Origin of the sequence: Sphingomonas edaphi (assembly GCF_003583725.1) — a bacterium.
GTDB classification, from domain to species: Bacteria; Pseudomonadota; Alphaproteobacteria; order Sphingomonadales; family Sphingomonadaceae; genus Sphingomicrobium; species Sphingomicrobium edaphi.
This window is the reverse complement of sequence record NZ_QXTF01000003.1, coordinates 55,481-236,092: the sequence shown is the minus strand read 5'-3', so window position 1 is coordinate 236,092 and position 180,612 is coordinate 55,481. Positions and strand designations below refer to the sequence as shown.

The 180,612-nt window shown below is 61.4% G+C and carries 190 protein-coding genes, 2 tRNA genes, 1 pseudogene and 2 riboswitches; of the genes and pseudogenes, 91 read left to right on the top strand and 102 right to left on the bottom strand.

Features of this window, described 5'->3' with window-relative positions:
* Both D3M59_RS10460 and hutH read left to right on the top strand, forming a co-directional pair.
* Positions 1-370 (top strand): annotated as a pseudogene (locus tag D3M59_RS10460) (urocanate hydratase); the annotation flags it as partial.
* A gap of 4 nt (positions 371-374) precedes the next feature.
* Complete coding sequence (gene hutH / locus D3M59_RS10455; protein ID WP_119533597.1) at positions 375-1,886, top strand: histidine ammonia-lyase; 1,512 nt, start codon at positions 375-377, stop codon at positions 1,884-1,886.
* 5 nt (positions 1,887-1,891) lie between these two features.
* Here hutH and D3M59_RS10450 read toward each other — a convergent pair whose 3' ends face one another.
* Positions 1,892-2,557, bottom strand: coding sequence for an NADPH-dependent F420 reductase (locus D3M59_RS10450; RefSeq protein ID WP_119533596.1), 666 nt, complete (start codon positions 2,555-2,557; stop codon positions 1,892-1,894).
* Between the two features lie 202 nt (positions 2,558-2,759).
* Positions 2,760-2,951 (bottom strand): heavy-metal-associated domain-containing protein, encoded by a 192-nt coding sequence (locus tag D3M59_RS10445; RefSeq protein WP_119533595.1) that lies wholly within the window; start codon positions 2,949-2,951, stop codon positions 2,760-2,762.
* 151 nt (positions 2,952-3,102) lie between these two features.
* Between D3M59_RS10445 and D3M59_RS10440 the strand changes: the two genes are divergently transcribed.
* The 5 genes from D3M59_RS10440 to D3M59_RS10420 all read left to right on the top strand — a co-directional run bounded on the left by D3M59_RS10440 (position 3,103) and on the right by D3M59_RS10420 (position 9,790).
* Complete coding sequence (locus tag D3M59_RS10440) at positions 3,103-5,556, top strand: heavy metal translocating P-type ATPase (protein WP_119533594.1); 2,454 nt, start codon at positions 3,103-3,105, stop codon at positions 5,554-5,556.
* Between the two features lie 12 nt (positions 5,557-5,568).
* On the top strand, positions 5,569-5,964 hold the full coding sequence (gene cueR, locus D3M59_RS10435; RefSeq protein WP_119533593.1) for a Cu(I)-responsive transcriptional regulator: 396 nt from the start codon (positions 5,569-5,571) through the stop codon (positions 5,962-5,964).
* Between the two features lie 138 nt (positions 5,965-6,102).
* Positions 6,103-8,466 (top strand): heavy metal translocating P-type ATPase, encoded by a 2,364-nt coding sequence (locus tag D3M59_RS10430; RefSeq protein ID WP_119533592.1) that lies wholly within the window; start codon positions 6,103-6,105, stop codon positions 8,464-8,466.
* 148 nt (positions 8,467-8,614) lie between these two features.
* Positions 8,615-9,109, top strand: a complete 495-nt coding sequence (locus tag D3M59_RS10425; RefSeq protein ID WP_119533591.1) for a YybH family protein — start codon at positions 8,615-8,617, stop codon at positions 9,107-9,109.
* Positions 9,110-9,112: 3 nt separating this feature from the next.
* Positions 9,113-9,790: a DUF2231 domain-containing protein gene (locus tag D3M59_RS10420; protein WP_119533590.1), complete on the top strand. Its 678-nt coding sequence runs from the start codon at positions 9,113-9,115 to the stop codon at positions 9,788-9,790.
* A gap of 85 nt (positions 9,791-9,875) precedes the next feature.
* Here the strand turns inward: D3M59_RS10420 and D3M59_RS10415 are convergent, their stop codons facing one another.
* Both D3M59_RS10415 and D3M59_RS10410 read right to left on the bottom strand, forming a co-directional pair.
* Positions 9,876-11,222, bottom strand: a complete 1,347-nt coding sequence (locus D3M59_RS10415; protein WP_119533589.1) for an ATP-binding protein — start codon at positions 11,220-11,222, stop codon at positions 9,876-9,878.
* Positions 11,219-11,878 (bottom strand): response regulator, encoded by a 660-nt coding sequence (locus D3M59_RS10410; RefSeq protein WP_119533588.1) that lies wholly within the window; start codon positions 11,876-11,878, stop codon positions 11,219-11,221. The genes D3M59_RS10415 and D3M59_RS10410 overlap by 4 nt, the downstream gene beginning before the upstream one ends.
* Positions 11,879-12,023: 145 nt before the next feature.
* On the opposite strand from D3M59_RS10410, the gene D3M59_RS10405 reads away from it, so the two are divergent.
* Genes D3M59_RS10405 through D3M59_RS10395 form a run of 3 tightly spaced genes read left to right on the top strand, consistent with a single transcriptional unit; the run spans position 12,024 to position 15,641 of the window.
* Positions 12,024-12,821 carry a TlpA disulfide reductase family protein gene (locus D3M59_RS10405; RefSeq protein WP_119533587.1) on the top strand — a complete coding sequence of 266 codons (798 nt, stop codon included), beginning with the start codon at positions 12,024-12,026 and terminating at the stop codon, positions 12,819-12,821.
* Positions 12,821-13,507: a DsbA family protein gene (locus tag D3M59_RS10400; RefSeq protein ID WP_119533586.1), complete on the top strand. Its 687-nt coding sequence runs from the start codon at positions 12,821-12,823 to the stop codon at positions 13,505-13,507. Before D3M59_RS10405 ends, D3M59_RS10400 begins: the two co-directional genes overlap by 1 nt.
* Before the next feature lie 10 nt (positions 13,508-13,517).
* The gene (locus D3M59_RS10395; protein WP_119533585.1) at positions 13,518-15,641 is read left to right on the top strand and encodes a protein-disulfide reductase DsbD family protein; all 2,124 of its coding nucleotides are present in this window, start codon (positions 13,518-13,520) and stop codon (positions 15,639-15,641) included.
* Here the strand turns inward: D3M59_RS10395 and D3M59_RS10390 are convergent.
* A complete protein-coding gene (locus tag D3M59_RS10390; protein WP_233543228.1) occupies positions 15,638-16,129 on the bottom strand; it encodes a DsrE family protein in 492 nt (163 codons plus the stop codon). The genes D3M59_RS10395 and D3M59_RS10390 overlap by 4 nt on opposite strands.
* Positions 16,130-16,225: 96 nt before the next feature.
* Between D3M59_RS10390 and D3M59_RS10385 the strand changes: the two genes are divergently transcribed.
* Positions 16,226-16,633: a DUF302 domain-containing protein gene (locus D3M59_RS10385; RefSeq protein ID WP_119533625.1), complete on the top strand. Its 408-nt coding sequence runs from the start codon at positions 16,226-16,228 to the stop codon at positions 16,631-16,633.
* On the opposite strand, the gene D3M59_RS10380 is transcribed toward D3M59_RS10385, so the two are convergent.
* Entirely contained in the window at positions 16,596-17,879 is a 1,284-nt protein-coding gene (locus D3M59_RS10380) for a L,D-transpeptidase family protein (protein WP_119533584.1), read from the bottom strand. The two genes, D3M59_RS10385 and D3M59_RS10380, sit on opposite strands and share 38 nt — an antisense overlap.
* A gap of 723 nt (positions 17,880-18,602) precedes the next feature.
* On the opposite strand from D3M59_RS10380, the gene D3M59_RS10375 reads away from it, so the two are divergent.
* On the top strand, positions 18,603-20,165 hold the full coding sequence (locus tag D3M59_RS10375; RefSeq protein ID WP_119533624.1) for a peptide chain release factor 3: 1,563 nt from the start codon (positions 18,603-18,605) through the stop codon (positions 20,163-20,165).
* A gap of 332 nt (positions 20,166-20,497) precedes the next feature.
* On the opposite strand, the gene D3M59_RS10365 is transcribed toward D3M59_RS10375, so the two are convergent.
* Positions 20,498-21,316 carry an alpha/beta hydrolase gene (locus D3M59_RS10365; protein ID WP_199662493.1) on the bottom strand — a complete coding sequence of 273 codons (819 nt, stop codon included), beginning with the start codon at positions 21,314-21,316 and terminating at the stop codon, positions 20,498-20,500.
* A 302-nt stretch (positions 21,317-21,618) separates the two neighbouring features.
* A complete protein-coding gene (locus D3M59_RS10360; protein ID WP_158582006.1) occupies positions 21,619-22,899 on the bottom strand; it encodes a DUF4118 domain-containing protein in 1,281 nt (426 codons plus the stop codon).
* A 204-nt stretch (positions 22,900-23,103) separates the two neighbouring features.
* Between D3M59_RS10360 and D3M59_RS10355 the strand changes: the two genes are divergently transcribed.
* Positions 23,104-25,011, top strand: coding sequence for a potassium transporter Kup (locus D3M59_RS10355; protein WP_119533581.1), 1,908 nt, complete (start codon positions 23,104-23,106; stop codon positions 25,009-25,011).
* Between the two features lie 46 nt (positions 25,012-25,057).
* Here the strand turns inward: D3M59_RS10355 and D3M59_RS11960 are convergent, their stop codons facing one another.
* Positions 25,058-25,246, bottom strand: a complete 189-nt coding sequence (locus D3M59_RS11960; protein ID WP_147416743.1) for a hypothetical protein — start codon at positions 25,244-25,246, stop codon at positions 25,058-25,060.
* A 300-nt stretch (positions 25,247-25,546) separates the two neighbouring features.
* On the opposite strand from D3M59_RS11960, the gene D3M59_RS12130 reads away from it, so the two are divergent.
* The gene (locus tag D3M59_RS12130) at positions 25,547-25,720 is read left to right on the top strand and encodes a hypothetical protein (protein ID WP_158582005.1); all 174 of its coding nucleotides are present in this window, start codon (positions 25,547-25,549) and stop codon (positions 25,718-25,720) included.
* A 120-nt stretch (positions 25,721-25,840) separates the two neighbouring features.
* Here D3M59_RS12130 and D3M59_RS10345 read toward each other — a convergent pair whose 3' ends face one another.
* The 14 genes from D3M59_RS10345 to D3M59_RS10280 form a co-directional block, all read right to left on the bottom strand.
* A complete protein-coding gene (locus tag D3M59_RS10345; protein WP_119533579.1) occupies positions 25,841-27,745 on the bottom strand; it encodes a TIR domain-containing protein in 1,905 nt (634 codons plus the stop codon).
* A 315-nt stretch (positions 27,746-28,060) separates the two neighbouring features.
* Positions 28,061-28,135 (bottom strand) — tRNA-Gln (locus tag D3M59_RS10340).
* A 68-nt stretch (positions 28,136-28,203) separates the two neighbouring features.
* Entirely contained in the window at positions 28,204-30,561 is a 2,358-nt protein-coding gene (locus tag D3M59_RS10335) for a putative bifunctional diguanylate cyclase/phosphodiesterase (RefSeq protein ID WP_119533578.1), read from the bottom strand.
* Between the two features lie 101 nt (positions 30,562-30,662).
* Positions 30,663-31,550 (bottom strand): branched-chain amino acid aminotransferase, encoded by an 888-nt coding sequence (locus D3M59_RS10330; protein ID WP_119533577.1) that lies wholly within the window; start codon positions 31,548-31,550, stop codon positions 30,663-30,665.
* A 28-nt stretch (positions 31,551-31,578) separates the two neighbouring features.
* Entirely contained in the window at positions 31,579-32,394 is an 816-nt protein-coding gene (locus D3M59_RS10325; protein ID WP_119533576.1) for a pyrroline-5-carboxylate reductase family protein, read from the bottom strand.
* A 4-nt stretch (positions 32,395-32,398) separates the two neighbouring features.
* On the bottom strand, positions 32,399-32,902 hold the full coding sequence (locus D3M59_RS10320) for a type III secretion system chaperone family protein (RefSeq protein WP_119533575.1): 504 nt from the start codon (positions 32,900-32,902) through the stop codon (positions 32,399-32,401).
* The gene (locus D3M59_RS10315) at positions 32,899-33,189 is read right to left on the bottom strand and encodes an accessory factor UbiK family protein (protein WP_119533574.1); all 291 of its coding nucleotides are present in this window, start codon (positions 33,187-33,189) and stop codon (positions 32,899-32,901) included. The genes D3M59_RS10320 and D3M59_RS10315 overlap by 4 nt, the downstream gene beginning before the upstream one ends.
* 5 nt (positions 33,190-33,194) lie before the next feature.
* A complete protein-coding gene (locus D3M59_RS10310) occupies positions 33,195-33,728 on the bottom strand; it encodes a TspO/MBR family protein (protein ID WP_119533573.1) in 534 nt (177 codons plus the stop codon).
* Positions 33,729-34,469 carry a TlyA family RNA methyltransferase gene (locus tag D3M59_RS10305; protein ID WP_119533572.1) on the bottom strand — a complete coding sequence of 247 codons (741 nt, stop codon included), beginning with the start codon at positions 34,467-34,469 and terminating at the stop codon, positions 33,729-33,731.
* Positions 34,459-35,550, bottom strand: coding sequence for an endonuclease/exonuclease/phosphatase family protein (locus D3M59_RS10300; RefSeq protein ID WP_158582004.1), 1,092 nt, complete (start codon positions 35,548-35,550; stop codon positions 34,459-34,461). Before D3M59_RS10300 ends, D3M59_RS10305 begins: the two co-directional genes overlap by 11 nt.
* Entirely contained in the window at positions 35,547-35,951 is a 405-nt protein-coding gene (locus D3M59_RS10295; RefSeq protein WP_119533570.1) for a hypothetical protein, read from the bottom strand. The genes D3M59_RS10300 and D3M59_RS10295 overlap by 4 nt, the downstream gene beginning before the upstream one ends.
* A 14-nt stretch (positions 35,952-35,965) precedes the next feature.
* On the bottom strand, positions 35,966-37,900 hold the full coding sequence (gene dxs / locus D3M59_RS10290; RefSeq protein ID WP_119533622.1) for a 1-deoxy-D-xylulose-5-phosphate synthase: 1,935 nt from the start codon (positions 37,898-37,900) through the stop codon (positions 35,966-35,968).
* Between the two features lie 42 nt (positions 37,901-37,942).
* Positions 37,943-38,401 (bottom strand): Fur family transcriptional regulator, encoded by a 459-nt coding sequence (locus D3M59_RS10285; RefSeq protein ID WP_119533569.1) that lies wholly within the window; start codon positions 38,399-38,401, stop codon positions 37,943-37,945.
* 69 nt (positions 38,402-38,470) lie between these two features.
* Positions 38,471-38,839, bottom strand: coding sequence for a MerC domain-containing protein (locus D3M59_RS10280; RefSeq protein ID WP_119533568.1), 369 nt, complete (start codon positions 38,837-38,839; stop codon positions 38,471-38,473).
* A 100-nt stretch (positions 38,840-38,939) separates the two neighbouring features.
* Between D3M59_RS10280 and D3M59_RS10275 the strand changes: the two genes are divergently transcribed.
* The 6 genes from D3M59_RS10275 to D3M59_RS10245 all read left to right on the top strand — a co-directional run bounded on the left by D3M59_RS10275 (position 38,940) and on the right by D3M59_RS10245 (position 42,606).
* Positions 38,940-39,998, top strand: a complete 1,059-nt coding sequence (locus D3M59_RS10275) for a COX15/CtaA family protein (RefSeq protein ID WP_119533567.1) — start codon at positions 38,940-38,942, stop codon at positions 39,996-39,998.
* Positions 39,995-40,309, top strand: coding sequence for a divalent-cation tolerance protein CutA (gene cutA, locus D3M59_RS10270; protein WP_119533566.1), 315 nt, complete (start codon positions 39,995-39,997; stop codon positions 40,307-40,309). Before D3M59_RS10275 ends, cutA begins: the two co-directional genes overlap by 4 nt.
* A gap of 122 nt (positions 40,310-40,431) precedes the next feature.
* On the top strand, positions 40,432-40,911 hold the full coding sequence (gene rplM, locus D3M59_RS10265) for a 50S ribosomal protein L13 (protein WP_119533565.1): 480 nt from the start codon (positions 40,432-40,434) through the stop codon (positions 40,909-40,911).
* A gap of 1 nt (position 40,912) precedes the next feature.
* Positions 40,913-41,473, top strand: a complete 561-nt coding sequence (gene rpsI, locus D3M59_RS10260; RefSeq protein ID WP_119533564.1) for a 30S ribosomal protein S9 — start codon at positions 40,913-40,915, stop codon at positions 41,471-41,473.
* A gap of 310 nt (positions 41,474-41,783) precedes the next feature.
* Complete coding sequence (locus D3M59_RS10255; RefSeq protein WP_119533563.1) at positions 41,784-41,990, top strand: cold-shock protein; 207 nt, start codon at positions 41,784-41,786, stop codon at positions 41,988-41,990.
* 355 nt (positions 41,991-42,345) lie between these two features.
* Positions 42,346-42,606, top strand: a complete 261-nt coding sequence (locus tag D3M59_RS10245) for a hypothetical protein (RefSeq protein WP_119533561.1) — start codon at positions 42,346-42,348, stop codon at positions 42,604-42,606.
* A 253-nt stretch (positions 42,607-42,859) separates the two neighbouring features.
* On the opposite strand, the gene D3M59_RS10240 is transcribed toward D3M59_RS10245, so the two are convergent.
* Positions 42,860-43,408 carry a hypothetical protein gene (locus D3M59_RS10240; protein ID WP_119533560.1) on the bottom strand — a complete coding sequence of 183 codons (549 nt, stop codon included), beginning with the start codon at positions 43,406-43,408 and terminating at the stop codon, positions 42,860-42,862.
* A 192-nt stretch (positions 43,409-43,600) separates the two neighbouring features.
* The gene (locus tag D3M59_RS10235) at positions 43,601-44,185 is read right to left on the bottom strand and encodes a hypothetical protein (RefSeq protein ID WP_147416742.1); all 585 of its coding nucleotides are present in this window, start codon (positions 44,183-44,185) and stop codon (positions 43,601-43,603) included.
* A gap of 82 nt (positions 44,186-44,267) precedes the next feature.
* On the opposite strand from D3M59_RS10235, the gene D3M59_RS10230 reads away from it, so the two are divergent.
* The 3 genes from D3M59_RS10230 (at position 44,268) to D3M59_RS10220 (ending at position 46,289) form a co-directional block, all read left to right on the top strand.
* Complete coding sequence (locus D3M59_RS10230) at positions 44,268-44,993, top strand: LytTR family DNA-binding domain-containing protein (RefSeq protein ID WP_199662491.1); 726 nt, start codon at positions 44,268-44,270, stop codon at positions 44,991-44,993.
* A 55-nt stretch (positions 44,994-45,048) separates the two neighbouring features.
* Positions 45,049-45,660, top strand: coding sequence for a LuxR C-terminal-related transcriptional regulator (locus D3M59_RS10225; protein ID WP_199662489.1), 612 nt, complete (start codon positions 45,049-45,051; stop codon positions 45,658-45,660).
* Between the two features lie 80 nt (positions 45,661-45,740).
* A complete protein-coding gene (locus tag D3M59_RS10220; RefSeq protein ID WP_119533558.1) occupies positions 45,741-46,289 on the top strand; it encodes a fasciclin domain-containing protein in 549 nt (182 codons plus the stop codon).
* Positions 46,290-46,465: 176 nt separating this feature from the next.
* Here the strand turns inward: D3M59_RS10220 and D3M59_RS10215 are convergent, their stop codons facing one another.
* A complete protein-coding gene (locus tag D3M59_RS10215) occupies positions 46,466-46,711 on the bottom strand; it encodes a hypothetical protein (protein ID WP_119533557.1) in 246 nt (81 codons plus the stop codon).
* Positions 46,712-47,109: 398 nt separating this feature from the next.
* Here D3M59_RS10215 and D3M59_RS10210 point away from each other — a divergent pair, with 398 nt between their 5' ends.
* The 3 genes from D3M59_RS10210 (at position 47,110) to D3M59_RS10200 (ending at position 49,918) form a co-directional block, all read left to right on the top strand.
* The gene (locus D3M59_RS10210) at positions 47,110-47,610 is read left to right on the top strand and encodes an Hsp20/alpha crystallin family protein (protein WP_119533556.1); all 501 of its coding nucleotides are present in this window, start codon (positions 47,110-47,112) and stop codon (positions 47,608-47,610) included.
* Positions 47,611-47,926: 316 nt separating this feature from the next.
* Positions 47,927-49,264 (top strand): erythromycin esterase family protein, encoded by a 1,338-nt coding sequence (locus tag D3M59_RS10205; RefSeq protein ID WP_119533555.1) that lies wholly within the window; start codon positions 47,927-47,929, stop codon positions 49,262-49,264.
* A 3-nt stretch (positions 49,265-49,267) separates the two neighbouring features.
* Positions 49,268-49,918 (top strand): dienelactone hydrolase family protein, encoded by a 651-nt coding sequence (locus D3M59_RS10200; protein ID WP_119533554.1) that lies wholly within the window; start codon positions 49,268-49,270, stop codon positions 49,916-49,918.
* Positions 49,919-50,210: 292 nt separating this feature from the next.
* On the opposite strand, the gene D3M59_RS12125 is transcribed toward D3M59_RS10200, so the two are convergent.
* Complete coding sequence (locus tag D3M59_RS12125; protein WP_158582003.1) at positions 50,211-50,387, bottom strand: hypothetical protein; 177 nt, start codon at positions 50,385-50,387, stop codon at positions 50,211-50,213.
* A 345-nt stretch (positions 50,388-50,732) separates the two neighbouring features.
* On the opposite strand from D3M59_RS12125, the gene D3M59_RS10195 reads away from it, so the two are divergent.
* Both D3M59_RS10195 and D3M59_RS10190 read left to right on the top strand, forming a co-directional pair.
* On the top strand, positions 50,733-51,182 hold the full coding sequence (locus D3M59_RS10195; RefSeq protein WP_119533553.1) for a hypothetical protein: 450 nt from the start codon (positions 50,733-50,735) through the stop codon (positions 51,180-51,182).
* On the top strand, positions 51,179-51,487 hold the full coding sequence (locus D3M59_RS10190; protein ID WP_119533552.1) for a transcriptional regulator: 309 nt from the start codon (positions 51,179-51,181) through the stop codon (positions 51,485-51,487). The genes D3M59_RS10195 and D3M59_RS10190 overlap by 4 nt, the downstream gene beginning before the upstream one ends.
* 118 nt (positions 51,488-51,605) lie before the next feature.
* Here D3M59_RS10190 and D3M59_RS10185 read toward each other — a convergent pair whose 3' ends face one another.
* Entirely contained in the window at positions 51,606-52,424 is an 819-nt protein-coding gene (locus D3M59_RS10185; RefSeq protein WP_199662486.1) for an alpha/beta hydrolase, read from the bottom strand.
* Positions 52,425-52,770: 346 nt separating this feature from the next.
* The gene (locus D3M59_RS10180; protein ID WP_119533550.1) at positions 52,771-53,124 is read right to left on the bottom strand and encodes a hypothetical protein; all 354 of its coding nucleotides are present in this window, start codon (positions 53,122-53,124) and stop codon (positions 52,771-52,773) included.
* Positions 53,125-53,320: 196 nt separating this feature from the next.
* Between D3M59_RS10180 and D3M59_RS10175 the strand changes: the two genes are divergently transcribed.
* From D3M59_RS10175 to D3M59_RS10165, 3 genes are all read left to right on the top strand, one after another.
* Positions 53,321-54,061, top strand: coding sequence for a hypothetical protein (locus D3M59_RS10175; RefSeq protein ID WP_119533549.1), 741 nt, complete (start codon positions 53,321-53,323; stop codon positions 54,059-54,061).
* Between the two features lie 57 nt (positions 54,062-54,118).
* A complete protein-coding gene (locus D3M59_RS12425) occupies positions 54,119-54,535 on the top strand; it encodes an energy transducer TonB (protein ID WP_119533548.1) in 417 nt (138 codons plus the stop codon).
* A 185-nt stretch (positions 54,536-54,720) separates the two neighbouring features.
* Complete coding sequence (locus D3M59_RS10165; RefSeq protein ID WP_147416741.1) at positions 54,721-55,137, top strand: hypothetical protein; 417 nt, start codon at positions 54,721-54,723, stop codon at positions 55,135-55,137.
* Between the two features lie 136 nt (positions 55,138-55,273).
* Here D3M59_RS10165 and D3M59_RS10160 read toward each other — a convergent pair whose 3' ends face one another.
* Together D3M59_RS10160 and D3M59_RS10155 are read right to left on the bottom strand one after the other, a co-directional pair.
* On the bottom strand, positions 55,274-56,758 hold the full coding sequence (locus tag D3M59_RS10160; RefSeq protein WP_119533546.1) for a PAS domain S-box protein: 1,485 nt from the start codon (positions 56,756-56,758) through the stop codon (positions 55,274-55,276).
* 235 nt (positions 56,759-56,993) lie between these two features.
* Positions 56,994-57,254 (bottom strand): hypothetical protein, encoded by a 261-nt coding sequence (locus D3M59_RS10155; protein WP_147416740.1) that lies wholly within the window; start codon positions 57,252-57,254, stop codon positions 56,994-56,996.
* A 325-nt stretch (positions 57,255-57,579) separates the two neighbouring features.
* Between D3M59_RS10155 and D3M59_RS12420 the strand changes: the two genes are divergently transcribed.
* On the top strand, positions 57,580-58,026 hold the full coding sequence (locus D3M59_RS12420; protein ID WP_119533544.1) for a PilZ domain-containing protein: 447 nt from the start codon (positions 57,580-57,582) through the stop codon (positions 58,024-58,026).
* A 32-nt stretch (positions 58,027-58,058) separates the two neighbouring features.
* Positions 58,059-58,196, top strand: a complete 138-nt coding sequence (locus D3M59_RS12120; protein ID WP_158581999.1) for a hypothetical protein — start codon at positions 58,059-58,061, stop codon at positions 58,194-58,196.
* Here D3M59_RS12120 and D3M59_RS10145 read toward each other — a convergent pair.
* From D3M59_RS10145 to D3M59_RS10130, 4 genes are all read right to left on the bottom strand, one after another.
* Entirely contained in the window at positions 58,193-59,161 is a 969-nt protein-coding gene (locus tag D3M59_RS10145; protein ID WP_119533543.1) for a magnesium and cobalt transport protein CorA, read from the bottom strand. The two genes, D3M59_RS12120 and D3M59_RS10145, sit on opposite strands and share 4 nt — an antisense overlap.
* A 195-nt stretch (positions 59,162-59,356) precedes the next feature.
* A complete protein-coding gene (locus D3M59_RS10140; protein ID WP_119533542.1) occupies positions 59,357-59,767 on the bottom strand; it encodes a hypothetical protein in 411 nt (136 codons plus the stop codon).
* Positions 59,768-60,021: 254 nt separating this feature from the next.
* On the bottom strand, positions 60,022-60,549 hold the full coding sequence (locus D3M59_RS10135) for a hypothetical protein (protein WP_147416739.1): 528 nt from the start codon (positions 60,547-60,549) through the stop codon (positions 60,022-60,024).
* A gap of 374 nt (positions 60,550-60,923) precedes the next feature.
* Positions 60,924-61,364 carry a hypothetical protein gene (locus D3M59_RS10130; protein ID WP_119533540.1) on the bottom strand — a complete coding sequence of 147 codons (441 nt, stop codon included), beginning with the start codon at positions 61,362-61,364 and terminating at the stop codon, positions 60,924-60,926.
* Between the two features lie 266 nt (positions 61,365-61,630).
* On the opposite strand from D3M59_RS10130, the gene D3M59_RS10125 reads away from it, so the two are divergent.
* Positions 61,631-61,852, top strand: a complete 222-nt coding sequence (locus tag D3M59_RS10125; RefSeq protein WP_147416738.1) for a hypothetical protein — start codon at positions 61,631-61,633, stop codon at positions 61,850-61,852.
* 66 nt (positions 61,853-61,918) lie between these two features.
* Here D3M59_RS10125 and D3M59_RS10120 read toward each other — a convergent pair whose 3' ends face one another.
* On the bottom strand, positions 61,919-62,548 hold the full coding sequence (locus D3M59_RS10120; RefSeq protein ID WP_119533619.1) for a tyrosine-type recombinase/integrase: 630 nt from the start codon (positions 62,546-62,548) through the stop codon (positions 61,919-61,921).
* Between the two features lie 200 nt (positions 62,549-62,748).
* Here D3M59_RS10120 and D3M59_RS10115 point away from each other — a divergent pair, with 200 nt between their 5' ends.
* Positions 62,749-63,906: a tetratricopeptide repeat protein gene (locus tag D3M59_RS10115; protein WP_158581998.1), complete on the top strand. Its 1,158-nt coding sequence runs from the start codon at positions 62,749-62,751 to the stop codon at positions 63,904-63,906.
* Here D3M59_RS10115 and D3M59_RS10110 read toward each other — a convergent pair.
* From D3M59_RS10110 to D3M59_RS10095, 4 genes are read right to left on the bottom strand one after another with little or no spacing between them, the layout of a single operon-like run.
* Entirely contained in the window at positions 63,903-64,175 is a 273-nt protein-coding gene (locus D3M59_RS10110) for a DUF167 domain-containing protein (protein ID WP_119533537.1), read from the bottom strand. The two genes, D3M59_RS10115 and D3M59_RS10110, sit on opposite strands and share 4 nt — an antisense overlap.
* Positions 64,175-65,710: a DHA2 family efflux MFS transporter permease subunit gene (locus D3M59_RS10105; protein ID WP_119533536.1), complete on the bottom strand. Its 1,536-nt coding sequence runs from the start codon at positions 65,708-65,710 to the stop codon at positions 64,175-64,177. The genes D3M59_RS10110 and D3M59_RS10105 overlap by 1 nt, the downstream gene beginning before the upstream one ends.
* A gap of 12 nt (positions 65,711-65,722) precedes the next feature.
* Entirely contained in the window at positions 65,723-66,799 is a 1,077-nt protein-coding gene (locus tag D3M59_RS10100) for an HlyD family secretion protein (RefSeq protein ID WP_119533535.1), read from the bottom strand.
* Positions 66,796-67,236: a MarR family winged helix-turn-helix transcriptional regulator gene (locus tag D3M59_RS10095; protein ID WP_119533534.1), complete on the bottom strand. Its 441-nt coding sequence runs from the start codon at positions 67,234-67,236 to the stop codon at positions 66,796-66,798. The genes D3M59_RS10100 and D3M59_RS10095 overlap by 4 nt, the downstream gene beginning before the upstream one ends.
* 79 nt (positions 67,237-67,315) lie before the next feature.
* On the opposite strand from D3M59_RS10095, the gene D3M59_RS10090 reads away from it, so the two are divergent.
* On the top strand, positions 67,316-68,767 hold the full coding sequence (locus tag D3M59_RS10090; RefSeq protein WP_119533533.1) for an AMP nucleosidase: 1,452 nt from the start codon (positions 67,316-67,318) through the stop codon (positions 68,765-68,767).
* On the opposite strand, the gene D3M59_RS10085 is transcribed toward D3M59_RS10090, so the two are convergent.
* Together D3M59_RS10085 and D3M59_RS10080 are read right to left on the bottom strand one after the other, a co-directional pair.
* Entirely contained in the window at positions 68,764-69,207 is a 444-nt protein-coding gene (locus D3M59_RS10085) for a hypothetical protein (RefSeq protein ID WP_119533532.1), read from the bottom strand. The genes D3M59_RS10090 and D3M59_RS10085 overlap by 4 nt on opposite strands.
* A 61-nt stretch (positions 69,208-69,268) precedes the next feature.
* On the bottom strand, positions 69,269-71,005 hold the full coding sequence (locus tag D3M59_RS10080) for a bifunctional metallophosphatase/5'-nucleotidase (RefSeq protein WP_119533531.1): 1,737 nt from the start codon (positions 71,003-71,005) through the stop codon (positions 69,269-69,271).
* A 56-nt stretch (positions 71,006-71,061) separates the two neighbouring features.
* Here D3M59_RS10080 and D3M59_RS10075 point away from each other — a divergent pair, with 56 nt between their 5' ends.
* Entirely contained in the window at positions 71,062-71,505 is a 444-nt protein-coding gene (locus D3M59_RS10075) for a cytidine deaminase (protein ID WP_119533530.1), read from the top strand.
* Between the two features lie 9 nt (positions 71,506-71,514).
* Here D3M59_RS10075 and D3M59_RS10070 read toward each other — a convergent pair whose 3' ends face one another.
* From D3M59_RS10070 to D3M59_RS10055, 4 genes are read right to left on the bottom strand one after another with little or no spacing between them, the layout of a single operon-like run.
* Positions 71,515-72,465, bottom strand: a complete 951-nt coding sequence (locus tag D3M59_RS10070) for an isopenicillin N synthase family dioxygenase (protein WP_119533529.1) — start codon at positions 72,463-72,465, stop codon at positions 71,515-71,517.
* Between the two features lie 20 nt (positions 72,466-72,485).
* Positions 72,486-73,763 (bottom strand): NupC/NupG family nucleoside CNT transporter, encoded by a 1,278-nt coding sequence (locus D3M59_RS10065; RefSeq protein ID WP_119533528.1) that lies wholly within the window; start codon positions 73,761-73,763, stop codon positions 72,486-72,488.
* Between the two features lie 28 nt (positions 73,764-73,791).
* Positions 73,792-74,361 (bottom strand): LOG family protein, encoded by a 570-nt coding sequence (locus tag D3M59_RS10060; RefSeq protein WP_199662499.1) that lies wholly within the window; start codon positions 74,359-74,361, stop codon positions 73,792-73,794.
* Positions 74,362-74,363: 2 nt separating this feature from the next.
* Entirely contained in the window at positions 74,364-75,350 is a 987-nt protein-coding gene (locus tag D3M59_RS10055) for an adenosine kinase (RefSeq protein WP_119533526.1), read from the bottom strand.
* A 124-nt stretch (positions 75,351-75,474) separates the two neighbouring features.
* Here D3M59_RS10055 and D3M59_RS10050 point away from each other — a divergent pair, with 124 nt between their 5' ends.
* The 3 genes from D3M59_RS10050 (at position 75,475) to D3M59_RS10040 (ending at position 79,165) form a co-directional block, all read left to right on the top strand.
* Entirely contained in the window at positions 75,475-76,140 is a 666-nt protein-coding gene (locus tag D3M59_RS10050; protein WP_119533525.1) for a queuosine precursor transporter, read from the top strand.
* Positions 76,141-76,347: 207 nt separating this feature from the next.
* The gene (locus D3M59_RS10045) at positions 76,348-78,984 is read left to right on the top strand and encodes a TonB-dependent receptor (RefSeq protein ID WP_325048613.1); all 2,637 of its coding nucleotides are present in this window, start codon (positions 76,348-76,350) and stop codon (positions 78,982-78,984) included.
* A 107-nt stretch (positions 78,985-79,091) separates the two neighbouring features.
* A tRNA-Gly gene (locus D3M59_RS10040) sits at positions 79,092-79,165 on the top strand.
* A gap of 35 nt (positions 79,166-79,200) precedes the next feature.
* Here the strand turns inward: D3M59_RS10040 and D3M59_RS10035 are convergent.
* Complete coding sequence (locus D3M59_RS10035) at positions 79,201-79,956, bottom strand: competence/damage-inducible protein A (RefSeq protein ID WP_119533524.1); 756 nt, start codon at positions 79,954-79,956, stop codon at positions 79,201-79,203.
* Positions 79,957-80,138: 182 nt separating this feature from the next.
* Here D3M59_RS10035 and D3M59_RS10030 point away from each other — a divergent pair, with 182 nt between their 5' ends.
* Both D3M59_RS10030 and map read left to right on the top strand, forming a co-directional pair.
* Positions 80,139-81,194 (top strand): DUF5694 domain-containing protein, encoded by a 1,056-nt coding sequence (locus D3M59_RS10030; protein ID WP_119533523.1) that lies wholly within the window; start codon positions 80,139-80,141, stop codon positions 81,192-81,194.
* A 26-nt stretch (positions 81,195-81,220) separates the two neighbouring features.
* Positions 81,221-82,051: a type I methionyl aminopeptidase gene (gene map, locus D3M59_RS10025; RefSeq protein ID WP_119533522.1), complete on the top strand. Its 831-nt coding sequence runs from the start codon at positions 81,221-81,223 to the stop codon at positions 82,049-82,051.
* Here the strand turns inward: map and D3M59_RS10020 are convergent.
* Positions 82,048-82,806 (bottom strand): phosphocholine cytidylyltransferase family protein, encoded by a 759-nt coding sequence (locus D3M59_RS10020; protein WP_119533521.1) that lies wholly within the window; start codon positions 82,804-82,806, stop codon positions 82,048-82,050. The genes map and D3M59_RS10020 overlap by 4 nt on opposite strands.
* Before the next feature lie 131 nt (positions 82,807-82,937).
* Here D3M59_RS10020 and D3M59_RS10015 point away from each other — a divergent pair, with 131 nt between their 5' ends.
* The 4 genes from D3M59_RS10015 to D3M59_RS10000 all read left to right on the top strand — a co-directional run bounded on the left by D3M59_RS10015 (position 82,938) and on the right by D3M59_RS10000 (position 86,039).
* Positions 82,938-83,276: a P-II family nitrogen regulator gene (locus D3M59_RS10015; RefSeq protein WP_119533617.1), complete on the top strand. Its 339-nt coding sequence runs from the start codon at positions 82,938-82,940 to the stop codon at positions 83,274-83,276.
* An 8-nt stretch (positions 83,277-83,284) separates the two neighbouring features.
* On the top strand, positions 83,285-83,494 hold the full coding sequence (locus tag D3M59_RS10010; protein ID WP_119533520.1) for a helix-turn-helix domain-containing protein: 210 nt from the start codon (positions 83,285-83,287) through the stop codon (positions 83,492-83,494).
* A gap of 117 nt (positions 83,495-83,611) precedes the next feature.
* Entirely contained in the window at positions 83,612-85,024 is a 1,413-nt protein-coding gene (gene glnA, locus D3M59_RS10005; protein ID WP_119533519.1) for a type I glutamate--ammonia ligase, read from the top strand.
* 88 nt (positions 85,025-85,112) lie between these two features.
* The gene (locus D3M59_RS10000; RefSeq protein ID WP_158581997.1) at positions 85,113-86,039 is read left to right on the top strand and encodes a PilZ domain-containing protein; all 927 of its coding nucleotides are present in this window, start codon (positions 85,113-85,115) and stop codon (positions 86,037-86,039) included.
* 2 nt (positions 86,040-86,041) lie between these two features.
* Here D3M59_RS10000 and D3M59_RS09995 read toward each other — a convergent pair whose 3' ends face one another.
* The 5 genes from D3M59_RS09995 to D3M59_RS09975 all read right to left on the bottom strand — a co-directional run bounded on the left by D3M59_RS09995 (position 86,042) and on the right by D3M59_RS09975 (position 95,383).
* Positions 86,042-87,319, bottom strand: a complete 1,278-nt coding sequence (locus tag D3M59_RS09995; protein WP_119533517.1) for an MFS transporter — start codon at positions 87,317-87,319, stop codon at positions 86,042-86,044.
* Positions 87,312-88,817 carry a sodium/proline symporter PutP gene (gene putP / locus D3M59_RS09990; protein ID WP_119533516.1) on the bottom strand — a complete coding sequence of 502 codons (1,506 nt, stop codon included), beginning with the start codon at positions 88,815-88,817 and terminating at the stop codon, positions 87,312-87,314. The genes D3M59_RS09995 and putP overlap by 8 nt, the downstream gene beginning before the upstream one ends.
* Before the next feature lie 88 nt (positions 88,818-88,905).
* The gene (locus D3M59_RS09985) at positions 88,906-93,075 is read right to left on the bottom strand and encodes a translocation/assembly module TamB domain-containing protein (protein WP_119533515.1); all 4,170 of its coding nucleotides are present in this window, start codon (positions 93,073-93,075) and stop codon (positions 88,906-88,908) included.
* Positions 93,075-95,099 carry an autotransporter assembly complex protein TamA gene (locus tag D3M59_RS09980; RefSeq protein WP_119533514.1) on the bottom strand — a complete coding sequence of 675 codons (2,025 nt, stop codon included), beginning with the start codon at positions 95,097-95,099 and terminating at the stop codon, positions 93,075-93,077. Before D3M59_RS09980 ends, D3M59_RS09985 begins: the two co-directional genes overlap by 1 nt.
* 80 nt (positions 95,100-95,179) lie before the next feature.
* The gene (locus tag D3M59_RS09975; RefSeq protein ID WP_119533616.1) at positions 95,180-95,383 is read right to left on the bottom strand and encodes a hypothetical protein; all 204 of its coding nucleotides are present in this window, start codon (positions 95,381-95,383) and stop codon (positions 95,180-95,182) included.
* Positions 95,384-95,505: 122 nt separating this feature from the next.
* On the opposite strand from D3M59_RS09975, the gene D3M59_RS12115 reads away from it, so the two are divergent.
* The gene (locus tag D3M59_RS12115; RefSeq protein WP_158581996.1) at positions 95,506-95,679 is read left to right on the top strand and encodes a hypothetical protein; all 174 of its coding nucleotides are present in this window, start codon (positions 95,506-95,508) and stop codon (positions 95,677-95,679) included.
* Positions 95,680-95,711: 32 nt separating this feature from the next.
* On the opposite strand, the gene D3M59_RS09965 is transcribed toward D3M59_RS12115, so the two are convergent.
* The gene (locus D3M59_RS09965; protein WP_119533512.1) at positions 95,712-96,182 is read right to left on the bottom strand and encodes a hypothetical protein; all 471 of its coding nucleotides are present in this window, start codon (positions 96,180-96,182) and stop codon (positions 95,712-95,714) included.
* 36 nt (positions 96,183-96,218) lie between these two features.
* Positions 96,219-96,761 carry a type 1 glutamine amidotransferase domain-containing protein gene (locus D3M59_RS09960; RefSeq protein WP_119533511.1) on the bottom strand — a complete coding sequence of 181 codons (543 nt, stop codon included), beginning with the start codon at positions 96,759-96,761 and terminating at the stop codon, positions 96,219-96,221.
* An 83-nt stretch (positions 96,762-96,844) separates the two neighbouring features.
* Here D3M59_RS09960 and D3M59_RS09955 point away from each other — a divergent pair, with 83 nt between their 5' ends.
* The 9 genes from D3M59_RS09955 to D3M59_RS09915 all read left to right on the top strand — a co-directional run bounded on the left by D3M59_RS09955 (position 96,845) and on the right by D3M59_RS09915 (position 106,052).
* Positions 96,845-97,873 (top strand): DNA topoisomerase IB, encoded by a 1,029-nt coding sequence (locus tag D3M59_RS09955; protein WP_119533615.1) that lies wholly within the window; start codon positions 96,845-96,847, stop codon positions 97,871-97,873.
* A 32-nt stretch (positions 97,874-97,905) separates the two neighbouring features.
* Positions 97,906-99,072 carry a mechanosensitive ion channel family protein gene (locus D3M59_RS09950; RefSeq protein ID WP_119533510.1) on the top strand — a complete coding sequence of 389 codons (1,167 nt, stop codon included), beginning with the start codon at positions 97,906-97,908 and terminating at the stop codon, positions 99,070-99,072.
* A 67-nt stretch (positions 99,073-99,139) separates the two neighbouring features.
* Positions 99,140-99,595: a MaoC family dehydratase gene (locus D3M59_RS09945; RefSeq protein ID WP_119533509.1), complete on the top strand. Its 456-nt coding sequence runs from the start codon at positions 99,140-99,142 to the stop codon at positions 99,593-99,595.
* Positions 99,596-99,605: 10 nt separating this feature from the next.
* Complete coding sequence (locus tag D3M59_RS09940) at positions 99,606-100,790, top strand: acetyl-CoA C-acyltransferase (protein WP_119533508.1); 1,185 nt, start codon at positions 99,606-99,608, stop codon at positions 100,788-100,790.
* Between the two features lie 142 nt (positions 100,791-100,932).
* Positions 100,933-101,871: a hypothetical protein gene (locus D3M59_RS09935; protein ID WP_119533507.1), complete on the top strand. Its 939-nt coding sequence runs from the start codon at positions 100,933-100,935 to the stop codon at positions 101,869-101,871.
* A gap of 57 nt (positions 101,872-101,928) precedes the next feature.
* Complete coding sequence (locus D3M59_RS09930) at positions 101,929-102,537, top strand: DUF4126 domain-containing protein (RefSeq protein ID WP_119533506.1); 609 nt, start codon at positions 101,929-101,931, stop codon at positions 102,535-102,537.
* A gap of 46 nt (positions 102,538-102,583) precedes the next feature.
* Positions 102,584-102,829, top strand: coding sequence for a hypothetical protein (locus D3M59_RS09925; RefSeq protein WP_407695449.1), 246 nt, complete (start codon positions 102,584-102,586; stop codon positions 102,827-102,829).
* Positions 102,826-104,244, top strand: a complete 1,419-nt coding sequence (locus D3M59_RS09920; RefSeq protein ID WP_119533504.1) for an MFS transporter — start codon at positions 102,826-102,828, stop codon at positions 104,242-104,244. The genes D3M59_RS09925 and D3M59_RS09920 overlap by 4 nt, the downstream gene beginning before the upstream one ends.
* Before the next feature lie 41 nt (positions 104,245-104,285).
* Positions 104,286-106,052 (top strand): tetratricopeptide repeat protein, encoded by a 1,767-nt coding sequence (locus tag D3M59_RS09915; RefSeq protein WP_119533614.1) that lies wholly within the window; start codon positions 104,286-104,288, stop codon positions 106,050-106,052.
* Here D3M59_RS09915 and D3M59_RS09910 read toward each other — a convergent pair.
* A complete protein-coding gene (locus D3M59_RS09910; protein ID WP_119533503.1) occupies positions 106,049-107,278 on the bottom strand; it encodes a polyhydroxyalkanoate depolymerase in 1,230 nt (409 codons plus the stop codon). The genes D3M59_RS09915 and D3M59_RS09910 overlap by 4 nt on opposite strands.
* A gap of 140 nt (positions 107,279-107,418) precedes the next feature.
* On the opposite strand from D3M59_RS09910, the gene D3M59_RS09905 reads away from it, so the two are divergent.
* On the top strand, positions 107,419-109,191 hold the full coding sequence (locus D3M59_RS09905; protein WP_119533502.1) for an ABC transporter transmembrane domain-containing protein: 1,773 nt from the start codon (positions 107,419-107,421) through the stop codon (positions 109,189-109,191).
* 13 nt (positions 109,192-109,204) lie between these two features.
* On the opposite strand, the gene D3M59_RS09900 is transcribed toward D3M59_RS09905, so the two are convergent.
* The 7 genes from D3M59_RS09900 to D3M59_RS09865 all read right to left on the bottom strand — a co-directional run bounded on the left by D3M59_RS09900 (position 109,205) and on the right by D3M59_RS09865 (position 114,148).
* Positions 109,205-109,996, bottom strand: coding sequence for a hypothetical protein (locus tag D3M59_RS09900; protein ID WP_119533501.1), 792 nt, complete (start codon positions 109,994-109,996; stop codon positions 109,205-109,207).
* A gap of 206 nt (positions 109,997-110,202) precedes the next feature.
* Entirely contained in the window at positions 110,203-110,637 is a 435-nt protein-coding gene (locus tag D3M59_RS09890) for an ExbD/TolR family protein (protein WP_407695448.1), read from the bottom strand.
* A 17-nt stretch (positions 110,638-110,654) separates the two neighbouring features.
* Entirely contained in the window at positions 110,655-111,149 is a 495-nt protein-coding gene (locus D3M59_RS09885; RefSeq protein ID WP_119533499.1) for an ExbD/TolR family protein, read from the bottom strand.
* 70 nt (positions 111,150-111,219) lie between these two features.
* A complete protein-coding gene (locus tag D3M59_RS09880) occupies positions 111,220-112,053 on the bottom strand; it encodes a MotA/TolQ/ExbB proton channel family protein (RefSeq protein WP_119533498.1) in 834 nt (277 codons plus the stop codon).
* Positions 112,054-112,106: 53 nt separating this feature from the next.
* Positions 112,107-112,775, bottom strand: coding sequence for an energy transducer TonB (locus D3M59_RS09875; RefSeq protein ID WP_119533497.1), 669 nt, complete (start codon positions 112,773-112,775; stop codon positions 112,107-112,109).
* A gap of 222 nt (positions 112,776-112,997) precedes the next feature.
* Complete coding sequence (locus D3M59_RS09870) at positions 112,998-113,417, bottom strand: dihydroneopterin aldolase (protein ID WP_233543227.1); 420 nt, start codon at positions 113,415-113,417, stop codon at positions 112,998-113,000.
* Positions 113,414-114,148 (bottom strand): SDR family oxidoreductase, encoded by a 735-nt coding sequence (locus D3M59_RS09865; protein ID WP_119533496.1) that lies wholly within the window; start codon positions 114,146-114,148, stop codon positions 113,414-113,416. Before D3M59_RS09865 ends, D3M59_RS09870 begins: the two co-directional genes overlap by 4 nt.
* A 49-nt stretch (positions 114,149-114,197) precedes the next feature.
* Here D3M59_RS09865 and D3M59_RS09860 point away from each other — a divergent pair, with 49 nt between their 5' ends.
* Genes D3M59_RS09860 through D3M59_RS09850 form a run of 3 tightly spaced genes read left to right on the top strand, consistent with a single transcriptional unit; the run spans position 114,198 to position 116,511 of the window.
* On the top strand, positions 114,198-114,764 hold the full coding sequence (locus D3M59_RS09860; RefSeq protein WP_119533495.1) for a DUF1285 domain-containing protein: 567 nt from the start codon (positions 114,198-114,200) through the stop codon (positions 114,762-114,764).
* Positions 114,761-115,336, top strand: coding sequence for a CoA pyrophosphatase (locus D3M59_RS09855; RefSeq protein ID WP_119533494.1), 576 nt, complete (start codon positions 114,761-114,763; stop codon positions 115,334-115,336). The genes D3M59_RS09860 and D3M59_RS09855 overlap by 4 nt, the downstream gene beginning before the upstream one ends.
* Positions 115,333-116,511: a CCA tRNA nucleotidyltransferase gene (locus D3M59_RS09850; RefSeq protein WP_119533493.1), complete on the top strand. Its 1,179-nt coding sequence runs from the start codon at positions 115,333-115,335 to the stop codon at positions 116,509-116,511. Before D3M59_RS09855 ends, D3M59_RS09850 begins: the two co-directional genes overlap by 4 nt.
* Here the strand turns inward: D3M59_RS09850 and D3M59_RS09845 are convergent.
* The 4 genes from D3M59_RS09845 to D3M59_RS09830 form a co-directional block, all read right to left on the bottom strand.
* The gene (locus tag D3M59_RS09845; protein ID WP_119533492.1) at positions 116,508-116,795 is read right to left on the bottom strand and encodes a PilZ domain-containing protein; all 288 of its coding nucleotides are present in this window, start codon (positions 116,793-116,795) and stop codon (positions 116,508-116,510) included. The two genes, D3M59_RS09850 and D3M59_RS09845, sit on opposite strands and share 4 nt — an antisense overlap.
* Positions 116,796-116,881: 86 nt before the next feature.
* The gene (locus tag D3M59_RS09840) at positions 116,882-118,627 is read right to left on the bottom strand and encodes a putative bifunctional diguanylate cyclase/phosphodiesterase (RefSeq protein ID WP_119533491.1); all 1,746 of its coding nucleotides are present in this window, start codon (positions 118,625-118,627) and stop codon (positions 116,882-116,884) included.
* A 65-nt stretch (positions 118,628-118,692) separates the two neighbouring features.
* Entirely contained in the window at positions 118,693-120,933 is a 2,241-nt protein-coding gene (parC, locus tag D3M59_RS09835; RefSeq protein ID WP_119533490.1) for a DNA topoisomerase IV subunit A, read from the bottom strand.
* A 111-nt stretch (positions 120,934-121,044) separates the two neighbouring features.
* Positions 121,045-122,265: a hypothetical protein gene (locus D3M59_RS09830; RefSeq protein WP_147416737.1), complete on the bottom strand. Its 1,221-nt coding sequence runs from the start codon at positions 122,263-122,265 to the stop codon at positions 121,045-121,047.
* 141 nt (positions 122,266-122,406) lie between these two features.
* Between D3M59_RS09830 and D3M59_RS12110 the strand changes: the two genes are divergently transcribed.
* The gene (locus D3M59_RS12110; RefSeq protein ID WP_158581995.1) at positions 122,407-122,550 is read left to right on the top strand and encodes a hypothetical protein; all 144 of its coding nucleotides are present in this window, start codon (positions 122,407-122,409) and stop codon (positions 122,548-122,550) included.
* Between the two features lie 499 nt (positions 122,551-123,049).
* On the opposite strand, the gene D3M59_RS12105 is transcribed toward D3M59_RS12110, so the two are convergent.
* Positions 123,050-123,220: a hypothetical protein gene (locus tag D3M59_RS12105; protein ID WP_158581994.1), complete on the bottom strand. Its 171-nt coding sequence runs from the start codon at positions 123,218-123,220 to the stop codon at positions 123,050-123,052.
* A 120-nt stretch (positions 123,221-123,340) separates the two neighbouring features.
* Between D3M59_RS12105 and D3M59_RS09820 the strand changes: the two genes are divergently transcribed.
* A complete protein-coding gene (locus D3M59_RS09820) occupies positions 123,341-123,637 on the top strand; it encodes a hypothetical protein (RefSeq protein ID WP_119533487.1) in 297 nt (98 codons plus the stop codon).
* A 153-nt stretch (positions 123,638-123,790) separates the two neighbouring features.
* Here D3M59_RS09820 and D3M59_RS09815 read toward each other — a convergent pair whose 3' ends face one another.
* Positions 123,791-124,774 carry an aspartyl protease family protein gene (locus D3M59_RS09815; RefSeq protein ID WP_119533486.1) on the bottom strand — a complete coding sequence of 328 codons (984 nt, stop codon included), beginning with the start codon at positions 124,772-124,774 and terminating at the stop codon, positions 123,791-123,793.
* 227 nt (positions 124,775-125,001) lie between these two features.
* Between D3M59_RS09815 and D3M59_RS09810 the strand changes: the two genes are divergently transcribed.
* Complete coding sequence (locus tag D3M59_RS09810) at positions 125,002-125,667, top strand: PilZ domain-containing protein (RefSeq protein WP_158581993.1); 666 nt, start codon at positions 125,002-125,004, stop codon at positions 125,665-125,667.
* Between the two features lie 2 nt (positions 125,668-125,669).
* Here D3M59_RS09810 and D3M59_RS09805 read toward each other — a convergent pair whose 3' ends face one another.
* Positions 125,670-126,071 carry a PilZ domain-containing protein gene (locus D3M59_RS09805; protein WP_119533484.1) on the bottom strand — a complete coding sequence of 134 codons (402 nt, stop codon included), beginning with the start codon at positions 126,069-126,071 and terminating at the stop codon, positions 125,670-125,672.
* Positions 126,072-126,123: 52 nt separating this feature from the next.
* On the opposite strand from D3M59_RS09805, the gene D3M59_RS09800 reads away from it, so the two are divergent.
* Positions 126,124-126,798, top strand: a complete 675-nt coding sequence (locus D3M59_RS09800) for a phosphatase PAP2 family protein (RefSeq protein ID WP_119533483.1) — start codon at positions 126,124-126,126, stop codon at positions 126,796-126,798.
* Here D3M59_RS09800 and D3M59_RS09795 read toward each other — a convergent pair.
* The 8 genes from D3M59_RS09795 to D3M59_RS09760 all read right to left on the bottom strand — a co-directional run bounded on the left by D3M59_RS09795 (position 126,718) and on the right by D3M59_RS09760 (position 133,979).
* On the bottom strand, positions 126,718-127,365 hold the full coding sequence (locus D3M59_RS09795) for a DUF938 domain-containing protein (RefSeq protein WP_119533482.1): 648 nt from the start codon (positions 127,363-127,365) through the stop codon (positions 126,718-126,720). The genes D3M59_RS09800 and D3M59_RS09795 overlap by 81 nt on opposite strands.
* Before the next feature lie 4 nt (positions 127,366-127,369).
* Positions 127,370-127,828, bottom strand: a complete 459-nt coding sequence (locus D3M59_RS09790; RefSeq protein WP_119533481.1) for an ABA4-like family protein — start codon at positions 127,826-127,828, stop codon at positions 127,370-127,372.
* The gene (gene gcvPB / locus D3M59_RS09785; RefSeq protein ID WP_119533480.1) at positions 127,828-129,417 is read right to left on the bottom strand and encodes an aminomethyl-transferring glycine dehydrogenase subunit GcvPB; all 1,590 of its coding nucleotides are present in this window, start codon (positions 129,415-129,417) and stop codon (positions 127,828-127,830) included. The genes D3M59_RS09790 and gcvPB overlap by 1 nt, the downstream gene beginning before the upstream one ends.
* Complete coding sequence (gcvPA, locus tag D3M59_RS09780) at positions 129,414-130,775, bottom strand: aminomethyl-transferring glycine dehydrogenase subunit GcvPA (protein ID WP_119533479.1); 1,362 nt, start codon at positions 130,773-130,775, stop codon at positions 129,414-129,416. Before gcvPA ends, gcvPB begins: the two co-directional genes overlap by 4 nt.
* Positions 130,775-131,539 carry a class I SAM-dependent methyltransferase gene (locus D3M59_RS09775; RefSeq protein WP_119533478.1) on the bottom strand — a complete coding sequence of 255 codons (765 nt, stop codon included), beginning with the start codon at positions 131,537-131,539 and terminating at the stop codon, positions 130,775-130,777. Before D3M59_RS09775 ends, gcvPA begins: the two co-directional genes overlap by 1 nt.
* On the bottom strand, positions 131,521-131,892 hold the full coding sequence (gcvH, locus tag D3M59_RS09770; protein ID WP_119533477.1) for a glycine cleavage system protein GcvH: 372 nt from the start codon (positions 131,890-131,892) through the stop codon (positions 131,521-131,523). Before gcvH ends, D3M59_RS09775 begins: the two co-directional genes overlap by 19 nt.
* A gap of 1 nt (position 131,893) precedes the next feature.
* On the bottom strand, positions 131,894-133,051 hold the full coding sequence (gene gcvT / locus D3M59_RS09765; protein ID WP_119533476.1) for a glycine cleavage system aminomethyltransferase GcvT: 1,158 nt from the start codon (positions 133,049-133,051) through the stop codon (positions 131,894-131,896).
* A 30-nt stretch (positions 133,052-133,081) separates the two neighbouring features.
* Positions 133,082-133,166: riboswitch (glycine riboswitch) on the bottom strand.
* A 4-nt stretch (positions 133,167-133,170) separates the two neighbouring features.
* A riboswitch (glycine riboswitch) is annotated at positions 133,171-133,263 on the bottom strand.
* A gap of 83 nt (positions 133,264-133,346) precedes the next feature.
* Positions 133,347-133,979 (bottom strand): hypothetical protein, encoded by a 633-nt coding sequence (locus D3M59_RS09760; protein ID WP_325048612.1) that lies wholly within the window; start codon positions 133,977-133,979, stop codon positions 133,347-133,349.
* A 95-nt stretch (positions 133,980-134,074) separates the two neighbouring features.
* Between D3M59_RS09760 and ispH the strand changes: the two genes are divergently transcribed.
* Positions 134,075-135,022: a 4-hydroxy-3-methylbut-2-enyl diphosphate reductase gene (ispH, locus tag D3M59_RS09755; protein WP_119533610.1), complete on the top strand. Its 948-nt coding sequence runs from the start codon at positions 134,075-134,077 to the stop codon at positions 135,020-135,022.
* Positions 135,023-135,024: 2 nt separating this feature from the next.
* Positions 135,025-135,468, top strand: a complete 444-nt coding sequence (gene rnhA / locus D3M59_RS09750) for a ribonuclease HI (RefSeq protein WP_119533475.1) — start codon at positions 135,025-135,027, stop codon at positions 135,466-135,468.
* On the opposite strand, the gene D3M59_RS09745 is transcribed toward rnhA, so the two are convergent.
* Entirely contained in the window at positions 135,465-136,574 is a 1,110-nt protein-coding gene (locus tag D3M59_RS09745; RefSeq protein ID WP_119533474.1) for an NAD(P)/FAD-dependent oxidoreductase, read from the bottom strand. The two genes, rnhA and D3M59_RS09745, sit on opposite strands and share 4 nt — an antisense overlap.
* Positions 136,575-136,625: 51 nt before the next feature.
* On the opposite strand from D3M59_RS09745, the gene D3M59_RS09740 reads away from it, so the two are divergent.
* The 8 genes from D3M59_RS09740 to D3M59_RS09705 all read left to right on the top strand — a co-directional run bounded on the left by D3M59_RS09740 (position 136,626) and on the right by D3M59_RS09705 (position 144,048).
* A complete protein-coding gene (locus D3M59_RS09740) occupies positions 136,626-137,099 on the top strand; it encodes an A24 family peptidase (protein ID WP_233543225.1) in 474 nt (157 codons plus the stop codon).
* 46 nt (positions 137,100-137,145) lie between these two features.
* Positions 137,146-138,168 carry a Flp pilus assembly protein CpaB gene (cpaB, locus tag D3M59_RS09735; protein WP_119533473.1) on the top strand — a complete coding sequence of 341 codons (1,023 nt, stop codon included), beginning with the start codon at positions 137,146-137,148 and terminating at the stop codon, positions 138,166-138,168.
* A 1-nt stretch (position 138,169) separates the two neighbouring features.
* Positions 138,170-139,627 (top strand): type II and III secretion system protein family protein, encoded by a 1,458-nt coding sequence (locus D3M59_RS09730; RefSeq protein ID WP_119533472.1) that lies wholly within the window; start codon positions 138,170-138,172, stop codon positions 139,625-139,627.
* Positions 139,628-139,656: 29 nt separating this feature from the next.
* A complete protein-coding gene (locus D3M59_RS09725; RefSeq protein WP_119533471.1) occupies positions 139,657-140,289 on the top strand; it encodes a CpaD family pilus assembly protein in 633 nt (210 codons plus the stop codon).
* A 2-nt stretch (positions 140,290-140,291) separates the two neighbouring features.
* The gene (locus tag D3M59_RS09720; protein ID WP_119533470.1) at positions 140,292-141,557 is read left to right on the top strand and encodes a pilus assembly protein CpaE; all 1,266 of its coding nucleotides are present in this window, start codon (positions 140,292-140,294) and stop codon (positions 141,555-141,557) included.
* 74 nt (positions 141,558-141,631) lie between these two features.
* A complete protein-coding gene (locus tag D3M59_RS09715; RefSeq protein WP_119533469.1) occupies positions 141,632-142,603 on the top strand; it encodes a type II secretion system F family protein in 972 nt (323 codons plus the stop codon).
* Positions 142,604-142,616: 13 nt separating this feature from the next.
* Positions 142,617-143,609 (top strand): type II secretion system F family protein, encoded by a 993-nt coding sequence (locus tag D3M59_RS09710; RefSeq protein ID WP_119533468.1) that lies wholly within the window; start codon positions 142,617-142,619, stop codon positions 143,607-143,609.
* A gap of 130 nt (positions 143,610-143,739) precedes the next feature.
* On the top strand, positions 143,740-144,048 hold the full coding sequence (locus tag D3M59_RS09705; protein WP_119533467.1) for a hypothetical protein: 309 nt from the start codon (positions 143,740-143,742) through the stop codon (positions 144,046-144,048).
* A gap of 6 nt (positions 144,049-144,054) precedes the next feature.
* On the opposite strand, the gene glyS is transcribed toward D3M59_RS09705, so the two are convergent.
* On the bottom strand, positions 144,055-146,169 hold the full coding sequence (gene glyS / locus D3M59_RS09700) for a glycine--tRNA ligase subunit beta (protein ID WP_119533466.1): 2,115 nt from the start codon (positions 146,167-146,169) through the stop codon (positions 144,055-144,057).
* Positions 146,166-147,020 carry a glycine--tRNA ligase subunit alpha gene (locus D3M59_RS09695; protein WP_233543224.1) on the bottom strand — a complete coding sequence of 285 codons (855 nt, stop codon included), beginning with the start codon at positions 147,018-147,020 and terminating at the stop codon, positions 146,166-146,168. The genes glyS and D3M59_RS09695 overlap by 4 nt, the downstream gene beginning before the upstream one ends.
* 129 nt (positions 147,021-147,149) lie before the next feature.
* Between D3M59_RS09695 and D3M59_RS09690 the strand changes: the two genes are divergently transcribed.
* The 6 genes from D3M59_RS09690 to ychF all read left to right on the top strand — a co-directional run bounded on the left by D3M59_RS09690 (position 147,150) and on the right by ychF (position 152,234).
* On the top strand, positions 147,150-148,070 hold the full coding sequence (locus D3M59_RS09690) for a TraB/GumN family protein (protein WP_233543223.1): 921 nt from the start codon (positions 147,150-147,152) through the stop codon (positions 148,068-148,070).
* Positions 148,071-148,183: 113 nt separating this feature from the next.
* Entirely contained in the window at positions 148,184-149,056 is an 873-nt protein-coding gene (locus tag D3M59_RS09685; protein WP_119533464.1) for a TraB/GumN family protein, read from the top strand.
* 106 nt (positions 149,057-149,162) lie between these two features.
* The gene (locus D3M59_RS09680) at positions 149,163-149,834 is read left to right on the top strand and encodes a 50S ribosomal protein L25/general stress protein Ctc (RefSeq protein WP_119533463.1); all 672 of its coding nucleotides are present in this window, start codon (positions 149,163-149,165) and stop codon (positions 149,832-149,834) included.
* A gap of 86 nt (positions 149,835-149,920) precedes the next feature.
* Complete coding sequence (pth, locus tag D3M59_RS09675) at positions 149,921-150,499, top strand: aminoacyl-tRNA hydrolase (protein WP_119533462.1); 579 nt, start codon at positions 149,921-149,923, stop codon at positions 150,497-150,499.
* The gene (locus tag D3M59_RS09670; RefSeq protein ID WP_119533461.1) at positions 150,496-151,089 is read left to right on the top strand and encodes a TIGR02466 family protein; all 594 of its coding nucleotides are present in this window, start codon (positions 150,496-150,498) and stop codon (positions 151,087-151,089) included. The genes pth and D3M59_RS09670 overlap by 4 nt, the downstream gene beginning before the upstream one ends.
* Before the next feature lie 44 nt (positions 151,090-151,133).
* Complete coding sequence (ychF, locus tag D3M59_RS09665; RefSeq protein ID WP_119533460.1) at positions 151,134-152,234, top strand: redox-regulated ATPase YchF; 1,101 nt, start codon at positions 151,134-151,136, stop codon at positions 152,232-152,234.
* 34 nt (positions 152,235-152,268) lie between these two features.
* Here the strand turns inward: ychF and D3M59_RS09660 are convergent, their stop codons facing one another.
* The 3 genes from D3M59_RS09660 to D3M59_RS09650 all read right to left on the bottom strand — a co-directional run bounded on the left by D3M59_RS09660 (position 152,269) and on the right by D3M59_RS09650 (position 158,255).
* Positions 152,269-153,867: a M20/M25/M40 family metallo-hydrolase gene (locus tag D3M59_RS09660; protein WP_119533459.1), complete on the bottom strand. Its 1,599-nt coding sequence runs from the start codon at positions 153,865-153,867 to the stop codon at positions 152,269-152,271.
* 106 nt (positions 153,868-153,973) lie between these two features.
* Complete coding sequence (locus tag D3M59_RS09655) at positions 153,974-156,547, bottom strand: TonB-dependent receptor (protein ID WP_119533458.1); 2,574 nt, start codon at positions 156,545-156,547, stop codon at positions 153,974-153,976.
* A gap of 103 nt (positions 156,548-156,650) precedes the next feature.
* On the bottom strand, positions 156,651-158,255 hold the full coding sequence (locus D3M59_RS09650) for a tetratricopeptide repeat-containing sulfotransferase family protein (RefSeq protein WP_233543222.1): 1,605 nt from the start codon (positions 158,253-158,255) through the stop codon (positions 156,651-156,653).
* 98 nt (positions 158,256-158,353) lie between these two features.
* Between D3M59_RS09650 and D3M59_RS09645 the strand changes: the two genes are divergently transcribed.
* Positions 158,354-158,803: a MaoC family dehydratase gene (locus D3M59_RS09645; protein ID WP_119533457.1), complete on the top strand. Its 450-nt coding sequence runs from the start codon at positions 158,354-158,356 to the stop codon at positions 158,801-158,803.
* 20 nt (positions 158,804-158,823) lie between these two features.
* Here D3M59_RS09645 and D3M59_RS12285 read toward each other — a convergent pair whose 3' ends face one another.
* The 5 genes from D3M59_RS12285 to petA form a co-directional block, all read right to left on the bottom strand.
* Positions 158,824-159,393 (bottom strand): hypothetical protein, encoded by a 570-nt coding sequence (locus D3M59_RS12285; RefSeq protein WP_407695447.1) that lies wholly within the window; start codon positions 159,391-159,393, stop codon positions 158,824-158,826.
* A gap of 93 nt (positions 159,394-159,486) precedes the next feature.
* Entirely contained in the window at positions 159,487-160,026 is a 540-nt protein-coding gene (locus D3M59_RS09635; RefSeq protein ID WP_119533456.1) for an adenine phosphoribosyltransferase, read from the bottom strand.
* Positions 160,027-160,039: 13 nt separating this feature from the next.
* A complete protein-coding gene (locus D3M59_RS09630) occupies positions 160,040-160,954 on the bottom strand; it encodes a cytochrome c1 (RefSeq protein WP_119533455.1) in 915 nt (304 codons plus the stop codon).
* 16 nt (positions 160,955-160,970) lie between these two features.
* The gene (locus D3M59_RS09625; protein WP_119533454.1) at positions 160,971-162,275 is read right to left on the bottom strand and encodes a cytochrome b; all 1,305 of its coding nucleotides are present in this window, start codon (positions 162,273-162,275) and stop codon (positions 160,971-160,973) included.
* A gap of 17 nt (positions 162,276-162,292) precedes the next feature.
* Entirely contained in the window at positions 162,293-162,859 is a 567-nt protein-coding gene (gene petA, locus D3M59_RS09620; RefSeq protein WP_119533453.1) for a ubiquinol-cytochrome c reductase iron-sulfur subunit, read from the bottom strand.
* 166 nt (positions 162,860-163,025) lie between these two features.
* Between petA and D3M59_RS09615 the strand changes: the two genes are divergently transcribed.
* Both D3M59_RS09615 and hemF read left to right on the top strand, forming a co-directional pair.
* Complete coding sequence (locus D3M59_RS09615) at positions 163,026-163,475, top strand: tRNA (cytidine(34)-2'-O)-methyltransferase (protein ID WP_119533606.1); 450 nt, start codon at positions 163,026-163,028, stop codon at positions 163,473-163,475.
* Positions 163,472-164,314 (top strand): oxygen-dependent coproporphyrinogen oxidase, encoded by an 843-nt coding sequence (gene hemF / locus D3M59_RS09610; protein WP_119533452.1) that lies wholly within the window; start codon positions 163,472-163,474, stop codon positions 164,312-164,314. Before D3M59_RS09615 ends, hemF begins: the two co-directional genes overlap by 4 nt.
* 8 nt (positions 164,315-164,322) lie before the next feature.
* On the opposite strand, the gene D3M59_RS09605 is transcribed toward hemF, so the two are convergent.
* Positions 164,323-165,141, bottom strand: a complete 819-nt coding sequence (locus D3M59_RS09605) for a glycerophosphoryl diester phosphodiesterase membrane domain-containing protein (RefSeq protein WP_158581992.1) — start codon at positions 165,139-165,141, stop codon at positions 164,323-164,325.
* A gap of 102 nt (positions 165,142-165,243) precedes the next feature.
* Between D3M59_RS09605 and lipB the strand changes: the two genes are divergently transcribed.
* Positions 165,244-165,906 (top strand): lipoyl(octanoyl) transferase LipB, encoded by a 663-nt coding sequence (gene lipB / locus D3M59_RS09600; RefSeq protein ID WP_119533450.1) that lies wholly within the window; start codon positions 165,244-165,246, stop codon positions 165,904-165,906.
* An 83-nt stretch (positions 165,907-165,989) separates the two neighbouring features.
* Positions 165,990-166,223 (top strand): hypothetical protein, encoded by a 234-nt coding sequence (locus D3M59_RS09595; protein WP_119533449.1) that lies wholly within the window; start codon positions 165,990-165,992, stop codon positions 166,221-166,223.
* Positions 166,224-166,292: 69 nt separating this feature from the next.
* On the opposite strand, the gene queE is transcribed toward D3M59_RS09595, so the two are convergent.
* The 10 genes from queE to D3M59_RS09545 all read right to left on the bottom strand — a co-directional run bounded on the left by queE (position 166,293) and on the right by D3M59_RS09545 (position 173,962).
* On the bottom strand, positions 166,293-166,925 hold the full coding sequence (gene queE / locus D3M59_RS09590) for a 7-carboxy-7-deazaguanine synthase (RefSeq protein ID WP_119533448.1): 633 nt from the start codon (positions 166,923-166,925) through the stop codon (positions 166,293-166,295).
* Complete coding sequence (queC, locus tag D3M59_RS09585; RefSeq protein ID WP_119533447.1) at positions 166,922-167,611, bottom strand: 7-cyano-7-deazaguanine synthase QueC; 690 nt, start codon at positions 167,609-167,611, stop codon at positions 166,922-166,924. Before queC ends, queE begins: the two co-directional genes overlap by 4 nt.
* Positions 167,608-167,958, bottom strand: coding sequence for a DUF3147 family protein (locus D3M59_RS09580; RefSeq protein ID WP_119533446.1), 351 nt, complete (start codon positions 167,956-167,958; stop codon positions 167,608-167,610). Before D3M59_RS09580 ends, queC begins: the two co-directional genes overlap by 4 nt.
* 144 nt (positions 167,959-168,102) lie before the next feature.
* Positions 168,103-168,501, bottom strand: a complete 399-nt coding sequence (locus D3M59_RS09575; RefSeq protein WP_119533445.1) for a DUF3617 domain-containing protein — start codon at positions 168,499-168,501, stop codon at positions 168,103-168,105.
* A gap of 52 nt (positions 168,502-168,553) precedes the next feature.
* Entirely contained in the window at positions 168,554-169,453 is a 900-nt protein-coding gene (gene hslO, locus D3M59_RS09570) for an Hsp33 family molecular chaperone HslO (protein WP_119533444.1), read from the bottom strand.
* A gap of 39 nt (positions 169,454-169,492) precedes the next feature.
* A complete protein-coding gene (locus D3M59_RS09565; protein WP_119533443.1) occupies positions 169,493-170,290 on the bottom strand; it encodes a glucose 1-dehydrogenase in 798 nt (265 codons plus the stop codon).
* A 23-nt stretch (positions 170,291-170,313) separates the two neighbouring features.
* Positions 170,314-171,240, bottom strand: coding sequence for an ornithine carbamoyltransferase (argF, locus tag D3M59_RS09560; RefSeq protein ID WP_119533442.1), 927 nt, complete (start codon positions 171,238-171,240; stop codon positions 170,314-170,316).
* Positions 171,237-172,424, bottom strand: a complete 1,188-nt coding sequence (locus D3M59_RS09555) for an aspartate aminotransferase family protein (RefSeq protein ID WP_119533441.1) — start codon at positions 172,422-172,424, stop codon at positions 171,237-171,239. The genes argF and D3M59_RS09555 overlap by 4 nt, the downstream gene beginning before the upstream one ends.
* A gap of 154 nt (positions 172,425-172,578) precedes the next feature.
* Positions 172,579-173,040 carry a hypothetical protein gene (locus tag D3M59_RS12100; protein ID WP_158581991.1) on the bottom strand — a complete coding sequence of 154 codons (462 nt, stop codon included), beginning with the start codon at positions 173,038-173,040 and terminating at the stop codon, positions 172,579-172,581.
* A 118-nt stretch (positions 173,041-173,158) separates the two neighbouring features.
* Positions 173,159-173,962, bottom strand: a complete 804-nt coding sequence (locus tag D3M59_RS09545) for an ABC transporter permease (RefSeq protein WP_119533439.1) — start codon at positions 173,960-173,962, stop codon at positions 173,159-173,161.
* Positions 173,963-174,045: 83 nt separating this feature from the next.
* Between D3M59_RS09545 and D3M59_RS09540 the strand changes: the two genes are divergently transcribed.
* The 5 genes from D3M59_RS09540 to D3M59_RS09520 all read left to right on the top strand — a co-directional run bounded on the left by D3M59_RS09540 (position 174,046) and on the right by D3M59_RS09520 (position 176,681).
* A complete protein-coding gene (locus D3M59_RS09540; protein ID WP_119533438.1) occupies positions 174,046-174,723 on the top strand; it encodes a GcrA family cell cycle regulator in 678 nt (225 codons plus the stop codon).
* Between the two features lie 139 nt (positions 174,724-174,862).
* Positions 174,863-175,189 carry an ArsR/SmtB family transcription factor gene (locus D3M59_RS09535; RefSeq protein WP_119533437.1) on the top strand — a complete coding sequence of 109 codons (327 nt, stop codon included), beginning with the start codon at positions 174,863-174,865 and terminating at the stop codon, positions 175,187-175,189.
* Complete coding sequence (locus D3M59_RS09530; RefSeq protein WP_119533436.1) at positions 175,186-175,659, top strand: ArsI/CadI family heavy metal resistance metalloenzyme; 474 nt, start codon at positions 175,186-175,188, stop codon at positions 175,657-175,659. Before D3M59_RS09535 ends, D3M59_RS09530 begins: the two co-directional genes overlap by 4 nt.
* Positions 175,660-175,662: 3 nt before the next feature.
* Positions 175,663-175,980, top strand: coding sequence for a cupin domain-containing protein (locus D3M59_RS09525; RefSeq protein ID WP_119533435.1), 318 nt, complete (start codon positions 175,663-175,665; stop codon positions 175,978-175,980).
* A complete protein-coding gene (locus D3M59_RS09520; RefSeq protein ID WP_119533434.1) occupies positions 175,977-176,681 on the top strand; it encodes an aquaporin in 705 nt (234 codons plus the stop codon). The genes D3M59_RS09525 and D3M59_RS09520 overlap by 4 nt, the downstream gene beginning before the upstream one ends.
* 1 nt (position 176,682) lies before the next feature.
* On the opposite strand, the gene D3M59_RS09515 is transcribed toward D3M59_RS09520, so the two are convergent.
* Positions 176,683-177,153 (bottom strand): Hsp20 family protein, encoded by a 471-nt coding sequence (locus D3M59_RS09515; RefSeq protein WP_119533433.1) that lies wholly within the window; start codon positions 177,151-177,153, stop codon positions 176,683-176,685.
* Positions 177,154-177,324: 171 nt separating this feature from the next.
* Between D3M59_RS09515 and parE the strand changes: the two genes are divergently transcribed.
* Complete coding sequence (gene parE, locus D3M59_RS09510) at positions 177,325-179,310, top strand: DNA topoisomerase IV subunit B (RefSeq protein ID WP_119533432.1); 1,986 nt, start codon at positions 177,325-177,327, stop codon at positions 179,308-179,310.
* Here parE and D3M59_RS09505 read toward each other — a convergent pair.
* The gene (locus D3M59_RS09505; protein WP_119533431.1) at positions 179,307-180,611 is read right to left on the bottom strand and encodes a UDP-glucose dehydrogenase family protein; all 1,305 of its coding nucleotides are present in this window, start codon (positions 180,609-180,611) and stop codon (positions 179,307-179,309) included. The two genes, parE and D3M59_RS09505, sit on opposite strands and share 4 nt — an antisense overlap.
* Position 180,612: the final 1 nt, after the last annotated feature.

The following is a 180,612-nucleotide window of genomic DNA, read 5'->3' as shown; positions in this document are numbered from 1 at the left end:
CGCGCCGATCGTCATTGGCCGCGACCATCTCGACAGCGGCAGCGTCGCCTCGCCCAACCGCGAGACCGAGGCGATGATGGATGGCAGCGATGCAGTCAGTGACTGGCCGCTGTTGAACGCTCTTCTCAACACTGCCTCCGGCGCGACTTGGGTGTCACTCCATCATGGCGGCGGCGTCGGCATGGGATATTCGCAGCATAGCGGGATGGTGATCGTCGCCGACGGGACCGAAGATGCAGCCCGTCGGCTTGAGCGCGTGCTGTGGAACGACCCCGGCACCGGCGTCATGCGCCACGCCGACGCGGGCTATGACATCGCCATCGACTGCGCGCGCGAACAGGGCCTCGACCTGCCGATGGTGGGACGCTGAGATCATGGCGCTTAACCCCGAAGCCATCGACCTCGCGACCTTGCGTCAACTGTGGCAGGGCGCGCCCGCCAAACTCGACGACGCCAGCCTCGCGCGCATCCGGGCATCGGCGGCATCTGTCGAGCGCATCGTTGCCGGCGGCGAGACCGTCTACGGCATCAACACGGGCTTTGGTCTTCTGGCCAACGCCCGCATCCCAGCCGAGCGGCTGGCGGAGCTTCAGCGCAACCTGATCCTGTCTCACTCATGCGGGCTCGGTGATGCGCTGCCCCGCCGGGTCACGCGGCTGATGATCGTCCTGAAGCTGCTCGGCCTTGGCCGCGGCTATTCCGGTGTGCGGCCGGCGGTAATCGAAGCGCTGCAGGCGTTGCTCGACCACGACGCAATGCCGCTGATCCCCTCCCAGGGCAGCGTTGGCGCAAGCGGCGACCTCGCCCCGCTTGCGCATCTCATCTCCGCTCTGTTGGGTGAGGGCCGCATCGACCTTGCTGGAGATCTCTTGCCCGCGCGCGACGCCTTGGTCCGCATCGGCCTTAATCCGCTAGTGCTTGGTCCCAAGGAAGGGCTCGCGCTGATCAACGGCACTCAGGCGTCGACAGCGATCGCGCTCGATGCGTTGTTCATGGCCGAGCGGGTGTTCGGTGCGGCCGTTGCGGCCGGCGCGTTGTCGGTCGACGCGCTCAAGGGGTCGATCAAGCCGTTCGACCGACGCATCAGCGCGGTACGCGGCCAACCGGGCCAGATCCGCGTTGCCGGCACCATTCGCGCGCTGCTTGATGGCTCCGCGATCGTCGACAGCCACCATCGTTGCGGCCGGGTGCAGGACCCCTATAGCTTCCGCTGCCAGCCGCAGGTGATGGGCGCCGCGCTTGACCTTCTGGTCAATGCCGCGCGCACGCTGGAAATCGAGGCGGCAGCCGTCACCGACAATCCGATTGTCTTCGAAGATGAGGACATCGCCATCAGTGGAGGCAACTTCCACGCCCAGCCCGTCGCCTTCGCCGCCGACATCATAGCAATGGCGCTGTGCGAGGTCGGCTCGCTGTCTGAGCGCCGCACCTCGGTTCTGGTCGATCCGAAGATGAGCGGCCTTCCAGCCTTCCTGACCGACGACGGCGGCGTGAACAGCGGCCTGATGATCCCGCAGGTCACCGCCGCGGCGCTCACGTCCGAAAACAAGACGCTGGCTTTCCCTGCGTCGGTTGACTCCATTCCCACCAGCGCTGGCCAGGAAGACCATGTTTCGATGGCGCCGATCGCGGCGAGAAAAGCGGCGCAGATCGCGAAGAATGCCGCCGGCATTATCGCGGTCGAGTTGATCGCGGCGGCACAGGGCGTTGACTATCACGCGCCGCTGGCGACCAGCGCGCCACTGAAGGCCCTGCACGAAAAGGTCCGCGCCCTGTCCCCTCACCTTGAGGCCGACCGCTATTGGGCGGACGAAATGGCCGCAATTCAGAGTGCGATCCTGAGTGGCAACTTGGCCCCTCCCCCAGCAAGTTCGTGGTTGGCTTAAGCCGCCTAACCTAGGAGACGCCAGTTCATCCGCGGATACGAGCCAAGGTCTCTACCAAGCGCCCCCGTTATCATGGTTAGGCGTTCGATCGCGCGAGCATTTTTCAGGGCTCCTGCATCAAGGTACCTGAACGGCGTTCCCTCGCTCAGCCTGAAAAATTCGCGTTTCGCATCCTCATCATCGCCAACAACGAGAACGTCGCTAGCGGTGCCATCGAACAGCGGGTCATCGAACACGGCCCAGAAGACATTTTTGAAAGCGCCAACAAGGCGCGCCCTGGGAAGGCATTTCCTGAGTTCTTCGGCGCCACTGCTATCCCAAGGCGTAAGGAAGTCGGAATAGTCGTCATTGAACGGATTGCTTATGTCGATGACGAGTTTGCCTTCGAACGCTTCGGCATTCTGCTCGACTAAATCGAGCAAACCATCTCGAATGAAAATTGCTGGTAGTATCGCGGGGGCGCCAAGTGCTTCAGCGTATGAACCTGCTACCAGACTTGGAATATTGAGCTTTGCAACGATGTCGGCCGCCCTGGAGGGCGTTCTTGACGCCAAAACTACCCGCCGTCCGGCTCCAGCAAACATGGCAGCCAGGCGAGTGCCCATGCGACCCGTGCCCAAGACACCGATCTCCGGTCCTTCATCTCGTAATACAGAAGTTGATTCCAACATCTCATTCTCCTTGAGAAAAATGCACCCGGCTTGGAGAGCAGTCCTGAGGGGGCAAGACTGCTTTCCTTCTCGCGCAGCAATGTTTGCGAGCGAGGCCGGGCACGAGCGACAAGCGAGGGAGGAAGGCTCGTCGATCGTGATCTCGAGTCGTGCCGCTTGACACCGTGTGAGGGTCAAGGACGAAGTGGCAAACTCGGTCCTGCTACTCTACCCGATACCCAGCTGCCTCGATCGACGCGGCGATTTCCTCTACTTTTGCGGAAGAGACTATTTCGACGCGCTTCGTCGCGAGATCGATGTCAACATTCGCATCGGGATCGACGCGTTGGATGGCGCCGGTCACGGCTCGTGCGCAAGGGCCGCAACTCATCCCGCGAACAGTCAAAATGGTCATTTCCCGTTTCCTTTCACATTTGGGAAAGGCCGATCTGGGGTTTGCCATGGTGGCAAGGTCAAGGTTGTGCGGAAAAGATTTCACCGGGCTTGACCCTGACATGATGTGAAGGGTGAAACAGGTTGTCGAATCGTGATGAGGAGACGCAGAAATGATCGCCCCACTGCCAGTAGAACTGCCGCGTGAAGAGGACGAAAGTCTAGTTATTCCTATCGAAGGGATGACCTGCGCGTCCTGCGTCGGCCGTGTCGAAAAGGCCATCCGAGCTGTCCACGGAATTACGGACGTGTCGGTTAATCTGGCGACCGAGCGAGCGGAAATTACGTTCGATCCAACATATGCCGACACATCGACGATAGCGGATGCGATCTTTGCAGCTGGATATATGCCGGGCGCTACCGAGATTAAGCTCGCAATTGACGGTATGACCTGTGCGTCTTGTGTTGGTCGAGTTGAAAAAGCGCTTCGCGCGATCCCTGGCGTCCTCAAGGCGGACGTCAACCTCGCCAACGAAACCGCGACAGTTGAGATCGTGGCCACCACGCCAATCACCGGACTCATCGCTGCCGTCATCAGCGCAGGCTACAGTGCCTCACTCAAGAACGATTTGCCCATCGAAACGGAAGTCGCTGACCGTCGCCGCGAACGAGCCGCGAGCCGCGAACTGCGCCATGTCATTTTCGCAGCAGTCTTGTCGCTGCCTTTAGTGCTGCCAATGATCACTTCCTGGATCGGCCTCGACTTTACGCTAGGTGGCTGGTGGCAGTTGCTCTTGGCCGCGCCGGTGCAGTTCTGGCTTGGTGCTCGCTTTTACCGAGCGGGTTGGAAAGCCGTGAAGGCCCGCACCGGGAACATGGACCTGCTAGTCGCAATCGGAACTACTGCCGCCTTTGGGCTAAGCCTCTATCAGTTGCTTTTCCCGCCCATGCACATGGCTGGCATGGCGCCCACCCATTATTATTTCGAAGCCTCGGCCGTGGTGATTAGCCTGGTCCTACTCGGCAAATGGCTGGAAGGTAGAGCCAAGCGACAAACTGGAGCCGCGATCCGGGCTCTCATGGCTCTCCGCCCCGACACCGCACGGATTGTCGGCTTGAACGGCGTCGAAACCGAGGTGCCAGTCGGTCTCGTATCCGTGGGCGATCACGTACGGGTCCGTCCGGGCGAGCGGATTGCCGTTGATGGCAAACTACTGGACGGTGAGACCAGCGTAGATGAGTCGATGTTAACCGGCGAAAGCATGCCCGTGAACAAGTCGGCAGGCGCTCAGGTTACGGGCGGCTCTGTCAACGGCGAAGGACTTATCCTTGTTGAGACCACAGCGATTGGCGCTGAAACGACGCTCGCACGGATCGTCAGGTTGGTCGAAAGTGCCCAGGGCGCGAAAGCCCCGATCCAACGCCTTGTCGACAAGGTCAGTGCCGTTTTCGTCCCGGTCGTACTAATCATCGCGGCGATAACGTTGCTCGGCTGGCTCGCTGCGGGTGCAAGCGTCGAGACTGCCATACTAAATGCCGTCGCCGTACTGGTGATCGCCTGCCCCTGCGCGCTTGGTCTAGCTACCCCGACAGCGATCATGGCCGGTACCGGCGTCGCCGCACAAGCCGGCGTGCTTATCAAGGACGCGGAAGCCTTAGAAATCGCCCATCGCATCAACAGCGTAGCCTTCGACAAAACTGGCACGTTGACGGAAGGGAAGCCCGTGCTTGTCGCGGCTCTCCCCGCTGATGACACGACCGACGATCAGTTGATGGCACTGGCGGCCGGATTGCAGAGCGGCAGCGAACACCCGCTTGCACGCGCCGTGCGGGAAGCCGCCAACGCCAGAAACATTCAGCCAACGCCGGCCACGCAAATGAAGGCACTGCCGGGTCGCGGCGTCACAGCGATGCTGGAAGGACGGAACTACATTCTAGGCAGTGCCCGGTTGATGAGCGAAAATGGCCTCGATCACCTGCCCCTGCAGGTGCTCGCCGAACAACTGGAATCTGAAGGCCGCTCCCTGTCCTGGGTTGCTGAAGTCTCGCCACAGGTCCGGCCAATAGGCTTGCTCGCATTTGGCGATGAGCCAAAGGCATCTGCGGCGGCAGCCGTCGAAGCGCTTCGCGCGAAGGGCATCGAGAGCATCATGATTACCGGAGACAATGAAGGCAGCGCGCAAGCCGTCGCCAGCAAGCTGGGAATCGATAAAGCGATTTCAAACGTGCTGCCGGACGGCAAGGCAAGCGTGATTGCGGGGCTTCGGTCAGCGGGCCGAACGGTAGCAATGGTGGGCGATGGCGTGAATGACGCACCAGCACTGGCTGCCGCAGATGTAGGCATCGCGATGTCGACCGGGACCGATGTTGCAATGCATGCAGCGGGCATCACGCTTATGCGCGGAGATCCCCGGCTTGTGACAGACGCGATCGACATTTCGCGTCGGACCTACGCCAAGATCCGCCAAGGACTTTTTTGGGCTTTCATTTATAACGTTGTCGGGATTCCATTGGCCGCTCTTGGCCTTTTAAGCCCCGTCATTGCCGGCGCAGCAATGGCCTTCTCAAGTGTGAGTGTAGTGGCCAACGCCCTGGTACTGCGCCGGTGGCGCCCCTCGGCGGTCTAAGGAGACCAGCTCATGAATATCGGCCAAGCGTCCAAACAATCCGGGGTCAGCCAGCGCATGATCCGGCACTATGAGGCGATCGCGCTGATCCCCAAGGCAGCACGCCGAGACTCCGGTTATCGGGACTACGATACTTCGGATGTTCACACACTTCGCTTCATCAGGCGCGCTCGTGATAGCGGATTTCCAATCGAAGAGATCCGCCAGCTACTGGCCTTGTGGCAGGATAGAAGCCGCGCCAGCGCAGATGTGAAGGCCATCGCCCTAGCCCGAGCGGCTGAACTAAAGCGAAAGGCAAAAGAGCTCGACGAGATGCGCAAGTCCCTCGAAGCGCTTGCGAGATCTTGCCACGGCGATGATCGCGCCGATTGCCCGATCCTTGGCGGCCTCGAGGCGGATATTGAATGACCAGAGGATGCTCGCCCCTCCGCCCCGTACTCGACCCGGATATTCTGCCGAATGGCAATACAGGCCGATACTGTGTCCGTGATGCCCACTGGTTGGGTGCGTCTGCTGTGATGACCATTGTCGATTGAGGCGCATGCTATGACAAGCGATCACGAACATCCCCATCTAGACTCTCGCGGACGTGGCGCCGCAGAGATCGTGAAAGATCCTGTTTGCGGGATGACGGTTAGACCCGAAACGGCGCCGCATCATGTCGACCTTGCCGGCGAACGCTATTATTTTTGCAGCTCGAGCTGCCACGCGAAGTTCAATGCCAACCCAGACGGTTACCTTAACCCGGCGCAATCAGCCCCTGCCAAAACGCCAAAGTTGGCAAAACTGAACCAAGCAGGCGATGGCGAGATCTGGACCTGTCCCATGCATCCGCAGATCCGCCGCAATGGTCCTGGATCCTGTCCCATATGCGGCATGGCGCTGGAGCCGCTCGAGCCCAGTTTGGAAGAGGGTCAAAATCCTGAGCTGATCGACATGAACCGGCGCTTCTGGGTGAGCGCCGTCCTGGCGGCGCCACTGGTGGTCCTGACCTTCGGCGCCGAGTTGTTTGGGTGGGAGCCCATTCCAATGGCGCAGTCGACGTGGATACAGCTCTTGCTGGCCACGCCGGTCGTGTTGTGGGGCGGCTGGCCCTTCTTCGAGCGCATGTGGGCCTCTCTCAAGACCCGCAATCTCAACATGTTTACGCTGATCGGCCTCGGCGTTGGAGTTGCGTATGCTTACAGCCTGGTAGGTGCGCTCACGCCCGACCTGTTTCCAGCCTCATTACGAACGATGGGCGGCTTGGTGCCGGTCTATTTTGAAGCGGCAGCCGTCATCACCACGCTGGTGCTGCTTGGACAAGTTCTGGAACTGAGGGCGCGATCCGCGACAGGCAAGGCGATCCGCGCGCTTCTTGGACTGGCGCCCAAGACGGCGCGCCGAGTGCGCGACGGTGTCGACGAGGATATTCCGCTTGAACATGTCCATGTCGGCGACCTGCTTCGCGTGCGGCCGGGCGAGAAAGTACCGGTCGATGGAGTGGTCGTCGAAGGTCGAAGCTCTGTTGACGAGTCGATGATCTCAGGCGAGCCGATCCCGGTCGAGAAGGTCGAGGGCGCGAAGCTGACAGGTGCGACGGTCAATGGCACCGGTTCGCTTCTGATGAAGGCTGAGCGCGTCGGCCGAGACACGATGCTCTCGCAAATCGTGCGTATGGTCGCCGACGCTCAGCGTTCGCGTGCGCCCATACAAAAGATGGCCGACCAAGTTTCGGCTTGGTTCGTGCCCGGCGTCGTAATCATCGCCATCGTCACTTTCGTCGTTTGGAGCCTGGTCGGCCCGGAACCCCGGCTGTCGCACGCGCTCGTTAACGCGATTGCTGTGCTGATCATCGCCTGTCCCTGTGCTCTCGGTCTGGCGACGCCCATGTCAATCATGGTTGGCACCGGAAAAGGCGCGTCCCAAGGCGTTCTAGTAAAGAATGCCGAAGCGCTCGAACTAATGGAGAAGATCGACACCCTAGTGGTCGACAAAACCGGCACGCTCACAATAGGCAAGCCCAAGCTAGTGGCAGTCAAGCCGACGGGCAATTTCGACGAAGATGAGGTGCTGCGACTGGCGGCTGCCATGGAGCGCGGAAGCGAGCACCCGTTGGCAGAGGCTATAGTGCAAGGCGCTGACGATCGCGGAATTGAGATTCCGGCAAGCGCCGATTTCGCGTCCCACACCGGCAAAGGCGTCACCGGCAGCGTTGATGGGCGCACTGTCGCCCTGGGCAACAAGCGCCTTCTTGCGGAATTCGGCATCGATTCAAGTGAGCTGGAGCATTTAGCCGACCAACATCGCGCGGAAGGCGAAGGCGTGATGTTCGTTGCGATTGATAACCAACTGGCCGGCCTGGTCGTGGTCGCCGACCCCATCAAAGAAAGCGCCGTTGAGGCTGTCGCCGAGCTTCGCCGCCACGGCATTCATGTCGTGATGATGACGGGCGACAATCGTCGCACAGCTGAGGCTGTTGCTCGCCGGGTAGGGATCGATGAGGTGCTAGCCGAAGTCCTTCCTGATCAAAAGCAGGCCAAGGTAGAAGCGCTCAAGCAGCAGGGCCGCCGTATCGCGATGGCGGGTGACGGCATTAATGACGCCCCTGCTCTCGCTGCGGCCGATGTCGGCATCGCCATGGGGACTGGAACCGATGTCGCGATGGAAAGCGCAGCAGTAACCCTTGTAAAAGGTGATCTCACAGGCATCGTCCGCGCTCGGCGCCTGAGCCAAGCCACGATGCGCAACATTCGCGAAAATCTGTTCTTCTCATTCATTTTCAATGCGGCAGGCGTGCCGGTCGCCGCCGGTATCCTTTATCCGTGGTTCGGCATTTTGCTGAGCCCAATTATCGCCGGTGCTGCGATGGCTTTCAGCTCGGTTGCAGTTATCGGCAATTCGCTACGCCTCAGAGGGGTGCGGCTTTGACCGAACGCGAAAATAGTTGGCGGCCTTCGTTTTGCTACGATGACATTAGTTGCGGTGCCGCCAGCTAGTTTGTTCCTTGTCGTGGCCTACACAGGTTTGACGGAAACCTACTTGCCGGGATTCGGTTCTGGACCCGAGGGAAGATAGTATGAAGCTTAATGTTGCCTTGGCGAGTTTGGCGATTTCTCAGGTCGTTTACGCTCAACCCGGCCACCATCCCCCAGGCCAACCTATGGCTGTCATCAATGGCGCCACCGAAGAACCGGCCGTCAAAGAGGTCCTTGCACGCTACAAGACCGCGATCGAAAAGCTGGATGTCGCTGGAACCGAAAGCCTTTTTGCCTCTGATTCTGCAATCTTCGAGACGGGTGGCGTCGAAGGCACCTACGCTCAGTATCTAGCTCATCATCTTGGCCCCGAATTAAAGGCATTCAGGTCTTTTGCCTTCTCCGATTACAAAGTGATCGTGCGCTTCGAGGGCTCGGTCGCGTTGGCTACCGAAACTTACAATTATCGCATTGAAACAAGGTCCGGCGAGACAGCCGATCGGCACGGCGTAGCGACTAGCGTGCTGAAGAAAATCGATGGGCAGTGGAAAATCCTGTCGATGCACAACTCGGCCCGTAAGCCGAAGGGAAGCTAAGCAATGAAACGGAACGATCGCTCAATCGGTATCGCCTTGTCATTCCTCGCGGCGCTGACGATTGTCACTGGTTCGCCAGCTTCGGCCCATGAAGAACATCGCCGGCAGCGGGAGGCAGCCGCCAAGGCGGAACAGATGCGACAGCAGGCAGCGGCTCAGCCGGAATCCGTTGTTCCATCAGCGGCCGATCCGACCGTGATGCATGCGCAAATGGGCGAGATGATCGACATGCCCAAAGTCGATCGATCGAAGATGAGTACCACTGCGCGATTGCTCGACTGGATTGGCCGGCTGCACCCTATCATCGTTCATTTTCCCATCGCTTTTTTCCCAGCCGCCTTTTTCACCGCAATCGTCGGGCGGAAGCGCCCGGCCTACGCAAAGCCAATTCAATTTCTGGTCGTCTCTGGTGGGATCATCGCTCCGATTGCGGCCGTGCTTGGCTGGATCGACGGAGGCTTCACTCCTGCGACCGATGATTGGCTGCTCAGCGTCCATCGCTGGTTCGGCACCGGAGTTGGAGTTGGCGCATTGGCATTGGCAGTCTGGGCCATCCGCAAGCCCGAAGAGGATCGCAGTGCAGGCATGATATTCGGCCTAGGAGTCATGACTGCCGCAATCGTCACTCAAGGTTGGTTCGGCGGCGCGCTTACGCATGGCGCTGATCACATGAATTGGTGAAGGTGGGTCGGGAGCACGGTCTTCGAGGTCAGTGCGGCCCTAGGGTGTATGATCAACAAATACCCTTAAGAGCAGTCACAATTTATTAGGCCCTCAACTTCTGCTCAGGAAGCCAAAGAGTAGCTTGCAGTCCACCATCAGATTGATTGTGCAAGTCGAGCCGGCCGGACATGTGCGATGCCACTAACTCAACGATTGAGAGCCCTAACCCCGAACCGACACCGCGAGCCTTCTTACCACGCACGAATCGGCCACGGACCCTTTCCAGTTCGGCGCTGGCGATCCCCGGTCCCTGATCGCGCACACTGATCCCTACCTCACCTATCCCATTTTCAACATGGATCTGGATACGCCCGCCACTTGGCGAGTGATTGATGGCGTTGCTCAACAAGTTTTTTAGCGCGAGAACCAGCTCCGCTTCGACGGCGCAAACCTCCGCGGCCGCCGCTTCTTCGGTCATTTCAACATTGAGGTCAGCACTCCCGAGCGCGTGATGAAATTCGCGCCCGAGCGCATCGACCAAAACTGACAAGCTCAACCAAACTGGTTCCGAGCGATCAACGTCACTTTCTTCGCGGGCCAGAGCCAGCAATTGCTGCACCAACCTCGACGTTCGGTCGACAGATTCAGCAATGCTTTGCAGTGATTGACGGCGAACCGCGCTGTCGTCTGTTCGCAGGGCGATCTGGGCATGGGTGCTCAACCCTGCCAGCGGCGTCTGCAGTTCATGCGCCGCACTGGCGATGAAGTGGCGTTCAGTGGCGCGCATTTGCTCCAACTTGGCCGAACGCGCATCGATTGCCTCGACAAGCGGCAGGATCTCCTGGGTCGGCCTTGCGATCTCCAGCGGTGAAAAGTCTGCCGGCTTTCGCTGGCGCAGGCGTTGGGAAATCGTCTTCAGCGGGGCAAGACCCGTTCCCACCGCCGTCCAGATGAGAAAAGCCAGCGCACCGAGGCCAACAACCGCAGGTAATAGCAATCCCATCATCAAATCTCGGATCAGCCGCTGGCGAATACCCAAGCTATCACCGACCGACACGCGAATACCCCGCCCGGGATCGGCGATCGTGTATACCCGCCAGGTTTCGCCGCCGATGTCACGTTCCGACATGCCGGGCCGGTTTGTCGCCAGCGGTTCCGCCGGCGCGCCGCTCGACCGCCCGACCAATCGGCCGTCCAGCGACCAGATCTGGCAAGCTAGTTGGCGGTTATAGCGTGGCACGGCAATGATGCGGGATTGCCCTGTCGCTACCAAGGCGTCGCTGTTCTCTGCAAGCGATGCGACCATCGTCGCTGCCTCAATCAGGCGGCGATCCAGCACGCGTTGAACCTCCGCACGGGTGTGGAGGTAGATCCATACCGCCGCCGCCGACCAGACGAACAGCGTTGCGGCGGCAAGTAACGCGAACAGGCGCAGGCGGAGCGACGTCATTCGCGGAACGCTCTGTAGCCTTCGCCGCGGACCGTTTCGATAACGTCCCGGCCGAGTTTGGCGCGCAACTTGTGGATGTGCACTTCGATCGTATTGCTGCCGACTTCTTCACCCCAGCCGTACAGTCGATCCTCGAGCTGGCTTCTGGAGAACACCCTGCCCGGCTGTTCAAACAGCGTTTCGACTAGCGCAAACTCACGGCGGGAAAGAGGGATAACCGTCCCGTCGCGTCGCAGCTCCCTCGCCGCGCTGTCCAGGTGGAACGGCCCGAGTTGCAGCGCCGCAGCCATATTGCCCTTCGACCGACGCGCAATTGCTCGGACGCGCGCGGCAAGTTCATCGAGGTCGAACGGCTTACCCAGATAGTCGTCGGCACCGCTGTTGAGGCCTTCAATTCGGTCATCGACCGAATTGCGCGCGGTCAGCAAGAGCACAGGGACGGTCTCACCTCCTCGCCGCCAACCCTTCAGCAACTCAACGCCGTCGGCATCGGGAAGGCCGACATCCAGCACCAGCGCATCATATTGGGAAGCCGCCGCCGCCGCGCTCGCATCCGCAGCGGTACCGACAGCATCGACCGTAAAGCCATCGAGCGCCAAGCCCGTCCGGATTCCGGCGCGCAGGATAGCATCATCTTCGATCACCAGAATTCGCATTGGACCCGACGTTTCCTCATCGCATTAGCTTAAGCCAGCCTTACCACCTTGCTCCCCCACCCTAAGCGTCTCTTAAGCTGGAAGACTCATTTGTCCCCGGCATGAGCACAATCAAGGCCTCCCCTTTTCCCAAAAGACGCGACAGGTGAGTCCAGTCCTTCAACTCGGCCCGCTCGCGTTGGCCAGCGACAGATTGGTCGCGGTCGTCGCTTTGTGGCTGTTCATCATGATCGGCGCGCGCCCAAGCATTGCCAAAGATAGTAACGCCGCCTTCGTTGCAGCCGTCGGCGGCTTTTTCGCTGCCCGGCTTGCGTATGTTGCCAGCCATCTGGATGCGTTTCGACAAGATCCGCTCGCCGTCTTGGCAGTCTGGGAAGGCGGCTTCGTGCCATTGGCGGGGATTGGTGCAGCTGCCATCCTTTTAGTGTGGCGAGCCCCCCGCCACGTCAGTCCCAAGCTTTTGGCACTGCTGGCGGTCCTAGGCACCACTTGGTTCGCGGCTGACCGGCTACTCGTGACCAGCGCGGCCTCGCCATTTTCCATCGCCGACACGGAATTGGTTACGCTGGACGGTCGGCCATTCGAGCCAAAAACAGTCGGGCGGCGCCCGACGGTGGTCAACCTGTGGGCGGACTGGTGTCCGCCGTGCCGGCGCGAGATGCCCATATTCGCCGAAGCGGCCTCAGCAAACCCCGATGTAACCTTCCTGTTCGTCAACCAGGGCGACGGTCCCGACCTTGCGGCACAGTTGCCGCGCGAGACAGGTCTCGACCTTAAGTCGATCATCCTCGATCGCGGAGCCCGGTCGTCCGCATCCTACGGGGGCGCCCTGCCGACCACCATCTTCATCGATTCAACGGGAACCGTCCGAACGGTCCACCAGGGCGCCATTTCGCGTGCCGGGCTGACCGACAAGCTCAAGAAGATCAAGGAGATCCAGTAATGAAGAAGACCCTGCTTGCGCTGCTTTTTCTCTCAACCGCCTCCGTGGCGACCGTCATGCAAGGTGGCGCGACGCAGTCCGCGCCCACCCCCAGCCCGGCCGCCCCCGCAGCACCGAAGTTGACGCGCGAGATGTTCACCGAGGACAAACTGGCACCAACGGTAAAGCCGCCTGCCTATGACATCACGATCGTCGAATATACCGACTATCAGTGCCCATTCTGCCGCAAAGTCCACCCAGAGTTGAAGCGGCTGGCGGCGGCGGACAGGAAAGTGCGCATTATCTATCGCGACTGGCCAATCTTCGGCGATGCGTCCGTGGCCGCTGCGCGTGTGGCGATCGCCAGCCAATGGCAGGGCAAACACGCCGCTGTCCACGACGCGCTGATGAACACTCCACGGCCAATGGACGAGGCCGCGATCAAGAGCGCTGCAACCAAGGCGGGTGTGAACTGGAGCCGCCTGCAAGCGGATATGAAGACGCGTAAGGCGGAAATCGACGCACTGCTCGAACGTAACAACGAACAGGCCGAAGCACTTGGCTTGCAAGGGACGCCCGCCTTCCTGGTCGGCAACTACCTTGTCGAGGGCGGGTTGGACTACGAGGGGTTAAAGGCGGCTGTGCACAAGGCGCGCACGACGCCCAACCCGGACTTGACGCCCTCTTCCCAGCCCGCCGGAATCTAAGGCAGGCTCAATGACCGCTGTTCTCCAAAAGCTAGTCTTGGCTACCACCCTGCTGCTGTTGTCCATGACAGCGCAGGCAGCGCCGCCGGCACGGATCGACGTGTCCCTCCATGCCCGGTCGCAGCAGCCTGCACCGGGCAAGTCGGTGATGCTGGCGTTGCGGATGGTGCCGAAGCCCGGCTGGCATGGCTATTGGTCCAACCCAGGAGACAGCGGCTTGCCACCAAAGGTGCGCTGGACACTGCCAACTGGCGTGAAGATCGGGCCGTTGCAGCACCCCGCGCCAGAGCTTCTTCGGGTCTCCGGGATGACAAGCTTCGTCCATGGCGGGGAACATGTTCTATTGGCTCCGATGCAGGTTGCGGCGACTATACAGCCGGGCGAACGCCTGCCGATTGAAGGAAAGGTCGATTTCCTCGCCTGTTCGGACACCTTGTGCGTCCCTCAATCCGCGACCGTTCGCCTCGATCTCGTTGCCGGCAACGGTGCGCTCGCGCCCGAAGAAGCTGCATTGTTTGCGGCCGCCAGGCGCGCGCTGCCTACGGCATCCAATACGATCGGCAGTTTTATCCGCGACGGCAGCCAACTGACCCTTCGCGTTCCGCCCGCGACGCAACTGGATGCTGCCCGCGCCACCTTCTTTCCGTCAGGCGATGGAGTGTTCGAGCGTCGGGACGCCAAGCGATTGGACGATGGCAGCCTGCAGATAACCGGGACGATGGCCTCTAATAACCACGCGACGCTCGCCGGTGTCGTTGGCGACGGAAAGCGGGCGATCCGGTTGCGCTTCACGCAAGCCGCGGCGCCAGCAGCTTCGATCCCAGATGGCAAGAATGGCGAAAGCGCAGGCGACAGTTCCGGGCTTTCCCCTGACGCCGTGGATGCGCCTTCCATGCCCGGCCCGACGCTGGATGTTTCCCCGGTTGCAGATGGTGCGGGCGCCGGGCTCGGCTGGGCAATATTCGGAGCGCTGGTTGGCGGCCTCCTACTGAACCTGATGCCCTGCGTATTTCCAATTCTAAGCTTGAAAGCGATGCATCTCGCACGCGCGGGTCATTCGGCGGCCGCTGCGCGGAGCGACTCAACCGCTTACGCCGCCGGCGCGCTGGCGACATCCATTGCGTTGGGATTGGCGATCCTCGGACTTCGGAACGCGGGCGTGGCCATTGGCTGGTCTTTCCAGCTGCAGCACCCGTACGTCATCCTGGCCCTGTTACTTCTTGTCACCGCAATTGCGTTCAACCTGGCCGGCCTGTTTCACATGAGTTCGCGGTCGATTGAACTCGGACAAACCCGCTCGGGCCATTCGGGCTCATTCGGCACCGGCGCGATGGCGGCGTTCGTGGCCACACCCTGCAGCGCCCCGTTCATGGCGAGCGCAGTCGGTGCTGCGATGATACTGCCGGGCTGGACCGGTTTGCTTGTTTTCGGAGCGTTGGGGTTAGGCCTGGCGCTGCCATTCCTGTTGATCGGCTGGGTGCCGGGCGTTCGCAAGCGGCTGCCACGACCGGGTACTTGGATGTTGCGTTTGCAGCGGATCCTATCTGTCCCAATGTTCGTCACCGCGTTGGGACTTGCATGGGTCCTCGGCCGTCAATCTGGTAGCGACGGCATGGCCATTGGGCTCGGCGCGACCATCCTGCTCGGGCTCGCGTTGTGGTGGACTGGTGCCCGGCAGCGTGACGGCAAGCGGCGAAGCTGGCTGCCGCTCGGACCGGCCCTGTTGGCGGCAGTGGGCGCGGCCTCACTAGTTCCGGCTGCCGCACAGTCGCCGCCTGCGACGAGCCGGGCAAATAATGTCGAACCTTTCTCGGAACAGCGGTTGGCCCAATTGCGCGGAGCGCGAGTTCCAGTCTTCGTCGACTTCACGGCGGACTGGTGCCTCACGTGCAAGGTCAATGAAAAGGTTGCGATAGAGCGTGATGCTACGCGTGAGGCCTTCCGTCGCGCCGGTGTCTTCACCCTGGTGGGGGACTGGACCAGCGGCGATCCCAAGATCACCGCCTTCCTCGCCAAGCATCAGCGCAACAGCATCCCGTTCTATCTATATTATGCGCCCGGCCAACGCGGCGAGGTGCTCCCGCAAATCCTGACCACTGACCTGCTTGTCGAGAAGGCAAGAAGTAAGAATTAGTCTGTAATCACAGCCCAACCTCTGAGTTGAAGTGTCGCCAGCGTCGTCATGGCCGACAGGTCGACCCGAATGCCGGACGCCAGCTGCTTGCGACTGATTCCGTGGCCGTGCAGTGCTTGCGCGCAGACCGCAACCGTTACCCCCGCTTGCTGGAGCCGGGCAATCAGCGCGATGTTAGGATTGTCGGGCGACCCAGTTACAACCGGGGTCGCAGCCCCGGAAACGATGACTACCACGTCGCCGCGTTCCGGTCGGATTCCGTCGCGCTCCAGCAGGTTCAGGTAGCGGGTCACCTTATCCAGGGAGGGATTGACCTTGCCGGTTGCCGCCGCCGCCTTGGTTACGGAAAAAACCGTCCGATAGCGAAGACGTGGATCCGCCCGCACTTCATCCCCGACGAGCGGTGCAATGGCCCCGAGCGGCGCTGCGTAAAGCGGCCCGGAAAGGCAGGATAGAAATGTGATGGCGGTAAACTGAAGAATGCGCACGAATAATTGCCCTTTACTGGCGAGGATGAATTTTTGTGGAGCCGGCGACCGCTCTTGGCCGTTGTTCTGCCGCCCTTTCAGTCGCGGGATGATCGCATGACCTATTACATTTCTACTCAGTTAGACCTTGGCTTCGATGACGCCATCGCCGCCACTGAGGCTGCCCTGAAGGACGAGGGGTTCGGCGTTGTTACCAGGATCGACATGGCGCAAACGCTGCAGTCGAAGATGGGCGTTGACTTTCGCGACTACGTTATTCTTGGCGCATGCAATCCGAAGCTGGCGTACGAGGCGCTGCAATTGGAGGACAAGGTCGGGACAATGTTGCCTTGCAATGTCGTGATCCAAGCGTTGGGGAACGGTCGAACGGAAGTCGCTGCGATCGATCCGGTAGCGTCGATGCAGGCGATCGAGAACCAGCAGTTGACTGCAGCCGCGTCGGAAGTCCGGGAGCGGCTGCAACGCGTCATCCAGAGCTTGGACGGGAACGCCCCTGGTCGATGAGTACGGCCCGGTCACGACCGTAGACATCCGGCCGCTCGACGATCCGACCATCTTGGGGGAAAGCCGTCATATAGGTCAGGTATACCGGCACGGGCTTCGGTAAGTTGATGATCTGCTCCGGCTTCTTGCTCCTCGTCAATTGGAGGTCACCAAGTAGCAGCTTCTTTAGCCGGTCGGCATCCTCCAGACGCACGCAACCCGCGCTGAACTGTCGCTCTTCTTTCGCGAACAGGCCCTTGGCGGGCGTGTCGTGCAAGTAAATGCCCATGTCGTTCGGGAACATGAACTTGACCTCGCCCATGCCATTAGCGGGACCCGGCAACTGGCGCACGAAGATTTCCTTGTCGCCCCTCGCCACGGCCTTCCAGTCAATCGACGTTTCAGGGATGACCCTGGCGTCGCGCGACCATTCCGACACGACCTGATAGCCGCGCGAGCGGAAATATTTCATTCCTTCCTTAAGGACCCTCGGAGCGATGTTCTTGCGAGTAAGGTCGGGCGGGACATGCCAATATGGGTTGAGAATTGCATAGCGGATAAGTCCCGCCATCATCGGCGTCTGCTGAGCTGTTTCCCCTACAACGACGCGCATACGGTCGCGAACTTCGCGGTCCTCGAAAAGCTCAAGTTGGGCTGCTGCGGTGTTGACGACGATGGCCGCCTCGGGACCACGCGGCAAAACGCGCGCCCTTTCAAGGTTGAGACGCAAAAGCGGGACGCGCCCGCCTCCCTTTTCCAGCTCGGACTGCAGAGCTTGACGAAGCCGTCCATAATAAGGGTGCATCCAGCCCATCGAGCGAATGAACTCGTCAAACTGCGGCGCGCCAGCAGCAACGACGATGAGCCTCTGTGTCGACACCGGCCGGGGCCTCGCCGCAGGATCCACGTATACAGTCGAAGTTTCTCGAGGCCGGACGACATCGGCCGCGTATCGCGCAAAGACATTCGAAAATTGCGCCGCGGCTTTAGCCCGCGTCTTTTGCGAACCTCTTAACCCGCGGCGGAGCGCCCGTCGGAGTTCGGCCGGCCGGTAGACAGCGGGGTCAAGGCCGTCGACATTTGATGTTTCGAGCAGATCAAGCAGCGCGAGCGCGGCGCGCCCCTCATTTGCCAACCAAGCAGGCCCAACCGGCCCCTTTATAGCAACGTCCGGTTGCGCCCTAGGACGGCTTACCGCCCAAGCTGGGTTGGCGGCATTTACCGATAACAGGAAAAGGGCTGAGAGAAGAAAAGGTCGGCAACGCATGGCAACTCCCGTTCACCCCCCCAGCGGGTGCCCGGCTGCAGCAACCAGCTTAAGCGAAGCTTACGATCATGCATTCAATTCGAACCGCCGCCGTGCCAGCAGGAATCCATTCAGCCAAGCGCGCGGAACTCTCGGCCAGCGATTATCGGCCGATATCGGTCCGCTCGGTAGGCTTTCGACCACAGGAACACTCCGGGCTCTCGCCAGAGATTAATGGACACGGTTGGGTCAAACGAACAGGTATATCGCCAAACCGAGCACCGGCTGGGCGACAAGAACCCAACGAAACCAGTGCCACTCCGATGCCGGTACGCACCCAATGCAATTGGGACTAGCGACGCGCACCTGTTCGGGGTTCAGATACTTATGACCCATCGGATTGCCCTCATTTACCAAGCTGGCAATGTAGGTCTGTTGTTCGGGTCCACAATGGCTCGAGCTGGGCGGCGATCCTCCTGATGGCCGCTCGTAGCCGAAAGAGGAGCGTCCACTTGCCGGCGTAATCTCCTGAAACTCAGACGTTTCGAGATTTCAGCTATCAGTTGCCAATCGACGCGACCCCTTCGCTAAAGCGCAGCCTTGCCCTAAGCGAGCGCCCAAGAATCACTCGGCACAAGTTGCGCCGGGCAGGAGCCAAAGTTGAACATCGAAGAATCCACACTCGGCGAGACCGTTCGCGCGAGCACAGACCAGTCGGCCTCCTATCCTACTTCGTTCAGCGATCTGGAACGGCGCACGTTCGCCATCATTTCGCATCCGGACGCGGGCAAGACCACACTGACCGAGAGCCTGCTTCAGGCTGCCGGAGCGGTTCACGAGGCTGGAGAAGTGAAAGCCCGTGGTGATCGCCGCCGAGCGCGGTCCGACTGGATGAAAATCGAGCAGCAGCGCGGCATTTCCGTCACCAGCTCCGTCATGACCTTCCAGCGCTCGAACATCCTCTTCAATCTCCTGGACACGCCTGGGCACCAGGACTTCTCGGAAGACACTTACCGAACCCTGACCGCAGTCGATTGCGCGATCATGGTGATAGATGCCGCTAAGGGGATTGAGCCGCAGACGCGCAAGCTGTTCGAAGTCTGCCGACTGCGCAATGTTCCGATTATCACGTTCATCAACAAGGTGGATCGTGAGGGACTTAGCCCGTTCGCCCTCCTCGACGAAATTGCCGAGGTCCTTCAGCTGGATGTCAGCCCCCAGAACTGGCCAACCGGCATCGGCGGACTATTCCACGGCCTTTACGATTTGCGACGGGCTCAGTTCCTGGTCGCCGACCGCAGCGACGGTGTCGTTCCCGGGCGATGCATCGAGACCAGCGGCGTCGACGATCCGGCCATTACCGAGATCATTCCAGCACCTGCGGCCGATAGCTTGCGCGAAGATGGGGGCCTGGCACAGGCATCCTATCCTGCGTTCGACCTCAATGCCTTTCGGCAGGGCGATCTAACACCTGTAATCTTCGGAAGCGCACTGAGAGGCTTCGGAGTAAAGCAGCTCCTCGCCGTTCTGGCGGATGATGGGCCCCCGCCGCAGGCACAGCCGGCCAAGCCAGCTCCAGTTGCACCGGACGAGCAGCGGCTCACCGGCTTTGTGTTTAAGGTGCAGGCGAATATGGATCCGAACCATCGCGATCGGGTTGCATTCGTCAGGATTTGCTCCGGAAAGCTCCAGCGGGGCATGAAGGTGCTGAACACGCGCCACGGCAAGCCCATGGCCCTGCATAACCCGATCACCTTCTTCGCGCGCGACCGCGAGCTTGCTCACGGAGCTGTTGCTGGCGACATCGTCGGGATCCCGAACCACGGCACCCTCCGCGTCGGCGATACGTTGACCGAACGAGGCGACGTGACGTTCACCGGGCTGCCTGACTTCGCGCCGGAGATTCTGCGGCGGGTGCGGCTTGGCGACCCGATAAAGGTCAAGCAGATGCGGCGGGGACTGTCGGATCTCGCTGAGGAAGGCGTCATCCGCTTGTTCAAGCCAGCGATTGGCTCGCATTGGATTGTCGGTGTTATCGGCGAGCTGCAGCTGGACGTTCTGCAGACCCGTCTCGATCAGGAGTATGGGGTCTCTCTCGATTTTGAACCCTCACCTTACGAAGTGGCACGCTGGGTTCGCTCGGATGATCCGGCGCTGCTCAAGAAGCTGATAGAGACGCATCGCTCCAGCATGGCTGATGACCAGGACAACGTACCGGTACTGCTGATGCGTAACGCGTGGGAGTTCGGGCGCTTCCAGCAGGACTGGCCAGAGATCAACTTTAGCGCCGTTCGCGAGCGGAACTAGAATGACAAGTATTGGCCGTTAAGTTGCCCCATGGCCGGCGAAGACCAATCTGATCCTGAGTGCGAAAAGTTCGATCCCAAACAGCGCGCCGCAATGAAGCAGGCGCTTCGGGACAAGGATCGAGAAGACCTGCGTTCAGGTCGTGCGACTGCCAAGGAAATCCACCAGCGAAACCTCTTCCTAGGTGGTCTTGACAGTACGACACGTATTCGAATTCTACACTTCGGTCCTCGATCCGAGACGACCGGCAAGGCTCGCTCTAAAAAATAGGCCGCAGCCGGTCATTCGTTCAGGTATTCGCCGGATGACCGACAGCGACCCGAAGCAGACAATTAGCGTGGTAGTTGTCGCAACCATGTCACCGACTTTTTGAGGGCCATCCTACCGGCCTCACTAGTGAGGTCGAATTGATATTCGTGGCCCAGCGGCGGCGTATAGTCGCTCGGGTAGAACAACGTCTCGACCGCGACTCCCGCCTGTTTTAGAGCCTGCGCCATGGCCACGGATTGAGGTCCAAGCGGATCAGCGTTCCCCGCGCTAACGAAAGCGGGTGGAAATGCGCTGTTGAGGTGCGGTGCCACAGACATGGTGCGAAACTGCGCGTCGTCCCGCCAATCACGTTTGCCGCTGTACGCCCACCCTGCCGATTGAACGAACCATCCTAAGATTCCGCCACCGTGCCCCATGCCGGAGATGTCGTAGACGCCGCAGTAAAGCAGAGTTCCGGCCAACTGCTCTGGCCGAATTCCTGGCTGAATACCTACAAGCTTGGCATATGCAGGATTAGTGATGATCGCCGCGCTTTGAGCAGCTATTTGAGCACCCGCGCTGTCGCCAGCCAAAACCATGTGGGCGGAATTCACTCCCAGCTTCTCACTTTCCCGGCTCAGATAGGCCAAGGCTTGGTTCACCTGACGGACGCGTTCCGGATAGTGGGCTTCCGGCGCAATTGTGTAATCGACGTTGACCACCGTGAAGCCATGTCCGGCGAGAACCTTCGCATAGTTGGTAATATCGCTTCGCCGCCCGGACACGAAGCCGCCACCGTGCACCCAAACGACCGTCGGCCCCTTTGCCCCTTCAACTGCACGATGGATGTCAAGCGCCGCGCTGGGGTCCGCCGGATCATAGCGGTGAGTGGCTGTAACCACCGAGGAGGGCAAGTAAGGCTCCAGCTTCCGTGAGGCTTCCGCGGCGCCACGGTCAAATACGGCACGAACTAGAAGAATGCTGGGCCAGGGACTGACCAAGAACGAAATTGAGACTACGGCTAAGACTGCCAGCAATCCTATGAGCCATTTGCGCATAAGGCCCCCCATCCAGGGCAGCTATATCAGCGGAGACGCGAAATGTCCGCCTTTCACCACGCTCAGCCTCCGTACTGTTTCACGCCGCCGGCGTCCCGTTTCCGACCGTTCATTCAGCATTTGACGTTACGACAGGCAGCGATCCATTACGGGCATTGGATTGGAACCACCAGGCGATAGCCGACGGTTGGTTCATTGATGATAATTACCGGATGCGCTGGATCCGTTTCCAGTTTCTGGCGCAAGCCACGTACCGCTACGCGCAGATATTCGGTCTGCTTTTCCTGCGCAGGACCCCAAACAGCCCTGAGAAGGTGGGTGTGAGTGAGCACGCGGCCGGGGTGCTTCGCCAACTCTGCCAGCACGCCATATTCCTTCGGTGCCAAGCGGATTTGTTTGCCGCTCCTAGTCACGATCCGCCTGAAAAGGTCGATGGTCACATCGCCTGATTGGAGCGGCACTTGATCGGCCTCCGGCCCAATCTCGAGGAGATTGGATAGATAGCGCTGAAGCTTCGACACTTCCGAGCCGATCGCGGAAACTAGGGGCTTCGCGTCTGACCCGCCGCGCTGAATCGCCTTCGCTGCGCTGGACAAGCTTGCGAGATGCGGTTCGAGATCTTGGCCAATAGACGACAGCAGCGCTGAACGGACCCGGTCACTTTCGCGAACGCGGGCGAAGTCTCGCGCCTCCGACTCCAAGCGCGCACGTTCGAGCGCAAGTGCAACCTGATCGAGAAGATTGCCGAGCAAATCCAGCTGGTCGGCTGGCACCGGCCGGGTGCCATCATCACGCGCCAGCCCAATTGCACCGAGCACGGCGGTGCCGGATCGAACCGGGTAGAAAACCCATTCCGTCACGATGACCGAGCGCGCGCCTCGTCCGGTCGGTTCCCCGGACTGGATCGCCCAGGCAGCGGCGCCGATGTCACTTGGGGTCAGTATAGAGTGAGCAGGACTGGCCGCGACAGAAAGCGGCTCCGGGACGCCCGCCATCATGACCGCGTTGCAATCGAAAAGATTGCGAAGCTCGCGGCAGGCGACCGTCGCGATCTCCTCGTCACTTGAGCATGACAACAGCTGCCGAGCCAGTCCGGCAATCGTCGCATTGCGCGAAGCGCTTCTTCGAGCAGCTTGCCTCTCGGCCTGCATTCGCGCCGCCAGCTGGCTGGTGACCAGCGCCACTAGGAACAGGAAAATGACGGTGGCAACATCTGGGGCGCTGTCGATGTGTAGGGTTCGAAAAGGCTCGGTGAAGAAAAAATTGAATGCAAGGGCCGAGCTGATCGCCGCGAGGATGCCCGGGGCCAATCCATAGAAGCCCGCCGCTGCAAGCACCGCTGGAAGATAAAGTAGGTCGACGGCCGAATTACCCCAGCGCGGAGCAATCAGCATTCCGACCAAGGTGGAGGCGGCAACCATGGCCATGGTTTCTGCATACGGCCGGATGCGACCTCCGGCGGTGGAACCGCGTCGCGTGGGCCGAATGAATGGAGCGTCTGCCATGCCGATCAAATGCGCCCGGCATCGCCGTTCGTCGAGGTTTTCCGGCCTAGTTCCGATGGTTTCCTAACGGCTCGGTCATGAATTCCACATGGAATCTTTATGCCCCGCGCCGCCACTTCAGATAACATGAACAATATAAATGTTACGGCCAACGCGGCTTCCGAAGCCAAGCACGCGCCAAACGAGTCGCTGCCCGCCCTGATGCTCGGCGCCATCGGTGTTGTATTCGGCGACATTGGCACTTCACCGCTCTACGCAATGAAGGAGAGCTTCATCGGCCCGCATCCGCTCGCGGTCGATGCACCGCACGTCTATGGCGTGCTCTCGCTGATCTTCTGGTCATTAATGCTCGTCGTGACGGTCAAATATGTCGCTATCACCATGCGCGCCCATAACAAGGGCGAGGGCGGCTCCTTTGCCTTGCTAGCGATGATTTCGCGGACCGTCGAAGGAGGTAAGTGGACCGCCAGCTTGGTGATCATGGGCGTCCTAGCCACCGCACTGTTCTACGGTGACGCCATCATTACTCCAGCCATCTCGGTCCTGTCGGCCGTCGAGGGCTTGGCCGTCGCTGAGGCGAGACTTGCGCCGCTGATCCTTCCCATCTCGATCGGCATCTTGGTTGGACTGTTCCTGATCCAGTCGCGCGGCACCGCAAAAGTCGGCGCCATCTTTGGTCCGATCGTGCTGATCTATTTCGCGACCCTGGCAACGCTCGGTGTCGTCAACATCGTAGCGCATCCCAACATCCTCGCTGCACTGAACCCCTATTGGGCGCTGAACTTCTTCTTCATCGATCCGACCAAGGCCTTCCTTGCATTGGGATCGGTGTTTCTGGCGGTGACCGGCGCAGAAACCCTTTATGCCGACATGGGCCACTTTGGCCGGAAGGCGATCGGCATCAGCTGGCTGACGCTGGTTTACCCCTGCCTTATGCTAAATTATCTGGGGCAAGGCGCGCTGCTGCTGGTCGAACCGGAAGCAGTGCGAAATCCCTTCTACCTGATGGCTCCCGAATGGGCGCGCCTCCCGCTCGTCGGGATTGCCACTTTGGCGACAATCATCGCCAGTCAGGCGGTGATATCCGGCGCCTTCTCGGTAACTCGCCAAGCGATCCAGCTCGGCTTCCTTCCACGGTTGTCCGTGCTGCACACCAGCGCCAAGGCAGTCGGGCAAATCTATATCCCGATCGTCAATTGGACGCTGCTGCTGCTCGTCGTCGTCGTGGTGCTCGGATTTGGTGAATCCACGCGTCTTGCCTCGGCCTATGGCATCTCGGTGACCGGCACTATGTTCATCACCACGTGCATGATGGCAGTGGTGCTGTTCCGCGTTTGGAAATGGCATCCGGTTCTTGCCGGCGGCGTCATCGGGCTATTCTTTGTCGTGGACGCGGCCTTCTTCGCCTCGAACCTCACCAAGTTCCTCGATGGCGGCTGGTTCCCTCTGCTGGTCGCGACGGTAGTGTTCGTCGTGCTGACCACGTGGGCGGCCGGGCGGCGGATCATGCGCGAGCGGCTGGCTGAAGGTGCACTTCCGCTGGAAGTTTTCATCAAATCGACCGCTAATTCGCTCCATCGCATCCGCGGCACATCGGTGTTCATGGCTTCAAGCGCGGAAACCATCCCATCGGCGCTGCTGCACAACATCAAGCATAACCAGGTGCTGCACGAACGGGTGGTCATCCTAACGGTTCAGATCGAGGAGGTGCCGCACTATCCGCGTGAAAATCGGTCGGAAGTTGCGCATCACGCCGAAGGATTCAATCGGATCATCCTGCGATACGGGTTCATGGATGATATTGACGTGCCGCGAGACCTTGCGGCGACCTCGATGGCAGGCGGACCTTTCAACATGATGACGACCAGCTTCTTCCTTGGTCGCCAGAAGCTGATCGCCACGAAACGACCCGGAATGGCGCTGTGGCGGGAGCGGCTGTTCGCTTGGATGAACAAGAATAGCGAAAGCGCGATGGAGTTCTTTAAGATTCCAACCAATCGCGTTGTCGAGCTTGGCAGTCAGTTGGAAATCTAACGATGCTCAATGAAATGATCTGCGCCGCACTGGCTGTCGTCGCTCTTCATCTTCCCTGCGGTTTGGCTCGCGCAATCCGATAGCCCACGACCAACGAAGACAGCAGCGATATGAAGCCGATCACTCCTGCCCCAGGAGCATCGTCTGCATGTCCTATGTACAGCCAACCAACGAGGGCAAGAATGCCCAGAAGTATGGTATAGGCCGCTAGCACGTAGTTGCGCGTGGTGCTCACGTCGTTGATCTCCCTCAGCTGTCTCAACCATCTGCATGGTGGGCGCTGCCAGACGTGAAGTCATGATTTCCTAGTGAGGAATTTATGATGCGGCTGAGACCGGTCTGCTTCTTACCCGTCACGGCCGTAGCTCGGCCCGCTAGCGACTGGCAGCCTTGCTGTCGCTTCCTGGCCGTTAGCGGACCGTCTGAAACAGAGCAGTCTAGCTCCGCAGTCGGTCAGTCGTTAATGTGAGGGATGGCCGACGACCCAAAGCCTCAGTCCGAAATCGGAAGGTTTGACCCGAAGGCACGCGCTGCGATGAAGCAGGCCCTGCGGGAAAAGGATCGCGAAGACCTCCGCCTCGGCCGCGCGACCGCGGCGGAGATCCATAAGCGCAATCTCTTCCTCGGACAGCTCGACATGAGCAAGGCCGAAATCCTTCATTACGGGCCACATTCGGGGCCGACCGCCAAGACAGGCGGCAAGAAATAGCTCAAGGCTCGATCTGGCCGATCGCAGACGTATGGCGAAACTGAACGAACGTCTACTTTAGGGTGCGCAATGGCTTTGTCTGAGCGACCCGAATGGGCGCAAAGCTGACGTTGCGCAGGTTCATGGGAACCTCAGTTTCTGAACTAGCACGGCATAGCGCGGGTCATCCCTGATCGGATCAAGGAACGGGTCAGTCGTGAGGCCCACCAACCCCGGGTCCTTCAATGACAACGCCTGATCGAACCTGGCAAAAGCGCGGTCACGTTCGCCGCTCTGGGCGTTGATTGCCGCGATTTGATAAGCAACGGCGGAACCGTAGGCCTCGGTCAGACGTGCAATAGCTCGCTCCGCTCCCCTCTTGTCTCCGGCACGCGCGGCGATCATCCCTTCCCCGGTCATCCGAAGATAGTCATCTGCAGGCATTCGGGCATATTCGGTCCTTGCACGCTCCGGTTGTCCGAGAAGCAGCCAAGCGTCCCCAGCCGTAGCGAAGCGCGCCGGATTGCCCGGAGCGATGGCTTCGGCTTGGCGAACGGCGTCAATCGCCTCCCGGTAGCGGCGCGCCAGCAGCATCACGAGACTCCGGCGGGCGTAGGATCGAGCGGCCAAACCATCGAGGGCGAGCAATCGATCAGAGAGCCGGAGCGCTTCTTCGCTCCGGCCGAACGTCGCCATGGTCGTTGCAGCCTCAAGCAGTACGTCAGTGTCGTCTGGCGAAAGAGCCAGCGCCGTCTTTGTCTCTCGGATGATTCCTGCGAGATCGAGGCGATTATAGGCAATTCTGGCGAGTGCGACGTGGGGAGCTCCGAGCCCGGGAGCCAGCCTTGCCGCCTGCCGCGCGGACGCTTCTGCCGCGGCGACCAGTCGGCGTGATGCCGGGTCCGCCGGAAAATTCTCGGTGATGGTGATGAGCACCATCGCCCGCTCAACATGCGCGCTGGCGTAATTGGGATCACGAGCAATTGCGCCATCTACCAGCCGCAGTGCCTGGTCGAACTCAGCCCGGCTTCCGGCCGTGACCCGAGCCTGCCGGGCGCGAAACATCATATCCTGGGCAAGGCTATCGGCTGTGCCACCAAGCGTAAGCGCTGATTGGCCGCTCCGGCCGATTTCGATGCTCAGGGCCCGGGCAACGCTGGCGGCAATGTCAGTCTGAACACGGATCGCGTCGCCTGCTGCACGATCATAACTCTGCGCCCAGCGTTGGACGCCGTCACGTCCGTCAACGAGTTGAGCGGTAATGCGGATGAGATCGGCGGAGCGGCGGACGCTTCCCGTCAGTAGATAAGCTGCTTTGAGGCGCGCGGCTGCCGTCCTGCTATCCAGCTCGGCTACTGTGGTCGAGGAAGTGCGGCCGATCACCTCCAACCCAATCCGCGAAAGGGCCGAGCGCAGTTCTTCGGTAATGCCTTCGGCGAAATAAGCCTGCTCAGGATCATTCGACATGTTGGTGAACGGCAGAACCGCAATGCGTTTCGGGCCCTTACCGTCTGACCGGAGCAGGAGCCAGCCGCTGCCAGTTGCCGCCACGGCTCCGATCCCAACAGCCCCGGCGATTAAGGTTCGACGGCGAAAATTGGGGCCTTCACTCGTTGGAGGTAGACAACTTCCGTCTTTACCGCTGACCCGCGCTCGCACCGCCTTCAAAAGGTTCTGAAAACGCGGATCGTCTATCTTGCCCTTCCAGCCCTGCAATGCGAGTGCCTGAATCTCCCCAAAGCCGAGCGGCGGGTCGACGGCGTCAATGCGGATGGGGAGATAGGTGCCGAGCCGCATCGCGCGGGAAGCCTCGTCGCGAACGAAATGCCCTTCGGGACCGACGGAGCGCTTCGACCACGCTACTATGACGCAACGGGCGGCATCTAGGTGCTGTTCGATTTCCTCCCGCCAGTGAGCACCACCGCCAATCCGCGCGTCCCACCAGACGCTCATGTCCTCCGCCTCGAGCGCGTCAACCAGAACTTTCAGCCGAGAGCGATCCTCGGCCTTATAGGATATAAAGATGTCGCAAGCCCCACCGGACATTGCTGACCCCACGTTGCGGTAAAGCGAGTATGAGGGCCTCCGCAGCCAACTGCAACGCCGTCGGCATTCGCGGTCTGCGACGGCCCAAAGCTCTCACGGTCGTGCAACGTGGCAGTGGCTGTTCTTGAACGGAATCCGCCTCGGGACGAAGTCAGTTCCCGGGAACCCGCTAGCCGGCCCAACATTGACCGAGAGGCGGAATTCAGACGTTTGGCGTCCTGCTGATCATGGGAGGCGGTCGTTGCTCCGCTGAGATGCGCGCTAACCCAAGCCGATGGCTTTTTCGTATGACAGCTCTCGGCGATGCCGAAGTGCTGGCTGGGGCGGCAGGATTCGAACCTGCGAATGCCGGTACCAAAAACCGGTGCCTTACCACTTGGCGACGCCCCAGCAGGCCACCCGTGAAGCCGGGCGTTCGCGGGGCGGCTTATAGCCGCTGCGACGCGCAAGAAAAGGGGTTAGGCGGAGCGGCGGTGACGAACAGCCTCATCGGCGCCTGCAAACTCTTCCACAGGCACCGGCCGACCGAAATGGAAGCCCTGGAGCTGCGCACAGCCAAGGCAACGCATGACCTCGGCCTGAGCCTCCGTTTCCACGCCTTCGGCAGTCGTCTCGACCCCCAAACCCCGCGCCAACGCTAATATGGCGTGGACGATCGCCACGCAGTCCTTTGAGCCTTCAGCAGCTCCCCGCACGAAGCTCTGATCGATCTTAATCTTTGAGAATTGAGCCCGGCTCAAATAGCCGAATGAGCTATATCCCTTGCCGAAATCGTCGAGAACAAGGCGGACGCCCAGCGCGCGCAGGCGCTCTAGAGACGTCAGGGTCGCGGCGTCGTCGCCCAGGAAGACGTTCTCGGTTACCTCAAGCTCAAGCCGGCTAGGCTCAAGTCTCGATGAGGCCAATGCTCCAAGCACCGTCTTGGACAGCCCTGCCCCCGACAACTGTGCGGCGGAGATATTGACTGCAACCCGCATCCGGCTGTCCCATCGCGCTGCTTGCGCGCAGGCTTCCCGGATCACCCAATCGCCAATCTGATGGATCAGACCGGCATCCTCGATGATCGGGATGAATTGGTCGGGCGGAATGTCGCCCCGTCGGGGGTGACGCCAGCGCAAAAGGGCCTCGCGCGCTACGATTTCCCCAGTCGAGGCATCGATGATTGGCTGGTATGCGAGCGTCAGCCCGTTGCTGCTCAGGGCTTCGCGGACGTCCTGCTCCAGCAAGCGGTTGTCTTCGGCTTCATCGAACATGAAGCGCTCAAAGAAGGCATGGCCGCCCCGTCCCGCTTCCTTTGCACGGTACAGCGCTAAGTCCGCGCTGCGCATGAGCTGTTCTTCGCGAAGCCCGTCCGACGGGCACACGGCAATTCCAATTGTTGCGCCAATGTGCAGGTTCGCAGCCCCAATCGAAACACTCTTCGACAGCTCAGCGATTATCTTTTCTGCGACGGCGGCGAGATCGGCCCGTTCTGTAGGGCCGTGCCAGATGATGGCAAACTCGTCGCCGCCGATCCTGCCAACGCGCCCGCCGCTGTCCACGGCCTTGCTCAACCGCTGCCCAACTTCGACCAAAAGCTGATCGCCGATGGCATGTCCCAGCGTATCGTTCACGAGCTTGAACCGGTCGAGGTCGACCAGGAACAACGCGCAGCCATCCAGCCCTTCGGACTGGCGCATGACCGCCTCTTCAAGTAGCTCGCGGACGAGCAGGCGATTAGCGAGCCCGGTGAGCGGGTCGGTCCGCGCGGCACGGACCGAGTCATTGCCCGTCAGACGCGCCTCTGTGATGTCCGAGGCAACGCCACGCCAGCCGACCAAAAGGCCGCGCTCATCGAACATCGGCTTGCCCGACAGAGACCACCAACGCTCGCGATTACTGGATGGCACGGCTCGATCCTTGAAGGCATTTCCTTCTTCAAGGTCGGTGAACAGGCTGCGCATCCCGGTCGACAGGCCGGCGATGCGGTCGGCCGGGTCAAGCAAAGTGCGGTAGGGGCGCCCGATGACTTCGTCCTCAGTAAAACCAATGGCAGAGAGCAGTTCAGGCGACATTTTCGTCAACCTGAGCGAGCCGTTCAACTCCCAGAGGCCGCCCGAGCCCGATGCTTCGAATTCACGCAGGAGCTTGATGATCTCGCCCTGTTCCTTGAGCTCGATCCGGTCGCGGGTGTGAAGGATGAACTGGCGTGCACTGCTCAACACGTTCAGCGCGAGGACCCCTGCATAAACAAAGGTCAGCATGAACATCGCCATACTGTCGAATTTCAGCGCCAGGGTTGCGCACCCCACTGTGACGATCGCGATGTAGATCATCGCGGCTTGCGGCAGCGACACCAGCGTAATGCTGCCTGCGCTTAAAAGGGCAGCAATCAATACGCACATGAAGATCTTTTCTGACGGCGGGGCCGCGTCAAACCAGAATAACGGCGGCACTAACCACAAGGCCGCAAGCATTGTGATGACCAAGCAGATCGTGCCCAGTCGCGCCGGGTGAGCTTGCGCATATTCCGGATCAATTCGAAGCCTGACCGCACGAATGCCCCGTAAGAAGCAGAGCAACAAGGCGGTCCCAAACCAAAGTCCGAGCTGCAGATTATCAATCGAACCACGAAGGCCGATAACTAGCACGGCGGCGGTCAGGATCTGGACGGCGACGGTAGCCGGAACGAGGCGCACGAGGGCATCGAGCTGCGCCTGACGCACGGCGCGGGAAACCCAGTCGCGCGGACGGGCCAACGACAGGATGTCGCGCGAGCGAAGCTTGCGCGCCTTATCCCGGCGATAATTGGTAGAAGTTACTGACGCCCCCGCCACTCGCTACCGACCCACTCACCCTTGAAAGAATTGCGGCAGTGGGATGGATAGCGACTAGAAAGCGAAGAAACAATGAATCGCCCGAAATGAGCGTCTTGGCCTCAGTAGTTTAGCCGGCGATTGACCAGATCGTCATAGTCCTTTGCCAACTGGCGCGAGAGGTCTCCGATCTCGAAGTTCCATGGGCCAGCCGACTGGATGAAGGTCACTTCGGCTGCAGAGCCAGTGATGAACATCTGTTCGAAGCTTTCGAGTTCCTCCGGCCAAATCGCCCGTTCGATGACCTCGACGCCGCGGCGGCGAGCGAGGTCCATGACGGTCTGGCGAGTGATGCCGTTGAGGAAACAATCCGGCGTCGGCGTAATCAGCTGACCTTCCTTGATGAAGAAGGCATTTGCCCCGGTCGCTTCCGCCACCTGGCCGCGCCAGTCGAACATCAGCGCATCGTCATAGCCGCGCTCGTCCGCATGCTTCTTTGAAAGCGTCGCGATCATGTAAAGCCCCGCCGCCTTCGAATGCACCGGTGCAGTAAAAGGAGCCGGACGGCGCCACGGAGCGATGTCGAGGCGCAAACCCTTCGCTGCGATCTCCGGCGCGAAATATTTGCCCCACTCCCACGCCGCAATGGCAAGGTGGGGCTTGGTGCCCTTGGGCGAAACGCCCATCTGCTCGGAGCCCCGCCAGGCAACCGGACGGACATAGGCATCGGTGAAGCCGTTCGCTTTCACCACTTCGTTACAGGCCGCGTCAATTTCCTCGACTGTCCAAGGCAGTTCGAAGCCAAGGATCTCTGCAGACTTACGAAGCCTCGCGCTGTGCTCGGAGAGCTTGAAGATCACGCCGCCATAGGCGCGCTGCCCTTCAAAAACCGAAGAGGCATAGTGCATCGCGTGGGTGAGAACGTGCACATTCGCTTCGCGCCACGGGACAAGTTTGCCGTCAATCCAGATCCAACCGTCACGATCATCGAAGCTGCGCACGTCCGCCATATCTATCCTCTTGAAAGTTGATGCGGCGCTAGGCGAGGCGCTCGGGCCGGTCAATGGCGGCCGCTTGGGCCAGCTCCCTGCCCCGCCGGATTGCAGCCTCGATTGTACGGGCTACCAGGCCGGATAGCGCGCCATCCTCCTCAAGGACCGCCAAACCCGCTTCGGTTGTTCCGCCGGGGCTAGCCACCCGCTTGGAAAGTTGGCGACCGTTCTCGCCGGTCGCCTGCATAAGTGCGGCTGTGCCCACAAGCGTCTGCAGCGCAATCCCCAATGCGTCGCCCTCGACACCGTTCGCAGTGCCCGCTTCAGCAAGAGCATCCGCGAAACGCGCGACATAGGCTGGCCCGGCACCGGCAATAGCCCCGATCGCGGCGAGTCCGTCTTCTTCCTCAGTCGCTATGACCAGTCCGAGCGGCCGCAGCAACTCAACCACCTCGTGGACCGCATCGCCATCGCCGTGGACGGGAAGGACACCCGCGCCAATTGCGACCGGCAGGTTCGGCAGCACCCGGACGATTGCCCGAACCAACGGAATGCGCGCACGAAGGCTGGAAACTTCGACGCCGGCAAGCAGTGAAACGACAACAGTGTCAGGCCCACACTTGGCCGCCAGCGACGGTGCAACTTCGTCCAGCTTTTGCGGCTTGAAGCCCAGCATGACAAAGCGCGGCGTCTCGTTGGGCAAGGTCGTGACGGTGCGGATGCCGTCGACCGGCGTCCCACTCGGGCGGATGACTGTCACGCCGGAAAAGTCCGCGCCGGCTCTCCGCCACCCCTCGACCATGGCGCCCGCCATATTCCCGCAGCCGACCAACCAAGCGGGCGTGGGAAACGCTGGCGTCATGACGTCAGGCTTCGCCAGCGGTGTCGATCAATGCCGCCGAGATGGCCTCGCTGGGTGATTTGCCGCCCCAGAGCACAAACTGGAACACCGGGTAAAAGCGCTCGCATTCCTCGATTGCAGCTTCGCTGATCGCTTCTGCATGCTCGAAGCTCATCGTGTCACCCTCACCCACCAGCGCAGCGTGGCGGAACACGATCAACCCTGAACCCGACCAAAGTTCGAAATGACCCAGCCACAGCTGCTCGTTGATGAGCCCTAGCGTCTCGTAGATCGCGGCCCGCTTCTCGACGCCGACCTTGATGTCGGGAAAGGCAAGGAACTGCAGGACCTGGTCCTCGCTGCGCCAGACGCCTCGAAGTTCATATTGCGCCCAGCTCCCGGTCGCAGAAGCGATGATCTCTCCGTCGCCTGTGCGCTCGCACGCCCAGCCCCGCGCCTCGAAATATTGTTCGAGGATCTCGATTGGCGCGCCGTCGTCGCGTTCGTCGTTTTCAGAAGCGTCGCTCAGCTTGCGGCTCCCGGTTTGGAGGTCTTGGCCGGCTTGGCCTTGGGCGTCGCTGCCGCTTCGAGTGCGGCGATGCGAGCTTTCAGCTGCTCATTCTCATCGCGTGCGGCAACGGCCATTGCCTTCACCGCCTCGAATTCGTCGCGGCTGACAAAGTCCATGCCGCCCACCCATTCGCGCATTTTCTCGCGCATCGAGGATTCTGCCTCGCGGCCCATCCCTGCCATGGTCCCGGCAACGCCGTTCATCATCTTGGCGAGATCGTCGAAAATCCGGTTCTGCGATTGCATCGTCTTTATGCTCCCGTGATGCCCAGCGGCGCCGCATCGGCGCCCGGGTTCAGCTTGCCCGTCTCATAGTTGAGTGCCGTCGCTAGGCACAACCATGCCAGATAGGGAAGCATCAGCCATCCTGCCACTGCCCTGATGCCTCGAAAATATCGCGCGGCTGCCAGCGCCATGACCAGCATGACGATGATCGTTACCAGCGCCACGTCGATCATTCGCATTCCAAAAAAGATCGGCGACCATGCGAAGTTCAGTGCCAGCTGCCCGAAAAAGAGCCACAGGGCAGACGTGCGGTCCTTACTCGGCGGTTCGTTGAGGATCGCCGCGAGCGCGATCCCCAGCATGGTATAAAGCGCCGTCCACACCACGCCGAACGCCCAGCCCGGCGGCTGGAAGGCCGGCTTGACGAGGTTCGCGTACCAGCTGTTGGAAAAGCCGCTATTCGACAAATACCCCATCAGCGATCCGATGATGACGATCGTCGGAACGGTGATCAACGCCCTCTTCCATAAACCTCGATCGTCGCGCACTGCCGTCGCCATTCAATCCTCCTTGATCGCACCTAACAGGAACTCGACATTCCCTTCCGGTCCCGTAATCGGACTCCGTTCAACGCCGCGAACGCTCCATCCCTTGGATTGGACCCAGCTCACCGCTTCATCGCAAACCCGCTGGTGCACGTCAGGGTCGCGGACGACCCCACCCTTCCCCACTTCGTCTCGCCCTGCTTCGAACTGAGGTTTCACCAGCGCGACGAGAAACGCGCCTGGCCGGGCAAGGTCCAGTGCTGCGTCCAGCACCTTGTGCAGCGCTATGAAGCTCGCATCGCAAACGACGATATCGACCGGTTCGGGAATGATGTCACGATTTAGGTCGCGCGCGTTCGTCTGCTCATGAACGATAACTCGCTCGTCGCTCCGCAGCCGCCAGGCCAATTGGTTCGTTCCGACATCAACGGCATAGACCCGCGCAGCGCCGCGGCTCAGAAGCACGTCGGTGAAACCGCCGGTCGAGCTACCAACGTCGAGTGCAACAGCATCGGTCACATCAAACCCGAAATGGCTGAGGCCGTGGTCCAACTTCACGCCGCCGCGCGACACCCAGGGGTGATCGCGGCCCTTGACCGACAGGGCGGCATCGTCGGGCAGCATGTCGCCCGCTTTCGCGACCCGCCGGTCGCCGACGAACACGTTGCCCGCCAGGATCAGCGCCTGTGCCCGGGTCCGGCTTTCCGCCAAGCCTTTCGTAACCAGCAACTGATCGGCGCGAACCTTATTCGCCACGGTTTTCCTCGCGCTTTTCGGCCAACCCCTCGCCCAACTCTTCGCTCGCCTCGGCTTCCGTTGCCGCCGATGCCGACGGTGCGACCTTGCGCTCGCCGGCGCGGTCGGTGAGGCACAGGCTGAAGTAAATCGGAAAATGATCGGATCCGATGTCGGGCAGCACGTCGATTGCCATCATCTCGAAATGCGGACTGACAAACAGATGGTCGAGCGGCCAGCGAAGCAGCGGATATTGCGCCGTGAAGGTCGGGTAGAATCCCCGGCCTACGCGCGGGTCACCCATGCCGGCCACTTCCTTGAAGAGCTTGGACGTGCGCGACCATGCGACGTCGTTAAGGTCGCCCATGACAATCGCCGCTCGGCCCGCATCACGCACCTCGCGGCCGACCGTCACCAGTTCCGCATCTCGCTCTCCGCTATCGTCTCCAGGCCATGGCGGCTCCGGATGCATCGCGTAAAAGTCCACGCGCTGCCCGCCGCGGAGCGTCAGCTCGACCTGCGCCGACGGAACGCCCGGCTGAAGCAGGTGCCGAATGCGCCCCTCCATGGGCAGTCGGGACAGCAACATCATCCCGTATGTGTTGGGCGCCGCCTCCGATAGGGCATAGGGATAAGCCTTGCGCAACGGCGCCACGGCCTTTTCCCACTCATCACCGACCTCCAGAAGCAAGAGAACGTCCGGACGGTGCTGCTCAACCAGGCGCAGGAGCCGCGAGTAATCGCTGTTCGTGAGCAGGACGTTAGCGTTCAGCAAAGAAAGCTGTCGTTGTGGCGAACAGGTTTGCGCGGCTGCGACCTGCTTCGGGTAAAATGGCAGATAGGCGAGGAAGTGGCTTACCTGCCAGGCTAGCGCCGCCGCGACCCCCGCGACCAACACCCAGAACCAGCGGACGCGGCGAACTTTAAGCAGGAAGAGGGCGACGCTGAAAATGAGAAGAAGCCCAGCGACCTGTAGACGCGGATAGTCCCATTGTCGGACCCACCAGCGGTCAGTTTGCCATAAGGGCAGGAACGACAGGACGACGAGCAGGCACAGCAGAGCGACCACTGCACGCGTCGTCCACTTCCGCCACCCACTCATGCCGAACCCCGGATCGACCATCCGGCCATCAGGTCACAATGGCGGCCCAGTTCCGCAACCGTCGGATCACTGCCCAACGGTGCGAGCGCCGGCCGTGCGTCCTGCCCACGCATCGCTTGCCAGAAACGGCCAACCAGGCCGTCGATCTCAGGCCGGTCGACCCAGATCTGGCTTTCCAACCGGTCCTCTGGCCTCGGCGCTAGCGGCGCGTGATAGAAAGGCTGCAGCTCCCGCCAAAGGAAGCGGGCTGTTGTCGGCGTGACGCCCGCCGCGCCCATCGCCCGCTCGAAACCGTCTTCGTCCATGCGCCGACGATGCCTCGCCAGCTGCAAATGGCGGCGGCGGGACATGGGCATGGTAGCGAAGAACAGGATGAGCAGGCCGATGAAACCGACCAGCAACCACCATCCGATTGTCAGGCGATTGCTCCCGCGTCGGCGTCGACCGCGATATCGTTGCGGCGCAGCGCCTTGAGCACCGTCTCGACGATATGCGGTGCATTCAGGCCCGCATCGTCATACTGTTTTGCAGGCGCGTCCTGGTCCTGGAAAATGTCAGGCAGGCGCATTGTCCGAAGCTTCAGCCCCGCATCGATCAGGCCCTCGTCGCTGGCGAGCGTCAGCACTTGAGCGCCAAAGCCGCCGATGGCGCCTTCCTCGATAGTGACGGCCACTTCGTGGGTGGTCAGCAGCTTGCGGACCATTTCCTCATCGATCGGCTTGGCGAAGCGCATATCAGCAACGGTCGTCGAAAGCCCCTTGGCCTCCAGCATGTCCGCCGCCTTCTCCGCCTCCTCCAGCCGGGTACCAAGCGACAGGATGGCAACCTTTTTGCCTTCGCGGACAATGCGTCCCTTACCGATCTCAAGGCGCTGCGGGGAGGCCGGCATCGCGAGACCGCGACCGTTGCCGCGCGGATAGCGAACCGCGCTGGGGCCACTGTCGTGCAGCGCCATCGTGTGGACCATGTTCGCCAACTCGACCTCGTCGGCCGCTGCCATGACAACCATGTTCGGCAGCGTACAAAGATATGCGAGGTCAAACGCGCCGGCGTGCGTGCAGCCGTCTGCGCCGACCAGCCCGGCTCGGTCCATTGCAAAGCGAACCGGCAGGTTCTGGATCGCCACGTCGTGGACGACCTGATCATAGGCGCGCTGCAGGAAGGTCGAATAGATGGCGCAGAACGGCCGATGCCCCTGTGCCGCGAGGCCGGCCGCAAAGGTCACCGCATGTTGCTCAGCGATACCGACATCGAAGGTACGATCAGGGAATGCCTGTTCGACCTTATCCAGCCCGGTGCCCGACGGCATGGCAGCCGTGATCGCGACCACCTTCTCGTCGCGCTCCATCTCGGCCTTGAGGGCGTCCGCAAATACCGCCGTGTAAGCGGGCGGACCGCCACCGGGGCCCTTGTCCTGCTTGCCCGACACAACGTCGAACTTGACCACACCGTGATATTTGTCGGCCGCGCTTTCGGCTGGCCCATAGCCTTTGCCTTTGACCGTGACCGCATGGATCAGGATCGGCCCATCTTTGGCGTCCCGCACATTTTCCAGAATCTCGACCAGGCCCAACACGTCATGGCCATCCACTGGCCCCACGTAATAGAAGCCAAGCTCCTCGAACAGCGTACCGCCGGTCACCATCCCACGAGCATATTCCTCTGCCTTGCGAGCCGCCTTCTCGACCGGCTTCGGCAGACGGCCGAAAACCCGGCGAGCGATTTCGCGGGTCTTCAGATATTTGCCGCTGCTGACAAGCCGCGCGAGATAGTGCGACAGACCGCCAACGGGCGGGGCGATCGACATGTCGTTATCGTTGAGGATGACGACCAGCCGGTTTCCTGCCTCGTGCGCATTGTTCATCGCCTCATAGGCCATGCCGGCACTCATTGCGCCGTCGCCGATTACCGCGATCGCTCGGCCCGGCTTGTTCGCCAGCTTGTTCGAAATAGCAAAGCCAAGCGCGGCTGAAATGCTGGTCGATGAGTGAGCGGCGCCAAACGGGTCATATTCGCTTTCGGCGCGCTTGGTGAAACCGCTGAGCCCCCCGCCCTGCCGAAGCGTACGGATCCGGTCGCGCCGGCCCGTAACGATCTTGTGCGGATAACATTGGTGGCCAACGTCCCAGATGAGCTTGTCGTCGGGCGTATCAAATACATAGTGGATGGCAACCGTAAGCTCGACAACGCCCAGGCCCGACCCGAGATGGCCGCCCGAGGTCGAAACCGCAGAAATCATCTCGGAGCGCAGTTCCTCGGCCAGCTGGGGCAGCTGCGCCTTCTGGAGCTTGCGGATATCCGACGGATACTGGATTTGGTCGAGGAGCGGAGTAGCAGGACGTTCAGACATAAGCATCCGTCCTATCGCCTTCCTGCGTCCTAAGCTAGCGCCTTAGCTGCAATCGCCGCACCGGCCGCGCACCTCGATGACGGGGCGGACTTCGGCAAAACCGGCACCTTCCGCTGCCTCGCGAACGCCGCCCGACAGCTTGTCATTGTCGATGTGCGTCGCCTGCCCGCAGGTGTCGCAGATCAGGAAGATGCAGTCGTGAAGACAGCCGGGATGCTGGTTTGCGACATAGGCGTTGGCGCTCTCGACTCGCCGGGCGAGGTTTGATCCGACAAACAGGTCCAGGATGCGGTAAACGCTGTTGGCAGCGACGCGCTTGCCCCGCGACTTGGAAACCGCTTCCGCGATGTCATAGGCAGACGCGGGCTTGTCGAAGCCCGCCAGCGCATCGAACACCGCCGCTCGCATATCCGTCCACTGCTCGCCCCGTTCTGCCATCCGGCGTGCGGCGGCGTCGCGCAGCGAGTCGCCCTGATGAAGCTGATGCGAGTGAGTGGCCATGGGGGATAAATAGGCTCGTCGCGGAGGCATAACAAGCACAAGCGGGCCGTGCCCTGCCCCGGCCAGCGGTTACTCGGCGGCGATGTGGTTCAGGCGGTGGCCAAGCGCCAGGATCGAGACTCCCACGATCGTGTACAGCGCTTCGGAACCGTCATGCGGCATGGTCAGCGCGCCTGCCATGACTCCCAGACCTAGGCCGCCGACTGCGCTTGGCATCGTATAGCCATGCTGCATGATCCCACGGCCCAACGCGACGACGCCCATTACCATGGCCAGAGAGAGGCCAAGTTCATGAACAATTGGCGCACCCAGCACGCCGCCAACGGTCGCTACAAGCGAAAGCCACACAGCCGTCGCCAGGCAATGCACGACACAAAGGCCGGACAGGCCGATGGCCATCCGGTCGAGGCGATGGGTGGGGATCGCGAGGAGCGACATGCCGCAGGATATATCGTCGCACGCCGTAAGTTACAATATCACATTTCGGAATTTGAACGATTATTGGCAAGCTAGTGGATTGGGGCCATAGCGCGCCTTTATGGACTCAGCCGCCTTTGCTTCGCCCGTTCAGTCTGCTGGCGCGCCTACCCGGCCGCTAGCGATCGCCAACTGGCTGTTCTTCGTGGCTGGCCTGGTCTTCCTGATGGTGGTCGTCGGCGGCATCACTCGCCTGACGGAAAGCGGACTCTCGATTACCGAGTGGAAGCCAGTGACGGGCGCCATCCCGCCCCTCACCCAAGACCAGTGGCAGCAGGCCTTCGACCTCTACAAGGCAACCCCGGAATATCGCGAGATCAACGGTCCCGCCGGCATGGACCTTGGCGATTTCAAGTTCATCTTCTTCTGGGAATGGGTCCACCGCCTGATCGGCCGCCTGATTGGCGTGGCGTTTGCCCTTCCACTCGCCTGGTTCGCCGTGAAGCGCGTCATTCCGCAAGGGTATGGCTGGCGCCTCGTTGCTCTCCTCGCCCTCGGCGCCGCGCAGGGCGCGATGGGCTGGTTCATGGTGCAATCCGGTCTCGTCAACCGCACCGACGTCAGCCACTTCCGCCTTTCGGCTCACCTGCTGCTGGCGCTGTTCATCCTGGCGGGGCTCATCTGGACTGCGCTCGACCTGCGGCAACTCGCCCGTACCGGGGAGAATCGCCCGGCAAAGTTTGGAAGCACAAGCTTTTGGGTCAGCCTCGTCCTCTTCGTCCAACTTCTGCTCGGTGCCTGGGTGGCAGGGCTCAACGCCGGCTACGTGTCGAACAGCTGGCCACTGATGAACGACCGCCTCATTCCCGACGGGATCGACTGGGCAAACGGCGCCCTGTTCGCCCTCACCCACGATCCCTTCCTGCTGCACTTCCTGCACCGCTGGTGGGCCTGGGTTGTCGTAGCAGCGCTTGTCGTTTTCGCCCGCAAGGTAAAGCCCATTGACCGGCGGGCATCGATTGCGATTCATACAGCCTTCGGCACGCAAATCCTGCTGGGCATCGGCACGGTCGAAACGGGTATGAACATTGTCATGGCGGTGCTTCATCAGGCTGTCGGTGCCTTGGTGGTCGCATCCGTTGCATGGGGCGCGCACGTTCATGGAAAGACCAAGGCATGACCGTCGTCACCGTCTACGCCACCTTCACTTACCCGGGCCAGGCGCAAACCATTGGCCAGACCGCCGTCGAGGAGCGCCTCGCTGCATGCGTGAACATTCTTCAGCCCTGCCGGTCGATCTTCCGCTGGGAGGGCAAGGTCGAAAGCGCGACCGAAACGCCGGCACTATTCAAGACAACGACGGACAAGGCTGACGCCCTGATAGCCCGGATCAAGGAGCTTCATAGCTATACGACGCCATCCATCGTGGTCTGGCCGATCGAGCGCCTCTCGGCAGACTTCGGCGACTGGGTCGAAGAGAACACCCGGTAATATTTTACCCGTCTGCAAACGCCCGCTTTGCTTGACAAAATTGGCGACAATCATCATTAGCTCGGCCGACGGCGCTGCCTTTGGGGCGGCGCCTCCTGCATTTTTGATGAAGGGTCCAGCCCATGAAGGCGCTGATGAAGACCACCAAGTCGGTAAAGCCGGCCGAGGTGGAAAAGAAGTGGCATCTGATCGATGCCGAAAACCTGGTGGTCGGCCGCGTTGCCACGATCATCGCCAACATCCTGCGCGGCAAGCACAAGGCCAGCTTCACCCCGCACGTTGATTGCGGCGACCATGTTGTCGTGATCAATGCGGACAAGGTGCGCTTCACCGGCCGTAAGCTGGGCCAGAAGATCTATTACAAGCACACCGGTTATGCCGGCGGCTTGAAGGAAGTGACCGCAGCGAAGGTGCTGGAAGGCCGTTTCCCCGAGCGCGTCCTTGAGAAGGCCGTGGAGCGCATGATCCCGCGCGGCCCGCTCGGCCGCGACCAGATGCGTGCCCTGCACCTCTACAACGGCACCGAGCACCCGCACGGCGGCCAGAACCCGGAAGTTCTCGACGTCGCGTCGATGAACCGCAAGAACAAGGTGGGCGCATAAGATGGCCGACAAAAAGTCCCTTTCCGACCTGGGTGCGCTGACCGGCCAGCAGGCCGAAACCCCGGCGCCCGCCGCCGAAACCGCTGCGCCGGCCGAAGCCGCCGTTGCCGAGGCGCCTGCCGCTCCGGTTTCGACGCAGCCCGAAGCGCCGCTTCGCGAACAGCAGCTCGACAAGTACGGCCGCGCCTATGCGACCGGTCGCCGCAAGGATGCCGTTGCGCGCGTCTGGCTGAAGCCGGGTTCGGGCAAGATCGAGATCAACGGCCGCGATCAGACGATTTACTTTGCTCGTCCGACCCTGCGCCTGGTTATCAACCAGCCGTTCGACGTGACGGACCGCAATGGCCAGTACGACGTCATTGCCACCGTCAAGGGCGGCGGTCTCTCGGGGCAGGCCGGTGCGGTTAAGCACGGCATCGCGCAGGCGCTCTCGCGCTATGAACCGGCGCTCCGCACGGCAGTGAAGCGCGAAGGCTTCCTGACCCGCGATAGCCGCGTCGTTGAACGTAAGAAGTACGGTAAGGCCAAGGCCCGCCGCAGCTTCCAGTTCTCGAAGCGCTAAGACGATCTACATTGTCGTTTACGAAGGGCGGTCCCTCCGGGGCCGCCCTTTTCGATTCAGGCCTTGGTGATGCGCCAACACCCGCATTGGCGACATTGGCCAACAACCACCCTGAACAGACGAACCGCGCGCATCATGCCGCACGCCCCTTCCAAATTTCTCATTGTTGTCTATACAGGGAGCTGCTGAACGTCGCCTGCGACGGATGATGGGCCGCTTCGGCTCCTCCCTTTGTCCCTTTCTAGCTGCAAGACGCCGGGATGCGCGTGTTCGCGCATGCCCGTCACCCATGGGATAAAGGATACCCATCATGATTACTGGCACCGTAAAATTCTTCAACAACGACAAAGGCTATGGCTTCATCGCGCCGGAAGACGGCACCAGCGACGCCTTCGTCCACATCTCCGCAGTGGAGCGCGCCGGCATGGTGACGCTCAACAAGGACCAGCGCGTCTCCTATGAACTCGAGACGGACCGCCGCGGCAAGGTGTCCGCTGTGAATCTCCAGGGCGCCTAACACACTAAGATTGAGTGGCGGATGCAATGGTGTCCGCCACTTAATCACCCGGACGGCGGCCTACAACGCAGTCCGTTGAGCGCTCCGAGCGGTAATGGCGCTGACCAATGCGTCTGCCCCATCATGAAAGGTCACCATGTTGAGAACCCCAGTCAAACCATTCCTGATCGCCAAGAATGAGGAAGGAAAATTCCGGCTTACGGTCCGCAGCACGCGCTACAACTCGCAGAACTATCCGATCGTCTCGTCGAGTTTGCTACCGGAGGCGTTTAGTACTGCGGCCGCTGCTCGTGCCCACGCAAAACTGGAATACGGCGCAGAGCCCGGGCAGTTCGCGTCCAAATAGGATCGCACGATGGCTGACCAAGAACATGATCTGACGGCACAGCAGATGCTCGAGGCCCAGCAAGCCCTCGACGTTGCGGCTTTCAACGGAATCCTCAGTCTTGCCATCGTCCTGCGGAAGCGAAGCCTACTCTCCGACCTGGAGACGAGAAACTTGCACGATATCATGAGCAAGCCGCTTTCGCTCGAGGGGAACGCGAACAACCCGGTCGTCCAGGATGCTCAACAGAACCTCGACCATCTGTTCGCGCTGCTGCTAAAAAGACGCTGACTGGCCTCCCATTGCAGCGCGGGCCGGAAGTCCTCCAGGCTGGCGAGCCAACTTGAGCGCCAACTGCGCCCTTCTACGCCGTTCGTCGCTCGCGCATGTCTTTGCTTGGGCGAAGGCTTGGATCTGAGCGCTGGGGTCGGTCTGGCACGTAAGGTCTGATGCTTAGTCAAGCGAGAAGCTTGGAGGCCCGAGTTCAATTGTCCTGTGTCTTCGACGAAAGTCGGCTTGCCGGTCGCTCCGGACCGTTCGCGCGTCAACGGCCGAGCAGTACGCCTAATCCATGAAAGCCGATCATCAGCACCAGTAGCCCCGCAATTAATCGCCGGTTCTGTGCGTATGCGGTTACGATGAGAACGATCAGGAAGATCGCGTTTACGATCCACCAAATCGGAGGCATCGACCAACCCGCATTGCGCGCGACGAGTGCCAGGCCCAGCAGGTTGCAGAAAGCAATGGCAATCAGCGATGGACGGCGGGTCCGGACAAAATGCTCGTCCAGGTCGGCCACATTATCTTCTGCGTTGGGAAAGACGAGCGACGCCGCCAGATAATATGTCCCACCGACGAGAAGCGTCATGAGGAGTGTGCCGCTCGTCGGAACCGCCAAGTGGCGCATCTGCCAGGCGCCATACCAGAACATCGTTAGGTTGATCAGGACAAGTATGCCAAGCAGAGGGACGAGCCAGCCGATGCGAACATGGCGGCTCGACTTCAATGCGCGAGCCAGGCCAGCAAGCATTTCCGTGTAGGTCAGGCCGACCAGCAGGCCGAATAGCGGAAAGACAAACTCGAAAGCAGTCATGGGCCGACCCCCTACAATCATCCTACGACGAAACGCCGCTTAGTGGGAAGTCGGCGAGGCGCGCAGCTTAGCGCGCGCCTTTGCCCTTCATTGATGTACTTGCCGTCTGAAAGCAGCCGTCCAGACCGAGGTAACTGCTGAAGTATAATGAGCGGCGGCACCGTCCCCTGCGCCGCCTCCTTGTTCTGCCCCTCACCGCGCTCGCTGAGACTGAGGCTGCGACTGGTAAGTTGAGGGTCGCCTATGCGCCACCATCGGAAAGGTTTCACCTCCGTGGTAGGTCACGGTTCCGCACATAAGATCGCCCTTGGCCGAGAGTTTGCCGTCGAACAGGACATCGCCCTCTCGCGAGGCAACAATCATATGGATGCGGTTACCGTTCAAGGTGACATTACGCAGGACAACCGGCGCGGTCCTCGTCGGCGCCAGCGAACCACCATAGTCAGCGCCGACGAAGCCGATCGACATAAGCCCAAAGCTGGGAATTCCCCGAGGAACCATCAGGAAATCCCAATGTCCATGAAGATTCGGAGCCTCGGCGCCCGCCGCAGCAGATCCCACGTCACAATTCATAGCAACCGAAGATGCCGGCTGTTCAGCAATCGCCTCACCGGCAAAGAAGGCTGCGATTATGGCAAGCATCATCACGCATTTCATTTTCATTCTCCATGTTGAATAGTTTTTGGGCGCGGATTGCGCCGGCGGCGATCGGTATCCCTCTGTCCCAGCCGCATCGACAAGCCGTGATTTCGCCAATAGCTTCCGCTTTTTCGCCAATGTGAGACGTATGCAGTTCACGCATCGCCAACGGCTTTTATGGGGGACTTGGAAGCCGTTACTGGCCGCGATACCGGTCGGTTTGCTCCTCGGATTCGCAGGCCCTTTCGGCTCCTACCCGGCCTTCCCAACCACGACCCGCTACGCGTTCTGGCTGGGACTGACGGCGGCTGGCGTTGTGGCTGCAATCGCCGCGAACGCCGTGTTGCCCGCAACAAGGCTTCGCGCCGGTTTGGTCCGGATGGGAGCCGTTGCTCTACTTTCCGCGATGCCGATGACATTCGTCGTTGCTTGGACCATGTCGCTTATTCAGCCGGGCCGCTTCTACACGCCGCAGCAACTGCTGGGCCTGTTCTGGGGCGTCGCGGCCGTGCAACTGCTGGTCGTTTACGCAACGACTAGCGCCGCCCGCAGGGCCGATGACGCTGAGGCAACTGACTTCGTCCCCGCTCTCGCGCAACCAGAAGAAGAGTTGCCGCCCGCTGCCTTTCCGTCCGCCCTGCTAGGCAGGCTGCCATCGGGGATCGGCAGCGATATAATCGCCCTCGAAACGGAGGATCACTATCTTCGCGTGCACACGGTTGGGGGGAGCGCCCTAATACTGATGCGGATGGCTGATGCCGTAGCCTTGCTCGATCCCAAACTGGGAGCGCAGGTTCATCGCCGCTGGTGGGTCACTGAAGCAGCAGTCGAGGGCATTCGGATGGATGGACAGAAGCTTTCCCTCTCACTAATCAACAATACTCTGGTGCCGGTCGGAAGGACCTTTACCGCGGCCGTCAGGGCGAGGTTCGCCCAAACCCTGTAATATTCACTCATTCGCACGTCTTCTGTTCGTCAGAGCACCTGTGTAGAGTGCTGACGTGATCCAGGCCGGTGGAGACGATGCGCTTATAGACAGCATAGGGTTGAGCCCGATTGCCAGCGTGATTAGCAATCCGCGGCGGCCGGACAATCCAATAGAGGTCGCCAACCCCGCTTTTTGTGATCTCACAGGATACAGCGAAGCCGATGTCGTTGGCCGAAACTGTCGCTTTCTCGCAGGTGCAGGGACGGAACCTTGGCTGACTGAACGGATCCGTCAGGGGATCGCAAACAGACGTCCCGTTCTTGTCGATATCTTGAACTACCGCAGCGACGGAGTGCCATTTCGCAACGCGGTCTTGGTTACCCCTTTGTTCGATGGCGAAGGTGAGCTCAGCTATTTCCTGGGCTCGCAAGTCGAGCTTGGCGAGGAAGAGTCAGGACTGTTCGTAAGCCGGCATCAACGAGCTGTCGCAATGGTGAAAGCGTTACCCGTGCGTCAACGCCAGGTTCTCGAGCAGATCGCCCGAGGATATCGCAACAAGCAGATCGCTTACGCACTCTCGATCAGCGAGAAGACCGTTAAGATGCATCGCGAACTTCTGCTCCAAAGGTTGGGTGCCTCGACGACTGCGGACGCCATCCGGATAGCGGTCGAGGCCGGACTCTAATACCGGCTAAAGGCCGTATGGATCGCGGGTGGGTCTCCGCATACTTCGGTCGTTGACCGGGGACAGAATAGGAGACCAACATGCCTTCCCATCGTCTCATCTATCTAATGCTTGCCGCTGCGGGCATCCCGCTGGCGGCCACAGCGGCTTTAAGCCACAACCACAAGCCAGCCGCCAAGCCCGCTGGCAACATCGTCGCGGCGGTCAGCGCATCGAAAGAGCACAAAACCTTGGTTGCCGCCGTCAAGGCTGCGGGCCTCGTCGACACGCTGGCTTCTAGCGGTCCCTTCACGGTCTTCGCGCCCACCGACGCTGCCTTCGGCAAACTTCCCGCTGGTACGCTCGACACGCTTCTTAAGCCGGAAAACAAGGGGACGTTGGCGTCCATTTTGACCTACCACGTCGTCCCTGGGAAAGTTACGGCTACCTCACTTGTCGAGCAGATCGGCGCTGGAGGTGGGCAAGCCGTACTGACGACCGTGCAAGGTGGAAAGCTTACCGCAACGCTGACCGACGGCAAAGTGACGCTGCGCGATCAAGCAGGTGGACTGGCAACAGTTACGACCGCGGACCTGATGCAGGCAAACGGTGTCATCCACGTGACTGACTCGGTCTCCCTTCCGGGTTGAACCGCGAGCCTGTTGGCCGCCGATGTTATTCGGCGGCCAATTCGCAAATGACCTTATCAGAAACTGGAACGTCTAGCCTGCGGGGTTACCCGTAAATCGAGCGGCTCGTTGGCCTCACCTGAGCGCTTCGTAAGGACACTGGATGAGCGCTGCATGACCCAGCAGCTCCTCGAGGCTCAATTCGGCTTGCGAACCTCGGTGTCGCATGTCCCCTCCGAGGTCGGCTCCGTGCCCCAGCTGCGCTCAATATCTCGGCGACGCGGGTCATTGGGCGAAAGGTAGCAATGCGGCTTCGCCGTCACGTTGTAGAGGTCTTCCGTGCGTTCCCGGATCTGCCCGAGTGTGATTGTCGCGATGATTGCACAGATGGCAATAACGGCGAGAGCCACCGCCGCGATCATCTTCAACGGGTCATACCTCATGCTGTCTCCTCACCACTGACCAAAACGCCGCCGGCAGCCGACAGTCGACTAGCCGAACCGATGCTCAGTGTCGGAGCTTGCTATTTGTTCCGCTCACTTAACCTGTGAGATCGCCGGACCAACGCACCAGCAGGAAGATCGCGAGCGCTGTTTTCCGTGGAGCGAGAGCTGATGGTGATGGGCAGCAGCTCCGCAATGCCGCAAGTCGGACCGCGCCCGATACCATCATTGTTGTGGCGGGCTAGCGCTGGCTGGGTTTTCCCGCTCGTTGGTTTTCCGTTCCGCCCGTCACGTAGCCTGTTTTCCACCGTAATGGCCGCATAACGTCCGGAAAATTGCGTATCGAATCAGGCAGATAAAATACCTAATTTCACCACGCCATCATTGGGAGATGTGTCATGGACGTGAAGGAATCGACTAGTCGCGTACCCGCTACCGCAAAGCGCCGTTCGACCGATTTGACCGAACAACTAATTGAGCCGTTTAGCCAGCTACGCAGTGAAGTAGATCGAATATTCGACTATTTCCCGTTGAAAATGCCGAACATCCGGTTTCCGCGCGGCGCAGCCGTTCCCGCGATCGACATGACCGAGACTGCTAAGGCCTTCAAGGTGACAGCCGAACTGCCGGGAATGGACGCTGACAATGTGAACGTCTCATTTGAGGACGGCTTCCTGCGCATTTCTGGCGAGAAACAGGAGCAGCGCGAGGAACAGGAGGAAGGCTATCGGCTCGCTGAGCGGACCTACGGCTCTTTCGAGCGGGTGCTTGAGCTCCCGTCCTCGGTTCAGGGTGACAAGATCAAGGCCAAGTTCAAAGACGGCGTTCTCACCGTCACCGTACCAAAGGATGAGAAGGCATTAGCCAATGCCAAGCGTATAGCTGTCGAGCGCGGCTAGTCGGCTCGGCGGTGATCCAGAGTCTGAAACGGGGGGATTATTTCCCCCCGTTTTGCATTTCTAAGCGGTCATTCATTTCGACAAGCCTCCCGCGCCACCTGGAGCAACCCCCTGCAGTCAGGTGCTAATCCAAGCTGGCCCCTCCCCGTTCGGGCCATTCGTCCAGCCGTCAAAATTCCGATGAGCAGGGCGGTCCCGTATGATCGAGACAGCAAAGCCGCAGCTAGCTCTATCCTCGCCTACGGGGATTCACGGATCCCCACGAGGGTGGCCGCTGTTTTAATTAGGGCGGAGACCTTGAAAGGTGCGCCGAGCTATGACCGCCGGACTCGCCGAAGAAGTTGAATCGTCAGGACAGGCCGCATTAGCGCGGCTCCTCCGAGCCCATGGCACTCCTCTCCCCAGTCCGTGGGACGTTGAGGAGTTCGGCGCAGCGTTCGATATTTTCGGGAACGCCGACCTCGTTTTGCTGGGCGAGTCCACGCATGGCACGTCCGAATTCTATGCGGCGCGAGCGGCGATCACCAAGTGGTTAATCGAACACCATGGATTTACCGTTGTGGCAGTCGAGGCCGACTGGCCTGACGCCGCACGAATCGATGGCTACGTCCGACATCATCGATCCCGTCCTCGCGCCGGCGAACCGTTCGTTCGCTTTCCCACTTGGATGTGGCGCAACCACGAAGTGCTCGCGTTTGCTGACTGGCTACGTAACTTCAATGAGGGCCGCTCCTCAGAGGCTGAAGCCGGCTTCTACGGGCTGGATGTCTATAGTCTCGGTTCGTCAATCGAGGCAGTTCTCACTTATCTCGACGATGTCGACCCGGCGGAAGCCGCACGCGCAAGATGGCGCTACGGTTGTCTGACTCCTTGGCAGGACGAGCCATCACACTATGGCCTGGCGGTTAATGCTGGTCTTGAGCGCTGCGAAGATCAAGCAGTCGCACAGCTCCAAGCGTTGCTCGATCGCAGACTCCATTATGTCAGCAAGGACGGGGAGCAATGGTTCGACGCCTACCAGAACGCCCGTATTGTTCGTGCGGCAGAGGGTTATTACCGGGCGATGGTCCGCAATTCCAAGGAAAGCTGGAATCTGCGTGACCGCCACATGTTTGCCACTCTGCAAGCTGTACTTAGCGCGCGCGGGCCAGGAACCAAAGCCGTCGTGTGGGCGCACAACAGTCATATTGGCGACGCTGCTGCGACCGCGATGGGGTGGTACGGCGAGACCAACATCGGCGAACTCAGCAGGGCCGCATTCAGCAATCGCATGGTCGCCATCGGCTTCGGCACACATCGCGGCACGGTTGCGGCCGCCAGCGACTGGGGCGCGGAGATGGAAGTCAAGATGGTTAGGCCATCACGACCCGAAAGTCTTGAACAGGCTTTCCACCATAGCGGCCACGCACGTTCGTTGACCGTCTGGAATGACTGCCGCAAACACGATCTGCGCGAAGCACTGGCCAAGCCTATTCTGCAACGCGCAATCGGCGTCATCTATCGCCCCGAGACCGAGCTGCAGAGTCACTATTTCCAGAGCGTCCCGCGAGACCAATATGACGCCTTCGTTTGGTTTGACGAAAGCCGCGCCGTCACGCCGCTGGGGCACGAGCGGCCACATGGCGCCCCAGAAACTTATCCTTTTGGATTGTGAGCGATGATTGACACAGTTCCAGTCACCATTGAGCACCTCGATGTCTCACTAGAAGCATTTCTCGCCGTTCCGGATCAGCCACGCGGTTTAATCATCTTCGCGCACGGCAGCGGAAGTGGTCGCCATAGCCCGCGCAACTCGCATGTAGCTGCCGGACTCAACCACGCTGGTTTCGCAACACTCCTCATCGACCTGTTGACGCTGGCGGAGGAAGCGGATCGCTCTAACGTGTTCGATATCGAACTGCTCGCGAGCCGACTTAAGATTGCTGTTGAATGGGCGGCCAACCAAGCTGAATTGCGTGCACTGCCCGTCGGATTATTCGGTGCCAGCACTGGCGCTGGGGCCGCATTACTTGCGGCTGCACAGATGCCGGAGGCAATCAAAGCGGTCGTATCACGCGGCGGTCGACCCGATCTTGCTGGCCACGCGTTGGTCGAGGTAGCAGCGCCGACCCTGCTGCTGGTGGGCGGCAACGACGGCCCGGTAATCGATCTAAACCGCGACGCAGCCGATCGCCTCAATTGCTCGAAGGCATTGGTCATCATTCCGAACGCCGGTCATCTGTTCGAGGAGGAAGGCGCCCTCGATATGGTGCTAGATGATGCTGTTCGCTGGTTTGCCGCCTATCTGGAGAAGGACCCGGCAGCTTGAACAGGTGAGAAAAATGGACGCGACTAACCCAGAGGAACTACCATTTGAGGAGCCGAGCGGCGAGCCACCGCCCGAAGTTAATCCTTTCATCGAACCCTCCCCACTCGAGCAACCGCCGGCCTCGGCTGACCCGCCGCCGGCGCCTTGTCCACCAGAATGCCCGCCTGAAGAGGACGCAAGCAAGCTCGCGATTTAGCAGGCAAAACCCGATGGGGCGGCTCTCCAGACTAGTCTTGCCGCATAAGCAAGGCGTCGAGTGATCGGCTACCGACGAACGCAAAAGCAAAGCCTGTCATGCGCCACCAGTTTGAGCCAACGCCGCAGAAGATTTCGACTCCGCGAGCTCTAGGAGCCGCTCACGCTCAGCCTTGAGCAATTTCTCAATGACCGCGCGCTGCCTGCGGTCAGCCACGCACTGGAGTTGTGCCTCAAAGCGCTTGATGTTCTCGCGGACAACAAAGTCGTCCATCGGTCACGCCTTTGCCAAGACGAGGCTTTTACCACAATTTCCGGGAGCTTGAACCACTCGAAACGCGCCGGACTGCACGCCCCCTGCCCTCCGCTAAGCCTTGCTGGCCCGCCACGACGTCGCGGTGATCCAAGTAGCTCCGATTCCGTTTTCGCCCGTTCATTTAGCATATCAAGTTACTAAAGACCCCGCCTCATCTCGAGCGAGTAGGGATTGAGTTACGACATTCGGATGCGGACTCGATGATGAGGTCATTCACTTTCTTTCCAGCTAGGAAAGAAGTTACTTGCCATATTGGAAAGTTGGCGTTAGTCAGTTTCCAAGATGGAAAGAGAGGCCCACGCCATGAACCCGAACGAAGCCGCTGCGACGCTGGCCGAAGTAGACCGGACCGAAATGAAACTTGCCCAGCGCGCGCGCTGGCCTTTTCATCGCCATGCAATGTTCGGTCTAGCTGAAGGCATATTAGTTGCGGGGCTCGCACAGCCAACCGTGCAGGCCGGCGCGATGATCGTTGTCGCAATGGCGCTGCTAATTGTCTGCGTTAGCGAGGACCGGCGCCGTGACGGTATGTTCGTTTCCGGTTGGCAACCCGGAGCCACGCGGCCGCTGACGATCTTTATCACGCTATTCGTGCTCGCCATGGCGGCGGCTTCAGCGATGGCCCGGGATGGGGGCGGCGCTGAGCCGGTCGGCTATCTTTTCGGCGCCATCACCTTCGTGATCTGCACGGCCGCAAGCCTGCGCTGGGAGAAAATCTACCGCTCTGATCTAAATAAGAAGGCTAGGCCATGAGCGGCGGGCTGGACACCACACTTCACGCCCCAGCGCGGCTGCAGATCGCAGCACTCCTCGCCCGCGTAGAAGAAGCAGAATTCGCTACCATTCGTGACATTGTGGAGGTGAGCGACTCCGTGCTGTCCAAGCATCTCGCCGCGCTGGGCGAGGAGGGCTACGTTCGCCTCCGCAAGGCGGCGCAAGATGGGCGGCAGCGTACCTGGGCGTCGCTTACACGCGCCGGGCGCAAGGCATTCGCCGCGCACATGGCTGCGCTTCAGGAGCTGGTCGCAAGCGCGCAGGCGGCAGCAGTAGCGGAATAAGTTGGCGACAATGCCCACTTGCCACTCGCTAAGATCTTGAGCTGATCCAGGTCGCTCCTTTTCAGTTTCCGGTCGTTGGGTCCGAAACGGGCGTTCTGGCTGCGCCCCGAAGCGGACATCAGCGTGGCAGTTGTCGCAACCATGTCACGGACTTTCTCAGCGCCATCCTACCGGCCTCACCAGTAAGGTCGAATTGATATTCGTGACCGAGCGGCGGCTTATAATCGCTCGGGTAAAACAACGTCTCGACCGCAATTCCCGCCTGTTTAAGGGCCTTGGCCATGGCCACGGATTGAGGCCCGAGTGGATCAGCGTTCCCAGCGCTAACGAAAGCCGGCGGAAAGCTGCTATTGAGGTGCGGTGCCACTGACATGGTGCGAAACCGCGCATCGTCCCGCCATTCACGTTTGCCGCTGTATGCCCATCCTGCTGATTGGACGAACCACCCTAAGATTCCGCCATCGCGCCCCATGCCGGAGATGTCGTAGACCCCGCAGTACAGCAGAGCGCCGGCCAACTGCTCTGGCCGGATGCCCGGCTCAATACCTACAAGCTTGGCATATGCGGGATTAGTGATGATCGCCGCGCTTTGAGCAGCAATTTGAGCACCCGCGCTGTCGCCAGCCAAAACCATGTGGTCGGCATTCACTCTCAGCTTCGCACCCTCCCGGCTCAGATAGGCCAAGGCTTGGCTCACCTGACGGACGGGTTCCGGATAATGGGCTTCCGGCGCAATTGTGTAATCGACGTTGACTACCGTGAAGCCATGTCCGGCCAAAACCTTCGCATAGTTGGTGATATCGCGTCGCTGACCCGACACGAAACCGCCACCGTGCACCCAAACAACCGTCGGCCCAGTTGCCCCTTCAACTGCACGATGGATGTCAAGCACGGCGCTCGGGTTGGCCGGATCGTAGCGGTGAGTGGTGGTAGCCACTGCGGAGGGCAAGTACGGCTCCAGCTTCCGTGAAGCTTCCGCGGCGCCATGGTCAAATACGGCGCGGACCAGAAGTATGCTGGGCCAAGGACTCACCAAGAACGAAATTGAAACTAAGGCTAAGACGGCCGCCAATCCTATGAGCCATTTGCGGATAAGCCCCCCATTTCAGCGCAAGCATATCAGCGGGGATGCAAAATGTCCGCCTTTCACCACGCCCAGCCTCAGTGCCGCTTCGCCGCCCGCATCTCGTTTCCGGCTGTTCGTTTAGCATTTCATGTCACGGCACACGGCAACCCATACCGGTCCCAGCCGAGCCATTGCGGACAAGCGGAGCGCGCGGCTGCTAACTCTCGCGACACCGCACCCAGCGCTTCTTGCCGCCCCGCCACAGCGTCCCGTCGAACGTTTCGCCGTAGCGTTTTACGCGTAATCGCAATTCATGCCTAAGGGCATTGGGATCGACCAAGTCGAGACGCAATTCACTGGGATCCAGCCACGATTGCGCAACGCGAACCGGCACATCTGACCGTCCTTCGCGAAGAGACGCCGAGACTACCGACGACACTATCGTATGGCTGATCACAAGGCTCAGCTCTATCTGGCGAGGGTCGGGAGTCCGGCATATTAGCCCGCCCGTCGCACCAGCAGGCGCGGCGATCATGATCGAGAACAACGCTCCGACGATAGACTTCTTCATCGTTTCACCCTGCGCCAGCGCAGCTGAATGTCCTCTTTCTACCCCGCTAGGACGTCGCGCTCATCTAGGCGGCCTCGATACCGTTCCCGGTCGTTCGTACAGCTAATTGCGTCAGGGCTTACCGTGACCCGAAGCGGGCATTGCGCTTGACCGGATCAAGGCTGGCGGCAATGTCTCTTTAGAGGGGGAAAAGACGATGTTGCTGCAGCTTCTGTTTGCCGTACTTGCCTTGCAGGGGCTGCCCCAAGAATTTCTCGATCAGAAGGTTAGACAGGGCAAAGAGCAGACGGGAACGGCCCTTGATGAGCTAACCATGGGGCAACTGCTGAAGTTGACGGCTATGCCGAGTGCTCGGCTGAGTCAGATGCAGTGCACCGGCTATGCGCTGTGGCTGCAGAGAACCGGCAAGCCGACGCTTCCCAACGAGCGGCTGAATGCGATCCACGGCCGACTGGGCGAAGACGCAGCGAATTTCGGCGAAATGAACTACGACGTGGGGCTCGCCTTCGTAGCTTTGTATGCGGAAGAGGCCGAGGAAAAGAAAAGGAGTCTCTCGGCCGATGAGTTCGCCGACTGGCGCACTTCGGAAGATACGCGCTGCGGAGCCTTTTTCAAAGCAGCCGGCAACGGCTCGCTTGCGCTTCGCTCTCTGGTTCCTGCTTCGGTGATCGACCCGCGGCTCAACGGCTGCCATGCTTCCTATCGGGCAGCGGCGGCGCGGTCGAAGGGTGACGAAAGCGCTGCGCTTTCACGCCAGGCCGACCGCGCCGCAGCGCTCGCCCTTGATGGCAAAAGCGGGACCGCCCTCGTGGCGGCAAAGAAGGCGCTCGACGACGAGGCGGCAGCTACCGCGGCCGCTCCGCTGCTCGACCCGGAATCCGGGATGATGCAACTCGCCTTGTGCGTTCCGCTACTGAAGGATCGAACGCAGCGATGACGGGCGGGCGACGCCATAGCGCTAGCGTCAGCTTCCGACCCATTGCGGACATTAGGAATGCCTTGCACGTGGGTAAGTCGGACGTATTGTGACTGGATGAAATTTTTGTCATCGGCACTTGGTGTACTTCTGATTTGTTCGCCGGCGCTCGCCCAAGCTCCATGGTCCCTGCCGGAGAGCGATTTTGGTGGCGCAACGCCTCTGAATCGTCGTGATTGGATCAAGCCCACCGACTATCCTGACGCATCCGCCAGGGCTGACGAGCAGGGCTACGTCACCATAGCGTTTGACATCGGTGCCGATGGTCGAGTGAGCAGCTGCAAAGTGATCCGTTCCAGTGCGTACAAGCGGCTAGACGCCATACCTTGCAGGCTTTTGCTGCGGAGGGCGCGGTTCGGTCCCGCTAAGGATATCAATGGCGTCCCGGTGGCGACGAAGGGACACACCTCAATTTCGTTCTGGACTGAGGGCTGAGCCATCCATCAATTGCTAATGACCGCTTTCCACCCCGGTCAGAAGTCACGAATAGCCAGGCAGATGTTGCCTCGTTCCCAGCCCTTCGTTCAGCAAATGGCGTAGCGACTAACGCCGACCCATTGCGGTCATTAGGATGAAGCGCCAAACTGGCTGCGATGGAAGCGACCCGAACGAAAAATCTAATGCCGTGGCTTCTGACCGGTGGGATCAACTTCATCTCTTTCGCGGCAATCGTGATGTATCTTTTGCAGCTCGATGATGGATTGTTCACCGACATAGCGCGAAGCGCGGTCATTAAGGCCTATGCGCTGCTCGCCATCGTTTGGACCGCATTGCTAGGCTACGTGATTTCGCTGGCGCCTAAATTGACGAAGCGGACCGGCGCTCCGGTTTTGAGATTCATCCTTCTATTGGCTGGCTTGGATTTCGCGGTTGTCACGGCGTTTACGCCAGGGATTTGGATCGCGCTGATCCGATCAAATCCATATTGGTCAGGCGGGATTTGGGGTTGGCGCGACCTCGTTTGGTTGATCGGAAGTACGGCAATCAGCGGCGCGCTTTATTGGACCATGCGGAACCGAACGACGGTGTCCGGCTAATGACCGCTTTCCACCCTTATCGGCCGTAGATGGACCAACCCGCGCGCACCTCGCGAACGGCTGAAATGGGTGGAAAGCGGACATTGCACAGGCTATTTCCGCACGATCAGCCGACCGCCCCCGCGCTCAATGAATCTCAGAAGAATGAAGCATCGTTAAGCTCATAAACGAGCCCGCTTACTTCGAAACTGATCTGTGCTCGTCCGCCTGTTTCGCGTTCAACTGCACGTTGCAGAATTTGATGCCCGAAACCAGTTTTCAGAGGTGGAACGACTGGTGGGCCGCCCAACTCTTCCCAGCGCAGATTGAAGCCCTTGGGTCCGCTGGATGACTCTTCCCAAGTGATTGCAACCCTCCCTTCGCCGACCGACAACGCACCGTACTTGAACGAATTGGTGCACAATTCATGTATTGCAAGCGACATCATGACGCTTGCTGAACTTCCCAGTTCAATGAGCGGTCCATTATAGCCAACGCGCTGGAAATCGACTCCGCAGCCCTCGACCGAACGTCTAATTATTTCTCCTAGCGCAAGCTCACCAGGTTTATCGCCGAACAATACCGTCTGGGCCCGTCCAAGCGCGCTCAGTCGCGCGCAAAACAGCTGCAAGGCTTCATTAGAGTCGACTTGGTCCTTCTTGCCGAAAGTTTGCTGTGCGATGCCTTGGATTACGGACAACAGGTTTTTCGTCCGATGCGCGAGTTCGTTCATGAGAATCTGACGCCGCTCTTCAGTCCGTCGGTGCTCGAACACCCGCCCGACTTGAGCGCCCAGCGATTGCACCAATTTCAGAATATGCTCGTCGGGAGGCATGGAATCGCGAGAAAAAAATTCGAAGATCGCGATGCATCGTCCTCGGCTCAAAACGGGAAACCCGAACGCGCTTTCAAATCCTAGGCCCGCACGAGGAAAGTTGGCATCCTTGCTAGTACGCTCAATCCACGCCGACTTGCCCGTGTCGAGGATTCGCCCGGGCAGGCCGACTCCCCTCGAGAACGTTGTTTTCTCTGTCCGATCCACGAATGCAGGCGCAATTTCGCGAGCATCTCGGCTCCAGCCGCGCGATACCATCCGTTCTCCGTCCTCGGACACGTCATAGGCATGACCTAAGGGCCAACCAGTCAGTTCACAGATTGCATCGAGCGCCGCTTCAAATGCCTCATCAAGGGTTGGGCGTTCGGATGCGAGGGCGGTCAATTCAAACATCAGGCGGCTTTCAAGCGCGAGCTGCTTGGTCTGCAGAGCAGCCCGCTCTTGGTCGCTGACATCGCGCAGGAATCCGACAAATGCTGCTCCGGTCGGCGTCCGGACCTCAGTGATCGTCAGCTCAACCGGAATTGTTAGTCCGCTTTTGGTAAGTCCACTGAGCGTCAGCCTTTTGTTGAGTACATGCGCTTCGCCGGTTCGGTTGAAGCGTTCCATGCCCCGTCGGTGGCCATCGCGGTGTTCTGGCGGGACAATCATTTCGCCTAGTGACTGCCCAATCGCTTCTTTCTCTGTCCACCCGAATGATCGTTCGGCGACCTGATTCCATCCGCGAATGATACCGTCGCGATCAACCACCACGACAGCGTCGAGAACGTTATCGAGCAGGGCCTTAAGGGACGAATGCAACGGCATCGTCTGTCGCTATCAGTCTCCTGCTTAGCCGTCGATACACGGGCGATGAAATTCCGCTTTGCAGCTACGAAACGCCTTTTCCTGGGCTTCATTGTCGGTCGTAGCGGGGGTTGAATGGCGACTTTTGGTCGACGTCCGACTTCCTAGACTAAGGTGAAGGAACGGCCGGAAACTGGATCACGGCCAGCGGTACAGATGCGCGTCGCAATGGGTTGGCATGCCGACGCCAAGTTGCTTAATCGCCCAGTATTTTACTTTCATAATGAAGGTGGATCGCCGCCACCGCCATTAACGCCCCAAGGAACGACGCAAACTGCGCATATTTCAGAGCGCCTCCATCCAACAAAATATTCGCAGCAATATGCAATAATATAAAAATACTAACTATGGAAATCCGAGCAAAAATCCGGCCGTGGGTAAAAAATGCGTCAAAACATTGCTTGTAGTTCAGGCTAGGCTTTTTGATCTCAATTACAGCCGCAGATTTGCTTGCCATGAATACTTGCAGTGAAATTAACGCAAGAACTAATAATAATAATATCATTATGGCCTACCAATTGGATAGGAATGCAACAGTCAAAGTCCGCTTCCAAGCAGGCATGTGCGCAAACGGACTCGTTGCGGGACAGTGACACTCACGATTAACGACCGCAATGGGTCGCAGCCCGCCCATCATGTCGTTTGCTGAACGAATGAATCAAAAACGGCACCTCGGGCCGCCAGTAACCTTGGGATTTTATCCCGAAGCGGTCGCTTCGTTAACGGTAGCTTTGAGGTAGCGCTCTAAATCCGTCGTCCAATGGATACGAGGCCTGCCTGAGATGTATCTTTGTCGTACGTCAGATTTGTCCACCCCAACCCAACGACGGCGCAAGCATCCACGTTTCGGCATCCAGTGTCGTGCCCGCATTCAGATCGGACAGCGACACTACGCCGGTTACATTCAGGACATCTCCGAAGGCGGGGCTAAACTACGGACGGTTACCTCCATCCGCAGGCTGGGCGTCGTTATTCTGCGCCTGCCGGATCTACCGCCGCTGAAATGCCGATTGCGGTGGACGGATACTTATCACGCAGGCGTCATTTTCGAGCTTCCTCTGACAAAGGACGAGTTGCGCAGTTGGGTCACAAATCGAGTGGCGCACATCGCGCTGAACACAGGCCCCGAACCGGATTGCGAGCTAGTCGAGGCAATCGAAGAGGTGGCGGCTACCGATAGCAATCAGTGGTCCGTTGTGGGTCGAAAGTTGACGCGCAACTTTGGGTAGAAAGCTGGCATTAGGAACGATAACCGATAGACATGGAGCGACGCGCCACCAATGGACTAGAGACCTATGTCGCAGCACTTATATCCGCGGTCGACTATCTCGTCGTTGGACTCTTGTGGATGCTCGCCCATTTGCGGCTCATCGCGAATCGGAAGTCTGACTCCACTTAAAGCCAGCCGAGCTTACGGAAACGGCGATACAGTATCAGGCAGATCACCCCGATAGTCACGACGATGACGAAATACCCGTAGCGCGTGGTTAGTTCAGGCATGTTCTCGAAGTTCATGCCATAGATGCCGGCAATTGCCGTTGGCACCGCCAGAATGGCGGCCCAGGCCGCCAGCTGACGGGTGATGCGGCCCTGCTGTTGCTGTTCCAGCAAAGTGCTCAGTTCGAAGACGCTCGTGAGGACCTCGCGTAAGCTGTCCACGCGTGCCTGGGTTCGGCGAACGTGGTCCTGAACGTCTCGGAAGTAGATGCGGACCTCAGCGTCAATGGACGGCAACTCCAGCCGCGCCAACTTTTGCGCTACTTCTCCCATCGGTCCAAGGATGCGCTGGAAGCGGATCAGTTCACGTCTCACAGTGAAGATGCGGTTGACTTCCTCGCGCCCAAGCATGCCATTGAGCGCTTTGGTCTCCATCTCGAGGACCTCTTCTTCGAGGTCAGTGATGAGAGGGAGGTAGCCATCAACCACGAAATCCAAGATGGCGTGAAGCACATAGTCGACGCCGTGCATCAGGAAACGCGGCGTCTTCTCCAACTGCTCGCGAAGCGTCGTGTGAGCTCTGGTCGATCCATGCCGCACGCTGATGATGTGGCTGTGCCCGACAAAGATTGCCGTCTCGCCATAGTCAATATGGTCATCCACCAGATGGGCGGTGCGTGCCACCACGAATAGCTGATCGTCGTAAACGTCGATTTTTGGAAGTTGGTTTGCCTTGATCGCATCTTCGACCGCGAGCGGATGAAGATCATAGTTCGCTGCGAGTTTCGACATCTCTTCTTCGGAAGGGTCGGCTATCCCAATCCAGGCAAACTCGCTCTTCTGCTCGGCGCTCTCGATTTTCTCATCGATCGACACCTCACGGACTCGGTGTCCATTCCGATAAAGGTAAGCGGCAACGACGGTCATAGGTAGCATGTAACGGGCGCATGAACCTTACTCAACGCAGGGGTGCTGGTGCCCCTGCTTTACGGAGGTCCGCAGAGTCAGCTTTGGGTCGCAGCCCGACTTCAACGCTACGCTGAACGAACGGTCGGAAACGGATCAAAGCTACCTGGGCCGGCGTGAGGTCGTTGCAGGGTGGAGCGCTGCCGCAGCCGCGTGTCAGTTCAGGCTCGCAATCTCGTGGGAGAAGGCAGGCAAGTCCAGGCGTTGCCGCTCCCGCTCAAAATCCGCTCGGCTGAACGGGCCCCGCACAGTGACGTCGGGGTCAACCAAAGGGCCGTCAAGCGCTCGAATGAGGTAGAAATATTCGGTGCGCGACCGGTCGAGCGTCGTGTCTTCAAACTTGTGCGGATGCCTTGCTGCAACGATGTAGTCTTCGTTGGAGCCGACGGTGAACACGGTCTGCTCGATACGGCCAATGCAATCGCCCTTTGGTAGCTCGTAACAAACCATCGCATCTTCTGGGATGTCCGTGATGTCGAGCAGATACGGGCCATCGATGCGGCTGCTTTGAGGGCTGCACGAAGCAAGGATGAAGAGTGCGAACGCAAGCACAAGAAAGCGAACCATACCGCTTTCTGAAGCACCACCCTAATGTCCGCAATGGGTCGCGGTCATAGCCGGAATGTGTCACCGTCAGCCGCGCCGCGAATTGCTGAGCGAACGACCGGATACGCGATTGCGATTACCTGGAACGTCACGACTCTGCGCGGGTTGGAAGACGAACATTGTGTGCTCGTTTGTCCACCTCTGCACAGCGATCAAGAAAGAGATGTTCGAACAGGGATCCGGTCACTGCATGCGTCGCTGCGCGACATTCTTGATTAATTCGACTTAGAGCTGTTCAGATTCTTGGTGCGCGCGCCATCGGTGCAAAGGTCAGCCGTTCCGCTCAGCGTCAACTCAAGCCACTCGTTTTGAGCCGAGCTCTGCGCTGCAAGCCGAGCCTTGGTGTTCTTTTTGACATCATAGTGTACCTTCATGCTGCGCAGCTCGGGCGTACTGGCATCCCAGTTCTTCACAAGCGCTACGTCACCCTCTAATCGTGGTGAAGGGTCGCCGGCCGTTCGCCCGGCGGCATTGTTCCATCTCCACTCATGATAGCGGTAACTGGCAGCGGCAACCTGACCGTTCACGCATCTGACCTTCAGCACTCCGGTGTCAACACGGCCGTCCCCGTCGACATCCGCAGAGGAGGCAACTTGGTAATAGCGTGCTGGCGATCCGGCAGCGGTCCCTACACCCAAAATTGTAAAGTGAGATGCAGCTTCCGGTCGCGGAATTGTGGGTTCAGGGGATACTCCGCTTGCGATCGTGAACGCCGCGGTCGCCAAGAGAATGACTGCGTTCATCGCACTTCTCCTCAGGCTTTAGCGCCGCAGACTGCACCCGTTCGCAGTTGAATGCAATCCAAAACTGGAGTGCCTCTGGAACAAGCGAACTTTAGATATATTGTGGTCTCGGACCAGATCTTGGTGCGCGGTCGCCACTACAGTGACGACGTTCGACTCTCCGCTGATGACCGCCTTGAGTCGCTGCTCGCTTCGCAATGCTTCGCTGAACAACTTGGCCGAAACATGAAACGGGCATCGTGGGCTGGCGCAATGCTTGGAAGGCGGTTGCAAGCGAACAGCCGGCTCCCGGCTGTTGTGGTCAGCCGGGAACCCTCCACCGTTGGGATCCAAAGCCTAGTCCGTTCGGCGGCGTCGCGTTGGCAGCCTACAGCTTACTTTCTGAACAACTGCCGCTGCAGCAGCATTTCTCCTCCAACTTTCCGCATCGCGCCACGAGCAGCGAACGCAGCACCTTCCTGGCGAGCGTTAGTCTTCAAGAAGGCGTCGAACTCTTTTTCACGCGCCATTTGCTCTGAAGCTGTGGGCGCGCGTTCAAAGATGGTGACGAGATAAAGATCAGGTTCGTCTGCGCGCCGATTCACGACGGAAAAGACCATGTAATCCTTGATCCACCCCTTTGATTTCGCAAATTCCTGGTTCTGCCGCCACCGCGAGGCGAGATAATCGGCATAGGCCGGTCCACTTCCATCATTAACGTCGATCTCGGCGACTTCCCAATAATCGCCTGGGATGAGCGGAACCTCCTGAGCCGTGGCCGGAGCCGCAATAAAGAGCGTGGCTGTCCCCAAGATAGTCAGGATCGATTGGCGCATGATGCCTCCCTTCAATGACCGCTGCGTTGGCGGCTGCCGATCAAGGGGATCGGCGCTCTGCAATCAGTGACAGGGAACGGCACGACGACACCCGTCGTTCCGCGCGCGGAATAAGCATGTGAGCCGAGTCGAGTCTAACGAAAATTTAACACGAGGATATTGCCCGACTGTCAGGCGCACGTCAGCGTTTCGAGTCTGTTATGCGCTGATTGAGCCCGGCACCGCTCAGCTTGCATTTGTTCTTCTTTTGTTCCATTTCGACGAAAATGAGAAGAATCACTGGAATTGCATTGCGCGCGCGCATCGGCGCCAAGATCAGCGTTCGAGTAAAACCCCCCGTCGCAGGCGCTCTGCAGCGACAGGTAATCGACGCAATCTGCGAGGCGATCGACACTGAGAGCACGATGGTCGTTCAAGCCGATCCAGTCGGATTTGGCTGTCAGATGCGGGCGGGCGTTTTCGGGAAGGATGAAGACCCGCCCTGTTGACGATGACCAGTGCTCAAGCGAAGGCGGCGAGCAAAGCGGCGCCACTAAGGGCGCCGCCCCTTTTGCTTAAATTTCAGTGCTTTCGGCTATGGTCAGAGCATCCTCGACGTCGACCCCAAGATAGCGAACAGTGCTTTCAATCTTGGTGTGACCGAGAAGTATCTGCACGGCTCGCAAGTTGCCGGTCTGCTTATAGATAATCGAAGCCTTGGTCCTTCGGAGGGAATGCGTTCCGTAATCCTCTTTCCTCAGGCCAATTCCGGTTACCCACTCATCGACAAGGCGCGCATATTGCCGGGTGCTCAAGTGTGCCTTGTGATCAATCCGGCTCGGAAACGTATAATCTTGGAACCCACCTTTGCGCTTTTCAAACCATGCTAGCAGGCTGGAACGCGCAGGCTCCATCAACTCAAACTGTACAGGCCGCTTGGTTTTTTGCTGAATGACGATGGCGCGACTGCGCACCTTTCCGCCGGACACTAGATCACAAATACGTACTTTCACGAGATCGCAGCCCCGAAGCTTACTGTCGATCGCCAAGTCAAACAGCGCGCGGTCCCTCACCCTCTTCTCGCGATCCAGCCAAAACCTGATCGCCCAAATCTGCTGAAGTTTCAGCGGTCGCTTTGCCCCAAGCTTACGACCCGAAGTCCACATATCGTGGTTGTCGGTAGGGTCTAATTCAGAGCGTTCCATTCTCCTTCTCCTGATGGCCATTACGGCAAGAGCACAAAGCCCGAGAATGGAAATTAGCCATGCATGCGTGTGAGAAAGGCGGAACGGCGACTCTTCCAGCAGCGGTCATTCTCATCATGGCTGGCTCCGAAATAGGCGCTTCGCAGCGACTAATGCGCCCGTCATAGTGTGCGGAGCGGATGAACGGCAGGAGCTCGCGGGTGGGCGTACCAAAAAGCTGGAGCCAGCAAGCTCATGCAGAGTGGAGCGCAGGTCGCAAGGGACCCGCTCTCAAGCTGCTGTTTGAGCTTTTCGACCCCAAGGCCCCTACTCCAGACTTACCGCTTCAGGCAGCCTACTATCTGTTCCTCGACGGGGCGTTTCAGCCGGCCCGCGACCTGCTGGAGCGAGTGATCACGGATTATCCTGACAACCTGCCATTGTTGCTCAATCTCGCAGTGCTCCAGGAGCGAACCCGGGCGTTTGCGCAAGCACGCCAAACACTGGAGCGCTATGTAGCGCTGGGTGGTGCAGAAGTTGCTGCCTTCGATGGATTGGCAACAGTCTCCCACCAGCTAGGCGACGATGACGCCGCGAGAAAATGGGGCGAGCGCGCCATTTCTCGAAAATATGAGCAGGCGAGCACATCTACTCCGCACATCGAGTTTGGTAGCCCGCGCCCCGGCGGAACTGACATTATTTCCTTCAGCCTCTGGGGTGAAAACCCGCGATACCTAAGAGGTGCATTGCACAATCTGCTGGAAAGTCGCCAACTCTATCCGACTTTCACTTGCCGCTTCTACATCGACGCATCCGTGCCGCGCGACCTACGCTCAGCGCTAGAATCCGAAGGGGCCGAGGTCTCGTTCGAAGACGGCGAACCTTCAACCCGCCATCGATTGACCCGACGGTTTCTCGTTGCCGATGACCTCGCCGTCCGCCGCTTCCTCGTTCGCGACTGCGATAGCCTGGTCAACTCTCGAGAAGCTGCCGCCGTCCACCAATGGCTGGACAGCGGAAAGCCCTTTCACGTCATGAGAGACTGGTGGACGCACACCGATCCCATGCTGGCCGGAATGTGGGGCGGGCTTGGCGGTGTCTTGCCGCCACTAAAGCCGATGATTGAAAGCTATCGTTCAAAGCAGGTGGAGACGCCCAACTGGGACCAGTGGTTTCTGCGCGATCGAGTTTGGCCCAGCATCGCGAATGTCTCATTTGTTCACGATCGCTTTTTCAGGCCTGATGGCTCCGCCCCCTTCCCGGGGCCCGAGCCGGAAGGAAACTATCACGTCGGGCAAAACGAGTTCGCGGTGCGCAAAGCTGAGCAGGCTGCAGCGCTTGCTGCGTTCAGGTCCGACGTGCCCTCGCTCCGCCTCTAACCGAGCAGAGAGCGCACCGCCTCTTCGTCGAGCGGCAGCGCCACTCTCTTGTGCCGTGAAGTCTCGCCAGCGACGATCCGGACTGATGATTTGGTCAATCGGAGCCGCTTTGCGAGCAGTTCGATCACTTCCGCATTCGCCTTGCCATCGGTCGGCGGTGCAGTGACCCGGACTTCGAGTTCCTCGCGACCGTCAGCCCCTGCCCGCCACGGGCCAATTCCAGCCCTTGCAGCGCGCGGCGAAACACGGAGCGCCAGCACACACGACATTAATCTGCCATCGCCATTTGAGGCTCCCCCGGCTTAGGCGGTTTTGCCGGGCGTAGAAGTAGCACCAACGGAATTGACGCGAATGTCAGCCACATCATGATCCAGAAGTCGTCGAGATATGCAATAAACGCCGCCTGCCGCGTGATTTCCGCGTTCACCATTGCTAGCGCGCTCGAAGCCGGCAATCCCAGTTGGGACACCACGCCTTCGCTGATCGTCGGCAAGACCTGTTCCGTGATGTGGCTCGCGAGGTCGGCATGCGATTTTTGCATATTCTGGGCGAGCAGGGTCGCGACGAGGCTAATGCCGATCGATCCGCCAATATTTCGCGACAGGTTCAGCAGGCTCGCTGCGCTCGTGCGCATCCGGGGCGCGAGCGTTGCAAATGCAAGGCTCTGCATGGTCACGAACACGAGACCAAGGCCAAGACCTTGGACTAGGCCGGACCAGATAACCGGGCCACTACCCTGCTCGATCGCAAATCCGGTCATCATGTGCAGGGACCAGCCCATGAGCCCCATTCCAAGGGCAACTAGGATTCGCAGATCGACTTTACCGACCAGTCGCCCTGCCAGCAGCATCGATATCAGCGTTCCTACTCCACGCGGCATCGTCAGGATGCCCGACTGAAGCACCGAATAGCCGTAGAGATTCTGTAGCAGCGGCGGCAACAATGCGAGCCCGGCGAGCAGAAGCACGCCGGTTACGAGCATGAACAATAAGCCGAGAGCGAAGTTGCGGTCGGCGAAGATGGAGCGTTCGAACAGCGGGTGCTTACCCGTCAGCGTATGGACGATGAACAACCAGCCGGCCGATGCAACCAGTCCAGCCTCGATCCAGATCTCGACGCTGTCGAACCAGTCCAGCTGGTGACCGCGCTCCAGCATCAGCTGCAAACTGCCGAGCGCCAAGCCCAGCATGGCAAATCCGAAGATATCGAACCGCCGGTTTTCGAGCGGGCTCTTAGGCATAAAGCGCAGCAACATCAGTGTCGCGGCCGCGCCGACAGGCACATTGACTAGGAACACCCAGCGCCAATCGAAGCTGTCGGTCAGCCAGCCGCCCAGCACTGGGCCCATGATCGGCCCAATCATGACGCCGCCGCCGAATAGCGCCATCGCTCGGGCATGGCGTTCGGGCGGGTTGATGTCGAACAGGGTTGCCTGGGCTAGCGGGACAAGGAAGGCCCCGGTCAGGCCCTGGATAATCCGGAAGGCGACCATCTCGGGAAGGCTCTGCGCAATCGCGCAGAGGAACGAGGCTATAGTGAAGCCGATGACAGACCACATGAGCAGCCGCTTGCGGCCGACGCGATCTGCCAGCCAGCCCGAGATCGGTAAGGCGATTGCCGATGCGACGATGTAGCTCGTCAGCACCCAGTTGATGCTTTCCTGCGTCGCGCCAAGGCTTGCCTGCATGTGCGGCAACGCGACGTTGGCGATCGTCGTATCCAGCACCTGGATTAGCACGGCCAGCATCACCGCGACGGTGACCAGCAGCCGCTTACCCGGCTCGAGCTGATGCTCGATCGTCATTTGAACCGGACCCTAGCGCTGGCCGTCGATGCGGACTTCGACGTTTGAGCTAAGGCCTGCGATCATCTCGCGCGGCGGCTTGGCGTCAAAGGCGATGCGGACCGGCACGCGCTGCGTCACCTTGACCCAGTTGCCGTTGGCATTCTGGGCGGGGAGTACGGAAAATTCACTCCCCGTGCCCGCGCCAAGGGAGGCAACGCGGCCCTTCATCTTCAGATCGGGATAGGCATCGAAGGTGACTTCGGCAGGCTGGCCGACCGCCATCTTCGCGAGATCGCCTTCCTTGAAATTGGCCTCAACCCACGCCGGCTTGTCGCCAACGATCGACAGCATGGCGACCCCGGTAATGGCACTCTGGCCAATAAGGAGCCGGTCCGATTTTGCTACGATACCGCTGGTTGGAGCCCGGATGATCGTATGCGCAAGATCCAGTCGTGCTTTCTCCAGCGCAGCCTGCGCCGCGGCAATGGCCGGCTGGTTGCCACCAGGCGCGATAGCAGCTGAGGCATTATTTGACCGTGCACGGGCGTCGGCGAGCTGCGTTTCGGCCTTTGTGACTTCGTTGAGCGCATCGTCATAGTCGGCGCGCGTGGTGAAGCCGCGCTTCAACAGGGCAACCTGCCGGTCAAGGGCCCGCCGGGCAATCGCGAGATTAGCCTGCGCGCCCTCGATGTCTGCGCCGGTCCCGGACGCCTGGACAACAAGCTGGTTGGTCTGGAGGCGCGCAGCCGCAAGCTGCGCTTCGGCGGCGTGGACGGCTGCCTCAAACGGCGCAGGATCGACCCGATAAAGGATGTCGCCCTTTTTCACATGTTGGTTTTCATCGACATAAACCGCGACCACCGGCCCGTTGACCTGGGTCGAAATCGCCGTGACGTCCTGCTTCACATAGGCATTGTCGGTCTCGACTGTCCGGCCGCCGGTTAACCAGAAGAACAGGCCGACAATCGCAATGATGAGCGGTACCGAGACCATCAGCACGGAGCGACGGTCTGGCTTCTTAACGACCAACTTACGCTTCTGCATCACGGGCGCATCCACGGGCGCTTCCGTCGCCGCTTCGCCTTCAAATTTACTTATCTCGTTCATGCTGACACCCGTTCCGCCGTTTCGATCCGGCCGACATTTTCACGGACGCGGCCCAGGGTGGCGCGCATCGCTTTGATTTCGCTTGCGGTGAGCCCGGCAAAGGCCTCCGCTGCCATGTCCTCGGCAAAATCTCCCAGTCTCTTCAGGATTGGCTCGGCTTTGGCTGTAAGCTCCAGTCGCCAAGCGCGGCGATCATCAGGGTCCCGCTGCCTTTCCACAAGACCGGCCTCTTCCAGACGGTCAACAATACGGCACGCCGTAATCGGCTCCACATCCATCCGGTCTGCCAGTTCAACCTGCTTGAGCCCAGGTTCCCGCGCCAGGCGCAGCAGCACCCGCCATTGGGCAGTTGTCACACCCACGGTTGACGCGCGCCGATCATAAAAGCGCCGCATCATCCGACTCGTTTCGGCCATTTCCCACGCAAGTTCTTTCATGTGGCGTGCATATAATAAGCTTGCTTAGTATTTCAAGCGGTCTTGCCAGTGCCACAATGTCAGGCCAAGCGGGCAACTCATGACGAACCAGAACGATATTGAATCAATCCTCGACGAGCTTGAAACCCGCTACGAAGCCTCAGTCGCCCGCCTCCGAAAAGCCCTTGCTGCCTATGCCGAGAACGGCACCCGGCCCGATCCCAAGGCCCGCGACGAAGGCGCCTTCGCTTACCCTGAACTGCGGATCGAATATGATCCCGAAACGCCGCCGCCGACTCCGGCGCGCGCATTCGCACGCCTGAACCAGCCCGGTATCTATACGACCTCCATCGCCCGCCCTGCCCTGTTCCGCGAGTATCTGCGCGAACAGCTCGACCACCTGGTGCGCGATTATCCGGTAGAGGTCAGCGTTGGCACGTCCGCGAGCGAGATCCCTTACCCCTATGTGCTCGACGGCGGAGACCTCGACTTGCAGGGCATCATGACCGGTGAGCTCAGCCGCTGGTTTCCTTCAACCGACCTCGTCCACATCGGCGACGAAGTTGCGGATGGTGCCTGGGACCTCGCACTCGATCCGACCCGCCCGCTCGCGCTATTCGATGCGCTTCGCACGGATTTCAGCCTAGCTCGTCTGAAGCACTACACCGGCACTCCCTCAGAGCATTTCCAGCGCTTCGTACTGTTCACCAATTACGTCCGCTACGTGGACGAATTCGTACGCTTCGCCATCGGTGCGCTACGCGATCCCGAAAGCCGTTTTACCGGGCTGTCCGTCCCTGGCGGCGTCTACGAGCATGGCGACCTGGCAGACGCGGAGGCACAGATTGCCGCTGGTGTTTGGCGGCGGCACCAAATGCCGGCCTATCACCTGATGACGGCTGACGGCGACGGGATCACGCTGGTCAACATCGGGGTCGGCCCAAGCAACGCCAAGACCATCTGCGACCATATTGCGGTGATCCGTCCCGAAGCGTGGCTGATGATCGGGCATTGCGGCGGCCTTCGCCCGAGCCAGACGATCGGCGACTATGTTCTCGCACATGCTTACCTGCGCGACGATCATGTCCTTGACGACGTTCTCCCGGTGGAAATCCCCATTCCGGCAATCGCCGAGGTACAGACCGCCCTTTACAATGCGACGGTCACCGTCACCGGCGAGAACGAAGAAGGGCTGAAGAGCCGCTTCCGCACCGGTACTGTCGTCACGACCGACGACCGCAACTGGGAGCTTCGCTACACATTGTCGGCGCTCCGCTTCAACCAGAGCCGGGCGGTCGCGATCGACATGGAAAGCGCAACCGTGGCGGCGCAGGGCTATCGCTTTCGGGTACCCTATGGAACGCTCCTGTGCGTGTCCGACAAACCCCTTCACGGCGAACTGAAGCTGCCCGGCCAAGCTAATGCCTTTTACGAGCGAGCTATTAGCCAGCATCTCCGTATCGGAATCGAAGCGCTCGACATTCTCCGGCAAGAAGGTGACGGGCTGCATAGCCGGAAGCTGCGCAGCTTCGACGAGCCCCCGCTGCGCTAGTCGACAATCCGGATCTGGGCCGGGTCCGATACACGGACGTGTGTCTGGAAATAATATTTTCCTGACGGACGCCCGTTGACGGTGAAGTCGATTCGCTGCCTGCGCGCCAAGCCGGTGACCTCGATCTTTCTGCCAATGAACGCGGCCTTCAGATCCTCGCCGTAGATGCTGCGGAACTTGGGCACGGCGCGCGCATCGATCGCGACCGACAAGTTCCGCTGGTCACGATAGTCAGGATAGCTGCTGAGGAAGAGACGCGGTCCGGCGAAGTCGGCTCGCATCACCTCGAACCCGAATGTGCCTGGAAAGCCAGCGGGAGCGGCGTCTGCGGCGGCCATTACCGCAAGCGCCGGTGCGATGACCTGGCGAGTGTCGGGAGGGACGGCAACGGTTTGGCAGGCAGCCAGCGTGAACAGGCCGGCGCAGAACAGAATGCGCATCAAGCAACTCCCAACACCAACCGAGCCATCGAACGATAGCCAGGCATTGGTAGACTGCAACTTACTTTCCGGGTGCCCAAGTCTTCGGGGTAAGATCGACTACTCGCCCCGGCTGGGGAACGGGCGGATTTGTCTTGAGATAAGCTTCGGTCGCATCGAGATCGAGCCCACCGTCAACCGGGTTGGACCCGCGCTTGAGTACGGTGAAATTGTCGCCGCCCGAAGCCAGGAAGTTATTGACCGTTACGCGGTAGCTGCGCGCCGGATCGAGGAGCTTCCCGTCGACCTGGACCTCGACAATGCGCTGCCCCGCCGCGCGGGATCGGTCGAATGAGAATCGAACGTTTGCAGACGGCATGAGGAGGTTTGGCCGCGTTACGCTGTTGAGCCCACTGTCGAATTGCTGCTCAAGCAATGCCTTGATGTCGGCACCGGTCAGGGTGATCGTCACGAGATTATTGGCAAAAGGTTGCATCGCGAAAATCTGGCCGTAGGTCACGACGCCACCCTGCCCCGGGATTAAGTCCGTTCGCGCACCGCCATTGTTCATGAAAGACAATTCCGCAGCTCCCTTCGCCCGATCGCGAGCAACGTAAAGCTGGGCGTCGGCGATAAGCGAAGAAGCCTGAGATTCTGAAGATACGTCACCTTTGGCGAGCGGCGCTAACAGCGTGCCGACGGGGCGATTGGCTACAATTGCCGCCTCCGCCTTGTAGCGCTGCACCATTGCCGCGACTTGGGGATCGGCCGGGAAGACCCGGTAGTTGGGGTTCAGTGGTGCCTTCGTTCGCGCATTGTCGATCGCCTCTCCTTGCACCGGCAAGAACTCAGCACGTTGCGCGGTGAGCGACCCGTCTGCGCCGAACAAGAGACGGATGTCGGTTACCAGCGCCCCATATTTGCCCGCACTGGTCAGCAATCGCTGTCCGCCAGCCGTCGGCAGGCTGCAGATGTAGGCGTTATGCGTATGCCCCGACACGACCAGCTGGATCGCAGGGTCAAGCTTCTCGATAATCGGTAGAATATCACCGCCGAGACCGGGGCAGGTTGGGTCGTCGAACTTGCCAGTTGTCGAGCCCCCCTGGTGGATCAGCAGGACGATAGCTCGGGCTCCCGCGCTACGCAGGTAAGGCACCAGCGCATTGGCCGTCGCAGCTTCGTCGGTGAACGCCAAGCCCTTGACGCCGTCGGGTGACACCAGCGTGCCCGTTTCCTTGAGGGTCATGCCGATGAACCCGATGCGCACCCCGCCGAGGTCACGAAGGGCGGTGGACGGGAAGAATGTCTGGCCGGCACGGTCAATGACGTTGGCAGCCAGATACTGAAATTTCGCCCCGGCGAATGGTTCGAGCTTGCAGGATTGGCGCGTGTCGCCGGCCTTGTGCTCCCGGCACCCACCGGCCTGCATCCGCTTCAACTCGTCCGGACCGCGATCGAATTCATGATTTCCGACCGATGCCAGTCCAAGACCGCTGTCGCTCAACGCCTTGATCGTCGGTTCGTCATAGAACAGCGACGACACCAGCGGACTTGCGCTGATAAGGTCGCCAGCAGCGACCGTAATGCTCGAGGCGGTGCGCACCTCCTTCAAGGCTGTCGCGAGGTATGCGGCACCGCCTGTCGGAACGATGCCTTTGGACCCTTCGTAGGTCAGCGACGGTGGCTCCAGGTTTCCGTGGAAATCGTTGATCGCCAGGATCTGCACTTCCCTCGGACCAGCCGGGACCTCGACTTGCCGCGGCGTAGTGGCACAGGCAGCGAGAAGCGCGAGAGGATAGAAAGCGAACAAGCGGCGCATTGACGACTCCAAACAGCGATTGCCGGGACGCTTAGCCCGCGCCACAAGGCAAAACCATGACCGACCAAGAACTGATCGCCGCCGCCCGCTCGGCCGCCTTGAAAGCTTACGCACCTTACTCAGGATTTTCGGTAGGCTGTGCGATCGAGAGTGTCGACGGCGACGTCGTGACCGGCGCTAACATGGAGAACGCCTGCTACCGCCTTGGCATTTGCGCGGAGCAAAGTGCGCTGACTGCCGCCCAGCATGCCTTCGGCCTCGACAAGGTAGCGCGGATATTCGTTGCTGGCGGCGACGGAAGCGGCGACGAACTGACCGGCGCGCAAACGGTCACGCCGTGCGGGGGGTGCCGTCAGGCCATCCTCGAAGCAGCCCAACTAAGCGAACGCGACGTGGAGATCATCTGCTCGAATGGCGAGGGTTCGGTGCAAGAACGCCACCGCATCTCGATGCTCATTCCGCACGGCTTCGGGCCGGCGAACCTTGCGGACGCCGGCTAGTCCCCGCCTCTACTTCAGCTTAATTTCGCGAAGCCGTTCCTGCAGATACTCATGGCTGCTGATCGGCGGCCACTTCGCCTGCTCCCCTGCCGGCACGGTGCCCGGCAATGCCTCGATTACGAAATCGGGGCGGAAGTGCAGGAAGAAGGGCATTGAGTAGCGCGCGTGGCTTGCCCGATCTGGCGCAGGGTTGACCACTCGGTGACTGGTCGAGCGCAGATAGCCGTTGGTCAACCGCTGCAGCATGTCGCCGATGTTGATGACCAGCTCGCCCGCCTTGGGCGACACCGGGATCCAGCGGCCGTCCTTGGTCTTAAGCTCCAACCCAGCTTCCTCGGCGCCTAGCAGCAGGGTAATCGTATTGATGTCTTCGTGAGCGCCAGCGCGGATATGGCTGCCAGTCGGCTCCTTCTGAGCCGGATAATGCAGCAAGCGCATCACCGAATTACCGTCACGAACGGTGTCGGTGAAATACTCCTCGTCGACCTTCAGAAAGCGCGCAATGGCTCGCAGGATCTTCAGACCTGCCTCGTCGAAGGCGCTGTAGAGTGCGAGGAACGTGTCCTTGAACCCAGGTATCTCGTCGGGCCAGACATTGTCCGCCATGACATCGCGAAACTTGTGGCCGGCAGGAAGCTCGCGGCCAACGTGCCAGAATTCCTTGAGGTCAAAGGCGTCCGCACCCTTGGCCGTTTCCACACCGAAGGCCGTATAGCCCCTGGCTCCACCCGTACCTGGAATGAGATATTTCTTCTTCACCTCGTCTGGCAGCGCGAAAAACTGCTTCGACATCTCTTCCGCGCGGTCGATCAGATGCTGCGGAATTCCGTGATCGCGGATGATCGCAAAGCCATACTCGACAAAGCTGTGGCCCAGTTCGTTCGAAAAAGCGGCCGGATCCTTGTCGGCGTCGTTCAGCGAAACGGAAGCGACAGTGTCGCTGGTAATCACGTCGGTCATTTCAATCTCTTAGCAAAAAATCAGGCAATCATCAGCCCGGCCAGCGCCGCACTCATCAGGTTGGCGAGCGAGCCAGCGAGCAGAGCGCGAAGTCCAAGGCGGGCGATCATCGGACGCTGGTTGGGGGCCAGATTACCGGTCACGGCCATCTGGATGGCGATGGAACTGAAGTTGGCGAAACCGCACAGCGCAAAGGTTACGATCGCCCGGCTGCGCTCGGTCAGCGCAGCGGCCGGCCCGGTAGCATTGCCAAGGTCGATGAAGGCAACGAACTCGTTGAGAACAATCTTCGTGCCGAACAATCCGCCAGCGACGCCGGCCTCGTTCCACGGAATGCCGATCAAGTACATGACCGGCGCGAACAGCGTGCCGACCACTGCCTGAAACGACAGGTCGGGATAGCCGAACCAACTTCCGATCCCGCCGAGAATGCCATTGGCCAAGGCGACGAGCGCCACAAACGCCAGTACCATCGCGCCGACTGCGACGGCGAGCTTGACGCCCGTCTGGGCGCCTTGCGCCGCGGCCATGATGATGTTTGCAGGCCGTTCGCCCTCCTCGAACGTGTCGACTTCGATCTCGTCCTCTGGAGCGACCACGGCGCCGCCTTCCAGGGCAAGCTCACCCTTGCCGGCCGGTTCGTCAGGCATGATGAGCTTTGCCATCAGGATGCCGCCGGGTGCCGACATGAAGGCGGCCGCCAGAAGGAACGGCAAATATTCCGGACCGAGCAGACCGGCATAGGCCGCAAGGATGGTTCCGGCGACACCGGCCATGCCGACGCTCATGAGCGTGAACAAATGGCTTGGCGGCAAAGCCGAGAGATACGGCCGAACAACCAGCGGGCTTTCCGACTGGCCGACGAAGATGTTGGCGGCAGCACCGAGCGATTCGACGCGGCTGACACCCGTTACCCAGCCAATCGCGCCGCCGACCCATTTCACAACCCGCTGCATGATGCCGAGGTGATAAAGGATGGCGACGAGGCTGGCGAAGAACACAATGACCGGCAGGGCGGCAATGGCGAAGGTGTTAGCCAGGGGGTTCGACGCAGTAGGTCCGAACAGGAATTCCGTACCCTTGGTTGCATAGCCGAGCAGGTTGGCTACCCCGTCCGACATGGCTTGGATCGTAGCGCGTCCTCCGCTGGTCTTGAGAACCAGGAAGGCAATAAGGGCCTGCAGCGCGAAGGCCGCGCCGACGACGCGCAGGCGGATTGCCCGGCGGTTCGACGAGAAGATCACGGCAATGAGAACGATGACGGCAATGCCGACGATGCCCAGAAGATACTGATTCATGGGTGTGCCGCCCCTCCCCCGGGCGTTCTTACCAGGTGACGCCTTGTGCCGCGCTTTTCGTGGCTTCGTCCAGTAGGTCCAGCGCGGCGGCCGGCGTATCGGCTTTTAACAATTGCAGGCGGCGCGCATCACTGAGAAATCCAGTGTCGCGGACGTGGTCCATGAACCCCGCCAGCCCCTCCCAGAAACCGTTGACATTGAGCAAGCAGAACGGCTTCGCATGATAGCCCAGCGCATTCCAGGTCCACGCCTCGAACATTTCGTCCAGCGTGCCAATGCCACCGGGCAAGCAAACAAACGCATCGCAAAGCTCAGTCATCTTTGCCTTGCGCTCGTGCATATTGCCGACGGTATGAAGCTCCGTGCAGCCCCGGTGCGCGACCTCATGATCGACGAGCGACTGCGGAATGACACCATAAACACGTCCCCCGGCTGCCAGCACTTCGTCAGCAACGATGCCCATGAGGCCGAGACGGCCGCCGCCATAGACCAGGTCGATGTCCCGCTCGGCCATCAGGCACGCCAACTCACGCGCCGCTCCGGCAAAAGCGGGATCGGCGCCGGGAGCTGATCCGCAATAAACGGCAAGCCGCTTGATGGTCATAGACGTACCAATGCTTTCAGATCGACGATCGGACGAGCGCCGTAATGCTTGATGACTTCGCCCGCCGCGATGGCGCCGGTCCAAAGGCAACGTTCCAGTGAAGCGCCCTTGCAGCGTGCCGTCAGGAAGCCTGCAGCGAAAAGATCACCGGCCCCGGTCGTGTCGACCACCTGATCAACCGGCGCTGCCGGGATCGAGATCGTCTCGCCATTTTCAACGCCGATCGCGCCATCCGGGCCATTAGTGATGACCAGCGTTGGAACCTTGGCCTTCAACTCGTCGATCGCGGACTGGACGTCGCTCCGTCCCGTCAACTGGAGCGCTTCGTCCTGGTTCGCAAAAAGCAGGTCGACGCCGCCACTATCGATCATCTGGCCGAAGGTTTCCTTGCGGCCAGCGATGCATACGCTCTCGCTCAGCGTAAAGGCGACCTTACGGCCCGCCCCGTGGGCCACCTTGATCGCTTCCATCATGGCGGCACGCGGCTTGTCGGGGCCGAACAGATAGCCTTCGAGAAACAGGATGGATGCCGACGCGATCAGGTCGCGGTCCAGTACGTCCGACGACAGTTCGTGACTGGCGCCCGGGCTGGTGTTCATCGTCCGCTGGCCGTCCGGCGTGACAAGGATCAGGCAACGGCCAGTCGGCGGTCCATTGGCGATAGGCGGCGTGTCGAAATGAACGCCCAGCGCATGCATGTCATGTTCGAAGATGAGGCCCAGCTGGTCTTCAGCGACTTGGCCAATGAAACCCGATTTGCCGCCCATCGCGGCGATGCCGGCCATGGAATTCGCGGCCGAGCCGCCCGACATTTCTCTAGCGACGCCCATCGCCGCGTAGAGCCGGTTGGCATGATCCGGCGTCAAAAGCTGCATCGACCCCTTGGGAAGGTCGTGAGTCACCAGGAACTGGTCGTCGCAACTAGCGATGACGTCGACGATTGCATCGCCCATGGCAACAATATCAAGCTGTGCGTCGGCCATGAGCGTTGGTCGCGAAGTCCTTGGCGTTTTTCGGAAAAAGCGCGCCCGCCTAGCGTTGCAGGATAAGCGGGTCAAACATGAAATCACTTGCGGGCAATCGCAAAGCCGTTAGGCCTTCGCGCCCATGACCGATACCGACACCGTCGCCGCCGCGACTGCCGCTCCGAAGATTCCCACCGGCCTTTTTGCGCTGTGCTTGCTGTATGGCGGCATGACCGTGCTGGCCGGGGTGTTGGGAGCCAAGCAGGTCGCACTTGGGCCGCTCGCTGTGGAAGCGGGCATCTTTGCCTTCCTGCTGCTCGTATCCATCTCCAGCGCGGTTGCCGAGCTTTACGGGCGGACCACGGCGAACAGCCTGGTGCGCTTCGGTTTCGTGCCGCTCGTGACCGCAATTGTCTTGTCCTACATCGTCATCCAACTGCCGACCGATGAAGGCATGTATGAGCCCGCCAAGGAGGCCTTCCCGATTATCCTCGGTCAAAGCTGGCGCCTGATGGCAGCCGGCATCATCGCTTACGGCGTGTCGATGAGTCTCAACGTTTTCCTGTTTTCCAAGCTTTCGACAGGCGCGACCAAGCTGGTGGCGGTTCGCGCCGCGATCGCGAGCGTGCTGAGCCAGATCGTCGATACGCTGATCTTCATCACCGTCGCCTTCTTCGGCGTTCGCCCAATCGGCGATCTCATCCTTGGCCAGGCTTTGGCCAAGGTCGTACTGTCAATCGTCTTCGTTCCCCTAGTGATTATGTTGCTCGTTGGCATCGGTCGCCGACTGGATGCCCGGCCGGCCTAACTGACTGGCTTGTTAATTCAGGCCAATTTTGCTCTAGGGCATCCCGAGTCGCGCGGGGAGGCGCGATGGGGTGGGGATTTCTCACAACGGTGATCAGGGAAAAGGTGATGCCCTTCGCGGGTGGTCACCTTTTTGTCTTATTCGCCCCCCAAACGCCGCCCTGCCCGTCTGATTCGACGTTCGCACTGTTCATTTTTGGGGTGTTCCGTGAAAAAACTGATTCTGCTCTGCTCGACGGCCGTCGTGATGCCGACCGCCGCCTTCGCCCAGTCCACCGGCTCGGTCGACTTCGAAAAGGAAGTCATTGTCGTCACCGGCACGCGCACCCAGGATGTGGGCGGCGTTCAGACTCCGGATGCTCCGAAGGCCAAGGCCGTCGTGACGCAGGAAATGATTTCGCGCAGCGGCCCCGGCCAGACTGTGCTCGACACGATCAATATCGTTCCGGGCGTCAGCTTCCAGAACAATGACGCTTACGGCAATGCCGGCGGCACGCTTACCATCCGCGGATTTGATTCCACGCGGATCAGCTACACGCTCGATGGCATCCAGCTGAACGACAGTGGTAACTACAACATCTATTCGAACTTCTCGATCGATCCGGAACTGATCGAGCAGGTCAACGTCAACCTCGGCTCGACCGACGTCGACTCCCCGACCGCTTCGGCAGTCGGCGGCACGATTAACCAGCGCACCCGGAACCCGGGCAAGGAACTGGGCGGCCGCTTCAGCGCATCGCTCGGCCAGTATGATTATCGCCGCTTCTTCGGCATGATCGACACGGGCGAGCTTACTTCGGTAGGCACCCGCGCATTCATCGCCGGCAGCACGTCCAAGTACGACAACCCGTTCAACAACTACGGGAAGATGGACCGCACGCAGCTCAATGCGAAGGTCTATCAGCCGATCGGCGCAAACGGCGACTTCGTTTCGGTCGCTGGCCGCTACAATCGGGACCGCAACAACTTCTTCGGCTCTGTTCCGCTTCGTCTTGACCGTGAACCGAACCAAGGCTTCCCGACGAGCCGCGATGAGCGCGAGTATGACATCAACTATCCGTGCACGGTGGACGCACCCCAAGCAGGTGCAGCCGATGCTGCCAACAGCTGCGGTACGGAATTTGACCGTCGCTACAATCCGTCGAACAGCTGGAACTTCCGTGGCAACTCCCGCTTCACCCTCGCCGAGGGCCTGACGCTCACGGTCGATCCGAGTTTCCAGTACACCAAGGCCAATGGCGGCGGCACCGACACCGCTCGCGAATACGGCTACGACCTTAATCCGACAGGCGGACGGTCGAACTGCTCGACAACTCCGGAGAGCGCTACTGTTCAGTGCGAGTACGGCTACTTCGGGGGCGATCCGTATGTCGGTATCGATCTGAATGGCGACGGCGATCTCCTGGACACCGTCACTGTTCTAACGCCGAGCCAGACCCGCACCCGCCGCTACACGGTGATCAGCGGCCTGCGCTATGAGATCAATGACGATCACACGGTCCGTGCGACCTTCACCCGTGACCACGCCAACCACCGGCAGACGGGCCAGATCGGATATGTTCGCGACAACGGCGAACCGGTCGATGTCTTCCCCGTCGATGATCCGATCCTGACTGCCGATGGCGCGGTCGTTCAGAAGCGAGACCGTCAATCCTACGCGATCCTTAACCAGATTGCGGCGGAATATCGCGGCGAGTTCCTGGATAACAGGCTCACGCTGAACGTCGGCGCGCGCTTGCCTTTCTTCAAGCGCGACCTTGAGAACTTCTGCGCGACCTCTTCGGCTTCGGGCTTCGTGGAATGCTCGGGCCAGGTTGCTTCGATCGACGAAGATGCGGTTGACCTCAATTCGTCCTGGTCGCCGCCCCAGCGCCGCGTATTCAAGTATTCCAAGTTCCTGCCGAACGTAGGCGTGGTCTATGACTTCACTCCGCAGATCTCGGGCTTTGTGAGCTATGCCAAGGGCCTGTCGGTGCCGAGCACGGACAACCTCTACAACAGCTTCTATTTTGACCGGGACGAAGCGGCCGCAAAGCCCAAGCCGGAAACGACCGATACGATCGACGGTGGCGTTCGTTACCGTAGCTCAAAGATCCAGGCCCAGTTGTCGGCTTGGCACACGAGCTTCAAGAACCGCATCGCCGAGGCTTATGACGCCGAGCTCGATCAGCGCATCTTCCGTAACCTGGGTTCAGTCGAGAAGTACGGCATCGACGGCTCGATCGCTTACCAGCCGATTCCGCAGCTGACTGCTTACGTGTTCGGTTCGTGGAACAAGTCGAAGATCAAGAATAACCTGATCGTCGGCGAATTCGGTGGCATCACCGATTGCGACAACATCCCGGGAACGGCGACCGACCTGGATATCGCCCGGAGCTGCGCCTTCACCAAGGGTAACCGGGAAGCTGGTTCGCCGAAGTACACCTACGGCACCTCGTTCAGCGTTGAGCCGGTTCAGGGGTTCTCCTTTGGCCTGACTGCAAAGCGGACCGGTCCCCGCTACGTCTACGACAACAACCAGCCGGTGTTCTTCGGCGACACGACCAGCCCGTCGGTTGGTAACGAAGTTCGCGAGATCTTCCCTGCCAAGGTTCCGGCCTATTGGCTGGTTAACATGGACGCGCGCCTGAACATGGGTGCGTTCGCTGCCGATCTCGACAAGACGTACATCCAGCTGAACGTCTACAACCTGTTCGACAAGCTTTATGCTGGTGGCTTCGGCGGGTTCTCCAACCAGCCGGTTAGCTCGTCAGGCTTCTACAGCGAGTCGAGCTCCAGCGGCATTCCGTTCGTCCAGATGGGTGCGCCTCGCACCGTTAGCGTGACGTTCAACGTCGGCTTCTAAAGTCGTTCGACGGAAATGAATTGGGGCGTCGCTCTTCGGAGCGGCGCCCTTTTTCATGAGTGCGTTGACCCCTCCAATACCCTGTGGCAATCGGCGGTCCGCTACGGGCGGGTATGATGTAATGGTAGCCTGTCAGCTTCCCAAGCTGAACGCGCGGGTTCGATTCCCGCTACCCGCTCCAGCCGATCCACTCCCTAGACTGGCGACAGCCCTGAACTAGATGCCGCCCTCAACCGGTTCGTAGCCGGCCTCGCTGAGCTTCCCGGCCAGACTAGCGGCGACCCTGTTCGCCTGATCCTCGTCTTCGGACCGCACAACAAAATTGGCGCCCACCCGGCCATCCTTGAAAAAGGGATAGCTGCCGATCGAGATGCCGTCCTCCGCACGCTCGCTTTCTCGTAAGAGCTCAGCAACTTCGCTTTCCGGAGCAAAGGCGCCGACGGTTGCGGAAACCAGCGGACGTCCGCCTTCCAGTTGGCCAGTCAGCGCATCCAGCATTCCGGCGGTGATGTGAGGAACCCCGGCCATCAGGAAGAGATTGCCGATTCTGATCCCCGGCGCTCCTGACATGCGATTGGGAATGAGCTTGGCGCCTTCCGGCACGCGCGCCATCCGCAACCTGCCCTCGTTCAGCCCGCCCTTGTCGGCGTAGTAGCGTTCCAAAATTGCCCGAGCCTCGGGGTGCACGATAACGGGCACGCCGAGCGCGCTGGCAATAGCATCAACCGTGATATCGTCATGGGTGGGCCCTATGCCACCAGTCGTGAAACAATAGTCGTAGCGCTCGCGAAGTGCATTGACCGCCTCGACGATGCGCTCCTCCACATCGGCAACAATTCTCACCTCAGCCAAGCGGATGCCCTGGACGTTCAGCCAGGACGCGATTTGCGCGATGTTCTTGTCTTGGGTGCGCCCGGACAGGATTTCGTCGCCGATGATTGCCAGGCCAGCGGTCCAAACCTTCTTGGTCATCAGTACTTTTCCCAGTGCTGGAAGGCCATCAGGGCAACGCTCTCCCCGAGGAAACGCCCAATTTCAGCTTTGGTAACGTCGCCTCGACCAACGGTAGCGCCGCATCGCCTAACCGCAACATTCGCCACTCGAAATTCTTCCTATCTACTGTATTATCTGCATAACACGGAGAGATTCGTAAAATGCGCCAACTTATTCTCGCGATTACCGCCCTATTTCTACCGGCTGCAGCCAATGCGGGCGGCCCGCTGGGGGACAGTCCGCCGGTTACCGGGCAGCGCACGAAGGTCCTGACACTTGGGACATTTCATCTGAGTGAGGTGAAAAACTTCAGCTCAGATTGGCTTACGCCCCTACTAGACAAGCTGGCGGCATACCGACCCCAGATCATAACGATCGAGGCTGTCGCCGGCGAACAATGCGCGATGATGAAGGCAAATCCCGATGTCTATTCGGACGCGTTTGAAACCTATTGCTGGGACCTTGCGGATATCGAGAAAGTCACGGGTTTCTCCACCGCCGCCGCAAATGCTGAGATCCGCAAAACGTTGGACTCCTGGCCTGCCGCTCCATTGGCGACCCAGCGACGTCGTCTAGCCATGCTGTTTCTTGCCGCCGGCGACCGCCCGTCGGCGCAGGTGCAGTGGTTGAGGCTGCCGCCCTCCGAGCGCCGCGTTGGGGACGGCATTGACGAGAAAATGCTCGGTATCCTGCGGCGCGACAACGGGAAGAAGAACGAGAATTACGATGTAGCGTCTGCCCTCGCTGCCCGGCTCGGGTTAGAACGCGTCTATCTTGTAGACGATCATTCTTCCGACGCTGCACTGGCGAATGAACCCGAAGCCTTCGGCAAGGCTCAGGCGGCAAGGTTCGAGGGATTTCGCGAAACGCCGCTGTTCCAAGCATATCAAGGTGACATTGCTTCAATGACCGATGCCAAATCGACCCTTGCCTACTACCGCAAGTTGAATGCTGCAGGCGCACAAGAGGCACAAATTCGAGGCGATTTTGGCGGCGCGCTTTCCGCACCTGGCCGGGAGCTGTTCGGCCGCCATTATGTCGGCTGGTGGGAGGTGCGAAACCTCCGGATGGCCGCGAACGTGCGGCAAAGCTTTGTCACTCAGCCAGGCGTACGCGTGCTCAATATCGTCGGCTCCAGTCACAAGCCTTGGTATGACGCCCTCATGGGCATGATGTCCGATGTTGAAGTGATCGATGCGGCCAGTGCTTTGCGCTAAGTCGCTTGGGTCACTATATCCGGGCCATGACCGAATATATTCACGTCGGGCCTGAAGACCGAGCCGAGCCCCGCAGCCAAGTAATCAAGCTTCACGGTCCAGAAGGTTTTGAAGGGATGCGCCGAGCCGGCCGTCTTGCGGCTGAGATTCTCGACGCGCTGGTGCCGCATGTGGTTCCCGGCGTCACGACCGGGGAAATCGACGCGATCGTCCATCGAATGACGGTAGAGGCGGGCGGCGTTCCGGCGACGCTAGGTTATCGCGGCTACACGAAAAGCTGCTGCACCTCGATCAACCACGTGGTGTGCCACGGCATTCCTGGCGACAAGGCACTGAAGGATGGCGATATCGTCAACATCGACGTGACACCAATCCTCGATGGCTGGCACGGCGATACGAGCCGGATGTACCTAGTCGGAGACGTACCGCTAAAAGCGCGCAAACTAGTCGACGTGACCTATGAATGCCTGATGCTGGGGCTGGAGCAGGCCAAGCCCGGAAACCGGCTGGGCGACATTTCCCATGCAATCCAAAGCCATGCGGAAAAGCATCGTTACGGAGTGGTTCGCGACTTCTGCGGCCACGGGCTCGGCCGCCTGTTCCACGACAGCCCTGAAGTCATCCATGCCGGGCGTCCCGGCACTGGGCCAGAGCTTCGCCCGGGCATGTTCTTTACCGTTGAGCCGATGATCAACATCGGCCGAGCGGACGTCAAATTACTGGATGATGGCTGGACGGCCGTAACCCGGGACCGCTCTTTGTCCGCCCAGTTCGAACATTCGATCGGGATCACGGAGGACGGCCACGAAGTCTTCACGAAAAGCCCCAAAGGGTTCGACAGTCCGCCTTACGCCTAGGCTGCCCTGGCCTCGCGGGCCGCATCCCAGCGCGAGGTAAGTTCTCGGGCAGCGTCGACGTCCTCGGGGAAGTCCACTTCGCCCCACTCATGGCCGTTGATATCGAGTGTCCACACCGGCGCTTCCTGCGCAATCTGGTGGATCACGCGAAGATACCAGATCGTCGTACCTTCAGTCGTGCGGATCGCCCGCTCAATGGCTTTCGCGAATACGGTCGAGCCGTCGCCGCGAAAGGCGAGCAGACCGATGGACTCCGCGTTGACGTCGCTCATCTCAAGGCGCTTGCCAATGGCGTGAAGCCGGCCTTCCTCATCGACAACAACCTTCATGTCGTCTTCGTCGTAGCTGTCCTTGCGATCGATCGATACGCATATGCCCTGTCGGTCATTTCCGACCACCCGGGCCATCAGCTCCTCGCTAACGAGTGTATCGCCGTTCCAAACGAGGACGTCGCCAGTAAGCTCAGCGAGCGCCACAAAGAGCGAGCCCAAATTATCGGCCACCTTGTAGAACGGGTTGTATACCGTCCGCACCTTCGGGCCGCGTTCGCCACGCGCCGCGAGCGCCGCCTCAATCTGGTCATCCCGAAAGCCCGTAACCACCACGGCTTCATCGACGCCATTGGCTGCCAAGGCATCGAGCTGACGGTCGAGCAGGGTACGGCCATTGAAGTCGATCAGGCACTTCGGCCTGTCGTCGGTGAGGTGTCCGAGGCGCGAGCCCTGCCCCGCCGAAAGAATGATCGCCTTTTTCATGCCTCACCCGACTGCGCGCCAATTGCGGCAGAGATTTGACAGTGACACTCACTCGTCCAGATTCCATCGCCCGGCTGTGGCGCTTTGCCGCATCCTGCGGCTATGATGGGCCATCAAAGGGGACGCGCGACGTGAAGAAGATCGAAGCCATCATCAAGCCGTTCAAGCTGGACGATGTGAAGGACGCCCTTCACGAAGTAGGCGTCTCCGGTATCACCGTGACGGAGGTGAAGGGCTTCGGCCGCCAGAAGGGCCATACCGAACTCTACCGCGGCGCCGAATATGTCGTCGATTTCCTTCCCAAGGTGAAGGTTGAGGTCGTGGTTGAGGACGACCTCGCCGACCGGACCGTAGAAGCGATCGAAAATGCCGCGCGCACTGGCCGGATCGGAGATGGCAAGATCTTTGTCCTGCCGATCGAGCAGGCCATCCGCATTCGTACAGGCGACCGAGGCCAGGACGCTATCTGATACCTGCCATGAGTGACCCCCGCCTTGCCTCCATGTCGCCGGACGAATTGCGCGCCCATATGCGCAAGCTCGGCTATCGGACGCAAAATGACCTCGCCAATGCAATTGGAGTCAGCCGATCGGCCGTGAGCCTGTGGCTTGAAGGTAAGGTTGGCGTGCCTCGCCCGGTGGCAATGTTGCTAAGGATGCTCGTCGCCGCCCAACGCCGCGCCTTTTGAGGTGAAAAGTTCACAAGCGTCGTGACTTCGCCGCTCGCCGCTGGAATCCGTATCGCCAATCTCTGAGGCCGTTGCGCCAGAGGCGATTCTTTTTTCCGTCGAGCGAAAGTCGAAACCATGGCGAATGCAGCTGCTGAAGTTCTGAAAATGATCGAGGAAAACGAGATCGAATATGTCGATCTGCGGTTCACCGATCCCAAGGGCAAGTGGCAGCACCTCACCATGGTCGCCTCGATCATCGACGAGGACATGCTAACCGACGGGTTTATGTTTGACGGGTCGTCGATCGCTGGCTGGAAGGCGATCAACGAGAGCGACATGATCCTGATGCCGGATCTCAGCGCGACCTTCGTCGATCCTTTCGCCTCTACCCCGATGCTCATCCTGGTCTGCAACATCGTCGAACCGTCGACAGGTGAGCTTTACGGCCGCGACCCGCGCTCGACCGCGACGCGCGCAGAGGCCTACTTGAAGGCAACCGGCATCGGCGACACCGTCTTCGTCGGACCCGAAGCCGAATTTTTCATGTTCGACGACGTTCGCTTCGAAGACAGCTACGCGACGTCGTATTTCAAACTGGACGACGTCGAATTGCCGGGCAATTCGGGCCGCGAGTATGAGGGCGGAAACCTTGCTCACCGCCCGCGCGCCAAGGGCGGCTATTTCCCAGTCGCCCCTGTCGACAGCGCCGTCGACATTCGCGGCGAAATGGTCTCGACCATGCTCGAAATGGGGCTGCCCTGCGACAAGCATCACCATGAAGTCGCAGCGGCCCAGCATGAGCTTGGTTTGACCTATGGAAAGCTCGTCGAGACCGCAGACCGCATGCAGGTCTACAAATATGTCGTCCACATGGTCGCCCATGCGTACGGCAAGACCGCAACGTTCATGCCGAAGCCCATCGCGCAGGACAACGGAAGCGGCATGCACACCCACATGTCGATCTGGAAGGACGGCAAGCCCTTGTTCGCTGGCAATGGCTACGCCGGGCTCAGCGAGATGGCGCTCTATTTCATCGGCGGCGTCATCAAGCACGCCCGCGCCTTGAACGCCTTCACCAACCCAACCACCAACAGCTACAAGCGCCTAGTTCCGGGCTTTGAGGCGCCGGTTCTTCTTGCATATTCCAGCCGCAACCGTTCGGCCTCGTGCCGTATCCCTTACGGCGCAGGCGAGAAGGCGAAGCGCGTCGAGTTCCGCTTCCCTGACGCGATGGCCAACCCCTACCTCGCCTACGCTGCCCTGCTGATGGCAGGCCTCGACGGCATTCAGAACCGCATCCATCCCGGCGATGCCATGGACAAGAACCTCTATGACCTGCCGCCGGCGGAGCTCGTCAATGTACCGACGGTTTGCGGTTCTCTTCGCGAAGCGCTGGTCGCTCTCGGTAACGACCGCGCATTCCTGACCAAGGGCGATGTTTTCACCGACGACCAGATAGACGCTTACATCGACCTGAAGTGGGAGGAAGTGATGCGCTGGGAAACCACGCCGTCGCCGGTCGAATTCGACATGTATTATTCGTCGTAAGCGACAACGCCAAATAACGCCGCTGGTTACCGGATCGTAACCCTTTGCACGTCATGGTCTTCGGGCCATGGCGTGCGAGGTCACATCGATGAACAGCTTCCGGTCGGCCATCCTTTCGGGGAAAGGCCTTCATTCGACGGATCCGTTGGTTCGCGCAAAGAACGGGCGCGGAGCCGAGACCGATAGTCTTTCCTCGGTCGAAGTGCCGCGCAACGAACACCGCAGCCACAACCAGCGCGACGATGATCGCCACCGCCTCGATCACGAAACCGCTTCGGCCCTCTACAAGGGAAAGACGCGTCCGGTCGATCTGATCAACCTGTCTGGCGGCGGAGCCATGATCCGCGCCGACTTCGGTCCGCGCCTGTGGGACCGCATTGACCTGATGCTTGGAGAAGGCGCCGCCATCGAATGCGCCGTCCGCTGGATCCGGGAGGATCGCGTCGGCCTCGAATTCGCTCACGAGACCCGCATCGACTGCGATCCGGAAGTGCGCGACGCATTGCTGCTCGATGTCATTCGCCGCAGCTTTCCCGATGTGGTGGTGACTTCTACGCCAGCTCAGCTGCCAACCGAGGCGAAGAAGGACAGCGACGACAGCGTCGTCAATTCCCGCCGTACCGAACGCCGCCACCCGCTGATCTGGATGGCGCATATCCTCTACAATCATTGCAGCGAGCGGGTTCGCTTACGCAACATCTCCGAAAATGGCGCGCTGATCGAATGCCCTGTGTCGTACCCCGAGGGGGCGAAGGTTCTCCTCGATCTTGGCGAGGGCGGACAGCATTTCGCGCGGGTCGGCTGGTCGTGCGGGGACAAGGCTGGTCTCGCCTTCGACAAGCCATTCGACCTGAGAGCGCTGGTTTCTGCCAAACCCGAAGTTGCTCACGATCAATGGACCCGCCCCGGTCCCGGACAGATCAGCGCAGACCACGACAATCCTTGGGCCGAGGGCTGGCAGCGCAGTTCGCTCGAAGATCTCCGCGAAGACCTTGAAGGCTTTCTCAAGCGCTAGGCCTATTCCGCAATCAGGCTGGTTTTCTTAGTGTCGCGCATTGTCGCGTACGTAATGAGGCTCAGTCCGATCACGACGGACACATAGATATAGAACCAGCGCTCATGCCCTGCGTCTTTCAGGGCCAAGGCAACATATTCGGCCGTTCCGCCAAATAGAGTGTTGGCGATCGCATAAGGAAGCGCCACTCCAAGCGCGCGGATATGACCAGGAAACAGCTCCGCCTTCACTACAGCATTGATTGATGTGTAGCCGGTGACGATTACCAGGCTCAGCATTACGAGACCGAATGCAGCGAGCGGATCGCGTGTCGTCTCTAGCGTCGTGAAGATTGGCCAGGTCAGCACCATGCCCGCCGCCCCGAAGAAGATCATCACGGGCTTGCGTCCGACGCGGTCGCTAAGCAGCCCGGCCAGCGGCTGAAGGAGCATGAACAGCGCCAAGGCCGCCGTCATGATCCGCGATGCCGTTTCCCGGTCAAAGCCGACTGTATTGGCCAGGTATTTCTGCATGTAGGTCGTGTAGGCGTAGAAGGCGAGTGTGCCGCCTGCGGTCAACGCCATGACAAGAAACGCCTCCCGCGGATGATCGCGAAACAGGTTCGTCCCGCTCGACTTTGGCCGGTCCGCGCCTAGCGCCTGAACATTGGCGAAGCTTTCAGTTTCGGTCAGCCGACGGCGGATGATAAAGACGACGACGGCCAGCACCGCGCCGATCACGAAGGCGATGCGCCATCCCCAGCCCTCGAGCGCGGCCTCGCTCATCGTCGCCTGCAAGAGTAGAAGAAGCGCCAGCGCGAACAGCTGCCCGGCGATCAGGGTCACATATTGGAAGCTGGACCAGAAGCCGCGCCGTTCCCGGCCTGCCATCTCGCTTAAATAGGTCGCACTCGACCCATATTCGCCGCCGAGGCTAAGGCCTTGCACCATGCGCGCGGCGACCAGGATAGCGGGGGACAGAAGACCGGCCTGCGCATAGGTCGGCGCAGCGGCAATCGCGAGCGACCCAAGGCACATCAGACTGACCGATAGCGACAGGCCTGCCTTGCGCCCCTTGTGATCGGCATAAATGCCCATCACCCAGGCTCCGATCGGCCGCATGATGAAGCCGACGGCGAACACCGCTGCCGTCGACATCAACTGCGCTGTCTGGTCGCCCTCCGGAAAGAAGCTGGGCGCGAAGTACAGCGCAAAGGCCGCGTAGACATACCAGTCGAACCACTCGACGAGATTGCCCGCGGATCCCCCGACAATGTTTGTAAGTCGCTGCCGACTAGACATTAGGGGGCGCGCGCTGTGTCAGACGCTCACTCTCGTTGCGCTCAAAGGTTTCCACGACCTTTGCCGGAGGGGGACTTCCTGCCACGCTAACGAGGATCGCTGCGAGTCCTCCGAGGAGGAACCCGGGCACAATCTCGTAAACAACGGTGCTCAAGACCGCGCCGTCGGCAAGGACAGGTGCGTAGATCCAGAACAGGACTGTCGCAGCGCCAACCAGAATGCCCGCGAGCGCGCCATTACGGGTGAGACGCTTCCATGTGAGCGACAAAATTACGACCGGTCCAAACGCAGCTCCAAATCCCGCCCAGGCATTTGCGACCAGGCCGAGGATGGTGTTCTCGGGATTATAAGCCAGCAGGATAGCCACCAATGCTACCGCGAGGACACAAACGCGCCCGACCATCACCAATTGCTTCTGAGAGGCAGTACGATTCAGGTAGATTCGGTAAAAATCCTCCGTCAGCGAACTCGACGATACCAGCAACTGCGATGAAATCGTGCTCATGATCGCAGCGAGAAGTGCAGCCAACAGAAAGCCGGTAATCAAGGGATCAAAGAGTGCTTCGGCCAACAGGATGAAAATCGTCTCGGGGTCTTCCAGCGGAGTGCCAGTGCGGATCACGTATGCTGCGCCCACTACGCCGGTAGCGACCGCGCCGATCAAAGCGACAATCATCCAGCTCATACCAATATTGCGCATTGCCGGGATATCGCGGACCGACCGGACTGCCATGAAGCGAACGATGATATGAGGCTGGCCAAAGTAACCCAGTCCCCAGGCTAGCGAGGAAATCACCCCTAGCGTCGTGAGGCCCGCCATCATGTCGAACGCGCCCGGTTTTGCCGCTGCTAGTTCGCCGGTGAACTCCCAGCCAAGCTGCGAGAAGGCGACGACAGGTAGCAGGACCAGCGCGACAAACATGATGCAGCCCTGCACGAAATCAGTGAGGCTCACCGCGAGAAAGCCACCAAACAATGTGTACACCACGACGACGCCGGCAGTCAGCCAGAGGCCGAGCGAATAGTCGGAGCCAAATGCGCTTTCGAAGAGCTTTCCTCCCGCGACCATCCCCGCGGAGGTGTACAGAGTGAAGAAGACAACGATTACGACGGATGCGATGATGCGCAGGAGATGGCTTCGATCCTCGAACCGCTTCTCGAAGAAGTCAGGAATGGTAATCGCGTCGCCAGTGAGTTCCGTCTGCACGCGCAGTCTCGGCGCGACGATGATGTAATTGAGGAAGGCGCCTGCAACTAGGCCAATCGCAATCCAACTTGCACTCAAGCCCGCTACAAACGCAGCCCCCGGAAGCCCAAGTAGCAACCAGCCCGACATATCCGAGGCGCCCGCGGAAAGAGCGGCAACCGGCGCGGACAGCTGGCGTCCGCCGAGCAGGTAGCCGTCAATGCTGTCGGTCGATTTTTTCCATGCCCACAGCCCAATACCCAGCATCGCGATGAAGTACGCCGCCAGCGAAATAACTACGCCTGTTTCCAAGACGCTCCCCCTTCACAGTCTCAATCGAGCAAGTTGCCACGTTCGATTATCTGGCCCCATCGCCCAATGGGGCGCAAATTTGATCGATTCAATAATCCTTGGATACGCGCACGTTCGCGCTCGTACGGCCGATGGTCGAGATGGAAGATAGCAGCGAGAGCCAGCGCGTCACCTGATATTCGATGCGTGTCGCGGAATAGCCCTGCCCGTCGGTAATCACCTCCACGAACAGCTTCCGGCCAATATATTTGCCAGCAGAAAGCGCAGTTTTCTGGCCAGTTGCAACATCCGCTGGCAGGATACGCAAGCGATCCAAGCCAACCGCGCGGCGAACCGCGTTGATCGGATCGAGGTTACCCGATCCCGACTGTAGCGCAGCGACTGCCGAGGCAAGCTGCAGTGCTTCTGGCGCCGACAGGTTGGTAATCGACGTTCCGAACAGGATGCGCGACAGCAACTCGTCCTGTGGCAATTGCGGAACGCTGGCGAAGCGGATTTCGGGGCGAAGACCCGTTCCACCGACGATCACGCTGGCATCCAACCCTTGGACCTGCGCTTCTGCCCGGATATCCAGTTGCGGGTCAGGCGGGCTTTCGCCGCGGAAGCGGATCACCCCATGCTGAAGCCGGAAGTTTCGGCCGGCAAAATCATAATCGCCACGGATTAGATCGGCCCGGCCGGTGAATCGGGGGGCGTCTGCCGTCCCTCCGATTTTCAGGTCAGTAGTCCAGCGGCTATCGATCCCCAATCCCCGGACCGTCAACTCACCGCCTGCGACATCCAGATTCAATCGCCATGGCGCGAGCTGCCGAATCTCAATTTCCTCAGCCGGATCAACGCCGACATTGCGGACCTGGAGTTGCGGAACGGACGCCGCAGCGCTCGCCCGACCCAGCGTGAAGCGGCCGCTGTTGAGGCGGAGTTGGCCGCTGATTGTACCACCCTCCCCGCTCGACTTGATCGCCAGCGGGCCGGTGACCGTCGCTGCTATGTCGTCGCGCGCCAAGATACGCGCCCGGTCTGTCTGAAAATTGAGATCCAGACCTGCCTTACCGCCAGAAAAATCGATGACGCCACTGCCACTGACCGAACCGCCGCCCGGCGTCGTGCCTCCAATCTGGCGAAAGACCAGGCGAGATCCGTTAAAGACGCCGGCAGCGTTGATCTGTTCGACCACGGTGCCGGTCACCGCGCTCTCGATGCGAGCGCCGTTGGATCGCAGTGATCCCCTGATTTGCGGATCGACCAGCCGGCCGCTGATGTCAGCGCCGATCGACACCGGTCCAGACAGGTCGAAAATTTCGACTCCCGATAGCCGCCAAAGCGTATCCGCCGGACCAGCGTAACGCAGCTGCAGCAGCATGGGCGCGTTCATCAGCTCAGCCACGATTGGTCCGCGGCCCAGCGGGGAGAACCGCGCCTGGGCTCTGCCGATGGTCTTGCCGTCGCTTACGGCCACCGCGCGCATGGCCGCCTTTCCGCCATCAAGGACGGCATTCAGTCCAATGTCGATCGGCTTTGAAGCAAGCACCAGCCCCGCCCGCGTCAAGCCGCGCACCCGCAAGTTGGCGCGGCCCGAAGGCTGCCCGTCCCAGCGATACTCCATATGACCGCTCGCAATCCCACCGAGCCCCGCCTTCGGCCAGACTATATCCAGCAGCTGAAGGGGCATTGCCTCGATGTCGGCGCGAAGCTCCGGGCGGTTGCCGGTGCGTCCAGCCAACGTCCCTCGCCCTCCCGCAAACCTTATGCGCGTCGGCGCAATTTCCCAACCGCCGGAAACCTTGGTCAGCACCGCTGGACTCTCAAGTGTCAGCGGCCTGCGGTCGAGCAGTCCTCGGCCGGTTACACTGATGCGGTCCGGCGTGACATTGGCCAGTGCTATCATCTCAAACGCCGTTCGCCGCGTGCCAGCGAGGGCCGCGCGAACTTGTCCGCTGCCATTCACCAGCTTCGCGTTGGCCGTGACGCGTGACAGCGTAATGCCGCTCATGGTCAGTCCGCGCGCGTTCAGCACGCCGTCGAGCGTGGTCCGGCCGTCAGCCAAAATGATCGTGCCGTCGAGCCGACCTGATCGCACCGTCAGGTCAGGGAGAGTGGCATTGGTCGCGGTCAAGTGCGCCTCGATCTTTTGCGCCCCGCTGGCTGGCGCAAAGTCCAATGTCCCTGCAAGTGATCCGCCTGCCAGACGCAACTGCCCGCTGAATCCGCCCGGATCGGCACGAAGCGCGCCGCGAGCGGTCGTCCCGGCGACATCCAGCGCTGCTATGTTGATCGTCGCTCGTCCGCCGCGAGGCAGCAGGATCGCTCCATTGGATGTGAACGGGCCAAACCTCGACTGACCATTTGCTCGATAAGCGAATCCCTGTGCCGTCGGATCGAGGAACAGCCGCATGTCGCGAATGCCAAGCGCCTCGTTTGGCCGCTCGAGGAAAAGCTCGACTTTGGGCCGTTCGATCCGCCCATCGAGGCGAAGGCGCAACGGTCCATATTGAGCCTGGTTACCGCGCGCCTCGATCAGGAACGTGCCGTCGCGCCGCCGAATCCCCTGCCCCGATAGCCGCAGCTTGGGCGAATAGAGCTGGAGGTTCGTCAGTCGCAGAATGCCATCCGTTCCGCGTTCGAGGTCGGTCGTGAGGCGCGGTAAGCCACCCGTCAGGCCCGCGAAGAACGTGTTATCCAGCCGCCGGACCCACGCCTGCGCCTTGCCGATGACCCGCGAGCCTTTCCCGCCAGGACCGGGCACGACCTGCAGCTGGGTTTCAATATCGACGACCCCAAGTCCGGGAATCAGATATCGCTTCATCCCACCAGAGATTGCGACATCAAACCGGCCGGTCCTGAGGTCGATCAGCAACGACATGATGCCGTTCAGCCTGGCGCTGCGCAGTTCCAGTTTCTCACCGCGTACCAGTTGAGGCGTGATCGACAGCATGCCCTTCAGGCTTATGTTGGCGAGGATTCCGCCTGCCACGTCGCCGACCCCGGTGATCGCCCGAGCTCGAAGCAACAATGGGACCCGCATCGGCCAAGGAGACAGCTTGCCGCGGCCCTCCGCCCGGACATCGACGAACCCGGTATTGTCGAATGCGACCTGGGGACTTGCGAGGCGATAGGCATAATCCGCCCGATCCATCGGCCCGTCGAGGGTCCAGACCAAGCGAACGTTGCGGCCTGTCATGTTGGGGAACAGCGCTGGCGGGCGAAGCAGGTCGGCGCCCAGCCGAAGGGCCTCGTAACGCCCTTGCGCGAAGTCGACTTTGCCGCGTGCCACGGCACGAAGCGCGGGCGACGCCATTGATAGTTCGCCATCCAGCACACGCTCAACAAAGGTCGCGTTGCCGTTCACCTTCACCAATGGCGCAGTCAGCCGCTGCAGCCTGCCCTTGAGAAACGGCGACGGCGCAACCAGGCCCGACAGGCGATAACGGCCACTGTCCGCTGCCAGCACGAGATCCGCTGCAGATCGCCGAGCAACCAGGAGCTTTGCGCTACCCCGCCACCGGGTCCAGCTGCCGTCACCTCCGATGGTAAGGTCAATCGGCCGCTTGATTCCGGTAATCGCCGGGATGAGACCGTCGGCGGGTGCGATCGCACGCACATCAATGTCGAAGCGGTTACGATCCGGCTCCGCGTCGATCTTGGCCGCCATTCGATCGCCGTCCAGCATTGCCAGCTGTAAGCCGACCATCGCTCGGCCAGCCCTGATATCCGCTTCACCGGCAAGGCTGCCGACCCTTGCGGTACCAGTCACGGCTTTGGCCAATTCCAGCCGGTCGATCTTCAGCCGACCAATGTGAATGTCGAAATCCGGCAGTAGCGGTCGGTCACGTCCGGTCGGACGAAGCTTCGGCAACCGTTGCAATCGGACCAATCGCGATTCCAGCCGGTCGATGTGGAGACTGTTATAGAGCCAGGCGCCGGGCGCCCAGTCGACGGTGATCTCGGGACTGGTCAAGAACACGCCCTGTGGATCACTGACAGCGACGCCCCTCAGTCGCGCTTCGCCGTAAATTGACCCTTCGATCCGCGCGATCTTTATTCGGAGGCCTGTCGCGGTCTCCAACTGGGATATCCGGTCCACGATGAAGCGATGACCCGGCGCCGTGTCGAGCAACACCAGCGCCCCAGCCAGCAAGGCCGCGAGCACGACCAGAAGAACTAGGAATTCGTTGATTAGCCGCCTGCCCCAACGACGGGGACGTCTGACGATGATGGGTTCGCCGCCCGCCCCGGTTTCGACGACCGCTTCGGCCATTAGAAGGCTTGGCCCAGGCTGACGACAACGGCGATCCGCCCGTCACCCTTCTGCGGGTTGAGCGGCGTCCCGACATCCAGGCGGATCGGACCGAAGCTGGAATAATAGCGCGCGCCGAGGCCGACACCGATCTGCCAGTCCTTGAAGTCCGGCAGCGTCTCGGTGGACAGGGTGCCACCGTCGATAAACGGCACGATCCCGAAATTGCCGCCCAGCGCCTTCAGGCGCACGCGGGCTTCAAGGCTGAACTCGGCAAGGCTGCGCCCGCCGATCGGATCGCCGTCGATGTCGCGCGGCCCTAGCCGTTGATAGCCATAGCCGCGAACCGACCCGCCGCCGCCCGCATAGAAGCGCCGTGATGGCGCGATATCGTCCAGTCCTGCGCCCAGAATGGAACCGAGCCGGACCCGACCAGCCGCGACCACGGTGTCGGATACGGGGTGATACGCGCTCGCATCAATCTGAGTTCGCGCATAAGTGAATGTTCCGCCCTGGAAGCTGACTTCCGGGCTCAGGCGGCCCAGCAGCCGGAAGCCTTTGGCCGGGTTTAGCAGGTCGTCGCTGCCATCGTAGCCAAGGCTCGCCGGGATCGCGCCGATGAAGAAGGTCCGGCGTCTCGGTTCGCCCGTCGCCTCGATCGTGTCGCGTTCGTCGGTCGCGACCAGCTCGGCGCCAAGGCTCCACGTCCATTTCTTTTGCCAGATGAAATTGCTTTGCCGCTCGAAGCCCACGGAAAGCGAAGCAGTTTTCGCCTCGTAGGCATCGCGGTCCACATGGCTCGTCAGCGCCTGTGCATTCAGTACCTGATCGCGCCGAAGCCAATTGTTCCGGCGCAGCGACACCGCAGCCAACTGCTCCTGCGTTCCCGCCACTGCCCGAAGCGTGAGAGCACCTTCAGGATTGAAGAAATTGCGGTGCTGCCAGCTCGCTTCAGCGCGAAGGCCCTCGCCGGTCCCGTAACCAAGTTCGCCGGCGATCGTCCGCATCGGCGCGGGATCCAGCTTGATCGCAAGATCAATGACCTGCCCCTCCTCACGGGGCACCTGTTGCACGTCCACCGCAGCGACCAGCCCAGTGGCGACCAGCGCCCGGCGCAAATCGTCGACTTCACTCCGCTCATAGCGGTCGCCGGGCCGGAACCTTGCGATGCGCTGTACATGACGAGACGAAAAAGGCGGCCGTCCGCTCACGCTGACCTGGCCAAATCGCGCCACGGGTCCCGGCGTCACTGGCAAGACCAGCCGCGCCACCTGCTGTTCATGATCGACGACGATGTCCTGCTCACCAACCTTCGCCGTCGCAAAGCCGCGTTCGCCGAGCGCAACCTGTAGCGCGACACCGGCATCGATGACATTCTGCGCGACGACCGGGTCACCCGCCTTCACCGCAAACGCAGCCCGCAGTTTCGCTGCCTCATTGCCTGCGGCCGCATCGAGGCCCGGGAGTTCAACGCTCTCGAACCGGTAAATCGGGCCTGCCTGAGCAGCCAGTTCGACTTGAAGTCCTGCGGCCCCGACATCGATGCGCGGTTCGACCTCTGCGTCGTAATAGCCTTCGCTGCGCAGCAATTCGGCCAACAATTCGGCGTCCGCTCGCGCCCGGCGGTCGACCTGGGCAGCATTGGCTTCGTCATCCTTGTCCGCTTCCAGCGCCGACCGTTTTTCAAAATTCTCGCGGATGGCCTCCGCCCGCTCAAGGTTGTCGATACCGGACAGGGTCCAGCTGTAGCGCCGGGACGCCGACGCATCTTCGACGCCCTCGGCTGCCTCGGCTGTTGCTTGCTCAGCCGTTTCTGGCGCGACGCCTTCGACTTCCGGCGGCGGCGCTGGATCGGGCGCATTCAGGTCCGGCCACTCCACCCCGAGGTCGGGCATGGGATCAAGCGGGGCAGATGGGTCCAGTTCGGCCGGGTCAATGGGCTGAGGTGGCTGCTGCGCACACAAGGGCGCAGCGCCGAGCGCCAGCCCGGCACAGCCTGCAAGCCATTTTGTCGCGGCTCCCCGCCCGGTGCGACGCTTACCCATCGCGCTCAGCCTAGCATGCGCATTCGGAGACGCCACCTCCCGCGCGCGTGCGGGACGGCGCTTTTTCCGGCCGGTTCGGCCTAGTGGATGGTGCCGCGGACTTCCTGTTCGGTCAGCGTTACGATGACCCGTTCGATCTGCCGCCAATGGCAAAAGCGAATGACATTACCGTTATCGCGGCTGCTTTCAGCGCGAGCGGCCGCTTCGAACCCGGCATTATCGCCGTAGGTTTCGATCAATAGCGCGGCGTCAGCCAGCGCTTTACGTCCAGTAATGAAAGGCATGTCCATGCCGTCACGATTAAACTGACGCTCCTTGCGTTTCGGGGCATAGACGCGGTCAACAAGTCGGTAACCATCTTGTCGATCTTCTTGCCGTCAGTGCCAGCGGCGGGCATGGGATGGCCATGACAAAAAGCCGTACGCCTGCCTCAGGCGGCATTTTCCTCTTTCTTGGCCCGGTTCTCGGCGCGATCTATGGCGCCTACCGGGGTGAGCCGATCTTATGGATGCTTGTAGGCTTTGGAATTGGTGCTTTTTTCAGCCTGGCTGTTTGGGCGATCGACCGGCGTAAAGGCTGAAGGCTTGGTCGTATTGCAATTACGGGTGTCGCTTAGCGCAGCGAAGCACGGATATTTGCCAACGCAGCGTGCAGGGCTGCGCTCGCATCCACTGGGCTGTATTCTGGAACCTGGGCAGATACCGGTGCCGCGCGTTCCCCAAGGAAATCTGAAATTCTCGTTACGAGCTCGCCGGGCGTCGCGTCCGGGCGTTCGAACAACCGAACCACGCGCGAATCCGGATCGATGCTGATCAAGGGATCGTCGAGCAGCAGCTCATCGGCGAAGGTCGCTTCCTCAAAGGCGACCGGCACAAAAGCGGCCGCGATTGCTTGGGTCGACGACCGTCCAATAGCTGCAAGTATCAGCTTGCTCACGATCGCAGTCACGATTGCCCCGGCAACGGCCGCGACCGGCAGCGCTGTTAGAGCCCAAACAGACCAACAGGTAGCCGACGCCAGTGCGGCTGCGGCCAACCATTCTACTGAAGTTTCGATCGGATGCGGCTTTTGTCCCGTCGTCATGGGGACCGCACTATCGGCAATAAGTTAGCAGCGAGTTTAAGCGCGCGCCTCGACGAGCTTGATCAGCGCCTCCGTGAAAGCGGGCACATCCTCTGGTTTGCGGCTCGTCACGATATTACCGTCCGTGACGGCTTCCTCGTCAACGACATCGGCACCGGCATTCTTAAGGTCGGTCCGAATCGATGGCCAGCTAGTTGCCTTGCGGCCTCTAAGCACGTCGGCTTCAACGAGCAGCCAAGGCCCATGGCAGATTGCGGCGACGGGCTTACCGCTATTTGCGAATTCGCGAACGAGACCCACAGCATCTTCGTTCATGCGAAGCTGGTCCGGATTGCTCACCCCGCCCGGGAGCAGGAGGGCATCGAAATCCGCGGCTCTGACGTCATCAAGCGCCATGTCCGGCTTGATCCTCTTGCCAGGCTCATCATGCACGGTACCCATGATTTCATCGAGGTCAGGCGAGGCCAGGGTCACGGACGCTCCACGTTCCATCAGGATTTCACGCGGCCCAAAGAGTTCGCTTTCCTCAAAGCGGTTGGTGGCTACGATCAAGATCTTCGTTTCGGCAATCGCCGGCATGTTTTGCTCCTGTGCTGGACGTGGACGGAACCGCTTGGCGCCCCATCCTTTATCGCTCGACCAACGATGGAGGGTCAGAAAAGATGCTTCGGCACAGCTCCGACGGCGAGCCGGGCTATACGCGCAAGCGGCATGGCCGCTACTGGCAATATTTCGACGAGAAGGGTGACCGCGTCACCGACCGCGACGAAATCGACCGCCTCAACTCAATCGCCCTCCCCCCCGCATATACCGATGCCTGGTATTGCAAGGACGCGAATGGCCACATCCAGGCGACAGGCAAGGACGCGCGCGGCCGCAAGCAATATCGATACCATGCCGACTACCGATCGAAGCGGGATGCCTCGAAGTACGACAATTGCAGAGAATTTGGCGAAGCTCTCCCCAAACTTCGCAAACGCGTCGAAAAGGACCTGAAAAAGCGCAAGCTCGAGCGGGATACGGTCCTCGCGGCGGTCATTCGCCTGCTGGACCAGGAACATATCCGCGTTGGGAACGAACAATATGCCAAGGCCAACAAGAGCTTCGGCGCGACCACGCTGCGCAGCCGCCATCTTAAAAAGGTCGGCGGCAAGCTGAAGATGCGCTTCACCGGCAAGCACGGCATCGTCCACGAGGTCACCGTAACCGACGCCAACCTGAAGCGCATTGTCCGCAAGTGCGAGGACCTGCCCGGTCAGCACCTCTTCCAGTATCTCAATGGCAATGGCGAGCCGAAAGCGGTCACCTCGTCGGACGTTAACGACTATATCCGCGAAGCGACCGGCAGCGACTTTACGGCCAAGCATTTCCGTACGTGGGGTGCCAGCGTGATCTTTTTCGAACAATTGCTCGAAAAAGCGGAAAGCAAGCGCATCAGCCTGAAAACGGTGCTCGAGCCTGTGGCCGAGGCCCTCGGCAACACTCCGACCATGAGCCGGAAGAGCTATGTCCATCCCTGCCTGATTGAGGCGCTGCAAGAGGATCCTGAAGACCCGTTGCGAGGCATGAAGCGGCCCCGCGCGCGCCGCCGTCTGACCAGCGCCGAAACCGGGTTTCTCAAGTTTTTGAAACGCAAGCCGCGCCGTTCGCGGCGCCGCGCCAAAGCCACCGCCCGCAAGGCCGCGGCTTGAACAGTCGGCCCGCGTTGGCCATTGACCGCCAAATGAACAGCCCCGCTTCCGCACTCGATGCCGCTGCCGAACGAACCGGAGACATTGCGCAGAAAAGCGCGGCTCCGGTCGTCGGCTTGATCGATTGGGTCGGCGACAACCTCCAAGGCCTGATGATCGGCAGCCTAGTCGCTGCCGGGATCGTCGGTCTGATGCTGATCGTCCGGGCGCTTGGCGGTCGGTTGCTCGCCGGGGATCCTGAATGCCGACGCTGGCGGGGCATCATCGGCAGTGTCCTGACGAAGACGACCATCTTTTTCATGGTCGCCGCGGCGATCGAAATCGTCGTCAGCTATGCGGCCGTCCCGCCAAAGCTGGCGCGGCTGGCAGATATCCTTTTCATCGTCGCTGCTGCGTTGCAGGTGGCGATCTGGGCTCGGGAGATCATTCTCGGCGTGATCCGAAGCCGGGTCGGTGAAGATCCAGGCGCTTCCACGCTGGGCAACGCCATGTCGCTGATCCGAGTGCTGGTCAGCGTCGCCGCCTTCGCCATCGCCTTCATCGTCATCCTCGACAATCTGGGCGTTAACGTCACGGCGCTCGTCGCGGGCCTTGGCATCGGCGGCATCGCCATCGGCCTTGCTGCGCAGGGCATTTTTTCGGACCTGTTCGCGGCCCTCGCCATTGTCTTCGACCGCCCGTTCCGGCGCGGCGATGTTATCCGCTACGGGGCCGCACCTTCTACGGTCGGCACGGTCGAGCGCATCGGCCTCAAGACCACCCGCCTTCGCGCTGTCACCGGTGAGCAGGTCATCATGGCCAATACGAAGCTGCTTGAACAGGAAGTCACCAACATCGCAGATGCCCGGGTCAGGCGCATCACCCTGCCGTTCGGTTTGGTCTACCAGACCTCACCCGACACGATCGACAGACTCCCTGAGATTGTCGATGAAGCAATCAGTGAAGTTAAGAGCTGCCGTTTGGTCCGCTGCGTCGCCCTCAACTTCGGCGCCAGCTCGATTGACTGCGAGTTGGTCTATGATGATCGCACCCGCGATGCCGACGTGCTCGCCAAGCATAAATCCGCGATCATCACCTCCGTCATGCGCATCTTCGCTCGCGAGGGAATCGAGTTCGCCTACCCGACGCAAACAACCTTCACCGCCGCGCCGGACGGGACGCTCGTCATGCCTTGGGCGCCGCCGAGCAAATCCAAATAAGCTTGCCGTAGCGTCGCCCGGGCTGCACTTGCCAGCGCCTTCGGGACAGGCCTAGGAACGTCGCGAAATGCCCGTCGCCAGCCTCGATGATATCCGCGCCAAAGTGGGACACCCACTCGGCGCGTCCGGTTGGATCGAGGTCGGCCAAGATCGCATCACCGCCTTTGCCGATGCGACCGACGATCACCAGTTCATCCACATCGATCCCGCAGCTGCTGCGCAGACCCCGTTCGGCAGCACGATCGCCCACGGCTTCCTCTCGCTGTCACTGCTATCGCGCATGGCGGCCGACGTGATGCAGGTTCCCGACACGGCAAAGATGGCGGTCAACTACGGCCTCGACCGCGTGCGCTTCATCGCTCCGGTGCGCTCGGGAAAGCGCGTCCGCGGCCACTTCACGCTCGACGCCGTTGACTACAAGGCGCCGGGCCAGCTTCTGCTTAAGCATACTGTTACGGTCGAAATCGAAGGCGAGGAACGCCCCGCCCTCACTGCCCAGTGGCTCGGCCTGATTTTCACCTAGGAGAATTCCAATGTCCGTCCGCGACGCCGTCATCGTCTCCACAGCACGCACTCCGATCGGCCGAGCCTATAAGGGCGCGTTCAACGCTACACCTGGCGCAACGCTCGGCGCCCTGTCGCTCACTCCTGCCATCGAACGTGCGGGTATCGAGGCGGGCGAAATCGATGATGTCGTTTGGGGTGCCGTCCTCACCCAGGGCACGCAGGCCGGCAACATCGGTCGCCAAGTCGCGCTCCGCGCCGGCTGCCCCGTCACCGTCAGCGGCCAAACCATCGACCGCCAGTGCGCGTCGGGCCTCATGGCCATCGCCATCGCCGCCAAGCAGATTATCGTCGACCGAATGGATATTGTAGCCGCCGGCGGCCAGGACTCGATCAGCCTCGTCCAGACACCGGAGATGCGAATTGGCGGCGATCCGTCGCTGATCGCCATGCACAAGGACGTCTACATGCCGATGCTAGGCACCGCAGAAACGGTCGCCCAGCGCTACGGCATCAGCCGTGAGGCGCAGGACGAATATGCACTTCAGTCGCAGCAGCGTACCGCCGCCGCGCAGGCCGAAGGCCGCCTATCCGCCGAGATTGTCCCTGCGAACGTCACCATGACGATCAAGGACAAGGAAAGCGGCGAAGTCTCCAAGCGTGAGATCACGATCGACAAGGACGAAGGCAATCGTCCTGACACGACGATCGAGGGTCTGCAATCGCTCCAACCGGTCCTCGGCCCCGGCACCAGCATCACCGCCGGCAACGCGAGCCAGCTCAGTGATGGCTCGTCTGCGTGTGTCCTAATGGACGCCACGCTCGCCGAGAAGCGCGGCTTGGAACCGCTTGGCCGCTATGTCGGCATGGCTGTCGCCGGCACCGAGCCAGACGAAATGGGTATCGGCCCAGTCTTCGCGGTACCGAAGCTGCTGGAACGCTTCGGCCTCAAGATGGACGACATCGGCCTTTGGGAGCTGAATGAAGCGTTCGCGGTGCAGGTGCTCTACTGCCGTGACAAGCTCGGCATCCCGAACGACCTGCTTAACGTCAACGGCGGCGCCATCTCGATCGGTCACCCCTATGGCATGAGCGGTGCGCGCCTCTCGGGCCACGCCCTACTCGAAGGCAAGCGACGCGGAGCTCGCTATGTCGTGACTACGATGTGCATCGGCGGCGGCATGGGTGCGGCCGGATTGTTCGAGGTACTTTAGCATCGAGCGGGTCGAGGGCGGCGCGACAGGTGCCGCCCGAAGGCGCGAAATAAAGCCGCAGGCCGACCAACCTCACTAAGATAAAAACTGGCCGTCACGGGGTTCATCCGTGACGGCCTCCAACCCAAGGCGAGTAGCTTTCATGCGTATCCTTCCCCTCTTGCTGGCCACGCTCCTCGGCGCCTGCGCCACCGCCTCGCCACAACCGGCGCGCTCGCAACTTCAGCTGGTTGACCGTGCGCATGAATTTGACGAATTGCTCACGCCGCTCGCGGGACAGCCGGTCGATCGACAATGGGCCGCCATCCAGAAGCATTTCGCGACCGCGCTTCCTGGGTTTTACGACTTCGAGCGCTTCGGCGATCAACGCGACTTCGTGCGTGGCATTATGATGAAGAAGCTCGAAAGCTGGTCCGCTGACCGAGCCGCAGCAGTCCGGGTCGCCGACAGCTTCGCGTCGACGTTCGCGCCAGCGGTTCGGGACTTTGACCGTGCAATCGGCCCGCTTCCGGCAGATGAGCCCATTTATCTCGTTATGAGCCTCGGCGAATTTGACGGCGGGTCGCGGACCATCGCGGGTCGAGAATATCTGTTCTTCGCGGCCGACGGGATTGCCCAGTACCAGGGACAAAACAACCCGCGCACCTTCCTCCATCACGAACTGTTTCACCTTTATCACTCGCCGCGCTTCGGCGACTGCAAAGGGCTGTGGTGCTCGCTTTGGCAGGAAGGGCTGGCCGTGCACGCCTCGGCAGTCCTCAACCCCGGCGCGACCGATGCGGAGCTGGGCCTGGTGCTTCCCGAACCGATCCGCGCGAAAGTTGAGGCAAATAAGGCGGAAGCAGCTTGTGCAATGATTGCCCGGCTCGATTCCGAGGGCTGGGCCAATTATGGACCCATCTTCAGCGGCGGCAAGCCGCTCAGCCCCAATCTTCCGTCCCGGTTCGGCTATCTGCTCGGCCAATGGGTTGCGAGCGACCTCGGCAAGGGAAAGAGCCTCACCGAAATGGCGGAGTGGAAGGGCCCTGAGCTCCGCGCTAGGGTCGAAGCGTCATTGCGTCGAATGGCTAGTTGCCCCTGACGCTTGCGTCAGGCGGCCTTTCCGCCCACCTTCCGCGCTCGTCTGCGGGAGAATGGCATGACCCCGGTTGAACTCGTCGCGCTTGCCGCCTCGACTAGCCTGCTGGCCGGCTGGCGACTTTACCTCGTCACGCTGATAACCGGCCTCGGCATGAAATTCGGCTGGGTCGCGTTGCCCGACCAGCTCCAGATGCTCGACGTGCTCGCCAACAACTGGGTGTTGGCAATCGCGGCAGTCGGCACCTTCATGGAGTTTTTCGCGGACAAGGTAGCCTGGGTCGACAGTGCCTGGGACGCGGTACATAGCTTCATCCGGCCCTTGGGCGGCGCCCTTCTCAGCCTGGCGATCATCGACGCTTCCGATCCCGCTTGGCAAGTCGGCAGCTTCCTGCTCGGAGGCGGCGCGGCTTTGGTCGCGCATGCCGGCAAGGCTGGGGCGCGCACACTGGTAAATGCCAGCCCCGAGCCCTTCTCCAACGTCATCGTATCCAGCGCTGAGGATATCGCGACCGGCGGCCTGCTCGCCCTGGCCATCGCCAACCCGATCGCAGCGGCCTTGATCGCGCTGATCTTGGTCGTCCTGTCGCTATGGCTGGTCGTCGCCGCCCGGCGTGCGCTGCGCGGTTGGATCAACCGCATTAACCCACCGCCGCAACCTACGCCCTGAACGGTATTCAGGACCAAGTGTCGATGCGTCGCTAAGGAGCATGCCCATGAGCGAACGGACAATGCCGCTGCTGGAACGGATCGCAAGAGTGTTGGCGGGCGCGGAACTCAGCGCCAATGCTGAAGGCACCAATCGCCACGCTGCAGACGCGGTCGACGACCACTGGCGTGACCACCTCAACCAGGCGATGGCAATTCTCCATACCATGCGGGAGCCGGATCCTGGTGTGACCGATCCGAGCGAAGCTGCCGCTTGGCGCAAGCTGGTGGACTCGGCGATCGCCAACGGATGAGCGCCCGCGCGCGGGAGAGGCCGGGCCAGCATGATGTCGCCCACCCGGCATGGACGCTGGTCATGTCCGTCGCGGCCTCATCGCTCAGCTTCATCGATGGTTCGATCCTCAACGTCGCTCTGCCCGCCATTCGTGCCGATACCGGTGCCGGGGCAGCCGAGGTCCAGTGGGTCGTCAACGCCTACACCCTTCCCCTCGCCGCGCTGATTCTTCTCGGTGGGGCGCTCGGCGATCACCAAGGACGGCGCCGCTGGCTGGTCATCGGTACCGTCCTGTTCGGTATCGCTTCGCTGGTATGCGCGCTGGCGGGATCGCTCCAAACCCTATTGGCAGGGCGTGCATTGCAGGGCGTCGGCGCGGCGTTGCTGCTGCCCAACAGTCTCGCCCTGCTCAACGGCGCCTATAGCGGCGAGGCCCGCGGCCAGGCTGTGGGCACCTGGGCCGCGGCCGGTGCGATAAGCGCGGCAATTGCTCCACTCGCCGGCGGCTGGCTCGTGCAGCAGTTCGGCTGGCCCAGTATTTTTTACGTCAACATCCCCTTCGTCGGTGTCGCCATTGTCATCGCACTGACCCGCGTCGAAGAAGTCAGCGATCCGGGCAGCGCACGACTCGACCTCGGCGGCGCGGCGCTAGCGACGCTTGGGCTGGGCGCAGCGACCTACGGTCTGACACTCTGGTCGCAGACCTTTGCATTGTCGACGCTGGCGGGCGGAGCGATCGCCGCCGGACTCGCGCTGCTGGTTGCCTTCGGACTCTACGAGCGGCGTCTCGGCGACAAGGCGATGGTGCCGTTGTCGCTATTCGGCAATCGCTGCTTCACATCGCTAAACCTGATGACCTTCCTGCTCTACGGCGCATTTGGCGGGGCCATGCTGCTTATCCCCTTCACCCTGATCGAGGCGGGGGGTTATTCGCCCGTCGAGGCAGGATTGGCCCTTCTACCGCTGTCCATACTGATCGGCGGGGCCTCCCGCATGATGGGTAAGCTAGCGGAAAAGATCGGGCCGCGCTGGCCACTCACGATCGGCCCAATCATTGTTGGCATTGGTCTCGCCCTCGCGTCGCGCCTCGCCGAAAGTCAAAGCTACTGGACCCACGCTTTCCCTGCGATCCTGGTAATGTCGACCGGAATGGCGTTGGCCGTCGCCCCGTTGACCAGCACCGTCCTCGCCTCAGTTAGCCGCCACCAGACCGGCATGGCTTCCGGCTTGAACAGCGCCCTCTCGAGGCTCGGAGGCTTGATTATCGTTGCGCTGCTCGGGGCCGTGCTTGTCGCGCAAGGCGATGCGCTGCTCCGCCCGTTCGCTATGGCGCTGAGGATGATGGGCGTCGTGGCAGCCTTGGGCGGCGTAGCCGCCTTCTTCGGCTTGTCCGGTAACTGGCGGCACGCTGACTCCGGGACCGAAACGGTGTAAAGGACCTGTCCATCTACCGGCGATGAATGCGGGAGGTGGCGATGACGGATGTCGTGCGCGTAACAGCCCTTGCTTTGGCGGCCACCGCATTGGTCGGGGTGGCGCCGAGCCCAACCTACTCTTCCGAACAATTGGCATTGCTTGACCCGACCGTCCGCATGGCCAGCCTCTGCACCGGCAAGACAGGGCCACAGTCGATGCGGGCCAGGCTCGCCATCGCCGCTGCCGCCGTCCAGGGCGCGACGCTCCCCAACGTCCCGCTCCGCGACGACCTGGGCAAGGTCGACTTTGCCATCACTGCGAACAATCCGCTGGCCCGGCGCTATTTCAACCAGGGGCTCAGCTACGCCTACGGGTTCAACCATGCCGCCGCGATCGCGTCGTTCCGCGCTGCGCAGGCCATCGATCCGAGCTGTGCCATGTGCTGGTGGGGCGAAGCGATGGCGCACGGCCCCAATATCAACGCGCCTATGGACCCCGCGACCAACGACCGCGCAATCGGCGTGGCACGCTACGCCAACTGGATGGCGAACAAGGCAAGCCCGTCGGAGAAGGCGCTGACGGCTGCAATGCTGCTTCGCTACTCTGCCGATCCAAAGGCCGACCGCGCAGCGCTCGACGCCGCATACGCCGACGCCATGCTCGCCGCCGCCAAAGCGCATCCCGGCAATGATGATGTAGCCTTACTCGCCGCCGAAGCTGCGATGGACACGCTTCCTTGGAATTACTGGACCCCCGACAAGACACCGCAGCCGCGCCTTGGCGAGGCAGTCAGCCTCGTCGAGACCGTGCTTGCCCGCAGTCCCGAGCATCCGCAGGCTGCTCACCTTTACATCCATCTGATGGAAAATGGCCCTGACCCGAAACGCGCCGAGGCCGCCGCCGACCGGCTCGCGAAGCCCCTCGCTGCTGGCGCGGGCCACCTCGTCCACATGCCGGCTCACATCTATTATCGGCTAGGCCGCTGGAAAGACTCCATCCGGGTCAACGTGGACGCCGCCCGCGCCGACGAAGCCTATATCAAGGCGAGCAACGACCGCGGCATGGTCCGCTACGGCTATTATCCGCACAACGTCCACTTCATCGTGACCTCGGCTCAAATGTCGGGCGACATGGCCACCGCGATCAGCGAGGCGCGCAAACTTCAATCAATTCTCGACACCGAGACCAGCACCAAGATCGCCTGGATCCAGGCAGTCAACGCCGCCCCCTATTTCGCCGCCGCCCAGTTTGCCGCGCCGGCGCAGGTACTGGCGATGCGAGCGCCGGATCCGCGACTCCCCTATGTCGCGGCCATGCGGCATTATGCGCGTGCCACTGCCTATGCGAGCCAGCGCAACCGCGCTGCCTTCGATCGCGAAATCGCGTCGCTGACGCGCTTGCGCCAATCTGGCCAGTTCCAGACGATGATCGACCAGGGCGTGCCTGCGCCTGACTTGCTGGAGCTGGCGGAAACTGTCGCCCGCGCCCGCTTCGCCGCCGGCAACGGCCGCCTGCCTCACGCGATCGACCTTTACCGGAAGGCGATCGAGATCGAAGCGCGCATTCCCTACATGGAACCGCCCTTCTGGTATTATCCGGTGCATCAGTCGCTCGGCGCCGCGCTCTACCGGGCAGGCCGTTATCAGGAGGCGCAAGAGGCCTTCACCGCCGCGCTGGGTCGCTATCCAAACAATGGTTGGGCGCTCTACGGCCTCGCAGCGTCCGAACGGGCATTGGGCCGGAGGCAGTTCGCCGCTGCCGCCCAGGCCGCGCTGAAGCGGTCATGGACAGGCAATCCCAACTGGCTGCGGATGGATCGTATCTAGGCGTTGGCGGCGATGAACTTTTCAACGACGGGCGCGATTTTCTCTCGCCACTTTCGGCCGTTGAAAATGCCGTAATGGCCGACGCCCTTGGCGAGATGATACTGCTTCTTTCCCGCCGCCAGCTTCGTCGCCAGGTCGAGCGCCGCCCGCGTCTGCCCAATGCCCGAGATATCGTCGCGCTCGCCCTCGATAGCGAGTAGCGCCGTATCGCGGATCGCCGCCGGCTCGACGAGCTTCCCGCGATGCTCATATTCCCCCTTGGGCAGCAGGTGCCGCTGAAATACGACATCGACCGTCTGCAGATAGAACTCAGCGGTCATGTCGCACACTGAGAGATACTCATCATAGAATTTACGCGTAGCGTCCGCGCTCTCGTCGTCGCCGACGACCAAGTGCTTGAACATTTCCCAATGACTGATGAGGTGGTTTCCAAGGTTCATCGTCATGAACCCCGCTAGCTGCAGGAAGCCTGGGTAAACCTTCCGTCCAGCGCCCGGATAGATCATTGGCACGGTGGCTATAACGTTTTGCTGGAACCAGCCATGCGGTCGCTCGGTCGCGAGCGTGTTGACCGCCGTCGGCGCGCGGCGCGTGTCGACCGGGCCGCCCATCATCGCCAGGGTCTTCGGCCGCGCAGGGTTCTTGTCTGCGTTCATCACCGCCGTCGCGGCATAGGCCGGCACGGAGGGCTGGCAGACCGCCAGCATGTGCGGTCGCTGTCCTGTTCGCTCGAGGATCAGCTCGCAGTATTCGATGAGATAATCGACATAATCGTCAAGGTCGAAGCTACCTTCCGTCAGCGGCACCAGCTTCGCGTCGCGCCAATCCGTGATGTACACGTCATGCTTCGGAAGCATCCGCTCGACCGTGCCCCGGAGCAGCGTAGCAAAGTGGCCGGACATCGGGGCGACGATCAGCAGCGGTTCCTGCCCTTCTACCCCCTCCTTCTCGAAACGCTTCAACTGCCCGAAAGCCTTGCGCAGAACGATATCCTCGTCGACGGAGACAAGTTTCTTGCCGACTGTAATCTGCTCGATCCCGAACTCCGGCTTGCCGCGCGGCGCCGATGCATGGGCAAATACATCGAGGCCCGCTGCAACCAGCGGGCCCATCGATGAATATCCAAACGGATTGGCCGGGTTGTTCAGCCATCCTGCGCCGAGGCCCGCCAACTTACTCGCGCTGGTCAGCAGCGAACGTTGCACCTCATAGGCGTCGTAAAGCATCAAAATTCCTTGGAAAGATAGGGCACGGTCGCCAACGGTTGTGGAACCGCTTTGCTCCCCGTTCAACCCTCTTTGCTGCACTGCACCCGCCGCAACGCGGCAATTGAGGCAATGCAGACACACTGCTAGGGCTCTTGCCCATGGCCACGACGTCGGACCGCCCCAAGGGCAAGTCACTCTCCAACCTCGGCATGGTCTGGGGGTTCGCGCGCAACTATCCTGGCCACCTCGCCGCCGCCGCTGTCGCCTTGCTTGTCGCAGCGGGCGCGACGTCAGGGGTGCCCTATGCCTTCAAACTGATCATCGATCGCGGTTTTACGGGCAGCGGCGATATCGCACGCTGGTTCCAGTACCTGCTCATGCTGGTCATTATCATGGCCATTGCCACTGCCGTCCGCTTCTATTTCGTCAGTTGGATCGGGGAGCGCGTGGTCGCCGACATCCGGCTCGCCGTCCACCGCAACCTGCTCCGCCTCGCACCCGGCTTCTTCGAGGAGAACCGGCCTGCCGAGATCACCAGTCGGATCACGGTCGACACCACCATCATCGAACAAGTCGTTGGGACAACCATTTCCGTTGCTTTGCGCAACATCGTCATGGGCACGGCCTGCGCGGTCATTCTCTTTATCCTGGCGCCGAAGCTCGCCGGTATGATGCTGCTTGGCATCCCGCTGGTCGTCGTTCCGATCACTGTCCTAGGCCGCAAGGTTCGCGCCGTATCGTCCAAGAGCCAAGACCGCATCGCCGATGTCGGCACAGTCACCAGCGAAGTACTCGGCGCTATGAAAATCGTTCAGGCCTTTGGCCAACAGGGTCGCGAGGCCGAGCGCTTTACTTCGGCTACGGAAGCTGTCTTTGCCACCGCGCGCAAGAGGATTGCCCTTCGCGCGGCGATGACGTTCATCGTTATCTCTCTACTGTTCTCGGCGATCACTTTCGTCATTTGGCAGGGAGCCGTCGATGTCGCGAAAGGGGAGATGACCGGCGGAACCATCGCCGCCTTCGTCCTGTATGGCGGCTTGCTCGCAGGTGCGTTCGGCGCGTTGTCAGAAGTCTACGGCGACCTTCTCCGCGCCGCCGGTGCGTCGGAACGGCTCGACGAGCTATTAAAAGCCGAGCCGGAAATCCGCGCGCCGGCGAAGCCTGTCGCGCTGCCCGTGCCGGCACGAGGCCAACTCACCTTCGACCAAGTCAGTTTCCGCTATCCAACCCGCCCCGACACTTCCGCGCTCGAAGATTTCAGCATGGAAGTGCGTCCTAAGGAACGGCTTGCCGTCGTCGGCCCCTCAGGGGCAGGCAAGACGACGCTGTTCCAGCTTGCCCAACGCTTTTACGATCCGCAAGGCGGTCGCGTTCTGCTCGATGGCGTCGACCTGAAGAACGCCGATCCCGCTGACGTTCGGCAACGCATTGCGATGGTGCCGCAGGAAGTGGTCATTTTTGCAGCGTCCGCCCGCGACAATCTTCGCTACGGCAATTGGAACGCATCAGAGGACGAGATCTGGGAGGCGGCCAAGGACGCGAATGCAGAAACTTTCCTTCGCGCCCTGCCGGAGGGTCTCGACACGTTCATGGGCGAAGGCGGCGCGCGCCTGTCCGGCGGCCAGCGCCAGCGGATTGCCATCGCCCGCGCCCTGCTTCGCCGTGACGCGCCGCTACTACTGCTCGACGAAGCTACTTCCGCGCTCGATGCTGAAAGCGAGCGGCTCGTGCAAGATGCGCTCGACCATTTGATGGAAAACCGCACGACGATCGTCATCGCGCACCGCCTCGCCACCGTTCGAGCGGCCGACAGGATTGTCGTGATGGACCACGGACGAATTGTCGAAGAAGGCGATCACGCTGCCCTAACGGCTCAGGGCGGTCTCTACGCCCGCTTGGCCCGCCTGCAGTTCGACGGCCTCGCGGCATAGCCGGGCAGTAGGCTCAAGCGGCCAGCGCGACCGCCTCATCTGCGTCACAGGCTTCGCGCCACTGCTGCCGCCGCCGGTTCGCTAGCGCCAACTGCAACGCATAAAAATGCTGCGCAGGATTGGCGGCGAAAGCTGCAGGAAGCAGCCGGTGGTTGCGAACCTCTGCTTCCAGCTTCAACCCGCCCTTTCGCGCGTCCCGCGTCGCCGCCTTGGCTAGCGCCTGGCTACCAAGCAACCGTTCAGCAACGCGGCGAAGGCCGGTAGCCCGGATTGCGTCCCACGCATGCTCGATCGCAGCCGCATCCGACGAGCTGCCGGCCCAATTTTCGCTCGCTGCTGCCAGCGCCGTGGTCTCGCAAGCCGGCCACGCCGCGGCATCGCGACGCGATCGATGGCATAGGAGCAACAATCCGTACAAATCACCCGGAAGACACTCTTTGGCCACGGGGAGAAGCGCGGCGGTCGCTGTCATGCGATAAGCCCGATAGGTTACCGCCGTTCGATCTTGTCCTTCGCTACCAAGGCTATCTGCTAGCAACTGCAAAGCAGCCTTCGCCAGCTCCCGATCGCGGATGCGCCAGCCCCATCGCTCGACATAGCGGTCCAACTTCTGCAGCCGCGCGGCGATCCGCAGTGCCTGCCGTGCCTCGGCAAGCGCCCATCCATGAGCTCCGAGGCTGTGGTCATACAAATGATGGAGGACGATCGCACGTTGCCCATGATCGCGCGGACGGCCTGCCAGCTCGGCGACCTCCGCTTCCAATTGTTCAAACAGGCCTTGCTGATGGGCGGCGATGATGTCCATCTGCGCTGCCTAGCGCGGCTACAGTTGAAAAGCAGTTACCTGCCCATCAATTTTTTACAGCTCCAGAAGCTAGCTTTGAAACGCTCATTGTCGGCAAAGCCGAAGCTGGTTGCCCCGCTTTCCGCGGCAATGCCCAGCACACAGCCAACGAAAAAGGGCGGCCCCTCTCGGGACCGCCCAAATTCTTCGATGGAAGCATCGAAGGCTTAGAAGACCTTCATATAGGCTTCGTTGCCGACGAACCCCATCTTGCTAACCTTCGCCTGCTTCGTCACCGCCAGAACTTCGTCGACGATGACGTAGCGTGCTTCGGGTTCAGGCTGCAGGTGCAGCTCGGGAACCGGATCCATCTGCTGCGTAACGTCCAGATACTGACGCAGCTGCGTCAGGTTCACCGGAGCGCCGTTCCAGAGCACCGCTCCGGCCTGGGTGACGACGATCTTGTTCTTGACCGGGTCGATCGGCGGCGGAGGATTGTTGGACGAGTCCTGCGGAAGATCCAGCTTCACCGCGTGGGTCTGCGGCGGGATGGTGATGATGAACATGATCAGAAGAACCAACATGACGTCGATGAGCGGCGTCGTGTTGATGTCCATCATCGGCTCGCCTTCGGCGTTTGAGCCAGTGGTTTGCATCGCCATAGTGGCTTGCTCCTAACTTAGAGACGCTTGACGGTGCTGCCGGGAGGCGGCTGCGAAATGAAGCCGACCCGGGCAAAGCCCGCACGCTGCATCGTGAAGACAGTTCCGCCGATGCACTTGTACGGAGTGTTGACGTCACCGCGGATATGCACTTCCGGCATATTCTCGTCAGTGATGTTCTCGACACCGCCAACGGCCTTGATCTGGTCCTCAAGCGCCTTAACCGCGCGATCGAGCAACTGCTCGTTATTCATCGGCGTGAGGTTCCAGTACACCTCGCAGGTCCCGCCAGGCCCACCGCGAACGGTCAGCGAAACGTTTTCCTTCTTGGTGATCGTCGGCTCGTTCTGAACTTCGGGCAGGGTAATCGGCACCGACTGCACCACCACCGGAATCGTGATCAGGAAGATGATGAGAAGCACCAGCATCACGTCCACGAGGGGCGTGGTGTTGATGTCCGACATTGGGACGTCTTCATCGCCCGAGTCGGAGGGGCCTACGCTCATTGCCATGCCGCGTTTATCCTTCTTGGGTCATGTCCCCGGGCTGACGGTATGCGCCAGCCCGGGAGACAGGTTCCGCTTAGCGGGTCGTCGTCGGGTTCGCCTGAGCACCCGTCGGGGTCAGGCCCGGACGAACCGGTTCCGAACCGCGCTGCGTCGGAGCAGCGGCCGTCTTGGTCGCCGTGGTCTTGCCGGCGGTCGCCATGGCCGGCTTCACCGCGCCGTTCGACATCAGGTAGCCGTGAACGTCGTTGGTGAAGGCCGCGAGGTCTTCGGAAATCGACTTGTTGCGACGGATCAGCCAGTTGTAGGCGAGCACCGCCGGGACGGCGACGACCAGGCCGAGCGCGGTCATGATCAGCGCTTCACCGACGGGGCCGGCAACGGTCGAGATCGACGTATCGCCCGCCGCACCGATCTTGATCAGCGCGCGATAGATGCCGACGACGGTACCAAACAGGCCGATGAACGGCGCGGTCGAACCGACGGTCGCGAGGAAGGCCAGACCTTCACCGAGGCGGTTGCCAATCGAACCCTGCGAACGGGCCAGCGAGTTAGCCATCCAGTCGTGTTGGTCGACCGGGTCGGTCAGCTTGCTGTGCTGGTCCTGGGCGATCAGGGCGTCTTCGACGATCGCACGATATGCGCTGCGGGTTTCGAGCTTCGAAGCAGCTTCGCGCAGGTTCGGCGAGTTCCAGAAGCTGGCGCGCACCTTGTTCGCTTGGCTCATGATCTTCTGCTGCTGCAGGAGCTTCGTGAACAGGATGTAAAAGCTGAAAACCGACATGCCGACGAGGATGATGAAGGTTGCCCACGAGATAAGACCGCCTTCGTTCAGAGCCTGCAGCAGGCCGTAGGGGTTCTCACCGGCGGGAGCGGCGGCCGCCGCGAGGATCAGGGTTGGAGCTGCCATATGTTTGACTTTCCTATTGAAATTCGGGTCGTGATTAAGACGTCAAATTGAACTTATTCGCTGGGAAGTTCCCACCGGATGCGCTGGCTATAGGTATCCGAGATGGGATTGCCCGCCTGGTCCTTCGCCGGCGTGAACCGGGCCCGGCGACGCAGGATGCTGCAGGTCGTTGAATCGAGCGAGCTCGAACCGGACGACTGCGTAACGGTGCAATCCGAGACGCGGCCGTCGGGACCAATGGTCAGGCGGACGCCAGTCGTTCCGGACTCTTCGTTGCGGATCGCGGCCTGCGGATAGTCGTCGTTCGAGAACAGCGACAGCAGGTTGCCGCGCGCCTTGGCGGCTTGCGAAACCCTCGGAGGGGGCGGAGCAGGCGGAGCCGGCGGCGCAGGGCGCGCGACCGGCGTAATCACCGGCGGCGGGGCGACCGGGGTCGCGATGACCGGCGGTGCAACCGTGTTGGTGCGAACGATCGGCGGCGGCGCAACCACTTGTGGCGGCGGCGGCGTTTCCGTCTGTTCGGGCGGGGGCGGCGGCTCTTCCGGCGGGGGCGGCGGTTCGTCCTCGACGTCGAACGTCTTCAGGTCCTCGGCGGCCTGCTTGATGACGTTATAGGCAAGGCCCGTCACCAAGGCGTAGCCGAGGCCAACGTGGATGAGCGCCACGATGATGATCGCCGCGATGCGGTTGGAGCTCATCTGTTTGCGATTGGCGTAAGACATTAAGCCGCAACTCTCCTCGACATTCCGTGGTCGTGCCCATGACCTGTCCGTGCGACGAGACGCGACGCGGCGAACCTGTCCTGGAACCACCGATGTACTAACATATCATCGGCAGATACGCGCCACCCTTAATGAAGCGATAATGGCCGCGCAACGAATTTTGTTCCGAATGCGGCAGCCCTAAAGCCGATTCATGGCAGGATCGGCAGGATTCGTCGTGAATCAGGGGTGCGCCCCGGCAAAGGAAGCGATCTCCACGCCTACCCCCTTCGCATCGTCGTAAATGTCGGGTTTCACACTCTTCACTCTTAAGGCGCGCACTCCGCGGCTTGCCGCTACCCTTTGAAATATCGCATGAACGAGCGTTTCCTGTAGGTTGTAGCGCCGCTCCATCGCTAGCCGGATGACCTCGGTCCGAAGATAATCGTAGTTCCAAGCCGAAGCGTGATCGTCGTCTTCAGGCGGCGTCAAATCGTCCAGCCACAACTCGACCGTCACTAGCAGCCGTTGCGGCGCTCCAACCTCAAATTCGTGGAAGCCAATGTCGGTCATCACCTCCAGCGAATCGAGCAAAATCCGGCTTTGCCTGACCTTCAGGTGATCCGGCACCATCCCGTACAGCTTCACCGCCTCACTCATCATCGATTCTCCAGGAATTGGACGTCGCGCGGCAGCGCCATGAAACGCTGCCCGCCGTCGATACCGAGCGTCTGGCCGGTCATACTCGGCGAATCAATCAGGAACCGAATCGCTCGTACGACATCGCCCACGCCCACGCCCCGCCCCAGCGGATTGAGGCCGTGCACCTCGGCGAAATTCGCGGCCCCTTGCTCGCCTGAGGGCAGCATCAGCGCTGGCGCCACGGCGTTCACCCTAATGCCTTTCCCCGCCAGCGCACGCGCGGCCAGTTCGGTCAGGCCCGCCAGTGCATATTTGCTGATTGTGTAGCTCAAGAAATCAGGATTGGGCGCGGCCAACTTGGCATCAAGCAAGTTGACGACAAGGGCGTCTCCGCCCGCGTGCCGCCGTGCCAACTCGTCGATCAGCAGCAATGGTGCCCGGGCGTTGACTGCCATGTGCGCATCAAACTCCGCCGCATCGGCTTCATTGAACCGATCCTCGACGAAGCGGGATGCATTATTAACTAGCAACCGGACTGGCGGCTTGCCCGCGCAGGCTGCGAAGACCGCATCAGCGCAACCGCCGTCAGTCAGGTCCGCCGCGACCTTGACCGCGCCGTCCAGCACATTGTCGTCATCATGGTGAACATGGGCGATGACGGTCCAGCCATCCGCCAGCAGCGCTCGGACGATCGCTTCGCCCACGCGCTTACCGCCGCCCGTCACGATTGCGGTTCGTGCATCTTCATTCATGGTTCCCGCCCTATCATCCCCCTGCCCCCTCGCCTACATGGCTCCTACTATGCCTGAACGCCGCCAGCCACTCGAAGCCCATGGCCAAAGCCTCGCGGAACTCGCCGCGGCGATCGAGGCCCGCGGCGGTCCCGCCCCGGTCGACCAGTGGAACCCAGCCCACTGCGGCAATTCGGACATGAGGATCGCGCGCGATGGTAAATGGTACTATCGTGGGACGCCGATTGCCCGCCCGGCGATGGTGCGCCTCTTCTCGACCGTCCTTCGGCGAGAGCCCGACGGGACCCACGTATTGGCCACGCCGGTCGAAAAGCTGACGATCGAGGTTGAAACAACCGCATTTCGCGCGACCCAGATGACCATGTCCGGCGAAGGCGCAGCGCGTAGAATCGGCCTGACTTTGGACAGCGGCGATGCGCTGATCATCGGGCCGGATCACCCGCTGAAGGTTGTCGACACGCCCGAGGGGCCGAGTCCGCGCGTCGCGGTCCGCTTCGGCCTGGAGGCGGAAATGGTCCGCTCCTTATATTATGAATTGGCCGAAGTCGCGATCGCCGAAGGCCACGATCCGCCCGGCATTTGGTCAGACGGCAGCTTCTTCCCGCTCGTGCCATGAGCATCGTCGAGCGTATCATCGAAGCGTTGGCAAACGAGCCTCCGCACGATCTTCTGCCCGGAGACCTTTTAGAAGGGCACGAAGACGAACCGACGCTTGCCGCCGTCCTGGTCGCTATCACTGACCGCCCCGACCCCGGCTTGATCCTGACAGTACGGCGTCCCGATCTTCGCACCCATGCGGGTCAAATCGCCTTTCCCGGTGGGCGCATCGACCCTGGCGAAGATGCGTCGGCCGCGGCCCTTCGCGAGGCCTATGAAGAGTTGGCACTGGATCCGCAGCTTGTTCGCATTGTCGGGCAGGCCGATCCCTATCGAACGGTTACCGGCTATGGAGTCACGCCCGTCGTTGGCCTCGTGCCCCCCGCCCTCAACCTCGTGCCAAATCCCACCGAAGTTGCCGACTGGTTCGAAGCACCGCTTGATTTTGTCCTCGATCCCGCCAACCAGCGGCGCATGTCCGCAGAGTTCCAGGGCCGAACGCGCCATTATTACCAGATCGACTGGCAGGGCCGCCCCATCTGGGGCGCAACCGCCGCAATGCTCGTTAATCTAACGAGACGCATCGCATGAAGCTGGAACCAAGTGCTTGGCTCGACCGCCCCGGTATCAAGCGACTGTTGAAGGCGCTTGACTCAGGCACCGGCACCGTCCGCTTCGTCGGCGGTGCCGTCCGCGACCTGCTCCTGAATCAACATCCCGGCGATCTCGACCTCGCGACCACCCTTTCGCCGCACGACGTGATCCGTCTGCTTGCAGATGCCGGCATCAAGGCCATTCCGACCGGTATCGAACATGGTACAGTGACCGCAGTCTCGTCAGGCACGGTGGTTGAGGTAACGACGCTACGATCGGACGTCTCGACCGATGGCCGCCGCGCGACGGTCGCCTTCACCGACGACTGGCAGGAAGATGCTGCCCGCCGCGACTTCACGATCAACGCCCTCTATGCCGATCCCATCACCGGCGAATTGTTTGACTATTACGACGGGCTTGCGGACCTGAGGTCGCGCACGGTGCGCTTTATCGGAGACCCGCTGCAGCGGATTGCCGAAGACCATCTGCGCATTCTTCGCTATTTCCGATTCCACGCTCGCTACGGTCATGGTGAGCCAGACCCTGCTGCCATCGCCGCCTGCTGCTTGCGCGCAAATGACCTGATGGCCCTTTCGCGGGAGCGGATTGCGGCCGAGTTGCTTAAGCTGCTCGCGCTTGCCAATCCGCTTCCCACAGTTAAGTTGATGTTGGGCTGCAACCTGTTTCGGCCTGTCGTACCGGAGATCGAATCCGCTGACCGGCTCGCTTCGCTACTAGATGCCGAACGGGAAGCCGGGATCGCACCCGACCCGCTCCGCCGCCTTGCCGCGCTGCTGCCATCTGATTCAGCAATGGCAGAAAGGATTGCGGCCCGCCTCAAGCTGTCGAACAAAGCGAAGAAGCGGCTCGGCGTCGCGGCTGGCGCCGACCCTGGCAAGGGCATCCGCTCCCTCGCCTATCGCATCGGTACAGAAAGCGCAGTCGACCGGCTACTGCTCGCCGCGCGTGCCAGTGACGCGGCTGATGTCGCAAACTGGACACCGCCTCGCCTGCCAATTGGCGGCGGAGACCTCATCGAACGCGGCGTTCCGCAAGGCCCTGCGGTTGCGAAAATGCTGCGGCAAATCGAGGATGACTGGGAGGCCGCCGGCTTTCCGAACGGCGAAGATTTCGATGCACTTGTTGACGCGCGTCTCGCGAATTTAGGTTAGGCGGTGGTGTCTGGCTCATCGAGCGAGCCTATCGGCGCTAGGAACACCGCACCCGCTTCGTTTCCCAAGGCCCAACGAACTTGCGCGGGGTAAGTCCCGTATCGCCCCGCATCGATTTCAATTTGCTCACCGATATTGAGCGATCCATCCGTTTCCAGCCGGCATCCTTCCCGGCTGAGGTCAGTGATCACGACGGGTACTTTCCCGCCATCCGAATCCGTTACCGATGCTTTGAATTGCGTTGCCACGCGCGGCGACCGCTTGATGAAACCTGGTTCACGCATACTGTTGCCCCCAGCACCACGACCCAAGTCGTTGATGAAGATTAACTATGGCCCAATATGAGACGGGCGACAAGGTTGCGGCAATCTCAGGCCTTCCGGCGGCTCTTCCAATATGCCAGCGCCGCATCCGCTTCGAGCGGCTTGGCGAAGTAGAAACCCTGCCCGCTGGCGCAGCCGAGTGCAGCCAAGGTGGTCGCGAGTTCGACGGTTTCGATCCCTTCGGCGGTCGTCGACATGCCTAGCGCATCGGCCAGACTTAGAACGGCGCGGACGATAGCGACCGAGTCCGCATCGCGCATCATGCCGGTGACGAAGCTCTTGTCGATTTTCAACACGTCAATCGGTAGGCGCTGCAGATAAGCTAGGCTCGAATAGCCCGTACCGAAATCATCCATGGCTACCGTGGCGTCGAGCGCCTTAAGCGCCTCAAAGACGCGCATTGCCCGGGCAGGATCCTGGACGATAGAGCTTTCAGTCAGCTCCAGCGTCAGGCGGTTGCCGGCCAACCCGCTCGACCGCAACGCGCTTTCGACGACATCGGCGATGTTGTCGCGCGCGAGCTGGATCGCCGATAGGTTCACACCGACGTAAATGGGCAGTTGCTCGCCCGCCGCCGTGTCCCATCCGGCGACCGTCTGTGCCGCCTTGTCCATGGCCCAGCGGCCCAGTTGAAGGATTAGCCCGCTTTCCTCGGCGACGGGAATAAATTCAGCCGGACTGATTTCTCCCCGGTCGTCATGGGTCCAACGGGCCAAAGCCTCGAAGCCGGCGACCTCGCCGGACTTCAGGTTGATCAGCGGCTGGTAAGACAGCTTCAGCTGGTCCCTATCCAACGCGCGCCGCAACTCGGTCTCAATCGAGAAACGCCGCCGTGCGGCGCTTGCTTCCCTAGGCTCGTAAACCTGAGGCCTGCCGACCTGCTTTGCTTGCTTGACCGCAAACTGGGCGTTGCGGAACAGTTCTTCCGCCTCTTGGCCACCCTGCATCAGGGCGACGCCGATCGCGCATTCTACGCGAATTTCCAGCTCGCTAAGTTTGAACGGCGTCGACATCACCTGCTGCACGCGTTCCGCCGCGGCCAGCGCGTCTTCGACTCCGCGCTTGAGGCCTACGAGGATGCCGAACTCGTTCCCGCCGGTGCGCGCCAGCACGTCTCCACTGCGCAGCGCCGACATCAGCCGCCGGGCAAAGGTAATGAGCAGCTCGTCGCCCGCCAGACTGCCCATCGATTCGTTGATCCGGGAAAAGCGCAGCATGTCGATGACCAGCACCGCATGCTCGCATTCCCGAGTAGAAGCTTCACTCCGGTCCTCGACCGTCTCCGCGAACGACAGTCGGTTGGGAAGGCCGGTTAGACTGTCGCGCAGCATTTCCGCGCGCAGCGTCGTTTCAGCCCGCACCTCGACCGTCCGGTCAACCACGCTCAGAAGGCAGCGGGGTTCTCCTTGCGAACAGGGTTCCAGCGGAGCCAGCTTAAATCTGAGGTAGCGCTTCTGCGGCCCCTCACCATCCGCAAGATCCAATTCGTCCGCCGACGACGCCGGATCGGCCAAGAAGGCGCAAACGAACTCGCCGCTGCCGGTACCAGAAATGCGGTTGAACTGTTCAGCGAAGCTGGCCGTATCGGGGTTGCAATCGAACAGCTGGTGGAACCGGCCATTCAATGAATGGACCCATAGCTTGCCGTTGCGCAGGCCGAACACCCCGGCTGCGATTGGGAGGGCTTCGAGCAGAGCACTATCGTCCGCCGACGCACGGATGCCTTTGGAGACGACCTGGGCCGCAGAGCGCGCGCCGAGCGGCGCGGCCGAGCGGTTTGCTGCAGCCTGCATCCGTCCGTTGTTAATCGTTACAGGTTAATGCCCCGTTTCGAGAGAGATTGCCGCAGGTTAGCTTTTCAGCCGTTTTTGACGGGTTCGAAGCGGTTGCTACGTGGGAACCCGTTCGGAGCGATTCGCCCGCTCGCACCACGAATAGCCCGCCACGGCGTAAGATCGGTTTCAGACCGCACGCGTCCCGTTTCCCCGCCCAGCGGCCAAGTAATGCCGTCAGCAGCAGTGAAGGCCATGGCGTCTGACAAACCGCCATCACGATAACGCTGCAGCTGGACGCCTGCCCCGCGCCCGAGTTCGGGCAATTCGTCCAGCTTGAAAATCAGCATCTTGCGGTTCTCGCCGATCACCGCGACTGCGTCGGCGCCCGGCGGCACTGCTTTCAGCAGCGCGACCTTCGCCTTGGGCCTGAGGTTCACCAGCTGCTTACCCTTGCGCGTCTCGGCGATCACTGCTTCGCCCGTCGTCACAAACCCGCGGCCATCGCTCGATGCCGCTAGCAATCGCAGGTCAGGCCGAACGACGAGCATCGCGACGATCTCGCTTTCGGCCTCGAGATCAATTTGCAACCGAACCGGCTCGCCAAACCCCCGCCCGCCGGGGAGCTTGTCTCCGCCCAGCGTATAGACCCGCCCATTATCCGCCGCGATCAGGATGCGGTCAGTCGTCTGTGCATGGATCGGGGTCCCCCAAAGTTCGTCACCTTCGCGGAATTTCAGTGTCTCATATTCCGACGGCGCGACATGGCCCTTCATCGCCCGGATCCAGCCGCGCTGCGACAGAATGACCGTGATCGGCTCCTTCTCGATCATCTGGCTCCAGTCGATCTCACGCGCCGGCGCCTGCTCCATCACTACCGTTCGCCGCTCGTCCGCCGCGTAGGCGTCCTTAAGTGCGGCCAGGTCTTTCTTCAGCCGCGTCCTCTGCCGTGCCGGGCTCTCGACGAGCTTGGCCAACTCCTCGCGCTCCTTGGCCAGCTTTTCGCGTTCGCGCCCAATCTCCATCTCCTCGAGCCGCCGCAGTGAACGCAGCCGCATGTTGAGGATTGCTTCCGCCTGCCGGTCGGTCAGCTTGAACTCCGCGATCATCACCGCCTTGGGCTCATCCTCGGTGCGGATGATCTCGATCACCCGGTCGAGGTTCAGGAATGCGACGAGGAATCCGTCGAGCAGCTCCAGCCGGTCGTCAATCTTCCCGATACGCGTTGTCGAGCGGCGGACCAGCACTTCGATCTGGAAATCCGCCCAGGCGAGAAGAACCTGCTTCAGGCTCATCACACCGGGCGTGCGGTTCTTGTCGAGCACGTTGAGGTTCAGCGGGAAGCGCACTTCCAGCTCAGTCAGCTTGTACAGGCTCTCCTCGAGCAGAGCCGGATCCACCGTGCGCGAGCGTGGCTCAAGCACGATGCGTACGGCCTCATCGCTCTCGTCACGAACGTCGGCCAAAATCGGAAGCTTCTTCAACGCGATGAGGTCGGCGATGCTCTCGATCAGCTTCGATTTCTGGACGCCATAGGGGATTTCATTGACAACAAGGTGCCAGCCGCCCCCTTTTTCCGTGATCTTCTCAATCTTGGCGCGAAGGCGGAACGATCCACGGCCGGTGGCGTAGGCATGGGCGATCGTGTCGCGGTTATCGACCAGTACGCCGCCTGTCGGGAAATCCGGACCGGACACGAAGTCCATCAGCGCCCGGTCTTCGGCATGTGGATTGTCGATTAAGTGGATGACGGCCTCGACCAGCTCCCCGACATTGTGCGGCGGAATACTCGTCGCCATGCCGACCGCGATCCCGCTCGCGCCATTGGCCAGCAGGTTGGGGAACAGGCCGGGGAACACCTCCGGCTCTTCTTCCTCGCCATTATAAGTGGCGCGATAGTCGACCGTGCCTTCATCCAGCCCGGTCATCAGCCGCTCAGCCGTCTTCGTCAGCCGCGCCTCGGTATAACGGTATGCGGCAGCATTATCGCCGTCGATATTGCCGAAGTTCCCTTGTCCATCGACCAGCGGGTAACGGAGCGCGAAATCCTGCGCCAAGCGGACCATCGCGTCATAGACCGACTGGTCGCCGTGCGGATGATATTTGCCGATTACGTCGCCAACTACACGGGCGCACTTCTTGTATGCACTCGCCGGATCAAGCTTCAGCAGTCGCATCGCCCATAACAAGCGGCGATGCACGGGCTTCAGCCCATCTCGCACATCCGGCAGCGAGCGAGCGGTGATCGTTGACAGAGCGTAGACAAGATAGCGCTCCGAAAGCGCATCCTTGAATGGAACTTCAATTTCGGATTCGGTCGGCTGCATCCTGAATGCCTAGCCCCAATCCTCATTGCCGCGAAAGAGGATACGGGCTGCTGCAAGTTAATGTGGCAACCCGTATCCCACAGCCATAGGCCGATTTGATCCTCGCGTTTCTCAGACGACGATAACGCGCTCAATAAGCCTCGAGCCAGGGTTCACCTCATAGATCCGACCATCGGCATAGCGATAGAGATGCTCGTCATTGTCGTAATACCGATCGCGGTAATCGAACGGGACGTTATAGGCATCGTAGCCTACCGGCAGATGTTGGCCGACGGCAAAGTTCTGCCCAGTTACGAGGGCAACCAGAGCCGAAATCAGCTGGCTTTGCGGTTCGACCTCATAGATGCCGCCGCTGGCATAACGGTAGTCGTATCCCGGCTGGGATTGATACAAGTCACCGTAATAGTCCGGCACGCCATAATCATAGCCATAGCCAGCATAACTCGGCCAAGCCTCGCCGACCGAATAGCCTCCGTAAACTGGATAGCTTGTCTGGATCAGCCGCGATTGCGGATCGACGCCATAGATGTACCCGTCGTCATAGCGATACCACATGTCATCAGTGTCATGGTACCTGGAGCGATAGCTATAAGGCACGTTGTAGACGTCGTACCCGCGCGGAAGTGTCTGACCAATTCCCAAGCTCTGCCCGGTCAGCAGTGCCACGACCCCGGAAATCAATTGGGTCGTTGGATCAACCTGGTAGATCGCCCCGTCCCCGTAGCGATAATAGCTGCTCGGGCTGTCATAGTAGAGGCTGTTGTAGCCCGACGGCACGTTGTAATAACTATCATTGTAATAAGGGAGCGGCCGGCCCGCCGAATAGGCTCCGCCCAAGATCGGCAACAGGGCCGATACAAAGTTGTTATCCCGCCGAACCCGATACATGTAGCCATTGTCATCGTCGTAACGATAATAAAAATCGCGGGTCGGCTGATAGTAAGACGAATAGCGAACGGGAGCGTAGTCGGGATACAAGGCTGGGCTTACTCGCTCGCCAATCCTCGCAACGCGCGTCTTTTGGTGACGGTAGCGCCGATCCTTGTCGGAACGCGTTACCCGATTGGCCAACTGCTCCCACGTACGATCCCGCTGCACCGTCTGATGCTTCCTTGCCCCTCGTGCCTCTAAGCGCGCAGCACTGCGCTCCTGCCGTTGATACTTCTTGAAATCTCGCTGGACCAAGCGCCGGTCCTGCTGCTGAACACGGCGGAGCTGACGCCGCTCATCCGAGCGAACGCGCTGCGCGTTACGGAACACTTTACGATCAGGCGCCCGAATGCTCCGCTCGACCTGCCGGCGGCTGTCGCGCCGGGACTCAAGCTTTCGCACTCGACGCTCGACTTGGCTTTGACTGCGGCCACGGATGTCGACCGACCGCTGGCGCTGAACTCGCTGCCGCTGCGGGTTGGCCCGTGCCTCAAAACTGCGAGATCTCGTCTCGATCGATCGCTCTTGCCTTAATGAACGTGATTGAGTCCGCGCCTGGACGCGGTTTTGGCGACGCTCAACGCGCTGATTGTTACCGCGATGTGCCTTGGCTTTCTGCTCCTGCTGCGAGCGTTCGGCCGCCTGCCCGCGTCGTTCACCACGTTCGGCCTCAGCTGGAACAGTTAGAGCAAGTATTGCCACGCTAGCGGCTAGAATATGTTTAATCATGGTCCCGTTCCTAGTTGGTGGGTGCCTTTTCAGCTAACTCTGCATCCTGCCAAAAAGCTCATGATTACAACGTGAACACTTCCAGATTTTATCTGGATTCGAAACACCATTCAGCCCGTTCCGGGCTCCATTTAACGCGCCTTGCAACAGATCTATCCATGTCTATCCGAGTAGGTCGATCAACGACTAATCTTGGACTGCGTTATGCACACCGCCGATGACTGTGACGCACACGCGACCGCTGCCATCTACCCCGCGCGGGATACGAAAAACGATCACAACCGCGCTCATCACCATCACGGTTGCTCCAAGCAAGATCCGAGTGCTCTTTTGAGATCGCACCAAAGCCGGCCAAGCGCGGACATTGGGATGCGCGTAGTTGCAGCAAAAGCGCGGCCGGCATGTTCGGCAATCTACCGGCATTAAACGAGCCGGGCGTCAGCGCTTGTCCGTTCGCTTACAAGATGGACCCCACCTTCTTGCCGTCGCGAAGAACGTCGCATACCGGGCAATCCTCGCTGTCGGCAGCGGTGCGGATCGCTTCCTGGTCGCTGGCCGCGAGCATGTCCTTCTTTTTAACGACGTCGCCCCCCGGCTTGGCCAGCTTGTTCACTCGATAATGTTTCATTGAAGCCACTCCCCGCGGCGACGCTGCCCGCGCATCGGCCGGAAGGCAATGGATACCGGACGAGCCGCCGCAACCACGACATGGGACCATTCGTTCTTTTGTTAGTGAACGAGCAAAGCCATGACCGACACCGACCACAACCGTTCGAACAATACCGGCATCGGCGCCAAGGCGCTCGACCGCGACGACGACCTTCCGACTCCCTCGCAGTCCGGCTCCAGTGGCGGGGAGCTGGCGAAAGAAATCGGCCAGCGCGATGAAGAGAAGAGTGTCTTCGGCGACGCCGGCGAAGGCCGCGACCCGCAGGTCACCTCCGTGCACAAGGGCGACAAGGCGAACGAGGGCGATGCGCCCAACTTACCCAACCGCACGGGCGGCGGCACCCCGGACCGCGCGGAACCAAAGCGCACCAGCTAAACTAACGGCGGAAGATCTCGCTGCCCTACCGCCCCGAGGTTGTGCCTCCGGGGCGTCGATTTCCGTGGTTCCAAACCAGCAGCGCCACTTCGGACGACGACGTTCGCGACCTTTACGAACCGCCGCTCCGCCTTGGGCGCGAGCGTCGGGGCATCAGGACCGGCGAAGCTCCGCCATCCGAACATCGTCTAGCATTCCAGTTTCGGGCACAACGAAGTGCACCTTCTTCGCTGCGAAATCGATCGAGATCCGGTCGAATGCGCGCATCGCATTCATGCCCAGCAGTAGCGCGGGCTTCTTGTTCAAGCGCAGCTTGCGAAAGATATGCGCATCGGCAAAGGCCACCGCCACATTGTGCAGCCCAACTCCCTGCCCGATGTCTAATTCCTTCATCATTGCGACCCGGGCCTGCATCGTGTCCCCCGTGACGGACTGGATCGTCAGCGGCTCCGGCTCGATCTTTGCCCGACGCCGTTCCATCGCCTCGCCCAGCGCGACATTACCGATCGTGATTTGCGATCCAGTGTCGATGATGACCGTTACAGGCTGCCCGTCGAGCTTTGCCTCGGTGAAGATAAGCCGTCCCTGCCGCGTTCTGGCTCGGACGACGATTTCGTCTTCTTGAGCCGGCCGGGCGTAGCGGGCAGAGGGAGTGATCGACATTGTCCCGGCCCTGAAGTCGAACAGCACTCGCTGGGCCCGCAGGCTGTCGATACCCAGCATCCCGTCGGCGCCGATATTCCCTGCCTCCAGCGCGGGCGCATTGTCGACCGACACCGTCTTGGTGCTGACGCGAAGCAAGGGGATATCGACCGTTGAAACAGTCTTTGCGCCGATGACGCTGTGCAGCATCGTCGTTCCGCTGCCGCCGAGATGCAGGCGGTTTGCAAGCTGGCGGGAAATGACAGTGCGCTCCGATCCCGTATCAACCAGGAACCGATACGGCCCTCTTCCACCGACGGACACGTCGACGGTCATCCGTTGACCTTCGTCCTGCTTCAGAGCCACTTCGTCAGTAATAGTCTGACCGTCAATCGCCGCCGGGCTTCCCGGAACGCTTTCCATCTGCTCGGGCTGGGCGATTACTGCGGTGCCGCTCATCAACAGGCCGGCGGCAAGCCAAGGCGTCAGGTTCATCTTTTAAACGCTCCGCGTCCGGGCGATACCCGGCGTCGTCGAAAAGGTTACGCCTCGGCAACCAACCGCGCAACGCAGCTTCGATGAATGGAGGTCGTGTCCGTTTCGGACGCAAACCCGGCAGCACCGGCCACGGCGTCAACCTGTTGGTAATCCATCCGTTCTTATCGTCGGCAACCGGGAAATTCCCGGGTACGTTCGTCAGCTTCTTGCCGAGGTGGAATCGAGTGGAAACGCAACCCGCTGAGACAACGCTCTATTCCCTGTCCGACGCACCGCCATCACCGGCGAATGAGTCCGACCGGCGCACTGGCGAACGGCACATGACCCTTTACCGGGTCGGCTCGGTCATGCTCGACGGGCGACGCGAACTATGCCTGATCCGCAACATTTCAGCGGGCGGAATGATGATCCGCCTCTATTGCACCGCCGCCGTCGGCACCCAGCTGACCATCGAACTGAAAAGCGGCCAGCCGATCCGCGGCAAGGTCAGCTGGATCAAGGACGGTTATTACGGCATCGAGTTCGACGACCCGATCGATGTCATCGAAATTCTATCGGCATCGATGAATGGCCCGCGGCCACGAATGCCGCGGATTGAAACCGACTGCCATGCGAAGCTGCGCGAGGGCGCCAACAGCCTACGCGTTCGCGCCCACGACATCTCTCAGGGCGGTGCAAAACTCCAGTGCGAGATGGCCATCCCATGCGGAAGCGACATCGTACTGACCCTGCCCGGCCTCGAACCGCAGCCCGGTGTTGCCTGCTGGAATAATGACGGTTTTACCGGCGTAACTTTCAATCGCCTGCTGCCGCTTGGACAGTTGGTCGAATGGTTGAAAGTACAGCGCGAAGAGCAGGCCGCGCGGCGGCCCGCTGCCAAGTCAGCCTAAACCTAGTCCAGCCGGCTGTTCCACAACCACTGTTCTCCGAATTGCCGCTCCTGCTCGGACAGGCTCGTCGTCTTCAGGCCGGGACGACGGAAGTCCGGTTTCACGCGCGGGCGCGGTGTCGGAATGTGGCGCATCACCTGTTCAGGCTGAAGCTTGCTCGAAAAACTGATCCCGGCGTGACGGGTCTTGGACCAGGCGACGCGGCCGGCAACAGCGAGGTCGCCTTTGCGAAACAAGATCTCGGCTCCCTCGACAGGTAGCTTGTCGCCTTCGACCAGCGCCCCGTCCGCGCTGAGATTTCGCAATTTCACCGGTAGCGACGCTCCCGACAGCTCAAGGCTGGCAGACATCAGCACATTCGAACGGCGCGATTTGCGATTCTGCGGGTTGTTGCTCTCGTCCATGGCATCATGCCTAAGGCAAAGCGGTAAAACTTGATTTAACGGCGAACATCGAATGAACAGAATCTTTCATCCCGTTACCCTGGTCGCGCTGCTGGCTATCTTCCTGCTGGCAGGATTCACCGGCGGGCAACACAATGCTTTTGACCGCGCGATCGTCGATCTCCTGGGCGAGGTTCGACAAGAGCATCCCAAATTCGTCAGCTTTACCGTCATCGTAACCCAGCTCGGGAGCGTATACGCGACGCTGGGACTTGGCTTCGCTGCAGCGCTATTATTGGCTTGGAAACGCAAATTTCGAGTAGCAGCCTTGCTGGCATTGACGGTGGCAGGTGAACGCTTGGCACTGGACGGCTTGAAGCTTGCCATCGGGCGTCCTCGTCCGTGGTTTGACGAAAATCTTGTCGTTACGCACAGCACCAGCTTCCCCAGCGGTCATTCAGCCAACACCATGGCGGTATTCGTCGCCGTTGCCCTAATCGCCGTGCCTGCACGGCACCGCTCCGCGGCATTCATAAGCGCCATTGCCGCAAGCCTCGTCATCGGTGCGACGCGGCCCTTCCTTGGAGTACATTGGCCAACCGACGTGATCGGTGGCTGGTCGTTCGGATTGTTGATTGCCTTGCTAGCCGTCGTCGTCGGACGCAGATCAGCTATCCTGGCGGACGAAGCGGAGCATCAAATTGTTGGACGGCATCGGCCGCCGGTCCGCCAGCACGAAGCCTCGTAGCGCCGCTTCAACGGCGAATTCTTCGACCTTGCGCAATCCCCAGCGCGGATCGCGCGATCTCAGGTTCTCATCAAACGCCACATTTGAGGGCGCCGGCTTCAAGCCCTCCTCAATCCACGGTCCATACAGAATAAGCGACGTCCCAGGCCCTAAGAGGATTTTCGCTCCGTCGAGGAGACCCAGTCCGGACTCCCACGGGCTGATGTGGACCATGTTGATGCACAGAATTGATTCGGCGCGGATAATTGGCCACTGCGATGCCCTGGTGTCGAGCAGGACAGGTGGCAGGAGATTATCCGGCCCATCGCTCGCCCAAGCGGCAATAGAGGCCCGCGCCTCCGGATCAGGGTCGCTCGGCTGCCACTGAAGGTTTGGGAAACGTCGGGCGAAAGCCAGCGCATGCTCACCCGTGCCACTGGCGATTTCGAGAACCATGCCGGAGGGCGGCAGCCAATCGGCGAGCACATCGCCGATCGGGCCAACGTTCCTTGCGGCGGCGGGAGCTTCGCGCTTCACGCCGACGCCGAGGTCACCGACATTGTATGGCGGAAAACTCGGCTTTGCCATGTCCTCAGTCCCTGGAAGCGGCGCGGGCGCGCCGTTCGCGTACCAGAAGCCAAAGGAGCAGTCCGACCGGCCCCGCCATCAGTGTCAGAAAGAGAAACGGCAGCTGGACCAGCCGGTGGAAACCCTTGTTATCCGCGTCGCGTGCTATCCACTGCCCAACAAACAGGTCGAACGCCAGATAGTGAGTCCAGCCGAGGACCACGCCGCCATCGCTCATGAACAGATTGCGCAGGCCGGCGATGTTATAATCAAGGAAGTTGGGCGGCGGCGCTCCCGGCAGTCGATTGGCGTCGACCATGCCAGCGTGCATTCCAACGATCATAAGCAGGTAGGCGAGACACAGCAGCCCGACGCCCAGGAACAGCACCATCGCCATGACGATCGGTCTGCGGGGCAGGAAAGCGAGCATCGCCCAAGCCGCCATGGCGACGACGTTGACCAGGACGAAGATCGAATCCCACATCAGCCGCCGCCCGCCAACGGCGCAGCGCTGACGCCGTCAGGCGCCGGCGTCTTGTAGGCGAGGATCGGCTTGCGCGCTGCCAGCGTCTCGTCGAGACGGCGACGCGGCGCATAAACAGGCGCAGCCTTGAGTGACGGATCGCTAGCTTTGGCTTTTTCGGCAATCGAGCGAAGCGCGGCGATGAACTGGTCGAGGTTCGCTTTCGACTCCGTCTCGGTCGGTTCGACCAGCATCGCGCCATGCACCACTAGTGGGAAATACATGGTCATCGGGTGGAAACCCTCGTCGATCAGCGCTTTGGCGACGTCGAGTGTCGAGAAGCCGTCGGCGAAGCCTTTATCGCTGAAGATCGCCTCATGCATGCACGGACCACTGAAGCCGAATGGAGCGTCGAGCACGTCGTCGAGGCTACGTAGCAGATAGTTGGCATTAAGTACGCTGTCTTCCGCTACCTGCTTCAACCCATCAGCGCCGTGGCTGAGGATGTAGGTCAAAGCACGGGTGAACATTCCCATCTGACCGTGGAATGCGACCATCCGGCCAAAAGCGTCGGGATGCTCCTCGCCCGCATGCTCTTCCTCGACCATCTTGAAGCTTCCGTCCGGATATTTCGCGGCGAACGGTAGTGGACCGTACGGCGACAGGGCCTCCGACAGGACGACCGGACCGGAGCCGGGACCGCCGCCGCCGTGGGGCGTCGAGAAGGTCTTGTGCAGGTTGATGTGCATGGCATCGACGCCGAGATCGCCTGGGCGCACCTTGCCGACGATCGCGTTGAAGTTGGCGCCGTCGCAATAGACAAAGCCGCCCGCCGCATGGACCGCGTCGCTGATCTCCTTCATCTGCGGCTCGAACAGGCCGCAGGTGTTGGGATTGGTGATCATCACGGCCGCGACGTCCGGCCCGAGCCGGGTTTTGAGCGCCTCAAGATCGACGCGCCCTTCCTTCGTGGCCGGGATATTTTCAACCCGGTAGCCGCAAAATGCGGCGGTCGCCGGGTTGGTGCCATGGGCGCTCTCCGGCACCAGCACCACCTGACGCGCATCACCACGAGCTTCGAGCGCGGCGCGGATGCAGAGCAAGCCGCACAGTTCGCCGTGCGCGCCGGCCTTGGGCGACATGGCGACGCCATGCATGCCAGTCAGGTCAATCAGCCAGAAGGCCAGCCGGTTGATGACTTCCAGAGCGCCCTGAACCGTCTCCTGCGGCTGGAGCGGGTGAATGTCGGCGAAGCCCGGCAGCCGCGCCATCTTCTCATTGAGGCGCGGATTATGCTTCATCGTGCACGAGCCGAGGGGGAACAGACCGAGGTCAATGGCATAGTTCTGCCGAGATAGCCGGGTGTAGTGCCGCACCGCTTCCGGTTCGCTGAGGCCGGGCAGGTCAATCCCGCTACGTTCAAGGCCGCCGAGGCGATTGCCGCCTTCACGCTGCTCGATATCGACACCGGTCTGGTCGCGGCTGCCGATTTCGAAGAGCAGCGGCTCTTCGAGCATGAGGGCGCGGTTGCCGGTAACGGTCGGCTGCATTTCGCTTCCAGAGGTCGCCGGCGAAGACGGACGCCAGCCCGAAGGATTAACGGCGGTCACTTGCACACCTCCTTGAGCGCGGCCTCGAGCGCGCCGATATCCTCATCGCTGGCCACCTCCGTGACCGCGACTACCAGTCCGTTGGCGAGCTGTGGCTCAGCCGGATAGAGACGACCGAGCGACACGCCGCCAAGGACGCCCTTCTTGACCATCGCATGGACTGCCGGTCGCGCTTCCACCGGAAGCTCCAGCGTGAACTCGTTGAAAAAGCTGTCATTGACCAGGCGCACGCCAGGGATGGCCGACAGTCGCTTAGCCGCCTCACATGCGCGCGCGTGATTCAATTGGGCCAGGGCAGTCAGTCCCTTTTCACCAAGCAATGTCATGTGGATCGACCACGCCAGCGCGCAAAGCCCGCTGTTCGTGCAGATGTTCGACGTCGCCTTTTCGCGGCGGATATGCTGCTCCCGGGTCGACAGTGTCAGCACGAAGCCGCGCTTGCCTTCGGCATCGACGGTTTCGCCAGCAAGACGGCCCGGCATCTGGCGGACATATTTTTCGCGGGTTGCGAACAGGCCTACGTAGGGGCCACCGAACTGCAAGCCGACGCCGATCGACTGGCCTTCGCCGACGACAATGTCCGCACCCATTTCGCCCGGCGACTTGATCAGGCCGAGCGCCACCGGCTCCGTAACTACCGCGACAAGCAGCGCGCCGTTAGCGTGGCAGGCATCGGCAATCGGCTGAAGGTCGGTGATCCGCCCGAGGATGTCGGGATATTGCACGACAACGCAGCTGGGCTGGTTAGCCTCAATCTCTGCTAGCAGCTTATCAATTTGCATGTCACCGCTCAGCTGCGGCGAACGGTCGGCGATGCTGTCGCCGGTGAACTTGGCCATGGTCCGGGCGACCGAAACGTAATGCGGATGGACGCCTTCGTGAATGATCGCCAGCGTTCGGCGGGTGATCCGCCGCGCCATGCCGATAGCCTCCCACATCGCGGTCGAGCCGTCATACATCGACGCGTTGGCAACTTCGCAGCCGAGTAGCCGGGCAACCTGCGTCTGGAATTCGAACAGGACCTGCAGCGTGCCCTGTGCGATTTCCGGCTGGTACGGCGTGTAGGCCGTCAGGAACTCACCGCGCTGAATGATATGATCGACCGTGGCCGGAACGTGATGCTTGTAGGCACCGCAGCCAAGGAAGAATGGCACGTCGCCGGCTACCATGTTCTTCCGCGCCATCGCGGACATGTCGCGCTCGACTGCCATTTCGCTCGCGTGCAGTGACAACCCCTTAATCGGCCCGTCGAGCAACAGTCCTTCGGGCACGTCGCGGAACAGCTCATCGATCGAGGAAGCCCCGACCTTTTCCAGCATGGCGGAGCGATCGGCGTCGCTCAGCGGCAAGTAACGCATCAGCGTGGTTTCCTCATGGTGAAGCGGAGGCGGACATAGTCCGCGATATTGTCGTCAAAGCGTGCGGCAACGGCATCGGCGATGGACTGGCGCTCGGCATGCGGGACACCGGCCCGATCGAGCCAGCCGGCACGAAAAGTCAGGACCCAGGCGGCAATGCCATGTTCCAGCGGCGTCGGCCGCTCGATCAGCCGGGCGTCAATGTCAATGAATCCCGCCCGCTCATAGACCGCAGCGAACTCCTCTGGTGTCGGATACCAGTTGGCCGCGTAGGTCGGCGGCCCGAAGCCCCGGATGACCAGCTCCTCGTCCAGTGCCTGGCGCAACTTCGCAAGGTTGCCCGCTCCGCCCATCTCTCCGGCAAAGCGACCGCCGTGCTTGAGCGCAAACCAGATGGCACGCGCCGCGCGCTCCTTGTCCAGTACCCAGTGAAGCGTCGCATTAGAGAAAGCTGCGTCGAACGCTTCCGCGAACTTCAACTCGGCGGCATCCATCAGCCGGGCGTCGAGCCCCTTCGCCTTGGCCGCGGCGACCATCGACAGGCTGTTGTCGATACCGACCACGTCGGCGCCCATCTGTTTGATCTTGAGCGTCAAAGTGCCGTCGCCGCAGCCGACGTCGAGGATATGTTCGCCCGGCTGAGGGTCCAGCAGTCCCAGCGCGGCCTGACCGAGCGCAGGCACGAAGCCGCCGACGCGGGCGTAGTCCGCCGCGTCCCATTGCGAGGTCGAGGCGGGCGCGTCGGTCAGAGCGTGGCGACCCATTCGCGGTAGGCAGCCTCATCCATCAGGCCGTCAAGCTCCGACGGATCGCTCAGCTTCAGCTTGAAAAACCAGCCTTCGCCTTCCGGATCGCGATTGATCAGCGAGGGATCGTCCCCAACCGCGGCATTACCCTCGACAACCTCGCCGCCCACCGGGGCATAGACGTCGCTGGCGGCCTTGACCGATTCCACAACCGCCGCGTCATCGCCCTTTGACAACGACTTTCCGGCATCGGGCACTTCGGCGAACACGATGTCGCCCAACGCTTCTTGTGCATGGTTCGAAATGCCCACGGTCGCCACGTCGCCATCGACGCGGATCCATTCATGGTCCTTAGTGAAATAGAGGCTCATCTCAGGCTCCCTGTTTGCGGAAATAGCGGTGTGGCACGAATGGCATCGGCGTGACCGTTGCCTGGAACAGCTTACCGCGCTGCTCCAGCGTCAGAGCGCTGCCCTCGCCCGCCAGCGGCGTTGCGACATAGCCCATGGCGATCGGCCGACCGAGCGTTGGCGAATGGCCGCCGGAGGTGATCCGACCGACTTCATTGCCTTCGCCGTCCAAGATCAGGGCGCCCTCACGTACCGGCTGGCGGCCCTCAACGAGCAGGCCGACCCGCTTCTGAGCCGCACCGTTTTCGAGCTCTGCCATGATGCGAAGCGAACCGGCGAATCCACCCTCAGCGCGGCGGCGCTTGCCAATGGCGAAGGTGAGATCAGCCATGACCGGCGTGGTCGCCGTGTCGAGGTCATGACCATAGAGTGGCAGTCCCGCCTCGAGCCGTAGCGAGTCGCGGGCGCCAAGGCCGATGGGCTTGGCGCGTTCATCGGCCAGGATGGCGTCGGCAAGCGCTTCGACATCGCGACTGGACACTGAAATCTCGAACCCGTCCTCGCCGGTGTAGCCGGAACGGCTGACCCAAAGCGGTTTCCCGTCCCAGTGAAATAGCGCGGCCTGCATGAAGCTCAGCTCCGACACTCCCGGTACGATCGCGTCCAGAACCTGCACCGCTTCCGGTCCCTGCAGGGCTAGGAGGGCCTGCTCCTTCATATGGTCCATGACGATGGTGCGCGGCAGGCGCTTCTCGAACTCGGCGATGTCGCCTTCCTTGGTCGCGCCGTTGACGACGACATAGAATTGCTCGCCGCGTCGCGTGGCCATCAGGTCGTCGATGATACCGCCATCCTCCGACAGCAGCATCGAGTAGCGCAGGCGCCCGTCCTTTAGGATCAGCAGGGCGCCCGGAAACAGGGTTTCAAGCGCGCGGTCTACTTCGGGTCCGTGGAACAGCAGCTGCCCCATGTGGCTGACATCGAACAGCCCGGCATGCTCGCGCACCCACAGATGCTCGGCCATGATGCCCTCATACTGGACCGGCATTTCGTAGCCCGCGAACGGCACCATCCTGCCGCCCCGCGCACGATGCCAGCCGTCCAGCGGCAGCTTCTGGAGATTTTCGCTCGATTCCGTCACGCCGCCTGTCCTCTCGAAAGCCCGATGCGCGGACGGCATGCGTCCTCGCTGGTTGGATTCGGGCCCCCTTCTGTCGCGGCGACCTGAGAGCTTTCACGGCAGGACGCCGCTTACCCCTTCGGTGGTCCCCGATTGTGCGAGGACACTTTCCAGACTGTCGGGCGCGCGCGGTCCTTTTGCCTGAGAGATTCCGGGGGCGGTTGCTCCTTCGGCGCCCGGCCATAAGACCGGGTCTCTCCCGCGACGCCCTCCGAAACCGGCATGCCAGCCCCGGATGACGATTGCCGCTGTGGCGATGGCGCAAGGCGCTGTCAACGCGCCAGCGACGATCAGCCTAGCGGGTTGCGTTGTAGCGAAGCTGTTCCTGCGTCAGTTGGAAGCCCACGAGATGCTCAAACGTCGCACGGGTGACCGCATCACGCACATTCGCTTTCGACAGCGGATCGATTGCGGCGTCCGGATCCCCCGGCTTGCGTTCGCGGGTAAGTTCGCGGCGGATGTCTTCCGGAAGCGTCGCGACCGAGCGCGAAACCTGGATCGTCGCCTGGCCCGTGGTCTGCGCGCGGATGCTGCCTGCAGCGAAATTCAGCGCAATATTGCCAACCCGCTTCGCAACGACCTGCGTGCCGCCCTGCATCGCCACGGTGAAGTAAGGCAGGACAACGGTCCGTGCCTCGCCAGGGTCGCGGCGGGTCGCCACTACGTCGAACGTCGCGACCGAAACGACATTCGCGCCGGTTTCATCGCAACTGGAGCGCAGGTTGGTGATGGCTGCCGACACGTCGAGCGCCGCGGCATCGGTCCGGCCCGACGGATTGAAGACGGTGATATCGCCGGTTGCGGCAGGGATGCCGACCTGCGGGCAGGCGGAGCGGGTCACATAGACACCACCATCTCCGATCGTGCCCTCGCGGGAACAGGCCGATGCCAGCAGGACCAGTGCAAGAGCAGCGAGGCGAAGCTTCACGATGGCGAATTCCTTTGATCGACGGCTTAACAGATTGGCTCGTGTTCATAGGAAGCGCCTTGGCTGGCTGCAAGCAATCGCTTACATCGCCGACGATGAGTTTCCCCAAACCCCCGCTTCACGTCGTTATCGCTGCGCCGCGCGGCTTTTGCGCCGGCGTCGATCGGGCGATCAAGATCGTCGAGGTTGCCCTCGATCGCTACGGCCCGCCAGTCTATGTCCGGCATGAGATCGTCCACAACCGCTTCGTGGTCGACCGTCTGCGCGGCATGGGCGCGGTCTTCGTCGAAGAGCTGGACGATGTTCCTGACGGCCGTCCGGTCATATTTTCGGCGCATGGCGTGCCAAAGGTCGTCCCCGCCGCCGCCCAGGCGCGCGGCCTCGAATATGTCGACGCGACCTGCCCGCTGGTGAGCAAGGTACACCGGCAGGCGCAGCGGCTGGTCGAGGCCGGAAAGCATATCCTGTTCATCGGCCATGCTGGCCACCCCGAAGTCATCGGCACCTTCGGCCAAGTGCCCGAAGGCGGCATGACCCTGGTCGAGACGGTCGAGGATGCCGAGCGCATCGAGGTCAGCAACGAAGAAAACCTCAGCTTCCTGACGCAGACGACGCTTTCGGTCGATGACACGGCGGAGATCGTCGGTACTTTGCAGCGCCGATTCCCATCGATCCGGGCCCCGCGCGGCGAGGATATCTGCTACGCCACGTCCAACCGCCAGGCGGCCGTTAAGGGGATCGCCGCCCGCTGTGAGCGGATGCTGGTGATTGGTGCGCCGAACAGCAGCAACTCGCTTCGGCTGGCAGAAGTGGCCGAGCGTCTCGGAACCCCGTCGCGCCTGATCCAGCGCGCCACCGATATCGATTGGGATTGGCTTGGCACTCCCGCAACGGTGGGAGTTACTGCCGGTGCATCAGCACCGGAACTGCTGGTTCGCGAAGTGATGGGCGCGTTGTCCGAGCGGTTCGAGGTGACCGAGGAAGAGGAAGCACATGTCAACGAAGACATGGTGTTCAAGCTTCCCCGCGAACTCGTCGCCTGAGCATGGAAGAATTCCCGGAAGTCGAAATCTTCACCGATGGCGCATGCAAGGGAAATCCCGGCCCTGGGGGCTGGGGAGCCATCCTGCGCTTCGGTGACAAGGAACGCGAATTGTCCGGCGGCGAAAACCCGTCGACCAACAACCGAATGGAGCTGATGGCGGCCATCGAATCGCTAAAGGCGCTGAAGCGACCGTGTCATGTGCAGCTAACCACCGACAGCAATTACGTGCGCGACGGGATTACCAAGTGGATCCACGGCTGGCGCCGCAACGGCTGGCGCACCGCTGACAGGAAGCCGGTCAAGAATGCAGAGCTATGGCAGGCGCTGCTCGAAGCAACGGCCCCGCACCGGATCGATTGGCACTGGGTCAAGGGTCACGCCGGTCATCCCGAGAATGAACGGGCCGACGCCCTTGCCTGTGCGGAAGCGGAAAAGCGCCGCTAAACACCGATCTGCCGGGGAGCGAAATCGGCCGGGTCGATCCCGGCAAGTGAAGCCGGCAATGGCTGGTCGAGGATGAGCGAGGCACACATCAGCGACGCAGCCGGCGCGGTCTGAATGCCCATGCCGCCCTGTCCGACGCACCAGAAAAACCCGTGTGAAACCGGGTCGAAACCGAATTTCATTCCGCGATCCGGGGCGAAGGTCCGAAGCCCTGCCCACTTTCGTTCGACCGCCTCGACGGGCCAGTCCACCGCTCGCTGAAACCGGTCGACGGCAACGGCAACGTCCATTTCTTCCGGCGCCACATCGCACGGGTCGACGGGCGTTTCATCGAGTGGACATACCCACACGCTATTGTCGCCCTCACCCTTAAAATAGAAGCTCTGGTGAAGGTCAGTGACGAACGGAAGGTCGCGAAGGCCATGGCGCCCCACCCGCACCTGGACGACAGTCCGGCGCTTGGGGACTAGACCAAGCGGCGCCACGCCGCTTTTCCGCGCAACTTCATCTCCCCATGCGCCAGCGGCATCGACCAGGATCGTCGTTTTAATGTGGCCGGCCTCGGTGTCGGCAATCCAATGACCTTCCTGGCGCGAGGCCGACCGGAACGTGCAATCGGTGCGCACTTCCCCTCCCCTTCGGCGAATGGCGGCAAGACAGGCCGCGTGAAAGGCCGCAACGTCGATATCCGCGCAACTGCTTTCCAGCCATGCGCCCGTCCATTGGTCGCGAAGTCCCGGGATTAGTTTGTCTAGCGCCGCCCGGTCGAGGTGCCTCGGCGTATAGATACCACCGAGATCGTCGCCCGCTTCCATATCTTCCCCGCATGGGCCCGTCAGATGAATTGCGCCGCGATGGCGTAGCAGTGGCACATCGCTTCCCGGCCATCCCTCATCAAACATCGCCTTTGACGCGAGGCTGAGGTCGCGCTCGGGACTCGGACCGCCGAGACTCGCCTGCCAGAAGGCGGCGGACCGGCCGGTGGAATGACGTCCACAGACATCCTCCGCCTCGATTAGGAGGACTTTGCGCGTTCCTGCCAGCCTGGCACCAAGGCTGGCACCGGCGATCCCGCCGCCGACAATCAGGACTTCGACCGTTTCCATTTCTGGCGGCTGGTTACGGTTTGGAAAGGCGGCGCGTCTAGAGGTGTGTTCATGATGAACGCGGAATTCACCTTGGCGCTGCTCGCCGTCTTGGCGCTGTTGCTGGTCTGGATCGCAGTCGTGGACGTGCGGACCTACACCATTTCAAACGGCGTCAACGTCGCGATTGCCCTTATGGCGCCGCTCTACTGGTGGTCCGCCGGCGTACCCGTCTGGCCGGAAGGTGCGATCCGCATCGGAGCCGGCATCGTCGTTTTCCTCCTGTTTGCCGTCGCTTTCTATCTCAATGCGATGGGCGGCGGCGACGTGAAGCTAGCCGGCGCCCTCGCGCTGTGGTTCCCGGTGCCGGAAACGGTCAAGTTTATCGTCATCACGTCGCTGGCCGGCGGCGTGCTCACACTGATTGTCGTGGGCCTTCACAAGGCCCGCAAAAAAGAAGGCCGTCCGGAGGTCCCGTACGGCGTCGCAATTGCGTTCGGCGGATTGTGGTTACTCGCCCAACGCTTTCTTAACCATTTTGCCTGATGGTTAGCGATCATTGAGTGGGCCCTTTAGGGGAGGCGTGTTCGCCATGGACGTCAAGAAAGTTGCGCTGCTCGTTGGAGCGCTGGTCATTGCGGTGGTTACCGCCATCATGGCCAAGAACATGTTCACTGGAGCCGGGGCCGAAGCGGCCAATGCTGCGCCTGTGGTGCCGATGGGCCCAAAGGTGCTCGTCGCCCGCAAGGCGCTTCCGGTTGGCACCATCATCGACGCCGAGAGCCTGACGTTCCAGGCTTGGCCTAAGGAGCTGGTGCAGAACGCGTACTACACCGAGGGTTCGCCCGAAGCCGATATGCAGAAGCTGCTCGGCACGGTCGTCCGCAACCCGATCACTGCCGGCCAGCCGCTGACCCGCGGCTCGCTCGTGGGCCCGAATGACCGCGGCTTCCTCGCCGCGGCGCTCGGCCCGGGCATGCGCGCCGTGACGGTACCGGTTTCGGCCACGTCGGGTGTTGCCGGCTTTATCTTCCCGGGTGACCGCGTCGACGTGGTCTTGACCCAGGACGTGATCGGCGGCGGCGATGGCCCGCCCCTGAAGGTTTCCGAGACGATCGTCCGCAACCTGCGCGTTCTTGCCACCGACCAGCGGATCGACGGCAAGAACGAAGAAGGCAAGACCGAGGTCAAGACCTTCACCACGGTGACGTTCGAAGCGACGCCACGGATTGCCGAGAAGATCGCGGTTTCCCAGTCGATGGGCACACTTAGCCTGGCGCTGCGCTCGATCGCGGACAACAATGCCGAACTCGAACGGGCAGTTGCCGCCGGCGCCGTCAAGGTCCCCGAAGGCACCAACCCGGCAGAAGAGCGCCGCATGCTGCTGGCGGTCGCCAACCAGCCTACGGACAACAACACGACCTACACGACAGGTGGTGACGTGTCGCGCTTCCAGCGCCGCAGTGTCCCCGCCAAAGCCGGCGCCACTCCGGTTGCCGGTACCGTCGCGGCAGCACCCGCTGCCGGCGTCGGCGGCCAGCCGGTCGTAACCGGCCCGGTCGTCCGCGTTGCCCGCGGCAACAATGTCACCGTCGTTCCGGTGGGAGCTCGCTAAGATGACCGCTAAGAAAAACCGCAGCCACGCATACCTGGGCACCGCCCTCGCCGCGCTGGCCCTCGGCCTCGGCTCCGTCGCCGTCGCCACCCCCGCCGCCGCGCAGTCCCGTGCCGCGCGTCCGTCGGAAACGCTGACGCTCTCGCAGAACGCCGGCACAATGGTCCGCCTGTCGGCGCCAATGTCCGACGTGTTCGTTGCCAACGACACGATCGCGGATGTGCAGGTTCGCTCGTCGACCCAGCTCTACGTATTCGGCAAGTCGGCCGGCGAGACGACGGTCTATGCAACCGATCGTAGCGGCCGTGTTGTTTACGCTGCCAACGTCCGCGTCGGTACAAACGCCGGCTCGGTCGGCGAGATGCTGCGCATGGCGATGCCGGAAGCTAACGTCCAGGCGACGCCGATGAACAACCTGGTCCTGCTGACCGGCACCGTTGCCTCACCTGAGGATGCGGAAGAAGCCCGGCGCCTGACCCAAGCCTATGTCGGCGATGGCACACAGGTTGTCAGCCGCCTTCGCTCCGCGACACCGCTGCAGGTCAATCTTCGGGTGAAGATCGCCGAGGTGAACCGCACGCTTCTGAAGGAAGTCGGCATGAACCTGCTGTCGATGGGCGACAGCACGGGCGGCTTCAACTTCGGCATTTCCAGTGGTGGTTCGAACAACCCGATCACCATCACGCCGGGTGAAGACGGTGCCCCTGACACGGTGAGCATCGCCCAAGCGACCGGATCCGTCCTGTTCGGCAGCGGCAAGCTGTTTGGCGTCGACCTTCTTGGCGCGCTGAAGCTGGCCGAAACCGATGGCATGGTGACGACGCTGGCCGAACCAAACCTTACCGCCCTCTCCGGCGAAACCTCCAGCTTCCTGGCTGGCGGCGAATTCCCGGTGCCGATTTCTCAAAGCCTCGGCGCGGTGACGATTGAATATAAGCAATATGGTGTCGGCCTGGCCTTCACGCCGATCGTTTTGGCTGACGGCCGCATCTCACTGCGCGTCCGCCCGGAAGTCAGCGAATTGTCGAACGAGGGCTCGATCCGCCTCAACGGCTTCGAAGTCCCGGCGCTGGTTACTCGCCGCGCTGAGACAACCGTCGAGCTCGGTTCCGGCCAAAGCATGATGATTGCCGGACTGCTGCGTAACGCCAACACCAACTCGGTCGACAAGGCCCCGTTCCTGGGTGACCTGCCGATCCTGGGCGCCCTGTTCCGCTCGACCCGCTACCGCCGGGCCGAAACAGAACTGGTCATCATCGTCACGCCGTACCTGGTGCGGCCGGTGTCGACCCAGCTCGCCCTGCCGACCGACGGTTATCGTTCGCCGAACACTGGCCAGATGGTCATCGGCGGCCAGAGCTACACCGGTGTTTCCGGCGCACGGCCGACTGCTGTCGCCCCCGCTCCCGCGCTGAACGGCGCGGCAGCGGCCACCGCTGCCCCGGGCTTCAAACTGTGACCGGCCCCGCCACAAGGAAGGATCAGACGATGCGCCGTCATTTCGCTCTACTGGCCGTCGCCACCGCACTGGCCGGCTGTACCCATGATGCGCCAAACGCAGACCTGCGTGGGGTAAACCCGGTCAACGTGCCGGTCGTCAGCCGCGCCGACTATGTGTTCGACGCTTCTGCGCCCGACGGCACGCTTGCTCCGGCCGAAGCCGCTCGTCTCGACGGCTGGTTCCGCTCGATGCAGCTTGGCTATGGCGATGCAATCTACGTCGACGGTCCCTACGCCTATGGCGCCCGGGATGAAGTCGCCCGCGTCGCTGGCCGGTACGGCCTGTTGGTCAACGATGGCGCGCCGGTTACCGTAGGGGCGATTGCCCCGGGCACCGTTCGGATCGTTGTCAGCCGGACTCGCGCCAGCGTGCCTGGCTGCCCCAACTGGTCGATCCCGTCGCAGCCGAACTTCGATAATGCGTCCATGTCCAACCTGGGCTGCGGCGTGAACTCGAACCTCGCTGCAATGGTCGCCAACCCGGAAGACCTGGTTCATGGCCGCGAAGGCAGCGGCGTAAGCGATGCTGCGACGGCAAGCCGCGCGATCGGCGTCTACCGCTCCACGCCGCCTACAGGCACGAAGGGCCTGCAGGACATCAGCACCAAGAAGGGCAATTAAAGATGAACGCTCCGTTCCAAGCCCGAGCGGGTCTGCGTGACCCCTTCACCGCATTCGTCTGCGACGACGCGACGGCCGACATGCTGCGCCCTGTCGCGGTCGAGCATGGCTGGTCGCCGGAGAAGGTTCACAAAGGTGGCCTTCGCAACGCGGTTCAGTCGCTATCGGTGTCTGCCAGCCCTACGATCTTGTTCGTAGACCTTTCGGAATCGGCGGATCCGCTGAACGACATCAATGCGCTCGCCGAGGTTTGCGAGCCCGGCACGGTCGTCATCGCGTCCGGCCAGGTCAACGATGTCCGGCTTTATCGCGACTTGGTCGCCAGCGGCATCCACGACTATTTGTTGAAGCCGTTCACGGTCGACCAGCTGCGCGACACGTTTGCGCATGCCCAGGCGATCCTGTCGGGTCCGCGCGGCGAAGCACAGGCCGATAAGCCGCACGTGCTTAGCGCCGTTATCGGCGTTCGCGGCGGCGTCGGTGCATCGACCATCGCTACCAGCCTTGCGTGGCTGATGGGCGAAAAGTCGCATCGTTCGACGGCACTGTTGGACCTCGATGTCCACTTCGGGACTGGCGCCCTCGCGCTGGACCTGGAGCCGGGCCGCGGCCTTACCGACGCAATTGAGAACCCGAGCCGCATCGATGGACTGTTCATCGAGCGCGCGATGATCCGTGCCAACGAGCGTCTGTCGGTTCTGTCGGCCGAAGCTCCGCTTCACCAGCCACTGCTGACCGATGGCACCGCCTTCTTCCAGCTTCAGGAAGAGATGAAGAACGCCTTTGAATCGACGGTACTCGACCTGCCGCGACAGATGCTGATCCAGTATCCGCACATGGTGCATGACGCACATGCGGCGGTGGTCGTCAGCGAACTGACGCTGGCCGCGACGCGCGACACGATCCGGGTCCTCGCCTGGCTCAAGTCCAACGCGCCGCAAACCAAGGTCATCGTCGTCGCCAACCGCGTCCCGGCCGGCGGCGCGCTCGAGATCAGCAAGAAGGATTTCGAGCAGTCGATCGAACGTAACGTCGACATCGTTTTCCCGGACGATCGCAAGGTTGCGGCCCAAGCGGCCAAGCTTGGCAAGCCGATGGCCGAGATTGCGACCGGAAAGATGGCAGCGCCCTTCACCCAGCTGTCGAACATGGTGCTGAGCCATGCCAGCGAGGAAGGCGTCGCTTCGGACCAAAAGTCCGCTAGCGGCAAGTCGCTGGTCGGCAACCTGAAGTCGATGCTGGCCAAGCCGAAAGACAAGGCCGCTTAAGCTTCTGGTGACGAGCGCGGGAGGGGTTCCGCCCCTCCCCGCCGAACGTGACGAGCAGGACGAACGGACGGATTATGGTCTACATCATCATCTTGGCAATGGGCGTCCTGGGCGCCCTCCTGCTCGGCGGCAAGGCATTCAGCGGGCCTAACCCGCGGAGGGCCGCGAAGCGCCGCATGGAACTCTTGAAAGAGCGCCACGCAGAGAGCGTCCTGACCGCAAATGCGCAGGCCCAGATCCGCAAGCTGATGGCCGCCCGCCAGAGCCGGGTCGAAGGCTTCGCATCAACCCTGATCCCGAAGCCCGCGCTCATGCGCAAGCGCCTTGAGCAGACCGGCAAGGACGTTAGCCTTGGCAAGTACGCCATGGCCTCGGTCGGCATCGCTCTGTTCGTTGCTGCCCTCCTGATGATTAAGGGCATGCCGTTCCTTCTGTGCTTCTTTGTCGGCATGTTCGTGGGCGTAGCCGTGCCGCACTTCGCGGTCGGCTTCATGATCAAGCGCCGTGTCGCGAAGTTCACATCCAACTTTCCGGACGCGATCGAGCTTATGGTTCGCGGCCTCCGGTCGGGTCTTCCGATCACCGAAACGCTGGGCATCGTTGCCGGCGAAATCCCAGGCCCGGTTGGCGTCGAGTTTCGTGCGGTCGCCGACAAGATGAAGATCGGCCGCACCATGGAAGCAGCGCTCCAGGAAGCGTCGGACCGCCTAGGAACCGCTGAGTTCCAGTTCTTCGTCATCACTCTGGCAATCCAGCGCGAGACGGGCGGCAACCTGGCGGAGACGCTGTCGAACCTGGCGGACGTGCTGCGCAAGCGTGGGCAGATGAAGCTGAAGATCAAGGCAATGAGCTCCGAATCCAAGGCCTCGGCCTATATCGTCGGCTCACTGCCCTTCATCGTCTTCACGCTCGTGTGGATGATCAACCCGACCTACATGGGCGGCTTCTTTGAAGATCCGCGCCTGATCGTGGCGGGCCTCGGCGGTCTCGGCTGGATGAGCATTGGCGTGTTCATCATGGCCAAGATGGTCAACTTCGAAATCTGACGGGACATTGACGATGGCAGCCCCCACCGGACCTACACTTCTCGGCGTCGACGTCATCTGGGTCGCAACCGTGCTCAGCGCGGTGGCTACCTTCGCGGTGATAATTGCCATTTACGCGGCCACGACCGTCAGGGACCCGATGGCCCGTCGCGTCAAAGCACTCAACGAACGTCGTGAGCAGCTGAAGGCCGGCATCGTCGCGTCAACGAACAAGCGAAAGAAGCTGACGAACAAGAACGTCGCCGCTGACCGCGTGCGCGGCATCCTCAGCAGCTTCAAGATGCTGCAGGACGACCAGATCAAGAAGACGCAGGTCCGCCTGATGCAGGCGGGTATCCGCACCAAGGATCTGGCCTTCTTCATCATCTTTGCGCGCTTCGTCCTGCCGGTCGTGCTGGGCATCGGCGCGGTCGTGCTGATCTATGTCGTGGACTATTTTCCCGACTGGTCGTGGTTCAAGAAATATGCCTTCGTCGCCGGCACGCTCGTCGGCAGCTATAAGGCGCCTGACGTCTGGCTGACCAACAAGGTCAAGAAGCGCAGCGATTCCGTCCGCAAGGGCCTCCCCGACGCGCTCGACCTGCTGGTCATCTGCGCCGAAGCCGGCCTGACGGTCGACGCTGCATTCAACCGCGTCGCAAAGGAGCTGGGAAAAGCCTATCCGGAACTGGGCGATGAATTCGGCCTCACCTCGATCGAACTGGGCTTCCTCGCCGAACGCCGCAACGCTTTCGAAAACCTGGCGACCCGCGTCGACCTGGAAGCAATTCGCGGCGTCGTGACGACGATGATCCAGACGGAAAAGTACGGCACGCCGCTTGCGTCCGCACTGCGTGTGCTGTCCGCCGAGTTCCGCAACGAGCGCATGATGCGTGCCGAGGAAAAGGCCGCGCGCCTTCCGGCGATCATGACCATTCCGCTGATCCTGTTCATCCTGCCGACCCTGTTCATCGTCATCCTGGGCCCGGCCGCCTGCTCGATCAGCGACAACCTGTTCAAGCAGTAACAAACTGATCTCTCCGGTGGGGGAGAGACCGCCGCCGTCCCGCAACCCGGGACGGCGGCGGAACTCGTTTCGGGAACGGATTGGCTGGTCGAGCGGTTGGACCCCTCAGATGATTTGACAGGGGATCGACATGCTAAACTTCACCACCGACCAGTGGATCATCGTCCTGCTGGTATTCGTCCTTGGCCTGCTAGTCGGCGGCTTCCTCTTTTCCGGTGGCGGCCGAAAGTGGAAGCAGCGCTACAACAGCGAAGTCGACCGACGCACCGAACTCGAACGCGTCCACGCCGAGCGCGAAAAGGAATGGCGCGAGCGTGATAGCCTACGCGCCGCGGCGCTAAAGGGCGATCGCAACCGTGATGGCGTGGTTGACGACCGTGATGCCGATGGCGTTCCTGACCGTCGCGACGCCGATCCTGATGACAGCCGACGGATCTAGCGCAGGCTAGCCCTCAATCTTCGAGAAATCCGCGACGCGATGCACCGCGTCGCGGAAGCGCGCGAGCAGGTTGAGGCGACGCGCGCGCACCGCTCCGTCAGCGTCATTGACTGTTACCTTGTCGAAGAACGCGTCGATCGGTGCACGCAGGCTGGCAAGCGCAGCCATGGCGCCGGTGAAATCCTCCGCTTCGACCGCTGCAGCGGCCTTTGGTTCAGCAGCATTAAGGGCGGCGACTAGCGCGCCTTCTTCCGCAGGGGCGTCAGCCGGCGCGGCCGATCCCAGAGCCATCTCTGCCACCGCCTCGGCAATTGCAGGCTCTTCAACCAGTGCCAGGGGATCTTCCTCACCTGTCTGGGGAATACCTTGCTCTCCCCGCGAAGCCATTACGCGCGGCAGGTCCCATTTTTCCTTTTTGAGAATATTCGCCGCTCGCTTGTAACCTGCGAGCAAGTTCGCGCCCTCGCCAGTTTCGACGAAGGCCTGAAGGGCATGCACACGAGCAAGGAGCCGAACGAGATCCGCCTCATCGCCCAATGCAAAAATTGCATCGATCAAATCATGCCGAATGCCGGCTTCGCGCTGCTGGACCTTCAGACGATCAGCGAAAAAGTCGAGCAGCTCGCCGTCTGCAATGGGTAGGCGCAGTCCGTTTTCGGTCACGATCTGAATGGCGCCGAGCGCCGCCCGACGAAGCGCGAACGGATCGCGCGAACCCGTCGGCTTTTCATCGATGCCGAAGAAACTGCGCAGAATGTCCAGTTTGTCCGCAAGGCTCACAGCAACAGTGACCGGCGCGGTCGGCACTTCGTCCCCCTGCCCGACCGGTTTGTAATGGTCGCGAATTCCGTCGGCCACGGCGTCAGGCTCACCCTGCGCGCGAGCGAGATAGCCGCCGATTAGACCCTGGAGTTCTGGGAATTCACCAACCATGCCGGTGACGAGGTCGGCCTTGGCGAGCCGCGCCGCACGTTCAGCTTGGTCCGCCTCAGCGCCCTGAACGATGCCTTCCTCGACCAACCAGCGGGACAGCGTTGCAACGCGCTCGACCTTGTCGGCAACCGTCCCGAGCTTCTCGTGGAAAACAATGCCTGAAAGCTTTTTCGCTTGCTCTTCAAGCGGAACCTTGAGGTCCTGCTCCCAAAAGAAACGTGCGTCACTGAGCCGAGCAGCGAGTACCCGCTCATTGCCCGCCACGATTGCTTCGCCGCCGTCCTTCGCATCGATGTTCGCAGTGCAGACGAAATGCGGAGCAAGTTTTCCATCGCCGCCGCGCATCACGAAATATTTCTGATTGATGCGGGCCGTCAGCTGGATGACTTCCTCGGGGACATTCAGAAATTCGTGGTCGAACGACCCGAGCAACGGCACTGGCCATTCGGTGAGACCGGCGTTCTCGATCACTAGCCCTTCATCCTCGACCAATAGGAAGCCGGCATTCTCCGCGGCCTCGATCGCGCCCTTTCGAACAATGGCTTCGCGCTCTTCCTGATCGACGATCACGCGGCAGGCTCGAAGCTTTTCGACATAGTCGTGCGCGCCGCCGATGGTGATCGGCCCGGGATGATGAAAACGGTGGCCAAGTGTGGTCGCGCCGCAAGCAACGCCGTCGATTGCGACCGGCACTATTTCCTCGCCCAGCAGGGCAACGATCGAATGAAGCGGCCGCACCCACCGCAGCGACGCGGTCGACTGGCTCGACGCGCCCCAGCGCATCGACTTGGGCCAGGGAAAATCGCGGAGGATGGCGGCAACCGTTTCAGCCAGCACTTCCGCCGCAGCCCGGCCGGGCTTCTCGATTTTCGCGAACCAGACGCCATCGCGATCTTCGAGCTGGTCCTGCCTAAGCCCAGTCTTACGCAGAAAGCCTTCCAGCGCCTGCGGAGGTGCCGACGTGCGCGGGCCTTTCACTTCTTCGCTGACGGCCTGCGTTGATGACGGAAGCGCTCGCGTGATGAGCACGAGACGCCTCGGCGTTGAATAAGTAACGATGCCGTCATGTGACAGGCCCGCCGCCGACAAGCTTTCGGCGAACATACGTGCCAGATCGTTGCGCGCTTTCGACTGCATCCGCGCCGGAATTTCCTCCGACAGCAATTCGAGCAGAAAGTCCGCGCTCATGCTTCATACCCCATGTGCGCCATCCACGCCCCGCAAGCGCCCTTCGCCAAGTCGCGGACACGGCCGATATAGGCCTGCCGCTCGGCGACGGAGATGACGCCACGCGCCTGCAGAGTGTTGAAGATATGGCTGGCCTTGATTGCCTGTTCATAGGCCGCGATTGGCACGCCTGCCTTCAGGCTGTTCTCGCTTTCCGCAGCGGCTTTCTTGAACAGGTCAAATAGGCTGTCGGTGTCGGCCACTTCGAAGTGCCACTTCGACATCTGTCGCTCATTTTCGAGGAAGACATCACCGTAGGTCACGCCGTCATTGTTGAACGCCAAGTCGAAGACATTGTCTTTGCCTTGGATATACATCGCCAAACGCTCAAGCCCGTAGGTCAGCTCGCCCGAGACCGGCTTGCAGTCAAAGCCGCCGACCTGCTGGAAATATGTGAACTGGGTCACCTCCATCCCGTCGCACCAAACTTCCCAACCGAGGCCCCAGGCACCAAGCGTCGGACTTTCCCAATCGTCCTCGACAAACCGGATGTCGTGCTTCAGCGGGTCGATGCCGATCGCATCGAGCGAGCCGAGATAGAGCTCCTGCAGGTTTTCCGGGCTCGGCTTCAGCATCACCTGATACTGATAATAATGTCCGAGGCGGTTCGGATTTTCGCCATAGCGGCCATCGGTCGGCCGGCGGCACGGCTGCACATAAGCACATTTCCAGGGGTCTGGCCCCAGCGAGCGAAGCACGGTAGCCGGGTGAAAGGTCCCCGCCCCCATTTCCATGTCGTAAGGCTGCAAAATGACGCAGCCGCGGTCCGCCCAATAGCGGTGCAGGGTCAGGATCAAGTCCTGGAAACTCAAAGTGGGGCCAAGCTGGGCCACAGGCGGAAATTCCCGGTTTAAAATGGTTCGGCGGGGCTTTGGCGCATCGATGCGGCGCGGGCAAGTGGACGAACGCTCTCCCACTCCCTACCTAAAGGCGACAGGGTAGTGGGAGATTTTGAAAAGATGAGCTTGTTCAAGCGTTTCGGCCGGCCTTTCGCCGCATTCGGTGCCGCCGCCGCCACTGCCTGCGGGACCGCGCCCGCTGCCGCTCCGCAATCCGCAAGCCCTGCCATGTGGAAAGTCGCGGATCACGACACGACGGTCTATTTGTTCGGTACGATCCACCTGCTTCCCAAGGAAACCAAGTGGCGCAGCCCCGTCTTCGACAAGGCCGCGGCGTCCGCCGACGCGCTGGTGATCGAAACCAACATCGACGAATCCAATCCCGGCGCAACGATCGGCGAGCTATTCAAGCTAGCCATGTCGCCTGGCCTGCCGCCCATCGCCGACCGGGTGAAGCCCGAAAAGCGTGCCGCCCTGCAAACTGCGATCGCTAAGTCGGGCGTTCCAGCTCCCGCACTGGACAAGCTCGAAACCTGGGCCGCGGCGTTCCTTCTGCTCGGCGGCCAGTTCAAGGACTTGGGTCTCGATCCCGGGTCGGGCGTCGAAACGGTGCTTAAGAAGCAGTTTGTTGCTAGCGGAAAGCCGGTCGACCAGCTGGAGACCAATGCCGAGCAGCTCGGCTTTTTCGATCGCTTATCGGAAGCTTCGCAGCGCGAATTCCTGGAAGGAGTGCTGGAAGATCCAGCTACCGCCAAGGGTCAGTTTGGCAAGATGATCGCCAGCTGGAGCAAGGGCGACGTCAAGGGCATCGCTGACAGTTTCAACGCGGATATGGGCGGCACGCCAGAGTTGATGGATGCGCTCATTTCGCAGCGCAACGCCAATTGGGCGAAGTGGGTGAAGGGCCGTCTCGATCAGCCCGGAACGGTCATGGTTGCTGTCGGCGCCGGGCACTTGGCCGGCGACAAGTCGCTGCAGTCCCTGTTGGAGCGGCAAGGCGTCAAAGTCACCCGCGTCCAGTAATCGCCACGGGCGATACTCGGCTCGTCGCAAATCGGGTGAAATGCTCACCCGGTTTATTGACGATTAACCATTGTTCGACAACCATTTGACCCTCAACCGGCGGGGGGTCGCCAATGTTGAATCGTGCCGTGAAATGCGGGCGAATTGCGTCCGCGCGACATTCGAGACTGGGCCGCGCCGTGGGCCTTGCGCTTGTGCTTGGCGGCACGGCGATCCCAGCTGGCGGGGCGGCCATCCCTGGACAATTGTTCGCTCCATCTATCATCCGCGCCAAGCCCGCTATGTGGGCGATCCGGGATGCGGATACGACGATCTACCTGTTCGGTACCTTTCATACGCTGGATGGACGCACGGTGTGGTTCGACGACAAGGTGCGGCAGGCGTTCGACCGCTCGGCCGAACTGGTACTGGAGACGGTTGTGCCCACCGACGTTGCCGACTTGCGAGCGGCTTCCCGAGTGACAGAAACGACCGCGCCGGATGGCACTCGGCGGCCAAAGCCGTTCATTGCCCAGACGCAGGCGGCAGTCGGTCATGGCAAGACGATGGGTCTGACGATCGACAATGGCGCCGATGCGGTTCTCCGCCGGGTGGCCGACAACCTCGGCAAGCCCGTGGGCGGCCTTGAGCGATTTGAGGAGCAGCTTGGAACGCTGGCTAATATCCCCGCTGCCGTAGCGCCAGCGCCCGCGCCCGTGCTGCAGGCTCCCCGGATTACCGTTACGATCGGTGATCTACTGGCAGCGTGGACCAGCGGCAACACCGACGCCTTTTCGACGATGCTTGCCGGCTTCGAAGCAAAGTCGCCCCTCGCCTATCGGATGCTTATCGCGGACCGCAATGCCAAATGGGGCCAGTGGATTGCCGACCGGATGCAGCGCCCAGGCACCGTATTCGTCGCGGTGGGCACCGGGCACTTGGCGGGCAAGGACAGCGTCCAGCAATGGCTGGCGACGCGCGGGATTGCCAGCATCCGGGTCAGCTAGGCCGCCCAACTTGCCAATGCGCGCCTCCGCTACTATAGGCGCGCGCTTGCCCACCCATGGTCATCCCTGGAGGCGTGGCGGGGCATTTACTTGAAGGAATGCGAAAATGAGCGAACAGCTGACGCTGCCCGCCGAAGCGCGCGACCGGGCTGGCAAGGGAGCCTCCCGTGCACTGCGCCGCGAAGGCCGGGTCCCCGCCGTGGTTTACGGCAATAACAAGGAACCGCTGTCGGTCCACGTCGAGGAAAAACTCCTCACGAAGATGCTGAAGACCGGTCACTTCATGAATTCGGTCGTCATGATCGAGGTTGGCGGCAAGCCCAACCGGACGCTGCCGAAGGCCGTGGATTTCCACCCGGTCACCAGCCGCCCGATCCATGTCGACTTCCTGCGCATCGGCGAGCACAGCAAGGTCAACGTCAACATCCCGGTCCGCTTCGACAATGAAGAAGCCTCGCCGGGTCTGAAGCGTGGCGGCGTCCTCAATGTCGTGCAGCACGAGATCGAGCTGATCTGCGATGCAGCCGAAATTCCGGACGAACTGCATATCGATCTCACCGGCCTCGAAATCGGCGATTCGATCCACATCAGCCAGGTGACCCTGCCGAAGGGCGCCAAGGCCGCGATCGACGACCGTGACTTCACCGTCGCCACCGTCGTCGCTCCGTCGGCGATGAAGTCGGAAGAAGGCGATACCTCGACCGAGGCGGGCGAAGTCCCGACCGTCGGCGAAGAAGAAGCCGGCGAAGGCGAAGCGGAAGGTGGCGAAGAGGCCTAAGCCTCCCGCCCTTTCGCATCGATTGGAAACAAGGACGCCCATCCTGCTTGCAGGGTGGGCGTTTTTGCTGGCAGGGACACGCGCTCATGCAGATCTGGGCAGGCCTTGGAAATCCCGGCGCGCAATATGCGCTGCACCGTCATAACGTCGGCTTCATGGCGCTCGACGCCATTGCAGCGGTGCATCGGTTTGGTCCGTGGACGAAGAAATTTCGCAGCCTCGTTAGCGAAGGCCGCGTCGGCGGGCACCGCGTACTGTTGCTCAAACCGCAAACCTATATGAATGACAGCGGCGACGCGGTTCAGCAGGCGCTGCATTTTTACAAGCTGGACGAGGAGGCGCTGACTGCGTTTCACGACGAGCTGGATCTTGCCCCGATGAAGGTCAAGGTTCGCACGGGCGGCGGGCTGGCGGGTCACAACGGACTTCGCTCGATCAATGCATCGCTCGGGCCCGACTTTCGCCGGGTGCGCATCGGTATCGGCCATCCTGGGCACAAGGATCGCGTAACCGGCTACGTTCTCGGTAATTACGCGAAGAGCGAGATGGAGCCGCTGTCCGACCTGCTTGGCGCGATCGCCGCCGAGGCGGAATGGCTGGCCGATGGCGATGAGGTCCGCTTCATGAGCGAGATTGCCCGGCGACTTGGGGACGAGCGCGCATGAGCGTTCGGTCCCTGTTCGTAACGAGCCTTTACGAGGCGGCGCTCGACGAAGCGGGGCTGCTCGACGAGTTGGCCCATTCGATCCGCGTGTTGGCCGAAGACGACGAAGCAGGCCGACAATGGAGCCGCGAGAAAGGCTACAAGGGCTACACCAGCTACGCCTCACTCAACGACCTGCCCCGCCGGGACCCGATTTTCGACGATTTGAAACGATTGCTTACCAAGCATGCGGCGGTCTTCGCCAAGGATCTCGCCTGGAGGGTCAAACCCAAGCTCGATAGCCTTTGGGTCAATCTGCTCCAAGGCGGAGGCCATCATTCGGCGCACATCCATCCGCATTCGATTTTGTCCGGTACACTTTACGTTGAAGTTCCCAAGGGCAGCGGCGCCATCCGCTTCGAGGACCCGCGCCTACCAATGATGATGGCGGCTCCAATGAGGGACGAGGATGCACCAGAAGAGCTTCGCTCGTTCGTCGATATTGCGCCGAGGCAGGGCTTATTGCTGCTATGGGAAAGCTGGCTCCGGCACGAAGTCCGTCCCACTGTGGGCAAGGGCGAACGGCTAAGCATCAGCTTCAATTTCGCGTGATTGCCCGCTAAGGGCCTCGCGAACCTTCGAATTCAGAGAGAAACATGGGCTTTAAATGCGGCATCGTCGGCCTGCCGAACGTCGGCAAGTCGACCCTCTTCAACGCGTTGACCGAAACGCAGGCGGCGCAGGCGGCCAATTATCCGTTCTGCACGATCGAGCCCAACGTCGGGCAGGTCGCGGTACCCGATCCACGGCTCGACAAACTGGCCGCCATCGCGGGCTCGGCAAAGATCATTCCGACCCAACTTGCGTTCGTCGACATCGCCGGGTTGGTGAAGGGTGCTTCCAAGGGCGAAGGCCTTGGCAACCAGTTCCTCGGCAACATCCGCGAAGTGGACGCGATCGTTCACGTCCTGCGTTGCTTCGAGAATGACGACATCCAGCATGTCGACAATCACGTGAACCCCATTGCTGACGCTGAAGTAGTGGAGACCGAGCTGCTGCTGTCGGACCTCGAAAGCCTCGAGAAGCGTGTCCCCAACCTCGTCAAGCGCGGACAGCAGGGTGACAAGGAATCGAAGATCGCCGCCAGTGTGCTTGGGCAAGCGCTTGAGCTGCTTCGCGAGGGCAAGCCCGCCCGTCTCACCCAGCCGAAGGACGAGGAAGAGGCCCGCCTTTTCAGCCAAGCGCAACTGATCACCGCTAAGCCGGTGCTCTACGTCTGCAACGTCAATGAGGACGAAGCCGCGGAAGGTAACGCCCACTCTGCCCGCGTATTCGAAAAGGCCAAGGCCGAAGGCGCCAACGCCGTCATCGTCTCCGCGGCGATTGAGGCGGACCTTGTCGGCATGGACATGGATGAACGCATTGCTTTCCTTGAGGAAATGGGCCTCCACGAAACCGGCCTCGCACGCGTGATCCGCGCCGGTTATGACCTGCTGCACCTAATCACCTTTTTCACCGTCGGTCCCAAGGAAGCCCGCGCGTGGACGGTCGAAAAGGGATCGAAAGCACCGCAGGCCGCCGGCGAGATTCACACTGACTTCGAGCGCGGTTTCATCCGCGCCGAGACGATCGCTTTTGACGACTATATCGCGCTCAATGGCGAGGCCGGCGCACGCGATGCCGGCAAGCTTCGCCAAGAGGGCAAGGAATATATCGTGAAGGACGGCGACGTCCTCCACTTTAAGTTCAACGTTTGACGCTGCGGGCCGGTGAGCTTGCCGGCCCTAGCCCTTAGCGGTCCTTCGGATAGTCGTATTTGAACGGGTCGGTCGGCAACGGCTTCGACGGCAGTGGCGGGCGCGGAAGTTCCTTATCGCTGTTCGCCGCAGCCAGCAGCATGCCGGCCATAACGACCGACGCCTGGCGCAGGTCTGCCGCCTTCAGATGGTCGAACGTGTCGATGTTGGTGTGATGTAGCCGCGCGCCGTAATCCAGAGGATCCTGAACGAACTGGAAGCCCGGCACGCCAACCGACTGCATATACACGTGATCCGTCCCGCCGGTTGGCGCGGCAACCACGGCGGTCGCGCCCATGCTGGCAAAGGGATTCATCCATTCCTTAAGCAGCGGCACGGCGGCGTGATTGCCCTCCGCATAGACGCCGCGCAGTTTACCAGAGCCATTGTCCATGTTGAAATAGGCCTTTAGCTGGCCATAACCTTGGCGCGGCTGGACTGGCCAACCTTCGCGCCAATAGCTGGTATATTGGTCCGCGGCTGCGTTTGCCGGCACGGGCCGGGTCGCGATGTGCCGGTCGATGTAGGCAAGGCTACCGAGCAGGCCCTGCTCCTCCGCCCCCCACAATGCAAAGCGGATGGTCCGCTTGGGCCGAACGCCCAAAGTGCGCAGGATGCGGGCGGCCTCCAGTACGACCACGCTGCCCGCGCCATTGTCGACCGCGCCATCGCCTGCGGCCCAGCTATCGAAATGCGCGCCCGCCATGACGTAACCCGCTTTTGGGTCTGACCCCGGAATTTCGCCGATGATATTGTAGGCCTTGGTGTCGCTGTCCACGAAGCGAACGTCCGACTGCACCTCTAAGACCGGAGCGTCGCCGCTCTTTGCCAATCGCGCAAGGCGCCGATAATCTTCGGCCGCGATCTCGATGCCCGGCAGCTTCGGGGTCATTCCAACCTGGTAAGTGTAGCCAGCGCCATGAACCAGCTTGCCGTCGCGGTATGAAATCCGCGCCCAGGCAAGCGCGCCCTCGCTCGCCAAGAACTGATCGAGATCAGCTGCATATTTCTGCCGCTTCAGTCGCTCTTCGAGCGAGTCCTCGTCGTGCTGCGGCTGGCGATATTCATCGAGCTTCTTGAGCGCCGCATCGTCGTGGCGCCGAAAATACGGGTCAGTCGGCTCGCTGCCGTCGCCCGGCAGGCTGATCAGCACGATCTTTCCGTTGAGCTTGCCGCGATAAGCGTCGAAGTGGCGACGCTCGCTGATCGGCGCGATGACAATCGGCGCCCGAAGCACGCCATTGGTCGGCGGCGTCCATGCCACGGGTATGGCCGTCAGCTTGATCGGCCGAGGCGAGATCATGCGCACTTCGCTGTTCACCAAGTCCCAGCCGCGACCAAACTCGAACCCTTCGCGCCGGACGTTCGACAGGCCGTAACCCTGCATCTTTGCGACTGCCCAGTCTTCGGCCCGCCGCATCGACGTGGAGTTCGAAAGCCGCGCCCCGATCCCGTCCACCAACTCATGCGCGGTCGACATGACCTGGGACCGGTTCATCCCTTCATCGATCACACGGGCAACATCCGATTGAGCGACGGCGGAGGTCGACACGCCCAGCAAAGCGGCGGCAACAAGCATTCGAACTGCAGACATGAAATTCCCCTGACTGGCTGACGAACGCAGCCTGCATAGAAGAAGGCCGGGCGCAATTGCTGCGCCCGGCCGTTGGTAGAATTCAGTTGCCGCTTGGGCGACGGACCTAGAATTTCGCTCCCAGCCTCAGGCCGATCGTGCGCGGCCGGCCAGGGACGATCTTTGTCTGGGTGCAAATGCTACAGACGACGAAGCGCGAAAGCTCGTTACGCTCGTCGAACAGGTTGGTGACGAACAGCTGCACATTATATTTTCGCCAGTCGTAGCCGGCGAACAGGTCAACAATCGTGCTCGACTTGATCCGGCCGAGGAAATCGTTGGGGTTGGTCCCGTCGCCATCGACATCCTGACGAAGATCGGCCGCCGCCGATCCCTGGTAAGACAGGCCAGCCTGCACATGAGCGCGGCCCGTGGCCATGGGCCAAGAGTAGCGCGCAGTAGTCGACGCTTTGAACTTTGGCGTAACTGGCAGGCGCGTACCCGACGGTGTCACGACGAAATCGGGATCGCCGCCATCATCGAGACCATCGCAATTGGAATTACCAAGCGCGAAGTTGCATATGTTACCCTTCGTCTTGGCGTCCGTGTAGGCAGCAGCCGCGTTGATCGACAATCCTCCGGATGCGTAGCTAATGTCGGTCTCGATGCCGTTGACGCGCGCGTCGCGCCCGTTCTGGATGACCGTCAGGCTATTCTCGCCAAGGAAGCTGAACTGGAATTCCTTCCATTTCTGGTGATAGATCGCGCCGTTCCAGCGGATCGGCCCGAAGGTTGTCTTCCACCCGAGCTCATAATTGGTCAGGAAGTCCGGATCGTAGGCCGGTGAATTAGGCTGGCGATTGATGCCGCCCGGCCGGAAGCCCCTCGACCAGGTCGCGTAGAACATCAGGTCGTCGGTCGGCTTGTACTGCGCGTTGAGGCGATGGATGAAACCGTTATCCTTGCTACGCCGGGGTACAAGCTTCCCGTCAACGACATTGCCGACGTTGGTGCACGGCGTGCCGCTCACGCCTCCCTCGATCAGGGCGCTATCCTCGTCGTCGCGCCACTGCAGGCCATTTACGGTCAGGCAGCGCCGGACGCCCGAGCTTCCCCACACGGCGTTGGGCGGTGGGTAGATACCGAGTTGATCCTCGTCGAACGCCGGATTCTTGCCGAAGCCAGCAAAGCCGATGAGCGTATTGTCGAACTTGTAGAAACGACCGCCGGCGGTCAGCGTGATTTGCGGGGTCAGGTCGAAGCTTGCTTCACCGAAGACCGCATAATCCTTGTCGACCCGCTTCTGCTTGGTCAGCCACAGCAGGGTGGGATAGCCATTGACCGACAGTTCGTCGGCGAGCCCGTCGACCCGATATTCCTGAAGGATGTTGTTTGACTGCCGCTGGAAGAAGGCGCCCGCGATGACACGGAAGCGGTTTTCGGTCGGCGAAGCGATCCGAAGCTCCTGGCTGAGCTTTTTGAAATGGTTGCCTCCGGTGATGTACTGGCGTGGGTCGATGACGTTGCCGTCATTGTCGAAGAACGCCGAATAAGCATAATCGAGCAGTCCTTCGTAAGCAGCGTCATAGGCGTCCGTGTAATCGGTATAATCGGTCACGCCATAAGTCGGCCGGGTCATGTAGGCGCCGGCATAAGTGATGTCGAAATTGCCGATCTTGCCTTCGATCGTCAGCGCGGCCTGAGTGAACTTGTCCTTCGAAATCTCGTCATCGCGGAAGCGAACCACCTCCAGATCATCCTGCGCCGCATCCATGTAGAATACGCCATGCGCCTTCATATTCTGGTGCATGATCGTTGGCGTGACCGTCCAATTGTCGTCGAGGTCGATCTTCAGAGCAGCTCGGCCGCCGTAGGTGCGCAGGTCGTTGAAGTTATTCTCCAACGCAAACTCATTATCGACGTCGAACGTGCGCGGAGCCGACGGCCATTCGGGATGGTTCACACCGGTGTAGGTGTAGGTGCGCGACCCGAAGACATTGTCGATGTAGCCCGCATCACGCTGGTAGAAGGCAACGCCGCGAAAGGCGATGCGATCGGAAATGGGGACATTGATCATCCCCTCTAGACTTCCGCCCCAGCCGCCATGGGCGACCTTGTTGATCTCCGCATCGACGCGGCCGGTCAGGACCCCGATCTCCGGCTTGTTCGTAATGATGCGAATGGTGCCGGCCTGCGATGAGGCGCCATAAAGCGTGCCCTGCGGCCCAGCCAGGCTTTCAATCCGCGCGACGTCGTAGATGTGAACGTCCAGCGTGCCGCCGATCGTCGTGACGGGTTGCTCGTCGAGATAAAAGCCGACGGACGGGAAGGAGCCACTGTGATTGCCGTCGCCGCCCGACGCGACACCACGCATGTAGACGGTCGTGAAGCCGGGCTGCGCGGTCTGGAAGCTGACCGACGGAAGCTGCTTCGTGAAATCCTCGAAGTTGGAAATGTTGAGCTGGTCGAGGCGCCGCGTGCCGATCGCCTGGATGCTGACGGGTACGTCCTGCAGATTTTCTTCGCGCTTGGTCGCAGTGACGATGATGACATTGTTGTCCTCATCCGCCGGTGCTGCGGTTGTCGTAGCGGGCGCGGCCTCGGTCGGAGGGGTCGTCGTGTCCTGGGCAAATGCGGGTTCGGCCAGGGCCGTGGTCGCGAGCAGGCTCAGGGTAAGCGCACGGATAGTCCGGTCAGTCATTCGATGCCCCCATCAAGACTTATGTGCCTCGATAGCGGCAGAGGCGTTGCGACTTGTCAACGGCCAACCATTACGCTTCCGCACCAATTCGACGAATTGCCGTTTAGCGTTGCCGAAACGACGCGGGCGCGTCGGGATACATCGCGAGCACATCGCCCAGTGCATCCTTAAGTGCCCCAAGGTGCAGCTCGTAGCGCTGCCATTCCTCCGTGGCGTCGCGATAGATGGGACGCCGGACCTGTTCAGAACTTGCAGTCCGAACGGCTCGCTCGGTTTCGTGAAACGACAGGCATGCCGGTTCGAACTTCAGGCCGGCATAGTCGAGCAATGCCCGGATTTCGTGCTCTGTATCCCCGACCATCTGCTCGTAGATGACCCGGTGAACGCGTCCAGGCAGCACGTCGTCCACATGTGACATCAACCGAACATAGTCGGCATAATAGCGGCCGACGTCCGACAAGTTGTACGTGAATGCCTGGCCCCGCGCGAAATGCTGTCTGAAGTTAGAAAAGCAGCAACCGAGCGGGTGGCGGCGAGCGTCGATAATTGTGGCGTTGGGTAGCACCAGCTGGATGAACGGAACGTAGAGCCAGTTGTTCGGCAGCTTGTCGATGAAATAGGGCTTGTCCGTTCGGCGCTGCACCGACACGCGGCGCAGATATTCCTCGCCGATTGCGGTTCGTTCCTCGACGGAGAGCTTCAGCGCGGCCTTTGGATAGCCTTCCACCTGCCGCGCAAGCGCCGGCATGTCGGGCAGCTCCGACGTGCCTTCTACCAACGAGTGTGACGACAGGATTTGCTCGACCAGCGTCGATCCGGCTCGAGGCATGCCGACGATAAAGATAGGGTCCGTCGACGGACAGCCGCCCTTGCCTTGCTCCTTAAAGGCCTCACGAGTGAAAGTAGCGATGGTACGGTCGACCGCCGCGGCCGTCTCGGCCGCGTTGTAGGGCTGGCTCTTGCGGCGAAGGGCGTTGCCTTTGACAAAGTGACCGAATGCCTCGTCGGTGCGGCCTGCATCGTGCATCGCCTTGCCCAGAGCGAAATCGAGGTGGAAGCGATCCTCGTCGCGCAGCCCGTCCTGCTTCAGCGCTTGCTCCATCGCCGCAACATCGGCTTCGTCGAACTTGACCGTCTTGAGGTTGGCCAGGCTGAACCAGGCTTCGCCGAGGTCTGGGTTGAGCGCGATCGCCCGACGATAGGCGGCAATCCCCTCCTCCTTTCGGCCGATGGTCTTCAGCATGTGCCCGTAACTCAACCAGACGCGTGGTTGGTTCGGTGCCCGTTGCAGCACCCCTTCGTAGATTTGTATCGCCTCGTCGAAGTCGCCAAGCCGGGCGACTGTTGCCGCCTTCAGGTTGAGGTGGCTGAGGTCCTCGCCGTCCACTTCGAACAGCTCATCAAGGAGTGGCATAGCCTCCGCTGGCCGGCCCATCCGGCCGAGCACTAGCGCCAGTTGCGCCTTGGCAGCAGTGAAGCCCGGCGCGACTTCAACCGCACGGCGCAACAGATGCTCTGCGTCGCGCGGCCGTCCGATCCGCCACGCAAGCTCGGCCAACATCCGCATTGCCTTCGCGTCGAACGGGTCTTCCTTGAGATGCGGCTTCAACAGGCGCTCGGCCACGTCGAGCCGGTTCTCATGCAGCGCCAGCGCGGCCTCGATTAGCCGCGGATGCCAGCGCCCATGTGCGATAGATTGCGTCCCCACGCACCTTTGGTAGCCCCTGAACGCGGGCTTCGCCAACATTTGCTTCCAGTTGCATTTTAGGACTTTTCGTGGCCGCTCAAAGCGGCAATGTAGCCCGCATGATCTATTTCGAAGATTTGGAAATCGGCGCCGAGACCGTCTTTGGCACCTACGAGGTCACCCGCGACGAGGTCCTGGAATTTGCGCGGAAATACGATCCGCAACCGTTTCACCTGAGCGACGATGCGGCGGCCGAAACCCACTTTGGACGCATCGCTGCGTCCGGTTGGCACACCTGCGCAATGGTCATGGCCGTCATCGCCCGGCACGTCGTCGCGCACAAACAGGCGGGTCTGGGATCGCCTGGGATCGATGAACTGCGCTGGCTGAAACCGGTCTACCCCGGCGATACGCTGACGGTGCGAGGAACGATCCTTGAAAAGACCCCGTCGCGCTCAAAGCCGGAAATCGGCAGCTTTCGGACCGAGACAGAAGTCACCAACCAGGATGGCATCCCGGTCCTTCGCTACATCTCGATCGTGCTGATCAGGCGTCGACCGGCAGCCTAAGCCGCCGGCCTACCTGAGATTTAGTCGCGGCGATCCCGCCGGTTTTCCCGACGAAGCTCGCGCTTTTCCTGCCGCTTCTCCTGGCGGAATTCCTTCCGCTCTGAGCGATTCTCCCGCTTTAGCGTCGGACGATCGATCTCGCCTGACCGGTACTGGCTGCGATTCTGCCTGATGTCGCCCCGCATCTCGCGGCGCTCGGTGCGCACGTCCTGGCGATAATCGCTGCGGTTCTGACGAACTTCACGCCGGTCTTCGCGACGATCGCGACGCGATTCCCAGTAACGGCGCTGCGAATCCGTCCAGCGATGGCGATTGCCGTCCCGCGAATAGACGTAATAGCCCGTGCCTGGGTAATAATAGTTGTCGTACCAGCCGCCGTAGCTGCCGCCGTAGTAGGGCGTGCCGTAGCCGTAACCATAGCCGCCGTAAGGGCTGCCATAGCCATAGTCATCATACCCGTAGCCGCCGTAATAGCCGCCGCTACCAATGCCGACGCCCACGCCGCCATAGCCATACGGGCCCATGCAGGCGGAAAGTCCAAGGGAAGCAATCACGGCCAGGCCGGCCATGCGGATTCGGGACGCATACATCGCGGAGACTCCAAAAAATTGAGGCTGCTCAATGAGCTAGTCCTCCGCAATTGAACGCCAAGTGAACCATTCACACCGTGTTCACCGCAAGAATCAGTGTCCCTCGTAAGCCAGCAGGCTCCGCGCATCGACGCCAGCCGCCACCAGCGCATCTCCGCCGCCAAGTTCGGGCAAGTCGATCAGGAACCGCGCGCCGACCACATTGCCCCCTGCCCGCCGGACCAGCCTGACCGCCGCCAGCGCGGTACCGCCGGTGGCTAACAGATCGTCAACAACCAGCACCCGTGCATCAGGCGTGCACGCGTCGACATGCATCGCCAGCCGGTCCGTCCCATATTCCAGGGCATAGTCCTCGGCTATCGTTTTGCCCGGTAGCTTGCCGTCCTTCCGGATTAGGAGGAGGCCCGCGCCGAGCTTCACCGCGAGCGCACCGCCGATGGCGAAACCCCGCGCCTCAATCGCGGCCACGAGGTCAATGGGTCCATCGACGGTGTCCGCAAGTGCGTCGACCGCCCGGGATAGTCCCGAGCGGTCGAGCATGAGCGTCGTAATGTCGCGAAACTGGATGCCCGGCTTCGGAAAGTCGGGGATGGTGCGGACCAGCGCCCTGAGATCGTCAGCGACGCTGGTCATAGAGTCCACCGGATCAGCCGACGATGCCGGCCTCGCCCTTCGCGTGGTTACGCTTCGCCTTGTTTTCCGGATCCAATGGACCCTTCGGCGCAACCTGGCGCTTTGCCTCGGCCCAGATGTTCCGATAGCTGAAATAGCCCAAGATCGTCGCAATGATCAGGAAGATCAGAACGGCCATGCCATAGCGGTGGCGGTTCTCCAGCTTTGGCTCGGCCGTCCACACGAGGAATGCCGAGACGTCCTTCGCCATCTGGTCGCGCGTGGCTTGCGTTCCGTCAGCGTAGGTTACCTGACCATCGGACAGCGGCGGCGCCATCGCGATGTTGAGGTTCGCGAAGTACGGGTTGTAGTGGAGGCCCTGCGGTGTCTTCGCCGCCGGGAATTCCTTCAGCAGCTTGGCTGGCTGGTTTTGGTAACCTGTCAGCAACGAATAGACATACGCCGCACCGCCTTCACGCGCCTTGGTCATCAGCGACAGATCGGGCGGAAGCGCATTGTTGTTCGCAGCGCGCGCCGCCGTCTCGTTGGCATAGGGGCTCGGGAAGCGGTCGGTCGGCAACGCCTTGCGGGTCGTGACCTCGCCCGTGTCCGGATTGATGCCCGGTACTTCGCGGCTCGCCGCTTCGGCCTTCACCTCGGCCTCGTTGTAGCCCAGCGCTGCCAGGTCACGGAACGACACCAGGTTCATGCTGTGGCAGGCCGCACAGACTTCTTTGTACACCTGATAGCCGCGCTGCAGCTGCTGGCGGTCGAACTTGCCGAGCGGCCCGTCCGACGCGAGGTGAAGTTCCTTCGGCTCGCGATGGAATTCATGCTCGGCGGTCGGCTCTGTCGGCGACTGGACGTACGCGACCAGGTTTACCACCAGGCTGATCAGAAGGACGCCGGCAAAACCCAACCCGACGAAGAATGCAATGATGCGGACCATGGTCCCTTAGTCCCCCTTATTGAGCCGCCGCGGGCGCGCTCTTGTCGAGCCCGTAGGGTGCGCTTTCCTCTTTTTCGCCGTGCAGCACCGATTCCGAGATGGAATTGGGCAGCGGCAGCGGCCGTTCGAATTTGGAGACGAGCGGCAGGATGATGAGGAAGTGCGCGAAATAGTAAGCCGCGGCGATCTGGCTGATCGCGACATAGGGCTGCTCGGCCGGCATGACGCCGCAGAAGCCGAGGATCGCAATGTCGACCATCAAGAGCCAGAAGAAACGCTTGAACACCGGGCGGTAGGCACCCGAGCGAACCGGCGAGCGATCGAGCCAGGGTAGGAAGAAAAGCAGCAGGATCGATGCGAACATCGCCACCACGCCCCACAGCTTCGCCGGCAGGATAAAGTCGACGGTGAACGCACGCAGAATCGCGTAAAACGGCCAGAAATACCATTCGGGCACGATATGCGCGGGCGTCGCCAGCGGGTTAGCCGGGATGTAGTTGTCCGGGTGGCCCAATGCGTTCGGCGCGAAGAATAATACGGCGGCGTAGAGCGTCAGGAAAGCACCTGCGAACCAGCCGTCCTTAGCCGTGTAGAACGGGTGGAACGGCAGCGTGTCCTTCTCAGTCTTCACGTCCACGCCGGTCGGGTTGTTCGACCCCGGGATATGCAGTGACCAAATGTGAAGGATGACCACGCCCGCGATCACGAACGGCAGCAAATAGTGCAGCGAGAAGAAGCGGGTCAGCGCGGCCTGGTCAGGCGCATATCCACCCAGCAGCCAAACGCGGATCGGCTCGCCAACCACAGGGAATGCGCTGAAGAAGCCGGTGATGACCTGCGCGCCCCAGTAGCTCATCTGGCCCCACGGAAGGACGTAGCCCATAAAGGCAGTCGCCATCATCAGGAGATAGATGACCAGGCCAAGCATCCACACCAGCTCACGCGGCGCCTTGTACGATCCGTAATAAAGGCCGCGGAAAATGTGGATGTAGACCACAATGAAGAAGAAGCTCGCGCCGTTGGCATGCGCATAGCGGAGCATCCAGCCGGCGTTCACGTCTCGCATGATGTGCTCGATCGAGTTGAACGCTCCGTCGGCCGACGCATAATAATGCATGGCCAGAACGATGCCGGTGACGATCTGGATCGTCAGGAAAATCCCGGAGAGAACGCCGAAGTTCCAGCCGTAATTGAGGTTGCGCGGCACCGGATAACCGCCGCCAACGGCGTTGTAGACCAGCCGCGGTAGCGGCATGCGGTCGTCGACCCACCGGCCGAGTTCGGTCTTGGGTTGATAGGGCTTGGCCCAGGCAAAGCTCATGACTCGTCTATCCCCTGTTAGCCGATGGTCACGACGGTGTCGGACGTGAAGTTATATTCCGGCACGACCAGGTTCGTCGGCGCCGGGCCTTTGCGGATGCGAGCAGCTGTGTCGTAGTGAGAACCGTGGCACGGGCAGAAATAACCGCCGTAATCACCGCGATTCTCGCCGTCGCCAACGCCCAGCGGGACGCAGCCCAAGTGGGTGCAGACGCCCAGCGTGATCAGCCAGTTTTCCTTGCCCGGCTTGGTGCGATCAGCCAGCGATTGCGGGTCGCGCAGTTCGCCAAGCGAAACAGCCTTGGCGTCCTGGATTTCCTTCGGCGTCAGGTTGCGGACGAAAACCGGCTGCTTGCGCCAGCTGGTCTTGATCGCCTGACCCGGCGCAATCTTGGAGATGTCGACTTCGGTCGAAGCGAGCGCGAGCACGTCGGCCGACGGGCTCATCTGGTTGACCAGCGGCAGGGCCACGGCGACAGCGCCGACGCCTGCGAAACTGACAGCGGCAATATTGATGAAGTCGCGACGGCGAAGGCTGTGATCGGCCTCCACTAGCGCAGCGTTGGTTTCTTCCAGCGTGGCCATGCTCACCCTTAAGAACTTATTTGGCGAATGCCGAGGGCATCGAGATACGACACCGCACCCGCCAAGCGGGCACGGTTGGCGCGCCTGATAGCGCCTCTCCCCAGCGATGCAAATGGACAAATTGCCTGACTTGTGCGGCGAGCGGCCCGCGGACTATCCGCCTCGCATGCGGCTTTGCCTTTATCAGCCTGAGATCGCCGGGAACGTCGGCGCCGTCATGCGCCTCGGCGCCTGCATGGGAGTCGGCATCGACCTCATCGAACCGATGGGATTCCAATGGGACGACCGGCGCGTCCGGCGCACAGCGATGGACTACATCGACCATGTCGAAATCCGGCGGCACCCTTCGTTCGAATCGTTTCGCGGCACGCTGGGCGGCCGACTGGTCCTGTTGACGACCAAGGCCACCACCTCGCTTTACGATTTCAAGTTTCAGGCCAGCGATACACTTATCTTCGGCAAGGAAAGCGCCGGCGTTCCGGTGGATGTCGCTTCAACATGTGATGACCGGCTGAAAATCCCGATCCGGGCAGAGGTCCGGTCCTTCAACCTCGCAACCTCGGCCGCGCTCGCGCTCGGCGAGGCGCTCCGACAGACAAGGGGATTTCCCGAATGAAACCGCTCGACACCCAACAGCAGGCCGCGCGCGACTGGTTCGAAAGCCTTCGCACCCGCATTTGCGACGCGTTCGAGGCGATCGAGCGCGAAGCGGGTAGCGACGCTTCGTTCGAGTTCGTTCCCTGGGACCGGACCGACGATAGCGGGGAACCGGGCGGCGGCGGCGTTCGGGGCCAGATGGCCGGCAAGGTATTCGAAAAGGTGGGCGTCAACGTCTCCACCGTCGGCGGGCGGTTCAATCCGGAATTCGCCGCGTCGATCCCCGGTGCGGAGGAAGACCCCAGCTTCTTTGCCACCGGGATCAGCCTGGTTGCCCACATGGCTAACCCGCATGTGCCGGCCGTGCATATGAACACGCGTTTCCTGACGACAACCCGGCGCTGGTTCGGCGGCGGCGCTGACCTCAACCCCGCGATCCCCTATCAGGAAGACACCGATGCCTTTCATGCGCGGCTGCGTGCGGCATGCGCGGCGCATGATCCGACCTTCTATCCGCGCTTTTCCAAATGGGCAGACGAATATTTCTGGCTACCGCACCGCAACCGCGCGCGCGGCGTGGGCGGCATCTTCTACGATCGGCTGGAAGATCACTTCGACGAACATTTTGCCTTCACCCGTGACGTCGGCGAAGCGTTCCTCGAAATCTTCCCCCAGATCGTTCGCAAGCGGATGGACACGCCCTTTACGGACGCGGACATGGACGAACTACTAGAATTTCGCGGCCGCTACGTGGAGTTCAACCTGCTCTACGATCGCGGCACGCTGTTCGGTCTCAAGACAGGTGGCAATATCGACGCCATCCTGATGAGCCTTCCGCCGCTGGCGCGCTGGAAATAGCGCCTTGGCTATTCCCGGCCGGTATCCGGGACGTGGATGTGACGGGTGCTAAGCTGCGCCGTGATCCGGGCCAGCATCGCCGTGTAGATCGTCACGAACGCCGCCTGGACCAGGCCGGCCGCCAGCGCGACCAGCAGCAGCGACACGCTCCAAGGCTCCGGTGCGCCCAGCAAGAACGCGATCAGCGACCCGAACACCGCTCCAACCGCCGCGGCCACGATCAAAAAGGCGATGGTGACCAGCAGCATGAAGCCGAGCAACTTCCAGAAATGACCGCGCGTCAGCTCGAAGGCGCGCTTGATCGAATCAATCGGCCCCTCGTCGCCGCTAGCGATAATCACGACCAGCGGCATTAATCGCACCCCGATCGCCAGCAGGGCAATGAGCCCGACCAACATCACCATCCAGCCTGCAGGGTTCAGAGCCTCAGCGGAGAACTCCCCATCCCCCCCGGTCGACAGCCCGACGAGCGCGAGGATGACTGACAGGATCAGTACCAACGGCACCATGACCAGCAAAGCCGACATGATCAGCGTTGGTAGCCGCTTGATCGCCCGCCTGATGGCTTCGCCAACACTGCCCTGCCAACCGTTGGTCAGCATGGCGATCGCCAACTGTCCGGTTAGCATGATGATGATCATCGCCAGCGTGATCCACATCCAGGCACCGGGTTCCGGCTGCTCGCCCGGGACTGTCCGCGGCTCGACCATCGAACTGATGACTGCGGGGACCAACACCAGGCCGAGCGCCACGGGGGTGAGCAGTCGGCGGTTGTGCGCAAGCGCGGCCCGCGCTTCATCCCACGCCCTGCTAATCGATAATGACATTGATACCCCCGGTACAAAGCTGATGTTCGGGGTGGAGCGTATCGACGGCTGCCGCCCAAGACAATCGCCCTTGCAGCGCACAACTCCCGGCGCCATTGCCGCATGATGGTTCCGGACGACATCGAATGGCGAGTCAGTGAAGGACTGACACTCTATGCCGACGCCTTGGCGGAGATGGAGGCGCGCGCGCTCGCCGTTCGTGAAGGGCATGCGAAGGAACTGGTTTGGCTTCTGGAGCATCCGCCCTTGTTCACCGCCGGCACAAGCGCGGACCCTGCCGAGCTGTTCAACCCCATGGGTTTCCCGGTGTTCAATGCCGGGCGCGGCGGCCGCTACACCTATCACGGCCCCGGCCAGCGCGTTGGCTATCTGATCCTCGACCTTGAAAAGCGCGGCAAGGATGTCCGCCGCTTCGTCCATTCGCTTGAAGGATGGATGATCGCTGCGCTTGGCGAACTTGGCGTTGACGCTCGGCGCGAGTCGGGGCGGATCGGTATCTGGACTGGCGAAGGAGTGAATGAGGCGAAGATCGGCGCGATCGGCGTTCGCGTCCGTCGTTGGGTGACGATGCACGGCTTCTCGATCAACCTGTCTCCCGACCTGTCGCACTTCGGCGGAATCGTTCCATGCGGAATTGCGGATTTTGGCGTCACGAGCCTCGCCGCGCTTGGCCTCGATGGGTCGCTCGAGACCGCGGACGAGGCACTCTGTCGGACTTTTCCATCTTTTCTCAATGACTTGGCAGCAGATTCACAAGTCGCTTGAGGCGGGAACCCTCCCCGACTATTGTGCGCGCGATTTGCGAAAGGGGAACACCCCCGCAGATCTAATAATCAAGGGAGTTTTGAATGCGTGCTCTGATCCTGGTCGCTGGTGCGGCCTTGGCGGTTTCGGCTTGCAGCAGCAACGAAGCCGCTGAAAACACCATGAACGTCGACGAGACCCTCACCACCGAGAACGTCGTCGCCAATGACACCACCGCCATCGACGCGACCACCAACATGGACGCCAACATGACGATGGACGCGAACGTCGTCGACGCCAACGCGACCGTTGAAGCGAACACCACCAACGCGATGTAATCGCGCTCGGTCCGCCTTCGTGCGGGTCGGTGTTTGGAAAAGGGCCGCCGGAACATCCGGCGGCCCTTTTTATTTCAGGCCGACAATCTTGTGTCCCTGGAGCGTCAATCGCCAGAGGGGCCGCTCCATAACTAGGGAAATCGCGGCATCGACCGCTGCCTGCCCGTCCGCGCAGTCCATCGGCTGAACCAGGTAATGTCGGAAATCCCACCCTTCCAGGTCGGCCAGGTCAATGCCCGGTTGCGGCCAGACGAGCTTCAACTCATCGCCCGAGCGCTGAACGACCTCGGTTCCCGCCTTCGGGCTGACGCATAGCCAGTCGATCCCGGGCGTCGCGGCGATCGTGCCGTTGCTTTCGACCGCAACCCGAAAATCGCGCGCATGAAGCGCATCAATCAATGCCTTGTCCAGCTGCAGCATGGGTTCGCCGCCGGTTATGACCACCAGCCGGAAATCTCGCTCCTCCCCCCAAAGCGCCTCCACATGCGACGAGAGAGCATCGGCATTGGCGAACTTGCCGCCACCCGGTCCATCTATCCCGACAAAGTCCGTATCGCAGAAATTGCACTGCGCCGTTGACCGGTCCTGCTCGCGCCCGCTCCACAAATTGCAGCCCGCGAAGCGTAGGAAGACGGCGCGACTTCCCGCCTGGACTCCTTCGCCCTGCAGCGTGAGAAAAGCTTCCTTGACCGCGTAACTCATCGCGCGACGTAGCGGGTGGGATCGACCAAGCCCGCTTCCTCAAAGCCCTTGGCGCGTAGTCGGCAGGCGTCGCAATATCCGCAAGCCGCGCCGTCGGGCGCCGGATCGTAGCAGCTGTGACTTATCCCAGCGTCCAACCCCAGTCGCGCCGCCTCGCGGGCAATATCGGCCTTGGTCATGTTCTGGAGCGGCGCGTGGACGGTAAAGCCGCGGCCTTCCACCCCGTCGCGCGTCGCCTTGTTCGCCAGTTCCTCAAAGGCCTCGATGAAGGCCGGGCGGCAATCGGGATAACCGGAATAGTCGAGCGCATTAACCCCAACGAACAGGTCGTGCGCGCCAGCCGCTTCGGCCCAGGCCAGCGCCAAGCTGAGAAACACGGTGTTGCGCGCCGGAACATAGGTCACGGGAATGCCGCCGTCGCCGTCGGCCCCGACCCCGTCCTTGGGAACGTCAATGTCGCTGGTCAACGCCGAGCCACCGAACGCGGTTAGGTCGAGAGGCAGGATGATGTGGCGATCCGCCAGGTCGGTGGCGATGCGCTTGGCCGCTTCCAGTTCGACGCGGTGACGCTGATTATAGTCGATGGTCAGCGCAAGGACGCTAAACCCCTCTTCCCGAGCCAACGCTGCGCAGACCATGGAATCGAGTCCACCCGACAGCAAAACTACCGCTTGCCGCGTACTCATAGGACAATGCCTAACTTGGGTGCGAGCCAGCTCATCCCCGCATATAGCGCGACGGTCAGCAGGCAGGCGGTCGCCATCGTCACTCCGAACGAAATCCCGGAACGCAGCATAGCCGGGATGACCAGGAACATCGGCACCGACGGAAGGAAGAACCAGAAAGCGCCCATCGACAGTTCGGCGACCTTCGATGCGTCGCGCGTTTCGCCATAGAGCCACAGCATCGACAGGACCGACACGAGCGGCAGCGAGGCCAGCAGCCCGCCCCAGCCGGGGTAGCGCTTTGCGACCAATGAAATCGTCGCAACCAAAAGGCCCGAAAGCGCGGCCTTGATAATGAACAGCAACATGGCGCGCGCTCTAATCCCGCGCCGCACAAAAAAATAGGGCCGCTCGAAAGGGCGGCCCAAGGTTCGGGCATTGGCCCGACAGGGAGGAAAACGTGCCGAAGAAGGGCACCTCCATCTTGTAGCCAGACTATGGTTAACGGCCGATTACCGGCGGCAGTCGCCGACGCGCCGTGCATGAAGCTGGTAGTGGAACGGCAGATTGCCGCTAATCCCCTGCGTTTCAATTCGCATCGTCCGCGGGGTCAGCAGCGTGACCTTCGACTGGCCGAAGCCACCGTCGGCGCAAGTATAGCTGATTAGCGTTTGCGTGCCGCTGTCGGACACGATCGTTTGGGCACAGCGGGCCTGCCGGTGCTCATATTGAGCCAGCGTCACTGGTGAGGCGACGCAGATGCGCTGAGCGCCATGGCCGTCCGCGCGCTGGCTTACCTCCCACAGGCCGCCCATTGCCGGCATCAGCGCGCGCGGAGAGGCTGCCGCGACAACAAATGCTGCCGCGACTGTCATCAGGCCCGCGAGACCGATTCGCGCCATGCGTTTCATTAGCGCCCGTTTACCACGTCCCGCTTAACAAAAAGCAACTAATCGACGAACTTCAGGCGGCTTCGATGGCAATCGGGAAGCTGGTCGCGCAGAAGGCGCAATCGACACGGATCAGTCCGTCATCGCCGACCATCTCCGCCCGCTCCTCTTCCGGGAAACGGGCAATGACGGAAGAGATGTAATCGACACTGCAGCGGCAGCCTTTCGACAGCGGCACCGGGGCCAGCGTGCGCACCTCGTCCTCCTCGTGGAGCAGGCGCCACACAAGGTCGTCGAGAGGCAGATCCCGATCGCTCAGTTCCTCCGCCTTCACTGACCCGACCATCGTCGCGATATGGGGCCATTCAGGATGGTCGAGGCGCGTATGCAGCCGATCCCGCCCGATCTCGCCTTCCGGCAGGTGCTGGAACATCAGGCCGCCTGCGACCCAGCCATTATCGTCCTTGCGCGCTTCGAGGCGGACAATCGACGGGATCTGTTCGGATTGGCTGAAATAGCTTTGCGCAGCCTCTCCGAGCCCCTCGCCCTCGAGCGGTACGATCCCTTGGTAGCGCTCGTCGGTCGCCGGCTGGTCAAAGGTGATCGCAAGGTACCCCTTACCGAACAGCGAAAACAGCGTCGGACGTGGTCCCGCCTCGGCCAGCCGTTCGGCGTCGTGACGGACATAGCCGCGAAGCTCGCCGCCCTTGTAGTCGCATACCAGCAGATCGACGATCCCGTTTTCGGTCTGTGCCTGAATGGTCAGCTGGCCGCTGGGATCCTTCAGCAATGACCCGAGCAGCGCCGTCAGTACCAGCGCCTCGGCCAGCAGTTGCTCGATGATCGGCGGATAGCCGTGATTGGCCAGAATTTGGTCCAGCACCGGCCCAAGTCTTGCGGCCCGGCCGCGCGCATGCCGCGAGGGAACGGTGACGCCAAGCGCGACGTCCTGGTTAAGCGAAATGTCAGTCATCGCCGCGCCAGATGGGCGTTCGCCGGTCCAATTGCAAACCTAGCCCGGAGACGCGGCCGAGCCCGCGAGAAGTCCGCCATCTATGTCGAATTCCGACCCCGTGATGTAAGGGGCCTCGTCGGACGCCAAGAACAGACAAAGCGCCGCCACTTCTTCGACGGTCCCAAACCGCTTCAGCGGCGTATCGCGTACCAGCGCAGCCATTTTCGCTTCCCGGTCCGCCCCCTTGCCGATCATGGCATCCCAGATCGGCGTCAGGATCGCAGCAGGATGGATCGAATTGCAGCGCACCTTCATGCCCTGCTGCGCGCAATAAAGTGCGACGGATTTGCTGTGGTTGCGGATGGCCGCCTTTGACGAGGCATAGGCCGCGGCACCGGGGATTCCGACGAGCCCCGACCGCGATGACATGTTGATGATCGATCCGGTTCCGGTCGCCCGCATTGCCCTGATGGCGTGGCGACATCCCAGGAAGGTTCCGTCCAGATTGACCCGGTGAACCCGATGCCACTCTTCCAGGGTCGCATGTTCAGGATCATGGGGGCCCGGGCCATCTTCGAACCCGGTGATCCCGGCATTATTGACCAGCACGTCGAGCCGCCCGTGCGCCTCCAGCAGGTCCGTCATCACCCGATCCCAGTGCGCCTCCTCGCCAACGTCGAGCAATGCGGAACGGTGACGGGAACCGATGGCCGCGGCAACACGCTGCGCGCCCTCGCCGTCGACGTCCGTAACCCAAACCGTCGCGCCTTCACGCGCGAAGCATTTCGCGATGCCTTCGCCGATCCCCTGGGCGGCTCCGGTAACCAGCGCGATCTTGCCGTCCAGCCGTCCCATCTACGCCCTCTTTCCCGCTGCCGTCAGATCCGGCCCAAGCACCACATGAGCAGCGCCTTTTGCGCGTGCAGCCGATTCTCCGCCTCGTCCCATACGGCCGATTGCGGACCATCGATCACGGCGTCGGTAACCTCCTCGCCGCGATGCGCCGGCAAACAGTGGAGGAGGGTTGCGCCGGGAGCCGCGCGGGCCAGCATGGCCTCGTCCACCCGGAAACGCGCGAAAGCCTCGCGCCGATAATCCTCGTCGTCCTGGCCCATCGACACCCAGGTGTCGGTTACTACGACTTCCGCGCCGTCGATCGCCTCAACCGGATCCTCGGTGAAGAAAATATCGTCGCGCGTGCTGGCCATAGCGCACATGCCGACGTCGGGTTCGAACCGGTTCGGGGTCGCGACCGCCAGTTGGAAATGCATCAGCGCCGCCGCCTCGATCAGCGAATTGCAGACATTGTTGCCGTCACCTAGCCACGCCCAGCGGGTTCCAGCCAGCCGCGCCCGTGTCTCGATGACCGTCTGCATGTCGGCGAGCAGTTGGCAGGGATGCGACAGGTCGGTCAGCCCGTTGATGACCGGGACCGTCGCGTATTCGGCGAGTTCTTCGGCCTTTTGATGATGGTCGGTCCGAATCATGATGGCGTCGGCGAACCGCGAAAGGACGCGCGCGGTGTCGGCAATCGTCTCACCTCGGCCAAGTTGCGAACTGGAACCCTCCAGCACGATTGCGGAGCCGCCTAGCTGCCGCATTGCCAGGTCGAAGCTGACCCGGGTCCGCGTGCTGCTTTTCTCGAAAATCATCGCAAGCACGGCGCCGTCGAGCGGCCGATCGGCGTCGGGCTTGCCCTTTGGCCAGCCCGCACGCCGCTCCTTGCGCTCCATTGCCTCGTTGAGGATGTGCGCAATCCCCTCCCCGCCGACATCCGACAGGTTGAGGAAATGGCGGATCGTCATGCCGCTTCCGGCACGTCGTAATCGGCGGCGGCGGCAGACAGTCCTTCGACGAACTCGGCGATGTTCGCTTCATCGATGGTCAGCGGCGGAAGCACACGGACGACATTGTCGCCGGCGGCGACTGTAAGGATGCCTTTGGTGCGCAGGTAGCCGACGAAAGCGCGGCTGTCGGTCTTCATTTTGACGCCCAGCATCAGGCCCAGCCCGCGAACGCTTTCGAACAGATGATCGTGGTTCGGAATCATTTGCTCCAGCGCAGAGCGGAGTCGATCACCCATAGTGCGGACATGACTGAGGAACTCGTCATTGGCGACGACGTCGAACACCGCCTGGCCGGCCGCCATGGCGAACGGGTTCCCACCATACGTCGACCCGTGCGTACCGATGACCATGCCGCTCGCTGCCTTTTCGGTCGCGAGGCAGGCGCCCATGGGAAAGCCGCCGCCGATGCCTTTGGCTGACGCGAGGATATCCGGCTCGATGCCATAATGTTCGTACGCGTACAGCGCGCCTGTCCGCGCTACACCGCACTGCACTTCGTCCAGCACCAGCATCAGATCATGCTCGTCACACGCCTTGCGCAGCCCCAGCATGAATTCCTTCGACGCCGGGCGTATCCCGCCCTCGCCCTGCACCGGCTCCACAAGGAAGCCAGCAGTATGCTCGTCGATCGCACCTAACGCGGCCTCAAGATTGTCGAACTCGACCACGGTGAAGCCGGGCAAAAGCGGCGCGAACCCGTCGCGCAGCTTCTCCTGGTTCGTCGCGCTGATCGTGGCCATGGTGCGACCGTGGAAGGCGTTGCTGAAAGTGATCAGCGTATGCTTGTGCGGATTGCCCTTGGCATGATGATACCGGCGCGCGGTCTTGATTGCGCACTCGACCGCCTCGGCGCCCGAATTGGTGAAGAAGACCGTGTCGGCGAACGTCAGGTTGACCAGCCGCTGCGCAAACGCTTCGCCCTGAGGACTGCCGTACAGGTTCGACACGTGGATCAGCGTCGCGGCCTGCTCCTGCAGCGCCTTGGTGAGGTGCGGATGACCGTGGCCGAGTAGGTTGACCGCGATGCCGCTCGCGAAGTCCAGATACTTCTCGCCCTGCTCGCCATAGAGGTAGACCCCCTCACCCCGCACCGGCCTCACCTCGCAACGGGGATAGACGGGCATAAGCGGCGTGATGGCCATGGATTTCCTCATTTCAGCTCGATGGTATGGCGAAAGGCCGCCCCCCGGGACGACCTGCCGCGAGCCTATATCGCGGCGGTCGGACAAACGAAAGGGGCGGCCCCTTTCAGAGCCGCCCCTCCCTTGTCCCCACCCGGGTCAAATGCCGGAAAGGCTAGTCGTGGCGATAGCCGCGATCGTCTTCATAACGGTCGTCACGGCCGTCGCGGTCGCGATCATAGTAGTTGTTCTGGCCGTAGTAGCCGCCGTAACGGTTGCCATCGCGCGCATCGCGCTGGATGCGATATTCGAGGCGCTGGATACCGCGCTCGAGATTATACATCTCGCGCTGGTTCAGCCCGTTGCGCGAAGCGTAGCGCAGACGCTGCTCCAGCTGGCGTGATTCGGCGCGCAGGCGGCCGGCTTCCCGATTGCTCAGGATGTTGCGGCGGTCCAGCTGGACAATTCGCCGTTGCAGCTGGTCGATACGGACCTGCAGGCGGCGAACCTGGCCATAGTTGTTGTGATAGCCATAGGCATAGCCTTGCGGCGCGGGCGGCGCCCACTGCGCGGCGGCGGGAGCAGCCACGGCGATGGTCGAGGCCATCAGGGCGGCGGAAATGACAAACTTACGCATGGTTGCACTCCTTCGTGCGGTTGATGCCCCTCTTATGGACCCGGCGCCTTGATCGCGTGCTGAACGCGACCGTTATCCGCCGTTCACGGACCTTAACCGTTCAACCGACTGAAAAGGCTCAATTCTTGATTTTCCAGCCGCTTTTGAGGAGCGAATAGCAGACCGCGAAGAGCAGGATGTTCAGCAACAGCAGGCCGATTCCGCCCGCGTAAATGGGCGAGTCGGCTTCGCCAAGGAATCCGTGCCGGAACCCGGAAATGACGTAGAAGAAGGGATTGGCGTGGCTGATTGTCCGGAACGCCGGACTCAAGGCATCGACCGAATAGAAAGTCCCAGACAGCAGCGACAGCGGCGCAACGACGAAATTGGTCACGGCTGCCGCATGGTCGAACTTCTCGGCCCAGATCGAGGTCATCAACCCGAGGAACGCGAGCATCAGTGCTCCCATCAGACCAAACCACAGGATGGACAGTGGATGCGCGACACCGACATGGACGCCCGGCCAGATGGCCATGATCAGCCACACCGCGGATCCCACCAAAAACGCCCTCGTCACCGCCGCGCCGACAAGGCCGGTAATTAGCTCGCCAACCGACAGCGGCGGCATCAGATAGTCGACGATCGTTCCCTGCATCTTGCCGACCAACAGCGAGAAGCTGCTGTTCGCGAAGCTGTTCTGCAGCATGGCCATGACGATCAGGCCGGGCGCGATAAAATCGGCGAACGGGACGCCCAACACCGTCTTGCCTTCCCGGCCCAACGCCACGGTGAAAATGATGAGGTAGAGCAGCGTCGTTATCGCCGGCGCCCACACCGTCTGCATCTGCACCTTGAAGAAGCGACGCACCTCCTTGATATATAGGGTCGAAAGGCCGCCCCAGTTGACACCTTGCAGCGTCGGCTTGCCGGGTTCGCTTCTCATCCAGGAGGGAGTCTGGTCGTTCACGCGACAATCGCCTATCGGCTGGCGCAGCGGCACGCAACACGTACGGAGTTTTGAATTTCATGAGTTGGACCGAAGAGCGCATCGAGCGCCTCAAGTCGATGTGGGCCGATGGCTCGACCGCCAGCCAGATCGCGGAAGATCTTGGCGGGGTCAGCCGCAACGCGGTCATCGGCAAGGCGCATCGCCTCGGCCTCGAATCGCGCCCCTCGCCGGTGAAGGCGGGCGAGGAAAAGGAAAAGAAGGCGAAGGCTCCGCCGGCGCCGCGCGCTGCGAAGCCAACTCCGGTGCCCAAGCCTGTCCCTGCCGCGCCTGAACCACGCGCTGCCGAGGCAGAACCGCCCCGGCCCGTCGTCTCCGCCCCGGTCGAACCGGCCCAGGGCAAGCGTAGTGACCCCGGCGCAATCCAGTATCGCTCGGTCGGTCCCGGCGGCTTCATTCGCCAGGGGCCCGGCGACACGCAAGCGCCGATCCCGCCTGCGCCGCCTCGCCGCCTCGTGCCTGCCAAGCCGTCGGCCGAAGTCGCGGACAAGACCAGCCTGCTCGACCTCAACGACCGCGTCTGCCGCTGGCCGATGGGCCACCCGGGCGAGCCCGACTTTCATTTCTGCGGCAACCCGGCGAATCCCGGCTACCCTTATTGCGTCGACCACTGCGGCGTCGCCTACCAGGCGCAGCTGCCGCGTCGTGACCGCCGCCCGCCACCGCCACTCCCGTTCGGCGGACCGCGGGTCCGTTAAGCGCAAACTTCCAAGCCCCGGCCTTATCCGCCGGGGCTTTTTCTTGGCGCACCAACTTTATTTCGATAAAATTCGAAATGTTATTGACAGCACACCCGCCCAATGTCATTTCGAGAATCATCGAAATGAGGAGTGAGTCGTGCAACCATCGCAAGCCATTGATGCCCTTGGCGCGCTTGCCCAGGAACATCGCCTTGCGTTGTTTCGCCTGCTCGTCCAGGCGGGCGATGCCGGGATGGCCGCAGGAGCGCTCGCCGAGAGGCTGTCGATCCCTAACTCGTCGCTGTCTTTCCACCTCGCCCACCTCAATCGGGCCGGGCTGGTCGACCAGCGCCGCGAAGGTCGCTCGCTCGTCTATTCCGCCAACTATGGCGCGATGAACGGGCTCGTCGCCTACCTCATGGAAAATTGCTGCGGAGGCTCTGAATGCGCTCCCGGCGACACCCAGGAAAGGAAATCCGCATGAAGCGTCTTCACGTCCATGTCGGGGTTAACGACCTCGACCAGTCGATCCGATTTTACTCCACGCTCTTCGGCGCCGATCCGACGGTGACCAAGGACGATTATGCAAAGTGGATGCTCGACGATCCGCGCGTCAACTTTGCCATCTCTTCCGGCCACGCCGCCAAAGGGATCGAGCATCTCGGCATCCAGGCCGAGAGCAATGACGAACTTGCCGAAGTATATGGACGGCTGAAAGCCGCGGACCGGCCGGTGCTCGAGGAAGGCGCGACCACCTGCTGCTACGCCAAGAGCGAAAAGAGCTGGATTAGCGATCCCGACGGTATCGTGTGGGAGGCCTTTTTCACCAACGGCGAGTCCACCGTTTATGGCGACAGCCCGGAACTCTCGGCAGTCTCGGCGAATGCGGCCACGACCAACTGCTGCGCCCCGGCGGTCACCGCCCAGCCGTCCTGCAACTCCAGCTGCGGATAAGCCATGCAAATTTATGACGCGATGGCCCTTCGCGGCCCAGACGACTGGTCCGGCCCCACGCTACCCGCCATCGGCAACGCCGTGGCCAAGCTCCGCTGGATCAGCACGCCGTTTCGCTGGCACCGAAACACGGGCCGAGAGCTTTTCATGGTCATCGACGGCGAGGTCGACATGCACGTCCGCGCAGGCCCCGACGCGCCAGTCGATGTCGTCAACCTCACATCCGGCAGCATGGTCCTGATCGACGACGGCGAAGAACATGTCGCCTATCCTCGCGGCGAAGCCCGCATCCTGGTCGTGGAGCAGGAGCAGAGTGAATGAGCCCCGGGCCGCTTGCTCGGAGGCTAGCGGCGGAAGGGATTGGCTCATTCTTCCTTTTCGCCGGAGTGATTGGTTCTGGGATCATGGCCGAAGCGCTGGCAGGCGGGAACGTTGCCGTTGCGCTGCTGGGCAATACGCTCGCGACTGGCGCCATCCTGTTCGTGCTGATCGCAATGCTTGGCCCGGTATCGGGCGCGCATTTCAATCCTGCCGTGTCGCTCGTCATGGCGATGCGCCGAGAAATCGGCTGGAGCGATGCCGGTCTCTACCTTGCCGCCCAATTGGCTGGCGGCTTGCTGGGGGCGCTCGCCGCCCACCTGATGTTTGATCAGCCGTTGTGGCAGGTCTCGCTGAAGGCGCGGACCGGCGCCGGCCAATGGGCCGGAGAGTTCGTCGCTACGTTTGGCTTGATCCTGACGATTCTCGGCACCACCCGGCACCGGTCCAAGCTGGTTCCAGCTAGCGTCGCACTCTACATTGTCGCCGCCTACTGGTTCACCTCGTCGACCAGCTTCGCCAACCCGGCCATCACGATCATCCGCAGCCTCAGCAACAGCTTCGCCGGCATCGCGCCGGGCGACGTGCCGGCCTTCATCATTGCTCAGCTGGCCGGCGCGGCCCTGGCAGCATGGGTTAGTGGCTGGCTGTTCGACGAACGCGCCGCAAGTCCCGGGGAGGTACGCTCCCCGGGGCGCGGATAAGTCAGGCGTCCGCGCGTTCTGCCTGCGACTCGATCGTCTCGGTCGCGGGGGTGCTTCCGCCGATCTGAATCTTGCGAGGCTTCATCGCTTCGGGGATCTCGCGGACCAGTTCGATCGACAGCATGCCATCACTAAGGTCGGCGTCGGTAACCCTGATATGGTCGGCTAGCCCAAACCGCCGCTCGAACGAGCGGTTGGCGATGCCGCGATGGATGTAGTCGGCCTTGTCGTCGTCGACCTTCTTGCCGGTAACGATCAGCTGATTCTGCTGCGCGGTGATCTCAATCTCGTCGCGGCGGAAACCGGCCACGGCCAGACTGATGCGATAGCGATTGTCGTCCAGCTTTAGGAGGTCGAACGGCGGATAGTTCTCGCCGCCCTGCCCCGTCGCGCTGTTTTCAAGCAGGTCGAACAGCCGGTCAAAGCCGATGGTGGAGCGCCGGAATGGCGCAAAATCGAAAGCAGATCGCATGTCATGTCCTCCAATTGAGCAACTTACATGGGCGGGAGGCTGGCCCGTCGCGGGCCATTACATCCCGTCACCGGCCCCTGGTAGGCAACCGGCAACACTGATTTGGGATTTGGCAGACCCAATTCAAGTCGCTTGGCAACGCGCTTTCCGGGGCCTTATAGCGTTCCCCTAATGTCCGATCTTTTCGCTTCCGGTTCCGCGCCCGATCCATCCGACAACTACGACGCATCCGCCATCGAAGTGTTGGAGGGGCTGGAACCCGTCCGCCGTCGTCCCGGCATGTATATCGGCGGCACCGACGATCGCGCTCTTCATCACCTCGCCGCGGAAGTCATCGATAATTCGATGGACGAGGCGGTCGCCGGTCACGCCAGCCGCATCGAGGTCACGCTGGAAACAGGCAATCGCCTGACGGTCACCGACAATGGCCGCGGCATTCCGGTCGACCCGCACCCCAAATATCCGGGCAAGTCAGCACTGGAAGTCATCCTGACTACGCTGCATTCGGGCGGCAAGTTCGAGGGCAAGGCCTATTCGACCTCCGGCGGCCTGCACGGCGTCGGGGTCAGCGTCGTCAACGCGCTCAGTACCGAGACGATTATCGAGGTTGCCCGCGAGAAGAAGCTCTACCGGCAGACCTTCGCCAAGGGCGTTGCAACTTCTTCGCTCGAAGAAGTCGGTGCCGCGCCCAACCGCCGCGGAACCTCGGTCACCTTCACCCCCGATCCAGAAATCTTTGGCAAGGATGCCGATTTCAGCGCAGAGCGTCTCTACAAGCTGGCGCGATCCAAGGCTTATCTCTTCGCCGGCGTCGAAATCCGCTGGCGCTGCGATCCGTCGCTGGCCGCCGCGAACGTGCCTGAACAGGCCGTTTTCCAATTTCCTGGCGGCCTCGCGGACCATCTCGTCGAGCAATTGGGCGACCGCGAATGTGTAACCACGCCGCCGTTCGCCGGACGGCAGGATTTTCCCGACGGCCAAGGTAGCGCCGAATGGGCCGTCGCATGGCCGGTCTGGAGCGAGGGCTCCCATGAAAGCTATTATTGCAACACCATCCCGACGCCCGACGGCGGCACGCACGAAGCAGGCCTTCGCGCCGCGCTGACCAAGGGGGTGCGCGCATTTGGCGAACTGATCGGTAACAAGCGCGTAAAGGACATTACGCCCGACGATGTGTTCAACGGCGTCGAACTGATGCTGTCGGTCTTCATCCGCAATCCGCACTTCCAGTCCCAGACCAAGGACCGACTGACCAGCCTCGAGGCCGCGCGTTTCGTCGAGGCCGCCGTGCGCGACCATTTTGACCATTATTTAGCCGACAACATGGACCGGGGCCGGGCGTTGCTTGGCGCGATCCTTGAGCGGATGGACGAGCGGCTGAAGCGCCGCGCGGAGCGCGAGGTGAAGCGCAAGACCGCGACGTCGGCGCGAAAGCTCCGTCTGCCCGGCAAGCTCACCGACTGCGCGAATGACGATCCGCAAGGCACCGAGCTGTTCATCGTCGAAGGCGACAGCGCTGGTGGGTCGGCCAAGCAGGCGCGCGACCGCAAGACGCAGGCGATCCTCCCCATTCGCGGCAAGATATTGAACGTCGCCTCCGCCACCGCCGACAAGATCCGCGCCAACCAGGAAATCGCCGACCTCCAGCAGGCGCTCGGCTGCGGCATTCGCGACAAGTGGCAGGAAGATGCGCTGCGCTACGAACGCGTTATCATCATGACCGACGCCGACGTCGACGGCGCCCATATCGCGACGCTACTGATGACGTTCTTCTTCCAGGAAATGCCCGAGCTCGTCCGGCGCGGCCACCTCTTCCTGGCGCAACCGCCGCTCTATCGCCTCACGTCAGGCAGCAAGTCCGCCTATGCGCGCGACGACGCACACCGCGAAGAGCTGGAACGCACGGAGTTCAAGGGCAAGAAGGTCGAGGTCGCGCGCTTCAAAGGCCTCGGCGAAATGAACCCGAATCAGCTGAAGGAAACGACAATGGACCCAGCGTCCCGCTCGTTGATCCGCATCACGCTGCCGTCGGAGTATCAGGACCGGCAGCCGGTAAAGGACCTTGTCGAACGGCTAATGGGCAAGGACCCCGCGCCGCGCTTCCAGTTCATCCAGTCCCGCGCCGCGGCGCTGGATGAATCCGAAATCGACGCCTAGCCGCGCCCGATCCCGCGATAGGTTAGGCCGGCTTGTGCGGCCTCGGCGCGATCATAGATGTTCCGCAGGTCGACCAGCACCTTACCCTTCATGCGCCTGGCAAGGTCTTGAAGGTCTAGCGCGCGGAACTCGTCCCATTCGGTCACGACTACCAGCGCGTCGACGCCATCCACCGCCTGCTCGGCGGAGGCGGCATATTCGATCTTGGGCAGGACCTTTTCGGCCTGCTCGCGGCCAACAGGATCGAAGGCCACCACCGTGGCGCCGCCTTCGACCAGCTTCTCCACCAGCGGGATCGACGGCGCGTCGCGCATGTCGTCCGTGTTCGGCTTGAACGTCAGGCCCAAGACGGCGATGCGCCTGCCCTCGACGCTGCCGCCAAGCTCTTCACGAACCCGGTCGGCCATGGCCGCCTTGCGGCTGTCATTGACGTCGACCACGGTCGACACGATCCGCTGCTGAACGCCTTGCTCTTCGGCCGTCCGGAGCAGCGCCAGCGTGTCCTTGGGGAAGCAGCTTCCGCCATAGCCAGGCCCTGCGTGAAGGAATTTCGGCCCGATGCGATTGTCGAGGCCGATGCCCCGCGCCAGGTCCTGCACGTCTGCGCCAACCGCCTCGCACAGGTCCGCCATTTCGTTGATGAAGCTGATCTTGGTCGCGAGAAAGGCATTGGCGGCATATTTCGTGAGCTCGGCCGTCCGCCGGCTGGTGAACAGCATGGGCGCTCGGTTGAGGAACAGCGGCCGGTAAATCTCCGCCAGTGCGTGGCGCGCCCGCTCGTCCTCCGCGCCGACCAGGATCCGGTCCGGATGCTTGAAATCGGCAATCGCCGCGCCCTCGCGCAGGAATTCCGGATTGGACGCGACCGAGACGCCTTCCGGTGCACCTTTCTGCTGGAGCAGCGCCGCGATCTTGTCGCCCGTTCCAACCGGGACCGTCGACTTGGTCACCACGACGACCGGCTTTTCCAGGAGCCCCGCCAGCTCTTCGACTGCCGCGAAGACATAGCTGAGGTCCGCATGCCCATCCCCGCGCCGCGACGGCGTACCGACCGCAATGAACACGGCTTCCGCGTCCCTGACGGCCGCGCCAAGGTCGGTCGTGAAGGCCAACCGTCCGCGCTGCACGTTGGACTTCACCAGTTGCTCGAGACCCGGCTCCCAGATCGGCATCCGGCCGGCCAGCAACCCGTCGATCTTGCCCGCATCCTTGTCGACGCAGGTCACATGATGACCGAAATCCGCAAAGCAGGTGCCCGAAACCAGTCCGACATATCCCGTGCCGATCATCGCGATGCGCATT

Excerpts from the sequence above, each read along its gene's own strand:
- D3M59_RS10175 (WP_119533549.1), top strand. The coding sequence starts at position 53,321 with ATGTTGCTGCAGCTTCTGTTTGCCGTACTTGCCTTGCAGGGGCTGCCC.
- argF (WP_119533442.1), bottom strand. The coding sequence starts at position 171,240 with ATGACGATCCGCCATTTCCTCAACCTGTCGGATGTCGGCGGGGAGGGG.
- cueR (WP_119533593.1), top strand. The coding sequence starts at position 5,569 with ATGAATATCGGCCAAGCGTCCAAACAATCCGGGGTCAGCCAGCGCATG.
- D3M59_RS09850 (WP_119533493.1), top strand. The coding sequence starts at position 115,333 with ATGAAGCTGGAACCAAGTGCTTGGCTCGACCGCCCCGGTATCAAGCGA.
- D3M59_RS10395 (WP_119533585.1), top strand. The coding sequence starts at position 13,518 with ATGACCGCTGTTCTCCAAAAGCTAGTCTTGGCTACCACCCTGCTGCTG.
- D3M59_RS09705 (WP_119533467.1), top strand. The coding sequence starts at position 143,740 with ATGCTAAACTTCACCACCGACCAGTGGATCATCGTCCTGCTGGTATTC.
- D3M59_RS10165 (WP_147416741.1), top strand. The coding sequence starts at position 54,721 with ATGCCGTGGCTTCTGACCGGTGGGATCAACTTCATCTCTTTCGCGGCA.
- D3M59_RS09575 (WP_119533445.1), bottom strand. The coding sequence starts at position 168,501 with ATGAAACGCATGGCGCGAATCGGTCTCGCGGGCCTGATGACAGTCGCG.
- D3M59_RS10050 (WP_119533525.1), top strand. The coding sequence starts at position 75,475 with ATGACCGATACCGACACCGTCGCCGCCGCGACTGCCGCTCCGAAGATT.
- D3M59_RS10415 (WP_119533589.1), bottom strand. The coding sequence starts at position 11,222 with ATGACGTCGCTCCGCCTGCGCCTGTTCGCGTTACTTGCCGCCGCAACG.
- D3M59_RS10380 (WP_119533584.1), bottom strand. The coding sequence starts at position 17,879 with ATGCGTTGCCGACCTTTTCTTCTCTCAGCCCTTTTCCTGTTATCGGTA.
- D3M59_RS09890 (WP_407695448.1), bottom strand. The coding sequence starts at position 110,637 with ATGGCGATGCAAACCACTGGCTCAAACGCCGAAGGCGAGCCGATGATG.
- D3M59_RS10160 (WP_119533546.1), bottom strand. The coding sequence starts at position 56,758 with ATGCCGTTGCATTCGTCCCTTAAGGCCCTGCTCGATAACGTTCTCGAC.
- D3M59_RS09670 (WP_119533461.1), top strand. The coding sequence starts at position 150,496 with ATGAGCGTTCGGTCCCTGTTCGTAACGAGCCTTTACGAGGCGGCGCTC.
- D3M59_RS09975 (WP_119533616.1), bottom strand. The coding sequence starts at position 95,383 with ATGCCTTTCATTACTGGACGTAAAGCGCTGGCTGACGCCGCGCTATTG.
- D3M59_RS10030 (WP_119533523.1), top strand. The coding sequence starts at position 80,139 with ATGCGCCAACTTATTCTCGCGATTACCGCCCTATTTCTACCGGCTGCA.
- queE (WP_119533448.1), bottom strand. The coding sequence starts at position 166,925 with ATGAGTTACGCGGTCAAGGAAGCTTTTCTCACGCTGCAGGGCGAAGGA.
- D3M59_RS10105 (WP_119533536.1), bottom strand. The coding sequence starts at position 65,710 with ATGACGATCGAGCATCAGCTCGAGCCGGGTAAGCGGCTGCTGGTCACC.
- D3M59_RS09920 (WP_119533504.1), top strand. The coding sequence starts at position 102,826 with ATGAGCGCCCGCGCGCGGGAGAGGCCGGGCCAGCATGATGTCGCCCAC.
- D3M59_RS09845 (WP_119533492.1), bottom strand. The coding sequence starts at position 116,795 with ATGCGTGAACCAGGTTTCATCAAGCGGTCGCCGCGCGTGGCAACGCAA.
- ispH (WP_119533610.1), top strand. The coding sequence starts at position 134,075 with ATGAGTTTCCCCAAACCCCCGCTTCACGTCGTTATCGCTGCGCCGCGC.
- D3M59_RS10075 (WP_119533530.1), top strand. The coding sequence starts at position 71,062 with ATGACCGACCAAGAACTGATCGCCGCCGCCCGCTCGGCCGCCTTGAAA.
- D3M59_RS09660 (WP_119533459.1), bottom strand. The coding sequence starts at position 153,867 with ATGTCTGCAGTTCGAATGCTTGTTGCCGCCGCTTTGCTGGGCGTGTCG.
- D3M59_RS09745 (WP_119533474.1), bottom strand. The coding sequence starts at position 136,574 with ATGGAAACGGTCGAAGTCCTGATTGTCGGCGGCGGGATCGCCGGTGCC.
- D3M59_RS09805 (WP_119533484.1), bottom strand. The coding sequence starts at position 126,071 with ATGGACGAGAGCAACAACCCGCAGAATCGCAAATCGCGCCGTTCGAAT.
- hemF (WP_119533452.1), top strand. The coding sequence starts at position 163,472 with ATGAAACCGCTCGACACCCAACAGCAGGCCGCGCGCGACTGGTTCGAA.
- D3M59_RS10145 (WP_119533543.1), bottom strand. The coding sequence starts at position 59,161 with ATGACCGTCGTTGCCGCTTACCTTTATCGGAATGGACACCGAGTCCGT.
- D3M59_RS09540 (WP_119533438.1), top strand. The coding sequence starts at position 174,046 with ATGAGTTGGACCGAAGAGCGCATCGAGCGCCTCAAGTCGATGTGGGCC.
- D3M59_RS10400 (WP_119533586.1), top strand. The coding sequence starts at position 12,821 with ATGAAGAAGACCCTGCTTGCGCTGCTTTTTCTCTCAACCGCCTCCGTG.
- D3M59_RS09730 (WP_119533472.1), top strand. The coding sequence starts at position 138,170 with ATGACCGCTAAGAAAAACCGCAGCCACGCATACCTGGGCACCGCCCTC.
- D3M59_RS10280 (WP_119533568.1), bottom strand. The coding sequence starts at position 38,839 with ATGTCGCTCCTCGCGATCCCCACCCATCGCCTCGACCGGATGGCCATC.
- D3M59_RS09710 (WP_119533468.1), top strand. The coding sequence starts at position 142,617 with ATGGCAGCCCCCACCGGACCTACACTTCTCGGCGTCGACGTCATCTGG.
- D3M59_RS12425 (WP_119533548.1), top strand. The coding sequence starts at position 54,119 with ATGCCTTGCACGTGGGTAAGTCGGACGTATTGTGACTGGATGAAATTT.
- D3M59_RS09870 (WP_233543227.1), bottom strand. The coding sequence starts at position 113,417 with ATGATGAGTGAGGCGGTGAAGCTGTACGGGATGGTGCCGGATCACCTG.
- D3M59_RS09615 (WP_119533606.1), top strand. The coding sequence starts at position 163,026 with ATGCGGCTTTGCCTTTATCAGCCTGAGATCGCCGGGAACGTCGGCGCC.
- D3M59_RS10155 (WP_147416740.1), bottom strand. The coding sequence starts at position 57,254 with ATGGCAAGCAAATCTGCGGCTGTAATTGAGATCAAAAAGCCTAGCCTG.
- D3M59_RS09680 (WP_119533463.1), top strand. The coding sequence starts at position 149,163 with ATGAGCGAACAGCTGACGCTGCCCGCCGAAGCGCGCGACCGGGCTGGC.
- D3M59_RS09940 (WP_119533508.1), top strand. The coding sequence starts at position 99,606 with ATGTCCGTCCGCGACGCCGTCATCGTCTCCACAGCACGCACTCCGATC.
- D3M59_RS09865 (WP_119533496.1), bottom strand. The coding sequence starts at position 114,148 with ATGAATGAAGATGCACGAACCGCAATCGTGACGGGCGGCGGTAAGCGC.
- D3M59_RS10420 (WP_119533590.1), top strand. The coding sequence starts at position 9,113 with ATGAAACGGAACGATCGCTCAATCGGTATCGCCTTGTCATTCCTCGCG.
- D3M59_RS09505 (WP_119533431.1), bottom strand. The coding sequence starts at position 180,611 with ATGCGCATCGCGATGATCGGCACGGGATATGTCGGACTGGTTTCGGGC.
- D3M59_RS09515 (WP_119533433.1), bottom strand. The coding sequence starts at position 177,153 with ATGCGATCTGCTTTCGATTTTGCGCCATTCCGGCGCTCCACCATCGGC.
- D3M59_RS10330 (WP_119533577.1), bottom strand. The coding sequence starts at position 31,550 with ATGGCGGACGTGCGCAGCTTCGATGATCGTGACGGTTGGATCTGGATT.
- D3M59_RS10285 (WP_119533569.1), bottom strand. The coding sequence starts at position 38,401 with ATGGCCACTCACTCGCATCAGCTTCATCAGGGCGACTCGCTGCGCGAC.
- D3M59_RS12105 (WP_158581994.1), bottom strand. The coding sequence starts at position 123,220 with ATGAAACATTATCGAGTGAACAAGCTGGCCAAGCCGGGGGGCGACGTC.
- map (WP_119533522.1), top strand. The coding sequence starts at position 81,221 with ATGACCGAATATATTCACGTCGGGCCTGAAGACCGAGCCGAGCCCCGC.
- D3M59_RS09645 (WP_119533457.1), top strand. The coding sequence starts at position 158,354 with ATGATCTATTTCGAAGATTTGGAAATCGGCGCCGAGACCGTCTTTGGC.
- D3M59_RS09930 (WP_119533506.1), top strand. The coding sequence starts at position 101,929 with ATGACCCCGGTTGAACTCGTCGCGCTTGCCGCCTCGACTAGCCTGCTG.
- D3M59_RS09525 (WP_119533435.1), top strand. The coding sequence starts at position 175,663 with ATGCAAATTTATGACGCGATGGCCCTTCGCGGCCCAGACGACTGGTCC.
- D3M59_RS09685 (WP_119533464.1), top strand. The coding sequence starts at position 148,184 with ATGTTGAATCGTGCCGTGAAATGCGGGCGAATTGCGTCCGCGCGACAT.
- D3M59_RS12120 (WP_158581999.1), top strand. The coding sequence starts at position 58,059 with ATGGAGCGACGCGCCACCAATGGACTAGAGACCTATGTCGCAGCACTT.
- glnA (WP_119533519.1), top strand. The coding sequence starts at position 83,612 with ATGGCGAATGCAGCTGCTGAAGTTCTGAAAATGATCGAGGAAAACGAG.
- D3M59_RS12125 (WP_158582003.1), bottom strand. The coding sequence starts at position 50,387 with ATGGACGACTTTGTTGTCCGCGAGAACATCAAGCGCTTTGAGGCACAA.
- D3M59_RS09725 (WP_119533471.1), top strand. The coding sequence starts at position 139,657 with ATGCGCCGTCATTTCGCTCTACTGGCCGTCGCCACCGCACTGGCCGGC.
- D3M59_RS09925 (WP_407695449.1), top strand. The coding sequence starts at position 102,584 with ATGAGCGAACGGACAATGCCGCTGCTGGAACGGATCGCAAGAGTGTTG.
- D3M59_RS09625 (WP_119533454.1), bottom strand. The coding sequence starts at position 162,275 with ATGAGCTTTGCCTGGGCCAAGCCCTATCAACCCAAGACCGAACTCGGC.
- hslO (WP_119533444.1), bottom strand. The coding sequence starts at position 169,453 with ATGACTGACATTTCGCTTAACCAGGACGTCGCGCTTGGCGTCACCGTT.
- D3M59_RS10140 (WP_119533542.1), bottom strand. The coding sequence starts at position 59,767 with ATGGTTCGCTTTCTTGTGCTTGCGTTCGCACTCTTCATCCTTGCTTCG.
- D3M59_RS10385 (WP_119533625.1), top strand. The coding sequence starts at position 16,226 with ATGACCTATTACATTTCTACTCAGTTAGACCTTGGCTTCGATGACGCC.
- parE (WP_119533432.1), top strand. The coding sequence starts at position 177,325 with ATGTCCGATCTTTTCGCTTCCGGTTCCGCGCCCGATCCATCCGACAAC.
- D3M59_RS10205 (WP_119533555.1), top strand. The coding sequence starts at position 47,927 with ATGACCGCCGGACTCGCCGAAGAAGTTGAATCGTCAGGACAGGCCGCA.
- D3M59_RS10180 (WP_119533550.1), bottom strand. The coding sequence starts at position 53,124 with ATGAAGAAGTCTATCGTCGGAGCGTTGTTCTCGATCATGATCGCCGCG.
- D3M59_RS10355 (WP_119533581.1), top strand. The coding sequence starts at position 23,104 with ATGAACAATATAAATGTTACGGCCAACGCGGCTTCCGAAGCCAAGCAC.
- D3M59_RS09960 (WP_119533511.1), bottom strand. The coding sequence starts at position 96,761 with ATGCCGGCGATTGCCGAAACGAAGATCTTGATCGTAGCCACCAACCGC.
- D3M59_RS10120 (WP_119533619.1), bottom strand. The coding sequence starts at position 62,548 with ATGGAACGCTCTGAATTAGACCCTACCGACAACCACGATATGTGGACT.
- D3M59_RS10310 (WP_119533573.1), bottom strand. The coding sequence starts at position 33,728 with ATGGCGACGGCAGTGCGCGACGATCGAGGTTTATGGAAGAGGGCGTTG.
- D3M59_RS10315 (WP_119533574.1), bottom strand. The coding sequence starts at position 33,189 with ATGCAATCGCAGAACCGGATTTTCGACGATCTCGCCAAGATGATGAAC.
- D3M59_RS10410 (WP_119533588.1), bottom strand. The coding sequence starts at position 11,878 with ATGCGAATTCTGGTGATCGAAGATGATGCTATCCTGCGCGCCGGAATC.
- D3M59_RS10200 (WP_119533554.1), top strand. The coding sequence starts at position 49,268 with ATGATTGACACAGTTCCAGTCACCATTGAGCACCTCGATGTCTCACTA.
- D3M59_RS10035 (WP_119533524.1), bottom strand. The coding sequence starts at position 79,956 with ATGACCAAGAAGGTTTGGACCGCTGGCCTGGCAATCATCGGCGACGAA.
- D3M59_RS10345 (WP_119533579.1), bottom strand. The coding sequence starts at position 27,745 with ATGTCCGGTGGGGCTTGCGACATCTTTATATCCTATAAGGCCGAGGAT.
- lipB (WP_119533450.1), top strand. The coding sequence starts at position 165,244 with ATGATGGTTCCGGACGACATCGAATGGCGAGTCAGTGAAGGACTGACA.
- D3M59_RS12420 (WP_119533544.1), top strand. The coding sequence starts at position 57,580 with ATGTATCTTTGTCGTACGTCAGATTTGTCCACCCCAACCCAACGACGG.
- cutA (WP_119533566.1), top strand. The coding sequence starts at position 39,995 with ATGACCGTCGTCACCGTCTACGCCACCTTCACTTACCCGGGCCAGGCG.
- D3M59_RS12130 (WP_158582005.1), top strand. The coding sequence starts at position 25,547 with ATGAAGCAGGCCCTGCGGGAAAAGGATCGCGAAGACCTCCGCCTCGGC.
- D3M59_RS10100 (WP_119533535.1), bottom strand. The coding sequence starts at position 66,799 with ATGAACGAGATAAGTAAATTTGAAGGCGAAGCGGCGACGGAAGCGCCC.
- rnhA (WP_119533475.1), top strand. The coding sequence starts at position 135,025 with ATGGAAGAATTCCCGGAAGTCGAAATCTTCACCGATGGCGCATGCAAG.
- D3M59_RS09635 (WP_119533456.1), bottom strand. The coding sequence starts at position 160,026 with ATGACCAGCGTCGCTGACGATCTCAGGGCGCTGGTCCGCACCATCCCC.
- D3M59_RS12100 (WP_158581991.1), bottom strand. The coding sequence starts at position 173,040 with ATGCGTAAGTTTGTCATTTCCGCCGCCCTGATGGCCTCGACCATCGCC.
- D3M59_RS09905 (WP_119533502.1), top strand. The coding sequence starts at position 107,419 with ATGGCCACGACGTCGGACCGCCCCAAGGGCAAGTCACTCTCCAACCTC.
- D3M59_RS09985 (WP_119533515.1), bottom strand. The coding sequence starts at position 93,075 with ATGGCCGAAGCGGTCGTCGAAACCGGGGCGGGCGGCGAACCCATCATC.
- D3M59_RS10245 (WP_119533561.1), top strand. The coding sequence starts at position 42,346 with ATGGCTGACCAAGAACATGATCTGACGGCACAGCAGATGCTCGAGGCC.
- D3M59_RS10275 (WP_119533567.1), top strand. The coding sequence starts at position 38,940 with ATGGACTCAGCCGCCTTTGCTTCGCCCGTTCAGTCTGCTGGCGCGCCT.
- D3M59_RS09995 (WP_119533517.1), bottom strand. The coding sequence starts at position 87,319 with ATGTCTAGTCGGCAGCGACTTACAAACATTGTCGGGGGATCCGCGGGC.
- D3M59_RS10215 (WP_119533557.1), bottom strand. The coding sequence starts at position 46,711 with ATGAGGTATGACCCGTTGAAGATGATCGCGGCGGTGGCTCTCGCCGTT.
- parC (WP_119533490.1), bottom strand. The coding sequence starts at position 120,933 with ATGCAGCCGACCGAATCCGAAATTGAAGTTCCATTCAAGGATGCGCTT.
- D3M59_RS10085 (WP_119533532.1), bottom strand. The coding sequence starts at position 69,207 with ATGCGCATTCTGTTCTGCGCCGGCCTGTTCACGCTGGCTGCCTGCCAA.
- gcvPA (WP_119533479.1), bottom strand. The coding sequence starts at position 130,775 with ATGCGTTACTTGCCGCTGAGCGACGCCGATCGCTCCGCCATGCTGGAA.
- D3M59_RS10440 (WP_119533594.1), top strand. The coding sequence starts at position 3,103 with ATGATCGCCCCACTGCCAGTAGAACTGCCGCGTGAAGAGGACGAAAGT.
- D3M59_RS10300 (WP_158582004.1), bottom strand. The coding sequence starts at position 35,550 with ATGAGTGGGTGGCGGAAGTGGACGACGCGTGCAGTGGTCGCTCTGCTG.
- D3M59_RS10130 (WP_119533540.1), bottom strand. The coding sequence starts at position 61,364 with ATGCGCCAATCGATCCTGACTATCTTGGGGACAGCCACGCTCTTTATT.
- D3M59_RS10360 (WP_158582006.1), bottom strand. The coding sequence starts at position 22,899 with ATGGCCATGGTTGCCGCCTCCACCTTGGTCGGAATGCTGATTGCTCCG.
- D3M59_RS09655 (WP_119533458.1), bottom strand. The coding sequence starts at position 156,547 with ATGACTGACCGGACTATCCGTGCGCTTACCCTGAGCCTGCTCGCGACC.
- D3M59_RS10000 (WP_158581997.1), top strand. The coding sequence starts at position 85,113 with ATGAACAGCTTCCGGTCGGCCATCCTTTCGGGGAAAGGCCTTCATTCG.
- D3M59_RS09820 (WP_119533487.1), top strand. The coding sequence starts at position 123,341 with ATGACCGACACCGACCACAACCGTTCGAACAATACCGGCATCGGCGCC.
- D3M59_RS09605 (WP_158581992.1), bottom strand. The coding sequence starts at position 165,141 with ATGTCATTATCGATTAGCAGGGCGTGGGATGAAGCGCGGGCCGCGCTT.
- hutH (WP_119533597.1), top strand. The coding sequence starts at position 375 with ATGGCGCTTAACCCCGAAGCCATCGACCTCGCGACCTTGCGTCAACTG.
- D3M59_RS10110 (WP_119533537.1), bottom strand. The coding sequence starts at position 64,175 with ATGTCGTGTGTGCTGGCGCTCCGTGTTTCGCCGCGCGCTGCAAGGGCT.
- D3M59_RS10445 (WP_119533595.1), bottom strand. The coding sequence starts at position 2,951 with ATGACCATTTTGACTGTTCGCGGGATGAGTTGCGGCCCTTGCGCACGA.
- D3M59_RS09840 (WP_119533491.1), bottom strand. The coding sequence starts at position 118,627 with ATGCAGGCTGCAGCAAACCGCTCGGCCGCGCCGCTCGGCGCGCGCTCT.
- D3M59_RS10065 (WP_119533528.1), bottom strand. The coding sequence starts at position 73,763 with ATGAATCAGTATCTTCTGGGCATCGTCGGCATTGCCGTCATCGTTCTC.
- gcvT (WP_119533476.1), bottom strand. The coding sequence starts at position 133,051 with ATGCCGTCCGCGCATCGGGCTTTCGAGAGGACAGGCGGCGTGACGGAA.
- D3M59_RS10055 (WP_119533526.1), bottom strand. The coding sequence starts at position 75,350 with ATGGCCGACGCACAGCTTGATATTGTTGCCATGGGCGATGCAATCGTC.
- D3M59_RS09775 (WP_119533478.1), bottom strand. The coding sequence starts at position 131,539 with ATGGGTCGCCACGCTCTGACCGACGCGCCCGCCTCGACCTCGCAATGG.
- D3M59_RS09555 (WP_119533441.1), bottom strand. The coding sequence starts at position 172,424 with ATGGCCATCACGCCGCTTATGCCCGTCTATCCCCGTTGCGAGGTGAGG.
- D3M59_RS10135 (WP_147416739.1), bottom strand. The coding sequence starts at position 60,549 with ATGAACGCAGTCATTCTCTTGGCGACCGCGGCGTTCACGATCGCAAGC.
- D3M59_RS09595 (WP_119533449.1), top strand. The coding sequence starts at position 165,990 with ATGCGTGCTCTGATCCTGGTCGCTGGTGCGGCCTTGGCGGTTTCGGCT.
- dxs (WP_119533622.1), bottom strand. The coding sequence starts at position 37,900 with ATGTCTGAACGTCCTGCTACTCCGCTCCTCGACCAAATCCAGTATCCG.
- rplM (WP_119533565.1), top strand. The coding sequence starts at position 40,432 with ATGAAGGCGCTGATGAAGACCACCAAGTCGGTAAAGCCGGCCGAGGTG.
- D3M59_RS09965 (WP_119533512.1), bottom strand. The coding sequence starts at position 96,182 with ATGACGACGGGACAAAAGCCGCATCCGATCGAAACTTCAGTAGAATGG.
- D3M59_RS09815 (WP_119533486.1), bottom strand. The coding sequence starts at position 124,774 with ATGAACCTGACGCCTTGGCTTGCCGCCGGCCTGTTGATGAGCGGCACC.
- D3M59_RS09875 (WP_119533497.1), bottom strand. The coding sequence starts at position 112,775 with ATGTCTTACGCCAATCGCAAACAGATGAGCTCCAACCGCATCGCGGCG.
- D3M59_RS10325 (WP_119533576.1), bottom strand. The coding sequence starts at position 32,394 with ATGACGCCAGCGTTTCCCACGCCCGCTTGGTTGGTCGGCTGCGGGAAT.
- D3M59_RS10080 (WP_119533531.1), bottom strand. The coding sequence starts at position 71,005 with ATGCGCCGCTTGTTCGCTTTCTATCCTCTCGCGCTTCTCGCTGCCTGT.
- cpaB (WP_119533473.1), top strand. The coding sequence starts at position 137,146 with ATGGACGTCAAGAAAGTTGCGCTGCTCGTTGGAGCGCTGGTCATTGCG.
- D3M59_RS09855 (WP_119533494.1), top strand. The coding sequence starts at position 114,761 with ATGAGCATCGTCGAGCGTATCATCGAAGCGTTGGCAAACGAGCCTCCG.
- D3M59_RS09720 (WP_119533470.1), top strand. The coding sequence starts at position 140,292 with ATGAACGCTCCGTTCCAAGCCCGAGCGGGTCTGCGTGACCCCTTCACC.
- D3M59_RS09520 (WP_119533434.1), top strand. The coding sequence starts at position 175,977 with ATGAGCCCCGGGCCGCTTGCTCGGAGGCTAGCGGCGGAAGGGATTGGC.
- rpsI (WP_119533564.1), top strand. The coding sequence starts at position 40,913 with ATGGCCGACAAAAAGTCCCTTTCCGACCTGGGTGCGCTGACCGGCCAG.
- D3M59_RS09860 (WP_119533495.1), top strand. The coding sequence starts at position 114,198 with ATGCCTGAACGCCGCCAGCCACTCGAAGCCCATGGCCAAAGCCTCGCG.
- ychF (WP_119533460.1), top strand. The coding sequence starts at position 151,134 with ATGGGCTTTAAATGCGGCATCGTCGGCCTGCCGAACGTCGGCAAGTCG.
- queC (WP_119533447.1), bottom strand. The coding sequence starts at position 167,611 with ATGAGTACGCGGCAAGCGGTAGTTTTGCTGTCGGGTGGACTCGATTCC.
- D3M59_RS10450 (WP_119533596.1), bottom strand. The coding sequence starts at position 2,557 with ATGTTGGAATCAACTTCTGTATTACGAGATGAAGGACCGGAGATCGGT.
- D3M59_RS09915 (WP_119533614.1), top strand. The coding sequence starts at position 104,286 with ATGACGGATGTCGTGCGCGTAACAGCCCTTGCTTTGGCGGCCACCGCA.
- D3M59_RS10125 (WP_147416738.1), top strand. The coding sequence starts at position 61,631 with ATGAGAAGAATCACTGGAATTGCATTGCGCGCGCGCATCGGCGCCAAG.
- D3M59_RS10240 (WP_119533560.1), bottom strand. The coding sequence starts at position 43,408 with ATGACTGCTTTCGAGTTTGTCTTTCCGCTATTCGGCCTGCTGGTCGGC.
- D3M59_RS09885 (WP_119533499.1), bottom strand. The coding sequence starts at position 111,149 with ATGGCAATGAGCGTAGGCCCCTCCGACTCGGGCGATGAAGACGTCCCA.
- D3M59_RS09880 (WP_119533498.1), bottom strand. The coding sequence starts at position 112,053 with ATGGCAGCTCCAACCCTGATCCTCGCGGCGGCCGCCGCTCCCGCCGGT.
- D3M59_RS09950 (WP_119533510.1), top strand. The coding sequence starts at position 97,906 with ATGAACAGCCCCGCTTCCGCACTCGATGCCGCTGCCGAACGAACCGGA.
- D3M59_RS09580 (WP_119533446.1), bottom strand. The coding sequence starts at position 167,958 with ATGTTGCTGTTCATTATCAAGGCCGCGCTTTCGGGCCTTTTGGTTGCG.
- D3M59_RS10195 (WP_119533553.1), top strand. The coding sequence starts at position 50,733 with ATGAACCCGAACGAAGCCGCTGCGACGCTGGCCGAAGTAGACCGGACC.
- D3M59_RS09545 (WP_119533439.1), bottom strand. The coding sequence starts at position 173,962 with ATGAGAAGCGAACCCGGCAAGCCGACGCTGCAAGGTGTCAACTGGGGC.
- D3M59_RS09900 (WP_119533501.1), bottom strand. The coding sequence starts at position 109,996 with ATGGACATCATCGCCGCCCATCAGCAAGGCCTGTTTGAACAATTGGAA.
- D3M59_RS10425 (WP_119533591.1), top strand. The coding sequence starts at position 8,615 with ATGAAGCTTAATGTTGCCTTGGCGAGTTTGGCGATTTCTCAGGTCGTT.
- pth (WP_119533462.1), top strand. The coding sequence starts at position 149,921 with ATGCAGATCTGGGCAGGCCTTGGAAATCCCGGCGCGCAATATGCGCTG.
- D3M59_RS09715 (WP_119533469.1), top strand. The coding sequence starts at position 141,632 with ATGGTCTACATCATCATCTTGGCAATGGGCGTCCTGGGCGCCCTCCTG.
- gcvH (WP_119533477.1), bottom strand. The coding sequence starts at position 131,892 with ATGAGCCTCTATTTCACTAAGGACCATGAATGGATCCGCGTCGATGGC.
- D3M59_RS10010 (WP_119533520.1), top strand. The coding sequence starts at position 83,285 with ATGAGTGACCCCCGCCTTGCCTCCATGTCGCCGGACGAATTGCGCGCC.
- D3M59_RS12285 (WP_407695447.1), bottom strand. The coding sequence starts at position 159,393 with ATGTATGCGTCCCGAATCCGCATGGCCGGCCTGGCCGTGATTGCTTCC.
- D3M59_RS09945 (WP_119533509.1), top strand. The coding sequence starts at position 99,140 with ATGCCCGTCGCCAGCCTCGATGATATCCGCGCCAAAGTGGGACACCCA.
- D3M59_RS10430 (WP_119533592.1), top strand. The coding sequence starts at position 6,103 with ATGACAAGCGATCACGAACATCCCCATCTAGACTCTCGCGGACGTGGC.
- D3M59_RS09740 (WP_233543225.1), top strand. The coding sequence starts at position 136,626 with ATGATGAACGCGGAATTCACCTTGGCGCTGCTCGCCGTCTTGGCGCTG.
- D3M59_RS10255 (WP_119533563.1), top strand. The coding sequence starts at position 41,784 with ATGATTACTGGCACCGTAAAATTCTTCAACAACGACAAAGGCTATGGC.
- D3M59_RS09630 (WP_119533455.1), bottom strand. The coding sequence starts at position 160,954 with ATGGTCCGCATCATTGCATTCTTCGTCGGGTTGGGTTTTGCCGGCGTC.
- D3M59_RS09530 (WP_119533436.1), top strand. The coding sequence starts at position 175,186 with ATGAAGCGTCTTCACGTCCATGTCGGGGTTAACGACCTCGACCAGTCG.
- D3M59_RS09935 (WP_119533507.1), top strand. The coding sequence starts at position 100,933 with ATGCGTATCCTTCCCCTCTTGCTGGCCACGCTCCTCGGCGCCTGCGCC.
- D3M59_RS10210 (WP_119533556.1), top strand. The coding sequence starts at position 47,110 with ATGGACGTGAAGGAATCGACTAGTCGCGTACCCGCTACCGCAAAGCGC.
- D3M59_RS09795 (WP_119533482.1), bottom strand. The coding sequence starts at position 127,365 with ATGGCAAAGCCGAGTTTTCCGCCATACAATGTCGGTGACCTCGGCGTC.
- glyS (WP_119533466.1), bottom strand. The coding sequence starts at position 146,169 with ATGAGCGCGGACTTTCTGCTCGAATTGCTGTCGGAGGAAATTCCGGCG.
- D3M59_RS09565 (WP_119533443.1), bottom strand. The coding sequence starts at position 170,290 with ATGGGACGGCTGGACGGCAAGATCGCGCTGGTTACCGGAGCCGCCCAG.
- petA (WP_119533453.1), bottom strand. The coding sequence starts at position 162,859 with ATGGCCACGCTGGAAGAAACCAACGCTGCGCTAGTGGAGGCCGATCAC.
- D3M59_RS09790 (WP_119533481.1), bottom strand. The coding sequence starts at position 127,828 with ATGTGGGATTCGATCTTCGTCCTGGTCAACGTCGTCGCCATGGCGGCT.
- D3M59_RS09910 (WP_119533503.1), bottom strand. The coding sequence starts at position 107,278 with ATGCTTTACGACGCCTATGAGGTGCAACGTTCGCTGCTGACCAGCGCG.
- D3M59_RS10070 (WP_119533529.1), bottom strand. The coding sequence starts at position 72,465 with ATGACCGACGTGATTACCAGCGACACTGTCGCTTCCGTTTCGCTGAAC.
- D3M59_RS10190 (WP_119533552.1), top strand. The coding sequence starts at position 51,179 with ATGAGCGGCGGGCTGGACACCACACTTCACGCCCCAGCGCGGCTGCAG.
- D3M59_RS09800 (WP_119533483.1), top strand. The coding sequence starts at position 126,124 with ATGAACAGAATCTTTCATCCCGTTACCCTGGTCGCGCTGCTGGCTATC.
- D3M59_RS10220 (WP_119533558.1), top strand. The coding sequence starts at position 45,741 with ATGCCTTCCCATCGTCTCATCTATCTAATGCTTGCCGCTGCGGGCATC.
- D3M59_RS10090 (WP_119533533.1), top strand. The coding sequence starts at position 67,316 with ATGACGAACCAGAACGATATTGAATCAATCCTCGACGAGCTTGAAACC.
- D3M59_RS09980 (WP_119533514.1), bottom strand. The coding sequence starts at position 95,099 with ATGGGTAAGCGTCGCACCGGGCGGGGAGCCGCGACAAAATGGCTTGCA.
- D3M59_RS09955 (WP_119533615.1), top strand. The coding sequence starts at position 96,845 with ATGCTTCGGCACAGCTCCGACGGCGAGCCGGGCTATACGCGCAAGCGG.
- D3M59_RS12115 (WP_158581996.1), top strand. The coding sequence starts at position 95,506 with ATGACAAAAAGCCGTACGCCTGCCTCAGGCGGCATTTTCCTCTTTCTT.
- D3M59_RS10020 (WP_119533521.1), bottom strand. The coding sequence starts at position 82,806 with ATGAAAAAGGCGATCATTCTTTCGGCGGGGCAGGGCTCGCGCCTCGGA.
- D3M59_RS10095 (WP_119533534.1), bottom strand. The coding sequence starts at position 67,236 with ATGAAAGAACTTGCGTGGGAAATGGCCGAAACGAGTCGGATGATGCGG.